This window comes from Sedimentimonas flavescens, from assembly GCF_025154035.1.
In the GTDB taxonomy this organism is placed as follows: Bacteria; Pseudomonadota; Alphaproteobacteria; order Rhodobacterales; family Rhodobacteraceae; genus Rhodobacter; species Rhodobacter flavescens.
The window spans coordinates 337,367-567,018 of record NZ_JAOALJ010000001.1; the positions used below are offsets into that span (position 1 = coordinate 337,367).

General features: G+C 64.1%; 202 protein-coding genes, 1 tRNA gene, 2 pseudogenes and 2 riboswitches (1 of these 207 cut by a window edge). Of the genes and pseudogenes, 91 read left to right on the plus strand and 114 right to left on the minus strand.

What is annotated here, in order from left to right:
• Positions 1 to 71 precede the first annotated feature (71 nt).
• The 6 genes from fabI (at position 72) to trpE (ending at position 6,834) form a co-directional block, all read left to right on the plus strand.
• Positions 72 to 893 carry an enoyl-ACP reductase FabI gene (fabI, locus tag N3C64_RS01660; protein WP_218629259.1) on the plus strand — a complete coding sequence of 274 codons (822 nt, stop codon included), beginning with the start codon at positions 72 to 74 and terminating at the stop codon, positions 891 to 893.
• Between the two features lie 3 nt (positions 894 to 896).
• Positions 897 to 1,514, plus strand: coding sequence for a LysE family translocator (locus tag N3C64_RS01665; RefSeq protein ID WP_218629260.1), 618 nt, complete (start codon positions 897 to 899; stop codon positions 1,512 to 1,514).
• A 9-nt stretch (positions 1,515 to 1,523) separates the two neighbouring features.
• Positions 1,524 to 2,030, plus strand: coding sequence for a xanthine phosphoribosyltransferase (gpt, locus tag N3C64_RS01670; protein WP_260011141.1), 507 nt, complete (start codon positions 1,524 to 1,526; stop codon positions 2,028 to 2,030).
• Between the two features lie 184 nt (positions 2,031 to 2,214).
• A complete protein-coding gene (locus N3C64_RS01675; protein WP_260011144.1) occupies positions 2,215 to 3,396 on the plus strand; it encodes an aminotransferase in 1,182 nt (393 codons plus the stop codon).
• A 68-nt stretch (positions 3,397 to 3,464) separates the two neighbouring features.
• Positions 3,465 to 5,315 carry a peptidylprolyl isomerase gene (locus N3C64_RS01680; RefSeq protein ID WP_260011148.1) on the plus strand — a complete coding sequence of 617 codons (1,851 nt, stop codon included), beginning with the start codon at positions 3,465 to 3,467 and terminating at the stop codon, positions 5,313 to 5,315.
• Between the two features lie 10 nt (positions 5,316 to 5,325).
• Positions 5,326 to 6,834 (plus strand): anthranilate synthase component I, encoded by a 1,509-nt coding sequence (trpE, locus tag N3C64_RS01685; protein ID WP_218629264.1) that lies wholly within the window; start codon positions 5,326 to 5,328, stop codon positions 6,832 to 6,834.
• Positions 6,835 to 6,880: 46 nt separating this feature from the next.
• Here trpE and N3C64_RS01690 read toward each other — a convergent pair whose 3' ends face one another.
• Positions 6,881 to 8,287, minus strand: coding sequence for a divergent polysaccharide deacetylase family protein (locus tag N3C64_RS01690; protein WP_260011151.1), 1,407 nt, complete (start codon positions 8,285 to 8,287; stop codon positions 6,881 to 6,883).
• Between the two features lie 150 nt (positions 8,288 to 8,437).
• Here N3C64_RS01690 and N3C64_RS01695 point away from each other — a divergent pair, with 150 nt between their 5' ends.
• The 6 genes from N3C64_RS01695 to lexA all read left to right on the plus strand — a co-directional run bounded on the left by N3C64_RS01695 (position 8,438) and on the right by lexA (position 13,272).
• Entirely contained in the window at positions 8,438 to 9,025 is a 588-nt protein-coding gene (locus N3C64_RS01695) for an anthranilate synthase component II (protein WP_260011154.1), read from the plus strand.
• Complete coding sequence (trpD, locus tag N3C64_RS01700) at positions 9,022 to 10,041, plus strand: anthranilate phosphoribosyltransferase (RefSeq protein WP_260011156.1); 1,020 nt, start codon at positions 9,022 to 9,024, stop codon at positions 10,039 to 10,041. Before N3C64_RS01695 ends, trpD begins: the two co-directional genes overlap by 4 nt.
• The gene (gene trpC / locus N3C64_RS01705) at positions 10,038 to 10,832 is read left to right on the plus strand and encodes an indole-3-glycerol phosphate synthase TrpC (protein WP_260011158.1); all 795 of its coding nucleotides are present in this window, start codon (positions 10,038 to 10,040) and stop codon (positions 10,830 to 10,832) included. Before trpD ends, trpC begins: the two co-directional genes overlap by 4 nt.
• A complete protein-coding gene (gene moaC, locus N3C64_RS01710; protein ID WP_260011160.1) occupies positions 10,829 to 11,302 on the plus strand; it encodes a cyclic pyranopterin monophosphate synthase MoaC in 474 nt (157 codons plus the stop codon). Before trpC ends, moaC begins: the two co-directional genes overlap by 4 nt.
• Entirely contained in the window at positions 11,302 to 12,483 is a 1,182-nt protein-coding gene (locus tag N3C64_RS01715; protein ID WP_260011162.1) for a molybdopterin molybdotransferase MoeA, read from the plus strand. Before moaC ends, N3C64_RS01715 begins: the two co-directional genes overlap by 1 nt.
• A 90-nt stretch (positions 12,484 to 12,573) precedes the next feature.
• Positions 12,574 to 13,272, plus strand: coding sequence for a transcriptional repressor LexA (gene lexA, locus N3C64_RS01720; protein WP_260011803.1), 699 nt, complete (start codon positions 12,574 to 12,576; stop codon positions 13,270 to 13,272).
• Here lexA and N3C64_RS01725 read toward each other — a convergent pair.
• Positions 13,266 to 15,299: a ComEC/Rec2 family competence protein gene (locus N3C64_RS01725; RefSeq protein ID WP_260011165.1), complete on the minus strand. Its 2,034-nt coding sequence runs from the start codon at positions 15,297 to 15,299 to the stop codon at positions 13,266 to 13,268. The genes lexA and N3C64_RS01725 overlap by 7 nt on opposite strands.
• Positions 15,300 to 15,481: 182 nt before the next feature.
• Here N3C64_RS01725 and gltX point away from each other — a divergent pair, with 182 nt between their 5' ends.
• From gltX to N3C64_RS01740, 3 genes are all read left to right on the plus strand, one after another.
• Complete coding sequence (gltX, locus tag N3C64_RS01730) at positions 15,482 to 16,882, plus strand: glutamate--tRNA ligase (RefSeq protein WP_260011168.1); 1,401 nt, start codon at positions 15,482 to 15,484, stop codon at positions 16,880 to 16,882.
• Positions 16,883 to 16,957: 75 nt separating this feature from the next.
• The gene (locus tag N3C64_RS01735) at positions 16,958 to 18,253 is read left to right on the plus strand and encodes a citrate synthase (protein WP_218629274.1); all 1,296 of its coding nucleotides are present in this window, start codon (positions 16,958 to 16,960) and stop codon (positions 18,251 to 18,253) included.
• A gap of 66 nt (positions 18,254 to 18,319) precedes the next feature.
• Positions 18,320 to 18,739 carry a DUF1284 domain-containing protein gene (locus N3C64_RS01740; RefSeq protein ID WP_260011182.1) on the plus strand — a complete coding sequence of 140 codons (420 nt, stop codon included), beginning with the start codon at positions 18,320 to 18,322 and terminating at the stop codon, positions 18,737 to 18,739.
• A 92-nt stretch (positions 18,740 to 18,831) separates the two neighbouring features.
• Here the strand turns inward: N3C64_RS01740 and N3C64_RS15265 are convergent.
• Positions 18,832 to 19,113, minus strand: a pseudogene (locus N3C64_RS15265) (biotin transporter BioY); the annotation flags it as partial.
• A gap of 205 nt (positions 19,114 to 19,318) precedes the next feature.
• On the opposite strand from N3C64_RS15265, the gene N3C64_RS01745 reads away from it, so the two are divergent.
• The 4 genes from N3C64_RS01745 (at position 19,319) to N3C64_RS01760 (ending at position 22,772) form a co-directional block, all read left to right on the plus strand.
• The gene (locus tag N3C64_RS01745; protein ID WP_260011184.1) at positions 19,319 to 19,990 is read left to right on the plus strand and encodes an SDR family NAD(P)-dependent oxidoreductase; all 672 of its coding nucleotides are present in this window, start codon (positions 19,319 to 19,321) and stop codon (positions 19,988 to 19,990) included.
• Positions 19,991 to 20,077: 87 nt separating this feature from the next.
• A complete protein-coding gene (gene surE / locus N3C64_RS01750) occupies positions 20,078 to 20,866 on the plus strand; it encodes a 5'/3'-nucleotidase SurE (protein WP_260011186.1) in 789 nt (262 codons plus the stop codon).
• Positions 20,863 to 21,534: a protein-L-isoaspartate(D-aspartate) O-methyltransferase gene (locus N3C64_RS01755; protein WP_218629279.1), complete on the plus strand. Its 672-nt coding sequence runs from the start codon at positions 20,863 to 20,865 to the stop codon at positions 21,532 to 21,534. The genes surE and N3C64_RS01755 overlap by 4 nt, the downstream gene beginning before the upstream one ends.
• Positions 21,535 to 21,638: 104 nt before the next feature.
• Entirely contained in the window at positions 21,639 to 22,772 is a 1,134-nt protein-coding gene (locus N3C64_RS01760; protein ID WP_260011805.1) for a peptidoglycan DD-metalloendopeptidase family protein, read from the plus strand.
• A 29-nt stretch (positions 22,773 to 22,801) separates the two neighbouring features.
• Here N3C64_RS01760 and N3C64_RS01765 read toward each other — a convergent pair whose 3' ends face one another.
• Genes N3C64_RS01765 through N3C64_RS01785 form a run of 5 tightly spaced genes read right to left on the minus strand, consistent with a single transcriptional unit; the run spans position 22,802 to position 26,720 of the window.
• Positions 22,802 to 24,247, minus strand: coding sequence for an SLC13 family permease (locus tag N3C64_RS01765; protein ID WP_260011189.1), 1,446 nt, complete (start codon positions 24,245 to 24,247; stop codon positions 22,802 to 22,804).
• A 37-nt stretch (positions 24,248 to 24,284) separates the two neighbouring features.
• A complete protein-coding gene (locus tag N3C64_RS01770; protein WP_218629281.1) occupies positions 24,285 to 25,121 on the minus strand; it encodes an ATP-binding protein in 837 nt (278 codons plus the stop codon).
• A complete protein-coding gene (gene tatC, locus N3C64_RS01775; protein WP_218629282.1) occupies positions 25,118 to 25,948 on the minus strand; it encodes a twin-arginine translocase subunit TatC in 831 nt (276 codons plus the stop codon). Before tatC ends, N3C64_RS01770 begins: the two co-directional genes overlap by 4 nt.
• The gene (gene tatB / locus N3C64_RS01780) at positions 25,945 to 26,457 is read right to left on the minus strand and encodes a Sec-independent protein translocase protein TatB (RefSeq protein WP_260011192.1); all 513 of its coding nucleotides are present in this window, start codon (positions 26,455 to 26,457) and stop codon (positions 25,945 to 25,947) included. Before tatB ends, tatC begins: the two co-directional genes overlap by 4 nt.
• A gap of 47 nt (positions 26,458 to 26,504) precedes the next feature.
• The gene (locus N3C64_RS01785; RefSeq protein ID WP_218629284.1) at positions 26,505 to 26,720 is read right to left on the minus strand and encodes a twin-arginine translocase TatA/TatE family subunit; all 216 of its coding nucleotides are present in this window, start codon (positions 26,718 to 26,720) and stop codon (positions 26,505 to 26,507) included.
• Between the two features lie 183 nt (positions 26,721 to 26,903).
• Here N3C64_RS01785 and N3C64_RS01790 point away from each other — a divergent pair, with 183 nt between their 5' ends.
• Genes N3C64_RS01790 through N3C64_RS01800 form a run of 3 tightly spaced genes read left to right on the plus strand, consistent with a single transcriptional unit; the run spans position 26,904 to position 28,550 of the window.
• The gene (locus N3C64_RS01790) at positions 26,904 to 27,296 is read left to right on the plus strand and encodes a helix-turn-helix transcriptional regulator (RefSeq protein ID WP_218629285.1); all 393 of its coding nucleotides are present in this window, start codon (positions 26,904 to 26,906) and stop codon (positions 27,294 to 27,296) included.
• Positions 27,297 to 27,305: 9 nt separating this feature from the next.
• Positions 27,306 to 27,923 (plus strand): MarC family protein, encoded by a 618-nt coding sequence (locus tag N3C64_RS01795; RefSeq protein WP_218629286.1) that lies wholly within the window; start codon positions 27,306 to 27,308, stop codon positions 27,921 to 27,923.
• Positions 27,924 to 27,971: 48 nt separating this feature from the next.
• Positions 27,972 to 28,550: a retropepsin-like aspartic protease family protein gene (locus N3C64_RS01800; RefSeq protein WP_260011198.1), complete on the plus strand. Its 579-nt coding sequence runs from the start codon at positions 27,972 to 27,974 to the stop codon at positions 28,548 to 28,550.
• Here the strand turns inward: N3C64_RS01800 and N3C64_RS01805 are convergent.
• The 10 genes from N3C64_RS01805 to N3C64_RS01850 form a co-directional block, all read right to left on the minus strand.
• Entirely contained in the window at positions 28,547 to 29,521 is a 975-nt protein-coding gene (locus tag N3C64_RS01805) for a magnesium transporter CorA family protein (protein ID WP_375546087.1), read from the minus strand. The genes N3C64_RS01800 and N3C64_RS01805 overlap by 4 nt on opposite strands.
• Positions 29,522 to 29,941: 420 nt before the next feature.
• Positions 29,942 to 31,009, minus strand: a complete 1,068-nt coding sequence (locus tag N3C64_RS01810; RefSeq protein ID WP_260011200.1) for a c-type cytochrome — start codon at positions 31,007 to 31,009, stop codon at positions 29,942 to 29,944.
• Positions 30,993 to 32,273: a sulfite dehydrogenase gene (gene soxC, locus N3C64_RS01815; protein ID WP_236021067.1), complete on the minus strand. Its 1,281-nt coding sequence runs from the start codon at positions 32,271 to 32,273 to the stop codon at positions 30,993 to 30,995. The genes N3C64_RS01810 and soxC overlap by 17 nt, the downstream gene beginning before the upstream one ends.
• Before the next feature lie 39 nt (positions 32,274 to 32,312).
• Positions 32,313 to 34,004, minus strand: a complete 1,692-nt coding sequence (gene soxB / locus N3C64_RS01820; RefSeq protein WP_260011202.1) for a thiosulfohydrolase SoxB — start codon at positions 34,002 to 34,004, stop codon at positions 32,313 to 32,315.
• 135 nt (positions 34,005 to 34,139) lie between these two features.
• Positions 34,140 to 34,994: a sulfur oxidation c-type cytochrome SoxA gene (gene soxA / locus N3C64_RS01825; RefSeq protein ID WP_236021086.1), complete on the minus strand. Its 855-nt coding sequence runs from the start codon at positions 34,992 to 34,994 to the stop codon at positions 34,140 to 34,142.
• A gap of 91 nt (positions 34,995 to 35,085) precedes the next feature.
• Positions 35,086 to 35,415, minus strand: a complete 330-nt coding sequence (soxZ, locus tag N3C64_RS01830; protein ID WP_218629292.1) for a thiosulfate oxidation carrier complex protein SoxZ — start codon at positions 35,413 to 35,415, stop codon at positions 35,086 to 35,088.
• A 20-nt stretch (positions 35,416 to 35,435) separates the two neighbouring features.
• Positions 35,436 to 35,855, minus strand: a complete 420-nt coding sequence (gene soxY, locus N3C64_RS01835; protein WP_218629293.1) for a thiosulfate oxidation carrier protein SoxY — start codon at positions 35,853 to 35,855, stop codon at positions 35,436 to 35,438.
• A gap of 25 nt (positions 35,856 to 35,880) precedes the next feature.
• A complete protein-coding gene (soxX, locus tag N3C64_RS01840) occupies positions 35,881 to 36,351 on the minus strand; it encodes a sulfur oxidation c-type cytochrome SoxX (RefSeq protein WP_218629294.1) in 471 nt (156 codons plus the stop codon).
• A 204-nt stretch (positions 36,352 to 36,555) separates the two neighbouring features.
• On the minus strand, positions 36,556 to 37,113 hold the full coding sequence (locus N3C64_RS01845; protein WP_260011228.1) for a thioredoxin family protein: 558 nt from the start codon (positions 37,111 to 37,113) through the stop codon (positions 36,556 to 36,558).
• A gap of 15 nt (positions 37,114 to 37,128) precedes the next feature.
• Positions 37,129 to 37,866 (minus strand): cytochrome c biogenesis CcdA family protein, encoded by a 738-nt coding sequence (locus N3C64_RS01850; RefSeq protein WP_260011810.1) that lies wholly within the window; start codon positions 37,864 to 37,866, stop codon positions 37,129 to 37,131.
• Positions 37,867 to 37,964: 98 nt separating this feature from the next.
• Here N3C64_RS01850 and N3C64_RS01855 point away from each other — a divergent pair, with 98 nt between their 5' ends.
• From N3C64_RS01855 to N3C64_RS01865, 3 genes are all read left to right on the plus strand, one after another.
• Positions 37,965 to 38,378, plus strand: a complete 414-nt coding sequence (locus N3C64_RS01855; protein WP_260011230.1) for a thioredoxin family protein — start codon at positions 37,965 to 37,967, stop codon at positions 38,376 to 38,378.
• Positions 38,379 to 38,589: 211 nt separating this feature from the next.
• A complete protein-coding gene (locus N3C64_RS01860; RefSeq protein WP_236021087.1) occupies positions 38,590 to 38,871 on the plus strand; it encodes an ArsR/SmtB family transcription factor in 282 nt (93 codons plus the stop codon).
• Between the two features lie 43 nt (positions 38,872 to 38,914).
• Complete coding sequence (locus N3C64_RS01865; RefSeq protein WP_260011231.1) at positions 38,915 to 39,961, plus strand: YeeE/YedE family protein; 1,047 nt, start codon at positions 38,915 to 38,917, stop codon at positions 39,959 to 39,961.
• 66 nt (positions 39,962 to 40,027) lie between these two features.
• Here N3C64_RS01865 and N3C64_RS01870 read toward each other — a convergent pair whose 3' ends face one another.
• Both N3C64_RS01870 and N3C64_RS01875 read right to left on the minus strand, forming a co-directional pair.
• Complete coding sequence (locus tag N3C64_RS01870; RefSeq protein ID WP_260011232.1) at positions 40,028 to 43,255, minus strand: efflux RND transporter permease subunit; 3,228 nt, start codon at positions 43,253 to 43,255, stop codon at positions 40,028 to 40,030.
• On the minus strand, positions 43,245 to 44,231 hold the full coding sequence (locus tag N3C64_RS01875) for an efflux RND transporter periplasmic adaptor subunit (RefSeq protein WP_260011234.1): 987 nt from the start codon (positions 44,229 to 44,231) through the stop codon (positions 43,245 to 43,247). The genes N3C64_RS01870 and N3C64_RS01875 overlap by 11 nt, the downstream gene beginning before the upstream one ends.
• A gap of 197 nt (positions 44,232 to 44,428) precedes the next feature.
• On the opposite strand from N3C64_RS01875, the gene serS reads away from it, so the two are divergent.
• Both serS and N3C64_RS01885 read left to right on the plus strand, forming a co-directional pair.
• A complete protein-coding gene (gene serS / locus N3C64_RS01880) occupies positions 44,429 to 45,718 on the plus strand; it encodes a serine--tRNA ligase (protein WP_260011239.1) in 1,290 nt (429 codons plus the stop codon).
• 145 nt (positions 45,719 to 45,863) lie between these two features.
• Complete coding sequence (locus N3C64_RS01885) at positions 45,864 to 46,070, plus strand: hypothetical protein (RefSeq protein ID WP_218629301.1); 207 nt, start codon at positions 45,864 to 45,866, stop codon at positions 46,068 to 46,070.
• A 15-nt stretch (positions 46,071 to 46,085) separates the two neighbouring features.
• On the opposite strand, the gene der is transcribed toward N3C64_RS01885, so the two are convergent.
• From der to N3C64_RS01910, 5 genes are all read right to left on the minus strand, one after another.
• Positions 46,086 to 47,579, minus strand: a complete 1,494-nt coding sequence (gene der, locus N3C64_RS01890) for a ribosome biogenesis GTPase Der (protein WP_260011240.1) — start codon at positions 47,577 to 47,579, stop codon at positions 46,086 to 46,088.
• A 48-nt stretch (positions 47,580 to 47,627) separates the two neighbouring features.
• Positions 47,628 to 48,947, minus strand: a complete 1,320-nt coding sequence (locus tag N3C64_RS01895) for a PQQ-like beta-propeller repeat protein (protein WP_218629303.1) — start codon at positions 48,945 to 48,947, stop codon at positions 47,628 to 47,630.
• Between the two features lie 55 nt (positions 48,948 to 49,002).
• Positions 49,003 to 49,647: a tetratricopeptide repeat protein gene (locus N3C64_RS01900; protein ID WP_260011243.1), complete on the minus strand. Its 645-nt coding sequence runs from the start codon at positions 49,645 to 49,647 to the stop codon at positions 49,003 to 49,005.
• An 84-nt stretch (positions 49,648 to 49,731) separates the two neighbouring features.
• The gene (locus tag N3C64_RS01905; protein WP_311201857.1) at positions 49,732 to 51,645 is read right to left on the minus strand and encodes an ABCB family ABC transporter ATP-binding protein/permease; all 1,914 of its coding nucleotides are present in this window, start codon (positions 51,643 to 51,645) and stop codon (positions 49,732 to 49,734) included.
• Positions 51,646 to 51,746: 101 nt separating this feature from the next.
• Entirely contained in the window at positions 51,747 to 52,946 is a 1,200-nt protein-coding gene (locus tag N3C64_RS01910) for a LysM peptidoglycan-binding domain-containing protein (RefSeq protein WP_260011246.1), read from the minus strand.
• Between the two features lie 122 nt (positions 52,947 to 53,068).
• Here N3C64_RS01910 and N3C64_RS01915 point away from each other — a divergent pair, with 122 nt between their 5' ends.
• The gene (locus tag N3C64_RS01915; RefSeq protein WP_260011248.1) at positions 53,069 to 53,623 is read left to right on the plus strand and encodes an LOG family protein; all 555 of its coding nucleotides are present in this window, start codon (positions 53,069 to 53,071) and stop codon (positions 53,621 to 53,623) included.
• 3 nt (positions 53,624 to 53,626) lie between these two features.
• Here the strand turns inward: N3C64_RS01915 and rarD are convergent, their stop codons facing one another.
• From rarD to N3C64_RS01950, 7 genes are all read right to left on the minus strand, one after another.
• Positions 53,627 to 54,508, minus strand: coding sequence for an EamA family transporter RarD (rarD, locus tag N3C64_RS01920; RefSeq protein ID WP_260011259.1), 882 nt, complete (start codon positions 54,506 to 54,508; stop codon positions 53,627 to 53,629).
• Between the two features lie 77 nt (positions 54,509 to 54,585).
• Positions 54,586 to 55,029 (minus strand): baeRF12 domain-containing protein, encoded by a 444-nt coding sequence (locus N3C64_RS01925; RefSeq protein ID WP_260011261.1) that lies wholly within the window; start codon positions 55,027 to 55,029, stop codon positions 54,586 to 54,588.
• Between the two features lie 139 nt (positions 55,030 to 55,168).
• Positions 55,169 to 55,768 (minus strand): superoxide dismutase, encoded by a 600-nt coding sequence (locus N3C64_RS01930; protein WP_260011262.1) that lies wholly within the window; start codon positions 55,766 to 55,768, stop codon positions 55,169 to 55,171.
• A 264-nt stretch (positions 55,769 to 56,032) separates the two neighbouring features.
• Positions 56,033 to 56,584: a sarcosine oxidase subunit gamma gene (locus N3C64_RS01935; protein ID WP_260011265.1), complete on the minus strand. Its 552-nt coding sequence runs from the start codon at positions 56,582 to 56,584 to the stop codon at positions 56,033 to 56,035.
• Positions 56,577 to 59,528, minus strand: a complete 2,952-nt coding sequence (locus tag N3C64_RS01940; RefSeq protein ID WP_260011268.1) for a sarcosine oxidase subunit alpha family protein — start codon at positions 59,526 to 59,528, stop codon at positions 56,577 to 56,579. The genes N3C64_RS01935 and N3C64_RS01940 overlap by 8 nt, the downstream gene beginning before the upstream one ends.
• On the minus strand, positions 59,525 to 59,848 hold the full coding sequence (locus N3C64_RS01945; RefSeq protein ID WP_260011271.1) for a sarcosine oxidase subunit delta: 324 nt from the start codon (positions 59,846 to 59,848) through the stop codon (positions 59,525 to 59,527). Before N3C64_RS01945 ends, N3C64_RS01940 begins: the two co-directional genes overlap by 4 nt.
• Positions 59,849 to 59,920: 72 nt before the next feature.
• On the minus strand, positions 59,921 to 61,168 hold the full coding sequence (locus tag N3C64_RS01950; protein ID WP_260011812.1) for a sarcosine oxidase subunit beta family protein: 1,248 nt from the start codon (positions 61,166 to 61,168) through the stop codon (positions 59,921 to 59,923).
• 221 nt (positions 61,169 to 61,389) lie between these two features.
• Between N3C64_RS01950 and ccmI the strand changes: the two genes are divergently transcribed.
• From ccmI to N3C64_RS01965, 3 genes are read left to right on the plus strand one after another with little or no spacing between them, the layout of a single operon-like run.
• On the plus strand, positions 61,390 to 62,919 hold the full coding sequence (gene ccmI, locus N3C64_RS01955; protein ID WP_260011274.1) for a c-type cytochrome biogenesis protein CcmI: 1,530 nt from the start codon (positions 61,390 to 61,392) through the stop codon (positions 62,917 to 62,919).
• On the plus strand, positions 62,916 to 63,395 hold the full coding sequence (gene ruvX / locus N3C64_RS01960) for a Holliday junction resolvase RuvX (RefSeq protein ID WP_218629315.1): 480 nt from the start codon (positions 62,916 to 62,918) through the stop codon (positions 63,393 to 63,395). Before ccmI ends, ruvX begins: the two co-directional genes overlap by 4 nt.
• A complete protein-coding gene (locus tag N3C64_RS01965) occupies positions 63,388 to 63,645 on the plus strand; it encodes a DUF1289 domain-containing protein (protein ID WP_260011278.1) in 258 nt (85 codons plus the stop codon). Before ruvX ends, N3C64_RS01965 begins: the two co-directional genes overlap by 8 nt.
• Before the next feature lie 53 nt (positions 63,646 to 63,698).
• Here the strand turns inward: N3C64_RS01965 and N3C64_RS01970 are convergent, their stop codons facing one another.
• Positions 63,699 to 65,522, minus strand: coding sequence for a TRAP transporter large permease (locus tag N3C64_RS01970; protein ID WP_236021070.1), 1,824 nt, complete (start codon positions 65,520 to 65,522; stop codon positions 63,699 to 63,701).
• Complete coding sequence (locus tag N3C64_RS01975; protein ID WP_218629318.1) at positions 65,522 to 66,091, minus strand: TRAP transporter small permease subunit; 570 nt, start codon at positions 66,089 to 66,091, stop codon at positions 65,522 to 65,524. Before N3C64_RS01975 ends, N3C64_RS01970 begins: the two co-directional genes overlap by 1 nt.
• Positions 66,092 to 66,799: 708 nt before the next feature.
• On the opposite strand from N3C64_RS01975, the gene N3C64_RS01980 reads away from it, so the two are divergent.
• Entirely contained in the window at positions 66,800 to 68,545 is a 1,746-nt protein-coding gene (locus tag N3C64_RS01980) for an acetolactate synthase 3 large subunit (RefSeq protein ID WP_260011281.1), read from the plus strand.
• 78 nt (positions 68,546 to 68,623) lie between these two features.
• A complete protein-coding gene (gene ilvN / locus N3C64_RS01985; RefSeq protein WP_218629320.1) occupies positions 68,624 to 69,184 on the plus strand; it encodes an acetolactate synthase small subunit in 561 nt (186 codons plus the stop codon).
• Positions 69,185 to 69,187: 3 nt separating this feature from the next.
• Here the strand turns inward: ilvN and N3C64_RS01990 are convergent, their stop codons facing one another.
• The gene (locus N3C64_RS01990; protein ID WP_260011285.1) at positions 69,188 to 69,430 is read right to left on the minus strand and encodes a hypothetical protein; all 243 of its coding nucleotides are present in this window, start codon (positions 69,428 to 69,430) and stop codon (positions 69,188 to 69,190) included.
• Positions 69,431 to 69,620: 190 nt separating this feature from the next.
• Complete coding sequence (locus N3C64_RS01995) at positions 69,621 to 70,367, minus strand: alpha/beta hydrolase (protein WP_260011287.1); 747 nt, start codon at positions 70,365 to 70,367, stop codon at positions 69,621 to 69,623.
• A 316-nt stretch (positions 70,368 to 70,683) separates the two neighbouring features.
• On the opposite strand from N3C64_RS01995, the gene thrS reads away from it, so the two are divergent.
• Together thrS and N3C64_RS02005 are read left to right on the plus strand one after the other, a co-directional pair.
• Positions 70,684 to 72,630, plus strand: coding sequence for a threonine--tRNA ligase (gene thrS, locus N3C64_RS02000; protein WP_260011290.1), 1,947 nt, complete (start codon positions 70,684 to 70,686; stop codon positions 72,628 to 72,630).
• Between the two features lie 254 nt (positions 72,631 to 72,884).
• Positions 72,885 to 73,091 carry a cold-shock protein gene (locus N3C64_RS02005; RefSeq protein WP_218629324.1) on the plus strand — a complete coding sequence of 69 codons (207 nt, stop codon included), beginning with the start codon at positions 72,885 to 72,887 and terminating at the stop codon, positions 73,089 to 73,091.
• A gap of 43 nt (positions 73,092 to 73,134) precedes the next feature.
• Here the strand turns inward: N3C64_RS02005 and N3C64_RS02010 are convergent, their stop codons facing one another.
• The 6 genes from N3C64_RS02010 to proS all read right to left on the minus strand — a co-directional run bounded on the left by N3C64_RS02010 (position 73,135) and on the right by proS (position 78,559).
• Positions 73,135 to 73,458: an arsenate reductase family protein gene (locus N3C64_RS02010; RefSeq protein ID WP_260011293.1), complete on the minus strand. Its 324-nt coding sequence runs from the start codon at positions 73,456 to 73,458 to the stop codon at positions 73,135 to 73,137.
• Positions 73,459 to 73,461: 3 nt separating this feature from the next.
• Positions 73,462 to 74,139, minus strand: a complete 678-nt coding sequence (locus tag N3C64_RS02015; protein ID WP_218629326.1) for an ABC transporter ATP-binding protein — start codon at positions 74,137 to 74,139, stop codon at positions 73,462 to 73,464.
• The gene (locus N3C64_RS02020; protein ID WP_260011294.1) at positions 74,132 to 75,424 is read right to left on the minus strand and encodes a lipoprotein-releasing ABC transporter permease subunit; all 1,293 of its coding nucleotides are present in this window, start codon (positions 75,422 to 75,424) and stop codon (positions 74,132 to 74,134) included. The genes N3C64_RS02015 and N3C64_RS02020 overlap by 8 nt, the downstream gene beginning before the upstream one ends.
• An 80-nt stretch (positions 75,425 to 75,504) precedes the next feature.
• Entirely contained in the window at positions 75,505 to 76,638 is a 1,134-nt protein-coding gene (locus tag N3C64_RS02025) for a cytochrome-c peroxidase (RefSeq protein WP_260011296.1), read from the minus strand.
• Positions 76,639 to 76,733: 95 nt separating this feature from the next.
• Entirely contained in the window at positions 76,734 to 77,222 is a 489-nt protein-coding gene (locus N3C64_RS02030; protein ID WP_260011307.1) for a DUF2937 family protein, read from the minus strand.
• On the minus strand, positions 77,222 to 78,559 hold the full coding sequence (gene proS / locus N3C64_RS02035) for a proline--tRNA ligase (RefSeq protein WP_260011309.1): 1,338 nt from the start codon (positions 78,557 to 78,559) through the stop codon (positions 77,222 to 77,224). The genes N3C64_RS02030 and proS overlap by 1 nt, the downstream gene beginning before the upstream one ends.
• Before the next feature lie 267 nt (positions 78,560 to 78,826).
• Here proS and N3C64_RS02040 point away from each other — a divergent pair, with 267 nt between their 5' ends.
• The 4 genes from N3C64_RS02040 to N3C64_RS02055 all read left to right on the plus strand — a co-directional run bounded on the left by N3C64_RS02040 (position 78,827) and on the right by N3C64_RS02055 (position 84,449).
• Positions 78,827 to 79,933 (plus strand): AI-2E family transporter, encoded by a 1,107-nt coding sequence (locus tag N3C64_RS02040; RefSeq protein ID WP_218629330.1) that lies wholly within the window; start codon positions 78,827 to 78,829, stop codon positions 79,931 to 79,933.
• A gap of 7 nt (positions 79,934 to 79,940) precedes the next feature.
• On the plus strand, positions 79,941 to 80,615 hold the full coding sequence (locus N3C64_RS02045; protein ID WP_260011311.1) for a P-loop NTPase family protein: 675 nt from the start codon (positions 79,941 to 79,943) through the stop codon (positions 80,613 to 80,615).
• A gap of 53 nt (positions 80,616 to 80,668) precedes the next feature.
• Positions 80,669 to 82,834, plus strand: coding sequence for an RNA degradosome polyphosphate kinase (locus N3C64_RS02050; protein ID WP_218629332.1), 2,166 nt, complete (start codon positions 80,669 to 80,671; stop codon positions 82,832 to 82,834).
• A 61-nt stretch (positions 82,835 to 82,895) separates the two neighbouring features.
• Positions 82,896 to 84,449 carry a Ppx/GppA family phosphatase gene (locus N3C64_RS02055; RefSeq protein ID WP_218629333.1) on the plus strand — a complete coding sequence of 518 codons (1,554 nt, stop codon included), beginning with the start codon at positions 82,896 to 82,898 and terminating at the stop codon, positions 84,447 to 84,449.
• Here the strand turns inward: N3C64_RS02055 and N3C64_RS02060 are convergent.
• From N3C64_RS02060 to scpA, 5 genes are all read right to left on the minus strand, one after another.
• Positions 84,446 to 84,832, minus strand: a complete 387-nt coding sequence (locus N3C64_RS02060) for an AAA+ family ATPase (protein WP_260011316.1) — start codon at positions 84,830 to 84,832, stop codon at positions 84,446 to 84,448. The genes N3C64_RS02055 and N3C64_RS02060 overlap by 4 nt on opposite strands.
• Before the next feature lie 17 nt (positions 84,833 to 84,849).
• Positions 84,850 to 85,863 carry an endonuclease/exonuclease/phosphatase family protein gene (locus N3C64_RS02065; protein WP_260011317.1) on the minus strand — a complete coding sequence of 338 codons (1,014 nt, stop codon included), beginning with the start codon at positions 85,861 to 85,863 and terminating at the stop codon, positions 84,850 to 84,852.
• Entirely contained in the window at positions 85,863 to 86,561 is a 699-nt protein-coding gene (locus N3C64_RS02070; RefSeq protein WP_260011318.1) for a tellurite resistance TerB family protein, read from the minus strand. Before N3C64_RS02070 ends, N3C64_RS02065 begins: the two co-directional genes overlap by 1 nt.
• 17 nt (positions 86,562 to 86,578) lie before the next feature.
• A complete protein-coding gene (locus N3C64_RS02075) occupies positions 86,579 to 87,067 on the minus strand; it encodes a GNAT family N-acetyltransferase (RefSeq protein ID WP_260011319.1) in 489 nt (162 codons plus the stop codon).
• Between the two features lie 133 nt (positions 87,068 to 87,200).
• Positions 87,201 to 89,330, minus strand: coding sequence for a methylmalonyl-CoA mutase (gene scpA, locus N3C64_RS02080; protein ID WP_218629338.1), 2,130 nt, complete (start codon positions 89,328 to 89,330; stop codon positions 87,201 to 87,203).
• 203 nt (positions 89,331 to 89,533) lie between these two features.
• Here scpA and N3C64_RS02085 point away from each other — a divergent pair, with 203 nt between their 5' ends.
• A complete protein-coding gene (locus N3C64_RS02085) occupies positions 89,534 to 90,001 on the plus strand; it encodes a DUF4174 domain-containing protein (protein WP_260011323.1) in 468 nt (155 codons plus the stop codon).
• Positions 90,002 to 90,008: 7 nt separating this feature from the next.
• Here the strand turns inward: N3C64_RS02085 and N3C64_RS02090 are convergent, their stop codons facing one another.
• The 9 genes from N3C64_RS02090 to N3C64_RS02130 form a co-directional block, all read right to left on the minus strand.
• Complete coding sequence (locus tag N3C64_RS02090; protein WP_260011325.1) at positions 90,009 to 91,571, minus strand: DUF8728 domain-containing protein; 1,563 nt, start codon at positions 91,569 to 91,571, stop codon at positions 90,009 to 90,011.
• Between the two features lies 1 nt (position 91,572).
• Complete coding sequence (locus N3C64_RS02095; protein ID WP_218629341.1) at positions 91,573 to 93,576, minus strand: acetyl-CoA carboxylase biotin carboxylase subunit; 2,004 nt, start codon at positions 93,574 to 93,576, stop codon at positions 91,573 to 91,575.
• Positions 93,577 to 93,746: 170 nt separating this feature from the next.
• Positions 93,747 to 93,947 carry a YMGG-like glycine zipper-containing protein gene (locus N3C64_RS02100; RefSeq protein WP_218629342.1) on the minus strand — a complete coding sequence of 67 codons (201 nt, stop codon included), beginning with the start codon at positions 93,945 to 93,947 and terminating at the stop codon, positions 93,747 to 93,749.
• 325 nt (positions 93,948 to 94,272) lie between these two features.
• Positions 94,273 to 94,662, minus strand: coding sequence for a hypothetical protein (locus N3C64_RS02105; RefSeq protein WP_218629343.1), 390 nt, complete (start codon positions 94,660 to 94,662; stop codon positions 94,273 to 94,275).
• Between the two features lie 75 nt (positions 94,663 to 94,737).
• A complete protein-coding gene (locus N3C64_RS02110) occupies positions 94,738 to 95,088 on the minus strand; it encodes a hypothetical protein (RefSeq protein WP_260011328.1) in 351 nt (116 codons plus the stop codon).
• A gap of 159 nt (positions 95,089 to 95,247) precedes the next feature.
• A complete protein-coding gene (locus N3C64_RS02115) occupies positions 95,248 to 95,373 on the minus strand; it encodes a hypothetical protein (RefSeq protein WP_260011333.1) in 126 nt (41 codons plus the stop codon).
• A gap of 226 nt (positions 95,374 to 95,599) precedes the next feature.
• The gene (locus tag N3C64_RS02120; RefSeq protein ID WP_375546088.1) at positions 95,600 to 96,040 is read right to left on the minus strand and encodes a DUF6497 family protein; all 441 of its coding nucleotides are present in this window, start codon (positions 96,038 to 96,040) and stop codon (positions 95,600 to 95,602) included.
• A gap of 10 nt (positions 96,041 to 96,050) precedes the next feature.
• The gene (locus tag N3C64_RS02125) at positions 96,051 to 97,583 is read right to left on the minus strand and encodes an acyl-CoA carboxylase subunit beta (protein WP_218629346.1); all 1,533 of its coding nucleotides are present in this window, start codon (positions 97,581 to 97,583) and stop codon (positions 96,051 to 96,053) included.
• Positions 97,584 to 98,070: 487 nt separating this feature from the next.
• The gene (locus tag N3C64_RS02130) at positions 98,071 to 103,014 is read right to left on the minus strand and encodes a beta strand repeat-containing protein (RefSeq protein ID WP_260011345.1); all 4,944 of its coding nucleotides are present in this window, start codon (positions 103,012 to 103,014) and stop codon (positions 98,071 to 98,073) included.
• 459 nt (positions 103,015 to 103,473) lie between these two features.
• On the opposite strand from N3C64_RS02130, the gene N3C64_RS02135 reads away from it, so the two are divergent.
• The gene (locus N3C64_RS02135; protein ID WP_260011348.1) at positions 103,474 to 104,670 is read left to right on the plus strand and encodes a multidrug effflux MFS transporter; all 1,197 of its coding nucleotides are present in this window, start codon (positions 103,474 to 103,476) and stop codon (positions 104,668 to 104,670) included.
• 48 nt (positions 104,671 to 104,718) lie between these two features.
• The gene (locus N3C64_RS02140) at positions 104,719 to 106,113 is read left to right on the plus strand and encodes a helix-turn-helix domain-containing protein (protein WP_218629349.1); all 1,395 of its coding nucleotides are present in this window, start codon (positions 104,719 to 104,721) and stop codon (positions 106,111 to 106,113) included.
• A gap of 46 nt (positions 106,114 to 106,159) precedes the next feature.
• On the opposite strand, the gene N3C64_RS02145 is transcribed toward N3C64_RS02140, so the two are convergent.
• From N3C64_RS02145 to betI, 4 genes are all read right to left on the minus strand, one after another.
• A complete protein-coding gene (locus N3C64_RS02145) occupies positions 106,160 to 106,399 on the minus strand; it encodes an HP1242/YdcH family protein (RefSeq protein WP_260011353.1) in 240 nt (79 codons plus the stop codon).
• Between the two features lie 82 nt (positions 106,400 to 106,481).
• Positions 106,482 to 108,137: a choline dehydrogenase gene (betA, locus tag N3C64_RS02150; RefSeq protein ID WP_260011355.1), complete on the minus strand. Its 1,656-nt coding sequence runs from the start codon at positions 108,135 to 108,137 to the stop codon at positions 106,482 to 106,484.
• Positions 108,138 to 108,234: 97 nt separating this feature from the next.
• The gene (gene betB / locus N3C64_RS02155) at positions 108,235 to 109,686 is read right to left on the minus strand and encodes a betaine-aldehyde dehydrogenase (RefSeq protein ID WP_260011357.1); all 1,452 of its coding nucleotides are present in this window, start codon (positions 109,684 to 109,686) and stop codon (positions 108,235 to 108,237) included.
• Positions 109,683 to 110,264: a transcriptional regulator BetI gene (gene betI / locus N3C64_RS02160; protein ID WP_233674922.1), complete on the minus strand. Its 582-nt coding sequence runs from the start codon at positions 110,262 to 110,264 to the stop codon at positions 109,683 to 109,685. The genes betB and betI overlap by 4 nt, the downstream gene beginning before the upstream one ends.
• A 118-nt stretch (positions 110,265 to 110,382) precedes the next feature.
• Between betI and choX the strand changes: the two genes are divergently transcribed.
• From choX to choV, 3 genes are all read left to right on the plus strand, one after another.
• Positions 110,383 to 111,312, plus strand: a complete 930-nt coding sequence (choX, locus tag N3C64_RS02165) for a choline ABC transporter substrate-binding protein (protein WP_218629354.1) — start codon at positions 110,383 to 110,385, stop codon at positions 111,310 to 111,312.
• A 66-nt stretch (positions 111,313 to 111,378) separates the two neighbouring features.
• Positions 111,379 to 112,215 (plus strand): choline ABC transporter permease subunit, encoded by an 837-nt coding sequence (gene choW / locus N3C64_RS02170; protein WP_218629355.1) that lies wholly within the window; start codon positions 111,379 to 111,381, stop codon positions 112,213 to 112,215.
• Positions 112,212 to 113,261, plus strand: coding sequence for a choline ABC transporter ATP-binding protein (gene choV / locus N3C64_RS02175; protein ID WP_260011360.1), 1,050 nt, complete (start codon positions 112,212 to 112,214; stop codon positions 113,259 to 113,261). Before choW ends, choV begins: the two co-directional genes overlap by 4 nt.
• Positions 113,262 to 113,264: 3 nt before the next feature.
• Here the strand turns inward: choV and N3C64_RS02180 are convergent, their stop codons facing one another.
• Positions 113,265 to 114,176: a DMT family transporter gene (locus N3C64_RS02180; protein WP_260011363.1), complete on the minus strand. Its 912-nt coding sequence runs from the start codon at positions 114,174 to 114,176 to the stop codon at positions 113,265 to 113,267.
• 52 nt (positions 114,177 to 114,228) lie between these two features.
• Complete coding sequence (locus tag N3C64_RS02185) at positions 114,229 to 114,831, minus strand: LysE/ArgO family amino acid transporter (RefSeq protein ID WP_260011365.1); 603 nt, start codon at positions 114,829 to 114,831, stop codon at positions 114,229 to 114,231.
• Positions 114,832 to 114,911: 80 nt separating this feature from the next.
• Between N3C64_RS02185 and N3C64_RS02190 the strand changes: the two genes are divergently transcribed.
• Positions 114,912 to 115,772, plus strand: a complete 861-nt coding sequence (locus N3C64_RS02190) for a LysR family transcriptional regulator ArgP (RefSeq protein ID WP_260011368.1) — start codon at positions 114,912 to 114,914, stop codon at positions 115,770 to 115,772.
• 3 nt (positions 115,773 to 115,775) lie between these two features.
• Here the strand turns inward: N3C64_RS02190 and N3C64_RS02195 are convergent, their stop codons facing one another.
• From N3C64_RS02195 to mgtE, 6 genes are all read right to left on the minus strand, one after another.
• Positions 115,776 to 115,940, minus strand: a complete 165-nt coding sequence (locus tag N3C64_RS02195) for a hypothetical protein (RefSeq protein ID WP_260011370.1) — start codon at positions 115,938 to 115,940, stop codon at positions 115,776 to 115,778.
• 83 nt (positions 115,941 to 116,023) lie between these two features.
• Complete coding sequence (locus N3C64_RS02200) at positions 116,024 to 116,764, minus strand: YebC/PmpR family DNA-binding transcriptional regulator (RefSeq protein WP_260011372.1); 741 nt, start codon at positions 116,762 to 116,764, stop codon at positions 116,024 to 116,026.
• A 78-nt stretch (positions 116,765 to 116,842) separates the two neighbouring features.
• Positions 116,843 to 118,621 (minus strand): SLC13 family permease, encoded by a 1,779-nt coding sequence (locus tag N3C64_RS02205; RefSeq protein ID WP_260011374.1) that lies wholly within the window; start codon positions 118,619 to 118,621, stop codon positions 116,843 to 116,845.
• Positions 118,622 to 118,703: 82 nt separating this feature from the next.
• Entirely contained in the window at positions 118,704 to 119,519 is an 816-nt protein-coding gene (locus N3C64_RS02210; RefSeq protein WP_218629363.1) for a TIGR00282 family metallophosphoesterase, read from the minus strand.
• Positions 119,520 to 119,630: 111 nt separating this feature from the next.
• Positions 119,631 to 120,185, minus strand: a complete 555-nt coding sequence (locus N3C64_RS02215) for a 5-formyltetrahydrofolate cyclo-ligase (RefSeq protein WP_260011377.1) — start codon at positions 120,183 to 120,185, stop codon at positions 119,631 to 119,633.
• Positions 120,182 to 121,567, minus strand: a complete 1,386-nt coding sequence (gene mgtE / locus N3C64_RS02220; protein WP_260011378.1) for a magnesium transporter — start codon at positions 121,565 to 121,567, stop codon at positions 120,182 to 120,184. The genes N3C64_RS02215 and mgtE overlap by 4 nt, the downstream gene beginning before the upstream one ends.
• A gap of 139 nt (positions 121,568 to 121,706) precedes the next feature.
• Here mgtE and guaD point away from each other — a divergent pair, with 139 nt between their 5' ends.
• The 4 genes from guaD to N3C64_RS02240 all read left to right on the plus strand — a co-directional run bounded on the left by guaD (position 121,707) and on the right by N3C64_RS02240 (position 125,438).
• Complete coding sequence (guaD, locus tag N3C64_RS02225; RefSeq protein WP_260011381.1) at positions 121,707 to 123,008, plus strand: guanine deaminase; 1,302 nt, start codon at positions 121,707 to 121,709, stop codon at positions 123,006 to 123,008.
• A gap of 136 nt (positions 123,009 to 123,144) precedes the next feature.
• Positions 123,145 to 123,257, plus strand: a riboswitch (SAM-I-IV-variant riboswitch).
• Between the two features lie 2 nt (positions 123,258 to 123,259).
• Positions 123,260 to 123,439, plus strand: a complete 180-nt coding sequence (locus N3C64_RS02230) for a hypothetical protein (protein WP_260011385.1) — start codon at positions 123,260 to 123,262, stop codon at positions 123,437 to 123,439.
• The gene (locus N3C64_RS02235; RefSeq protein WP_260011388.1) at positions 123,439 to 124,773 is read left to right on the plus strand and encodes a site-specific integrase; all 1,335 of its coding nucleotides are present in this window, start codon (positions 123,439 to 123,441) and stop codon (positions 124,771 to 124,773) included. The genes N3C64_RS02230 and N3C64_RS02235 overlap by 1 nt, the downstream gene beginning before the upstream one ends.
• A gap of 353 nt (positions 124,774 to 125,126) precedes the next feature.
• Positions 125,127 to 125,438 carry a hypothetical protein gene (locus N3C64_RS02240; RefSeq protein ID WP_260011391.1) on the plus strand — a complete coding sequence of 104 codons (312 nt, stop codon included), beginning with the start codon at positions 125,127 to 125,129 and terminating at the stop codon, positions 125,436 to 125,438.
• A 140-nt stretch (positions 125,439 to 125,578) separates the two neighbouring features.
• On the opposite strand, the gene N3C64_RS02245 is transcribed toward N3C64_RS02240, so the two are convergent.
• From N3C64_RS02245 to N3C64_RS02265, 5 genes are read right to left on the minus strand one after another with little or no spacing between them, the layout of a single operon-like run.
• On the minus strand, positions 125,579 to 126,331 hold the full coding sequence (locus N3C64_RS02245; RefSeq protein ID WP_260011394.1) for an HNH endonuclease: 753 nt from the start codon (positions 126,329 to 126,331) through the stop codon (positions 125,579 to 125,581).
• Positions 126,328 to 127,518, minus strand: a complete 1,191-nt coding sequence (locus tag N3C64_RS02250; protein WP_260011396.1) for an ImmA/IrrE family metallo-endopeptidase — start codon at positions 127,516 to 127,518, stop codon at positions 126,328 to 126,330. The genes N3C64_RS02245 and N3C64_RS02250 overlap by 4 nt, the downstream gene beginning before the upstream one ends.
• Before the next feature lie 4 nt (positions 127,519 to 127,522).
• The gene (locus N3C64_RS02255) at positions 127,523 to 131,437 is read right to left on the minus strand and encodes an Eco57I restriction-modification methylase domain-containing protein (protein ID WP_260011399.1); all 3,915 of its coding nucleotides are present in this window, start codon (positions 131,435 to 131,437) and stop codon (positions 127,523 to 127,525) included.
• Between the two features lie 2 nt (positions 131,438 to 131,439).
• On the minus strand, positions 131,440 to 134,205 hold the full coding sequence (locus N3C64_RS02260) for a DEAD/DEAH box helicase (RefSeq protein ID WP_260011401.1): 2,766 nt from the start codon (positions 134,203 to 134,205) through the stop codon (positions 131,440 to 131,442).
• 3 nt (positions 134,206 to 134,208) lie between these two features.
• A complete protein-coding gene (locus tag N3C64_RS02265; RefSeq protein ID WP_260011404.1) occupies positions 134,209 to 139,389 on the minus strand; it encodes a DEAD/DEAH box helicase family protein in 5,181 nt (1,726 codons plus the stop codon).
• A 297-nt stretch (positions 139,390 to 139,686) separates the two neighbouring features.
• On the opposite strand from N3C64_RS02265, the gene N3C64_RS02270 reads away from it, so the two are divergent.
• From N3C64_RS02270 to N3C64_RS02290, 5 genes are all read left to right on the plus strand, one after another.
• Positions 139,687 to 139,911, plus strand: a complete 225-nt coding sequence (locus N3C64_RS02270; RefSeq protein ID WP_260011406.1) for a hypothetical protein — start codon at positions 139,687 to 139,689, stop codon at positions 139,909 to 139,911.
• Positions 139,901 to 140,131: a phage terminase large subunit family protein gene (locus tag N3C64_RS02275; RefSeq protein ID WP_260011814.1), complete on the plus strand. Its 231-nt coding sequence runs from the start codon at positions 139,901 to 139,903 to the stop codon at positions 140,129 to 140,131. Before N3C64_RS02270 ends, N3C64_RS02275 begins: the two co-directional genes overlap by 11 nt.
• 28 nt (positions 140,132 to 140,159) lie before the next feature.
• Positions 140,160 to 140,372, plus strand: a complete 213-nt coding sequence (locus tag N3C64_RS02280) for a hypothetical protein (RefSeq protein WP_375546089.1) — start codon at positions 140,160 to 140,162, stop codon at positions 140,370 to 140,372.
• Positions 140,373 to 141,228: 856 nt separating this feature from the next.
• On the plus strand, positions 141,229 to 141,600 hold the full coding sequence (locus N3C64_RS02285; RefSeq protein WP_260011408.1) for a hypothetical protein: 372 nt from the start codon (positions 141,229 to 141,231) through the stop codon (positions 141,598 to 141,600).
• Entirely contained in the window at positions 141,597 to 141,863 is a 267-nt protein-coding gene (locus N3C64_RS02290; protein ID WP_260011414.1) for a DUF7220 family protein, read from the plus strand. Before N3C64_RS02285 ends, N3C64_RS02290 begins: the two co-directional genes overlap by 4 nt.
• Positions 141,864 to 142,195: 332 nt before the next feature.
• On the opposite strand, the pseudogene N3C64_RS02295 reads toward N3C64_RS02290, so the two are convergent.
• Positions 142,196 to 142,730 (minus strand): annotated as a pseudogene (locus N3C64_RS02295) (DUF3489 domain-containing protein).
• Positions 142,731 to 142,845: 115 nt separating this feature from the next.
• Here N3C64_RS02295 and N3C64_RS02300 point away from each other — a divergent pair.
• The gene (locus N3C64_RS02300) at positions 142,846 to 143,172 is read left to right on the plus strand and encodes a hypothetical protein (protein WP_260011417.1); all 327 of its coding nucleotides are present in this window, start codon (positions 142,846 to 142,848) and stop codon (positions 143,170 to 143,172) included.
• Positions 143,173 to 143,585: 413 nt separating this feature from the next.
• Positions 143,586 to 144,317 carry a hypothetical protein gene (locus N3C64_RS02305; RefSeq protein WP_260011419.1) on the plus strand — a complete coding sequence of 244 codons (732 nt, stop codon included), beginning with the start codon at positions 143,586 to 143,588 and terminating at the stop codon, positions 144,315 to 144,317.
• A gap of 120 nt (positions 144,318 to 144,437) precedes the next feature.
• On the opposite strand, the gene N3C64_RS02310 is transcribed toward N3C64_RS02305, so the two are convergent.
• The gene (locus N3C64_RS02310) at positions 144,438 to 144,749 is read right to left on the minus strand and encodes a hypothetical protein (protein WP_260011421.1); all 312 of its coding nucleotides are present in this window, start codon (positions 144,747 to 144,749) and stop codon (positions 144,438 to 144,440) included.
• Positions 144,750 to 144,831: 82 nt separating this feature from the next.
• A riboswitch (SAM-I-IV-variant riboswitch) is annotated at positions 144,832 to 144,937 on the minus strand.
• Positions 144,938 to 145,061: 124 nt separating this feature from the next.
• Between N3C64_RS02310 and N3C64_RS02315 the strand changes: the two genes are divergently transcribed.
• Complete coding sequence (locus tag N3C64_RS02315; protein ID WP_260011422.1) at positions 145,062 to 145,430, plus strand: hypothetical protein; 369 nt, start codon at positions 145,062 to 145,064, stop codon at positions 145,428 to 145,430.
• Positions 145,431 to 146,070: 640 nt separating this feature from the next.
• On the opposite strand, the gene N3C64_RS02320 is transcribed toward N3C64_RS02315, so the two are convergent.
• From N3C64_RS02320 to N3C64_RS02350, 7 genes are read right to left on the minus strand one after another with little or no spacing between them, the layout of a single operon-like run.
• Positions 146,071 to 149,307 (minus strand): helicase-related protein, encoded by a 3,237-nt coding sequence (locus N3C64_RS02320; protein ID WP_260011423.1) that lies wholly within the window; start codon positions 149,305 to 149,307, stop codon positions 146,071 to 146,073.
• Complete coding sequence (locus N3C64_RS02325) at positions 149,304 to 151,178, minus strand: phospholipase D family protein (protein ID WP_260011424.1); 1,875 nt, start codon at positions 151,176 to 151,178, stop codon at positions 149,304 to 149,306. Before N3C64_RS02325 ends, N3C64_RS02320 begins: the two co-directional genes overlap by 4 nt.
• A complete protein-coding gene (locus tag N3C64_RS02330; protein ID WP_260011425.1) occupies positions 151,171 to 152,313 on the minus strand; it encodes a DUF6361 family protein in 1,143 nt (380 codons plus the stop codon). The genes N3C64_RS02325 and N3C64_RS02330 overlap by 8 nt, the downstream gene beginning before the upstream one ends.
• Entirely contained in the window at positions 152,313 to 155,462 is a 3,150-nt protein-coding gene (locus tag N3C64_RS02335) for a UvrD-helicase domain-containing protein (RefSeq protein ID WP_260011426.1), read from the minus strand. The genes N3C64_RS02330 and N3C64_RS02335 overlap by 1 nt, the downstream gene beginning before the upstream one ends.
• The gene (locus N3C64_RS02340) at positions 155,455 to 158,124 is read right to left on the minus strand and encodes a PD-(D/E)XK nuclease family protein (RefSeq protein ID WP_260011432.1); all 2,670 of its coding nucleotides are present in this window, start codon (positions 158,122 to 158,124) and stop codon (positions 155,455 to 155,457) included. The genes N3C64_RS02335 and N3C64_RS02340 overlap by 8 nt, the downstream gene beginning before the upstream one ends.
• A 9-nt stretch (positions 158,125 to 158,133) precedes the next feature.
• Positions 158,134 to 158,808 carry a HEPN domain-containing protein gene (locus tag N3C64_RS02345; protein ID WP_260011433.1) on the minus strand — a complete coding sequence of 225 codons (675 nt, stop codon included), beginning with the start codon at positions 158,806 to 158,808 and terminating at the stop codon, positions 158,134 to 158,136.
• Between the two features lie 23 nt (positions 158,809 to 158,831).
• Positions 158,832 to 159,806 carry a helix-turn-helix transcriptional regulator gene (locus N3C64_RS02350; protein ID WP_260011434.1) on the minus strand — a complete coding sequence of 325 codons (975 nt, stop codon included), beginning with the start codon at positions 159,804 to 159,806 and terminating at the stop codon, positions 158,832 to 158,834.
• Positions 159,807 to 160,020: 214 nt separating this feature from the next.
• On the opposite strand from N3C64_RS02350, the gene N3C64_RS02355 reads away from it, so the two are divergent.
• On the plus strand, positions 160,021 to 161,409 hold the full coding sequence (locus N3C64_RS02355) for an HNH endonuclease (protein ID WP_260011435.1): 1,389 nt from the start codon (positions 160,021 to 160,023) through the stop codon (positions 161,407 to 161,409).
• A 320-nt stretch (positions 161,410 to 161,729) separates the two neighbouring features.
• Here the strand turns inward: N3C64_RS02355 and N3C64_RS02360 are convergent, their stop codons facing one another.
• The 5 genes from N3C64_RS02360 to N3C64_RS02380 form a co-directional block, all read right to left on the minus strand.
• Positions 161,730 to 164,546, minus strand: coding sequence for a hypothetical protein (locus N3C64_RS02360; RefSeq protein WP_260011436.1), 2,817 nt, complete (start codon positions 164,544 to 164,546; stop codon positions 161,730 to 161,732).
• Positions 164,546 to 164,875 (minus strand): hypothetical protein, encoded by a 330-nt coding sequence (locus N3C64_RS02365; protein ID WP_260011437.1) that lies wholly within the window; start codon positions 164,873 to 164,875, stop codon positions 164,546 to 164,548. The genes N3C64_RS02360 and N3C64_RS02365 overlap by 1 nt, the downstream gene beginning before the upstream one ends.
• 517 nt (positions 164,876 to 165,392) lie before the next feature.
• Entirely contained in the window at positions 165,393 to 166,730 is a 1,338-nt protein-coding gene (locus N3C64_RS02370; protein WP_260011439.1) for an 8-oxoguanine deaminase, read from the minus strand.
• A 74-nt stretch (positions 166,731 to 166,804) separates the two neighbouring features.
• Entirely contained in the window at positions 166,805 to 167,626 is an 822-nt protein-coding gene (gene hisN, locus N3C64_RS02375; protein WP_260011449.1) for a histidinol-phosphatase, read from the minus strand.
• 85 nt (positions 167,627 to 167,711) lie between these two features.
• Positions 167,712 to 168,074, minus strand: coding sequence for a helix-turn-helix domain-containing protein (locus N3C64_RS02380; RefSeq protein ID WP_218629369.1), 363 nt, complete (start codon positions 168,072 to 168,074; stop codon positions 167,712 to 167,714).
• 355 nt (positions 168,075 to 168,429) lie between these two features.
• Between N3C64_RS02380 and N3C64_RS02385 the strand changes: the two genes are divergently transcribed.
• Both N3C64_RS02385 and N3C64_RS02390 read left to right on the plus strand, forming a co-directional pair.
• Entirely contained in the window at positions 168,430 to 169,389 is a 960-nt protein-coding gene (locus tag N3C64_RS02385; protein WP_260011451.1) for an NADPH:quinone oxidoreductase family protein, read from the plus strand.
• Between the two features lie 105 nt (positions 169,390 to 169,494).
• Complete coding sequence (locus N3C64_RS02390; RefSeq protein WP_260011452.1) at positions 169,495 to 170,268, plus strand: Bax inhibitor-1/YccA family protein; 774 nt, start codon at positions 169,495 to 169,497, stop codon at positions 170,266 to 170,268.
• Positions 170,269 to 170,389: 121 nt separating this feature from the next.
• Here N3C64_RS02390 and N3C64_RS02395 read toward each other — a convergent pair whose 3' ends face one another.
• The 4 genes from N3C64_RS02395 to katG form a co-directional block, all read right to left on the minus strand.
• A complete protein-coding gene (locus tag N3C64_RS02395) occupies positions 170,390 to 171,391 on the minus strand; it encodes a type I glyceraldehyde-3-phosphate dehydrogenase (RefSeq protein ID WP_260011454.1) in 1,002 nt (333 codons plus the stop codon).
• A 128-nt stretch (positions 171,392 to 171,519) separates the two neighbouring features.
• Positions 171,520 to 171,596 (minus strand) — tRNA-Arg (locus tag N3C64_RS02400).
• A 52-nt stretch (positions 171,597 to 171,648) separates the two neighbouring features.
• Positions 171,649 to 172,107 carry a GNAT family N-acetyltransferase gene (locus tag N3C64_RS02405; RefSeq protein ID WP_260011456.1) on the minus strand — a complete coding sequence of 153 codons (459 nt, stop codon included), beginning with the start codon at positions 172,105 to 172,107 and terminating at the stop codon, positions 171,649 to 171,651.
• A gap of 157 nt (positions 172,108 to 172,264) precedes the next feature.
• Positions 172,265 to 174,490: a catalase/peroxidase HPI gene (gene katG, locus N3C64_RS02410; RefSeq protein WP_260011458.1), complete on the minus strand. Its 2,226-nt coding sequence runs from the start codon at positions 174,488 to 174,490 to the stop codon at positions 172,265 to 172,267.
• 450 nt (positions 174,491 to 174,940) lie between these two features.
• Between katG and N3C64_RS02415 the strand changes: the two genes are divergently transcribed.
• The 8 genes from N3C64_RS02415 to N3C64_RS02450 all read left to right on the plus strand — a co-directional run bounded on the left by N3C64_RS02415 (position 174,941) and on the right by N3C64_RS02450 (position 185,357).
• Positions 174,941 to 175,972, plus strand: coding sequence for an efflux RND transporter periplasmic adaptor subunit (locus N3C64_RS02415; RefSeq protein WP_260011460.1), 1,032 nt, complete (start codon positions 174,941 to 174,943; stop codon positions 175,970 to 175,972).
• Complete coding sequence (locus N3C64_RS02420) at positions 175,969 to 177,012, plus strand: efflux RND transporter periplasmic adaptor subunit (RefSeq protein WP_260011463.1); 1,044 nt, start codon at positions 175,969 to 175,971, stop codon at positions 177,010 to 177,012. The genes N3C64_RS02415 and N3C64_RS02420 overlap by 4 nt, the downstream gene beginning before the upstream one ends.
• Positions 177,012 to 180,053 carry an efflux RND transporter permease subunit gene (locus tag N3C64_RS02425; protein ID WP_311201858.1) on the plus strand — a complete coding sequence of 1,014 codons (3,042 nt, stop codon included), beginning with the start codon at positions 177,012 to 177,014 and terminating at the stop codon, positions 180,051 to 180,053. The genes N3C64_RS02420 and N3C64_RS02425 overlap by 1 nt, the downstream gene beginning before the upstream one ends.
• An 89-nt stretch (positions 180,054 to 180,142) precedes the next feature.
• On the plus strand, positions 180,143 to 180,931 hold the full coding sequence (locus N3C64_RS02430) for a WecB/TagA/CpsF family glycosyltransferase (RefSeq protein WP_260011469.1): 789 nt from the start codon (positions 180,143 to 180,145) through the stop codon (positions 180,929 to 180,931).
• The gene (locus tag N3C64_RS02435; protein ID WP_260011471.1) at positions 180,928 to 182,208 is read left to right on the plus strand and encodes a lipopolysaccharide biosynthesis protein; all 1,281 of its coding nucleotides are present in this window, start codon (positions 180,928 to 180,930) and stop codon (positions 182,206 to 182,208) included. Before N3C64_RS02430 ends, N3C64_RS02435 begins: the two co-directional genes overlap by 4 nt.
• A complete protein-coding gene (locus N3C64_RS02440) occupies positions 182,205 to 183,092 on the plus strand; it encodes a sulfotransferase (protein WP_260011474.1) in 888 nt (295 codons plus the stop codon). The genes N3C64_RS02435 and N3C64_RS02440 overlap by 4 nt, the downstream gene beginning before the upstream one ends.
• On the plus strand, positions 183,089 to 184,207 hold the full coding sequence (locus tag N3C64_RS02445) for a hypothetical protein (RefSeq protein WP_260011478.1): 1,119 nt from the start codon (positions 183,089 to 183,091) through the stop codon (positions 184,205 to 184,207). Before N3C64_RS02440 ends, N3C64_RS02445 begins: the two co-directional genes overlap by 4 nt.
• Positions 184,185 to 185,357 (plus strand): glycosyltransferase, encoded by a 1,173-nt coding sequence (locus N3C64_RS02450; RefSeq protein WP_260011481.1) that lies wholly within the window; start codon positions 184,185 to 184,187, stop codon positions 185,355 to 185,357. Before N3C64_RS02445 ends, N3C64_RS02450 begins: the two co-directional genes overlap by 23 nt.
• Here the strand turns inward: N3C64_RS02450 and N3C64_RS02455 are convergent.
• Together N3C64_RS02455 and N3C64_RS02460 are read right to left on the minus strand one after the other, a co-directional pair.
• Positions 185,339 to 186,562, minus strand: a complete 1,224-nt coding sequence (locus N3C64_RS02455; protein ID WP_260011484.1) for a phage head spike fiber domain-containing protein — start codon at positions 186,560 to 186,562, stop codon at positions 185,339 to 185,341. The two genes, N3C64_RS02450 and N3C64_RS02455, sit on opposite strands and share 19 nt — an antisense overlap.
• On the minus strand, positions 186,562 to 186,828 hold the full coding sequence (locus N3C64_RS02460; RefSeq protein WP_218629441.1) for a spike base protein, RCAP_Rcc01079 family: 267 nt from the start codon (positions 186,826 to 186,828) through the stop codon (positions 186,562 to 186,564). The genes N3C64_RS02455 and N3C64_RS02460 overlap by 1 nt, the downstream gene beginning before the upstream one ends.
• A 195-nt stretch (positions 186,829 to 187,023) precedes the next feature.
• Between N3C64_RS02460 and N3C64_RS02465 the strand changes: the two genes are divergently transcribed.
• Positions 187,024 to 188,277 (plus strand): MgtC/SapB family protein, encoded by a 1,254-nt coding sequence (locus N3C64_RS02465; RefSeq protein ID WP_260011487.1) that lies wholly within the window; start codon positions 187,024 to 187,026, stop codon positions 188,275 to 188,277.
• Here N3C64_RS02465 and N3C64_RS02470 read toward each other — a convergent pair.
• The 3 genes from N3C64_RS02470 to N3C64_RS02480 are packed head-to-tail and all read right to left on the minus strand — an operon-like array spanning position 188,256 to position 191,454.
• Entirely contained in the window at positions 188,256 to 189,380 is a 1,125-nt protein-coding gene (locus N3C64_RS02470; RefSeq protein ID WP_260011488.1) for an NnrS family protein, read from the minus strand. The genes N3C64_RS02465 and N3C64_RS02470 overlap by 22 nt on opposite strands.
• Positions 189,381 to 189,382: 2 nt before the next feature.
• Positions 189,383 to 189,949 carry a UbiX family flavin prenyltransferase gene (locus tag N3C64_RS02475; RefSeq protein WP_260011489.1) on the minus strand — a complete coding sequence of 189 codons (567 nt, stop codon included), beginning with the start codon at positions 189,947 to 189,949 and terminating at the stop codon, positions 189,383 to 189,385.
• Complete coding sequence (locus tag N3C64_RS02480) at positions 189,946 to 191,454, minus strand: UbiD family decarboxylase (RefSeq protein ID WP_260011490.1); 1,509 nt, start codon at positions 191,452 to 191,454, stop codon at positions 189,946 to 189,948. The genes N3C64_RS02475 and N3C64_RS02480 overlap by 4 nt, the downstream gene beginning before the upstream one ends.
• A 140-nt stretch (positions 191,455 to 191,594) precedes the next feature.
• Between N3C64_RS02480 and ubiT the strand changes: the two genes are divergently transcribed.
• From ubiT to N3C64_RS02535, 11 genes are all read left to right on the plus strand, one after another.
• Positions 191,595 to 192,137 (plus strand): ubiquinone anaerobic biosynthesis accessory factor UbiT, encoded by a 543-nt coding sequence (gene ubiT, locus N3C64_RS02485; RefSeq protein WP_236021075.1) that lies wholly within the window; start codon positions 191,595 to 191,597, stop codon positions 192,135 to 192,137.
• Positions 192,137 to 193,114, plus strand: a complete 978-nt coding sequence (gene ubiU, locus N3C64_RS02490) for a ubiquinone anaerobic biosynthesis protein UbiU (protein ID WP_260011816.1) — start codon at positions 192,137 to 192,139, stop codon at positions 193,112 to 193,114. The genes ubiT and ubiU overlap by 1 nt, the downstream gene beginning before the upstream one ends.
• 2 nt (positions 193,115 to 193,116) lie before the next feature.
• Positions 193,117 to 194,019, plus strand: a complete 903-nt coding sequence (ubiV, locus tag N3C64_RS02495) for a ubiquinone anaerobic biosynthesis protein UbiV (protein ID WP_260011491.1) — start codon at positions 193,117 to 193,119, stop codon at positions 194,017 to 194,019.
• Between the two features lie 319 nt (positions 194,020 to 194,338).
• Complete coding sequence (locus N3C64_RS02500) at positions 194,339 to 194,839, plus strand: ferredoxin-type protein NapF (protein ID WP_260011492.1); 501 nt, start codon at positions 194,339 to 194,341, stop codon at positions 194,837 to 194,839.
• Positions 194,833 to 195,093 carry a chaperone NapD gene (locus N3C64_RS02505; protein WP_218629390.1) on the plus strand — a complete coding sequence of 87 codons (261 nt, stop codon included), beginning with the start codon at positions 194,833 to 194,835 and terminating at the stop codon, positions 195,091 to 195,093. The genes N3C64_RS02500 and N3C64_RS02505 overlap by 7 nt, the downstream gene beginning before the upstream one ends.
• Positions 195,094 to 195,109: 16 nt before the next feature.
• Positions 195,110 to 197,593 (plus strand): nitrate reductase catalytic subunit NapA, encoded by a 2,484-nt coding sequence (napA, locus tag N3C64_RS02510; RefSeq protein ID WP_218629391.1) that lies wholly within the window; start codon positions 195,110 to 195,112, stop codon positions 197,591 to 197,593.
• Positions 197,594 to 197,620: 27 nt separating this feature from the next.
• Entirely contained in the window at positions 197,621 to 198,436 is an 816-nt protein-coding gene (gene napG / locus N3C64_RS02515) for a ferredoxin-type protein NapG (protein ID WP_218629392.1), read from the plus strand.
• A complete protein-coding gene (gene napH / locus N3C64_RS02520) occupies positions 198,433 to 199,353 on the plus strand; it encodes a quinol dehydrogenase ferredoxin subunit NapH (RefSeq protein WP_260011494.1) in 921 nt (306 codons plus the stop codon). The genes napG and napH overlap by 4 nt, the downstream gene beginning before the upstream one ends.
• A gap of 20 nt (positions 199,354 to 199,373) precedes the next feature.
• Positions 199,374 to 199,823: a nitrate reductase cytochrome c-type subunit gene (locus tag N3C64_RS02525; protein WP_218629394.1), complete on the plus strand. Its 450-nt coding sequence runs from the start codon at positions 199,374 to 199,376 to the stop codon at positions 199,821 to 199,823.
• 24 nt (positions 199,824 to 199,847) lie between these two features.
• Positions 199,848 to 200,552, plus strand: coding sequence for a NapC/NirT family cytochrome c (locus N3C64_RS02530; protein ID WP_218629395.1), 705 nt, complete (start codon positions 199,848 to 199,850; stop codon positions 200,550 to 200,552).
• 13 nt (positions 200,553 to 200,565) lie between these two features.
• The gene (locus tag N3C64_RS02535; protein ID WP_260011497.1) at positions 200,566 to 201,093 is read left to right on the plus strand and encodes a DUF2478 domain-containing protein; all 528 of its coding nucleotides are present in this window, start codon (positions 200,566 to 200,568) and stop codon (positions 201,091 to 201,093) included.
• 3 nt (positions 201,094 to 201,096) lie between these two features.
• Here the strand turns inward: N3C64_RS02535 and N3C64_RS02540 are convergent, their stop codons facing one another.
• Entirely contained in the window at positions 201,097 to 201,978 is an 882-nt protein-coding gene (locus N3C64_RS02540) for a LysR family transcriptional regulator (protein ID WP_260011499.1), read from the minus strand.
• A gap of 67 nt (positions 201,979 to 202,045) precedes the next feature.
• Here N3C64_RS02540 and N3C64_RS02545 point away from each other — a divergent pair, with 67 nt between their 5' ends.
• From N3C64_RS02545 to ygiD, 3 genes are read left to right on the plus strand one after another with little or no spacing between them, the layout of a single operon-like run.
• Entirely contained in the window at positions 202,046 to 202,738 is a 693-nt protein-coding gene (locus N3C64_RS02545) for an NADPH-dependent F420 reductase (protein WP_260011501.1), read from the plus strand.
• 21 nt (positions 202,739 to 202,759) lie between these two features.
• Positions 202,760 to 203,164 (plus strand): DoxX family protein, encoded by a 405-nt coding sequence (locus N3C64_RS02550; protein WP_218629399.1) that lies wholly within the window; start codon positions 202,760 to 202,762, stop codon positions 203,162 to 203,164.
• Positions 203,165 to 203,219: 55 nt separating this feature from the next.
• Positions 203,220 to 204,038: a 4,5-DOPA-extradiol-dioxygenase gene (gene ygiD / locus N3C64_RS02555; RefSeq protein ID WP_260011515.1), complete on the plus strand. Its 819-nt coding sequence runs from the start codon at positions 203,220 to 203,222 to the stop codon at positions 204,036 to 204,038.
• Positions 204,039 to 204,056: 18 nt separating this feature from the next.
• On the opposite strand, the gene N3C64_RS02560 is transcribed toward ygiD, so the two are convergent.
• The 10 genes from N3C64_RS02560 to rocF form a co-directional block, all read right to left on the minus strand.
• The gene (locus N3C64_RS02560) at positions 204,057 to 204,815 is read right to left on the minus strand and encodes a DUF6969 family protein (protein WP_260011517.1); all 759 of its coding nucleotides are present in this window, start codon (positions 204,813 to 204,815) and stop codon (positions 204,057 to 204,059) included.
• Positions 204,816 to 204,875: 60 nt separating this feature from the next.
• Complete coding sequence (locus N3C64_RS02565; protein WP_260011520.1) at positions 204,876 to 205,601, minus strand: protein tyrosine phosphatase family protein; 726 nt, start codon at positions 205,599 to 205,601, stop codon at positions 204,876 to 204,878.
• A gap of 24 nt (positions 205,602 to 205,625) precedes the next feature.
• Entirely contained in the window at positions 205,626 to 206,267 is a 642-nt protein-coding gene (locus N3C64_RS02570) for a DUF6691 family protein (protein ID WP_260011523.1), read from the minus strand.
• On the minus strand, positions 206,264 to 206,779 hold the full coding sequence (locus N3C64_RS02575) for a YeeE/YedE thiosulfate transporter family protein (protein WP_218629404.1): 516 nt from the start codon (positions 206,777 to 206,779) through the stop codon (positions 206,264 to 206,266). Before N3C64_RS02575 ends, N3C64_RS02570 begins: the two co-directional genes overlap by 4 nt.
• A gap of 146 nt (positions 206,780 to 206,925) precedes the next feature.
• Positions 206,926 to 207,660, minus strand: coding sequence for an ABC transporter permease subunit (locus N3C64_RS02580; protein WP_260011526.1), 735 nt, complete (start codon positions 207,658 to 207,660; stop codon positions 206,926 to 206,928).
• Positions 207,657 to 208,355, minus strand: a complete 699-nt coding sequence (locus N3C64_RS02585; RefSeq protein WP_260011533.1) for an ABC transporter permease — start codon at positions 208,353 to 208,355, stop codon at positions 207,657 to 207,659. The genes N3C64_RS02580 and N3C64_RS02585 overlap by 4 nt, the downstream gene beginning before the upstream one ends.
• Positions 208,356 to 208,409: 54 nt before the next feature.
• The gene (locus N3C64_RS02590) at positions 208,410 to 209,135 is read right to left on the minus strand and encodes a transporter substrate-binding domain-containing protein (RefSeq protein WP_260011534.1); all 726 of its coding nucleotides are present in this window, start codon (positions 209,133 to 209,135) and stop codon (positions 208,410 to 208,412) included.
• A 23-nt stretch (positions 209,136 to 209,158) separates the two neighbouring features.
• Positions 209,159 to 209,935, minus strand: a complete 777-nt coding sequence (locus N3C64_RS02595) for an ABC transporter ATP-binding protein (RefSeq protein WP_233677273.1) — start codon at positions 209,933 to 209,935, stop codon at positions 209,159 to 209,161.
• Between the two features lie 177 nt (positions 209,936 to 210,112).
• Positions 210,113 to 211,159 carry an ornithine cyclodeaminase gene (gene ocd, locus N3C64_RS02600; RefSeq protein ID WP_260011535.1) on the minus strand — a complete coding sequence of 349 codons (1,047 nt, stop codon included), beginning with the start codon at positions 211,157 to 211,159 and terminating at the stop codon, positions 210,113 to 210,115.
• A complete protein-coding gene (rocF, locus tag N3C64_RS02605; protein ID WP_218629409.1) occupies positions 211,159 to 212,085 on the minus strand; it encodes an arginase in 927 nt (308 codons plus the stop codon). Before rocF ends, ocd begins: the two co-directional genes overlap by 1 nt.
• 118 nt (positions 212,086 to 212,203) lie before the next feature.
• Between rocF and N3C64_RS02610 the strand changes: the two genes are divergently transcribed.
• A complete protein-coding gene (locus N3C64_RS02610) occupies positions 212,204 to 212,635 on the plus strand; it encodes an Lrp/AsnC family transcriptional regulator (RefSeq protein ID WP_218629410.1) in 432 nt (143 codons plus the stop codon).
• Positions 212,636 to 212,668: 33 nt separating this feature from the next.
• On the plus strand, positions 212,669 to 213,514 hold the full coding sequence (locus N3C64_RS02615) for an asparaginase (protein ID WP_260011537.1): 846 nt from the start codon (positions 212,669 to 212,671) through the stop codon (positions 213,512 to 213,514).
• A 25-nt stretch (positions 213,515 to 213,539) separates the two neighbouring features.
• Here N3C64_RS02615 and N3C64_RS02620 read toward each other — a convergent pair whose 3' ends face one another.
• The 6 genes from N3C64_RS02620 to N3C64_RS02645 form a co-directional block, all read right to left on the minus strand.
• A complete protein-coding gene (locus N3C64_RS02620; RefSeq protein ID WP_260011539.1) occupies positions 213,540 to 214,913 on the minus strand; it encodes an aspartate ammonia-lyase in 1,374 nt (457 codons plus the stop codon).
• A gap of 105 nt (positions 214,914 to 215,018) precedes the next feature.
• Positions 215,019 to 215,924: a LysR family transcriptional regulator gene (locus N3C64_RS02625; protein ID WP_260011542.1), complete on the minus strand. Its 906-nt coding sequence runs from the start codon at positions 215,922 to 215,924 to the stop codon at positions 215,019 to 215,021.
• 107 nt (positions 215,925 to 216,031) lie between these two features.
• On the minus strand, positions 216,032 to 218,323 hold the full coding sequence (locus tag N3C64_RS02630; protein ID WP_260011545.1) for an arginine/lysine/ornithine decarboxylase: 2,292 nt from the start codon (positions 218,321 to 218,323) through the stop codon (positions 216,032 to 216,034).
• Positions 218,324 to 218,558: 235 nt separating this feature from the next.
• Complete coding sequence (locus tag N3C64_RS02635; RefSeq protein WP_260011547.1) at positions 218,559 to 219,548, minus strand: Hint domain-containing protein; 990 nt, start codon at positions 219,546 to 219,548, stop codon at positions 218,559 to 218,561.
• A 142-nt stretch (positions 219,549 to 219,690) separates the two neighbouring features.
• Positions 219,691 to 220,527 (minus strand): polysaccharide pyruvyl transferase family protein, encoded by an 837-nt coding sequence (locus N3C64_RS02640; protein ID WP_260011548.1) that lies wholly within the window; start codon positions 220,525 to 220,527, stop codon positions 219,691 to 219,693.
• 134 nt (positions 220,528 to 220,661) lie between these two features.
• Positions 220,662 to 222,845, minus strand: coding sequence for a choice-of-anchor F family protein (locus tag N3C64_RS02645; protein ID WP_260011550.1), 2,184 nt, complete (start codon positions 222,843 to 222,845; stop codon positions 220,662 to 220,664).
• 466 nt (positions 222,846 to 223,311) lie between these two features.
• On the opposite strand from N3C64_RS02645, the gene cysD reads away from it, so the two are divergent.
• From cysD to N3C64_RS02670, 5 genes are all read left to right on the plus strand, one after another.
• Positions 223,312 to 224,229, plus strand: coding sequence for a sulfate adenylyltransferase subunit CysD (gene cysD, locus N3C64_RS02650; RefSeq protein WP_218630205.1), 918 nt, complete (start codon positions 223,312 to 223,314; stop codon positions 224,227 to 224,229).
• A 46-nt stretch (positions 224,230 to 224,275) separates the two neighbouring features.
• Positions 224,276 to 226,177 (plus strand): sulfate adenylyltransferase subunit CysN, encoded by a 1,902-nt coding sequence (cysN, locus tag N3C64_RS02655; protein ID WP_260011553.1) that lies wholly within the window; start codon positions 224,276 to 224,278, stop codon positions 226,175 to 226,177.
• Positions 226,178 to 226,279: 102 nt separating this feature from the next.
• A complete protein-coding gene (gmd, locus tag N3C64_RS02660; protein WP_260011555.1) occupies positions 226,280 to 227,401 on the plus strand; it encodes a GDP-mannose 4,6-dehydratase in 1,122 nt (373 codons plus the stop codon).
• A 7-nt stretch (positions 227,402 to 227,408) separates the two neighbouring features.
• Positions 227,409 to 228,365 (plus strand): GDP-L-fucose synthase, encoded by a 957-nt coding sequence (fcl, locus tag N3C64_RS02665; RefSeq protein WP_260011559.1) that lies wholly within the window; start codon positions 227,409 to 227,411, stop codon positions 228,363 to 228,365.
• A 74-nt stretch (positions 228,366 to 228,439) separates the two neighbouring features.
• Entirely contained in the window at positions 228,440 to 229,186 is a 747-nt protein-coding gene (locus N3C64_RS02670; RefSeq protein ID WP_260011562.1) for a hypothetical protein, read from the plus strand.
• A gap of 5 nt (positions 229,187 to 229,191) precedes the next feature.
• Here the strand turns inward: N3C64_RS02670 and N3C64_RS02675 are convergent, their stop codons facing one another.
• On the minus strand, positions 229,192 to 229,652 hold the 3' end of the coding sequence (locus N3C64_RS02675; RefSeq protein WP_218630210.1) for a PLP-dependent cysteine synthase family protein. Its footprint extends 619 nt past the window's final position; the window shows 461 of its 1,080 coding nt (coding positions 620-1,080); its start codon lies off the right edge, out of view; the stop codon is at positions 229,192 to 229,194.

Consider the following 229,652-nt stretch of genomic DNA (forward strand, 5'->3'; position numbering starts at 1 on the left):
CGGCCTTGATGCGTCTCAAGCTTTCGCCTAATGCTGGCGCACTTACCAGAGGGAAGCGAGGGAAACCCGAGATGTCGAACAACCTGATGGCGGGCAAGCGCGGCCTTATCATGGGCCTTGCCAACGATAAATCCATCGCCTGGGGCATCGCCAAGGCCTGCGCCGATGCGGGCGCCGAGCTGGCTTTCTCCTACCAGGGCGATGCGCTGAAAAAACGGGTGGAGCCGCTGGCCGCCTCGCTCGGAACGCCCCTGCTCTTTGAATGCGACGTGGCCGACGAGGCCAGCATGGACGCCCTGTTCGAGGGGCTGAAGGAAACCTGGGGCACGATCGACTTCGTCGTCCACGCGATCGGCTTCTCGGACAAGAACGAGCTGCGCGGCCGCTATGTCGACACCTCGCGCGCTAATTTCGGCATGACGATGGACATTTCGGTCTATTCGTTCACCGCTGTCTGCGCTCGCGCTTCGGCGCTGATGCCCAATGGCGGCTCGCTGCTGACGCTGACCTATTACGGCGCCGAACAGGTCATGCCGCATTATAACGTGATGGGCGTGGCCAAGGCGGCGCTGGAGGCCTCGGTCAAGTATATCGCAGAAGATCTCGGCAAGGTCGGCATCCGCTGCAACGCGATTTCGGCCGGTCCGATCAAGACGCTGGCCGCCTCGGGCATCGGCGATTTCCGCTACATCATGAAGTGGAACGAGCTGAACTCGCCCCTGCGCCGCAACGTGACGCAGGAAGAGGTTGGCAAGGCCGCGCTTTACCTGCTGTCGGATCTGGGCTCGGGCACCACGGGCGAGAACCTGCACGTGGACGCGGGCTACCATGTCGTCGGAATGAAGGCGGTGGACGCGCCCGATATCGACGTTGTCACGGGCCGTAAGGACTGAACCATGACGCTGGCCGCTTTTGTTGCGATCTATTTCGTGCATCTCGCGGCGGCGATCTCGCCCGGGCCGGCGGTTCTGCTGGCGGCCCGGACCGGCCTGCGCGAAGGCTTTGCGCGCGGCTCATGGCTGGCGGTGGGTATCGGCCTTGGCGCCTGCATCTGGGCCTTCGCAGCGCTGTTCGGCCTTGCGATCCTGTTCCGCGTGGCCCCGGCCCTGCTGACCGCGCTGAAGTTCGCAGGGGCGGCCTATCTGATCTATCTGGCCTACAAGATGTGGCGCCACGCCCCCGAGCCGCTGGACGATCGCATGTCCGAGGTGGTCTCGACCCGTTCGAACCTTGGCCTTGTGTGGCAGGGGATCGCGACGCAACTGGCCAACCCCAAGCCCGCCGTCTTTTTCGGCACGATCTTCCTGACCTTCGTGCCGCCGCATGCGCCGATCTGGGCCTATGCCCTGATCCTGCTGATCATCTTCGTGAATGACGCGGGCTGGAACGTGATCGTCGCGCGGATCTTCTCGCTTGAGCGGACGCGGCGCGGCTATCTGAACCTGAAAACCACGATCGACCGGATCTTCGGGGGCCTTCTGGCGGCCCTCGGGGTGAAGCTCGCGCTGACGTAGGAGCCTGCCATGAATGACCGTCTGCCGCATGAGAAGGGTTTTCACGTAAGCTGGGACCAGTTGCACCGCGACGCACGGGCGCTGGCGTGGCGGCTTGACGGCAAGGGGCCGGATGCGGGCGCGTGGAAAGCAGTCGTGGGCATCACCCGCGGCGGGCTGGTGCCGGCCGCCATCGTCGCGCGGGAGTTGGACATCCGCGTGGTCGATACGATCTCGGTCAAAAGCTACAGCCACCAGACGCAGCGCGAGCCGGCGGTGATTAAATCCCCGCAAGCGGATCTCATGGGCGATGGTGAGGGCATCCTGATCGTCGATGACCTCGTCGACTCGGGCCGGACGCTGGAACTGGTGCGCCGCCTCTACCCCAAGGCGCATTTCGCCACGGTCTACGCCAAGCCCAAGGGCCGCGAGCAGGTGGATACCTTCATCACCGAGGTCAGCCAGGACACCTGGATCTTCTTCCCCTGGGACATGGCGCTACAATACGTCCAGCCCTATCGCGGCACGGATTCCTGATATGCGCCCGTATCGGCGCCTTCCAGCACTGGCTGTTCAAGACAAACCAACGGACCAATGGGGCCTTCGGGCGTGGTTCTGCTAATGATCGCCCTGACCTCACACGAATGGCGTGTGCGCCGGGGGCTTTCCTTCGGCGGGCGCTGACCCTAGGCTCGGCCCCGAGTCCCCTCGGAGCCGCATCATGACCCTCTTCCCGCTCAACCCCGCGCTGGCCGCGACCTTCCCGCCTCCGGTGATGGAGGCACGGCGCTGGCTCGACGGGGTGGTTTTCCCGCCCGAGCGCCCGCTGATCAACGTGAGCCAGGCCGCACCGGTCGACCCGCCGCCCGAACCGCTGCGCCGCGCGATTGCCGAGGCCGCGCTGACGAACCCCGCCGCGCATCTTTACGGTCCTGTTCTTGGCCTCGACGATCTGCGGCTGGAATTGGCGCATCAGTGGTCGGAGGCTTACGGCGGCACGATCCACCGCCGTCAGGTGGCAATCACCCAGGGCTGCAACCAGGCCTTCTGTGCCGTGATGGCGACGCAGGCGGGTCCGGGGGATGAAGTTCTTCTGCCAACGCCTTGGTATTTCAACCATAAAATGTGGCTTGATATGAGCTCGGTGAAGGCCGTGCCGCTGGCGACCGGCCCCGATCTGCTGCCCGATCCCGAACATGCCGCGGCGCTGATCACGCCGCGCACGCGCGCGATTGTTCTGGTGACGCCAAACAATCCGGGCGGGGTCGAATATCCGGCCACCCTTGTGCGCGCCTTCTACGAGCTGGCGCAGGCGCGCGGCCTTGCGCTGATCCTTGATGAGACCTACCGCGATTTTGACGCCCGCAGCGGCGCACCGCATGACCTGTTTGCCGACCCGGACTGGGACGAGCGACTGATCCATCTCTACAGCTTCTCGAAGGCCTACCGGCTGACCGGCCACCGCGTTGGCGCCATCGTCGCCTCGGAAAGCCGTCTTGCCGAGGTTGAGAAATTCCTCGACACGGTCGCGATCTGCCCCAACCAGCTTGGCCAGATCGCGGCGCTCTGGGGGATGCGCAACCTGCGCCAGTGGGTCGCGGGCGAGCGCGCCGAGATCCTTGCCCGGCGTAAGGCGATGACCGAGGGATTGGCCACCCTGCCCGGCTGGCGCACGCTTGGCTGCGGGGCCTACTTCGCCTATGTCGAACATCCCTCGCCCCAGCCTTCGCCCGAATTCGCGCAGCGGCTGGTGAAAGAGGCGGGCGTGTTGCTGCTGCCCGGCACCATGTTCATGCCCTCTGACGACCCCGCCGGACAGCGCCAGTTGCGCATCGCTTTTGCCAATGTGGATGCCGCCGGGATCGCGCAATTGATGGAACGGCTGGCCCAAGCGACGCCCTGAGCCTTGCGGCCCTTACCGCAAAGCCCTAAACACCCCAAAACGACCGGAAATGAGCGGGAGGACGCCCCATGTCGAACAAGCTGCGTAGCCATGGCAAGAGCGTGGTTGTCTGGGTGCTGCTGGCGATGCTGATACTGGGCCTTGGCGGCTTCGGCATGACCAACTTCGGCGGGCGCACGACCGCGATCGGTTCGGTCGGCGAAACCGAGATCCCCGTCAACGATTACGCCCGCGCGCTGCGTGACGAAATGAACGCCGCCACCGCACAGATCGGCCGCCCCTTCACCATTACCGAGGCCAAGCAAATGGGCCTCGACCGTCAGGTGCAGGGCCGGATGTTTGGTCAGGCCGCCGTCAGTGAGGCCGCGCGCAAGATCGGCCTGTCGGTGGGCGACGCCGAGATTCACCGCCAGATCACCCAGGCGCGCGCCTTCCAGGGACTTGATGGAAAGTTCGACCGCGAGACCTACCGCCTCGCGCTGCGCCAAGAGGGGTATACCGAGGTGCAGTTTGAAGAGCGTCTGCGCGCCGATGCAGCGCGCTCGATCATGCAGACGGCAGTGGCTGCGGGCGTGAAGGCGCCGGCCGGTGTGGTCGATGCCTACGCGACCTACCTGACCGAAGAGCGCACAATCTCTTATGCCGAGATTACCGGAGCCGATCTGACCGAAACCGTCCCCGAGCCGACCGAAGAGACGCTCAGGGCCTGGCATCAAGACCATGCAGCCGATTTCACCCGCCCCGAGTTGCGGGAGATCAGCTACGTTTGGCTCTCGCCCGAGATGATGGCCGAGAAGGTGACGCTGGACGAGGCCGCCCTGCAAGCTGCCTATGAAGCGCGCAAGGACGACTATGTGCAGCCCGAAAAACGCATGGTCGAAAAGCTGGTTTACCCGACGACCGAAGAGGCCGCAGCCGCCAAGGCGCGCCTTGACGCGGGCGAGGTCAGCTTTGCCGATCTCGCCGCCGAGCGCGGCCTGACGCTTGACGATATCGACCTGGGCGAGCCCGCTCAGGAAGACCTTGGCCCGGCGGGCGAGGCCGTATTTGCGCTGGAAACCCCCGGCGTCGTCGGCCCGATCGACACCGACCTTGGCCCGGCGCTCTTCTCGATGAACGCGATCATCGCAGAGCAGAACACGACATTCGAGGAAGCGCGCGAGGAACTGTCGGCCGAGGCCCGCATGGACCGCGCCCGTCGCCTGATCGACGAAGCCAGTGCCGATCTTGAGGATCGTCTGGCCGGTGGCGCCACGCTTGAGCAGATGGCCGATGAGACCGATATGGAACTCGGCCATATCTCGCTGGCACCCGATACCGATGAGGGCCTCGCGGGCTACGAAGCCTTCCGCGATGCCGCCGCAACCGTGACCGCCGAGGATTTCCCGGAACTGGGTTCGCTTGACGATGGCGGCGTGTTCGCTCTGCGCCTTGACGGTATCACCCCGGCTGCGCTGTTCCCCTTCGAAGAGGTGCGCGATCGGGTCATCGACAGCTGGCGCGCGGCCGAGACGGCGAAACTCAAGCTCGCCCGTGCCGAGACCATCAAGGCTGCGGTCGAGGGCGGTGCCACGCTCGGCTCGCAAGGCGTGCTGGTCAATACCGTGGGCGCACTCCAGCGTTCGAGCTTCATCGAGAACGTCCCCGCGACGCTCGTGGACACCGCCTTCGACACCGCACCCGGCAAGGCTGCGATCGTCGAGGGTGACGGCAAGGTCGTCGTGGTGAAGGTTGACGGCGTACATGCTGCCGACAGCGCCGCCGAAGAGGTCGCGCAGATCCGCGAGCTACTTGAGGTGCGCCTTGCGCAGTCGGTGGCGAATGACCTGCTGGACTTCTACGCCCGCGCCGCTCAGGCCGAAGCAGGCATGACGATCGACAGCACCGCGATTAACGCGGTGCAAGCCCAGATGCAGTAAGGAGGCTCAGTTGGTCGCCCTCTCCCCCACGTTCGAAGCCTTCGAGGCGGGCTGGAAGGCTGGCAAGAACCAGTTGGTCTATGCGCGTCTCGCGGCCGATCTCGATACGCCCGTGTCGCTGATGCTCAAGCTGGCCGATGCGCAGCGCAACTCGTTCATGCTTGAATCGGTGACCGGCGGCGAGGTTCGCGGTCGCTACTCGATCATCGGCATGAAGCCCGACGTGATCTGGGAATGCCGTGGCGAGACGGCGCGGATCAATCGACAGGCGCGTTTTGAGGATCGCTACGAAGAGCTTCCGGGCCACCCGTTCGAAAGCCTTCGCGCCCTGATCGCCGAAAGCCGCATCGACATGCCCGAGGATCTACCCGCCGCAGCTGCGGGGCTCTTCGGTTATCTTGGCTATGACACGATCCGCCTGGTTGAGCATCTGCCCAACATCAACCCCGACCCGATCGGCGTGCCCGATGCGGTGCTGCTGCGCCCCTCGGTCGTGGCCGTGCTGGATGGCGTAAAAAGCGACGTGATGCTCTGCGCGCCCGCGTTCCAGGATTCGGGGCTGTCGGCGCGCGCGGCCTATGCCCAGGCCGCCGAGCGCGTGATGGATGCGCTGCGCGACCTCGACCGCAATCCTGCCCAGACCCGCGAGATGGGCGAGATCGCCAAAGTCGGCCCGCTGCGCTCGAACTTCACCCCCGAGGGCTACAAGGCCGCGGTCGAGAAGGCCAAGGATTACATCCGCGCGGGCGACATTTTCCAGGTCGTTCCGGCGCAGCGCTGGTCGGCGGATTTCCCGCTGCCGCCCTTCGCGCTTTACCGCAGCCTGCGGCGCACCAACCCCTCGCCCTTCATGTTCTACCTCAACTTCGGCGGCTTCCAGATCGTCGGCGCCAGCCCCGAGATCCTCGTGCGCCTGCGCGAGAATGAGGTGACGATCCGCCCGATCGCAGGCACCCGCCCACGCGGCGCGACACCCGCCGAGGACAAGGCGCTGGAAGAGGATCTTTTGGCCGACAAGAAGGAACTGGCCGAGCACCTGATGCTGCTGGATCTGGGCCGCAACGATGTGGGCCGCGTGGCGAAGATCGGCACGGTTCACCCGACCGAGAAGTTCATCATCGAGCGTTACAGCCACGTGATGCATATCGTCTCGAACGTCGTCGGCGAACTGGCCGAGGGCGAGGATGCGCTGTCTGCCCTGCTGGCTGGCCTGCCTGCGGGCACGGTCTCGGGGGCGCCCAAGGTGCGCGCGATGGAGATCATCGACGAGCTGGAACCCGAAAAGCGCGGCATCTATGGCGGCGGCGTGGGCTACTTCGCTGCCAATGGCGAGATGGATATGTGCATCGCGCTGCGCACGGCCGTTCTGAAGGATCAGACGCTCTATATCCAAGCCGGTGGCGGCGTCGTCTACGACAGCGACCCGGAAGCCGAATACCAGGAAACCGTCAACAAATCCAAAGCGTTGCGTAAGGCCGCCGAGGATGCGGGCCTGTTCGTCCAGCGCGGCAACATCTAAGCAGGCGCACCAGGAAACAAGAAAGGCGGGCCAAGGCCCGCCTTTTTCAGTTCTCGACCAGCGTCGTAACCGGGGCCAACGCGATCCCCTGCCCGAGGCGCGCGGCCCAGCCACTGAGCCCCGCGACCGATTCCGGCCAGGCGCTAAGCATGATCGTCACGCGCCCGTCGCGCTGCGCCTCGAAGGCCGCTCGGGTCAGCGCGCGCTCGATTGCGGCGGCCGGTTCGCGCTCGGCATCAAGAACGCGCCATACTTCTGCTTCGGGCAAGCTTGCGGCGCGGGCAAGCTGCGCGGCGGGGTTCAGCCCCTGCCGCTGCGTGATCAGCCCCAACCCGGCGCGGTTCAGAATGGTCACCATCTGCTCGGCCAGCTTGCGGTTGTTCTGGATCATCGGCTGCGCGGGTTCGACCACGGCGACCGCCTCGGGGATCGCAGCGCGCCATGCCTCAACGGCAACCTCTAGATCGGTGGCCGAGGCATTTTCCGGCAAGGCCTGTGCGAGAATGGCAACTTCAAGCCCCCGCGCACGATATTCGACCGCGGCTTCCCGCGCATCGGCGCGATCGGGGTCGATGGCAATAGTCACCGGGAAATCGAGCATCTTCAGCGTGTTGCGATCCAGCCCCCCGGCCTGTGTGCCGACATCCACCAGCACCACCGACACGAGCGGAACACCGGGCGGCGCGATGAAGGCCTGCGCATAACGCTCGAACGCGGGAAGATCGGGATCGGTCGCGACCGGAACGGGGTCAACGGGGGTCTCGGCACCCTCAGTCGCGATCCGGGGCAAACGGTCGGTCACAACGCCGGGTGCGGTCGAGAAAGCCGCGCCCCCTGCCCCGGCACCGCCATCGACCGAGAACACGCGCGGCAGCGACGGCGCGCCGTCTTCTGCCGGTGCAAGTTCGGGCGAGAAGACCTCGCCGGGCGGCGGAACGGGCATCGGGCTTTCCCCCTCGGGCGCGTTTTCCAGCGCCGCCGTGGGAACATCGCCCGCAGGCTGCGGCTCGGGACGGGTCTCGCGCGCCTCGGGTCGCGCGCCCGGATCGGTCGCGATCCAATGCGGCGAGGTGGTTTCCTCGGCCTCGATCTGGGCCATCCGGGTGCCGCCGTTCACGACGCTCGGGACACCTTCCGGCGGGGGAAGCCGGGGCGAGAGGTCGGCGGTCTTGCCGGGCGCCTCGGCGGCTTCGCCCATTGCGGGGGCAGCGGGCGCGCCATCAACCACCTGCGGCGCGGCCTCGGGCGGCGGTTGCGCGGCAGGAAGCTCTGCGGTGGGCATCGCGGGTTCAGCGGGCAGCGGGGTCGGCGCGGCATCGGGCGCCTGTGGCTCTGCGGCGGGCACGGGCGCGGGCGCCTGCTGTGGCAAGGGGGTGATCAACGACAAAGCCCCAATCCCCAGAACCGTGACCACACCTCCGGTCAACAGCCCACCGAGCACCCCACGCATCATTCTTGCGCTCCCTTATATATCTCAATCCTGCGCCCGGGTGCGGAAAGCCGCCTGCAACCCTTGACCCCGGCGCACTGCTCTGAACATCTATAGCCCGACGACACTCCCGGTTCACCCCCAGAATCCGGGCGGCACACGGGAAATGCGATCATGCTCCTGCTCATTGATAACTATGACAGCTTTACCTACAACCTCGTGCATTATTTCGGGGAACTGGGCGCCGATGTGAAGGTGGTGCGCAACGATGCGCTCGACGTTCAGCAGGCCATGGGCATGGGCGCCGAGGCGATCGTGCTGTCCCCCGGCCCCTGCGACCCGGCGCAGGCGGGCATTTGCCTGCCGCTGACGCTGGCGGCGGCCGAGGCGAACCTTCCCCTTCTTGGCGTTTGCCTCGGGCATCAGACCATCGGCGAGGCTTTCGGCGGCAAGGTCGTGCGCGCGGGCGAGATCGTGCATGGCAAGATGGGCACGATCCATCACGAGGGTAAAGGCGTCTTCCGCGACCTTCCCTCGCCCTTCCAGGCGACCCGCTACCATTCGCTCATCGTCGAGCGCGAGAGCCTTCCGGATTGCCTTGAGGTCACCGCATGGCTTGAGGGTGGCATGATCATGGGCCTGCGTCACAAGGAAAAACTGATCGAGGGCGTGCAATTCCATCCGGAATCGATTGCCTCGGAATACGGCCACCAGATGATCCGCAACTTCCTCGATGAGGCCAAGGTAAAGGTGAGCGCATGAGCGACACGATGAAACCGCTGATCTACGCGGCCTCCGAGGGGCCGCTGTCGCGCGCGCAAGCCGAAGCCGCGTTCGAGGAGCTGTTCGAAGGCACCGCAAGCCCCGCGCAGGTCGGCGGGCTTTTGATGGCGATGCGCGCGCGGGGGGAATCGGTGGCCGAGTATGCCGCCGCCGCCGCCGTGATGCGCGCCAAGTGCAACAAGGTCGTGGCCCCCGAAGGCGCGATGGATATCGTCGGCACCGGCGGCGACGGCATGGGCACGCTGAATATCTCGACCGCGACGGCCTTTGTCGTGGCGGGCGCGGGTGTGCCGGTCGCCAAGCATGGCAACCGCAACCTGTCGTCGAAATCGGGCTCGGCCGATGCGCTCGGCGCGCTTGGCATCAATGTCATGCGCGAGGCCCGCGTGGTCGAGCGCGCGCTGGCCGAGGCCGGGATCGGCTTCATGATGGCGCCGATGCACCACCCGGCGATGAAGCACGTCATGCCGGTGCGGATGGAGTTGGGCTGCAAGACCATCTTCAACATCCTCGGGCCGCTGACCAACCCGGCGGGCGTCAAGCGCCAGCTGACCGGGGCCTTCGCGCTCGATCTGATCTGGCCGATGGCCGAGACGCTGAAAGAACTTGGCTCCGATAAGGCTTGGCTTGTGCATGGCGCGGACGGGATGGATGAGATCTCGATCACCGGGGCGACCTCGGTCGCAGCGCTGGCGGATGGGAAGATCACGGGGCTTGAGATCCACCCCGAGGATGCCGGTCTGCCGGTTCATCCGCTGAAAGACATCCTGGGCGGCACGCCCGATGAAAACGCCGCCGCCCTGCGCGCGATCCTGATGGGGCAAACCGGCGCCTACCGCGATGCCGTGCTGCTGAACGCCGCCGCCGCACTGGTGGTTGCCGACAAGGCCACCGATCTGAAGCAGGGCGTCGCCATCGCCGCCGAGAGCATCGATTCCGGCAAGGCGCTGAAAACGGTGGAAACGCTTGCCCGGATCACGACGGAGGCGGAATGAACATCCTCGACAAGATCAAGGCCTACAAGCTTGAGGAAGTGGCCGCCGCCAAGGCCGCCCGTCCCCTGTCCGAGGTCGAGGCTGCCGCCCGCGCGCAATCGCCCACCCGTGGCTTTGCCAAGGCGCTCGCCGCCAAGGCCGCCGATGGCTACGGCCTGATCGCCGAGATCAAGAAGGCCAGCCCCTCGAAGGGCCTGATCCGCCCCGATTTCGACCCGCCCGCACTGGCCCGCGCCTATGAGGCGGGGGGTGCCGCGTGCCTGTCGGTGCTGACCGATACGCCCTCGTTTCAGGGAGCGCCCGAGTATCTGACGGCGGCCCGCGCGGCCTGTTCGCTGCCCGCGCTGCGCAAGGATTTCCTGTATGACACCTACCAGGTCGCCGAAGCGCGCGCCTGGGGTGGCGATTGCATCCTGATCATCATGGCTTCGGTCGAGGACAGCCTCGCCGTCGAGCTGGAGGATGCCGCCTTCGGTTGGGGCATGGATGTGCTGATCGAGGTGCATGATGCCGAGGAACTTGAGCGCGCTCTCAAGCATCTGAAGTCGTCCCTGATGGGCGTAAACAACAGAAATCTCAAGACCTTCGAGGTCACTCTTGATGTGACGCGGCAGCTTGCACCGACCATTCTGGCCGAGGGCCGCGACCTGGTTTGCGAAAGCGGCATCTTCACCCCCGCCGATCTGGCCTCGATGGCCGAGGTCGGCGCACGCCGCTTCCTGATCGGCGAAAGCCTGATGCGTCAGGCCGATGTCGCACTGGCCACCCGTACCCTGCTGGAGATAGCATGAGCCTTTCGCATTTCGACGCCCAGGGTCGGGCCCATATGGTTGATGTCTCGGACAAGGAGGTCACCGACCGCGTGGCTGTGGCCGAAGGCGCGGTCGTCATGCGGCCCGAGACGCTGGAATATGTGCTGGCCGGTACTGCCAAGAAGGGCGACGTGCTGGGGATTGCACGAGTCGCGGGGATCATGGGGGCCAAGAAGTGCTCGGACCTGATCCCGCTGTGCCACCCCTTGCCGATCACTAAGGTCGCGCTCGATCTGGTGCCTGACGCGGCCCTGCCGGGTGTGCGGATCACTGCGACCGTCAAGACCTCGGGGCAGACCGGGGTCGAGATGGAGGCGCTGACCGCGGTCTCGACCGCAGCGCTGACGGTCTATGACATGCTCAAGGCGGTCGAGAAATCGATGCGCATCGAAGGTATCCGCGTCGTGTTGAAAGATGGTGGAAAATCTGGGCGTTACGAGGCGAATTGATGATTTCTGTTGAAGAGGCGCTAGCCCGCGTACTTGAGCTTGTCCAGCCCCAGGGCACCGAAACCGTGCCGCTGCGCAAGGGCTTGGGGCGGGTCATGGTCGCGCCGGTCAAGGCCGCGCTGACGCAGCCGCCTTTTGCAGCCTCGGCCATGGATGGCTATTGGCTGGCCGCCGCCGATCACCGCCCCGGCGCCACGCTGCGCGTCGAGGGCGAGGCCGCCGCAGGACGCGGCTTTGACGGCACTCTCGCGCCCGGTCAGGCCGTGCGCATCTTTACCGGCGCCCCGGTCCCTGCCGAGGGCGGCGTGGTTGTCTTGCAAGAGGACGTTGCCCGCGACGGCGACACTATCACCCTGCCCGAACGCCTGTCCGACAATCACAACATCCGCCCGCGCGGCCAGGACTTTACTGAGGGCACCCCATATTTCCCTCGCCACCGCCTGACCGCGCGCGACATGGGCCTGATGGCCGCGATGAACGTGGCCGAACTGACGGTGCACCGCCGCCCCGTCGTCGCGATCATCGCGACCGGCGACGAGTTGGTCATGCCCGGCGAAACGCCCGGCCCCGACCAGATCATCTGCTCGAACAACTTCGTTCTGGCAGCCCTGGCCGAAGCGGCTGGCGCCGAGGTGCGGATGCTCCCGATCGCAGCCGATAACGAGGCCAGCCTGCGCATGGTCTTTGGCCTGGCCGAGGGCGCGGATCTGATCGTTACCTCGGGCGGCGCCTCAGTGGGTGAGCATGACCTTGTGGGCAAGGTCGCCGCCGATCTGGGTCTTGAGCGCGCTTTCTGGAAAATCGCCATGCGCCCCGGCAAGCCTTTGATGGCAGGCAGGATGGGGAATGCCGCCATGCTTGGGTTGCCGGGCAACCCGGTCTCGGCCACGGTCTGCGCGAAACTGTTTCTGGAGCCAATGCTGGCCGCCCTGCAGGGCCTGCCCGCCGCACATGACGTCCGTCAGGCTATTCTTGGCGCCGATACCGGCCCCGCCGGCCCGCGCACGCATTACATGCGCGCGCGCCTTGCGCCCGGCGCGGGCCTGCCGACCATTAGCCCATTTGGCAGTCAGGATTCCGCCCTTCTGGGCATCCTGGCCGAAGCCGACGCGCTGCTGATCCGCCCGCTTGGCGACGGTGCGCGCCGCGCGGGCGAGACCGTGGATTACATTCCGCTTTGATCCCGGCGCGTGTCCCACGTTGACACGCAAAGAGAACAGAGTTAGAACTTTTATCGAACATGGATTTTTCGCCCGTGCGGAGGAATGCGGATGCTGACGCGCAAGCAGTTGGAATTGCTGGACTTCATTCAGAAGCGTATGGCGCGGGACGGTGTTCCGCCCTCGTTTGACGAAATGAAGGATGCGCTCGACCTGCGCTCGAAATCCGGGATCCATCGCTTGATTACCGCGCTGGAAGAGCGTGGCTTCATCCGCCGTCTAGCTCACCGCGCCCGCGCCATCGAGATTGTCAAGCTACCCGAGGCGATGGAGAAGGCGCAACCGAAGGCGGGCTTCTCCCCCCGCGTGATCGAGGGTGACCGCACCGATCCGCCGCGCAACGCGATCCCGGTTGAGGCCGTTCATGCGCTGGAACTGCCGGTGATGGGGCGTATCGCGGCAGGCGTGCCGATCGAGGCGATTTCTGAGGTTTCGCACCATGTCGCGGTGCCGGGCTCGATGCTCTCGGGGCGCGGGCAGCATTATGCGCTTGAGGTGCGTGGCGACTCGATGATCGAGGCCGGGATCAACGATGGCGATGTGGTCGTCATCCGCGAGCAGGGCACCGCCGACAATGGCGATATCGTCGTCGCGCTGGTCGAGGGGCAAGAGGCTACGCTCAAGCGTTATTATCGGCGCAACGGGATGATCGCGCTCGAGGCTGCCAATCCGGCCTATGAAACGCGGATGCTGCGCGAGGAGCAGGTGAAGGTGCAAGGGCGCCTCGTCGGGCTGATCCGCACTTACTGAGGCAACTTTTCGCGCGGGCGTCCGACCCAAAGGCGCGGGCCGGTCGATTGGTATGACGTGACAAGTCTCCCATCTGGCATGATAGCCAATGCGCCGGTCTCGCGCAGGCGGTTCTGGTCCCACAGATCACACCCCGAGGACAGCCCCTGCGCCCGGGCTGCAAGGATCACCAATGCGCCGTCATGACAATGCTCTGCCAGCCGCGCCTCGGCGCCTTTTCCGGTCAGATGCACTAGGCGGCGCCCGTCAGGCAGTTCCGTTTCGCGCGCAGCTTTGGGGCCGATGAACGCCGCGCGGGCGGCAGCTTCCTCCGGCGTCAGGGTATCGCCATCGGCATCGAGCCAGTTCTGCGCAATAAAACTCGCACCGGATTTGGACAGCGCCCGGCCTTCGGGCGTCATCAGCCCGGCCAGCTCGCCTTCGGGGGCAATCAGCAGCGCCGGACGCTCGGACAGCGCCCATCCGACGAATGCGACCGCGATCAGGGACATGCCGACACCACGCCCCAACCCGCGCGCGAGGATGGCGATGCACGCCCCCAATCCCATCAAGGGCATCGCCCATCCGGGGGGCGTCGCTACCGCGACGACGGCCTGATCGAAGCCCGCAACCCACTCGGCCACCCAGATCATCCAGCGGGTTCCCCAGCCCATCACCCATAGCGCGGCACCTTCAAGGCCAAGGGGGGCGAGCAATGTGGCCACCACCCCTGCAGGCATGACGATGCTGCCCATTACCGGCACCGCGAGCAGGTTCGCGATCAACCCATAGGCCGACATCCTGTTGAAATGCGCAGCAGAGATCGGGGCGGTGGCGAATCCGGCAACGACCGAGGTCAACAATAGCATCGCGACCGGGCGCAGGATCGCCGGGATGCGCGGACCGACCCGTCCCCAGGGCTCGAACGTCACGATCAGCGCGACCGTGGCCGCGAAGGACATCTGAAAGCCGGGGGTCAGAAGGCTTTCGGGGCGCAGCACCAGAAGCACGCTTGCCGCCATGGCGACCGAGCGCAGGCTGAGCGCGCGCCGGTCGAACAGCACCGCCGCCAGCATAACGGCCGCCATCAGGTAGGCGCGCTCGGTCGCGATCTCGGGGCCGGCAAGCCAAAGATACCCCGTGGCCGCGAAAAGTGCCCCGGTGGCGGCGATCTTCTTGGTCGGCCAGAGCAGCGCCAGCGACCCCGCGCAGGCCAGACCAAGCCTGAGCGCGGCAAAGACGAAGCCCGCAACCATCCCCATATGCAGCCCCGAGATCGAGATGATGTGCGACAGGTTCGCGGCACGCATCGCCTCGTTCGTGGCCTGAGAAATGCCCGCACGATCCCCTGTGAGCAGGGCGGAGGCCACCGCCCCCGCCTGCCCCGGTATTTGCCCCTGGATCGAGGCCGAAAGGCGCATCCGTGCGCGGTGTCCGGCGAGTTGCCAATCCTCAGCCGCGGGCGGAGCGACCAGCATGACCGGAGTGCGCGTGTATCCGACGGCGCCGAGTTGCTCGAACCAGGCATGGCGGCGAAAATCGTAACCGCCCGGTTCAGCGGGCGGCGGCGGCGGAGAAAGATGCCCCGTCAGCATGACACGCAGGCCCGGCGCGGGGGTGAAACCCGGCTGGACGTGGTGCAGCGACACCCTTACGCGCGCCGGCGTCCGGTCCGGTGGCGTGTTCGACAGCACCACCTCATCAAGCGTGATCCTGAGCCGGTCCGTGCCCGAGCGGTCGATTTCGACGACACGCCCCTCGATCGGACCATAGTAGCGAAAGCTCAGGACAGGTGCCGCCAGCGCTTGCGCGCGCGACTGTGCCAGAAGGAATCCGAAGGCCAGACACAGCAAGACGCCAAGCCCTAACCGCGCGGCCTCGGCAGCACGCCACCAAAGCAGCACGCCAATCGCAATGAGCGCCCATGCGCTCAGGCGGGCCTCGGCCCCTGGCTCGCCCCACCACAGGAAATAGAGCCCGATTCCCACCCCCAGCCCGACAGGCGCCCAGAGTGGCAGATCGGCCCGGGCGCGCGCGAGCGCCGCCACCACCCCCTGCAAAGGCCATCTGCGCCCCCCAGAAACCCCGATCTGGCCCGCGCCATCCGATCCCACGCTTGTTTCTCAGCCTCAGCCTGCTTATGCATCTGCGCAAGGAAGCCTAAGGGCTTCGTGGTTAGCAAAAGGTTAACGCGCGGCGACCCGATGGCCCGCGCGCAGGAAAGGCCCCGATGTCGCAGAAGATCGTCACCCGCTTCGCCCCCTCGCCCACCGGATATCTGCATATCGGCGGCGCGCGCACGGCCCTGTTCAACTGGCTCTTCGCCCGGGGCCATGGTGGCACGTTCCTGCTGCGTATCGAAGACACCGACCGTGCGCGCTCGACCCCCGAGGCGACGGCGGCGATCCTGAAGGGCCTCGAATGGTTGGGCCTCGATTATGACGGCGAGCCGATCAGCCAGTTCGAGCGCGCGCCCCGTCACGCCGAGGTCGCGCATCAGATGCTGGCCAATGGCAAGGCCTACAAGTGCTTCTCGCCGCAAGAAGAGATCGAGGCCTTCCGCGAAGCGGCACGGGCCGAGGGGCGCTCGACCCTGTTCCAATCGCCCTGGCGCGATGCCGACCCGGCGACGCATCCCGACGCGCCCTATGTCATCCGCCTCAAGGCGCCGCATGAGGGCGCCACGGTCATCGCCGACAAGGTGCAGGGCGAGGTCACCTTCCGTAACGATCAGCTTGACGACATGGTCTGCCTGCGCTCGGACGGCACGCCCACCTATATGCTGGCCGTGGTGGTGGACGATCACGACATGGGCGTGACCCATGTCATCCGTGGTGACGACCACCTGACCAACTCGGCGCGCCAGGTGCAGGTCTATAATGCGATGGGCTGGGACGTTCCGGTCTTCGCGCATATCCCGCTGATCCATGGCCCCGATGGCAAGAAACTCTCGAAGCGTCACGGCGCTGTCGGGCTCGAGGAATACCAGGCGATGGGCTACCCCGCCGCCGGGATGCGCAACTACCTGGCACGCCTTGGCTGGAGCCATGGCGACGACGAGTTCTTCACCGACGCACAGGCCAAGGATTGGTTCGAGTTGGAGGGAATCGGCCGTTCGCCCGCGCGGCTGGACTTCAAAAAGCTCGAAAATATCTCCGGTCAGCACATCTCGATCGCCGAGGATGCTGCATTGCTGAGCGAAATCGAGGGGTATTTGGCCGCAGCGCAGCAACCCGCGCTGAGCGAAATGCAGCGCAAAGGTCTGGCAGCTTCGCTTCCCTTCCTGAAAGGCGGGGCCAAAACTTTCCCGCAACTCATTGAAAAAGCGCAGTTCGCACTGACTTCGCGACCGCTCGACATCGAAGAGAAGGCCGCGAAGGCCCTTGATACTGTATCCCGTGGTATACTGAAAGAATTGACGCCGCGACTGCAAGATGCTAGCTGGATGCGTGAGGAATTGGAGGCCATCGTAACCGACGTAGCGCAGGCGCATGGGCTGGGACTTGGCAAACTTGCTGCCCCACTCCGCGCCGCTCTGGCTGGGCGCAGTGTGACGCCGAGCGTGTTCGATATGATGCTCGTCTTGGGCCAAGATGAAACTCTGGCCCGACTGAATGATCAGGCGGCCTGAGGGCGGGCCGCCACTCCGGAAAATCCGGAACACAGCACCCGGCGGGCCCAGCCGGACGACAGGAAAGGGAAGCTCATGGCTGACACCAAACGAACTGCCACACTGACGCTTGACGGAAACACCTACGATCTGCCGGTGCTCTCGCCCACCGTGGGTCCCGACGTTCTGGACATCCGCAAGCTCTATGCGCAGGCGGACGTGTTCACCTATGACCCCGGCTTTACCTCGACTGCGGCCTGTGACTCGGCGATCACCTATATCGACGGCGACAAGGGCGAGCTTCTGTATCGCGGCTACCCGATCGAGCAACTGGCCGACAAGTCGCACTATCTTGAAGTCTGCTACCTCCTGCTGAACGGCGAGTTGCCGAACAAAGAGCAGATGGCTGACTTCGAAGGCCGCATCACCCGCCACACCATGCTGCACGAGCAGATCCACAACTTCTTCCGTGGGTTCCGCCGTGACAGCCACCCGATGGCGACCATGGTCGGCGTCGTTGGCGCCATGTCGGCCTTCTACCACGACAGCCTTGACATCAACGATCCGTGGCAGCGTGAAGTTGCCGCCATGCGCATGATCGCCAAGCTGCCGACGATCGCCGCGATGGCCTACAAGTATTCGATCGGTCAGCCCTTCGTGTACCCGCGCAACGATCTCGACTACGCGTCGAACTTCCTGCACATGTGCTTCTCGGTCCCGGCCGAGACCTATACCGTGCAGCCCGCGCTGGCCAAGGCGATGGACCGCATCATGATGCTCCACGCCGACCACGAGCAGAACGCCTCGACCTCGACCGTCCGTCTGGCCGGCTCGTCGGGCGCCAACCCCTTCGCCTGTATCGCTGCCGGCATCGCCTGCCTTTGGGGTCCCGCCCACGGCGGCGCCAACCAGGCCTGCCTCGAGATGCTGCGCGAAATCGGCACCGTTGACCGCATCCCCGAGTTCATCGCCCGCGCCAAGGACAAAAACGACCCCTTCAAGCTGATGGGCTTCGGTCACCGCGTCTACAAGAACTTCGACCCGCGTGCGAAGGTCATGAAAGAATCGGCCGACGAGGTTCTGGATCTGCTGGGCGTGCACAACAACCCGCTGCTGCAGGTCGCCAAGGAACTGGAGCAGATCGCGCTTCACGACGAATACTTCATCGCGAAGAAGCTCTACCCGAACGTTGACTTCTACTCGGGCATCATCCTTGAAGCGATGGGCTTCCCCACCTCGATGTTCACGCCGATCTTCGCGCTCTCGCGCACCGTCGGCTGGATTTCGCAGTGGAAAGAGATGATCTCGGACCCGGCGGGCAAGATCGGCCGTCCGCGCCAGCTCTACACCGGCTCCGAAGGTCGCGACTATCTCGATGTCGAGAACCGCTGATCTCGCGGGACAGACAGACGAAGGCCGGGGTTTTCCCCGGCCTTTGGCGTTTGAAGGGAGAGAGCCATGAACGACACTCCACTGCGCTACCGGCCGCACCATTTCCTGTGCTCGCTCGGCTTTGAGGGCAAGGGCTACTCGCCCGAGTTCACCACCAACATGACGGCTATCGTGATGGGGCGCCTGCGTGCCGCACGCGGGGATGAGGTCGTGATCGAGGTCGTCGAAGACACAGATGATATCTGCGCCCCCTGCCCGTCGCGCCGCGGCACCGCTTGCGGCAGCGGCTACCACATCAACCAGCTTGACGCGGCCCATGCCGCCGCCCTCGGGCTGAAACCGGGCGACAAGCTGACATGGGGGGAGGCGCTGGAACGGATGCGGGCGCTTCCGGACAATGCGCTCTCGGAGATCTGCGCGCCGTGCCAATGGCTTGCCTTCGGGATGTGCACCGCCGCCCTCGGGCGCCTCAAGTCAGGCACATAAAGCACTATAAAGAAACGAATAACGCCGCCCCTTGGGCGGCGTTTTCCTAACAACAACTGGGCCGATCTGGCACGGTGCCTGGCCAGAACGCTCCAGCCACCCGACACGATCAGAGCCGAAATGATCGCCTTGACGGTGTCGCCTGCCAAGAACGGCATCACCCAGCCCGAGAGCAGTTCGGGAACCGATTTGCCAAGCACAAGCGCAGGCCAGGCAAGGCCCGGAACATAAAGCACGGCTCCGGCGATCAGACCGGCGACAGAGAGGCCGACAAAGGACTTCACGCCACGGTCAGCCGCGATACCGGCAACGGCGACCATCGCGACACGGGTGACGATCGCGTTGGAGGGTACGAGGGCCTTCGAAAGCGTCATGGCAGGAGCTTTCCCATAAGTGAAACATTGCCCGGCAAACTGTTTTTGAAGGCCCGCCTATCAATCTCGTGACGGAACGAATGAGCATATCTGCAGACAGGTCTAGCTTCGAGCGTCGAAGAGTTGCAGATCTTCGAATGCGCCACGCCGCCGCAGCATAAGCGACCCCCTTGCGCGATTGCACAGCCTCTGGCATCAGCACCGCATGAGCAAAACCGACACCGCCCCGCTGGAACCCAAGAAACTGGCCCTCGTGACCGGCGCCTCGCGCGGTTTGGGGTGCGCCATGGCCGAGTCCCTTGCCGCCTCGGGCTGGCACGTGATGGCGGTGGCCCGCACGGTGGGCGGGCTTGAAGAGCTTGACGATCGTATTCAGGCCGCTGGCGGCACGGCGACGCTCGCCCCCCTTGATGTCACCGACGAGAACCAGATGAAGCATCTGGCGGATTCGATCGCTGCGCGTTGGGGCGGCTTGCAGCTTTGGGTGCATGCGGCAATCCATGCGGCGCCGCTGGCTCCGGCCGGACATATAGCCGGCAAGGACATGACCAAATCGGTCGCCACCAACCTGACCGCGACCGCGACCCTGATCCCGCTGATCGAGCCGCTGCTGCGCGCGGGCAATGGCGCGGCGATGTTCTTTGATGACATCCACGCAGGCGAGAAGTTTTTCGGCTCTTACGGCGCAACCAAGGCCGCGCAGATGGCGCTGGTGCGCAGTTGGCAGGCCGAGAACGTCAAGATCGGGCCGCAGGTGCTGATCGAGACCCCGGCGCCGATGCCCACGGCCACCCGCGCGCGCTTCTTCCCCAGCGAAGACCGCGCGCCGCTGGCCGATCCGCGAGCCGAGGCTGCGCGTATCGTGGCGCTGCTCTGACGCGACAATAGCGCCGCACCCACCTCAACCGCTTTACGACCCCGCCCCCAACGGATAAGCAGGGAAAAACAGCGGCACGGGGGCAGTATGCGCATTCTCATCACCAATGACGATGGCATCAACGCGCCGGGTCTTGAGGTTCTGCATCACATCGCGACCGAGCTTGCCGGCCCTGACGGCGATGTCTGGACCGTGGCGCCGGCGTTCGAGCAGTCTGGCGTGGGGCATTGCATCAGCTACACCCACCCGATGATGATCGAGCGGCTGGACGAGCGCCGCTACGCCGCCGAGGGCAGCCCTGCCGATTGCGTGCTCGCGGGTCTTTACGATGTGCTGAACGATGGCCGCCCCGACCTGATCCTGTCGGGCGTGAACCGGGGCAACAACTCGGCCGAGAACGCGCTTTACTCGGGCACGCTTGGCGGCGCGATGGAGGCCGCACTTCAGGGCATCCCCGCCATCGCGCTTTCGCAGTTCCTCGGCCCGAAATGCATGGGCCCCGGGATAGACCCGTTCGAGGCCGCACGCGTCCACGGCCCCGCGCTGGTGCGCAAGCTGTGGGAACGCGCGATCTGGGACGATGGCCCCTACCGCGTGTTCTACAATGTGAACTTCCCGCCGGTTCCGGCCGCCGAAGTGCAGGGTTTCAAGGTGGCGGCGCAGGGTTATCGCACCGACAGCTTCTTCTCGGTCGAGCCGCACCACTCGCCCACCGGGCGCCGCTTCCTGTGGATCAAGGGCGGGCCGCAGCACAATGCGACCGCGCCGGGCACGGACGCTGCGGTGAACCTCGAGGGCTGGATCTCGGTCACGCCGATGCGCGCCGACCTGACCGCGCATGACGTTCTGAAAGACCTTGAGGTGCGGCTGGCATGAGCGACGACCCTCACCCCGAGAGCAGCCCCGAAGAGCTGGCCGAGCGCAAGATGCGCTTCCTCTTCGCGCTGCGCTCCAAGGGGGTGACGGACGCGCGCGTGCTGAACGCGATGGAGAAGATCGACCGCGGGCTGTTCGTGCGCGGCATTTTCTCGGATCGCGCCTATGAGGACATGCCCCTGCCGATCGCCTGCGGACAGACCATCTCGCAGCCCTCGGTCGTGGGGTTGATGACGCAGGCGCTCCAGGTCGGGCCGCGCGACACCGTGCTCGAGATCGGCACCGGTTCGGGCTATCAGGCGGCGGTCCTGTCGCTGCTGGTGCGGCGCGTCTATACCGTGGATCGCCATCGCCGCCTTGTGCGCGAGGCCGAGGAGCTGTTCCGCGCGCTCAACATGACCAATATCGTGACCCTGGCTTCAGACGGATCGCGCGGCCTGCCCGAGCAGGCGCCCTTCGACCGCATCCTTGTGACCGCCGCCGCCGAGGACCCGCCGGGCCCGCTGTTGTCGCAGCTCAAGATCGGCGGTATCATGGTTCTTCCGGTGGGACAGTCTGACACGGTGCAAAGCCTGATCCGCGTGAAGCGTCTGGAAACCGGGTTCGATTACGAGGAATTGCGCCCCGTGCGCTTTGTTCCGCTTGTCGAAGGCATGGCAAGCGACTGACACGACCGCAAAGCCCCGGTCACAGGGGCGCGGCACGAATGACGAGGACCGAGCAGATGAAAACGCCCTTTCCCGCACGACCGACTCTGCGCCTGAGCCGCCTGATGCTGGCCGGTTGCGCCGTAGCCGCCATAGCGGGCTGCGACTCGACCGGCACATTCGACGCCGACCTGCGCAACTTCGGTCAGATCGGCTTTGATACCTCGGATGCCGCGCGTCAGGCCACTGCCGCGCGGCCGACCCCTGATGCGCGCGGGGTCATCTCCTACCCGAATTACCAGGTCGCCGTCGCACGTCGCGGCGATACGGTGGCCTCGGTTGCCGCGCGCGTTGGCGCCGATGCGGGGGAGCTTGCGCGCTACAACGCTGTTTCGCCCACCGCCCCGCTGCGTGAGGGAGAGGTTCTCTCCCTGCCCCGCCGCGTGGCCGAGAGCACTGCGCCCACCAACACCGGCGCTATCGGCTCCGAGGCAATCTCGATCACTTCGCTTGCCTCGAACGCCATCGACCGGGCCGAGGCCAGCGCCCCTGCTGCTGCTGCGAAACCCGCCACGCCCTCGGCCGAGCCCGTGCGCCACAAGGTTGCCCGTGGCGAGACCGCCTATTCGATCGCGCGCTATTACAACGTGTCGGTCCGTTCGCTGGCGGAATGGAACGGCCTGCCCGCTGATCTGAGCGTGCGGGAAGGCCAGTATCTGATGATCCCCGTGGCCAATGCCGCGCCGCCCAAGACCGCATCCGCGACAACGCAGCCGGGTCAGGGTTCGCCCACGCCGACGCCGCCCTCGGCCGCCAAGCCGCTGCCCTCCGAAACCCCGCCCAAGGCTTCGGCCCCGGTCGACAAGAGCGCGGCCCCCGACCTTGGCGCCTCGCGCACCGCTGCCGCAAAGTCGAAGCTGCAAATGCCGGTGCAGGGCGCAGTCATCCGGCCCTACGTGAAGAAGAAGAACGACGGCATCGACATCGCCGCGACGCCCGGCACCAATGTCGCCGCCGCCGAGGCCGGCAAGGTTCTGCTGCTGAGCCAGGACACCGAGAAGGTCTATTTCGTCGGCATCAAACACGCCAACGGCCTGGTGACGATCTACTACAACGTCACCGACATCCAGGTGAAGAAGGGCGATGACGTGAAGCGTGGCCAGACCATCGCCAAGGTCGCGCCGAGCCAGCCGGGCTATCTGCATTTCGAGGTGCGCCAGGGCCTCGACAGCCTCGACCCGATGCCCTACCTGCAATGACCCCGGGGGCGCTTCGGCGCCCCTTCGTTTTAGCGGGTCAGCCCGAAGATCAGGGGCGCGAGCAGTTCGACCACGGCGAATATCCCGCAGATCGAGAGCAGGTGCATCGCAAAACCCGCCCGCAGCATGTCGGACAGGCGCAGCCCCTCCCACGAGAAAACGATGGCATTGGGCGGCGTCGCGATTGGCATCATGAAGGCCATGGAGGAGGCCAGCGCCACGGGCAGCGTCAACCACGGCACATCCACCCCCAACCCAAGCGCCACGGCGGCCAGCACCGGCACGAAGGTTGCGGTGACAGCGGTGTTCGAGGTCACCTCGGTCAGTACGATCGCCGTAACGATGACGGTCAGGATCAGCGCCCATAGCGGCAATCCATGCAGCCCTGCCAGACCGCTGCCAATCCAGTCGCCAAGTCCTGTAACCTCGATCCCACGTGCCAGCGCAAGCCCGCCGCCAAGAAGGATGAGCACGCCCCAGGGCAGGTATTGCGTGGCCTCCCACCGCAGCACGGGGCCTCCGCGACCATCCGGCAGGACGAACAGGATCAGCGCCCCGGCAACGCCGATCCCCGCATCGCTGATCGGCAGGCCGAGCGCGCCGCGCGTCATCCAGCCAAGCGCCATCGCCGCAAAGACCACGGCCACCGAGATCTCGGCACGGCTCATCGGGCCAAGTGCAGCGCGTTCGGCCCGGATCAGGCCATGCGCACCCGTCAGTTGCAGCCCGTGCGACGGGAACATTCGCCGCAGCAGGAAATGCGCATAGGGCAACATGATCAACGTCAGCGGCAGGCCCAGAAGCATCCACTGACCAAAGCCGATCTCGATCCCGTAGCTTTCGCGCAGGACCGAGGCCAAGAGCGCGTTCCCCGGCGTGCCAATGAGTGTTGCCACCCCGCCGATCGAGGCGCCATAGGCGATCCCCAGCATCAGCCGCACTCCGAACCGGCGCGCGGCCTCGGGGTTGTCGTTTTGCGCGGCGACAAATTCGATCACCGAAAGCGCGACGGCATACATCATCATCGCGGTCGCGGTGTTCGATATCCACATCGACAGCAGCGCGGTTGCCAGCATGAAGCCCCCGGCGATGCGGCCAGCGGCCTCTCCGGCATAGCCGACGATGGCCAGCGCAATCCGCCGGTGCAAACCGTGCACCTGCATTGCCGAGGCCATCAGGAAGCCGCCGAGAAACAGGAAAATCAACGGATTCGCATATTGCGCGGTGACCTCGTCGATGGGCGCGATCCCCATCAGCGGGATCAGCACCACCGGCAACAGCGCCGTTCCGGCCATCGGCACGGCCTGCCCCAGCCACCAGATCACCATCCACACAACGATGCCGGAAAGGTGCCAGCCCTCAGGCGTCAGCCCCGGCAGCGGTGCGATCTGCAAGGTCACCGCCAAAGCCAGCGGCCCGCCCACGAGTGTCAGGCGTTTGAAGGCCGAGGGGGAGGTCTCAGAAGTATCGGGCATGGCCGCAGAGTGCCATGCTGCGCTGCAGAAGAAAAGATCAGAGCGCGATCCCGCGCCGCCCCGCCAGATCGGTGAAATACTGCCAGGCCACGCGCCCTGAGCGCCCGCCGCGGGTCGCCTGCCACTCGATGGCCTCGGCGCGCAGATCGGCGGCGGAAATCTCGACGCCGTAAGCCGCGCAGTAGCCCTCGATCATCGCAAGGAACTCATCTTGCCCACAGGGGTGGAAGCCCAGCCACAGCCCGAACCGATCCGAGAGCGAGACCTTCTCTTCGACCGCTTCCGAGGGATTGATCGCGGTCGAGCGTTCATTCTCGATCATGTCGCGCGGCATTAGGTGTCGCCGGTTCGAAGTGGCGTAGAAGATCACGTTTGCCGGGCGGCCTTCGATGCCGCCATCCAGAACGGCCTTCAGGCTCTTGTAATGCTGGTCGTCATGGCTGAACGACAAGTCGTCACAGAACAGCACGAAACGCTGACCCGAATTGCGCAGGTGGTTCAGGAGCCGCCCGACCGACGGCAGATCCTCGCGCGCGAGTTCGACCAGTTTCAGGCTCTGACCCTGACGGATCACCTCGGCATGGACCGCCTTGACGAGCGAGCTTTTACCCATCCCGCGCGCGCCCCAAAGCAGCGCATTGTTGGCGGCAAACCCACGAGCGAATTGCAAGGTATTGGCCAGCAGCGTATCGCGCGAGCGATCAATCCCGCGCAGCAGCGCAAGATCGACGCGCGAGACGGTCTTGACCGGCTCCAGCCGATCCGGGGCGGTGTGCCACACGAAGGCGTCGGCAGATCCGAAATCGGGCGCAGCGGCCGGTGCGGGGGCGAGGCGCTCAAGCGCCTCGGCGATCCGGATCAGCGGGTCGGTCATTCTTCGGCTTCCTCATCCATCCAGGTGCCCTCGGCGCGCATCTTTGCCTCGCGCACGCGCTCGATCCGGGCGACCAGTTGGATCGACACTTCATAGAGGCCATAGACCACCGCAAACAGCGTGACCTGGCTGATGACATCGGGCGGCGTCGCAACAGCGGCCACCATCAGGATCACGACCACAGCGTAGCGGCGCACACTGGCGAGCCCTTGCGAGGAGACAAGCCCCGCCTTGCCCATCAGCGTAAGCAGCACGGGCAGTTGGAAGCAGATGCCGAAGGCCAGAATGAACTTGATCGTCAGGCCAAGGTATTCCTGCACCGAGCCCTGAAAGCCGATCGAGGCCAGCTCATTCGTTGCACTATCGCCCAGACCGCCCTGCTGAAACCCAAGGAAGAAGGTGAAGGCCATCGGCAGGATGATGTAATAGGCAAACGCCGCGCCGGCGAAGAACATCGCAGGCGACGCCAGCAGGAAGGGCAGAAACGCCTGCTTTTCCGAGCGGTAAAGTCCCGGCGCCACAAAGCGCCACAGCTGGTAGCCGATGATCGGGAAACTCAGCGCGAAGCCGCCCACGAAAGAGATGTTGATCGCGACGAAGAAGCCTTCCTGAAGCTTGATCAGGTAAAGGCCGCATTGCTGGCCGCGCTCGTCCAGCGCGTGGCAGATCGGCTGGGTCAGGAAGTTGAAGATCGGATTCCAGACCGAATAGCAGATCACCATCGCCACGACGAAGGCGCCAAGCGCATACAGGATTCGCGTGCGCAGTTCGGCCAGATGCTCGATCAGCGGGGCGGCGGTATCCTCGATTTGTTCCTCGGCGCTCATGCGTCACCCTTCTTGGCGGGGGCTTTCTTGGCTTTTGGCTTCGCGGCCTTGGGCTTGGCTTCGGCGCTCGCCTCGGTCGCCTTGGCGACCTTGGGCTTGGCCGCGCGCTTGGGTTTGGCCGGGGCCGGTTCGGGCTCCAGCTCCTCGGGTGTCGGTTCGTCGAAATCTTCGGGATCGGTGGGGAATTTCGGCGGCTCGGGCGTCTTGATCGTGCCCGGCAGCTTCGGCTCCCACTTCTCGAATTTCTCGGTCGCGCGCTCCAGCGCGTCGATACCAAGCGACTTCTTCGAAGCGACATCCTTGATGTCTTTCAGACCGCTTGCCGCCTTATCGAGCCCGCTTTCGCGCGCCGCATCCTCCATCGCCCGCGAAAACTCGCGCGCCATGGAACGCGCCTTGGACGTCATCCGCCCAAGCGAGTGAAACATGCCAGGCAAGTCCTTGGGCCCTACGACGATCAGCGCCACAACGCCGATCAGCAGAAGCTCGCTCCAACCGATATCGAACATGAAACGTCAGGCCTCCGGCCCACCCTGCACCCTTGCGGGCCGGGACTTCAGACCTTGTCTTTGTCGTTTTCCGGCGTCACGTCGCGCGCGCTGTCTGCCGTGGCGTCCTCGATTTCCTTGGAGCCATCCGAAACGCCCTTCTTGAAGGCGGTGATGCCCTTGCCAACCTCGCCCATCAGCGAGGAAATCTTGCCGCGCCCGAAAAGCACCAGCACCACAACCGCGATCAGAAGAAGGCCGGGAAGGCCGATATTGTTGAGCATTGTCTTCTCCTCATGGCAAGGGCCGCACCCGATGCCAGTTATTCAGCTATTCAACATCTAGGCCCCTTGGCAGCGCGATCAAAGCCCGATTCTGGCCCCGCGCCGGCCTCGGCGCGCAGATTACTGACAGTTCATTGTCAGTTGCCCCCCTGCCGCGTTATGCTGCCAGAAACGGAGACCCAGATGACCCGGACCGAGCGGCTGCAACAGATTATCGCGATCCTGCGCGACGGGCGGATGCACCGCGCGCGCGATCTTGCAGCACGTCTGGGGGTGTCGGACCGCACGATCTGGCGCGACATGGCCGAGCTTGCGAATTACGGCCTGCCGGTCGAGGGCGAGCGCGGCGTGGGGTACATGCTGCGCCGCGCGATGGCCCTGCCGCCCCTCGTGCTGAACGCCGAGGAGCTTGCCGCGCTTGAGCATCTGCTCGTTCTGGCCGCGGCGCATCACGACACCAGAATCGGCGCGGGTGCGGCAAGCCTCGCCGCCAAGATCCGCGCGGCCCTTCCCGCCCCCGTCGAGACCGATGACGGCTCAGCGCCGGGGCTGGCGAAGGACGAACGCCTCAGCTAGGATCCGCCCATGCCGAGCGCCGAATACGTCACCGCTTTTGTCACCCTCTTCGTCGTCATGGACCCTATCGGCCTGGCGCCGCTGTTCATTGCGCTGACACAAGGCATGTCTGCCCGCGCGCGCTTTGGCGTGGGGCTGCGCGCGGTGACAATCGCCGCGATCCTGCTGACGCTGTTCGGTCTTTTCGGCGACAAGATCCTTGTGGGGATCGGCATTTCGATGCCCGCCTTCCGAATTGCCGGGGGTGTTCTGCTGTTCCTGACCGCGCTCGACATGCTGTTCGAGCGCCGCACCCAACGCCGTGAGGGCCAGCAGGCCGAGCCCGAGCACGACCCCTCGGTCTTTCCGCTCGCCACGCCGCTGATCGCGGGGCCCGGCGCAATGGCCACGATGATTCTGCTCGCAGGGGCGCCGGGTGCGGATACGACGCATATCGTGCTGGTGCATCTGGTGATGCTGGCCGTGCTGAGCTGCACCTTCACGCTCTTCGTCCTCGCCTCGCCGCTTGAGCGCCTTCTGGGGCGCACCGGCACGATGGTCGTCACGCGGTTGCTGGGGATGCTGCTGGCCGCGCTGGCGATCCAGTTCATCCTCGACGGGCTGAAAGGCGCGGGCGTGATGGGCTGAGGCGATCCGCCCTCTCGCATTTTTCCCGTGAGACCTTACATCGACGGAATGGATACCGAAAACTTCGCCCGACTGGTTTACCTTGGCCTGCTGCTTGTCGCTGTGGGCGGGTATTTCCTGATCGAGTTCCGCCGACGCCCGCAGCGCACGATCCAGCAGGCGATCCTGTGGGGGTTGATCTTTCTGGGCACGCTGGCCGCCGTGGGCCTCTGGACGGATATCCGCAGCACGGTGATGCCTTCGCAGACGGTCCTGTCGGACGGGCGGATCGAGGCCCCCCTTGCCCCTGACGGGCATTACTACCTTACCGCCGAGATCAACGGCGTGTCGGTGCGTTTCGTCGTGGATACCGGCGCCACCGACATCGTGCTGACCCGACGCGACGCAACGCGGGTTGGGATCGACACGGCCGGGCTTGCCTATATCGGGCAGGCGCGTACCGCCAATGGCATCGTGCGCACCGCGCCGGTCCGGCTTGAATCCATGGAGCTAGGCCCGATTCGTGACAGCAATGTCCGTGCCGTCGTGAACGACAGCGAGATGGACACATCGCTGATGGGAATGACCTACCTGACCCGCTTTGCCCGGGTCGAGTTGACCCGCGACCGCCTCGTACTCGAGCGTTAGAGCCAGTTCTTCCACTTGAACACCGCCCAGGTTCCCACCGCCGAGGCCACCATCAGCCCAAGCGCCATCGGGTAGCCCCAGAGCCAGTCCAACTCTGGCATGAACTGAAAGTTCATCCCGTAAACCGAGGCAATCATGGTGGGCGGCATGAACAGCGCCGCGACGACAGAGACGATCCGCACCGTCGCGTTCTGCGCAAGGCTGATCATGCCGAGCGTGGCGTCTACCGACAGCTGCACCCGGTTTGACAGGAAATCCCCATGTACCGCGAGTGAGCCGATGTCACGCATCTGGCTTTTCGCGATCGGCTTGAGTTCCTTACCCTGCGCACTGGCGGCCAGCGTCTGATCGAAGAACGACAGCGCGCGCTCCAGCGTCAACAGCGCAAGCTTCACCCGGCCCACCAGTTCACCCTGTCGTCCCACTTCCTCCAGCGCTTGCTGAAGCTGGTGCGAATCCAGCCCCTTGCCAGACAGAACCCGCGCCGAGACCTTGTCGAGCGCCCTGCCCGCCGCCTCCAGCAGGTCGGCCTGCCGGGCGATGATCTCCTCAAGCAGGCCAAGGAAGATGCGCTCGGACGATTTGCAGCCTGCCGCCGATCGGTCGGCGCGTTCGGGAAAGGTCTCGAAGCTGCGTGGCGCATGGTGGCGCACGGTGACAAGACGCTGCTCGGTCAGGATAAAGCTGACCGGTCCCGCGATCTGCGCCCCGTCGGGCGTGATCCCGGGCAGCACCACGGTCATGACATCCGCCCCCTCTTCGCGGTAAAGCCGGTTCGAGATCTCGATCTCTTCCATATCCGCCAGCGTGGGCACTTCGATCCCGAGAGCGCTCACCGCCGCGATCTGGCTGTCGAGCGGGCGGTAAAGATCAATCCAGAGCGCCTTGGCAAGCTCTGCGCCGGGCGAGATCGAGGTCTCTTGCTCAAGACGCATGAGACCACGCGGGCCGGGGATGAAAGCGTAAAGCATGGCACTACCCCAAAGGTGTCACCCCATCGGTAGCCGCTTGCGCGTCCGGGTCAAGCCAAATGGCAGCGGTCTGGGACCGCAGAAGGGAATTGCCTCGGTCCTGCCATCGTTACGCCGCAATCGCCTCGCAGGGTGAGCTAGGAAATACAGGAGGGACAGATGGATATCCTTGGCCTGCTCAGCTTCGACAACATCGCCGTCGCCGCTATCGTGATCGGCTTGTTGCGCGAGATTCAGCTACGGGTCACGAACCGCCGATCTCCCTCCGCTCCGTGATTGCCAGACATCTCCCGGGTCCCCCACCACCGGGCAGTCAGCAGCGCCCCGAGCCTCGCTCGGGGCGTTTCGTTTTTCAGTGCCAAGCAATGAAAAAGCGCGCCCGTCGCAGGACGGGCGCGCCTTGTCTTTCGGACAACGACCTTACTGGCCGGTCGCTTCGATATAGGCCAGAACAGCGGCGATATCGTCGTCTTTCTTCAGACCGGCGAAGGACATCTTGTTCTTCGGAACAAATCCCTTGGGGTCTTTCAGATAGGCGCCGATCGTCTCGTGATCCCAGACCATGCCCGCATCACCCGCAGCGATCATCGCGGGCGAGTACTTGAAGCCTTCGGCACCGCCAGCCTTGCGGCCGACCACGCCATTCAGGCTCGGGCCGGTGGCGTGCTTGGCGCCCTCGCCGACCTTGTGGCAGGCCTTGCACTTCTTGAACACGGTCTCACCCGCCGCGACCAGCGCCGGATCGACCTCTGCCGGGGCAGCAGCAACCTCGGTCGCCGCCTCAGCGACCGGAGCAGCAGCTTCCTCGGCGGGGGCCTCGGTCGGGGGGGCCTCAGCTGCGGGTGCATCATCGTTGGGATCGTTCGGCGTCACGTCCAGAACGGTCGCATGGGCCGTGATCTCAACGCTTTCCTTGCAGTTTTCCATGCAGGCGGGCTTCGAGAACTCGGGGTATTCCACGGTTTCGCGATCGTCGACGATGAAGCCATCCGCGTTCGGCATCTGAACTTCGAGGAAGTTCTCGTTCGACAGCACGAAGTCATCATCGACCAGGTCGTTCGAGTAGATGATGTAGGCCACGATCGCGTAGGTCTCGTCTACGCTCAGCGTCTGCGCATTACCGAAGGGCATCGAGCGGTGAGCGTAATCCCAGACCGTCGAGAGGTAAGGCCAGTAGGAGCCCACCGTCTTCAGCGGGTCCTTGCGGTTGAGCGTATCCATGCCGCCCGCCAGCTTCGGCCAGTTGTCCACGCCCTCGGCGAATTCGCCGTGGCAGACCGCGCATTTGTCCGAGAACAGCTCCTCGCCATCCGCGACCGAGCCCGAGCCCGGCGGAAGGCCGGTGCCATCGGGGCTGACGTCGAGGTTCCAGGCCGCGATCTCTTCGGGCAGCGCTGCACGCCCAAGGCCGAGCGGTTCCGCGAAGGCCGGAACCGCCAGCGGCGCCGTCAGCGCAGTGGCAATCACCAGATTACGAAACTTCGACATTCTCGGCCTCCCCGTTCGATTTGACCCACCAGGTCTGGATAGCGTTGTTGTGATAGACCGAGTTCTCGCCGCGAATGGCGCGCAGCTGGTCCTTGGTCGGCTGGACATAGCCCGTGTCATCGGTTGCGCGGGCCTGAAGCAGCATCTCTTCGCCCTGCCAGTTGATGTCGAGGTAGAAGCGGGTCAGTGCCATCGGCTGGCCAGGGTTGGCCAGACGCGCCTCTTTCCAGTTCTTGCCACCGTCGAGCGAGACATCGACCTTGGTGATCGCGCCGCGGCCCGACCACGCGAGACCGGTGATCACCAGCGGCCCGTTGCCATGCTTGATCGGCATCTGCGGCGAGGGCGAGGTGATGACCGACTTGGCATCCATCACCCAGGTCCACTTGCGCGAGGTGCCGTCTTCCAGCGTATCGGTGTATTTCGAGGTCTCCTCGCGGCTCTCGACCGGGCCTTCGGTGACCTCAATGCGGCGCAGCCACTTCACCCACATGTTGCCTTCCCAACCGGGAACGCAGAGGCGCACCGGGTAGCCATGCTCCTTGCGCAGGGCCTCGCCATTAGCCTTGAAAGCTATGAGGCAGTCATCAAGCGCCTTCTCGATCGGGATCGAACGGCCGTTCGACGAGGCATCGGCGCCCTCGACATAGATCCACTTGCCCGCCGTCTGCACGCCCGCCTCTTCCAGCAGGGTGCGCAGCGTGACGCCGGTGTATTCCATGTTGTGGATCATGCCTTGGGTGAACTGCACGCCGTTAAGCTGCGCGCCCGCCCATTCCATGCCCGAGTTTGCGGCGCATTCGAGGAAATAGGTCTGGTTGACACGCGGGAAACGCTCCAGATCCTCGTAGGTGAAGACCAGCGGACGGTCCACGAGGCCGTGGATCATCAGGCGGTAGTCTTCCTTGCGCATCTCGATCGCGCCCGAGTGGTGACGCTCGAACGCGCAGCCCTGCGGGGTGATGGTGCCTTCCAGCGCATGGATCGGGGTGAAGTTGATCGACGAGATCACATCCGCCGTCAGCCAGCCCACATTGCGACGCACCACGTCGGATTCATACTGGATCGGCAAGCCATAGGGCGTGGCATCCACACCATCGCCGAAGCCGGTCGCCCAGGGCTGCACCTCGGTGATCAGCGGATCGGGCCCCTCGGCGCGCGCCGCACCAGCCCCGGTGACCAGTGCGCCTGCGGCCGCTCCGGCGCGCAGGAAACCGCGGCGACCCATGGCCAGACCGCTGCTTTCGCGTTCCTTCTCGTCCATCGTCTTCTCCCTTTAGTTCAATCTGTTGGATCGCGTTGCTCAGGCGCCCGTCACGACGACCGACTCGTTCGGAGTCAGCTGGACGGTGCCGATCTTGCGAACATGGCTTTCGATGACATCCCAGATCTGCGGCCCTTCGGTGCCCTCGTTGACCGAGGCCCAACCGGCAACCACATAGCTGCGCGCCGGGTCGATGGCCTCGCCGGTCTTGAGCAACGTCATGTTCGAGACACGCTCGCCGATCGGCTTGGAAACGTCGATGTGGTAGCCCATGCCGCCGATACGCACCATGTCGCCGCCCTGCTGGTAGTAGGGATCGGTGTTGAAGATGTTGTCGGCCACGTCCTCAAGGATCGTGTTGATGGTCTCGCCGGTCATCTCGGTGCGGTAGCACGCGCCATAGGTCATCGAGGTGGCGTTGTGGATGTCCTCGCGGGTGATGTTGTCGCCCGGAAGCAGCGTGGTGCCCCAACGCACGCCGGGGGACATGGCGATCTCGGCATCGCGTTCCGAGAGGATCGCGTCGCAGATCAGGTCGTCCCAGGTGCCGTTGAAGTTGCCGCGACGGTAAAGCAGGCTCTCGGTCTGGCCGACAACCTCTTCCAGTTCGGCCTTGTAGGGCGCGCGCTCGTTGTCGATCAGGGCGGCCATGTCGGCGTCGGGGGTGATGACATCCGAGAAGATCGGGATCAGCTTGTGACGGAAGCCCATCATGCGCCCCTCGCGCACATCCAGATCGACGCGGCTGACGAACTTGCCGTTCGAACCCGAGGCGATCAGGATCGTCTCACCCACCAGAACCGGTTCGGGCACGGCGTCATGGGTGTGGCCAGTCAGGATGACGTCGATGCCCTTCACGCGGCCCGCCATCTTGTAGTCCACATCAAAGCCGTTGTGCGACAGGCAGACGACCAGATCGACGCCCTCGGCGCGAACCTCGTCCACGACCTCCTGCATGCGCTCCTCGCGGATCCCGAACGAATAGTCGGGGAACATCCACTTGGGGTTGGCGATCGGCATATAGGGGAAGGCCTGGCCAATGACGGCGATGCGCACGCCGCCGCGTTCGAAGATCTTGTAGGGTTCGAAGGCGGGCTCGTCCCATTCGACGTCGAAAATGTTCGCGCCGAGGAAGGGGAACGGCAGGGTCTCGACGATCTCCTTCACGCGGTCCTGGCCGAAGGTCCATTCCCAGTGCGAGGTCATCGCATCGGTGCCAAGCGCGTTCATGATGTTGACCATGTCCTGCCCGGCGGTCTTGAGCGAGGTCATCGAGCCATGCCAAGTGTCGCCGCCGTCCAGCAGCAGCGCCTCGGGGCGGTCGGCGCGGATCGCCTTGACCACGGTCGCCACGCGGTCCATGCCGCCCATCTTGCCGTAGGACTTCGCCAGATCGGTGAAGTTGTCATAGGTCAGCGCATAGGCCTCGGGCGAGTTCGGCTGGAGCTTGAACATGCTCAGGAAGTCCTTGCCCACCACATGCGGCGGGCGGCCCTTGGCGTCGCCCACGCCGAGGTTGATCTCGGGCTCGCGGAAGTAGATCGGCTTGGCCTGCGCGTGAATGTCGGTGATGTGGATCAGCGTCACATTGCCGAAGCTGTCGAACTCCAGCAACTGGTCCTGGGTCAGCGACTGCTGCGCCATCACGCGCGACCAGCGGCTCAGGCCGGATGCGCCAAGGATGGTCGAGGCCGCAAGGCTCGCCTGAATGAACTCCCGCCGCGAAATCATGAGGTAGCCTCCTTCTGCCCCGCCTCCGGGGTCGTCACACCGGATTTCCTTAAGGATATCCGATAGATAGAAATTCTTGAATGTGTCAGGAAAGAATAACGCGGGGCAAGGATGGCCCCTGCCCCGCGTTACGGGTTACGGACGGACGCCAGCGCCTTCGATATCAAGCCCGAGGCCGCGCGAGGCGACGTAGAGCTCAAGCTCGCGGAACTCCTGGCTACCGGCACCGAAGGTTTCGGCGCGGGTGTCGCGCACACAGCCCACAAAGCGCTGGTGGATCGAGACCGGGGCCGCGTCTTTCAGGCGATAGAGCGGGAAGCCGTTGATCTGGCCCTGGCTCAGGTGGTCGGCACGGATGTAGTTCCCGGCGTTCAACTCGTGGCAGCTCGCGCAGCTCATCTCAAGTTGACCGAAGCGGGTGTAGTACATTTCCTTGCCGCGCTCCCAGAACTCGGCGGCCGGGCCGTCGATCTGAACGGCGACCGGCATCCCGCGCGATTGCAGCGAGATGGCCGTGGTCATGTTCTTCATCTGATCCGAGTTCCACTTCCACGCCTCGGCACCCATGCGCTCGGTGCGGCACGAGTTGACGTAGTCTTCCATCGACCACAGCGCGCCAGCGGCATTGACCTTGGGCATAACGGCGCGCACGCCTTTCATGCTTTCCTCGATCGCGCCGTGGCAATCGGCACAGGACTTGCCCTCGGAACCCTCGGCGGTGTTCCAGGCATCCATGCCCTGCTCGGCATAGACGAACATCGGGTTGTCGAAGTCGTCCATCTGCATGGCGCGGGTCTCGTCCTCACGGAAGAGCCAGCCCGAGTAGACCTCGCTCAGTGCACCGTCCAGATGCGCTGCGGCGGGGGCCTTGGTGGTAATGGTCAGTTCTTCGTTGACCACCAGTTCGGCATCGGCCGGCTCAGCCATGGCGGGGCCAAAGCCGAGGGCCAGCGCGACGGCGGCGGCGGTAGTGGCGCGAGTGCGCAGCATCATTCCTTGATCCTCCCTGAGTTCTGCCCGCGCCCTTGCCGGGCGCAGGCTTTCCTTGGTGCGGCGCGCTCCCTCACGCGCCGGATCGGCCTCAGGCCACTTCGATCGACTTCTTGTCCTCGTAGACCGAGCCATCGTCATCATACCAGGTGAACTTGAACTCACCGGTGGCATCGACCTTGGCGTCGAACTCGATATAGGGGTTGGTCGAGATCGAAGGCTCGAGCGTGACATCGATCACCAGGGCGCCGTTGAACTCGCAGGTGAAGCGATTGATGATCGAGCGCGGGATCAGGTTGCCGTCCTTGTCCTTGCGCTGACCCGATTCCATCGGGTGCGAGATCAGGGTCTTGAGCGCGACCACTTCGCCGGCTTTCGCCTTCGAGGGCACTTTCACGCGGGGTTTGACGTTATCAGCCATGTCTGTGTCTCCTCGAAAAATCAGCCGCCGCAGCCGCCGATGGTGACCTTAACGGTCGAGCTGGCCTGCACGAAGCTGCCGTCGGGCATCTTCGCGATCGCGAGGACGTCTTGCGTCTTCGACAGGCGGATGCGGGTCGAGGCGGCTTGCGAGCCGGCGGCGGGGCCGAACTTGAAGGTCGCGACCGACGGGGTCGGGTTGCCGGTGGCCAGCACGATGATCTCGGTCGCGCCGGGGGCATCGACGGCGATCGGAACGGTGTTGCCGTTCTCGGCGATCTCGGGGGCGGTCAGGGTCAGACCACCCGTGCCGGTCGCGGCACCACCGGTGAAGGCGGCAATGGCGTCGGCGGCAGCGTCGGCCATGGCGCGGGCCGGCAGCATGGCGGCGGCAGCACCACCGAGGGCCAGGGCCAGCGCATCACGTCTGGAAAGTTTCATTGGTTTCTCCTCTTGATCTCGGTGATCACTCTTTGAGCGTCAGCAGGAAGGCGACCACGTCCTCGACCTGCTGCGCCGACAGGATCGGCGGCAGATCGGCCGGGGCGGCCTTGCCGGTGTAGGCATCTCCGGGACGGATGAACGGGCCGGTCTTGTACATGCCGGGCATCACGGTCCCCTCGAAGGTGTGTTTGGCGTCCACAACGATGCCGCGCAGCTGCTCCTCGGACCAGCGATCCGCGGCGCCATCCAGCGCCGGGCCGATGTTGCCCTGGAAATCCGCGCTGAGCGACGACACCTGGTGGCAGGCGACGCAATTGCCAAGCGAGCGCGTGGTCGCAACCTTCGCACCCTCTTCGGCATTGCCCGGCTGGCCGGTAAGCGATTGCGCGACCGCGCCCTCTTCGAACTGCACCTCGGTGGGTGCGGTTTCAGCGAAGGCGACCCCGGTGGCGAGTGTGACGGCAGCTGCCGCCAGCACGACGTGGCGATTCATCGAAGACCTCCCATTTCTTCTCCCACCGACAACATATCCATGCGCGTCAGATCGACGCAATAGTTAAATTCATAAATCTATATATCTGATGATAGCGCGTCTCGAAGCGCCTCATGCAAAAGATGAACTTTGCATAGTATAACTTTGATTAATCGTAATTTAATTGACGCAGTCAGGGCGAAAGCGCGCACGCGATACAGCGAACTATTGCCCGGTTACCCGCTCGGCAACGTATTTCTGGAAGTTCACACCGCTCTCGTATCCATGCTCCTGCACCCAGGTCAGAAGGGCTCCGGTGGTTCCTTTCCCGAAGGCGCCCGGCATGGCGGCGACTACGGCACGGTTGGCGGGAATCCCCTCCCCGACCTCTTCGGGAAAGAACATCATGGTGGGCGTGAACATGACCCCCCATTTCATCGCCATCTCTTTTTCTGGCAGGGTCTCGCCATCGAAATCGGTGACCGAGACATCGCCGAAGAGGTTCATCTGAACGACGAAATACCCCCCTTCGATCTGGGCGCGAACCTCGGGATCGGAATAGACCTCCTCGTGCATCTTGGCGCAGTAGAGGCAGCCACGCTGCTCCCAGATGATCAGGAGGCGCTTGCCCTCGGCATTGGCCTCGGCCAGATCCTCGCGCATGTCCTTGAAGGTGTCGCGGAACCACGGCTCCTTATGAAGGCCGTCATCCCCCAGTTCGGTAGAAAACGCAGGCAGCGCCAGCGCGATGACGGTGATGGCTGCGGTCAGAAAACGGCGCATGGTCTCCTCCTTGAATCAGCCCAACGACGTGAGCGAGGGCATGGTCTTGATCAGGAAATCGGCGATGACGCTGACCTTGTTGGTGGCGATCAGCACGGCAAACAGGATTAGCATGACCCCCATCGCCTTCTCGACATAGGCAAGCTTCGCGCGATGGCGGCTCATCAGTGCAAGGAACGGGCGGGCGAAAAAGGCCGCAAGGATGAAGGGCGCGGTCATGCCGACGCCGTAGAAGAACAGCAGCAGCGTGCCCCGCGTCAGATCCCCGATCCCCGAGGCCACCATCAGGATCGCCGCCAGCGCGGGCCCGACACAGGGCGTCCAACCAAAACCGAAGGCCAGCCCGGTGACATAGGCGCCAAACAGCGTCGAGGGGTCGGACTTCGCCTCGATCCGGGCCTCGCGATACAGGAACGGGATCCGAAGTACCCCAAGGAAATGCAGACCAAACAGGAACAGAACCGCCGCCGCGACGTAGCTGAGCGGCCCCATCCAACTGCGGAACGCCTGCCCAAGTGCCGTCGCCCCCAACCCCATCAGCATGAAGATCGTGGTGACGCCCAGGGCGAAGGCCATGGCCGAAAAGACCAGCCGCCGCTGTGCGCCGGGCGCGATCTTTCCGCCACCACGCAGTTCGGACATCGAGATGCCCGCCATATAGGACAGGTAAAACGGAACCATCGGCAGGATGCAGGGGGTCAGAAATGACAGAAGGCCCGCAATCAGCGCGCCCCCGTAACTCGGGTCCAGAATCATTTATCCTCCCTGGCAGGGTCTCCCCCGGATCGATTGCTTGATCCGCCCCCGCAAACATATTACGATATTCATATGTAATTTGAGGTGCGTCAATCATGCGCATTGCACTGGCGGCGATTTTCTTGCCTGCGCTGTCGTGGCTGGCTTCGGCCGCTCCGGTGGCCAGTATCGGTGCGAGTGCAGCCGATGCCGTCGACGCACCTTTCCGGCTGATCATGGTCGAACAGGCCGGTTGCGGCTACTGCGCCCAGTGGGACGCCGAAATCGGCCCGATCTATCCGAAGTCTCCCGAGGGAAAACTTGCCCCGCTAGAACACGTGGACCTGCGCAGCGATTGGGCCGAAGGGCTCCAGATCGGCGCGGCGCCAGTGTTCACGCCGACCTTCGTCTTGATGCAGGATGACGCGGAAGTCGGCAGGATCGAAGGCTATCCGGGAGAGGATTTTTTCTGGGGGTTGCTGGGAATGGCGCTGCGCAACGCGGGTGCCGACTTGCCGCCCCCCCAATAAAAGCCGCGCAAATAGCGGCTGCTTCGCTCTCGATTCTGCTGCGCATACATGCTATGCGCGGACCTATTGTGCATGTCAGTGCCATGCCAAGGCGATGAAAGGGAAGTTGGTGCAACCGATGGCGCCAGATGGTCAAAAATCCCCGCTGAAGGGAGAGCCGGCTGCGGCGCTGGACGATGACGGCTGCGCACGCCTCGACGCGGATGAGCTGATGGGCCGGGCACAGGATGCCTCGAACCTTCTCAAGGCGCTTGCCCATGAGGGGCGGCTGATGATCATGTGCCACCTCAGTTCCGGCGAAAAGTCGGTGACCGAGCTTGAGAACCTGCTGGAATCGCGCCAGGCCGCGGTTAGCCAGCAGCTCGCGCGGCTGCGTCTTGAAGGTCTGGTCAGTTGCCGCCGCGAGGGAAAGGCGATCTACTACTCCCTCAGCGACCCGCGCGCCGCGCGTATCATCGCCCTAGTATACGATATGTTCTGCAGCGAAGTCTGATCGTAGCCCTGGGGAGGCGCTGCGTTCGGGAGGGGGAGGACTTATGGACATTCTGCCGATCGGCGTGCTGTCCGCTCTGGTGGGGCTCATTGGTGGGCTCGTGCTGGGGATGGCAGCGCGTCTTGGAGATTTCTGCACTCTCGGCGCGCTGGAGGCCGCCGCCTATGGCGAGGATCAACGCCGCATACGCTTGTGGGGCATCGTTCTGGCCGTGGCGATCACCGGCGCCTTCGTTGCCGAGGCTGCCGGTTGGGCCGATCTGACCTCGACCTTCTATCTGACAATCAGCTGGAACCCGATCGGGTCGGTCGCGGGCGGGCTGGTGTTCGGCTACGGCATGGCGCTGGCGGGCAACTGCGGCTTCGGGGCGCTGGCGCGGTTCGGCGGTGGCGATCTGCGCTCGCTCGTGGTGGTGGTGGTGATGGGGATCTTCGCCTTCGCCACGCTGTCCGGGCCGCTCGCTCCGCTGCGCGCGGCACTGCTGCCGCAGGTGAATGCAACCGCTCCGCAGGGCATCGCGCATTGGCTGGCGGAACGCTCCGGCCTTGCCCCGATCACCTTCGCCCTGCCGGTCGCGGCACTGTTCCTGATCTGGGCGCTCAGCTACGCCCCCCTGCGCGGCGACCGCCGCAAGATCCTGTGGGGCATCGCAGCTGGCCTCGCCGTCGTCTGGTGCCTTGTCGGCACGACCTACCTGTCGCGCGAAAGCCTGGGCGAGGTTGGCGTCGAGGCACCCTCGTTCACCGCACCGCTCGGCCGCACAATCCTCTATTTCATGACCTCGACCGGCGGCGGCATCACCTTCTCGGTCGGCCTCGTTGCAGGGGTGCTCGCTGGCGCCTTCGCTGGCTCGGCCATTCGCGGCCTTTTCCGTTGGGAAGCCTGCGAAGACCCGCGCGAGTTGGGGCGTCAGGTCTCGGGCGCAGCGCTGATGGGGATTGGCGGAACGGTGGCGCTTGGCTGTTCGGTCGGTCAGGGGATCAGCGCGATGTCCACCCTCGCCTTCTCGGCCCCGGTCACGCTGGCGGCCATCATCGCGGGCGGGCTGCTGGGGCTGCGCCAGTTGATCCACGGCTTCCAGCCGGACTGATCCCATTCCCCGAAATGCAAAAGGCCCGCCAGATCACGGCGGGCCTTTTCGTTTCATGTCACCCGATCAGGTGCGGAAGATCCGGTAGATCGCCGGGATCACCAGCACCGTCAGCAGGGTCGAGCTGAGCAGACCGAACAGCAGCGAGATCGCCAGACCCTGGAAGATCGGGTCGGCCAGGATCACCACGGCCCCGATCATCGCCGCGATGGCGGTCAGCAGGATCGGTTTGAAGCGGATCGCGCCGGCCTCGATCAGGATGTCGATCTCGGTTTTCCCGGTCCGGTCGGCATGGCGGATGAAGTCCACCAGAAGGATCGAGTTGCGCACGATAATCCCCGCCAGTGCGATAAACCCGATCATCGAGGTCGCCGAGAAAGGCGCACCAAAGAGCAGATGCCCCGCCATGATGCCAAGAAAGGTCAGCGGGATCGGCGTCAGGATTACCAGCGGCAGCTTGAACGAGCCGAACTGCGCCACGACGAGGATATAGATCCCCAAAAGCGCCACGCCGAAGGCCGCGCCCATGTCGCGGAAGGTCACCCAGGTCACCTCCCACTCGCCATCCCACAGCAGCGTCACCTTGCTTTCGTCATTGGGCTGGCCATGCAGGGCAATCTCGGGCTTTTCGCCCTCGGCCCAGTCGATCTGTTCGAGCGCATCGCTGACCGCGATCATGCCGTAGAGCGGCGCCTCGTAGTCGCCCGCAAGCTCGGCGGTGACCATCTCGGCCTCGCGCCCGTTGTGGCGGAAGATCGGGAAGGATGCCTTTTCCTCGCGGACCGAGACCACATCGCCCAGTTCCACCACCCCACGCGCGCCGGGCAGTAGGTTCGCCGGGATCGGCGTGGACAGCGTCGCCTCGTCCATCACCTTGGCGCCTTTCGAGCGTTCCATCACGATGGGCAAGGGAGCGCGTTCGGCGCCGCGATGCGAATAGCCAACCGTGGTCGAGCCGTTGAGCAGCCCGAGCGTGTCGAAGACATCGCCCTCGGAGACCTCGAAGAACTCCAGATCGTCCGAATTGACCGTGGCCCGCAGACGGCGTGCTTGGGTGCCGAAGCTGTCATCGACATCGACAATATAGGGCACGCTCTCAAATGCCTGACGGATCTTGGTCGCGGCCGCGCGGCGCGTCTCGGCGTCGGGGCCATAGACCTCGGCCAGCAGGGTCGCGATGACCGGTGGGCCGGGCGGCGGCTCGACCGTCTTCAGGCTGGTGCCTGCGGGCACGTCAAGCGCCATGATCCGTTCGCGGATCTCAAGCGCGATCTCATGCGAGGCGCGGTCGCGCTCGGTCTTGTTGGTCAGGTTGATCTGCACATCGCCCTGCCAGGGATACTGGCGCAGGTAATAGTGCCGCACGAGACCGTTGAAGTTGAACGGCGCGGCCGCCCCGGCATGGGTCTGGACCGAGATCACCTCGGGCAGTTCCGTCACGACCGCCGCCACCTTTTGCGCCACTGCGTCGGTCGCCTCGACCGAGGCGCCCTCGGGCAGGTCGATGACCACGCTCAGTTCCGACTTGTTGTCGAAGGGCAGAAGCTTGACCGTGACATGTTTGGTGTAAAGCAGCCCAAGCGAACCGAAGCTGAGCACCACCGTCACCAGAAGAAAAATCCAGGACGACTTCTTCGATGCCAGAACCGGTTTCGCCACGCGGGTATAAAGCGCGCCAAGCTTGCCGCCGTGATGGGCGTCATCGGCGTGATGGAGCGGCGCCTTGCCAGCGATCTTGACCATCAGCCAAGGCGTGATGATCACCGCCACGAAGAAGGAGAAGATCATTGCCGCCGAAGCGTTCGAGGGGATGGGCGACATATAGGGCCCCATCAGCCCCGACACGAAGAGCATCGGCAGAAGCGCCGCGACAACCGTCAGCGTGGCGACGATGGTGGGGTTGCCGACCTCGGCCACGGCCACAATGGCCTTGTGGGTCCGGTTGCCGGGCGTCTTGAGGCCCCAGTGCCGGGCGATGTTCTCGATCACCACAATGGCGTCGTCGACCAAGATACCGATCGAGAAGATCAGCGCGAAAAGCGACACCCGGTTGAGCGTATAGCCCATGATATTGGCGGCAAAGAGCGTCAGCAGGATCGTCACCGGAATGACGATGGCCACCACGATCGACTCGCGCCAGCCAATCGCAAACAGCACCAGCGCAATGATCGACACCGTGGCAAGGCCAAGGTGGAACAGCAGCTCGTTGGCCTTCTCGTTCGCGGTCTCGCCATAGTCGCGGGTGATCTGCACCTCGATCGAGTCGGGGATCAGCTCGCCCTTCATCTCCTCGACGCGGTGCAGGATTTCTTCGGCCACAACGACCGCATTTGCCCCGGCGCGCTTGGCGATCGCCAGCGTCACGGCGGGGGTCCGGTTGAGCGTCTCGCCGTCGCGCGTGACATTCGCCACGATCTGGTCCGAGGTGTCGCCCACGTAAGAGACCTTGGCGACATCGGCGACATAGACGGGCCGACCATCACGCGCGGTCAGAAGAAGCCCGGCAATTTCAGCGGGTGCGGTCAGCGTTTCCCCGACCACAAGGTCGATCTGTTCGCCATTATCGCGAAGCTTTCCGGTCGAGAAAGAGCGGTTGGCCTGCTGCACCTTGTAGCCCAGAGTTTGCAGCGTGATGCCGTAAAGCGCCAGTTTCTCTGGATCGGGCTCGATACGGATCGCCTCGGTCGCTTCGCCGACGACATAGGTCAGACCCACATCTTCGATCTTGGTGACTTCGGCCTGCAGCTCACGGGTGATCCGGGTCAATTCATTCGCGCCGATCCCGGTGCCGGGCTTGCCTGACAGGGTAAGCGACACGATGGCCACGTCGTCGATCCCTCGCGCGACGATCATCGGCTCGGAGATGCCAACCGGGATGCGGTCCATGTTCGCGCGCACCTTCTCATGCACCCGCAGGATCGCCGCATCGGCCGAGGTGCCCACGACGAAACGCGCCATCACCAGCGCATAATCGTCCGAGGTCTGGGAATAGACGTGCTCAACCTCGTTGATGCCCTTGACGATGGTTTCCATCGGCTCGGTCACCAGTTTCATCGCGTCAGGCGCCTTCAGACCCGGCGCCTGGATGTGAATATCCACCATCGGCACAGAGATCTGCGGCTCTTCCTCGCGCGGCAGACTGACCAGCGCCACGAAACCCACGGCCAGCGCGGCGAGGATCATCAGCGGCGTCAGCGCCGACTCGATGAAGGCGCGCGTCAGGCGCCCGGCGATGCCAAGCTTGATACCCTCGAATTCGTCGCCCTCGGGGCGGGTGCTCGGATCAGTGCTCATCGGCGACCACCGTCTCACCGCCATTGAGGCCGGTCACGATCTCGACCATCTCGACGCCATCGACCATCGAGCGCGCACCCGGGACCACGGTGCGCACAACCTTTTCTCCGTCCTTCTCGACGGTCACGAAATCCAGACCCGAATGGGTGCGGATCAGGTCGGCCGGAATACGGATCGCCTCACGCTTGGCGAGTGGCAGACGCACCAGAACGCGCGCATCGACAAATGCCGCATCCAGGTCGGGAACCTCGACATCGGCCGTCACACGACCATTCTCGATCAGCGGATAGACCTTGGCCAGTCGGCCCTCTTTCGGGCCAGACGCTGTCTCGATGGCGATCGTATCGCCCTCGGTAATGGCGCCGGCATGACGCTCGGGGACCGAGACACGCAGGAAGAAGCCGCCGCCACCAACCGTGGCCACGTTCTCACCCGCCATCACCACGGCACCCTTGGCCACGGGAACGTTGAGAACCATGCCCGAGATCGGCGCCAGAATCTCGCCCTCCGAAGCCTGCTGCACGATCACCTTGCGGCTGGCCTTCTGCGCCTCGATCTGACCGGTGTAGACATCGACCTGAGTGCGTAACTGATCAAGCCGCTGTGTCGTCGTCACGCCGCGCGCCTGCAATTCTTCGCCACGCTTGAGTTCGGACTGGGCGTTGGCCAATTGCGACTCGAGCGCGGTGATCTGTGCATCGATCGCCGAAAGCTGGAAGTTGATCTTCTCATCGACGACCCGACCAAGCGGCTGGCCCGCCTGTACCTGGTCGCCTTCGCCCACCGTCAGTTCGACCAAGGTGCCGCCCAGACGTGCACGCGCGGGGATCGAATCCTTCGCCTCGACCCGGCCATAGACGGCCTTCCAGTCAATGGCCTCGGTGGTGGTCACGACAAAGGGCCCGCCGGATTCGGCCACGGCCACCTGCGGCAGAACCAGCGCGACAAGCGCCAGCGGCAAGATGATGGATTTCATATCGGGCCCCTTCCCTTCGGGTATGCGCAAATCAGCGGAAATTTACATTCCGCTTTTTGAATATGTGTCCCTTTACACCATTATTCAACATCCGCGCAAGGGTTCCTGCTTTGACCTGAGTCACTTAGCTAATCCGCAGGGCTTTTACGGCGCATGTTTCCGCGCTAAACCCTGTCGCGCAACCAACGAGGTATGACATGCACGACATCCGCGCGATCCGCGAGAACCCCGAGATCTTTGACGCAGCCCTTGCGCGCCGGGGACTTGCGCCGATGTCGTCGGATATCCTCTCGCTTGACGAGGAACGCCGCGCGGCGATCCACGCGGCCGAGACCGCACAGGCGGCGCAGAATGCGGCCTCCAAACAGGTCGGCGCAGCCAAGGCCAAGGGCGACGAGGCCGAATTCGAACGCCTGCGCGCATTGGTGGCCGAGAAGAAGGCCGAGGTTGCGGCGATGCAGGCGCGTGCGGGTGCGCTGGACACCGAGCTGCGCGACAAGCTGCTCTTGATCCCGAACAATCCGCTCGACGAGGTGCCGCAGGGCGCGGACGAGGCCGACAATGTCGAGGTGCGCCGTTGGGGCACCCCGCGCGAGCTTGGTTTCACCGCCAAGGAGCATTACCAGCTTCCCGCCGTCGGCGCCGCGATGGATTTCGAAACCGCCGCCAAGCTGTCGGGCGCGCGTTTCGTCGTGCTCAAGGGCGGGGTTGCGCGCGTTCACCGGGCGCTGGCACAGTTCATGCTGGACCTGCACACTGACGAGCACGGCCTGATCGAGAACATCACACCCGTCCTCGTGCGCTCGGAGACGATGCTTGGCACCGGGCAGCTCCCGAAATTCGCCGAGGACAGCTATGAAACCACCAACGGCTGGTGGCTGATCCCGACCGCCGAGGTCACGCTGACCAACTATGTCGCGGGCGAGACGGTCGATGAGGCCGCCCTGCCGATGCGCATGTGCGGCCACACGAACTGCTTCCGCTCCGAGGCGGGCTCGGCCGGCAAGGATACCGCCGGCATGTTGCGCCAGCACCAGTTCGAGAAGGTCGAGATGGTCACCATCTGCCGCCCCGAGGACGCGATCGCCGAGCATGAGCGCATGACCAAATGCGCCGAGACGGTGCTGGAACGCCTTAACCTGCCCTATCGCCGCATCGTGCTGTGCACCGGCGACATGGGTTTTGGCGCGCAGAAGACCTATGATCTCGAGGTCTGGCTGCCCGGTCAGAATACCTACCGCGAGATCAGCTCGGTCTCGACCTGCGGCACCTTCCAGGCGCGGCGCATGAATGGCCGCTACAAGCCTGCCGCCGGTGGCAAGCCCGAGTTCGTGGCGACGCTCAACGGCTCGGGCCTTGCCGTCGGGCGCTGCCTGATCGCGGTGCTGGAGAACGGCCAGGAAGAGGATGGCTCGGTCACCCTACCCGCTGCCCTGCATCCCTATCTGGGCGGCAAGACCCGGCTGGTGGACGGCAAGCTCGTTTGAATTCAAAGGAGAAGGCCCCTTTCGGGGCCTTTTACTTGATCTTAAGGCCGCGTGATTTCAGCGCAGCGCCGATTCCTCGGCTGACAGTCCCGGTTTTCTACCCTAAGATTCGCACAGGGAGGAACAATTCAGCTGGGGGGCTGGAATGCTGACCGACCATAACGCCATCGACTTCGCGGCGACTGAGATCCTCAGAATCCGCGACGCGGATGTTCCCGCACATATCGAGACCCTGCGCGCGCGAAAGAAGCTTTCGACGCTTGTGCATGGATTGAACTCGGCGGCTCTCAGCCGCGATGCAGCGGCGCGCGAGAAAGCTCGGGCCGCGCTCAGTCACCTAGGGTTCATCTGAGCACGGCCGGAACGGTCACTCAGGCCTGGATGCCGGCTTGCCCTTGCGCGCTTCGTGCTTGCGCGCATCCACGTGCTTTTTTAGGCGCGAGGGGATCGACTTCTTGCGATCCTTGTAGGGGTTCTTCGAACCCTGATCGCGGAAGTAGATGCGGATCGGCGTGCCCGGCATGTCGAAATCGTTGCGCAGCCCGTTGACGAGGTAGCGCCCGTAGCTTTCCGGGATCTTGTCGGTATGGGTCGCCATGATGACGAAGCCCGGCGGACGGGTCTTGGCCTGGGTCATGTAGCGCAGCTTGATGCGGCGCCCGCCCGGTGCCGGCGGCGGGTGCGCCTCGGTCATCGCCGAGAGCCATTGGTTCAGTTTCGCGGTCGAGATGCGGCGGTTCCAGACCTGATGGGCCTTCATGATCGCGTTGTGCAACCGGTCCAGACCCTTCCCGGTTTTGGCCGAGACGGTCACCAGCGGCGCGCCTTTCAGCTGTGGCAGCAGGCGCTCGAACGCCTCGCGCAGCTCTTTCAGCTTCTCGGGCTTGTCTTCCTCAAGATCCCACTTGTTCGCGGCGACGACGACGGCACGGCCCTCGGTCTCGGCGAAATCGGCGATGCGCAGATCCTGCGTCTCGAAGGGGATATTCACGTCGAGCAGCACCACGACCACCTCGGCGAAGCGCACGGCGCGCAGACCGTCGGCCACCGAAAGCTTTTCGAGCTTGTCGTTGATCTTGCCGCGCTTGCGCATCCCGGCGGTGTCCCAGATCCGCATGGGCGTGCCCATGAACTCGGTCGTGACCGAGATCGCATCGCGGGTAATCCCGGCCTCGGGGCCGGTTAGCAGACGATCCTCGCCGAGGATCTTGTTGATTAGCGTCGATTTCCCGGCGTTCGGGCGGCCAATGACGGCCAGTTGCAGCGGCTTGAGCTTGGTGGGCGCCTGATAGACGCCCTCCTCTTCCGAGCCTTCCTCGATCTCGACATCGACCTCGGGGGTGTTGGCAGCGTTCTTCTCGGCGAACTCATCGGCCAGAGGTTTCAGGACGGTATAAAGATCGTCGAGGCCCTCGCCATGCTCGGCCGAGATCCGCAGCGGCTCGCCCAGACCAAGCGACCAGGCCTCCAGCGCGCCGGCATCGCCCGCGCTGCCTTCGGCCTTGTTCGCGGCAAGGATCACATGCGCGTTCTTGCGGCGCAGGATGTCGGCAAAGATCTCGTCGGCCGGGGTCACGCCCATGCGCGCGTCGATCAGGAACAGGCAGACATCGGCCTCTTCCACTGCGCGCTCGGTCAGGCGACGCATGCGGCCCTGAAGGCTGTCATCCTCGGCCAGTTCCAGACCGGCCGAGTCGATCACGACGAACCGCAGATCGCCAAGGCGCGCATCGCCTTCGCGCAAATCGCGCGTCACGCCGGGCTGGTCATCGACCAGCGCCAGGCGTTTTCCGACAAGGCGGTTGAACAGCGTCGATTTGCCGACGTTCGGGCGGCCAACGACGGCCAGGGTAAAGCTCATTTCTGCCTCCTGAGGCGGATCAAGCGGCCCCTCTACACCCTTTTTCCGTCAACGGAAAGCGTGAAGCTGACCATTCATGCCGACAACATACAGCGTGCCGCCCGCGACAACGGGGTTGGTCGCCGCGCCGCCGGGGATCTCGGTCTGGCCAAGCAGCGCGCCGGTCGCCGGATCGAAGCTGCGCAGCAGCCCGTCGGTCGAGGCGACGAACAGCTTATTGCCCGCCAGCAGCGGACCGTAATGCACGAAGATCTTGGCCTGCTTCTTGATTTTTTCCTTGACGAAATAGGGCAGATCCTGCGCCCAGATCGTCGCGCCGGTGGCCGCGTCCAGACGCACCAGCCGCGCCTCGTCCGACACCAGGAAGATCGAGCCGCCCGCAACCTGCACCGGCGACACCGCGCCTTCGGTCGCGGTCCAGATCCGCTCGCCCGAGTTCACGTCGAACGCGCCGACCTTGCCCGCCGAGGAACCCGCGTAAAGCTTGTCGCCCACGATGACCGGATCGCCGGTCAGGTCGGTCACCGTCGCGAAGGCCCGGCCAAGCCGCGCACCCGCAACCTTGCCCTGCCACAGCGTCAGACCGCCCTGCTTGAGCGCGCCGACCATCTCGCCCGACGAGAACGGGAAGACGACCATCCGCTCGTTCACTGCGGGCGCGGAAACGCCCACCATGGCCGAGCCCGAGGGCGTGCCGGGCAATTGCCATTGCACCTTGCCGTCCGTGGCCCGGATCGCCCAGGCCGAGGCATCGCGCGCCACGACATAGACCAGACCGCCCGACACGGTCGGTGCGCCGCCAATGGCGGCATCGAATTTCTGGCGCCACTTCACCGCGCCCGAGGCTGCATCCAGCGCAACCAGCTCGCCAAACCCGGTGGTGACGTAAACCTGCCCGTCCGCATAGGCCAAACCGCCGCCCGAGGCATCGTCGGCATTGTCCGAGGGCGGCGTCAGATCGGCCTTCCACAGCGCCGCACCGTTCAGGCCCGTCGCCGCGACCTGCGCGCGCGCATCGAGCGTGTAGATCCGCCCCGCGCCCACGACCGGATCGGCCGTGATGCGATGCTTGCGCCCTGCGCCCTCGCCGATCGCGGCCGACCAGACCCGCGCCGTACCGCCGCCGATGGCCGGGTTCACCAGCGCATGGGACGGGTTGCCGGCCCGATGGGTCCATTCCGCATTCGATTGCTGCGCGGGCAGTGCGATTGCCGTGGATATCGCCAGCGGAGCATCGGCTGCGCTCTGGCTCAGCACATCGCGCGGGTCAATCCGGTCGCCCTCAAGGATCAGCTCCTTTTCGCAACCGGTTACCAACGCTGCCATGCCAAGCACGGCCATTCCCCGGATCAGCTTCACCGCTTTCATCCCCCTGCCCTCGCATCATTTGGACCCGGCCATACGGCCCGGTCCGAGGTTCCGGTCACTGCTCCGCCGGATCGCCCCCAAGCGCCACAATCAACTCTGTCGCGCGCTGTTGCAAGCCCGGCGTGACCCCTGCCTCGGCAAGGATCTGCTTGGCCAGCGAAATCGCCTGTTCGGGATCGCCCGCCGCAACGGCGGCCTCGGCCTGCGCCTCGAGCGCCAGCAGACGATAAGGCGCGCCCGGTTGCGCAAGCGCGCTCAACTCGGCCGCGCGTTCCTCGGCGCTGATCGTATCGCCCGCAACGCCAAGCGCCTTGAACCGCGCCAGTTCGCGCAGGCTCGCCGGAGCAGCGGCATTCGCCGCAACGGCGCGATAGGACGCCAGCGCACCCTCGGCATTGCCCGCCTCGGCCTGCTGACCCGCCAGCATCAGCTGCGCAAGTGCCGCACGGCCGCCATCGGCCTCGACCGCCGCAAGCGCGGCCGCCGGATCGTCAGATTCGACCGCGGCCAGAAGCGCATCACCGAAGCCCTCGGCCTGATCACGGGCCGTCGCCTTGGTCCATTCGGTATAGGCCGCCCCGCCGACAATCCCCAGGATCGCCACGACGCCGATCCAGCCATATTTGCGCATGGCGGCAAAGAGCTTGTCGCGGCGGACCTCTTCGGTGACTTCCTCGATAAAGCTGTCGGTCTCGTCCACAGGCGGCTCCCTTAACGGTTTGCGGTTTTCTTATACATTTCCAAGACCATTGCCAAGGCCAGCCCGGGCGGTGCCGCGGCCCGCTCAGGTCGTCCAGGTATGCGGGGTGCGGTGGCGCTCGTCGGTAGGTTCCGCCTCGCCATCCTCCTCGAGCTGACGCACCGAGTTGCGCAGCAGATACTCCTCGCCACCCTGGCGCGCCCACATCGCCGCATAGCGCCCGCCATGGGCCAGAAGTTCCTCGTGACGGCCTTCCTCGATGATTTCGCCCTGTTCAAGCACCACAATCCGGTCCGCATCGACAATCGTGCTGAGACGGTGCGCGATCGAGATCACCGTGCGCCCCTCGCCCATCGCCTTGAGGCTGACCTGGATGTCACGCTCGGTCTGCGTATCGAGCGCCGAGGTCGCCTCGTCCAGCAGCAGGATCGGCGGGTTCTTGAGCAGCGTGCGCGCAATGCCCACGCGCTGTTTTTCGCCGCCCGAAAGCTTCAGTCCGCGCTCGCCCACCGTCGTTTCATATCCCTCAGGAAGGCTCATGACGAAGTCATGGATCTTCGCGGCCTTGGCGGCGGCGATGATCTCGTCTTGCGTCGCATCCGCGCGGCCATAGGCGATGTTGTAGCCGATGGTGTCGTTGAACAGCACCGTGTCCTGCGGCACCACACCGATGGCGTCGTGCAGGCTGGTCTGGGTGATGTCGCGCAGATCCTGCCCGTCGATGCGGATCGCGCCGCCCGTCACGTCATAGAAACGGAACATGAGCCGCCCGATGGTCGACTTGCCCGAGCCCGAGGGGCCCACCAGCGCCACGGTCTGCCCCGCCTGCACCTTGAGCGAGATCCCCTTGAGGATCGGCCGCGTCGGGTCGTAGGCGAATTTCACATTTTCGAACTCGATCGCACCGCCCTGCACGCGCAGGTCCGGGGCGCCGGGCTTGTCGTTGATTTCGGCGGGTTGGTGCAGCAGGTCGAACATCTCGCCCATGTCCACCAGCGCCTGCCGGATTTCGCGATAGACGGTGCCGAGGAAGCCAAGCGGCATGGTGATCTGGATCATGTAAGCCTGCACCATGACGAAATCGCCCACGGTCAACTTGCCCGACTGCACCTCGATAGCCGCCATGACCATCACCGCGATCAGGCCCACCGAGATGATCAGGCTCTGGCCGAAGTTCAGGATCGCAAGGCTCTGACCGGTCTTGACCGCCATCTGCTCATAGCCCGCCATCGAGGCGTCGTAGCGTTTGGCCTCGCGCGCCTCGGCACCGAAATACTTGACGGTTTCGAAGTTCAGCAGGCTGTCGATGGCCTTCTGGTTGGCCTGCGTGTCGGCCTCGTTCATCTTGCGCCGGATCGCGACGCGCCATTCGGTGACCTTGAAGGTAAAGGTCACATAGGCTGCGATCGTGACGATCACCACCGCCGCGTAACGCCAGTCGAACAGCACCGCGAAAAGCACCGCCACCATCGTCAGTTCCAGGATCAGCGGCCCGACCGAGAACAGCATGAAGCGCAGCAGGAACTCGACGCCCTTCACGCCGCGCTCGATGATCCGGCTTAGCCCGCCCGTCTTGCGGTTGATGTGATAGCGCATCGACAGGCGGTGGATATGCTCGAAGGTTTCCAGCGCCAACTGACGCAGCGCGCGCTGTGCGACCCGCACGAACACCGCATCGCGCAACTCGCCAAAGCCGACCGAGGCCATCCGCGCGACGCCATAGGCCACCGTCAGCGCGACCGCGCCAAGCGGCAAGAGCCAGCCCTCGGCCCGCGCGGTTCCTGCAAGACCGTCCACCGCAGCCTTGTAAAGGAACGGCGTTGCGACTGCGATCACCTTTGCCATGACCAGCAGGCTCATCGCGATCAGGACGCGCTTCTTCACCCAGGGGTGCGCATCCGGCCACAGGTATGGCGCGACCGCGCGGATCGTACGCCAGCCTCGGGCGCGCTCATTCGCGCTGACTTTGCCCGCGACGGTGATCTGGGAAGGCGCCATGAGGGAAAACCTTTCGACTGGTCATGAAATGCGACGCCCGGTTCGGGGATAGTCCCCACCGGGCGGGCAAAACCTAAGCCGGAAACCGTCAGAGTCCAGCCCTATTCGGGAATGGCGAAGACCTGCCCGGGATAGATCAGGTCCGGATCACGGATCTGATCGCGGTTCGCTTCGAAGAGGCGCACATAAAGATAGGGGTCGCCATAATTCTCGCGCGCGATGGCCCAAAGGGTGTTGCCCGGCTCGATCGTGATCATACGGGTGCCACGCTTTGGTTCGGCGCCCGCAGGGGCTTCGGCGGCGGCAAGGGCTTCGGGTGCGATGCGGTCATAGCTGGTCTCGGCGCGCGTCAGAACCTTGCCATCCACATCGAGCGCGTCGATGCGCAGGACATGCTGGCCCGGCGCGCCTGCCGGAAGCACCATGCGCCAGTTGCCCTCGGTTCCTGCCTGGATCAGCCCCGCCTCGGCATTGTCGATATAGGCGCGCAGAAGCGCCCCCGCAGGCGCACCGCGTCCGCTCACCGCTATCTGATCACCCGTATCGAAAGACACGGTATCGATCGACAGATCGGCGCTGGCCTCGGCCAGAACGCGCGCGCCCTGCTCATCGGTCACCAGCGGGGTTTGCGCCAGCGTCTCAGCTGCATTGACCTGTTCGGCGACCGCTGCTTCCGAGGCGCCCTCGGCCTCGGCCGCCTGTGCCACGGCTTCGGCGCTTGGTGCGACAGTCACGCTTTCCTCGCCCTCGCGGGCCACGCCATCGGCACCGGTGACGCGCACGCTCATCTGCCGCGGCTCGGCCGAGGGATCGGCCAGCACGACCGAAGCAAAGCTGCCACCCGGCTCTGCGGTGACGGTATCGACAACGGCACCATCAAGCAGAACTTCCACCTTGGCACCCGGCTCGACCCGCCCCGCCAGCGTCAGCGCGCCATCAGGCGCGGCGCGGAACTGATCGAGGCTGGCCACAGGACCGGGCTCTGTGGAGGCGGGCTCGGGCGAAGCCGGTTCGGGCGCAGGCTCCGACTCTGGCGCGGCGGTCGCGTTCGCCAGCGCTTCGGGTTCGGCCGCCGCAGTCGTCGGCGCCTCAGCCGCGGGTTGGGCTGCAACAGGTTCAGGCTGCGCGGCCTCAGGCAGTTGTGCCACGGGCGCAGGCTGCTGCGGCGGATCGCGCAACACCCAGTAGCCCGCCAGAACGGCCAGCAGTGCAAGAGCGGATACGCCGCCCAGCATCGCCCCACCCAGACCCGAGCCCGCCTTCGCCGCGGCCGGCTCTTGCCCCGATTCGACGTTTTTCATCCCATTTCCCCTCGTTCCGATGCGATCTTGCGCCGCATGACTTGAGCAACCTTAGCCAAGCCGCTATCACCAAACAACAATTCGCTGCACCCGGCGTGCAGTTCAGCCCGAAAGGTGCTTTGATGTCCCACCAGCCTTCGATTTGTGTCTTTTGCGGCTCGCGCACCGGCAACCGGCCCGCCTATGCCGAGGCAGCCCGGGCCACCGGCACGATGCTCGCCACGCGCGGCTGGCGCCTTGTTTACGGCGCAGGCGATGTGGGCCTGATGGGCGAGGTCGCCCGCGCGGCCCAACAGGCAGGCGGCGCCACCTTTGGCGTGATCCCGATCCACCTGTTCCAGCGCGAGGTCGGCAAGCGCGACCTGTCCACCTTCATCGTCACCGAAAACATGCATGAGCGTAAGAAGGTGATGTTCATGAACTCGGATGCCATCGTCGTCCTGCCCGGCGGCGCAGGCTCTCTGGACGAGTTGTTCGAAGTGCTCACCTGGCGCCAGATCGGCCTGCATGAAAAGCCGATCCTCATTCTCAACACCGATGGCTACTGGAACCCGATCAAGACCGCCATCGAGCATATGATCGGCGAGGGCTTTGCCGACCGCTCGCTGGCCGAGATGCTGATCTGGGTCGAGGATGTCTCGGCGCTCGAATCCGCGCTGGCCACCGCGCTGAGCTGACACCTACCCGCGCCGCAGCAACGTCAGCGAATAAATCGCCAGCGCAAGCCAGATCATTGGCAGCGCCACCGCATGCCACTGCGTGATCGGTTCGTGGAAGGCGATCACGGCGACCGACAATTGCAAGGTCGGGTTAAGGTATTGCACCAACCCGAGCGTCGCCATCCGCACCCGCCGCGCGGCATAGGAAAACAGGATCAGCGGGCCGCCGGTCAGCACGCCCGAGAAGGCCAACAAGAGGCTCGTGCCCCAGTCCGAGCCAAACGCCCCCGACCTCGGCGCGGCCCCTACCCATCCGTAGTGCAGCCCCAGAAGCAACGCGAGCGCGAGCGGAGCGAGCAAGAACACCTCGGCGGTGACCGAGACCACCGGCCCCACATCCAGACGCTTCTTGATAAGCCCATAGGCGCCAAAGGTTCCCGCCAGCATCAGCGCCATCCACGGCGGCGCACCGATGCCCCAGGTCAGATACAGAACCGCGCCGGCCGCGATCATCACGGCCAGAGCCTGCGCGCGCGTCATCGCCTCGCGCATCACGACGACACCAAGGCCCACCGCAACAAGGGGGAAGATGTAGTAGCCGAGGCTCGCCTCAAGCGCGCGCCCGTTCTGCACCGACCAGATGAACCCGAACCAGTTCGTCGAGATCATGATCGCGGAAAGTAGCAAAATCAGTAGGTTGCGCCCACGCAGCGCAAGGCCCACGGCGCGAAGCCGGCCCTGCATCGCCAGGACGGCACCAAAGAATACCAGCGACCAGAGCGTCCGGTGCGCCAGCACCTCAAGCGGCGGAACGGCGGCCAACTGCTTGTAGTAGAGCCCCGAGAGCCCCCACACCACGCAGGCGAATAGCAGCGCCCAGAACCCCTTGACCTGATCTCGCATGAACCGCCCCTGTCCGTTCGGCGCCACGCTGACCGAAAGCGCCGGTAAAGAAAAGGGGCGGCTGCGTTTTCCCTAAGTCAAAGCGCGTCGATGTCGGACGCGACGATCTTGCCGATCTCGGCCAGCGGGTGCTTGGTCAGGGTCTTGTCGATCTCGGCCACGACATGCGCTGCCAGCCCCTCGCTCAGCGCATCGCGCAGCGCGCCCAGAACCTGAGGCGGTGCCACGAGGATCAGCTTGTCGAACGCACCGCGCCGCTGCGCGCGTGCCAGATCGTCGGCCAGATCCGCCATGAAGGTTTCGGCATTCAGTCGGGTGTAATCCGGCACCTCCATCGCCGAGCGCTGTCCCTGCCCGACATCGGCGCGACGCCCGGGCGCATCGGACGCGACGATGACCTCGGGCGCCTCTTCGCGGCGCACGAATGCCAGACGCGGCTCCCGCCCCGTCCCCTCATTGCGCAAAACCAAGGCCTTCTCGGAATCCGCAACGACAACCCAAATTCCTTTGGAAAGCAGCATGACGACCTCCTTTTGTCTCTCTTTGCTCAACATGGGGATGCACGTCGTTGATTTCGAGCCGACCAGACGTTCTGCCGCAGGAAAAGAAAAGGCCCGCCGGATCGCTCCGACAGGCCCCGAAATCGCGCAGAAGCGCAGATTACATGCGCGAGGCGACGTTTTCCCAGTTCACCAGCTTCTCGAGGAAGTTGGTGAGGTAGGCCGGGCGCTTGTTGCGGAAATCGATGTAGTAGGAATGCTCCCACACGTCGCAGCCCAGAAGCGCGGTCTGGCCGAAGCAGAGCGGGTTCACGCCGTTCTCGGTCTTGGTCACCTTCAGCGCGCCGTCGGTATCCTTGACCAGCCAGCACCAGCCCGAACCGAACTGACCTGCGCCAGCGGCCGCGAAATCTTCCTTGAACTTGGCAACCGAGCCAAACGACTCGACCAGCGCCTTTTCCAGCTCACCCGGCATCGCCTTGCCGCCCGGACCCATCATTTCCCAGAACTGGGCGTGGTTCCAATGCTGCGAGGCGTTGTTGAAAATACCGTTCTGCGCAACCGCGCCCGCCTGGTAGGTGCCCTTGACGATCTCTTCAAGCGACTTGCCTTCCCACTCGGTCCCGGCGATCAGCTTGTTGCCGTTATCGACATAGGCCTTGTGGTGCAGATCGTGGTGATACTCGAGCGTCTCCTTCGACATGCCAAGGTCGCCAAGCGCATCATGGGCATAGGGAAGATCGGGAAGTTCGAAAGCCATTTTCTTGTCCTCTCGCGTGCAGTTAGCGTTACCCCTATAGAAGCGCGCGGGACCCCGAGGTCAAGGGCACTTGAGCACATCCGTCAGCCCCTCTTGGCACAAATAAGAAGGGGGGCTGTCTGCCCCCCTCTTGCCCGTATCCGGCCAATTCACCCCCCGAGGATATTTTCCCCACATTGAAAGAGCGATCCTACCCATCAACGTGGCGCAAATATCCCGGGGGTGAGCGGCCCCGGCCGCGAGGGGGCAGCGCCCCCTGCCTCCTCAGAAAATCTCGCCGCCCTTGCGAGAGGAGACCTCGAGAAGCCCGAGCATATAGGCAGCAACCGATCGGAAGCAGATTACGCTCAGCTCCTGCGGGCCCGAGCGCCAGAGTGCGGCAGCCACTTGTGCTGCACGGGTGCGGCGCATCTCGCCTTCGGGGAAAGTCGCGAAATCGACGGGGCAAAGCTTCATCAGCACCTCGTCGCCCTTCTCACCCGAGATGGTGAACATCGCCCGCGCATCTGAGACGTTGGTGACCAGCGAATGCTCTTTCGCCAAGGCTTCGCTCAGCGACTGGCTCAGCGCTGGCGCCTCTTCGTAAGAGCAGATGAGCAATAGCTCATCCGGGCTCATCCAGGCGACGCTGCGCCCTTCGGCGGTGATAACCTTGCGCTGCCCTGGGGTGGAGAGACCCAGCCCCTTCAAAGCTTTGGCCAGCGCCTTCGACTTCAGATCGGCCCGGATCGAGATCATCCCCGTCAGGCCCGCCTCGGCAACCGTGGCAAAGCCCGTGTGGCTTGCGCCTTTGAGTGCGCTGATTGCCTCAGACATTGGCCTTCTCCCCTTCCTTGTCGTAGAAGACCGGGTCGACGATCTTCGCCTTGAACACGGCCCCCTTGTCAGCGGGGAAGTCGAGCACCTCGCCCATCCGGTCCGGACCGTTCAGCACCAGCCCCATCGCGATCCCGCGCTTGAGCATGGGCGAGTAGTATGTCGAGGTCACGCGCCCCTGCGTGTTGCGCTGGCCGTTGGCATTGTGCCCTTCGGCCACGGCATAGACCCCATCGGGCAACACCGAGCCATCGAGCGTCTCAAGACCCACAAGCTTCCAGCGCTTCGGATCGGTCATATGGCTGCGTTCTTGCGCGCGCTTGCCGAGATAGTCTTGCTTCTTCTTCGAGATCGCCCAGCCAAGGCCCAGATCCTGCGGGATCACGGTGCCGTCGGTCTCGTCACCGATCATGATGAAGCCCTTCTCGGCGCGCATCACGTGCAGCGCCTCGGTGCCGTAGGGCATCACGCCGAACTCTTCGCCTGCGGCATTCAGCGCCTCCCAAAAGGCCAGACCCATGTTCGCGGGCACGGCGATCTCGTAGCTCAGCTCGCCCGAGAAGGAGATGCGGAACACCCGCGCCGGGAAGCCGCCAAGCGTGCCCTCGGCATAGGTCATGAAGGGCAGCGCCTCTTTCGAGACATCCATCCCGCCAAGCTTCTCAAGCAGCATCCGCGCTTTCGGGCCGACAACCGCGACCTGGGCATATTGCTCGGTCAGGTTGGCAGTGTAGACCTTCCAGTCCCACCACTCGCATTGCAGCCAATCTTCCATCCAGCCGTGGATGCGGTCGGCACCGCCCGAGGTCGTGTGGCACAGCCAGGTATCCTCGGAGAGACGCACGACGACGCCGTCATCGCTCAGGAATCCGTTCTCGTTGCACATCAGACCATAGCGGCATTTGCCGACGGCGAGGTTCGACATCATGTTGGTGTAGAGCATATCGAGGAAACGCCCCGCATCCGGCCCCTTCACCACGATCTTGCCAAGCGTCGAGGCGTCGAGCAGACCCACATTGGTGCGGGTGTTGACGATCTCGCGGTTGACGGCGGTGCGGTGGCTTTCCCCGGATTTCGGGTAGCAATAAGGGCGACGCCACAGCCCCACGGGCTCCCAATGCGCGCCCTTGGCCTCGTGCCAGCCATGCATTGGCGTGCGGCGCAGCGGCTGGAACAGCTCGCCCCGCGCCTCGCCGGTGACGGCACCGAAGCTGATCGGCGTGTAGGGCGGGCGGAAGGTGGTCGTCCCGGTCACCGGGATCGGCCGACCAAGCGCATCCGAAAGGATCGCCAGACCGTTGATATTACTCAGCTTACCCTGATCCGAGGCCATCCCGAGCGTTGTGTAGCGCTTGGTGTGCTCAACGCTCTCATAGCCTTCGCGGGCGGCCAGCTGGACGTCCGAAACCTTCACGTCGTTCTGGTAATCGAGGAAGGCCTTGAACTTGAGCTTCTCCTTCGCGCCGGCGGGCATGACCCAGACCGGCATAAGGGGCGCCTCGGCCTCGGACACGGCGGGGATGCCCGCCTCGTCCATGATCGCGCCGAGTTGCAGCAGGCCGTTCGCGGCACCGACCACGCGGGCCAGCGGCTCACCTGCCGCGCCGGTCGGCGGGCGGGTGGCGTCGGGGCGGAACATCGCCGCGGCGTCATCCCACACAAGCTTGCCGCCACAATGGCTCCAGAGGTGGACGACCGGCGACCAGCCGCCCGACATGGCGACGCAGTCGCAGGCGACCGTCTCGATCACCCCGCCCTCGCCCGCCTGCGCGCAGATCTCGACACCGGTGACCGACTTGCGGCCGAGCACCTTGGCCACGCCGCGCCCGGTCATCACCTTGATACCGCGTGCGCGCGCCAACTCCGGCAACTCACCGGTCGCTGCTTCGCGCGCATCGATGATGGCGGGGACTGTGAGGCCCGCAGCCTGCACCGCAAGCGCGGTGCGGTAGGCGTCGTCGTTATTGGTCACCACGACGACCCGGTCGCCGGGGCTGACGGCCCAGTTCACCAGATAGTCGCGTACCGCCGAAGCGAGCATCACGCCCGGCACATCGTTGCCCGAGAAGGCGATCGGACGCTCGATCGCGCCGCTTGCGGTGATGGTCAGCCCCGCGCGCACACGCCACAGGCGATGACGCGGACGGCCATCGGCTGCGTGCTCGCCCACCGACTGATAGCCGATTGCATAGCCATGGTCGTGCAGACCCGCCGCCATGGTGCGCAGCATCATGCGCACATTGGCCATGCCCGACAGGGTTTCAACCGCTGCGGCAACCCAGGCCTCGGGCTCCTGCCCATCGATCTGGCCGCCATCGACCGGGGCACGCCCGCCCCAGTGCGCGGTCTGCTCCATCACGATCACTCGCTTGCCCGCGAGCGCCTCGGTCAGGGCTGCGGCAAGGCCAGCCACGCCCCCGCCGACGACAAGCACGTCGCAATAGTCATAGGCCTGCTCATAGCGATCCGGGTCTGCCTCTTTCGGCGCAGCACCCAGACCCGCCGACTGACGGATGATCGGCTCGAAGACATGTTTCCAGGCGAAGCGCGGCGCCATGAAGGTCTTGTAGTAGAAACCGGCCGGCAGGAACCGATAGAAGGTGTCGTTGATCGCGCCCACATCGAACTCCAGCGACGGCCAGTGGTTCTGGCTGGTCGCCTCGGCGCCCTCGAACAGTTCGGTGGTGGTGGTGCGCTGGTCGGGCTCGTGGCGGTTGTTGCGACCAAGGTTGACCAGCGCGTTCGGCTCTTCCGCGCCGCTGGCCACGAGGCCGCGCGGACGGTGATACTTGAACGAACGCCCGAGCATGACCTGACCGGCCCCGAGCAGCGCCGAGGCGAGCGTGTCGCCCGCATAGCCACGCATGGGCTTGCCGTTGAAGGTGAAGTTGAGCGGTTTGGCGCGGTCGATCAGCCGCCCGCCTTTCGCGAGACGCGTGCTCATTTCCAGCCCCCCCAGTTCGGTCGTTTCTCGTTGATTTTCGTGATCAGCTCTGCCGGAGGCTCGGTCGTTTGCGCCGGATAGGTGCCGAAGACCTCAAGCGTGGCGGTGCAGCGCGCCGCCAGAAACCACTTGCCGCAGCCATAGGCATGGCGCCAACGCTCGAAATGGACCCCCTTGGGGTTCTTGCGGGCGAAGAGATAGCCTTCGAAGTCCTCGTCGGACGCGCCCGGCCCGAAGCGCTTGAGATGCGCCTCGCCGCCGGGGGCGAGTTCGGTTTCCTCGACGGTCACGCCGCAATAGGGACAGGTGAGTGTCAGCATGTCAGAGGGCCTTTCGGGAAGCGGACGACACGGCGCCCGCAAGATCGTGGAGCAGTGCGAAGCGAAGACGGGTCAATGCGCCACCCCCGCCGCGACGGATTCGTCGATGAAGCGGCCTTCCCGGAAACGGTTCAGCCCGAAGTCGGCGGCCAGCGGACCCGGCTCGCCCTTGGCGACCAGTTCCGCCATCGCCCAGCCCGAACCCGGGATCGACTTGAAGCCGCCCGTGCCCCAACCGCAGTTGACGAAAACGTTCTCAACCGGCGTTTTCGACAGGATGGGCGAGCGGTCACCGGTCATGTCCACGATCCCGCCCCACTGGCGCAGCATCTTGAGGCGCGAGATGATCGGGAAGGTCTCGATCAGGGCGCGGGTAGTTTCCTCGACATGGTGCCACGAGCCGCGCTGCGTGTAGTTGTTGAACCCGTCGGTGCCGCCGCCGATGACCATCTCGCCCTTGTCAGACTGACTCATGTAGCCATGCACAAGGTTCGCCATGACAACGACATCCATGCAGGGCTTGATCGGCTCCGACACCCAGGCTTGCAGCGCCATCGACTCGATCGGCAGGCGGAAGCCCGCCATCTCGGCCAGCACGCTCGAATGGCCCGCCACCACGATGGCCAGCTTGCCGCAGTCGATCGAGCCCTTGGTGGTCTCGACGCCCTGCACCTTGCCGTTCTCGGTGCGCACGCCGGTCACTTCGCATTGCTGGATGATGTCCATGCCCATGGCCGAGCAGGCCCGCGCATAGCCCCAGGCCACCGCGTCGTGGCGTGCGGTGCCGCCGCGCTCTTGATAAAGCGCACCAAGAACCGGGTAGCGCGGCCCGTCGATATTCACGATCGGCACCAGATCCTTGACCTCGGAGGGCGTGATCCAGCGGGTCTCGACGCCTTGCAGGTTGTTGGCATAGACCGTGCGCTTGTAGCCGCGCATCTCATGCTCGGACTGGGCCAGCATCAGCAGGCCACGCGGCGAGAACATGACGTTGTAGTTCAGATCCTGACTCAGATCCTCATAAAGCGAGCGCGCCTTTTCGTAGATCGCCGCCGAGGGATCTTGCAGGTAGTTCGAGCGGATGATCGTGGTGTTGCGCCCGGTGTTGCCACCGCCCAGCCACCCCTTCTCGATCACTGCGACATTGGTGATGCCGTGAACCTTGCCAAGGTAATAGGCCGTCGCCAGACCATGACCGCCCGCGCCGACGATGACCACATCGTAGCGCTTTTTCGGCGCGGGGCTTTGCCAGGCGCGTTCCCATCCGGCGTGGAAGCGCAAGGCCTCCCGCGCAACGGCAAACATCGAGTAGCGTCTCAAAGCCATGTTCACTCCTTCGGCACGCATTCAAGACGGGCGCGAATCCGCAACGCCCCGTCATTCGTCCTATTGATGGACCGCCCCCCCGGCCAAAAGCCACCCCCAAGCGGCAATTGCGGGAAAAATACGACATGCACCTGCGACAAGGCGCGCCATCTTGCCGCTTGGCCCTTTCTTGCCCGGCCTATCCGGCCTAAATGGGTGCAGACACAGGAGACGCCATGCTGTTCTGGACCCTTACCGCCGCCCTCGTGGCGCTTGTTGCGCTGCTTTTCGTCCTCGCCCTCGTGCGCCGGCACGCGGCCGATGCGCCCGCCTCTGCCTATGATGTGCAGGTCTACCGCGACCAGTTGCGCGATCTCGACAAGGATATGTCCCGTGGCGTGATCTCCCGGGAGGAGGCCGAGCGCACCCGCGTCGAAATCTCGCGCCGGATGCTAGAGGCCGACCGCGTCTCGCAGGCCGAGCAAGACAGCCGCGAGGCACCCAAGGGCGCAACGATGGCAATCATCCTTGTGCTTGGCGCAATCATGGCGACCTCGTTCTACCTCTATCAGCGCCTCGGCGCGGCGGGTTACCCCGACCAGCCGATCAAGGAACGTTTTGCCATCGCCAACGAGCTTTACGACTCGCGCCCCTCGCAGGACGAGGCAGAAAAGCAGGCCGCTGCCGCACAGGCCGACCAGCCGCAACCCGATGCACAGTTCCTTGAACTGATGGAGCGCCTGCGCAAGGCCGTGGCCGAGCGCCCCGACGACCCCGAGGGCCTTGCCCTTCTCGCGCGTAACGAGATGAGCATGGGCAACTACCGCGCGGGTTGGGAAACGAAGAAACGCCTCGTCGAGGTTCTGGGCGACAAGGCGCGCGCACAGGATTATGCCGATCTGGGCGAATACATGGTCGTCGCTGCGGGCGGTCTCGTGACCAAGGAAGCCGAGGAGAACTTTGCCAAGGCGCTCGAGATGGACCCGGCCGAGGGCCTATCGCGCTACTACATCGGTCTGATGATGGCGCAGAACGGGCGCGGCGACCGCGCCTTCCGCATCTGGGACGCGCTGCTGCGCAATGGCCCGGCGCAAGCGCCCTGGGTGCCCGCGATCTTGGCCAATATCGAGAACCTCGCCTGGATCGCTGGCGAGACGCGGTATGAGCTGCCCGCCCTGGGTGGCCGCGGCCCTTCGGCTGCCGATATGCAGGCCGCGGCGGAAATGTCGCCCGAGGACCGTCAGCAGATGATCCGCGGCATGGTTGCGCAACTCAACGACCGTCTGGCAAACGAAGGCGGGCCGGCTGCGGATTGGGCCAAGCTGATCTCGTCGCTGCGGATGCTGGGCGAGGATGACCGCGCGCAGGCGATCTGGGGCGAGGCGCAAAGCCGCTTTGCCGATCTCCCGGAGGATCTTGAGATGATCCGGGCCGCAGCCGAGGGCGAAGTGCCCCCCATGGCGGAAGCTGCCGAGCCGATGCGCGGCCCGGCACTGACCGACGAGCAGATGCAGTCCGCCTCGGACATGACGCCCGAGGAGCGTCAGGAGATGATCGCGAACATGGTCAATGGACTGGTCGAGCGACTTGAGTCTGAGGGCGGCGACGCCAGCCAATGGGCGCGCGCGATCTCCTCGCTTGCCACGCTTGGCCAGACCGAGCGCGCCGCCGAGGTCTACTCCATGGCCCGCACCGCGCTTGCGGGTAACGAGGCCGCGCTGTCGGTGATCACGGGCGCCGCGCAGGCCGCCGGGGTGGCGAATTGATCTGCGCCACGATCGAAGAGTTCTTCGAAGCCCTGCCCCGCTTTGGCGCGGTGGCGGGGCTTGATCTTGGCACCAAGACGATCGGCGTCGCCGTCTCGGACACGTTGCGTTCGGTCGCCTCGCCGCTCTCGACCATCCGGCGCGAGAAATTCACGCTCGACGCCGAGAAACTGCTCAAGATCGTGACTGATCGCGAGATCGCGGGGATAGTCCTTGGCCTGCCCATGAACATGGACGGGACCGAGGGGCCGCGCTGCCAATCGACCCGCGCCTTTGCCCGCAACCTCGAGAAACTCACCCCCCTGCCCATCGGCTTCTGGGACGAGCGGCTTTCGACCGTGGCGGCCGAACGGGCGATGCTTGAGGCGGATATGTCGCGAAAGCGTCGCGCCGAGGTGATCGACCATGTGGCCGCCGGGTTTATCCTTCAGGGAGCGCTGGATCGTCTGGCGCATCTGAGGGCCTCGAATGTCTGAGAACATCCCCGAGAACACCGACCGCATCTGGAAACGGGCAGAGATCGCAAGCCCGTGCATCAAGCTGTGCTCGGTCCACCCGGTCGAGAAGATCTGCGTGGGCTGCTACCGCACGCTGAACGAGATCGGCAACTGGTCACGCATGACGCCCGAGGAGCGCGACCGTGTCATGGGGGAACTGCCTGCGCGTGCACCGCGACTGCATCAGCGCCGTGGCGGACATTCCGGGCGCACCGGCGAATCCGCCTGAAACGACCCTACCACCGAAATTGGAACGGCGGCCCGTGGGCCGCCGTTTTCGTTTCAGTTGCTGGCGGCGGGAAGCCCGCCAAGCCCCATCGGAGCCGGCACGAGGCTTGCCCCTCCGCCCTGCGGGGGCGTTGCGGGCGCACCGGTCGGCGCACCGGGCGCGCCAAGCGGCGGCAGGCCAAGGCCCATCCCGCCCGGCGCCGAGCCCGGTGCCGCCCCAGGCGCACCAAACCCGCCAAGACCGCCCAGACCACCGCCAAGACCTGGCATCTCGGGCAGCTTCAGCTCGATCGTCGAAGGATCGACCGCCTTGCCCTTGTAGTGCATGACCATGCCCGGGAACGCGATCACGATACCGATCATGATGATCTGGATAAACACGAACGGCACGGCGCCCCAGTAGATATGCGAGGTCTTCACCGGATCGGTCAGCTTGCCCGTCAACTTGTCGATATAGGGCGACTTCGGAGCAACCGAACGCAGGAAGAACAGCGCAAATCCGAACGGCGGGTGCATGAACGATGTCTGCATGTTCACGCCCAGGATCACCCCGAACCAGATCAGATCGATGCCCAGCTTCTCGGCCGCGGGGGCCAGCAGGGGAACGATGATGAAGGCAAGTTCGAAGAAATCGAGGAAGAACGCCAGGAAGAACACCAGCAGCGACACGACGATCAGGAAGCCCATCTCACCGCCGGGCAGCGAGACCAGCAGATGCTCGACCCACAGATGGCCGTTCACGCCGTAGAAGGTCAGCGAGAAGACCCGCGCGCCAAGCAGGATGAACATCACGAAGGCCGACAGGCGCGTCGTGGCGGCCAGAGCGTCGCGCACCACACCGTAGTTCAGCCGGCGCTTCATCGCCGACAGGATCAGCGCACCGACGGCACCCATGGCCCCGCCCTCGGTCGGCGTGGCAACGCCAAGGAAGATGGTCCCGAGCACCAGGAAGATCAGCGCCAGCGGCGGGATCAGCACGATGACGACCTGCTGGGCAAGACGGCTCATCGCATTGATCTTGAGCGCCTTGTCGAGTACCGCGACCGCGTAGATCACCAGAACGGCGAGTGCTGCGGCCAGGATGCCCGCGTCTTTCGGGTTGTGGTTGGTTTCGAGGTACTTTTCAGCGCCGTAGAAGAGCGCGAGACCGGCAGCCAGCGCCACAGCAAGCGAGGTCACACCCGAGCCAAGCGTGCGCGCCTCTTTCGGCAGCGCGGGCATCGAGGCCGGACGCAGCACCGACATCAGCGCGACATAGCCAAGGTAGATGCTCGTCAGCACGAGGCCGGGGATCATCGCGCCCTTGTACATGTCGCCCACCGAGCGGCCGAGCTGGTCGGCCAGAACGATCAGCACCAGCGAGGGCGGGATGATCTGCGCCAGTGTGCCCGACGCCGCGATCACACCCGAGGCGATCCTGCGGTCATAGCCATAACGCAGCATGATCGGCAGCGAGATCAGGCCCATCGCGATCACCGAGGCCGCGACAACGCCCGTGGTGGCGGCCAGCAGCGCGCCCACGATGATCACCGCATAGGCCAGACCGCCGCGCACCGGACCGAAGAGCTGGCCGATGGTGTCGAGCAGGTCTTCGGCCATGCCCGATTTCTCAAGCACGATCCCCATGAATGTGAAGAATGGAATGGCAAGCAATGTCTCGTTCGACAGCACCCCCCAGAACCGTTCAGGCATCGCGTTCAAGAGCGGCCAGCTGAGGTTGATCGTGCCATTCGACAGCGGGGCAAGCTCGACCCCGATGATGAAGAACACCAGACCGTTCGCGGCCAGTGCGAAGGCGACCGGATAGCCCAAAAGCAGGAAGCCGATGAGCGAGACGAACATGATCGGCGCCATGTTCTGCGCGATCAGTTCCATCATCACAGCGCCTCCTCTTCGACGATCATGTCATGGCCGTGATGGCCCGTCGCCGGATGCGGATCTTCGAGCAGGCCGCGCATGACGGCGATCTTCTTGATGATCTCGGAGATGCCCTGCGCGAACATCAGGATAAAGCCGATCAGCAGCAAGGCTTTCGCCGGCCAGATGATCAATCCACCCGCGTTGGTCGAGACCTCGCCCGATTTCACGGACAGCATCACATAGGGATACAGCAGATAAAGCATCAGACTGACCATGGGCATCAGGAAGAAGACATGCCCGAACAGGTCGATCCAGTGCTGCACGCGGCGCGAGAACGCGCCGTAAACGATGTCGATGCGGATATGCTCGTTTTGCTTGAGCGTATAGGCCGCGGCCAGCAGGAAGGCGGCACCGAATAGATACCACTGCAATTCCAGCCAGGCGTTCGACGATACGTTGAAGATCTTTCGAATAGTCGCGTTCGCAGCCGAGATGATTACGGCCATCAGGATCAGCCAGGATACGGCCTTTCCGATGGTCTCGTTTACTCGGTCAATCAGGCGCGACAGGGCTAGCAAAGCGCCCATCTCCGTCCTCCCCTTCCCGGTTTTGGCCCCCTACCTCCAGGGGCAGTCAGCATTCCTTGAACGGACTCCCCCCGGACGTCAAGAAATTTAGCCCATTTTGGTAGTTTTTTCTGACCAGTTTGCGCAAAACTGCATCATCCGCACATCTTGCGGTGATCCCGAACCGGTGTGTCCCCGGAAAGCTGACCGCAAGATAAAGAACGTCGCGCGAAAAGGAAGCGGGAAAAGCGGCAGCGCCCCTGCGTCATGGCGCCCCAAAGCGGATGCGCGGAGCCGCTGTGAAACATCTCCATATCGAGAAAACCGCGACGAACCGCACCCGCTCCAAGGCCACACGACTCGGGCCAGCGGCGCCAAATTCGTCGCGCGAAGCTCATGTTTGCACCCGCAGCAGGATGAAACTGGGGGCTATTTTCTGAAAATGTCCGCTGAAAGCTGTCGCTACGCAATATTTGGAACGTTTTTTCGACCCCTGCGACATAATATTCACAGATTTGCCGTTGACGCCCCCGACGCGCCTTTCTAATGTCCGCTGCAACGCAACGGAAAGGATCAGCGATGCTCTCGCTTCTTGTCGTCGTAGGAGGTTGGTGCATGGGCCGGTGACGGTTTGACCATGATGGTTCCCATGCGCCCTCGCCCGAAACGCGAGGGCTTTTTGTTGCGAAACGGTTCAGAGGCCCGAGGGCCGCGGGAATGGAGAGAGTGATGGCACGGCAGATGACCGGCGCGAAAATGGTGGTTCAGGCGCTCAAGGATCAGGGGGTCGATACGATCTTCGGTTATCCCGGTGGTGCCGTCCTTCCGATCTATGACGAGATCTTCCAGCAAAACGACGTCCGTCACATCCTCGTCCGCCACGAGCAGGCCGCCGTGCACATGGCCGAAGGCTACGCGCGCTCGACCGGTAAGCCGGGCTGTGTGCTGGTGACCTCGGGCCCCGGCGCCACCAATGCCGTGACCGGCCTGACCGACGCGCTGATGGACTCGATCCCGCTGGTGGTGTTCTCGGGCCAGGTGCCGACCTTCATGATCGGCACCGACGGTTTCCAGGAAGCCGACACCGTGGGCATCACCCGCCCCTGCACCAAGCATAACTGGCTGGTGAAAGAGACCGAGAAGCTGGCGGAAACTATCCACCAGGCCTTCCACGTCGCGACGTCGGGCCGCCCTGGCCCGGTGCTGATCGACATCCCGAAGGATGTGCAGTTCGCCACCGGCACCTATAGCGCCCCGAAGGCTGCGCGTGTCGATCACTACCAACCCAAGGTGAAGGGCGATCTGGATGCGATCACCAAGCTGGTCGAGTTGATCGAAACCGCCGAGCGGCCGATCTTCTACACCGGCGGCGGCGTGATCAACTCGGGCACTGCGGCCAGCCAGTTGATGTGCGAGCTGGTGGATGCCACCGGCTTCCCGATCACCTCGACACTGATGGGTCTGGGCGCCTACCCGGCCTCGGGCAAGAACTGGCTGGGGATGCTGGGGATGCACGGCCTTTACGAGGCCAACCTCGCGATGCATGGCTGCGATCTGATGATCAACCTCGGCGCGCGCTTCGACGACCGGATCACCGGCCGCGTGGCGGATTTCTCGCCGAAGTCGACGAAGGTGCATGTGGATATCGACGCCTCCTCGATCAACAAGATCGTTCCGGTGGACCTGCCGATCGTGGGCGACGTGGGCCATGTGCTCGAAGACGCGCTCAAGATCTGGAAATCGCGCGGGCGCAAGGTCAACAAGGAAGGCCTCGCCAAGTGGTGGGCCAAGATCGAGGGTTGGAAGAAGGTCAATTGCCTCGCCTACACCAACTCGGAAAAGACAATCAAACCGCAATACGCGCTGCAACGCCTCGAGGCGCTGACCAAGGACCGTGACCGTTACATCACGACCGAGGTGGGTCAGCACCAGATGTGGGCCGCGCAGTTCCTGGGCTTCGATGCGCCGAACCGCTGGATGACCTCGGGCGGGCTTGGCACCATGGGCTACGGCTTCCCGGCCTCGATCGGTGTGCAGATCGCGCATCCCGACGCGCTGGTGATCAACGTCGCGGGCGAGGCCTCGTGGCTGATGAACATGCAGGAAATGGGCACCGCGACCCAGTTCCGCACCCCGGTAAAGCAGTTCATCCTGAACAACGAGCGCCTCGGCATGGTGCGCCAGTGGCAGCAACTGCTGCATGGCGAGCGTTATTCGCACTCCTGGTCGGAAAGCCTGCCCGATTTCGTGAAGCTGGCCGAGAGCTTCGGCTGGAAGGGCATCCGCTGCGACGATCCGGCCAAGCTGGACGACGCGATCATGGAAATGCTCAACTATGACGGCCCGGTCCTGTTCGACTGCCTCGTCGAGAAGCACGAAAACTGCTTCCCGATGATCCCCTCGGGCAAGCCGCACAATGAGATGCTGCTGGCAGCCGATGCCGAGGCGTTCAAATCGGGCGCGACGTTGGTGTGATCGAGTGGCCCGGGGGTCTTCCCCGGGCGCGACAGGAATTCATGTAGTCCAAGGACTTACAAGATAAAGGAGAGGGCAATGGCCGCTCTGAACATCAAGAAAGGCTCGACCTCGCATTCGGCCTATGACCTGCGCGATTTCCACTCGGAAGTGGAGCGCTCGCATACGCTGGCGGTGCTGGTTGATAACGAAGCGGGCGTGCTGGCCCGCGTGATCGGCCTGTTTTCGGGCCGCGGTTACAACATAGACAGCCTGACCGTGGCCGAGGTGGACCACAAGGGCCACCGCTCGCGCATCACCATCGTGACGCGCGGCACGGTTGCGGTGATCGACCAGATAAAGGCGCAGCTAGGCCGCATCGTTCCGGTGCACCAGGTGATCGACCTGACCACTGAAAGCACCCCTGTCGAACGCGAGCTGGCACTTTTCAAGGTCGCAGGCACGGGCGACAAGCGTGTCGAGGCGCTGCGTCTGGCCGACATCTTCCGCGCCAATGTGGTCGATTCGACACTGGAGAGCTTTGTGTTCGAGATCACCGGCACCCCAGAAAAGATCGACGCTTTCGCCGAACTGATGCGCCCGCTTGGTCTGTCGGATGTGGCCCGCACCGGGGTTGCCGCCCTGCCGCGCGGGATCTGAGGCTCAGCTACCGGTTTCACAAGGTTCGGGGGCGGTGCTGCGCTGAGCGGCCCGCCCTTTATCGCAGGTGTCTTGCGGCAGATAGATCAGGCGCTGCAACAGCAACTCGGCTGCCAGAAGCCGGTCCACGGGCGGAAAGCAATCCGCAGGGCGTGCGCCGCGCAGCAACACCAGCGCACCATCGCGCACCGAATAGATCACGGCGGACCCATTCCTGCGATCCTGCCAGAAGACGATCGCTTTCATCCGACATCCCCTCTGCCTGACGCATCCGGCGATGCCTTACCTGCATCGCCCGGCAAGCGCCCGCCCCCGGTTACCCAACGTCAGCCTAACAGAAACAGCGCCCGCAGCCAATCGCGCAGCAACACCGCGCCTGCTCAGGACTTCACTGGCCGCCCGATGCGCCACGACGACACAGCGTTGAACGCCCCGCTCAACCGATCCTTCCCAGGACCTCGGCCACAGTCTGCTCGATCAGCGCAAGATCGTCAGGCTCCGAGAACCGATGATCAGCGCCCTTCACCAGTGTCAGCCGCATATCGGGGCTTTGCGCATGGGCCAAAAGGCGGGTCGCCCATTCGACCGGCACGGCATCATCGTCGGTGCCCTGCAGGCAGCGCACTGGGAAGTTCAGGCTCAGCGGATCGCGCAGAACCAACCGGTTGCGCCCCTCATTGATCAGACGCCGCGTGATCCGGTAAGGCTCGCCATAGTCCGAGGGCACATCGACATAGCCCACCTCTTCCAGCGCGCGCCGCTCGGCCTTGTCGAACGAGGACCAGTATCCGTCTTCGGTGAAATCCGGGGCAGCGGCGATGGTCACCAGCCCTGCAACAAGCTCAGGATGATGTCGCGCGAGCAGAAGCGCGATCCACCCGCCCATGGACGAGCCGACCAGCACCTGCGGCCCACCCGTCAGCGCGCGAATCGTGTCGCGCGCGTCTTCGAACCAGTCCCCGATGGCGCCATCGGAGAACTCCCCATCAGACTGGCCGTGACCGGAATAGTCGAACCGTAGAAACGCACGCCCCCGCGCCCGCGCCCAGTCCTCGAGCGCCAGCACCTTCGTCCCCTGCATGTCGGATTTGAAGCCATGCAGAAAGACAATCCCGGGGCCGCCCCCTTCGGTCTTGGCATAGGCGATCCGGCGGCCCTCGGGCGTGGTGATGAATTCGGTCATGCGTTCCCCCTTCGACTTGGACTTACCCTAACCGGCGGGTCCGCGCGCCTCAACCGCCGAAAAAGGGGCTCTGCCCCCTCGCCCGTGCCGGGCTCACCCCCGGGATATTTAAACAAAGCCGAAAGAGAACAGATCACTACGCCTATTTCGGCTTTGCAGAAATATCCCGGGGGAGGCGAAGCCGGGGGCAGAGCCCCCGCTTGCGCGATTGCCGCAGCGCGCCCCGTTGACTTGGACGCGCGGGCGTCGCATATCGGCGTCGACCATAACCCGCAACCGGGCGTTCCGTGGGCGCCAAACCGACGAGGAGGACGATATGTCCCAAATCACCCTCACCTTTCCCGATGGCAATCAGCGTTCCTATGACGCGGGCGTGACCCCCGCGGAAGTCGCTGCATCCATCGCGCCCTCGCTGGCCAAGGCCGCGCTTTCGGCGCGTGTGAATGGCGCGCATTGGGATCTTCAGTGGCCCATCGAGACCGACGCCAAAGTGTCGATCAACACGCTCAAGGATGACGAGTCCGCGCTTGAGCTGATCCGCCACGACCTCGCCCACATCATGGCGCGCGCCGTGCAAGAGATCTGGCCCGACGTGAAGGTTACCATCGGCCCGGTGCGCGATTACGGCTGGTTCTACGATTTCGATCGCGCCGAGCCCTTCACGCCCGAAGACCTTGGCGAGATCGAGGCGCGGATGAAGCAGATCATCAACGCGCGCGAACCGGTCCGTACCGAAGTCTGGGACCGCGTCCGCGCGGTCGAGCACTACATCACCACCAACGAGCCCTACAAGGTTGAGCTCGTGAACCGCATCCCCGAGGGGGAGCCCCTGCGGATGTACTGGCATGGCGACTGGCAGGATCTGTGCCGCGGCCCGCACCTGCAAAACACCGGGCAGGTTCCGGCGGATGCGTTCAAGCTGACCCATGTCGCGGGCGCCTACTGGCTTGGCGACAACACCCGCCCGATGCTCCAGCGCATCTATGGCGTCGCGTTCAAGAACAAGAACGACCTCAAGGCGCATATGACCATGCTTGAGGAGGCCGCCAAGCGTGACCACCGCAAGCTCGGCAAGGAGATGGACCTCTTCCACATGCAGGAAGAGGCGCCCGGCCAGATCTTCTGGCACCCGAACGGCTGGACCATCTACACCCAGTTGCAGGACTACATGCGCCGCCAGCAGACCAAGGGCGGCTATGTCGAGGTCAACACCCCGCAGGTGGTGAACCGCAAGCTCTGGGAAGCCTCGGGCCACTGGGAGAAATACCAGGAGAACATGTTCATCGTCGAGGTGGACGAGGAAGGCGCGCGCGAGAAGGTCGTGAACGCGCTCAAGCCAATGAACTGCCCCTGCCACGTGCAGATCTTCAACGTCGGCCTCAAGTCCTACCGCGACCTGCCGCTGCGCATGGCCGAGTTTGGTTCCTGTGCGCGCTATGAACCCTCGGGCGCGCTGCACGGCATCATGCGCGTGCGTGGCTTTACGCAGGACGACGCACATATCTTCTGCCGCGAAAGCCAGATCGAGAGCGAGACCAAGCTCTTCATCGAGTTCCTCTCGCGGATCTACCGCGACCTCGGCTTTACCGAGTTCAAGATCAAGTTCTCGGATCGCCCCGAGAAGCGCGCGGGCTCGGACGAGGTCTGGGACAAGGCCGAGGCGGCACTGGCCAACGCGACCAAGGCGGCGGGCTACGAGTTCACGCTCAACCCCGGCGAGGGCGCCTTCTACGGGCCCAAGCTTGAGTTCGTACTGACCGACGCGATCGGCCGTGACTGGCAGTGCGGTACGCTTCAGGTCGACTTCGTGCTGCCGGAGCGTCTCGACGCCAGCTACATCGGCGAGGATGGCAACCGCCACCGCCCGGTCATGCTGCACCGCGCGACCCTCGGGTCTTTCGAGCGCTTCATCGGCATCCTGATCGAAAGCCATGCGGGCAAGCTGCCGCTGTGGCTAGCGCCGCGTCAGATCGTGGTGGCCTCGATCGTTTCGGATGCGGACGAATACGTCCACGAGGTCGTGGCCGCGCTGCGCGCCGCTGGTCTGCGGGCCGAGGCCGACACCCGTAACGAGAAGATCAACTACAAGGTCCGCGAGCATTCGCTTGGCAAGGTGCCCTATATCTTCGCCATCGGCATGAAAGAGGTCGAGGAACGCACCGTTTCCGTCCGTCGCCTGGGCGAGAACCGCACCGAAACGGCGGCGCTCGACGCAATCATCGAAACGCTCAAGGGCGAGGCTCTACCCCCCGACCTGCGCTGATTGCACAGTTACCCTACCAAGCCCCCCGTCAGGCGCCCCCACAAGGGCGCCTGACGCCGTTTTGGGCAAGAAATCGGCCTTCGCACGGGTGTCACATTTATTTTCGTTGATTTTCTCTTGGCTTGTGGCAGGCTGGCCTCGCGTGACTGCAGACTTTCTACCGCTCCCTTCGCGGGGCAGCCGGAAGACTTGAAAGACCTGGCTGCACGGCCCGGAAGCAATTCTGCCCGGGAAAACCTGAAGGAGTGAACGGAATGGCCACTGGCACCGTGAAATGGTTCAACACCACCAAAGGCTACGGCTTCATCGCGCCCGACGAGGGTGGCAAGGACGTCTTCGTCCATATCTCGGCGGTTGAGCGCGCCGGCCTCAAGGGTCTGCAGGACAATCAGAAAGTCAGCTACGAGCTGCAGTCGGGCCGTGACGGCCGCGCCTCGGCGAGCGACCTGAAACTGCTCTGAGAATTCCGCGGCCCGACCCTGTCGGGCCGCTCTCATTTCGGGGCTAGAGCCCCTGTGCCGCCTGCGCGGCCTTATCCCAGCCAAGTGTCAGCTGCGCGCCCCGGATCACCGGGCGTTTCATCAGCGTCGGATGGGCTGCGAGAAGATCCGGCACGGACGCCGCGCGCTCGGCCTCGGACAGACCGCGCCAGGTCGTTGAGGCGCGATTGACGATTCTCTCACCGAACTGCGCCACAAACTCGGCGATCTCGTCGCCGCTCAGGGGTTCGGCGCGGACATCGCGCAGGGTGACCTGATGGCCTGCGGCTTCCAGCGCCTTTTTCGCCTTGCGGCAGGTGTCGCAGGTGGGAATGCCGTAAAGGATCATCGCTTACTCCGTCAGTTGCCCGCCATCGAGGCGCACGATCCGGTCCATCTTGGCGGCGAGGTCGAGGTTATGCGTCGCGATCAGCGCCGAAAGCCCGGTCTCGCGCACCAGCTCCATCAGCACATCGAACACCGTGTCCGAGGTCGCCGGGTCGAGGTTTCCGGTCGGCTCATCGGCCAGCAACAGCTTGGGCTGGTTGGCCAGCGCGCGGCAGAAGGCGACGCGCTGCTGCTCTCCGCCCGACAGGGCCGAGGGGCGGTGATCGACGCGCTCGGCAAGCCCCACGCGCCCCAAGAGCGCGCGCGCACGTTCCTCGGCGGCCTTGCCCCCTGCCCCGTTCGCCAGCTGCGGCAGGACGATGTTTTCCAGTGCCGTGAACTCGGGCAGCAGGTGGTGGAACTGATAGACAAAGCCCAGATCGGCGCGACGCGCCTCGGTCCGGCGGCGGTCGGAGGCGCCGCTCAGATCCTGCCCGCCGATTACCACGCGCCCGCTGTCGGGCGTGTCCAGCAGCCCCGCGATATGCAGCAGCGTCGATTTGCCCGCCCCCGAGGGCGCCACCAGAGCCACGACCTGCCCGCGCGGGATCGTCAGGTTCACGCCGCGCAGCACGGCGATCTCGCCCGGCTTGCCGCGATTGTAGCTTTTCTCAAGCCGCTCCAGCGTCAGCACATCACTCATAGCGCAGTGCCTCCACCGGGTTCAGGCGCGCGGCGCGGCGCGCGGGGAAGATCGTGACGACAAAGCTCAGCCCGAGCGACAGGCCGACCGCCTTGGCGATATCGACCGCGCGCAGCTTGGCGGGCAATTCGTAGATCCCACGCACCGAAGGGTCCCAGGCCCCGCCGCCGTTCAGCCAGTTGATGAAGTTCATCACATGCTCGATGTTGAGCGAGAAGACGACGCCGAGCACAAGGCCCAGAAGCGTCCCCATCACCCCGGTAAATGCCCCGCACAGGAAGAAGACGCGCAGAACCGAGCCTTCGGTCAGACCCATGGTGCGCAGGATGCCGATATCGCGGCCCTTGTTCTTGACCAGCATGATCAGCCCCGAGGTGATGTTCATCGTCGCGATCAGCACGAGGACCGAGAGGATGACGAACATCACGTTATCCTCCATGTCGAGCGCGCGCAGGAAGCTGCCCGAGGCGTCGCGCCAACTCCAGAGCATCGTACCCGCGCCGCTGGCTGCGATCAGCTGCGGCGTCCAGTCATCGACCCGCTCGGGTTCGGTTACGTCCACCTCGATCTCGTCGGCGCCGCCCTCGCGGTTGAAATAGCTCTGCGCCTCGGCGAAGGGCATGTAGATGCGCGTGCGGTCGATATCCCAACGGCCCGCGGTGAAGATATAGACGACCTCATAGGCGCTGACCCGCGGGCTGGTGCCAAAGGCGGTCTTGGCGCCATTGGGCGAGATCAGTTTGACCTTGTCGCCCACGCTCACGCCCAACTCGCGCGCAAGGCCCGAGCCCATGGCGATCCCCTCCTCGAAGCGGTCGATATCACCAAGCGCCTCTTCGGACTGCGCCACACGCGGGATCGTCATCAGATCCTCGGCGGCGATGCCATAAACCTCGGCCACGTTTGAGCGGTCGGCCAGCGTCACCATCACCTGCCCGCGAACAAGGGGCGCTGCCCGGGTCACGCCCGGCACCTCGCGGATACGCGCAGCGCGGTCTTCGTAATCGCGCATCAGGCGCGAATAGATGCCCGAGTTCTCGACAACCTCGGTCGGCGCGGAATAGACCGTCACATGGGCATTTGCGCCCAGAATGGTATCGACGAACTCGCCGCGAAAGCCCGCCCGCACGGCCAGCGTGATGATCAGCGCGGCCACGCCAAGCATGATCCCGATCAGGCTGATCCAGGTCATGACCGACACGCCCCCCTCGGCGCGACGTGCGCGCAGGTAGCGCCAGGCAATCATGAATTCGAACGGAGAAAAGGGCGCGGTGCTGCTGGCCATGTTCCTATCCCAAAAGCTCGCGCAAGCTGACCCGCGCGGGCCTAAAGGTCAAGCCCGCGCGGGTTCACGGATCTGTTGGGTTACCGATCCAGAAGCGGCTCGTAGCGTGCGTCGGTCAGCGTGCGCAAGAAGGCCACGATGGCGTCGATACGCTTGTCGTCCAGCGCCGGGCCGGTCTCCAGCTCGGTCAGCGAAAGGTTCTGGGAAACCTCTGGCGCGGCGAACGGGACGCCGGTCTCGGGGTTGATCTGCTGTTCGGGTAGATCCGAGTTGTACTTGTTGTAGAACAACACGACCGTGCGCAGATCGGTGAAGACGCCGTTATGCATATAGGGACCGGTGACGGCGACATTGCGCAGGCTCGGCACCTTGAACTTGCCAGCCTGAGCCGGATCGTCGATGGCGGGATTGTCGAGCAGCCCGCGATCCACATGATCGCCCGCCACCCCGTTCACCGCGCGCACCGCCACATTCGCGGGCACACCGATATTGTGATACTCGTAGTTCGAGAAGGTTTCCCTTTCCTCGAACGGCCCCGGACGCAGTTGGTGGCAGATATTGCAGTTGGTGAACTGCTTCGAGAAGAACAAGAGCCGCCCAAGCTCCTCCTCATCCGTCAGCCGCTCCTCGCCTCGCAGAAAACGGTCGTATCTGGAATCGAAGGGTTGGAAGGTTTTGCTTTGCTCAAAGGCGGCGATGGCCTCGGCCATGGCGTCAAAGGCCTTGAGCGGGTCCGCGGTGGTTTCCGGCCCTTTCAGCGCAGCCAGCGTCGCCAGATAGCGCGGATTGGCCCAGAGGCGCGCGGCCACGGCGGCCTCATCCTTCATGCCCATCTCGACTGGGTTCAGCGGCGGACCCTTGGCCTGATCGGCCAGCGTCGCGGCGCGCCCGTCATGGAATTGGCCGCCCTTCCATTTGCCCTCGGGGGTCTTGTGAAACGCTGGCGAGAAGGCGGCATAGGCCGCAGTCGGCGCATTGCGATCGCCAAGGCTATGCCCGTCATCGCCAAGGCTCACGGCCCCCTCGCGCGGATCGACGAAGCCCGTTTCGGGGGAATGGCAGGTAGCACAGGATTGGGTGCGATTGGCCGACAGGTCAGTGTCGAAGAACAGCGCCTCGCCCCATGCCTCCAGCGAAGCGTAGGGCTCGGTCGCGCCGACCGCGCCACCCATGACACAGATCGCGGCAACAGCGCCTGACAGCAGCTTTTTCATGGCCCACTCCAGATCGAGTCCCCGGGGGCGTTTATCCGACGCGCCCCGCAGACCGGCATTGACCAAGGTCAATTATCCGAGTGTTTCGCTCAAGCCTATGCCGTGCGGCGCCGGAAGGGCCGCATGATCAGCCCGGCAAACGCAAGAACCAGCCCCCAGCCAAGGGCAAAGCCGATGCCCGCTGCGGTCATGCCGGTGGGCGTCAGCTGCACTGCAGGCCGAAAATCGGCCCAGGTCGCTTGCAGCACCTCGGGGTCGCGGAACCGCTGCGGCAGCGTCAGCCGCTCAAGCGGCGTTGCCGCGCGCAGCAGGACGTAATCGGCCTGCGCTTGTTCGGCCCGCTCGATCAGCTCGCGCATATTGCCGCCGTGAGTGTCGAGAAACTCTGTCCCCTGCAACTGCGTCAGCGCCACTTCGCGGGTCAGGTTGGCCTGTTCGGCACTCGCGTCGAATTCGGCCACGACGGCGGCCAGCGCCTCGGCCTGACCGCCAAGGCGCTGAAGGTATTGCTGAGAAAACTCGGGGAACTGCGAGAGCGTCGCCGCCCCCGCAAGCCCGCCCAGTATCGCCAGCGTGCCGCGCATCAGTGCGCTTCGTAGATCTTGACGATGCGCTCGACGGCGGCGGTGGCCGACATCTCTTCGCTCTCGCCGGTGCGGCGGCAGGTCAGCTCGACGACGTTATTGGCCAGCCCGCGCGGGCCGACGGTGATGCGCCACGGCAGGCCGATCAGGTCCATGGTGGCGAATTTGGCGCCGGCACGGTCCTCGCGGTCGTCGTAAAGCGGATCAAGCCCACGGCCCTGAAGCGCCTTGTAGATCGCCTCGCAGGCGGCGTCGGTCGCGGTGTCGCCCTGCTTGAGGTTGACGATCCCAACGTGGAACGGCGTCACGCCCTCGGGCCAGATGATGCCCTTGTCGTCGTGGTTGGCCTCGATCAGCGCGCCGAGCAGGCGCGAGACGCCAATCCCGTGCGAGCCCATCTCGACCGGCACGCGGTTGCCATCGGGGGTGACGACGGTCGCGCCCATGGATTCGGAATATTTGGTGCCGAAGTAGAAGATCTGGCCGACCTCGATCCCGCGGCCGACCATGCGGCGCTCTTCGGGGATTTTGTTGAAGACGGCCTCGTCATGGGTTTCGTCGGTGCGTGCGTAAAGCGTGGTGAACTCTTCGCAGATCGCGGCAACCTCATCACGGTTGTCGTAATCGACGGCACGATCGCCCAGCTTCAGATCCGGCACCTTGGCGTCGTAGAACACTTCGGATTCGCCGGTTTGCGCCAGCACAAGGAATTCATGCGTGTTGTCGCCGCCGATCGGGCCCGAGGCGGCGCGCATCGGGATCGCCGTCAGGCCCATGCGCTCATAGGTGCGAAGGTAGCTGACCATGTGGCGGTTATAGGCGTGCAGCGCGTCTTCCTTGGTCAGGTCGAAGTTGTAGCCGTCCTTCATCAGGAACTCGCGGCCGCGCATCACGCCGAAGCGCGGGCGGACCTCGTCGCGGAACTTCCACTGGATGTGGTAGAGCGTCAGCGGTAGCTGCTTGTAGCTGGAGACATAGCTGCGGAAGATGTCGGTGATCATCTCCTCATTCGTGGGACCGTAGAGCATGTCGCGCTCGTGCCGGTCCTTGATGCGCAGCATTTCCTGGCCGTAATCGTCATAACGGCCCGACTCGCGCCACAGATCGGCGGGCTGGAGCGTCGGCATCAGCAGCGGAATATGGCCTGCGCGGACCTGCTCTTCATGCACGATCTGCTCGATGCGCTTGAGCACCTTGTAGCCAAGCGGCAGCCACGAATAGATCCCCGCCGCCTGTTGCTTGATCATGCCTGCGCGCAGCATCAGGCGGTGCGAGACGATCTGCGCCTCGGCAGGGTTTTCTTTCAGGACGGGGAGGAAGTAGCGGGAAAGGCGCATTTGCTTGTCCGGGTTGGGTTTCGCGTTGCGAACTGGCCTAGAGGAAATGGGCCGCTGGGGCAAGATCAGCCTCCACGGCACTAGGGAAAAGAGCACGAACGCCGCCCTCCCGGCCACCGCGGGCGCAGGGGGCTGCGAAGAAAAATGCGGGCCGAGGGGGTGTAATGCGCGTCTTCATGCCTATTTCGCGCCCGACCGGCCGCCGTCACCGCTTGCAACCGCGCGGCAGTTGGGCAAACTGACCCGAACGATTGGAAAGACTGACCCATGGCCCTGCCCGCACGACAACAAGTGACCTACTGGGGGGCGACCGCTGCGGTATTTTCGCTCGCGCTCTGGGGGTTAGGCGATGTGATCCTGCCCTTCATCGTTGGCGGCGCGATTGCCTATTTTATGGACCCGCTGGCCGACCGGTTGGAGCGGCTGGGACTAAGCCGAGCGGCTTCCACCTCGACCATTGCGCTGGTCGCCACGCTGATCTTCGTGATCCTGGCGCTGGCGGTGGTGCCCGCGATGATCCGTCAGTTGACCCAGCTTGTCGGCATCGCCCCCGAGGTTGCCCGGCGCCTGCAATCCTTCCTCACGACCACCTTCCCCTCACTGATGGAGGAAGGCTCGGTCATCAACGAGACGCTCGCCTCGCTTGGCCAGGCAGTGAAGGCACGCGGCGGAGAGCTGGCAACTGGTGTGCTCAGCTCGGCGATGGGTGTGGTGAACTTCGTCGTCTTCATCGTCGTCGTGCCGGTCGTAGCCTTCTACATGCTGCTCGACTGGGACAATATGGTGGCCAAGATCGACAGCTGGCTGCCGCTCGATCACGCGCCGACCGTGCGCAAGCTGGCGCATGAGATCGACAAGGTGCTGTCGGGCTTCGTGCGCGGGCAAATCTCGGTCTGCCTGATCCTTGGCGCGTTCTACTCGATCTCGCTGATGCTCGCGGGGCTGAACTTCGGCCTGATCGCCGGGGCTATCGCGGGCGGGCTGACCTTCATCCCCTATGTGGGCGCGCTGGTTGGCGGCGTGCTGGCCATCGGGCTTGCGCTCTTTCAGTTCTGGGGCGACTGGATGTCGATCGGGATCGTGGCCGCGATCTTCGCCGCCGGTCAGTTCCTTGAAGGCAACCTGATCACGCCCAAGCTGGTGGGCAGCTCGGTCGGGCTGCATCCGCTGTGGCTGATCTTCGCGCTGTCGGCTTTTGGCACGCTGTTTGGCTTCGTCGGCATGCTGGTCGCGGTTCCGGTTGCCGCGATGATCGGCGTGGTGACCCGCTTCGTGCTGGAGCGATACCTCGAGGGGCGGCTTTACAAAGGCCTCGCATCGGGCCAAGAAGCGGCCCCCGTGACCGCCTTGGCACATGAACCCGCAGAGGACTGACCCGGACGTGAGCCGTCAACTGATCCTGGACCTGCCCCTGCGCCAGTCGCAGGGCCGAGAGGATTTCTTCGTCGCCCCCGCGAATGCGCTGGCGCTGGCGACGCTTGATGCGCCCGAAAGCTGGCCGCAGGGGCGGATGCTGCTGATCGGCCCCGAGGGCGCGGGTAAGTCACACCTCGCGCAGATCTGGGCCGACACCCAAGGCGCGCCGGTGATTTCGGCCGAGGAACTGACTGACGAGGCCGCGCCCGATCTGGTGCGCGCGGGCGCCGTGGTCGTCGAGGATGCCGAGCGCGTGGCGGAAAGCGCCGCGACGCAGGCCGCGCTTTTCCACCTGCACAACCTGATGCTGGCCGAGCGCGGGCGCCTGCTGCTGACCGCCCGCAGCGCACCGCGCGACTGGGGGCTAAGCCTGCCCGACCTGCTCAGCCGGATGTCCGCCACCGCCAATGTCCGCATCGAACCACCCGATGACGCGCTCTTGTCTGCCGTGCTCGTCAAGCTCTTCGCCGACCGCCAGATCGCAGTGCCAGCCGCGCTGATCCCCTGGCTTGTGACGCGCATGGACCGCTCTCTGGCCACGGCGCGGCAACTGGTCGCGGCGCTAGATGCCCGCGCGCTGGCCGAGAACCGCGCGATCACGCGGTCTTTGGCGGCCGAGGTGCTGGACACTCTGGGCTGAGCAGCGCAAAATACTGTCATCGCGCCATTACAAAAGCATCTCATAAGCGCATCATGACCAAGGCAGATTTTCTCAAAACCCCGTTCCCGACTCCTGTCGAGATGCCCGCCGAAGTGATCGCGGGCCCGCGTCGTTTCTTCAACCGAGAGCTATCGTGGCTCGCGTTCAACTGGCGCGTCCTCGATGAGGCCACGAACCCGCGCGTCCCGCTTCTGGAGCGGCTGCGGTTCCTGTCGATCTCGGCGACCAACCTCGACGAGTTTTACACCGTCCGCGTTGCGGGCCTGCGCGAACTGGTGCGCGAGGGCAGCATTACCCCCTCGCATGACGGGCTGACCCCGGCCGAGCAGCTTGTGCTGATCAACGCAGACGCGCGCAAGCTGATGGACACGCAGCAGACCACCTGGAACAAGCTCAAGCGCGAGCTGGAAGGTGTGGGCATCCACCTTGTCACGCGCTCCAAGCTGACCAAGCGCGACCGTGACTTCCTGGCGGATCACTTCCTCAACAAGGTCTTCCCGGTGCTCTCGCCACTGGCGATTGACCCGGCGCACCCTTTCCCGTTTATCCCCAACACCGGTTTCTGCCTGGCGCTGGAACTGGAGCGGCAGACCGACAAGCGCCGCCTTCAGGCCCTTCTGCCGATCCCGCAGCAGATCGACCGCTTTGTGCGCCTGCCCGGCGAGGCGCGCTTCCTACCGCTGGAAGAACTGCTGCTCTTGCATCTCAACATGCTCTTCCCCGGTTATGCCGACACCGGGCATTGCGCCTTCCGGGTGCTGCGCGATAGCGACCTTGAGGTCGAGGACGAAGCCGAAGACCTCGTGCGCGAATTCGAGACCGCCCTGAAACGCCGCCGCCGCGGGCAGGTCATCCGCATGAAGATCACCGCCGGCGCGCCCGAAAGCCTGCGCGCGTTGATCATGGACGAGTTGCACGTCGATCCCTCCGAGGTGGTCGAGGTGCGCGGGATGCTTGGCATCGCCGACCTCAAGGAGTTGGTGCTGTCGTCGCGCTCCGATCTGCTCTGGCCCGCATTCACGCCGCGCGTGCCCGAGCGAGTGCAGGACCATGATGGCAATATGTTCTCAGCGATCCGCCAGAAGGACATGCTGCTGCATCACCCCTACGAGACCTTCGACATGGTGATCCGCTTCCTCAACCAGGCAGCGGCGGACCCGAACGTGCTGGCGATCAAGCAGACCCTCTATCGCACCTCGAAGGACAGCCCGATCGTGGACGCGCTCTGCGAGGCCGCCGAAAGCGGCAAGTCGGTGACGGCGCTGGTGGAACTCAAGGCGCGTTTCGACGAGGCCGCCAACATCCGCCAGTCGCGGCGGCTGGAACGCGCGGGCGCCCATGTCGTCTACGGGTTCATCAACTACAAGACGCATGCCAAGATCTCGACCGTGGTCCGGCGCGAGGGCGATCAACTGGTCACCTATACCCATTACGGCACCGGCAACTACCACCCGATTACCGCGCGGATCTACACGGACCTGAGCTTTTTCACCTGCGACGCAGCGCTTGGCCGCGACGCGACCAAGGTCTTCAACTACCTTTCGGGCTATGTGCAGCCCGAGGGGCTTGAGAACCTTGCGATTTCGCCGATCTCGCTCAAGCCGCGCCTTCTGGAACTGATCGCGCGCGAAAGCGAGCACGCCCGCAATGGCCGCCCGGCCGAGATCTGGGCCAAGATGAACAGCCTGATCGACGCGCAGGTGATCGACGCGCTTTATGCCGCGAGCCAAGCCGGGGTGAAGATCAGCCTGGTGATCCGCGGCATCTGCGGGCTGCGCCCCGGCATCAAGGGTCTGTCCGAGAATATCCGCGTGAAATCCATCGTCGGGCGTTTCCTCGAACATTCACGCATCGTGTGCTTTGGCAACGGCCACGGCCTGCCCTCGAAGAAGGCGCGGGTGTTCTTTTCCTCGGCCGACTGGATGGGGCGCAACCTCAACCGCCGGGTCGAAACGCTGGTCGAGGCGCTCAACGACACCGTCAAGGCGCAAATCGTCAGCCAGATCATGGCCGCGAACATGGCCGACGAGGCGCAAAGCTGGGTGCTGCAACCCGACGGGCGCTTCCTGCGCGACCTGCCTCCGGGGAAAGACGATCTGTTCTCCTGCCACCGCTTCTTCATGGAGAACCCCTCGCTTTCGGGCCGTGGTTCGGCCGGGGCAAAAGACGTTCCGAAACTTGCCCATAGCATGGACTAGAGGGTAGGTTGAGGCGGCGCCGGGACGACTCGGGGCCGCCCATTATCGACGGCAGGACAGTATGAACCCGAAGACCGAGGGGCACAGCCCGAAGCTTTCCGACGATTGGGATCCCTTTGGCAAACCCCTCTTCGATGATCCCTCTGCCCGGGCGCTCAGCCGCGTGGGCGTGGTGGATGTCGGCTCGAACTCGGTCCGGATGGTGGTTTTCGACGGCGCGGCGCGCAGCCCGGCCTATTTCTACAATGAAAAGGTCATGGCGGGTCTGGGCCAGGGGCTGGCCGAAACCGGTATGCTGAACCCCCAGGGCCGCGAGCGTGCCTTCGCCGCGCTGCAACGCTTTGCGCTGCTGGCCGACGGCATGGGCATCGGCCCCCTCACCTGCGTGGCCACCGCCGCCGTGCGCGAGGCGCAGGACGGCCCGGAATTCCAGCGCATGGTCGAGCGCGCCACCGGCCTCAAGCTGCATGTGATCGACGGCACCGAAGAGGCGCGCCTGTCCGCGCAGGGGGTGCTGCTTGGCTGGCCCGAGGCGCAGGGTCTGATCTGCGACATCGGCGGCAACTCGATGGAACTGGCAGAGATCCGCAACGGACGGGTCTGGCGCCGCGTCACATCGCCGCTTGGCCCGTTCCGGCTGCAGCAGGTTCCGGGCGGCAAGAAGGAACTCGCCGCCCATATCAAGGACGTAATCGCGGGTCTTGCGCGCGAAATGGGCACCGAACACGAACGCATCTACCTTGTCGGCGGCTCTTGGCGGGCGATCGCGCGGCTCGACATGGAGCGGCGCGGCTATCCGCTTCTGGTGCTGCATGAATACCGGATGGACCCGGAGGGCACGCTGAAAACCCTCGACTGGATCGAGAAGAACGACCTGAACGAGTTGCGCTCGCGCACCGGCACCTCATCCGCGCGCATGGAACTGGTGCCGCTGGCCGCGATGGTGCTGCGCGAGCTGATCGCCACCTTCGGCCCGAAAGAGATCGACATTTCCTCTTACGGGATCCGCGAGGGGCTGCTTTACGAACAGATGCCCGAGCGTCTGCGCCGCCGCGACCCGCTGATCGAGGCCTGCCGTCATGCTGAGCGCACGATGGCCCGCCTGCCCGGCTTCGGCAAACGCCTGCATGCCTTCATCCAGCCGATCTGGGGGCAGGTTCCGCCCGAGAAATACCGTCTTATGCGCGCGGCCTGCCTGCTGCATGACACCACCTGGCGCACCCACCCCGACTACCGCGCCGAGGCCTGTTTCGACAATGTCACCCGCGCGAATATGGCGGCTCTCAGCCACCCCGAGCGTGTCTTCGTCGGCCTTGCCCTGCTGCACCGCTACAAGAACTCGCGCACCGGATCGCGGTTTGAGCCGCTCTTCACCCTACTCACGCCCGAGCAGATCCAGGAGGCCGAAGTCCTTGGCAAGGCGATGCGGTTTGGCGCGATGTTCTCGATCCACGATCCGCAGGACGCGGGGGAACTGAACTACAAGCCCAAGAAAAACCTGCTGGAATTGCGCCTGACCAAGCGCGGGGCAGGGCTTTACGGTGAGGTGGCCGCGGCACGCCTGACCGCGCTCGCAGCCGCGCTCAAGGCGGAGCCAAGCGTCCGCCTGCCCTAAAGCTCGATCTCGTTGGGGGCCGGATCGGCCTCGGGCTCCATCATCGGCGGCGGCGGCGGCGCGCCGGGCTTGCGACGGATGATCACGTCACCATTCGGAAGCCGCTCGGGCGCTTCGTAATTCTTCACGTCATCAACCAGCGCCATAAGCTGCGACAGCGCCGGTCCAAGCTTCTTGCTAGCCTCGTCAAAGCCCTGCTGCATCTCGCCCAGCGAGGGGCCGACCTCTTCCATGATGCCGCGGAAAATCAGCCTCGCGCCCTCTTCGAGAAGGCTGAGCCCCTCATCAAGATCGCCCGCCTCGGCACTCTCACCCCCCTCCTGCGCGGCGGCGGGAGAAGCGAGCATGGCGACAACAAGAAGTGGGGCAAAAAGCTGTTTCATGGCCCCAATATAAGGGCTCAAAGCGAAATTTCCATACTGACCGGAAAGTGGTCCGACGCCTGTAGCAAGGCCTCGCGCAACTCGGGCGTGCGATAGCAGGTGGGGTCGTCGAACGGATGCCAGATACGCCATTTTGGCTGCGCCGCGCACAGGTCGGGCGAGACCATGATATAGTCCAGCATCGCCGAGAAATACTGTTTGTTTTCCGGATCGTAGAACCGCGCGGATGCGGGCGCTGCCATCGTCGCATGACCGCGGTGGAGCCGCGCATGCGGGTCGTGCATCTGCCGCCGCGGCGGCCCGCTGTGGCCCAGCACGATCTCCAGCCCCGAGCGCCCGAACAGCCGCTCATACTCGTCCAGACCCGGACCGTCGTTGAAATCGCCCAGCACGATCAGGCTGTCGCCGGCATCCAAGTGTTCATCCACGCGTTGGCGCAGCCAGATGCATTGAGCGAGTTGCTTGCGGCGGTTCTCGATCGCGACGCGGTTCTCGGCGTCGGGTGAGTTCGCCCCGCGCGGCGCCTTCGACTTGATATGCACGCCGATCAACCGCAGCAGGCGCCCCTCACGGGTCTCCAGCTCGACCTCCAGTGGTGGCTTCGAGAAGGTCACCGTGTCCAGCGTCGCGTCGATATCGAGATCAATGCGCAGGCTCTGGTCAAAGCGCGGGCTCTGCCCCTCGCCACCGCGCGGATCGTGCCGGGCGCGCAGCACGTCCGGGTCATATATCAGCGCGATTTCCTGTTGCGTATCATTGGCATAGCCGATCAACGCCCGACGCTGACGCAGCCCGAAATACTCGGCGAAGCTTTCCAGCATCGCTGCGGTCTTGCGGCGCGTGTTCTCATCGGGTGCCTCGACCACAAGGATCACATCGGGATCGACCGCCGTAAAGACGATGCCAAGTGCGCCAAGCTGCTGCGCCCGCGTCACCTGATAACGCGAAGACCACTCGTCATCGTCCAGTATCCGCCCCCGCCGGTCGAAAAGCTCGTTGAACCACTCGACATTATAGGTGGCAATCCGCATCAGCTTGCCTCCGCGCCCTGCCGCAATTCCTCCCAGGCGTGGTTGAGGGCGATGATCCGCGCCTCGGCCAGACGCACCGCCTCGGGGGGCAGGCCACGGGCGATGGCGCGATCGGGATGGGCCTCGCGCACCAGCTCGCGCCAGCGTGCGCGCACATCGGGCAAGGGCGTTCCTCTCGGCAGTTCAAGCACCGTCCAGGGGTCGGGCAAGGCATCGGGAACAAAGCTCGCCCGGATCGCCCGGAAACAGCAGTCCTCCAGGCCAAAGATCCGCGCGACCTCCTCCAGGAAAGCATCCTCGGCCTCGTGGTAATCGCCATCCGCCAGCGCGATCACGAAAAGCCCTTCGAGCAGGTCTTTCAGAACCTCGCTCCCCTGGCCGAACATCGCCGCGATCTTGCGCGCATAAGCGTCGAACCCGGCCACATCGGTGCGCGCGAGGTTAAAGACCCGCGCTGCGTTCTCCTCTTCGCCCGGCGGAATCTGGAACACCCGGCGGAAGGCCGCCACCTCGTCGCGTGTCACCTGGCCGTCCGCCTTGGCCATCTTGGCCCCAAGCGCAATCACGGCGATGGTGAAGGCAACCGAGCGTTCTGGCGGCGCGCGCAGATGATCGAAGACAGCCGTCAGCCCCTCGCCCCGCGCCAACGCGGCAAGTGCCTGCCCGATACGGGACCAAAGGGAAACCGGCTTATCCATAGCCTAACCTTAGCGCGTCACAGGATCTTTTGCATCAGAACAAGGTCCAGCCAGCGGTCAAACTTCCGCCCCGCCTCGCGCACCCGACCGATCTCGACATATCCGACCGCCGCATGAAAGGCGACACCGGCGGCGTTCTCGGCCGAGATCCCAGCCATCATGATATGCACGCCGCCGGCCCGCGCATGGGCCTCCACAGCGTTCATCAAGGCTCGCCCGGCACCGCGCCCACGCGCCTCGGGCGCCAGGACGATCGTGTGCTCCATCGCGTGCCGATAACCGTTCCCGCCGCGAAACTGACCATAGGTCGCAAAGCCCAGAACCAGCCCCGCCTCCTCGGCCAGCAGAAACTCCTGCCCGGCATCGCGGCGCAAAGCGATCATCGCGCCCAGACTGTCAGGCGTCTTCTCCTCGCTGGAAAAGGTCACTGCGGTGTCACGGATTACCGGGTTCCAGAACGCAAGGATCGCGTCGTAATCGGCGGGCATTGCAGGGCGAATGATCATCGGCGGCTCCTGATTTCCGCGCGACATTGCCCCTGCAAAATGAAAAGGGCAAGGTCTCCCCTGCCCTTCAATGTGGTCCAAATATCCCGGGGGGCCGAGGCTAAGCCTCGGCGGGGCAGAGCCCCCACCCCCCTCAGTTCTTGGTCGCGCGAACGATATCGAGGATCTCGCGCGCCGCAGCCGGAATGTTGGTGCCCGGCCCGAAGATCGCCTTGACGCCCGCTTTCTTGAGGTAGTCGTAATCCTGCTGCGGGATCACGCCGCCACAGATCACGATGATGTCGTCGGCGCCCTTGTCCTTCAGCGCCTCGATCAGCTTGGGCGCGAGGGTCTTGTGACCCGCCGCCTGGCTCGAGATGCCGACGATATGCACGTCATTGTCGATGGCGTCCTGCGCGGCCTCTTCCGGGGTCTGGAACAGCGGGCCCACATCGACGTCAAAGCCGATATCGGCAAAGGCGGTCGCGATCACCTTGGCGCCACGGTCATGCCCGTCCTGGCCCATCTTGACGACCAGCATCCGCGGACGACGGCCCTCGGCCTCGGCAAAGGCCTCGACGTCGCGCTGGATCTGGGCAAAGCCCTCGTCGCCCTCATAGGCCGCGCCGTAAACACCGGCCAGCGTTTTGACCTCGGCGCGGTGGCGCCCGAACACTTCTTCCATGGCCATCGAAATCTCCCCGACCGAGGCGCGCGCACGCGCCGCTTCGACGGCCCCCTCAAGCAGGTTGCCGCCCTCTTTCGCACGGCGTGTCAGCTCAGTCAGCGCCGCCTGGCACTTGGCCTCGTCCCGCTCGGCACGCATCTTGGTCAGACGCGCGATCTGGGCCTCGCGCACCTTCACGTTGTCGATGTCGAGAATGTCGATCGGGTCTTCCTTGGCCAGACGATACTTGTTCACGCCAACGATGACTTCCTCGCCGCGGTCGATCATCGCCTGACGACGCGCCGCCGACTCCTCGATGCGCAGCTTCGGCATCCCCGAGGCAACAGCCTTGGTCATGCCGCCCATTTCCTCGACTTCCTCAATCAGCTTCCAGGCCTCTTCGGCCAGCTTCGCGGTGAGGCTTTCGATGTAATAGGAGCCCGCGAGCGGATCGACGACATTGGTGATGCCGGTTTCTTCTTGCAAGATCAGCTGCGTGTTGCGCGCAATCCGGGCCGAGAAATCGGTCGGCAGCGCGATCGCCTCATCGAGCGCGTTGGTGTGCAGCGACTGCGTGCCACCAAGGGCAGCCGCCATCGCCTCATAGGCCGTGCGCACGACGTTGTTGTAAGGGTCCTGCTCTTGCAGCGACACGCCCGAGGTCTGGCAGTGCGTGCGCAGCATCAGGCTGCCCGACTTCTGCGGGTTGAATTCCTTCATGATCCGCGTCCACAGCAGGCGCGCGGCGCGCAGCTTGGCCACTTCCATGAAGAAGTTCATGCCGATGGCGAAGAAGAACGACAGACGGCCCGCGAACTTGTCGACGTCCATGCCGGCCGCGATGGCGGTACGCACATACTCGCGCCCGTCCGCCAAGGTGTAGGCCAGCTCCTGCACCAGGTTCGCCCCGGCTTCCTGCATGTGGTAGCCCGAGATCGAGATCGAGTTGAACTTCGGCATCTCGTTCGAGGTGTATTCAATGATATCCGCGATGATCCGCATCGAGGGCTCGGGCGGATAGATATAGGTGTTGCGGACCATGAACTCTTTCAGAATGTCGTTCTGAATGGTGCCCGAAAGCACCGAGCGGTCATGCCCCTGCTCTTCGCCGGTGACGATGAAGTTCGCCAGAACCGGGATCACCGCGCCGTTCATCGTCATCGAGACCGAGACCTTGTCGAGCGGGATACCGTCGAACAGGATCTTCATGTCCTCGACGCTGTCGATGGCCACGCCGGCCTTGCCGACATCGCCGACCACGCGCGGGTGATCCGAGTCATAGCCGCGGTGCGTCGCAAGGTCGAAGGCGACCGAGACACCCTGCTGACCGGCGGCCAGCGCCTTGCGGTAGAAGGCGTTCGATTCCTCAGCGGTCGAGAAACCGGCATACTGGCGGATCGTCCAGGGGCGACCAGCATACATCGTTGCGCGCGGGCCACGGGTGAAGGGCTCGATCCCCGGCAGGCTGCCCAGATGGTCGAGGCCCTCAAGGTCGTCCTCGGTATAGAGCGGCTTGACGGCGATGCCTTCCAGCGTATTCCAGGTCAGGCTGTCGAGCGGCGTGTCGCGCAGTTCCTTCTGGGCAAGTTTGGCCCAGTCCTCTTTCTTGTTCGTCATGGAACAATCCCTCTTCTGTGTCGCCGCCTCCGGGCTGCCCCGGCGCTGTTGCGTGCCTTTCATCCCCACCCGGCGGATCTAGCCCCCGCCGGGCAAACTCCCGTCGTCATTCGCCCGTCATGAGCGAAAATCCTGCCCCGGCGGTCCGCGGGCCATGGAACATGCCCCCGCCGCCGCCTATATTCCAACCAAGGAGGGCCGCGATGTCTGCACCCATAACCCTTGGATTCGCGTTGGTTTTCGCGCTCTCGGCCACGCTGGCCGCGCCGCTGAACGCGCAGGAGGCCCCCGCGACCGCTGCGGTCGAGGTCTTCGCCCCCGTCGACGGGGCGACGGCCGATCTGGCCGCATATGTCTGGCAAAAGCGCCCCGTGGTGGTGTTCGCCGACAGCCCCAACGATCCGGCCTTCGCCGAGCAGTTGCGGCTGATCGAGGCGCGCTGGCCGGAACTGGCCGCGCGCGACGTTGTGGTGATCACCGACACCACGCTCGATCCAGCCTCGGATATCCGCCGCAAGCTGCGCCCGCGCGGCTTCTCGCTGGTGCTGATGACCAAGGACGGGCAGGTCTCGATCCGCAAGCCCCTGCCCTGGGATGGGCGCGAGATCATGCGCGCCATCGACAAGATGCCGATCCGGCGCGAGGAAATCCGCAACGGGGCTACGCGGTAAGCGGCGATCATTGCCCCACCTCCGCCATGGTGAACTGCGCATCCGCAGGCAGCGTCTGCGCGAAGGCGCGCAGCTTTTCACGCAGCTCCGGCGCGTATTCGGGCGCGGTCGCGTAAAACCCGACGCGCCAATCCGCGACCGTTCCGCGCGGGTTGTCCATCGTCAGTTCCCCAAGGCGTTGCCACGTCGGCGCAACCGCATCCGCGAACCAGCTATCGTAGATCATCACAAGGCGGACGCCGTGCTGCGCCACCAGCGGCCCGCCCCAGCCGGGCTGCGGCCCGCCCGGGCGCATCCGCTCGGCCAGTGCCGAGGGCGATCCGAGCCCATATAAATCAAACACATACTGATCGTTTTGCCAGGTGACCCAGCCCAGATCGTTCACCCCGACGGGCGCCTGCGCATAGTCCTTGGCGAAACGGGCCATCTGGGCCTGCTGCAAATGGATCGCGCGCGGTCCCCAGACCGAACGATCCGCCAGCGAGCTCGCGTAGGTATCGCCCAGAACGCCGAGCGAAAGCACAAGAGCGGCAGCGGTGACGCCCCTCCACACCCGCCCCATATGCGATAGCGCCAGCACAAGGCCGCCAATCAGAACCAGCAAGATGTAATGCTCGTAGCGGTTCATCCAGCCAATGCGACCGCCGAGGAAATGCGCGATCCCCGCCAGACCGATGGCCCAGAACACCAGATACAGCCGCTCGCGGCGCAGGTTCTGAACGGCCAGCGCGATCAGCACCGAGAAGAAGCTCAGAGCCAGAAGGATCTGCCCCGGCTTCTTTTGGATGTTCTCAATGATAGCGCGCACGAAGCCCGGCAGTTCCGGCCCATTGCCGGTAGACAGTTGCGTCTTGGCGATGATGGAACCGGGCAGCGGCTCCAGCCCCAAAGACACAAGGAAGCCCATGAAGGCCAGCACGGGCAGGATGGCCGCCAGCCCCAGCCCAAACGCCGCAGCGATCCGACCGCGCAGCAACAGCACGCCGCAGGCCGCGCCGGACAGGGCAAGCCCCTCCAGCCGCATGAGCGGCGCGCCGATCACCCCGATCACGAGCAGCGCCGAGATCCGGTCTTCCTGTACGAAGATCCACAGGCCCAAAAGGCAGGCCAGCGCGAAGGCCGCATGCAGGCTGTGCTCCATCCCGGCGAAACCGACACCCGGAACGTTCAGCGCCAGCGGCCCGACGATCGCAAGCACAACGGTGACCACCCGCGACAGGTTTGCGCGCGCAACCACCAGCCCCCAGAGCACACCGACGGCGGCAACACCGACAATATTCCACAACAGCGGCATCCAGCGCTGCATCTCGGTTCCCGCAAAGGGTACCAGCAGCAGCGGATACAGGATGGACGAGGCCGCCGAAGAGGCCTCGCCCGGATTGACACCATAGGTGCCCGAGGCAATGCCCTCGGCCATGGCCATGTGGATGTAGACGTCATCCAGCGGATATTCGAAGACACCCGCCAGCACCGCGGCCCACAGCTGCAACCCCGCGAACGCTGCCAATGAAACAAAGGCAGAGAGCGCGGCGCAGCCGAGAGCGTTTTCGCGGGCCGGCGAAAGCGTCATCTCATTCGAACTCCATGATCACGTCGTCAACCTTGAGCGAGGCGCCCGCGGCTGCGTTGATCTTCTTGACGACCCCCCTGCGCTCGGCGCGCAGGATGTTTTCCATCTTCATTGCCTCGACGGTAGCCAGCGCCTGACCTTCCTGAACTTCCTGGCCCTCTTCGACCGAGATCTTCACGACAAGGCCGGGCATCGGGCAGAGCAGGAACTTCGAGGTATCCGGCGGCAGCTTCTCGGGCATCAGCACCGCAAGCTCGTGCTGACGCGGGGTGCGCACATGCACCTTGAGGTCGGCACCGCGCACGCGGATGCGGAAGCCCATCGGAAGCAGGCCTACCTTGAGCACCAGCGGCTCGCCCGCCACGTCCAGAACCGCCAGCGACTTGCCCGGCGTCCAGTCCGAGGACACGCGCTTCTTGCCGCCATCCTTGAAGGTCACGGTCGAACCATCGCGGTCGGCGTCGATATGCAGCGCGTATTCCTTGCCCTGCAGGCTCACGACCCATTCGTTGCCGACGTGACGCTCGTGGTTGCCAAGGGTGCCCGAGATGCGCGACTGGCGGATCTCCGAGACGCGGTTCATCGCAGCGGCGGCCGCGGCCACGTCACGCAGAACCTCTTCGTTCAGTTGCACGCCCTGGAAGCCATCGGGGTATTCCTCGGCGATGAAGGCCGTCGTGATGTCGCCCTTGATGAAGCGGTCATGGTCCATCACCGCGCCGACGAAGGGCAGGTTGTGACCGATGCCTTCAACCTCGAAGGTATCCAGCGCAAGGCGCATCTCTTCGATGGCCTCGGCGCGGGTCGGCGCCCAGGTGCAGAGCTTGGCGATCATCGGGTCGTAATACATCGAGATCTCGCCGCCTTCGAAGACGCCCGTATCGTTGCGCACGATCCCGCCGCGCGAGGTCGGACCTTCGACCGGCGGGCGATACTTGATCAGGCGCCCGATCGAGGGCAGGAAGTTGCGGTAGGGATCTTCGGCATAAAGGCGCGATTCAATCGCCCAACCGTTGATCTTGAGGTCTTCCTGCTTGAAGGGCAGCGGCTCGCCACCGGCGACACGGATCATCTGCTCGACCAGGTCAACCCCGGTGATCAATTCGGTGACCGGGTGTTCCACCTGCAGACGGGTGTTCATCTCGAGGAAGTAGAAGTTCTTGCTGCCGTCGACGATGAATTCCACCGTACCGGCCGAGGAGTAACCCACGGCCTTGGCCAGCGCGCAGGCCTGCTCACCCATGGCTTTGCGGGTGGCTTCATCGAGGAACGGCGACGGAGCCTCTTCGATGACCTTCTGGTTACGGCGCTGGATCGAGCATTCACGCTCGTGCAGATAGACGCAATTGCCGTGCTTGTCGGCCAGCACCTGGATCTCGATGTGGCGCGGCTGCGTCACGAACTTCTCGATGAAGATACGGTCGTCGCCGAACGAGTTCGCGGCCTCGTTCTTCGAGCTCTCGAAGCCTTCGCGGGCTTCCTGCTCGTTCCAGGCGATCCGCATGCCCTTGCCGCCGCCGCCAGCGGAGGCCTTGATCATGACCGGGTAGCCGATCTGGTTCGAGATCTTCACCGCCTCGTCGGCATCGGCGATCAGGCCCATGTAACCCGGAACGGTCGAAACGCCGGCTTCCTGCGCGATCTTCTTCGAGGTGATCTTGTCGCCCATCGCCTCAATCGCGGGCGACGGCGGGCCAACGAAGACAACGCCTTCTTTTTCAAGGGCTTCTGCGAACTTCATGTTTTCCGACAGGAAGCCGTAGCCCGGGTGCACCGCCTCGGCGCCGGTCTGGCGGATCGCATCCATGATCTTGTCGATCACGATGTAGGACTGGTTTGCCGGCGGCGGGCCGATGTGGACAGCCTCGTCGGCCATCTTGACGTGGAGCGCATTCGCATCGGCGTCAGAGTAGACGGCGACCGTTTTGATCCCCATCTTCTGAGCCGATTTGATTACCCGGCAGGCGATCTCGCCGCGGTTTGCGATCAGGATTTTCTTGAACATGTCAGTCCCTTCCCCTCGGGCACGGATGATGGCCGCCCCGCTCTTCGTGATTGCTGGTTCGATTGACGGAAACAAAAATGCCACCGGGGACGGAATCCCCGATGGCATTCAGATACGCATGGCGCCGGACAACCGGGCGCTGCCCGGTCGCGTCGCCGATGTTCAACGTGTTACTGGCACACGCCCATGTCGTCGCAATAGGTGCCAGCCAAGGCACCGATCGCCGCACCGGCGACGACGTTGGTGTCGGTCGCATCCGCGATGAGCGCACCGGCGGCCGCACCGCCAAGGGCGCGCTGCCCTTCGGTTGCATAGCAGCCCGAGAGGACGGACACGGCGAGAACCGCGACGAGAACCGAGTATTTACGCATGTTGAACTGCCTCCATTCACAGGTTTCTTTGCCCGCGATTCTAGCGCAGCCGTGCGCGAAGAAAAGCGAATACCGCATTCGGCGCGCCCGGCGCCGGCCAAATCGGCGGCACACCGCTGATCTTCGGGAGAAAGAAGCGGTCTGACCAGCGGGCCAGACCGCAGACAAAGGGAAGGGATAGGGAAGATGCGCCAGACCGGATGCAGGGTTACACCGGTGCGCACTACCCCATGCTGCGCCGCGCCAGCCACATTGGCAAAGCCAAATCGCGCGATCGCGGCGCGATCGGCGACAAGTTGCCCATAGGTAAGCGAGACGCGCGAGATCATTCCCAATCGTCCTCCTCGTCGTCCCACGTGAACGCCTCGGGGTCTTCAAACACTTCCGGGAAAGCGGCCTGGGCTTTTTTGACGTCGATGCGCAGCAGCGCCTCGTAAGAGCACGGATCGAAGGGGTCGGTGGCGGGCACGACCTCGCGGCCGAACAGCCAGCTCAGCCGACCGGCATCGAGATTGCCCCGTTCAAAGGTCTCCTCGCCGAATTGCGCCCATAGCGCGGCCATAAAGCCCGCGTCGGCACGGCGGTCAGCAGCCGCGCGGTCCCTATAACGCTCGCGGCGAATGATCTTGGTCGCGCCGTTCTTGTTCGCGCGGCGGATCAGGAATTGGAAGTCTGTCCCGGGCAGACGCCCCGGAAATCCACGGTGTTTCAGCATTGGGTGCCCTCCTGTACGAAGGACACCCGATAGCGCAGTTCGGCGCCCGCCCGCAACGTGCGGACGGCAGCAAGGTCAGTTGCGAGGAGCGGCCGTGCCGGGTTGACCGCCGGGTTCACGCCCCGGAGTGCCCGGGTCGCGGTCATCGTCGTTGTTCGGAACGCACGTGACCGGGCTGTATGCGGTGGACGCGACAGAGGTCTGGCCGGGCGCACAGGGCGGCGGCGGGCAATCGGGGACGGATGCCGGATAGGCCGAATTGACACGCTCACCGGTCGGGCGACACTCACCGCCGGTCGGGTTGCCGTATTTGTCGTAGAAGACAGGCTCGGGCTGAATCGGCTCGGGCGGCGGCGGCGCGCAGGCAGCCAATGCACCGGCTGCCGCGCACGCCAAAACGGTGACACGAATGAATGAGTATTGCATGTTGGAACCTCCCCGAGCCTATTGATTACAGCTCGATGGTAGCGCCAACGTGACGTCACGGCAATGAAGGATGCCGCCTGAGGCCGGAAACAGTCTGGCGACGATCCGGCCCGGACCGGGGAGAGAGGGGACAGGGCAACGCCCTGCCCCGAAACCGTCTTACTTGTACTTGCCAGTGAAAGCCGGCTCGACCGAAACGGGCTCGACCGGTGCCGGCTCGGTCTTCGGCGCGCAAGCGGCCGCGAAGGCGACCAGAGCGAGGGCGAGGATTGCTTTCTTCGACATTTGAAACTCCTGAGCGGGCTGGCGGAGGGTGCGATTCGCGTGTTTTCCCCAAGCCCTGTTGATGACGTGCAGAGCGGAAGCACCACTCCGGGAACCTCACGGCCCCGCGACAATTTATCACTTCTGCTGCAATTGCATAGCGAACCGCGTTGCACGGAATGCAGGGCAGCCACGCAGTGGCGGAAACCCGCCACCCGGCCCGACATTTCATGTCCACGCAGTTGCATCAGAACAGCTCCCACTCACAGCCCCCGTCCACAACGGAATAGGCCTCGAAAAATTGCACTGCCTCCTCGTCGGTCTCGCCGAAAGGCACGACCCGGTCGGAAAGGCTGATTACCACCTGCGCTGGCCTGGGCCCGATGGCCGAGAGCCTCGGCAACGCGAAGTCTTCACACAGCGCCTGCATGTCGGCTGCGGCTACGTCCGGGTCCATCGGATCGTCGCCCCCGATCTGCGGCGCAAGAAACCGGAAGCGCATCGTCAGCCCCTCGGGCCCCGGCGTGTCCGATATCGTGTCGATCCAGTGCACCTCCTGCCCGGAGGGAACCGGCACCGAAACCCCTGCCCCATCCTGGGCTGAGGCGGGCCGAGCAAACGCTGACAGCAGCAAGGCCGCCATAAGGCCACTTGCCAATCTCTGCGTTCGCCCGGCCGCGCGCCCCATTCCGCGCCCCTCAGAGCGGAATGTTGTCGTGCTTTTTCCAGGGGTTGGAGAGTTTCTTCGAGCGCAGCGAAGCGAATGCGCGCGCCACCCGGCGACGGGTCGAATGCGGCTGGATCACCTCGTCGATAAAGCCCTTCTCGGCCGCCACGAACGGGTTGGCGAAACGGTCTTCATAGTCCTTGGTGCGCGCCGCGATCTTCTCGGCATCGCCCAGTTCGCTGCGGTAAAGGATCTCGACTGCGCCCTTGGCGCCCATCACCGCGATCTCGGCGGTCGGCCAGGCGTAGTTGAAATCGCCGCGCAGGTGCTTGGAGGCCATAACGTCATAAGCGCCGCCATAGGCCTTACGGGTGATCACAGTGACCTTCGGAACGGTCGCTTCGCCATAGGCGAACAGCAGTTTCGCGCCGTGTTTGATGACCCCGCCGTATTCCTGGCCGGTGCCGGGCAGGAAGCCGGGCACGTCCACCAGCGTCAGGATCGGAATTTCAAACGCATCGCAGAAACGAACGAAGCGCGCGGCCTTGCGGCTCGAGTCGATGTCCAGACAGCCCGCCAGCACCATCGGCTGGTTCGCCACGACGCCAACGGTCTGGCCTTCCATGCGGATGAAGCCGGTGATGATGTTGCCCGCGTAGTCTTTCTGGATCTCGAAGAAGTCGCCCTCGTCGGCGATCTTCACGATGAGTTCCTTCATGTCGTAGGGCATGTTCGGGTTCGACGGGATCAGCGTGTCGAGCGAGTCCTCGACGCGGTTCACCTCGTCGAAGAACGGACGCACCGGCGCCTTCTCGCGATTCGACAGCGGCAGGAAGTCGATCAGACGACGGGTCTCGGCGATCGCCTCGACGTCGTTTTCATAGGCGCCATCGGCAACCGAGGATTTCTTGGTGTGAGTCGAGGCCCCGCCCAGTTCCTCGGCGGTGACGATCTCGTTGGTCACGGTCTTCACGACGTCGGGACCGGTCACGAACATGTAAGACGAGTCCTTCACCATGAAGATGAAGTCGGTCATCGCCGGCGAGTAAACCGCGCCGCCCGCGCAGGGGCCCATGATCAGCGAGATCTGCGGCACCACGCCCGAGGCCATGATGTTGCGCTGGAACACCTCGGCGTAACCGGCGAGCGAGGCGACACCTTCCTGGATACGGGCACCGCCCGAGTCGTTCATGCCGATGACCGGCGCGCCGTTCTGCATGGCCATATCCATGATCTTGCAGATCTTTTCGGCGTGCGTTTCGGACAACGAGCCGCCGAACACGGTGAAATCCTGCGAGAAGACATAGACCATGCGGCCATTCACCGTGCCCCAGCCGGTGACAACGCCGTCGCCTGCGGGCTTCTCGTCCTGCATACCGAAATCGGTGCAGCGGTGCGCCTTGAACATGTCGAATTCTTCGAAGGTGCCTTCGTCGAGCAGCAGCTCGATGCGCTCACGCGCGGTCAGTTTGCCCTTTGCGTGCTGGGCGTCGATGCGGCGCTGCCCGCCGCCAAGACGCGCTGCGGCACGACGCTCTTCAAGCTGGTTCAGGATGTCTTTCATGGGGTCCCCTCCGAAGATTTCAGGCACCCTATACGCACATAACTACATTACAAAGCAGATTTGCGAAAATTTGCAAATTCTTGGCAGGACGATGATTGCGAATTGCAAAGTCGCGAAACCTTCATCCGCTTGTTGCGCGCGCCGCGGCCCAAGACCTTCTGGCAAATGACCCGGGTAGCAATTCTAACCCCACATGGCGATTTCGGCGACCCAGTTCAGGGGACATTAGAGCCCTTGATATACGAAATATCGCAATATCAGTCACTTGCGATCTTCCAACCCGTCCGCCTGATCGGGCGCGCGACAGAGCACCGGGCCGACCAATGCGCAGGCCTCCGCCTTTGCCCAAGCGTTGAAGATCGGGTTCTCGGGCGGTTGCGCTTGGCGAAGGAGGCAGTCTTGGATTGGGGTCCGACGCGCATTGTGATCTGCGGCGAGGGGCTGGCAGGGGCGGCGCCGGCGTGCGGGCCGCCCCTGATCCGTTTCGTCAGAAGGCGATGCGACCGCTGATCGCCACGGAGAGCGCGTTGTTGCGGCCGGGATTGTCAAAGCCCGTCACATAGGTCAGTTCGCCATTGATCGTGCCGCGCCCGTTGTCGAAGCGGTGTTGCAGGCCCAGACCGATCTCGCCGCTCCAATCCTCGGCCGCGCTCACCACCGGCGTTCCCGCAACTATCGTGGTGATGTCGCCTGCGAGTTCGCGGAAGATGTCGGCCGATCCATAGAGCGTCGGGCCTTGATCCTGCCCGCCCGCGCGCGATGCGGTCTGCCGCTCGGCGACCAGACCCATGCCCAATTGCAGGCTTTCGGCCGTGTCCAGCGATGTCGCCAGCCCGCCCCCGCTGGTGAACGGATCATAGCTAACCGTGCTGTATTTCAGCCGCCCGCGCGGCGTCAGAGACCAGGGAGAATTGGCCATGCGGAACCGCTGGCCGATTTCAAGCTCGCTGGAGACACCTTCGCCCGAGATCGCGCTGGCGAAGCCCGCCGATGTCATGTCGCTGCTGAAATCGGTGTATTGCAGCTGCCCGTCGACATAGAAGCCGGAATTGCCGAACCATGTCGCCGTCAGCCCGAGCGAGCGCGCGTCGGTGTCGATCCTAGCTGTCGCGACGTCTGAGGAGATCGTCGAACGGGCGGACCCGTAGCCAAGATTGACCCCCAGAACCAGATGCCCGGTATCGGAGGTATGGGCGTCGAAGTTCAGGCCGCCGCGAATCCGGGCCTGATCCATCTCGGCCTGGAAGCCGGAACCGGAAAACGCCGGTGCAAACTCCGATGTGCCGCCATCGACCAGGAACCACGCAGACTGCAGCTCGGTAGGCACCCCCAGTTGATCCGTCCCGGAGCGTTCGCGCAGGCTCGGCAGCCTGCTTTGCTGCAGCATCGCATAGGGCAAGGCTTCAAGCCCGGTCACTTCGGCCACGAAGCCGCCGGTTCCGGCCAGAACGAAATCCGCACCGCTCTGGCTGATTTCATAGACCAATGCGCCGAAGGACAGCGGCGTGGACAGGGTAAAGGCGTCGGCTGCGGCGGTGCCGCTGACCGAGGCGATCACCACCGGGTTGCCACTGGCCCCGCCGGTCGAGACATCGGCCACCGCGACGCTCGTCTGGTCGCCCGTCACATCCCCGTTCACCAGCAGCCGGTCAGAGGTGTCTGCGGTGAAGTCCACATCAATGGCCAACACACCGCCACCGGAGTATTCGCCGTTCACCGTTACGGTTTCGCCCGCAGTGCCGTTCTGCATGTCGGTCGTACCGTTGTTGGCATAACGCCCGTCCACCGTCACCGCGCTGCCCGAGGCAAGCTGCAGAAGGTAGTTGTTGATGAAGGCCCCGGCGCCGCCCAGGGCGACCTCCAGCGTGCCCGCGCCCAGGGTGATGCTGCCCGCGTTGGTGATATCCTCGTCGCCCGTGGCGTCGGTATCGGCAGACAGATAGCCTCCGCCCGCGAAATCGAACACCCCGCCGGACAGGTTGTTGATCGCACCGATATCGCTCAGTGTGCCCCCCGCAGCGACCGCGATCAGCGCGTTGTTGTTGAGCGTGTTGCCGGTCCCCGACAGGGTTGAGCCCGCGCCAACCGCGATGCCCCCCGACCCGGCCGCAACGGTGATCGTCTGCGCCTCAAGTGTGTCGCCATCGGACACCGTAATCAGGCCGGTGCTGGTCTGATCCAGCGTGGTGATCCCGGCCAGATCGCCGCTGGTGGTGACGGTGCCCGCGCCGGTGTTGCTCAGCGATCCGGCCAGCGTGCCCGCAGCGTTCAGCGTCCCGCTGTTTTGGGTATTGCCGCTGATCGTGCCGGTGCTGACAAGGGTCGCGTCCGCAGCATTGGTTACGCTCGTGGCGCGCATCGTGCCTGCGTTGTTGATCGTACCGCTCCCGGTGTTTTCGATGGTGCTGGCATCCAGAATGCCGCTGGCCTCGACCTGCACGCCCGCAGTGGCCAGTGTCGTGCCGCTGCCCGCCGAACTGTTGGTGAAGCCTGCCACTTCGAGTTCGCCACCCGAGATGTTCAGCGTGGCACCGCCTTCGTTCAGCAAACTGCCGGTCGGGGTGGTGGAGGGGGTGCTGCCCGTGGGGGAGCTGCCACCATAGGTGTTACCAACGATATTGAGCACGGCCCCCGCACCGCTGTTGGTGATGCTGCCCACATCGACGCGGCCCTGCAGGTTCATCGTGCCGTTATTGGTCAGCGCGGTGGCAAACAGGGCGCTGGTTAAGGCGTTGGAATTCAGCGTCGCCCCGGCATGGTTCGTAACGGCTCCACCGCCGATCAGGTTCCAGTCGTTGGTGATGACCGAAGCTGCGGTGCCCTCGGCCACGCCGTTTTCGACGGCGCCGTTGACATAGAGCGTGCCGAAGTTGGCGATGCTGGTACCGGAGCCCGAGGTAGTGGTGTTGGTCAGGCTGGCCACCGAGGCGGTTCCGCTGACATCGAAGGTCGCGGTGCCGGTATTGGTGAAGGCGCCGACCCCGGTCAGGGAACCGGTGGCGTTGAAATCGCCGCTGCCCTGATTGACCACATCCGCATTCAGCGTGCCCCGCGCATTGACCACGCCGCCGGTGGTGTTGGTCAGCGTGTCCACCGTCAGGACCGATCCGGCCCCCAGCATGTCGATGCTGCCCGCGTTGGTGATCGTGTCACCGCCCGCATCCAGCGTCGCGGCAGCGGCGATATTGATGTCGCCCGTGACGGTGTTCTGGATGGCGCCGCCTGCGGAATTGACCGTGGTCGTGCCCGCGTTGAAACTCAGCGTGCCGCTGTTGGCGACCACACCGGTCTGCACATCGAAGGTCTTGGCGTCCGCGTCGTTGAAATTCACCACGCCAGAGCCGAGGTTGTCGAAATCGCCCGTCGTGGCCACCAGCGCCCCGCCGCCCGCAACATCCAGCGTGCTCGCATTGCTGAACGAGGTGCCGGTCAGGTTCGCCCCCGCAGCAACCGTAGTGGCGCCGTTCAGGGTGATAGCCCCGGCCGTCAGCGTGTCACCCGCACTGACAGTCAGCGCAGCGGTGCTGCCATGGGTCAGCGACCCGGTGGTGGTGAAATCGCCTGCGGTGGTAAAGACACCATCGGCGGCGGTGGCAAAATTCTCGGTGTATCCCGTGCCGGCCCAGCTCGGCCCGGCGGTGCGTTCCTCGGTGATCGTGTCCGATACATCAAAACTCACCGTGCCGATTTCATTGTGGCCGTCGCGATAGGTCATGTTTTGCGTGCTGACGGCGATCGAGCCGGGCACACTGCCGATCGCCCCGGCGCTGATGAAGTCGGTCAGCCCGGTCAGAAGCGCAGCCCCGCCGGTCGAATTGGTGATCGCGCCGGTGGTCGTGTTGGTAAAGGTACCGCCCACTGTCGAGGTGCCGGTCAGATCGAAGGTGGCGTTGTTTTCGACATCCCCGGCCCAGCTGCCCGACACGACGGTGGTGCCCGCATTGGCAACGAGGGCGCCGGTGGCGGTGCTGGCCCCGCTCAGGGTCAGGGCGCCGCTGCCCTGTTTAACCAGATCGCCCGAGCCTGAGACCACGCCCGAAACCTCGGCATCGGTCGCATCCCCGGTCGTCAGCGTGTTCGAGTTGAGCGCGATATTCCCGCTGCCAAAGATCGAGCCCACGGTCTCATCGCTGCCGGTCAGGGCGAATGTCCCGCTGTTGTCGATGGTTGCACTGTCGTTGATCGCATCGCCGCCCGCACCGTCTACACTGAGCGTCGCGCCGCTGGCGACCGTGATCCCCGAGGTGTTCTGGATGCTGCCCGTCGCATTGATCGCAAGCGTGCCGCCGTTGACGGTGGTCGCACCGGTATAGGTGTTGACGCCACCCAGCGTCGTGGTCCCGGTGCCGTTGCGCGCGACCGAAATCGCGTTTGTCGCGCCATCTTCGATCACGCCGGAGAATGTTGATGTTCCGATAAGCGTCAGCGTTTGATCTGCGGCGCCGCTGTTGGTGACCGTTCCGCTCCCGGACAGCGCTTTGACGGGGGTGTTGTAGCCCGTGATGTCCAGCGTGGCCCCGCTGTTGATGGTCGTACCGTTGATTAAGGACAGGACAAGGGGGAAATTAGTGCTCGTGCCCTGCAATGTGCCCGCGGCTACGACGAATTTCAGCCCCGACGTGAGACTACCACCATCCATTCTGAGTTTGACCGTCCCGGTGTCGGTTATTGAACCGAAAGTCAGCGTGTCGGCGCCGGACGCATAGAAGGAGCCGGTTTGCGTCAGCGTTGTACCCGCTGCGGCTGACAGGGTCGCGTCGCCATTCACCTGGAGCGCCCCGATACTGGTATCGGCGGTTCCCCGGAACGTTGCGCTGTTCGATATGGCAACCGTTCCGCTGACCGTGCCGCTGCTGCTGACGGTGCCGCCGGTGATGGTGACGCCCCCTGCCAGAGTTCCGCTGTTGGTGACGGTGCCCGAGGTGCTGACCAGCCCCGTCACGCTGCCCTCAACCGTCAGCGCGCCGCCCGCCCCGACAGTGACCGCGCTGTCGAGAACCGAGGCGTCCCTCACCGCGACCTCGCCGCCGTTAATGGTGGTGCCATTCGTCACGGTCAGCGTCGGCGAGGTGCCATCCGCCTGCAAGGTCAGCTGCCCCTGCTCCACGGTAACTGTATTCACGGTCAGGCTGCCGCTATCGGTCGTTCCGGTGATGACGGGCTGGTTTGCCGAGGCGCTGTCCAGCACGACGTCACTGGCGCCGACCGGCGCCGTGGCCTCGGCCCAGTTCGTGGTGCTGTCCCAGGCTGTATCTCCGGCGCCGCTCCAGTTCAGATCCTGCGCCCGCACATCCGGCGCCATCGCCAACGTCGCGACAACAGCAAAGCCGAGACAGGGTGCATAGCTGGCCACAACCCCCTTGACCTTGGTCAGACGCCCGCCACGGAAAATACGCGCAGCCCAACGGCGCCCGAGCAAATCGGTAATCATTCTGGTTCTCCCACCTGAAAAAAAGTTGCCGGAGCTTTCTCCCAAAGCCTCGGCAAAATATGCTGTCCCGGTTGTTTCCTGTGATCTGAGCCAGATCTGCACCGCAAAGCCCGTCGAACAGACCACACCAAGCCCCAGTTGGCCAGCGAATATCCCCGCAGCCGCTGTGCAGGGATGACGGTGGGATCAAACACGGGGGAGAACCTGCCCTGCAAACGCCAGAAACGCGCGCAACGACCGGCAGGATCAGCGGGCGTAGCCCCTGACGACTCAGGAGGTCATCTCACGGACCATCCTTGTCGCCTTCAACGCGCTCTGGCCGGGTGAGCCCGTGACGTTGTGCACCGTCACGGGCTTCGCGCAGATCGTCGTGGGGCGTGCCCGGCTGAGCGGCACAAACTTGTGCTCCACACATTTTACCTGATGGACAAGGAACCGCGCTGCGCCTAGCGGTTGGGTATGGCTTTCCTCGACCGGCGCACCCACCCCAGCATCGTCACGCTCGTGCTCGTCTCCGGGCTCGGGGCGCTCAGCCTGAACATCTTCCTGCCCTCGCTGCCGGGCATGGCACGGTTCTTTGGCGTGCCATACGGGCAGATGCAGCTCGCGGTCTCGGGCTATCTTGCCGTGTCGGCGGGGCTGCAGCTGGTGATCGGCCCGATCTCGGATCGCTACGGGCGGCGGCGTGTGCTGCTGACGGTGTTCTCGATCTTCCTGCTGGCAACGGTCGCGACCCTTCTTGCAACCAGTTTCGAGACCTTCATCGCGGCGCGCATGGTGCAGGCGGTAGTGGCCACCGCCTTCGTGCTGTCGCGCGCGACGGTGCGCGACATGGTGCCGGGCCCCGAGGCCGCTTCGGTCATCGGCTATGTCACCATGGGCATGTCGCTAGTGCCGATGATCGGCCCGGTGATCGGCGGCTTTCTGGACGAAGCCTTCGGCTGGCGCGCGAACTTCGCCCTGCTCCTGGCTTTCGGCGTGGCGATCACGGCGCTGGTCTGGGCGGATATGGGCGAAACCACCGCCAAGGGCGGCGTACCGTTCAAAGACCAGTTGCGCGCCTATCCGATCCTGCTGCGCTCGCAGCGGTTCTGGGGCTACTGCCTGGCCACCGCCTTCGCCTCGGGCCTGTTCTTCGCCTATCTGGGCGGCGCGCCCTTCGTGGGCGATCAGGTGTTTCACCTGACCTCGGCGCAGGTGGGCTATTTCTTCGCCCTGCCCGCAGTCGGCTACGCGATCGGCAATTACCTGTCGGGCCGTTTCGCCATGCGCACGGGGATGGATCACATGGTGCTTTACGGCACACTGCTGGCCACCGCCGCGCTGATCGTGGCGCTCGGTGCGGAAATGATGGGCTACTCTTCTCCGTTCATCTTCTTCTCGATGGTCGGCGTGACCGGCATGGGCAATGGCATCGCCCTGCCCTCGTCGAACGCGGGCATGATGTCGGTGCGCCCCGAGCTTGCCGGAACCGCCTCGGGCCTCGGCGCGACGCTCAGCATCGGCGGAGGGGCCGCGCTGGCCGCGCTGTCGGGCGCCATGCTCGGCCCCGGCTCGGGCGCCATTCCGCTGGTTCTGATCATGCTCGCCTCCTCGGCGGCCTCGGTCGGCGCGATTCTTTGGGTCTTTCATCGCCGCAAGCGACTGGGGATTTGACGCGCCCGCTTTGCAAAGCTACCAATTTCTTTGCAAAAGGAGGGTGCCATGGCGACTCAGAAACTCTATGCCGGTGTGAAACTGCGCGAGACCCGCGCCCGCCTTGGCCTGACACAAAAGGCCTTTGCCGACCGGCTTGGCGTTTCGCTGCCTTACCTCAACCAGATGGAGAACAACCATCGCCCGGTTTCGGCGGCAGTCGTCCTGGGATTGGCGGGGGAGTTCGGCCTCGACGTGACCGAACTTTCCGCAGGCGATGCCGAGCGACTGGTGTCGGACATGCGCGAGGCGCTGGCCGATCCGGTCTTTGCCGATGGCGCCCCGCCGCTGGCCGATCTGCGGCTGGCCGCGTCGAACGCGCCGGCGCTTGCACGGACGTTTCTTGAACTGCACCGCGCCTATCGGCAGGCGCATGAACGCCTCGCCTCGCTCGATGAGGCCCTCGGCCGCGAGGCCGGCCAGGCGATCGTCAGCCCGTGGGAAGAGGTGCGCGACTTCTTCCACTATTGCGACAACTACATCGACGTCGTCGATCGCGCGGCCGAGCGATTTTCCTGCCCTGATGGCAAGCGCTTGGAGCCGTTTATTCGCGCAACCGAGGCGCTGAACGCGCGCGGGATCGATGTGCAATTCGCGGACACTTCGGCGCTCCGGACCCGCGAGGGCAAGACCATCACCCTTTCCGCCCATGCTGGGCGCCCGACGCAGGCTTTCCAGCTTCTGCATCAGGTCGCGCTGATCACGCAAAATGAGCTGCTCGAAGCGACCCTCGATCTCGCGCGCTTCCAGTCAGAGACCTCGCGCGCCATCGCAAAGATCGGTCTTGCAAACTACTTCGCCGGGGCCGCGCTGATGCCCTACCGCGTCTTCCTTGAGGCGGCGCAGGAAACCCGGCACGACCTTGAACGCCTCGGAGATATGTTCGGCGCCTCGATCGAACAGGTGGCGCATCGCCTTTCGACCCTCCAGCGCCCCGGCGCCAAGGGCATCCCGTTCTTCTTCGTGCGCGTCGATCAGGCCGGCACGATCACCAAGCGCCACTCGGCCACGCGGCTGCAATTCGCCCGCTTCGGTGGCGCCTGCCCGCTGTGGAACGTCCATCAGGCGTTCGAGACGCCCACGCGCTTTCTGCGCCAACTGGCCGAAACCCCCGACGGGGTGCGTTACCTGTGCCTGGCGCACGACGTCTCGAAACCCGGCGGCTCCTTCACCGCCCCGGTGCGCCGCTACGCGATCTGCCTGGGCTGCGAGGTCAGCCATGCCCGCGGCCTCGTCTATGCCGATGACATGGAACTGTCGAACCCGCGCGCCTATCAGCCCATCGGCATCTCCTGCCGGATCTGCGAGCGCAAGGATTGCCACCAGCGCTCGGTCCCGCCGCTCGAACGCCGCCTGTCGGTCAACCCCGACCGGCGCGGCCTGCTACCCTACGACATCTCATGAAAAAAGCCCCGGTTTCCCGGGGCTTCTTCGTCATTCCTGTCACGGATTACACCGCAGCGAGCATCCGAGCGATCTCATCCTTGATCGCGGTGCGCTTCTTGCGAAGCTCCACCTCGGCCAGGCCATCCATCGGGGTCACATTCGTTTCCGCATTGTGCACCTGGTCGTTGATCTCGTCATACTCGTTCAACAGACGTGCGAAATGCGCATTCGAAACCTTGAGTTCGTGCAGTTTCTCCATGTCAAAGGGGAATTCTTCCTGCAGCGTATGCGGGGTGTTCGACATGGGTTATCTCCCTTTTCCTGTGTTTCGAATCGACCCTAGCGCCCCGCGCGCGCGCCGACTTTGACCCTTGTCAAACTCGGCCTCAGCGCTGCGCGACGCGCCAGTTCGGATTGATCCAGGGTTCGACATTTTCCGATGGCAGGCGGCGCCCAAGGATGTGGTCGGCCACCTTCTCGCCCGTCATGATCGAGGGCGCGTTGAGGTTGCCATTGGTGATGCGCGGGAAGATCGAGCTGTCGGCGACCCGCAGCCCTTCGACCCCGATCACCCGGCCTTCCGGGTCCACCACGGCCGTCGGATCGTCGGCCCGACCCATTCGTGCGGTACCACAGGGATGATAGGCGCTTTCCGCGTGCTCGCGGATGAAGGCGTCGATCTCATCGTCGCTCTGCACCGCCGCGCCGGGCTGGATCTCATGCTTCACATGGCCCGCCATCGCGGGCTGCGCAAAGATCTCGCGCGTTAACCGGATTACCTTGCGGAACTCCGCCCAGTCGTCCGGGTGGCTCATGTAGTTGAACGAGATCACCGGCGCCTCGCGCGGATCGGCGCTGCGCAGGGTCACCGCCCCGCGCGATTTCGAGCGCATCGGACCGGTATGCACCTGGAATCCATGCCCCTCGGCCGCCGTCTTGCCATCGTAGCGCACCGCGATCGGCAGGAAGTGATACTGAATATCGGGATACTCGATGCCCGCGTCCGAACGAATGAAGCCGCAGGCCTCGAACTGGTTCGACGCACCCAGGCCCTGCTTGGTGAACAACCACTGCGCCCCGATCAGTGCCTTGCCCCACAGGTTCCAATATTTATAAAGCGTGACAGGCTCTTGCGCGGCGAACTGCATGTAAACCTCAAGATGGTCCTGCAGGTTCGCGCCCACTCCGGGACGATCCGCGATCACCTCGACCCCCTGCGCCGCAAGATGCGCCGCAGGGCCGATCCCCGATAGCATCAGGATCTTCGGCGTGTTGATCGAGCTGGCCGCGAGGATCACCTCGGCCCGCGCCCGGATCACCTCGACCTTGCCGCCACGCTCAATCTCGACCCCGGTCGCGCGCCCGTTTTCGATCTGAACCTTGCGCGCCAAGCCTCGGATAATACTGACATTCCCGCGCTTCATCGCGGGCCGCAGATAGGCATTCGCGGTGGACCAACGCCGACCCTTCCAGATCGTCGCCTCCATCGGCCCAAAGCCCTCCTGCTGACCGCCGTTGTAATCCGGCGTCACCGGATAGCCCGCCTGCTGGCCCGCCGCGATAAAGGCCCCGAACAGCGGATTGCGACGCGGCCCGCGGGTGATATGCATCGGCCCCGAGGCACCACGCCATTCGGCATCCCCGCCGTCATGGCCGCCGTGCCAGGTCTCCATCCGCTTGAAATAGGGCAGTACATCGGCATAGCCCCAGCCCTGCGCGCCCTGCTCGGCCCAGTGGTCGAAATCGCAGGCATGTCCGCGCACATAGACCATCCCGTTGATCGAGGACGACCCGCCGATCACCTTGCCGCGCGGCGTCACCAGCCGCCGCCCGCCAAGCCCCGGTTCGGGCTCGGACATGAAGCCCCAGTCGTAGATCCCCATGTTCATCGGATAGGACAAAGCCGCGGGCATCTGGATGAACGGCCCGGCATCCGACCCGCCATGCTCGATGATCAGAACCTTGCGCCCGGCTTCGGCCAACCGATAGGCCAGCGCCGATCCGCCCGAGCCCGCTCCAATGACAACGTAATCCGCTTCCATCGTTCCTGCTTTCTTCTTGGCCGAAATACCTCGGGGTTGCCGCTGGTTTCGCCATTGGTTCGAGAAACCAATGGCAACGGGCAGCGCCCCGGTTCCGTCAATAGGGGCTCTCGACCGGCCCCATGCCCACGTAGACGGCCTTCACCTGCGTGTAATGCTCAACTGCCGCTTTCGAGTTCTCGCGTCCGAGGCCCGAGGCCTTGACCGCCCCGAAAGGCATCTCGACCGGCGTCAGGTTGTAGGCGTTGATCCAGCAGGTGCCGGCCTCGAGCTGTGCGATCACACGATGCCCGCGCGACAGATCGGCGGTAAAGACGCCCGCCGCCAGGCCAAACTCGGTTCCATTGGCGCGCGCGATCACCTCGTCCTCGGTCTCGAAATCCAGAACCGACATGACCGGCCCAAAAATTTCCTCGCGCGCAATGGTCATGTCGTCGGTCACATCGGCGAAGACGGTGGGCTGCACGAAAAGCGGCCCCTCGTTGCCCGAGGCACCACCACTGATCAGCCGCGCGCCCTCGGCCTTGGCGGTCTCGATATAGCCCATGACCTTCTCGTGCTGCGCGGCCGAAATCAGCGGGCCGAACTGAGTTTCTTCGTCCAGCGGATCGCCCGCGACGATGGCCGCCGTGCGCTCGGCCAGACGCTTCAAGAAGGCCTCCTTGATGCCCTTCTGCACAAAGACCCGCGTGCCGTTCGAACAGATCTGCCCCGAGGAGTAGAAATTCCCCAGCATCGCCGCCCCGATCGCGCTTTCGATATCTGCGTCGTCGAACACGATCAGCGGCGATTTGCCGCCCAGTTCCATCGTCACATGCTTCATGCCAGCGGCGGCCGAGGCATAGACCTTTGCGCCCGTCGGCACCGATCCAGTCAGCGAGACCTTGGCAATCCGCGAATCGGTGGAGAGCGCCGCACCGACCGCGCCGCGCCCCTGAATCACGTTGAACACGCCCGCAGGCATCCCCGCCTCAACGAAGATCTGCGCCAGTTGCAGCGCCCCAAGCGGCGTCATTTCCGAGGGTTTGAACACCATCGTATTGCCCGTGGACAGCGCGGGAGCTGCCTTCCAGCAGGCGATCTGGCTGGGGTAATTCCACGCGCCGATCCCCACGCAAACGCCCAGAGGCTCGCGGATCGTATAGGCGAAATCGCCGCCCAGGGGGATCGTTTCACCGGTCAGCGTGGGCGCCAGACCCGCGAAAAACTCCAAACTATCGGCCCCCGAAGGCCAGTCGGCGCAGCGCGTCTCCTGGATCGGTTTACCGGTATCGAGCGTCTCAAGCCGCGCCAGTTCCTCGCCCCGTTCGCGGATGATATCGGCCGCGCGGCGCAGGATGCGGGCGCGCTCGACCGGCTTCATCGCGGCCCATTTGCGCTGCGCCGTGGCCGCGCCCGAGATCGCCGCATCGACCACCGCAGGCGTCGCCGCGTGCAGCCGCGCGATCACCTCGAGCGTGCCGGGATAGATCACCTCGATCACCTCGCCAGCAGTATCTTCCAGCCATTCGCCATTGACGAAATGGCTCGCTTTCGGTTGTGCCTTCATGCTTTTCCCTCCAGCTCGCGCTCCAAATATTCCGTAACGATTTTAAGTGCATAGCGCCGATCCGGCGCGCCTTCCGCCAGTGCCGCTCGGATATAGACCCCGTCGATCAGCGCGCCGAGGCCGCGCGCAACCGCCTCGGCCCGCGATCCCACCAGCGGGCGCAGCTCATGGCGCAGGTTCGAGCGCAGGCGGCGCTGATAGACATGCAGCAGACGCCGCGCCTCGGGCTGGGTCTGCGACAGAACGTAGAAGTTCAGCCAGGCCGAGATCACCTCGCGCCGGAAGCTACCCACGCCGAACGAGCCCGCCACGATGGCCCGCAGCCGTGCCTCGGGGCCGGTCGCGGTGGCCAGCGCCCCGCGCACCTCGGCGCCATAAAGCGTCAGGATCGAGCGCATGGCCGCCAGAAAGATCTGCTCCTTCGAGCCGAAGTAGTGATGCGCGAGCGCCGAGCTCATGCCCGCCCGCCGCGCGATCTGCGCAACCGTGACCTCAAGCGAGCCCGCCTCGCCCACTGTCTCGATCGTGGCTTTCACCAAGGCGGCCCGTCGAATAGGCTCAGCGCCAAGCTTCGGCATGGGTTTTGTAACCTTTCTGCAAAAAGTGCTTGCCTTTTCCGAGCTACAGGTAAGTTTATTGACTCGTCAATCAACAAAAAACGCCTGAACCACAACTGGGCTAACTAGGGAGACTGAAATGACCCTTCGTTCCATCCTGCTGGCGGGCGCCGCCAGCATCGCACTGACCTCGGCCGCGGGCGCCGCTGGCTGCGACAAGGTGACCTTCTCGGATGTGGGCTGGACCGACATCACCGCCACCACCGCCGTCACCACCACCGTCCTTCAGGCGCTTGGCTATGAGACCGACATCAAGGTGCTCTCGGTACCGGTGACCTATACCGCGCTTTCGACCGGCGACGTTGACGTGTTCCTTGGCAACTGGATGCCGACGATGGAGGCCGACATCGCCCCCTATCGCGACAACGGCACGGTCGAGACGGTGCGCACCAACCTTGTCGGCGCGAAATACACGCTGGCCACCAACGCTGCGGGCGCGGCCCTGGGCATCAAGGACTTCGCCGATATTGCCGCGAACAAGGACTCGCTCGATGGCAAGATCTACGGCATCGAGCCGGGCAATGACGGCAACCGCCTGATCATGGACATGATCGGCGCCGACGCTTTCGGCCTGACCGGCTTCGAGGTGATCGAAAGCTCGGAACAGGGGATGCTGGCGCAGGTCGAGCGCGCCGACAAGGCGGGCAAGCCGGTGATCTTCCTCGGCTGGGAACCGCATCCGATGAACGCCAATTTCGACATGACCTACTTGGCTGGCGGCGACGATTTCTTCGGCCCGAACTTCGGCGGCGCCGAGGTGGCGACGAACGTGCGCGCGGGCTATGTTGCCGAATGCGCAAACACCGGCAAGCTTCTGGAAAACCTTGAATTCTCGCTCGCGATGGAGAACGAGATCATGGGCGCGATCCTCAACGATGGCGAAGACCCGGCCGCGGCTGCCAAGACCTGGCTTGCGGCCCATCCCGAGGTGCTTGGCCCCTGGCTTGAGGGCGTAACCACCAAGGACGGCGGCGACGCGATGGCCGCCGTGACTGCGGCGCTGAAGTAACCCCGAAACAGGTGTGCGGCGCATCCCGCCGCGCACCTCCCACGCGTTCAAGGGAGAAACCGCGTGATGGAGTGGCTTACAGCCCACAAGATACCCGTCGGCAAGACCGCGAAGCTCGTTTTCGACTGGCTCAAGGACAATGCCGGTGGCTTTTTCGATACGCTCTCGGCCCTGATGCAGGGGCTGATCGACGCGATCCTCTGGGTCTTGCAGACCCCGCACCCCTTGGTGATCATCGCCGTTTTCGTCGGTTTTACATATGCGATGCAGCGCAGCTGGAAGACCGCCCTGCTGGTCCTGCTCGGGTTCATGTTCATCCTCAATCAGGGTTACTGGAAGAACACGACCGAGAGCCTCACGCTCGTGCTGTCCGCCTGCGTGGTGTGCATGGCCATCGGCGTGCCGATCGGCATTGCCGCGGCGCACCGCCCGCGTCTCTACTCATTCATGCAGCCGATCCTTGACCTGATGCAGACGCTGCCGACCTTTGTTTACCTGATCCCGGCCATCGTCTTCTTCGGCATCGGCATGGTTCCGGGCCTGATCGCCACGGTGATTTTCGTCCTGCCCGCTCCGATCCGCCTGACGCATCTGGGCGTCTCCTCAACCCCCCAGGCCCTGCTTGAGGCCGCCCGTGCCTTCGGCGGAACGCCCCGGCAGGTGCTTTGGAAGGTCGAACTGCCCTACGCCACCCCGCAGATCATGGCGGGGCTGAACCAGACGATCATGCTGTCGCTCTCGATGGTGGTTATCGCGGCGCTGGTCGGCGCGAACGGGCTTGGCGTGCCGGTCGTCCGGGCGCTGAACTCGGTCAACACCGCGCTTGGCTTCGAGTCGGGCTTCATCATTGTCGTCGTCGCGATCATCCTCGACCGGATGCTGCGCGTGGGAGGCCGCAAATGACCCAAACGACCGATCCCGGGCAGACCGCTGGCATCGCCGTCAAATTCGACAATGTTTCCATTGTCTTCGGCGACCATCCTGACCGCGCCCTGCCACTGATGGATCAGGGCCTGACCCGGTCCGAGATCCAGAAGGCCACCAGTCAGGTTCTGGGCGTGCATGACTGCTCGCTCGACGTGGCCGAGGGCGAGATCCTCGTGCTCATGGGCCTGTCCGGCTCGGGCAAATCCACGCTTCTGCGGGCGGTGAACGGGCTCAACCCGGTCTGCCGTGGTGCGGTGCATGTATGCGACGGCAATGCGCTGGTGGATGTGACCCATGCCGACCCGGCGACCCTGCGCCGCATCCGGCTGCATCGCGTGGCCATGGTCTTCCAGCAGTTCGGCCTGCTGCCCTGGCGCACCGTGCGCGAGAATGTCGGCCTTGGCCTTGAACTCGACGGCATGTCCAAGGCCGAGCGACGCGAACGCGTGGACACACAGCTTGAACTCGTCGGCCTGTCCAACTGGGCCGAACGCAAGGTGGGCGAGCTGTCGGGCGGGATGCAGCAGCGCGTGGGTCTGGCCCGCGCCTTCGCGACCGAGGCCCCGATCCTGTTGATGGACGAGCCCTTCTCGGCCCTCGACCCGCTGATCCGGGCCAAGTTGCAGGACGAGTTGCTGGAGTTGCAATCGACGCTCCGGCGCACGATCATCTTCGTCAGCCATGACCTCGACGAAGCCTTCAAACTGGGCAACCGGATTGCGTTGATGGAGGGCGGGCGCATCGTCCAGCTTGGCACCGCGCGCGAGATCATCGCCAACCCGGTCAACGATTATGTTGCTGATTTCGTTGCGCATATGAACCCGCTTGGGGTTCTGACCGCCGTGGATCTGGCCGAGGTCGGCCCCGCTGACGGCCCGGCGCTCGCGCTCGACACCCCGGTGAGGGACGTGATGGAGATGCTGCGCTCGGTCCCGGCCGTGGCTCTGAGCGATGGCCGCCGGATCACTCGCGAGGGTGTCATCGGGCGGCTGATCGACCCACGCGGCGGCATGGGTTCCTGATCGTCAGACCTTGGTCTGCGGAATCGCCGGGGTCACGCCCCGGCGTTTCGTTTTGGCCTCGCGCCATGTCACATAGCTGACCGCCCCGATGATCATGCCGCCGCCAAGCAGCACGTAGGGGTCGATATGCTCGCCAAACAGCAGCAGGCCCGCGGTCGAGCCGAAGACGAGTTGCAGGAAGGCCACCGGCTGCGTCACCGTCACCGGCGCGCAGGCGAAGGCGCGGGTCATGCAGTAATGCCCCGCCGTCGCGAAAACCGCCGTCAAGCCCAGCCAGAGCGTCTCGTTCAGGTTTATGGGTTGCCAGGCGACGATGGCGAAGGGCGCAAGGCAGAGCGTGATGCTCAGCGTCATCAGCGCCACGATGATGCTGGCGGGCGCATGGGCGCTGAGGTGCTTGGCGACCAGATAGGCCAGCCCGAAGAAGATCGCGGCGCCAAGCTGCGCGATATGTCCCGGTGCGACCTCGCGCAGGCCGGGGCGCAGGATGATCAGCGCGCCGATCAGCGCGACCGCGATGGCCGCCCCCCGACGCCAGGCAAAGCCCTCGCCCAGCAAAAGCGCGCCGCCAAGCGTCACGACGATCGGGTTGAGGTAACCGATGGCGGTGACATCGGCGATCGGGATGCGCGCCATGGCGTAAAACCACAGCAGCACCGCCAGCGCCTGCATCGCCCCGCGCAGGCCAAATAGCCCCCAGATCCGCGCCGAAAAGCGCATCTTGCGCAACTGCCAGATCGCCGGGGCCACGAACAAGATCCCCCAGAGGAACCGCACGAACGATGTCTGCGCGGCGGGCAGATCGGCGCCAAGATGGTGGACGATGACATTGACGCCGGTAAAGCTGAGCGTGGTGGCCAGCATCCACATCACGCCCAGCACGGGCCGATCTTGCGAGGTGGCATGTGCGTTCATCGCGCCAGATGATCCGATCCCGTAGCCCCCCGCAAGGCCCCGATTGTATGGGTTACAGCCCGCCCCAGATCAGCTTGGCCGCGACCGACCACAGGATCAGCGCCACGCAGGCCTCAAGCACACGCCAGGCCACGGGTCGCGCGAACATCGGGACCAGCAGCCGCGCGCCATAGGCCAGCGCCAGGAAGAACGAGAACGAGGCCGCCGATGCCCCCGCCCAGAACACCAGCCCCTGCCCCGGAAACTGCGCCGAGACCGCGCCGATCAGCACGACCGTATCCAGCCAGACATGCGGATTGGCCCAAGTAATGGCGGCCAGCGTCAGCATCACCGTGCGCAGGCTTTGCTTGCCGCCGTTCGTGGCCTCCAGCGCCTCGCCGCCGCGCCAGGCGGCCAGCGCCGCCCGCGCGCCATACCACAGCAGGAAGGCCACCCCGCCCCACCGCAGCGCCTCGGCCAGCCATGGGGCCGAGCGGGTCGCCACTGCAAAGCCCGACACCCCAAGCGCGATCAGCGCCGCATCCGAGGCCGCGCAGAACAGCGCGACCGGCAGCACATGCTCGCGCCGCAGGCCCTGTCGCAGGACAAAGGCATTCTGCGCCCCAATCGCGACGATCAATCCCAGGGTCAGCTTGAAGCCAGAAACGAAAACCATGTGGCACCTCCGGGCTTTTCCCTAGCCGGGGCGGCGATTTCATGCGACTTATTTTGCGTTATCTAAAATAAGGAAAACTTATGCTGGACTATGCCGCGCTTGAGGCCCTTGCCGCCGTGATCTCGACGGGTTCCTTCGAGGGCGCGGCGGGGCGGCTGCATGTCACGCAGCCCGCCATCTCGCAGCGCATCAAACAGCTTGAAGAGCGGATGGGCGCCGTGCTGATCGTGCGCGGCACGCCCTGCACCGGGACCGAGCTGGGCCTGCGCCTTGCCCGCCATGCCGAGGCCGTCGCGCTGATGGAGGCCGATCTGGCCCCGAACGACGCCGCGCCCACCGTCCGCATCGCCGTCAATGCCGACAGCCTGGCGACCTGGGTTCTGCAAGCGCTCGCCGAGGTGGAGGGGCAACTGTTCGATCTGGTGATCGACGATCAGGACCACTCGGCCGACTGGCTGCGGCGCGGAGAGGTGGTCGGTGCCGTCACCGCTTCGGCCACGGCGGTTCCGGGGTGTGATGTCGTCTCGCTCGGCGCGCTGCGCTATTTCGCGACGGCCTCGCCCGCCTTCGTCAAACGCCACTTCCCGCAGGGCATCACCGCGCAGGCGCTGGCCGAGGCGCCCGCCATCGTCTTCAATGAAAAAGACCGGCTGCAAAACGACTGGGCGCGGCGCGAAACCGGGCAATGCCCCGCCCTGCCCCAGCACCGCATCGCCTCCAGCGCGGGCTTTGTCGAGGCCTCGCTTCTGGGCATGGGATGGGGGATGAACCCTGAACAGATGGTGGGCCGCGCGATTACGGCGGGGCGGCTTGTGGCGCTGTCGCCCGAGCCGCTGGAGGTGCCGCTTTACTGGCAAAGCCTGCGGCGGCTGCGCGCGCCGCTGGCCCCATTGACCCGCGCGATCCGAAAGGCGGCCGCGCAGGTTCTGTTGCAAGTCTAGGGCTTACTTGCCCTTGCGCGCCTCGGCGGCGGCCTTCATGCGGGCCAGCAGCTCGGCCTTGGTCTCGGTCTTGCCGAAGGGGTTCTTCTCGGAGCCCTTGGCGTTGTGCTCAGAGTGGCGCGGGGTGTTTTTGCCCTGCTTGGCACTGCCGGATTTGCTGTAATCCATCGTCTCTCTCTTTCCGTTCGGGGCGTGACCCCATCAAAGGCAAGGGGCGCCCGAAGGCGCCCCGTCATTGGCTTTGCGCGGCCTTAAAGCTGCGCCGCGACATCCTCGGGGACGTCGAAATTATGGGTGACGTTCTGCACGTCGTCATCTTCTTCCAGCGCGTCGATCAGCTTCATCAGCTTTTGCGCGGTCTCCAGATCGACCTCGGTGGTGACCTGCGGCTTCCAGATCAGCTTGGACTCATTCGATTCGCCAAGCGCCTGTTCGAGCGCCTCGGAAACCTCGCTGAGGTTCTCGACCTGGCAATAGATCCAGTGGCCCTCTTCATCCGACTCGACATCGTCTGCGCCCGCTTCCAGAGCGGCCATCATCACCGTGTCCACATCGCCCGCCGAGGCCGGATACGAAATCTCGCCCACGCGGTCGAAGCCATGGCTGACCGAGCCGGTCTGGCCGAGGTTGCCGCCCGACTTGGTGAAGTAGCTGCGCACGTTCGAGGCGGTGCGGTTGAGGTTGTCGGTCATGCACTCGACGATGATCGCGATGCCGTTGGGGCCGTAACCCTCGTAGCGGATCTCGGTATAGTCCGCCGCGTCGCCCATCTGCGATTTCTTGATGGCGCGGTCGATCACGTCCTTGGGCATCGACTGCGACTTCGCGGCCTTCACCGCCAGACGCAGGCGCGGGTTCTTGTCGGGATCGGGGTCACCCATCTTCGCGGCGACGGTGATTTCCTTCGCCAGCTTCGAGAACATTTTCGAGCGGATAGCATCCTGCTTGCCCTTGCGGTGCTGGATGTTCGCCCATTTGGAATGGCCTGCCATGACCTTCTCCGTCGAAATACCTGTGAATTCCCGGCCTCTATAGTCCAGCCCGGGGTGTGCCTGCAAGCAGAGCGGCGATTATAGCGGCCAGATCAGCGGGATCATCAGGCAGGCCACGACGCCCGTGACGATATCGAGCGGAATTCCGAGCCGCAGGAAGTCCGAGAAGCGGTAGCCGCCGGGGCCGTAGACCATCATATGCGTCTGGTAGCCAATGGGCGTGGCAAAGGCGACCGAGGCCGCGAACATCACCGCCACCGCAAAGGGCCGCGGATCAAGCCCAAGCGCCAGCGCCAGCTTGATCGCGATAGGTGCGTAGATCACCGCCACCGCGTTGTTCGAGAGGAACTCAGTCAGGATCAGGCCAATGAAATAGACCGCAAATAGCGCCGTCATCGGATGCAGTTCTGCCAGGAACGGCGCCACGGCATCGACCAGCATCTTGACCGAGCCCGAGGCGTCCAGCGCCTCACCCACGACCAGCATCGAGAAGATCATCGCCAGAAGCCGCCCGTCGATGAAGCTGAAAGCCTCGTCGGCGTCGATGCAGCCGGTTACAAGGATCACCGCCACCGCCACCATCGCAAGCGACATGATCGGAGCAACGTTGAAAGCAGACAGCGCCACCACCGCCGTCAGCGCGCCAATGGCGATCGGCATATGCGAGCGGCGGAAGGCGCGCACCGTGGGCTTCGAGACGTCCACAAGGTCCATATCGGCGGCAAGACGCCCGATATCCTCGGGCGCGCCTTCCAGCAGCAGCGTGTCGCCCACGACAACGACCAGATCGTCAAGCTGGCGCCCGATGTTCTGGTTACGGCGGTGCGCGGCCAGAACATAGACCCCGTAGCGGCGGCGCAGGCGCAACTCGCCCAAGCTCCGCCCGATCATCCGGCAGCCGGGCGAGATCAGCACCTCGACCGTCTCGGTCTGCACCGAACTGAGCTTGTCCACCAGCCGCAGGTCGGTGTTTTGCTGCATCGAGAGAAGCTCGCTCATCTCGGTGCGCAGCACGACGCGGTCGCCCGCCTGCAAGACCGCATTGGCCAGATCGCGCCGCAGCGAGGCATCGCCGCGCAGCACGTCCACCACGCGCACACCCTCTCGCTTGAACACATCGACCGTCAGCACCGGCGTGCCGATCAGGCCCGAGTTCTCGGGGATCGCGACCTCGGTGAAGTATTTCATCTTGGGGCGCTGGCCGAGCATGAAGGACATCGAGTGCCGCTCGGGCACCAGTTTCTTGGCGAAAAGCGCCATGAAGATCGATCCTGCCAACGCCACGACCAGACCAAGGGGCATGATCTCGAAGATCGAGAAGGGTGCCAGCCCGTCCTTGCGCGCGACACCATCGACAAGGATGTTGGTCGAGGTGCCGATCAGCGTCAGCATCCCGCCCATGACAGTGAAGTAGCTCAGCGGCATCAGAAAGCGCGAGGGCGAAGAACCCAGCTTGCGCGCCACCTGGATGAAGACCGGGATCATCACCGCCACGACGGGCGTGTTGTTCATCACGCCCGAGGCGAACATGGTGAGCGCGAACAGCATCACCACCGTCACCACCGGCCGGGCCGAGATATGCGCCTCGGCATAGCGGGTCATGGCATCCAGCGCGCCCGTGCGCACCAGCGCGCCCATGATCAGGAACATGAAGGCAATCGTCCAGGGCGCCGAATTCGACAGCATCCCCACCGCGTCGTCATAGGGCACCAGCCCCAGCACCAGCATCGTCGCGGCACCGCCCATCGCCACGACCTCGGGCGGAAACCTCTCTCGCAGGAACATAAGGAACATGCCCATAACGATGACCAGCGCGGCGATGGCGGTGCCAGTCTCGGAAAACGGGAGTTCGATCATGATACCTCGTCCAGCAGGTTGCTCGGGCCGATATTAGCTGCTCGCTGCGCCCGCACAAGCGCGCTGTCGTGGAAGGCGACGCTCAGACCGGCGCGCACGGGGGCAAGCGCCCGCCCACACGCACCGTCTGGCAGCGCGTAGCCCGGCCAGTGCGGTCGTCGGTCTCGACATAGAACCCGCTCAGGCTGGCCTCGCCATTCGCCGGCGTGAACCGCTCCTTCGCCATGCCGGTGATGAAGCGGCGCATGGGTTCTGCCTTCTCCATGCCGATAACGGAATGATAATCGCCGCACATGCCCGCATCGGTCAGATAGGCCGTGCCACCCGGCAACACCATCGCATCGGCGGTCGGCACATGCGTATGCGTACCCACCACGACCGAGGCCCGCCCGTCGCACCAATGCCCCATGGCCATCTTCTCGCTCGTGGCCTCGCAATGCACATCCAGCAAGATCGCCTGCGCCAGCCCACCCAGCGGGTGCGCCCGCAGCACCGCATCCACCGCCGAGAACGGATCGTCGAAGGGCCGCTTCATGAAGACCTGCCCCAGCACCTGCGCCACCAGCACCTTGCGCCCGCGCCGGTCCTCGAACAGCCGCGCCCCGCGCCCCGGCGCCTCTTTGGCGTAATTCAGCGGCCGGATGATCCGCGGCTCGCCCTCGATGGCGCGCATCATGTCCTTCTGATCGAAAGCATGATCGCCCAGCGTCAGCACATCGGCCCCCGCATCCAGCAGAATCTTCGCATGGTCCCCCGTCAGGCCCATACCGCCCGAGGCGTTCTCGCCGTTCACCACGACGAAATCGAGACCCCATTCCGCGCGCAGTTTCGGCAAGCGCTCGACCACCGCCGCACGCCCCGCACGCCCCATCACATCGCCAAGAAAGAGTATTTTCATGGCCCATTCCCTAGCCCCGGTGCCCCGAAAGCGCAAACCCTTTCCCTTTCGGCTTTGCGCAAATATCCCGCGGGGGTCCGGGGGCGCGAAGCCCCCGGCGAACGGCCAGCCTCAGGGCGCGGGCGCCAGAATACCGGCCTCGGTCACGATCAGATCGAGCGGCTGGTCAGTCGGCTCGATCGGCACCTCGGGTAGTTCCTGCGCCGCATAGGCATAGCCAATGGCGATCACCGGCCCCGAAGCGCGCAGCATCTCTAGCGTGCGGTCATAGAACCCACCGCCGTAGCCCAGACGATAGCCGCGCTGATCGAAGGCCAGCATCGGCACGATCAGGATGCGCGGCACGATCGGCTCGGCCGCCTCGGGGATCAGCGCGCCGAACTCGCCCGCGACCATGGCGCAGCCGGGCGTCCAGCGATGGAACACCAAGGGCCGCCCCGGCCCCTGAATGACCGGCACACCGACCGGGCCGGTATGGCGGGCCATGACGGGCAGCGGGTCGATCTCGGTGCGGATCGGCATATAGCCTGCAAGTGGCGCGGAACCGCAGCCCGCGAGAACCTCGGCCAGGATTTCGGGCGCATGGCCCGGACCTTCGGCATGGGCGGCCTTGCGCGCGGCGAAGGCGGCGCGGCGCGCCTCGGCTTTCTGCTCGGTCAGGCTCACAGCAGCATCACTCCTGCAAGACCGAGGAAGGCGAAAAAGCCCACCACATCGGTCACGGTGGTCACGAAAGTCCCCGAGGCCAGCGCCGGGTCGGCGCCCAGTTTCTCAAGCGTCAGAGGCACCAATATCCCCGCCACGGCGGCGACAAAGAGGTTGATCACCATGGCCGCGCCGATCACCAGCCCCAGACTGGCCGTATCGAACCACACCCAGGCGACAAGCCCCATCACCAGGGCGAATGCGAGACCATTGAGCAGACCCACAATGGCCTCGCGTCGCACGACACGCCAGACGTTGCTTTCGGTCAGGTTCTTCGTGGCCAGTGCGCGCACCGCCACGGTCAGCGTCTGCGTGCCCGCATTGCCGCCCATCGAGGCCACGATGGGCATCAGCACCGCCAGCGCAACCAGCCGCTCAATCGTGCCCTCGAACACCGCGATCACGCCCGAGGCAAGGATCGCCGTCAGCAGGTTCACGAACAGCCACGGCAGGCGCTGGCGCACCGTCTCGATCACGGTATCCGAGATCGCACTCTCATCGCCCACACCGGCCAGACGCAGGATGTCTTCCTCGTGCTCTTCGTCCAGAACGGCCATGGCGTCGTCGATGGTGATCACGCCCACAAGGCGGTCATCGTCATCCACGACCGGCGCCGAGATCAGGTGATACTGGTTGAAGGCATAGGCAACGTCGCCCTCTTCCTGCCAGGCCGAGATGGTGCGGAAGCTGTCCTCGGTGATGTCCTTCAGCGCGAGCGCACGCTTGGAGGCAAGCAACTTTCCCAGTGTGACATAGCCAATCGGATGATGGCCCGGATCGACAAGGATGACGTGATAGAACTGGTCGGGCAGGTCTTCCTCGCGGCGCAGGAAGTCGATGGTCTCGCCCACGGTCCAGAATTCGGGCGCGGTCACGACCTCACGCTGCATCAGACGGCCGGCCGAATATTCCGGGTAGGTCAGCGACTGCTCGACCGCGGCACGGTCGGTTTCATCCAGAACCTTGAGGATCTCTTCCTGCTGCGGCTCTTCGAGGTCCTCGATCAGGTCGACGACGTCATCCGAATCAAGCTCGCGGACCGCCTCGGCCAGAACGTCCTTGGGCAGCGCCTCGATGACCTCTTCGCGGATCGACTCGTCGATCTCGGTCAGGATCTCACCGTCCATCTCGCGCCCGTAAAGACGCACGATGGCGCGGCGCTCGGCCCCGCCGACCTGTTCGAGAAGGTCGGCGATGTCGGCGGCGTGCAGGGGCTCCATAAGCGCGGTGAGGCGGTCGGCATCGCCCGCCTCGGCAGCTTCGAGGATCAAGTCGACCAGATCGCCATCCAGACGATAGTCTTCCTCTTCGCGTTCGTGCTCTTCGGCCCGTTCTTCCGCCATGCCACCCCCTGCAATTTGCGCGCACCATAACGGAGGCGCAGCGCGGGCAACAGGGGGAGGCGCGGAAAAACCCGCCGCGCGCAGGCGATTGCCGCGCCCCGCGCGAACCCCTAGCATGGCCCTTAAAACGGAGGCGCGCATGACCGAACTGCTACTGGGACAGGTGATCCATTTCTCGGGTGATCCGCTGCTGGAGGGCCCCGAGGCCGCGCATCACATCGCGCAGGGCGGCGTCGTGGTCGCCGATGGCCGGATCGTGGCGTTGGGCGAGGCTGCCGCGATGCGCGCGGCCTATCCGCAGGCGCAGGTGCATGACTATGGCGCCGGGCTGATCTCGGCCGGGTTCATCGACGCCCATGTACATTACCCGCAGACCGCGATTATCGCGAGTTGGGGCAAGCGGCTGATCGACTGGCTCAACGCCTATACCTTCCCCGAAGAGATGCGCTTTGGCGATCCCGCCTATGCCGCGCAGGTGGCCGACACCTACCTTAACCTCGCGTTGGATCACGGCACGACCTCGATGTGCAGCTATTGCACCATCCATCCCGAAAGCGTGGACGCCTTTTTCACCGCCGCCGAAGCCCGCGGGATGCGTGCCTTCGCGGGCAAGACCTGCATGGACCGCAACGCCCCCGAAGGGCTGCAAGACACCCCCGCCCGCGCCTATGATCAGTCAAAGGCGCTGCTGGAGCACTGGCACAACCGCGCGCGCCTGTCCTACGTTATCACGCCGCGTTTCTCCCCCACGTCAACGCCCGCGCAGCTTGAAGCGCTCGGCGCGCTCTGGGCCGAGCATCCCGACTGCCTGATGCAGACCCATCTGAGCGAACAGGTGGACGAGATCGCCTGGCTCAAGGGCCTCTTCCCCGAGGCGCGCGATTACCTCGACACTTACGAGGCGTTCGGTCTGCTGGGTCCGAACGGGCTTTACGGCCACGCGATCCACCTGGAACCGCGCGAGATCGACCGGCTGACCGAGGTGGGGGCGGCGCTGGTGCATTGCCCGACCTCGAACACCTTCATCGGATCGGGGCTCTTTGACATGGCCCACCTTGCGCCGCGCCTGCGGGTGGGGTTGGCCACCGATACCGGGGGCGGGTCGAACTTCTCGATGCTGCGCACCATGGCCGCCGCCTATGAGATCGCGCAGCTGCGCCACAACCCGCTGCACCCCGCGCAGCTGTGGTGGCTGGCGACCGGGGCCTCGGCCAATGCGCTGCGGGTGGGCGACCGGATCGGCAATATCGCACCGGGGATGGAGGCCGACCTGATCGTGCTCGACCTCGCCTCAACCTCGGTGATCGCGCAACGCAGCGCCCGCGCCGATAGCTTCTGGGAGGCGCTTTTCCCCACGATCATGATGGGCGACGACCGTGCCATTACGGCCGTATATGTTGCCGGAAAGCTGAGGACTGGTCATAGACCATCAACCCATTGAAATCTTGTTATCTTTCCATTTTCTCGATTGATGTTGGACGTCAGATGACGACGGCTGACATGTCATCGCATCAGTCCAATGTGCTACCATCCGTGCTACCACGCATTGCAAATAGCCACGGCACATAATATATTCCGAGCTGCATCCAGAGTGGTACGCGAGCAAGCGCGTACCCACCAACCCGGCCTCGCAGGGTGGTTCGCCAAACGGCAGATGCGGCGGCGAGAAGCCGCAAGACGGAGGCTATCCCCATGACCAACGATGCCTATTCCAGGCAGCAAGCCCGGGCCGAGTTGCGCGCGATTTTCAAGGAACTGCGCTCACTTCGGAAAGAACATGCCTTGAAGACCCGAACCTCTGGCGGCGCGGCCTCTGTCAGCCTGCCCAAACGGCGTCGCTGCGTCACGTTCACCGGCAAGGGACGGATGTGATGAAGAGCACCGCAAAGATCACATTCAGCAGCAAGGGTGCAATGGAGAGGCTGAAGGCAAAAGCAACGCCCTACATCGCCTGGGACGCGGGCTACGGGCGTGGCTTCGGAAGCCTAGGCGTTCGGGTCGCCACTTCCGGCGATGCCACCATCTTGGTGTATTATCGGGTCGGTGAAGGCCGGAAAGCCAAGCAATCAAAGAAGGTCCTGCACAGAAGCCTTCGCGCGTGGCTCGCCAAAAGTGGCAATATAGACGAGTTACGCCAGGAAGCCCGAAATTTCGTTGCCGCCGCGCAGAAGTCCGGATTGACGACGACCGAACAGCAAGAAGCCAAGGAAGCAGCAGCCGAGGTCGAGCAGGCCGCGCGGGATGCCCGGGCAGAAGCGGAGAAGACCATCACTCAGTTGGGCAAGGAATACCTGGCCAGACGGACGAAGACGAAACCCTACAAGGGGCGAGAAGCCAGGCAAGCGGAACTTGCCGTCGAACGAGCGGCCAAGGTGTGGGGCGACAAGCCGCTCGCTGCCCTGACGACGAGCGATGCAGAAGACCTGATGGTCTACATTCGTGAAAACCATGGCCCTCAGGCTGCCAACAAGGCGCGTGGGTTACTTCAACCGATGTTGAAGCACGCCCGCCGGTCGATGAAGTCGGTGGACGCGACGATCTTCGCCGAGATGGAGATCAACAAGAAGGATTTCGCGGCTCAGCCAAGGACGACGGTGATGAATGCCGAGGAACGTGACCGGTTCTTCAGGGCGCTCAAATCCGTCGAGGCATCCAGGGGAGCGGCGACTGGGCGCCACCGTGAGGCTGTCAAAGACAAGATTGACGCGCTGCGCCTCATCTATCTTACCGCAGCACGAAAGGGGGAGTGGTTGAAGGCTCGCTGGGGACACCTCCGCCTCGACCCTACGGTCCGCGAGTGGGATCGCCCTGATGAGAACCGCAAGAACGGAGCACATACGATGAAACTGCCAACCGCCACTCTCCCGATCCTGGAGCGCATCCATGAAAGGCACAGAGCGGAAGGCCGCCCCGTTGGCAACGATGACCTCGTCTTCGGCACCTTCAGCGAGACGACGCTTCGAGATGCCTTCCTGCAAGTGAAGAAGGTTGCCAGGATCACGAGCGACCTCTGCATCCACGATCTTCGTGCGAGCCGGGTAACCGAATGGGCGACAGGCGAGCCTGCCTTACCGCCGAGCGAGATCGCCCACATGATCGGAAGCAGCGATGTGGCGACGCTCATTCGACACTACGCACGGGACGGCGCGACCGAGGAGCAGAAACTCGCCAGGGTCGATCGCCCGGGTGACGCAGAGATGCTCTAACTGCCCGGTCGCAGGATCATCCTCTCTACAGGCGCCACCGAACGAGCCGCCAGACGCTCGATCCCGCTGCATGCTGGTGTTCTCCTCCTAACGAACAGACGGGAACACCATCAAACAGGGCGCCTTTGCGGGCCGACCAGCACTCAGTTGAGGGGCACTGAGCAAATCGCTCAGCTCTATCAAGCTTCAACCCGCATCGAGATCCCGTTTGAACGTGTGGCGCTTTGCCTCCAGGCAATCGCGGGGCTCAACCATCGCCTGCATGGATTTAAGTGATTGATCAATATGCTTGTGCACCCCTGCGAGGCTCATAAGATCGGGATTGGAATACAAGCGCGCGATGGGAAAGCGAAATGCAAAGCTTTGAAATCTTCAGCAAGAAATGGGAGCTCGACGGCCAGAACGAAGGGACCCACGTCAGCCTGACATTTACGGATGCATGGGATATTCGCATTGATCAATGCGATACAGGCGCATCGGTCGAGCGTACCTACGGCGACTGGGACTATGAACAATGGCTTGTTGTGCCGCGGGCGCAGGCCGCGACACTGATGCGTGTACTCTTTCAGTATGCTTTCAATCAGCACGAACCCCTGGGCTTCCAACACCTGGCCACGCTCCTTGAGCGGGAGGGCGTGACCGTCGAACGGGGAAGCTGGGTCTAGCCCAAAACGGTAACACCTCCGAGTTGGATATTCTTGTGGAGATACAAGCCTTCATGCGGCGTAGAGCGCCCCCCAAGACATGGGGGCTCTGAGCAGAGGCGCATTACAATCTGCACAAATCGAAACCATAGATCAGCACTCTAGCGAATGAACAGGTTATCGCGATGCCAGGAAAGTCGCTCTCTGTGCCCCTCGCTCAAGGGGATCGGCTCTCTCCAAGCAAGAGCGCGACGAGCCATTTCTCCGAGCGTCGATGAAAACATCGGATGGCCATCGTCGCCGAAACTCACGAGCCCACGGTCAAAGGCGGCATCCCAGAGCGCGGACAGAAGTAATCCGTTGTGCACATCCAGCCGCTCCTCATCGCTGGTGCAGTCCGCCCATGGTCTAATGTGCGATGCTCTAAGGAGCGCACCGTCAGTGATACCGGTCAGTGGGCACTCGCCTTGCCAGTAATCAACGAGACGCTCGCGAAAGACCTCCTGCCCTACCCTTTGGATAACGAGACGTTCTGCCTCAGTCGTGTTCGGAAGGTTTATCGTACGGTGGAGATAATCCTGCAACGGCGCATCAGGCAGACTGTTTGCCAGCTGATAGAGGCGTGGCATTACGGCATAGAGCTGAGCTAGTGTAGCGAAGGAATAGCGCGCTAAGCCTGGCCCCTCGATAGCCACGCTGGGGATGCCGAGCTCTTTGATCACGCCCCCATGGTCGATGGCGAGAAGCCAAAGGTCGTCAGCATCGCGCGCGAGCCAGATCGAGCCTTGCGCCGTCGTTGAACTGTAGTGCTTCCAGCCATTACACTCGTCGTGACGCCGGCGGAAGCCATTTTGGAACGCGACCTTGTCGCATTCCTGGCGCGTGATGAAAGATTGGGGGTTCTCGAGCGTCATTGGAATATCCGCATCTCGCGAAACGGGAGGTCCAATTGCTTCTCGACCCTGCTGACGACCTTGAAAATCCGATGAAAGTCCAGGTGATCAAATCCCCCTTGGTAACGATCGAGATAGCTTTCGCTACGTGGGGACAGACCCGTTCTCTTGGCCACTAGATAAGCCACTGTCTCGGCTTCAACCTCCCGCAGCGCCAGGGCCTCGGGCCGATTGAACTTTACACCACGCTTCTCATCGCCGCCGCAGTGACCGAGGAAGATGTGCGCCAGTTCGTGCGCCAGCGTGACGAGTTGCGATGCCGGTGGGTGGTTTCGGTTCACACCGACCTCAAAGCGTTCCAGCCGTTGCTTCTCTCCGTGGTTGGTCAGGCGGCGTGCATGTCCCGCTGTATAGTCCCCACGATCAAGCCACACGATGTGGATATCTACTTCGCGAAGCCTCTGCTCTACCAAGGACAGCCAGCGCTCGGGCACATCACCCGATGTGGGGAATGAGAGTGCGGCGTCGGGTAGTGGCTCGCCCTCAGTGTCGAGAATATCGTAGAAGAACTCGACCGGTCCAAAGTTCCGCAGGACGACAAGTGGGCGCGCGTGGGCCTTAGGCCATCGAAGGAAGCGATCCAGCCAGTCCTTTGGTCGAGCCGCAAAACTCAAGCCTGGCTTCTGGATGTGCAACAGCATGGCGTTGAATGGTGCGATGTGCCGCATCCGGGCCGTGAACTCTAGGAGCTCCTTGACGCCCTTTGCCGTGTCGTAGAGCCGCGTGTCCGCGATCAACTGGTCGACGAGTGCTCGATTGCGTTCCTCTTCCGCTTCGTCTGCAGCCTCAAACAAGTCCCTCTTAACCGTGGCGAGTGGTTTGGAGAATGCGCGGCCAAGCGCCAAAATATCCTCATCCGGTATAATGTCCGCACGGTCCATCAATGGGCGGACGAGGCGAGTTCCGGGCGTAGAGGGCTCCGGTAGCTCGTGGGTGTACATTTGCTCTTTTAGATGGACTCGGAACCAACGCTTTGCTTCGACAATGTCGACATCACGTCCATGAACGCGCACCACGCTGCGAAGCCCTTGGCTGAACGAATGCAGGGCGCCCTCAAACGACATATTGTCAGGATCACAGAACCTGATCTCGGCGGCCCGCAGGCGTTCTCGGAGCGTCCAGTACCTTTCATCGTCTACATGGGGCACGGCGTTACATCCCCATCGCCGTGAATTCGCCGTTGGCTTCCATCCGGTCCCAGGCTTCCAGGACGAGGCGGCGGGTGCGGTATTCGCCGTGTTGGCGGATTTCCTTTTCCTTGAGGACGCGGAAGGTTTCCGAGGGGTAGTCGGGGCCCTTCACGTCGGCGGGGTCGAGGATGTAGCGCAGCTCGTCGCGGGTCAGGCCGTAAGCGCGGGCGTAGAAGGCGTCGAGATCGGCGCGGAGGTGCGCGCGGCGGTCCTCGTCCCAGGCGAAGGGCGGGCCGTCATGGCCCAGATCGCGGGCGAAGGGGGCCAGGCTGTACGAGGTGTAGGTGAGTTCCAGCACCTTCGGGGTGATGAAGGCGAGACGGGGTTCAGTGTAGAAGTCGGGGTGCAGGACAGGAAACTGCTTTACATAGTGGAAAGCCAAGTCCGTGCCGCCAAGTTTCAATCGAGCAACATAGTCGATTACGAGCGAATTGAGCGAACCGAGAAGCGCTGCATCTTTCACCGGCGGCTGATCGGTCAGCAATGCTGGGAGCTTGCCGCTCAAGCCAATTTGAGGCAGAGCGCACGAAATGATGGTTCTTTCATCACCGGTTCGAGCGATGCTCCTAAAAACAATCCAGTAAGCCTTGCCTTCTGCCTTAGAGCGCTTCTCAGCTACTGCTGATTCCGGAACCCAATACCAAGGAAGTATTTCAGAGCTATCGCAGTTGCTTCCAACTTTTTCAAAGCGAGGCCATGGCGAGTTTGAGGGACGCTCTTCAAGAGTCCTGGCATCACCAAAACGATGATCAAACTGATGAACCATTTTTGCCTCGTATAGAGGCACATAAAATTCATCTCTCCTGGTCCAATTCATCCCGACCAGAGAAAACCCTTCATCATCTAGCTGCGATTTGGTGCGAAACAGCTCGGAATCGTTCGACATATGGAACATCGCGACAAACGATGCACCCCAAGGGTTTCCGTCCTTCCCCATACTTTCTTCAATTAAGACTGCTGCGTTAGAATAAATTTTCGCAGTCATCTCAGCGTCAGCCCGAGACCGAAATACAGGTGCCGTTCTGGTATTGGGATTGATTGAGGCTATCTCATTTTGGGACAGAGAGAAATTTCGCCTGGCGTCAGATATTTCCGCTGTTGCATCCAACGAAAAAGAGAACCTTGGCTTCGCGTAGCTTTCACCCATCGTTAGCAAGCAGAATGACTTGCGATCATCTGTTGCAAGGAAATGGGCGCGAACCTCTTTGAAGCTGAACAAGGAAACAAGACGCTCGTTCTCGATCAGAGCCTGAAAGAAGACTTTGGTAGTGTCGTCAGTTGCGATCCCCGTTGGAACGATAACGCCCGCGCGACGGTTCGCCAACTTTAGGAAAAGTTCAGCGAAGAGCGCGTATGTGTTCACATCACCCCGCCCAGTTAGCGCAAAGCGTCCGCCATCAACGCTTGGCACGCGGACGAATTCACTTGAAGCTTCAGCCTCGCGTTTGGCGTTTGAAAAGGCGGCGAAAAGATCAGCTTCTTGGCTCCCGGCCGGGGCACTACCCAGAGCTTTGATCAACTTGTCTCGTGCAGACTTGTTTGATGCCTTTGCGATTTCGGGCGAGCGGGACGCAAAGAACTCCTGCTCCTGCAGCTTGATCCGCTCCCACGGCGGGTTGCCCAGCACCACGTCGAACCCGCCGCGCTGCATCACATCGGGAAACTCCAGCGGCCAATGCAGGGCGCGGGCGTTGCGGGCGGCCTTGGGCGCCTCGATCATCGCCTGGCGCATCTTGCCCTGATTGAGGGCCATCCACAATTCCTCGGTCGTCGGCACGGTGCGGGCCGATGCCCCCGCCGGTGCGCCGCCCACCTTGGGCAGCAGGAAAGCGGCCACATAAAGGTCCGCCGCCGCCTTGGCGCGGACAAAGGTCTGCCCCTTGCGCAGTTCCTTGAACCGCTTGGCCTTGGCGCCGATCTGCTCGACCGTATCCTCGGGCAGGTCGCGGAAGCCCGAGAAATCCAGCGCCAGCGGTTTCATCGCGGGCATCGACGCCTGACCGGTGCCGAAGTCGAACCCGCCTTGGCCCGCCGTCGCATCGCGATTGGCCTTGAGGTAGTATTTCGCGGTTTCCTTGTCGTCGCCGGTCAGCGGCTTGTAGGCGGCATCGGGAATGCCGTCCTGCAGCACCTGCAGGTCGAACACGCCGAGCAGCGCATCGCCGCAGCGGATCTGCGCGTCGAAGAAGCCGAGGGGAAGGCCGGGGTCCACCGTCTCGATCCAGAGCGCGACCTTGGTCAGCTCCACCGCCATCGGGTTGCGGTCCACCCCGTGGATGCAGCAGCGCGCGACATCGCGCAGGGCATGGCGGAAGTCGGCGAGAGAGGGCGTGCCCTCGGCCCGGATGCGCGCGAGCCGCGTGGCGATGCGGCGGGCGGCGGCCAGCAGGAAATGACCCGAGCCGCAGGCGGGGTCGATGACCGAGAGTTTCAGCAGCGCCTTGGCGGGATCGTCCGCCTCGGCCTCGGTCTTGTCGAGCACGGGGTCGAGCGCGGTGTCGAGCAGCGCCTGAACGAGGCTGTCGGGCGTGTAGTAGGAACCGGTGGTCTTGCGCTGGTTGCCCTTCTGCTCGGCCGCCTCTGACGCGAAGACGAGCGTCTTGCCGTCGTCGCCCAGCTGGGGCTGCAGTTCGAGGAGGGATTCGTAGACGGAGCCCAGTTCCTCGGTCTCCATCGCGCGCCAGTTGACGGGGACCATGCCGGTCTTGTCGGCAAGCCAGGAGAGGCGATAGAGCGCCTCCATGAAGGCGCGGTTGCGCAAGCGGGCGGTTTCGAGGTGGGGCAACCTGTCTTCGGCGAATAGACCGCCAAGCGCCGGCAGCGCAAGGGCGGGCTGGCCATGCGTGAGGGCGCGGAAGACGATCTTTACCCCCTCGTAGCGGTCATGGTGCTTGTCCCAGGTGGCGGCGCGGTAACATTGCTTGCGCAGCGACTGGAGCGAATAGCCCTGGGCGTAGAGGGCGCGGGCCTCGGGCTTGGCCTTCGTTGGATGCAGAAGGTTCCTGTCTTCGGCCACCATGAGGAAGATCAGGCGGTAGACGAGGCGCAGAAGTTCGTTGAACCACGTTGTGAGGTTTTCCTCCCCGGATTTCAACTTGGCGGCCAGATCGGGGTTGGCCTCCAGAAATCCTGAGCCCAGGACCGTGAGCGCGATCTGAACTTGCCCCGCCAGTCGATCGCGTGCCGCCTCCCCTTCTTTCGATCCGGCGTCCCGCCAGCGTTCCAGGGCACAATCCGTTGCCGAAGCGCCCGCGAGACCAAAGCGCGTTCGGTGCAGCAGGAGCCACAGAACGCCAAAGGAGGCGATGTCTTCGTTCACGAATATCTGGGCGAGATCAGCCTCGATATAGGCCGGCCGGGTCAGAGAGGCGTTGTCCCGCATGAGGCGAAGCTGGGCACCATTGGTGACGATACCCCAAAGCGCCTCATCCTTGTCATTGAGATAGTCCTGAAGCGCAAACGCCGGTGAACGAGACCGATCTATTGACAGGGTAGGACTACGTCGATCCAGCGCCTCGCTTGGCGGAACTACGACGACGGGAACGCGATCACTCGCGATCAAGGTGACAGGAGCATCTGCAGAGCCAAGATCGTCATAGCCAAAGGCTTCCTTGAGAAAGCCCGCGACAAACCTGCGCGTTGCATCTTGTGAAGGATGTTCAAGCTTTGCGAACGCGTCGAAGTGGGACTGCGCCACGCGAAATGCGGTCGCGATCTCCTCCCGGATCGTGAGACCCTTGCGGACGGCATAATCCTCTGGTGCCTGTTCGGGAGCGGTTCGCTGATCGATCTTTGCGATCATCGCGGGCGCGATCAGGTTCCCTTCGAGGCTGACCGACGGCCACGCGGACATATCCGTAATCGGTTTGCGGGCCATGATTAAACTTCTCCGGGCATCATTACGAACAATCCGATCACATCGGTCGGGAGCACCGGCTCCACGCTGACGCGCGAAGCGGAACCGGCCGCGGCGCGAAGACGCGCGTGATCGGCCACCAGCTCTTCGGCACGGCTTTTCGCAAAACTCGCGAGAGGTCCAGAAAGAAGAGCCGCCAGATCGGACCTCGCGGCCTCGATCATCCGGTCCCTTGCGACTGGAGCCAGATCGGCCGTCGCAGGGGTATTCAACAACTCTCGAGCGGCGTCCCCTGACGCGATGACGCTGCCCCCCTGCAGGGCCACCAGCGCGGCCTCCTCTGCCAGCAGCAGCCGTTCCTTGCGGGCATGGATGGTCAACTTGTAACGTATCCTCAAAAGTACCAGGCGGGTCAGTGCAGGGACCGCCGTCGACGGCCATGCGCCGACACGGCCAATGCCCAGGTCGGGAAGCGCCTCCGCATCAAGTGAGGCCTCAAGAAGGCTCTCGGCAAGCGATGCGGTCAGCGGATGGGTCCGCGTCAGAAGCGAGGCGCCCGAGGGCGCGGGCTCGGCAGTGGCGAGCCTTACTGATTTCTCGAGTCCACGTTGTTCCAGCTTTTCTCTCAAGCTGTCCTGAAGCGCATGCACATGTGCCAGGAACACCGAGCGCTTTTTCTCGAGAGGCACACCAAACCGGGACATGGCGCGCTCAACGAATAGCTGTGCGTCATCCGGCGAGCCCAGGAGAGCCTTGGCCTTGGTCCACTCAGGAGCAACTTCTGCAGGCTTCATCGCATTCTGTGCGAAGCGCGCACGAGACTTTTTCTCGTTTTCACTGGCATCCCGCCAACGTGCCTCCATCGCGTGCGAACCATCGTCGAGCCGCAAGTCCAATGTCAGCTGCTTGTGCCCCCCACGACGCAACATCATCGCCGCCATCAGGGCATCGGTCACGGGGCCGCGCTCGTCTGGCAAGGGCACCGTAACGCCGGTTGCCTTGCGAATTTCCGCGGCCTTTCTCAAGATGACATCGAGCACCGCACCATCGATGGCGCTTTCCGGAGAGTACATCATGATGGACCGGACCAATTCAGCCGGCTGGCCAAAGCGATCGACCCTTCCCTCTCGTTGCTGATGCCGGGTCGGGTTCCACGACAGGTCGTAATGCACGACCGTATCGAACAGCTGCTGAAGGTTGATCCCCTCCGAAAGGCAATCGGTCGCGACAAGAATACGCTGAACAGCTTGGCTGTCGTCTTCGATGGCCATTTCCGCAACGCGGTCCCGACGTTCATCCGGCGTCAGTTCTCCCGTCACGGATGCGATGTTCAACTTCGGAAACGCCTTGCGCAACCCGTCTTTGACGTGCTCAGCGGTCGCGAGATATCGGCAAAACACCACCGGGTTGGCCCCAGCCTTGATCAGTGGCTTCAGGGCGCTGATCAGTGCATCAAGTTTCGGGTCCGGCTTGTTGAGGAGGTCCGATGCTTGGTGCAGCAGGCCCTGGAGGGCGGGATCGTTCGTAAAGATCGTGTTCGGTTCAACGTCGACGGCGTCCTCGTCATCGCCGTCTTCGTCATAGATTTGCGGCTCCAGACGTTCCGCTTCATTGTTGGCGCGGTTCCTGAGGGCGCTGAGTGCTGCGGCGGGAGAAGACCCCACGCAGCGCATCAAGGCGAGCGTGCCCCAGAATGCCAGTCGCTGATCCTTCTTGTGATCTCCTGCTTTTGAGACGACTGACAGGCAGTAATCCAGGACCGCTTCCTGGAACCCCAGATGATCTACCGACAGGCGATATGGAAATTCCCGGGTCTCGTGCTTAGGGAATGAGCGGTTTTCGTCCCAGTCGCCCTCGATCAGGTCCACACGCCGACGCTGCACGAAATGTCGCGCGAGACGCTCACGGTACTTCGTGCTGTCAAAGTTCATCGAGGCAAACTCCGGATCGATCAACGACAACAGGCGCCCAAACGCTTCCTCGTCTCCAGAGTGCGGTGTCGCTGTCAGCATGATGATCCGCCGTTCCGCGTCCTTCGCGAGCCCCCGCAACAAGTCGAAGCGTTGTTGCTTGCCCTTGTGCGTCCCGACGCAAGCATGCGCCTCATCGACAATGACGAAATCGGGACAGGACCGCGCAAAGCCTTCTCGGCGCTTCTCGGCCTTTATGTAGTCGAGGCTGACAACCGTGAAGGGATAGGCATCGAAAAGGGTCTGCGCGAGTGGCAGATTGCGCTCGAGCCGCGCGGCGGTGCCTGAGGTCACGGGGACCGCGTCGATCCCGAACCGGTCCTTGAGCTCGATGATCCATTGATCCACCAGGTGCGGCGGGCACAGCACCGAGAAGGCATCGAGTTCACCGCGGTCCATGAATTCGCGCAGGATGAGCCCCGCCTCGATCGTCTTGCCGATCCCGACATCATCCGCGATCAACAGGCGCGGGACTTGCAGGCGGAGGGCCATCAGCAGCGGGACGAGCTGATAGGTCCGAGGCTCAAACGCAAGTTGCGCAGCAGATCGAAAAGGACCCGCGCCGCGCCGCAGTGTGAGGCGCAAGGCATCTGCAAGCAGTGCGGCCTTGGCCTGGACGGTCGATCTTGCATCGTCGGGCAGATCAAATCTTGCCGCCTCGACGCTTGAAATCTCGAGCGCCGGATCAAGCAGGACAACGTCGTTTTCATTGCCTGAAAGCGGGCGCAGGGCAAGCACCCCAGGCCGCGGCGATGGCAGCGCGACCCACTCACGCCCGCGGGCACGCACCAGATCGCCAGGAGCAAAGTTCAGCGTCATGGCTTACCCTTTCAGAAGCGTCACAAGTTCATCCGGAACACCGCCATCCGGTTCCGCGGGCAGGTTGACCAGCTCCCACCCTTTGCCAGAAGCGTCCATGACCATTTCAGGCGAAATGCTCTGGACGGTCGCGGCCACCCCATGGCTGCGCCAGGCGAATTCCACCTCAACTCCCGCAAATTTGGCGGGCAGCGTGTCGGGGGGTGGCAACCCAGCGTCGTCAAAGGCTCTGAGCCACGGAGAAGACGTTCCATCAACGGCTGAGCGTGCTTCCAATATGGTCGTACCCCGTGCCAGATCGATCAACAGCTGGGCGACTTCCGCGCTGCTTCGATCGATCTTCTCATGGTCCGGCTGGTTGAAATAAGACAACAGGCATCGATAACAGCCACGGATACAGGCTTCGCCCTCCTTTTCGGTGAGCAGGCTCGCATCGCCGGCGGAGATCGCCGCCTCGATGTTTTCGAAATGCATGAGTGCGAGTGCCGTTCGAGCGACTTCCCCGACAGCCTTGGGGTCGTCGATCAGGCGGGTCAGAACCCCAGCACCGCCTTCTGTGGCTTCGTAGGCAAGTATCGCGCGGCGGTTATCGCGCGCCGGCAGCGGCTCGCCTAGGATTTCTCCTTCCTCGAGCTGATAGACGACCTCGATGCCCCGCATGAGCGCGTGCTGGACGGTCGTGATCGTTTCAGGTTCGAACTTCTCCGGCGACTTGAAGCGGAACAGCAGAGCGTTCTTTCTGTCCCGGACGATCGGCACGATCCGAACCGGCTTGACGACATCAGGCGGGGTTTCAGTTTCCGCGTCTTCGTCTTCCGACTTCGCCCAATAGCCCGTCCTTGGGTCGATATTGAAGCCCAGAACGGTCTGATCCTTGCGTCGTTTCAAGCCCTTGTTGAGGCGGCTGATCTCCGCACTATTGGCATATTGAAGCGCCAACAGTGATGTTTCGCCACATTTGAACTCTGCATTCGTGACCTGTAGCTGACCATCCTTTCGCGGCCAGGCGAAGATGGTCTGGATGTCGAACCCCTGGCGCACCCTTTCCTCATCGTTGGCCGTGATGCGCTCGATCGGAGCAGCCTCCACGTTGTCGATCCGCAGCGTACGCTTCACCGGGACCTCGCCGGCCATATGTGTATCACAGCCATGGCAACGCTCGACCTCGCCCTCATGGCAAGCCCCGCAATTCGGGCAGATGTATATGTCCTTCGTCGCGAGCTCCGACCCGTCGCCTTGGCGGACTTCTGGGGGAAGCTTCGCCTTCATCACGCGATACGCGCGCCCCTCGTGATAGATGAGGCTTCTCGGGCCAAACTCGGATATCGCCAGAAAACGCGCCCGCGACAGGAAAGAGCCGCTTTTACCCTCTCCCGGCACGAAGGCATACAAGGGCAATCGTGGGAAGTTGTAGCCTGGCAGGAACCCTTCGGTCGCGAGGTACCGGTAGGAGTAGAAATCCGAACCGTTCGACGCCTTGCCTTGCTCCAGGATCGCAAGCTGATCGCTGGCCTGCATCTGCGCGGCTTTGATCTTACGACGATCGGCAGCGGAAAGCCCCGTGATTTCCGAACGTGCATTCGCCTCTGCCAACTGATTACGCGCAGAATTGTAGAGCTCACGCCAGCGATCAAACGCGCGGTCGAACGCCTTGGGTGCCGTCATGGCAACCTGCAGCAGGAACTCTTCCGGATCGCCCATCCAGGTCGGCGCTGCCGTGCTTTCCCCGGCCAGGATTTGCGCAAGTACGCGCTTCATCGGCACGCGTGCACGCGAAACGAGATCAGTCCGTGATATCACGGCAAGAATTTCCTCCTTCAGAGGATATCCAGCACCGGTAAGATCAAGAATTTCGGGAATGTCCGCGGCAAGGGCAAGCCGGGTCTCGGCAAGCCACACCGCATGCAGGTGTGAGCGAACGAGCTCCTCATTTGTGATGTCAAGCGCGGGCGGACGCACCACGCCCGCGACCATATCGTTGCGGCGCGCAAAGAAGTACTGATCATGGGGAGAACCGGATGCGCAATAGGTGAACACAACTGCGGCCTGGCCAGAGCGCCCAGCGCGCCCCGCACGTTGCGCATAATTTGCCGGTGTCGGCGGAACGTTGCGCAAGTAGACAGCATTCAAGGCTGAGATATCGACACCAAGCTCCATCGTCGGCGAACAAAAGAGCGCGGGAAGAAACTGGTCACTTTCACCCGTTGCGGCGATTTCCGAGCGGTACTCCGATGTGCCGAGATTCTGCTGATCGTCGTCTTCGAACCGGAAGCGCCACTCGCGCCATTCACGCTGTTTCTGGGACACCTGTGCCGTGTGCTCCCGACCTTCCAGACCCCAATACGCGCTTCGGCCCGAGCCTAGCTCATCGGCGATCGACGCATAGAGATCGTGGAAATACCGGTTTCCACGCTTGGTCTCGTCCTTCAGAGCAGCACCGGGGACCAGGCGAACAGATGAGGGCCGCAGACGCCAGCCCACCACGTCGGCATCCAGATGAACGGGAACGACCAATCCCTCGTCTGCCAGCAGGGCAAGCAGCCGGTCGATGAACTCAAGGTAATCCTGCTTGCCGAGCTTGGTCCCGATGACACTGCGCTTGTTGATCAGGCGAGCAATCCGGGAATTGTGACCTGCACGCAGGAAGGTTTGTTCTTCGCGCAAGCCGACGACACCCTTGCCCGGCGCACGTGGAAGGAGGCAAGACCAGCTTCTTGGATTTTCCTTGGCATCAATCGCCCAGGGCGAGCGCAACAGGGATCGGGACTTCTGCGCCACACCGTCGAGAACGGCGAGGTCAAGAGCTTCGGTATTGACCGCCAGCCCCTCCAGCATCGCTCCGAGCAGTTTTTTCAAGACGTCGCAGCGCTGGTCCTCGGAGAGATCTCCAAGCTCGGGAAGAACCGTCATCAGCCTTTCGCGATCCCCTGCAATTTCCTTCACACCGACGAAGTCGACGTCGAGCAGGTTTAGGACAAACAGGCTTGGATTGGTGTACCGCCAACCGCGCCGAAGGTCGGTCCAGACGCGATGCGCCAGAACTTTCGCCAGGGCTCTCTGGGCATCATCTCGAATGACTGCACCCGCGGACGGTTCGAGCATCCAGTGCGCACGGGCATCCGCATTCGACGATGTGAACCCCAGCGCCCTCACCACTCTCAAACCGAACTCGTCCTCGCTCAGGCCCTCCTCGCCGGCGCTGATGATCGCACGCAGGATCGCGCCGCGCAGAAGGCTGACGAACAGAAAGTCATTGAAATGCCCTGCCTGTAGCGCTGCGTCCTGGCGGTTGTCGGTGAACCCGAGCAGTTTTCGCTTGGTTTTCGGAACCCCGCTCTCCGGGTGGTTCATCCATTCAAGTGCGCTTGCGACGAGAAGTGTTGTTGCTGAACTTCTACCTTCACCTGAGAGACCCGCGAGCTTGCTGCGCTCGCGCATCCCCTGGTTTGGCTCATCCAGACAGCAAAGGCAGAACGCGAACTTCCCCGGGATGAACCAGAAATCTCGCCCGCCGGCACCATGCTTGCCATCTGGGGTGATGACATAGGAAACAGGTGCGCGTTTCTTGCGATAAGAACGCAGGCGCTCCACCCCGTTTCGCTCTTCCCGCCAGCTCTCCGGGTAGCCGTCCAGCTCTCCGTTGAAGGCAAACTCCAGATCGCCCTCTGGGATCGGGCAGAGGTATCCCGCGACGTCATCGTCCTCCTCAGCCTCGAGCGGGGTATCGTCGATGTTGCGTGGCAGGAAGCGAATGTGGCCGTCATCCTCGGTCTTCGTGACGACATGGTATTCATGCCCACAGCCGCGGCAGAAACGGGTTGGATACAAACGATTGCCGGGCGCGTCGGGGTCCTCGAGCTGCCCCTCAAAGAGAACGGTCCGAGGGCGCTCTGCCAGGGTCGTGAAGATTTCCCCCGCACCCGAAATGAACCTGTGCAGCTTGAAAGCGAGAAAGGCTCCGTCCCCAGAGCCACCACGATGCTTCTCGGGAAGGCTCACGCGGGTCAGAAAAGCTTCCAACCTCTCTCTGCAATGTTCGGCGGCAACGCCGCTATCGGCGGCGAGCAGGGCCACCGCATCCTCAAAGGGAATGGGTTTCTTGCGTTTTAGCTCCAACCCATCATCGAGCCCCAGAGCGAGTTCCGCCCACACGGCCAGCGGATGTCGTCTTAGGGTCCCGTCATCTAGCACATCCGGCAGTGGGCCATTCAGCGTCGACGCCAATCTCGCTTTTGCGCGCTCCAGGTCTATCGTGTCATCGGTTGCACGTTGCAAAGCCTCATCGATGACTGCGTCTGGACCGATTTCCGAGCCAAACAGGCGCGTCGCCACCTTTGCAACGGCAAGCGCCCTGCTCTCGTCAGAGCCCTCTGAAGCCATCGTCGCTGAGGTTCCGATGCAAATCGGGGCTTTCTCCGGCGCGCACCGGTCTCTCAGCCTTCGGACGAGAACGGCAACGTCAGCGCCCTGGCGCCCACGGTAGGTGTGAAGTTCGTCGAGAATGATGAACTCCAGACCGGCAGCATTGTTGATAACCTGCGTATCGAGAGCGTCCTGGCGCGTGAGCAAAAGCTCGGCCATCATGTAGTTGGTCAGAAGGATATCCGGCGGATTGGCGGCGATCCTCTGTCGTTCTTCCTGGCTTTCCTGGCCCGTGTAGCGTTTGACCACCGGCTTGAGGCGATCCGGCAGACCGGATTGGCTGATGAACTTGTCGATCTCCTTCATCTGGCTGTTTGCCAGGGCGTTCATGGGATAGATAATGATGGCCCGGGTCTTGCGCGGCTTTCCTGCGCGCAGAGCGCGGATAATCGCATCGACTACGGGAACGAAAAAGCACAGCGATTTACCTGAACCGGTTCCCGTCGTGACGACGTAGCTCTTGCTGGATTTCGCCTTCGCGATCGCTTCGGCCTGGTGGCGATGAAAGCGCAACGGCACCTCACCGAACCGGAACACCTGACCAGTACCCTCATCCAGGTCACCAGATGCAACGAGTTCATTTACGGATGGCCCCGCGAGAAACCTTGGGTTTAGCGAGAGAAGCGCATCCGGCCAAAAGCGACCGGCATCATATTCCGCGTCAATACGCTTGCTGAGATCATCGGAACGGATCGAGCTGAACGAGCGAGAAAAGCGCTCGTAGGAACCGACGAGATGATGGTCAAACTCAAATGCTTTCATCGAAATGCCTGCTAGATGCGTAGGAGCATGGTTTCTTCAGAGACGTACACCTTGAAACACGCATCCCTTGGCGGCCTTGCAGCCGAATGACCTTGAGGTGCCCTAGTGCCCGGCGCCGCGACAAGCGCCGTTTCTCTCGCGCGCATAATTTCCCCATCGGTTGTACAATCGACCAGAAAATCACTCACAGGATGCTGACCGTTTGATTGACTTTGGCGCAGTTATGCCGAGGGAGCAATGGGTTAATGTCCAGTCTCTCCCGTTTCCAAGCTCAGCAACGAACTGTGGCTGAGAGCCATGAGCGCAGTAGTTTTGCAAGAGCAAGCGAACCTGATCCGCACGACCATCCGCGAGGTGCTCGATGATCTCGCGCAGCCAGATGTCCAACTCGAAGCTAGCGCTGAAATTGATGGGCTCACCGATCCTGAAGCGGGCGGTGGAGACGGCGCCAAAGGTGCTGCGCCCACCACCGGAACTGATGATCGGCGTTTAGGCGGATCAGAGCCGACGGCTGAGCTCTGAGACCCGCGCCGAACCCGGGCAATGGCGCACGAGCCGGGCCGAATATCAGCGCGGGATCTTGGAAGCGATCTCGGACGCCTCGACCGAAACGGTGATCATCATGTCCTCCGCCCAGGTCGGCAAGATTGCGGTGTTGAACAACGCCTGCGGTTATCACATCGATCAGGATCCTGCGCTTATCATGGCGGTGATGCCGACCCAGCGCGATGCGGAAACCTAGTCGAAGGACTGCTTCTCACCGAAGGCCCGTGACACGCCCTGCCTCCAAGGTAAAATCGCCGATCTACGAGCCGTTCATGGGTTCGGGCGCTACGCTGATCGCGGCGGAAACCACGGGCCGCGTCGGCCACGGCATCGAGCTGAACCCGGCCGATGTCGATGCGGCCGTCCAGCGCAGGCAGAAATTCACCGGGAAACAGGCCGTCCTCGACGGGGATGGAACGCCCCACGACGACCTCTAGACCAAAGATCGCTGAGAGATGGATGACCTGGCTTTACCTTCCGCAGGCCTGCCTGACGGAACAGGCGACGAATGCCTCTTCGGCCTCTCGCTCTGCTCCTGCGCTGCTAGGATTGCTGTTGGCTAACATCGGAGAAGTTTCAGCTACCGCCAGTCGAAACTAGTTGCAGCGAAGCGTCCCGAAACTATCGGTTCGGCACGTGGTCCCGTTGCTACCGCGCGTTGTACCAAAGCTATCGGTCCGCCAGCTATTGCCTTTATTGTCCCGCGTAGTGCCAAAGCTGTCCGTCCTATAGGTCGAGCCATCACTCCCGCGCGTGGTGCCAAAGCTGTCGGTTCGCCAACTATTGCCATTGTTGTCACGAGTGGTTCCGAAGCTGTCTGTCCGGTAGGTCGTTCCATCGCTGCAACGCGTGGTCCCAAAGCTATCTGTTCTGCATGTAAGCGACTGAGCCGAAACTGAATTAGTGAGGCCCGACAAAATCTCGAGCGCAAAAACTACGCCGACAATACGGAAGAACATTCAATTCGCCTTTTTCCAATAATTTTATACCGTTAAGCTATCAGAGGCTCAGCCGCCGGGCAAGACATAGTATCCATGTGTCGACCCCGTGCGCTGGCTCGGGTGAGAGGTCGAGTGGCGGGAACCAGACGGAACTGCTGCGGCTCTGGCCGACGCCCAGGGCGACCGCCGACGAGAACCGGCAGACGAAACCGTCGCCGTCGCAGGAAGCGGGGCAGCGAAGGATGGACCTCGCGACGACGGCCGCGATGTGGCCGACGCCACAGAGCGACAGCCTTCGGAGCTAGGGCGGCTACCGGCACGACGAGAAAGGTCTCAACCGGATGGCGCGGGGTTGACCGACGCCAAAGGCAACGGACGGCAACAATCCGAGCGCGGGCAAACACCAGACCCGGACTTCACCCATGCCAGTCAGATTTGGATGACGCCGACGGCGCGGGATCACCAGGACGGGGCAACGACGCTGGCATATAGGCCGGTGAACGGCATGCTTGGCCGCCAGATCCTAGTGACGCGGATGGCTGGGCGCGATGCCTCCGATGCGCGCCGGACCTTGAACCCGCTGTTCGTCGAGGCGCTGATGGGCTGGCCCACCGGGTGGACCGGCTTGGCCTCTGTGGTAACGGCGTCGTTCCCTTGGTTGCGGCGCATGCGCTTAAAACTCTGGCAGCTCAACTGCTGGCCGATGGATGTTGCAGCGGCGTGAAGCAGTCCCGCCTCATGTCGCTGGTCGAAGCCGTCACCAACGTGATCGTAGGCTACGGCATTACGGTGGTCACGCGAATCCTGATCTTCCCGAACTTCGGTCTGCACACGACGCTGGCGCAGAACCTGAAGACGGGTGCGGTGTTCACCGTGGTGAGCATGGTGCGGTCCTTCGCCTTGCGGCGGATGTTCGAGGCGATCCGGATTGGGTCAAACAAAAAGCCTTGGCCTTTGAAGGCCGTGGCAAAGCATTATCGTGACTGATCGCACACTCGATACTTAGCGTCTTCCCATCTGACGACACGAAATATACCCAATGCGCTCTTCGCACTTCCAGATCCGTCGCGCATAACGAACCACAAAGTACCAGTTCTGACTGCTATCGTTGATCCACTGCGACGCCAGAATCTCTCCGTCCGCCAAAATTGTTTCCCCATTGATGGAAGGATCAAAGCCTAAGGCTAATCTTTCTTGAGCTGTCACTGGAGATGCGACAATCAGCATCGCGAGGACGAGAAGGTACTTTGTCATAGAGCGGTTCCTTTATTCTTTAGGACATTTCTTTCATTGGCCTAAACATTCTCAGAATCCTGAAGTCAATCTGAGATTGGCTGTATTGCTCGGTTGCGTAAGCTGCACACGCGCCCCCGGTTTTCGACTTTCTCCGAGGTCACCTCGAGCCCTAGCTTCTTCTTCAGCGCCCCTGCCATCGCGCCGCGCACCGTGTGCGACCGCCAGCCTGTCGCGGCCATGATTTCCTCAATGGTCACGCCGTCCGGCGCGCGCAGCATGGCGATCAGCGTGGCCTGCTTGGTGCCCTCGCGTGGCGTGCGCGTCTTGGGTGCGGGTTCGCGGGCGGCATTGGTGTCCGGTTCGATGCCGATGGCGGCAAGTCCCGCATCGGTGGCAACCCAGCGTGACGCCGTGGCCGTCGCCGGTCTCGCGCCAGACGGGCTCGCCCTTGCGCATGTCTGCTTGGACCTATTCGAGGAAGCCGTTCGCGAGCATCGCGCCAACGATCTTCGCGGCGGAGCCGCCCCGCAGGCTCTCGGGCAGCGGCAGGGCGATGTGCTCGGGCCGCTGTGCGGCGGCGCTGAGGATGATGGCTTGGGCATCGGAAAGCTGGGTCATGGCAGGCTCCGCGAGGTCCATCGCTCTTGTAGGATCAGCTTCGCTCTGCCGGAGCACATCATCCAGTATAATCTCTGCAATTACATGGCTTTAATCCGATCGCGCGGATCATCTCATGTCGTCAGCCTCGCAACCCATCGGCGTGATCGCGCGGCTCCTCGATCTGCCGGAACGCCGGGTCCAGCAGCTGAGCCGCGAGGGCGTGATCCCGAAGGCAAAGCGCGGCCAATACGACCTGATCGGTTCCGTGCGCGGCTATTTCCGCTATCTGCGCGATCAGGCGACGAAGGCGCAGGCCGGTGCGCCGGACTACGCGGACGAGCGGGCGCGCTTAATTCCGGCGCGGGCTGATCTTGCCGGGATGGAAGCCGAGGAAAAGCGCGGCGCGCTGATTGCCGCCGAGCAGATCAAGGCCGCCTGGACCCCATCCTGGCGCTTCTGAGACCCGCTTGCTCGCGCCGCCGGACCGGTTGGCGCCGCAGGCTTTTGAACAATCAACCATCGGAGACACCCGGAAGCCGTACACCTTACTTGAACGGCGGCGCGCAGGGTTGTGCAAATACGGGGCGTCCCACTTTGCAACGCATGAACGCCCCATGACAGGACGTGCAGTCGATGCATGGCAAGGCGCCATCATTTGAGTGGACAGCGAGCTGACCGGGCCGGCCGAGCGAAGGAACTCGCGGGAACGATTACTGAGACAGGCGGTAAAGGAAGCCTTGTCGATCACCTTCTTGGGGTGCCACACAAGCGACTAAATCAGTGGTTACGCCCTAGACATTGAAATGCAGCGTGCGGTTCACCACAGCGCATTGATCGCGCCGTGAACAGCGCCAGAAAAAGGTAAATTCGACAATGAAATTTGACACCACACGGAAACGCATTTGGATTGTTCTTGCTGGCCTGTGGATACTGCTGTCGCTTGTCCTGTCTGGCCCCTTCTCTCACGTTATGCTTGGCGACGAAGAGATAATTCACATGCTGTTCTCCTTCGTGTTTCTTGCCCTCTCGCCCTTCATCGCCGTCATTCACGACTGGGTTTTTCCGGGCGCAAGATACCGATGGTTTCACCTCGCCGTCATTACGCTCGCTTCGGGCTTCTTGTGTTTCGTCGCCAGTCACGCGCGGAGCGGTGAAGAGGTTGCGATGACCATCATCATCTTATGGTGGGGCGTGTTTTCGGTGGCCTACGGGCTCACAGGCGACCCGAACGGCGGAAAAATGCCACTTAGGTTCGGCCATCTCAATTTGATCTGGCTGTGGGGCATTGTGAGCGCGACCACCGCGATGTTCGGCGGCATCGTGGTAGGCTTCTCGGTCAACCAAGATTTTGGACCGTTGTTAGGTCAGCTTGCTGGCCTCACCATCTGGGCCGTGGCTTGGTACGGGATCAGGCGTGAAAAGCCCCAACTCTACAGATGGCGCAATTTCTTGTTCGTTCTCATAGCAGCCAACTGGAGTGGTATTTGGGCGTCTTTCGGCTCACCGAGTGGGTATCTTCTCGGGTTGATCGTGCTTCTGTTCGGCATAGCGATTTTCGTCATCCCGCGCCCGAAAGAGCTTCAACTCACGCGTGACGTGACTTGAAGCAAGCGATGCTCGGACCGAGAGAGGGCTGCCACCGGACCTGAAACAGTCCTCCGCCCGACGTCAATCCGTCGGGCGGAGTGACCCGAAGTCAGCGTCATCGCCCAGTCATCAACTCGACTAGCGCGCGACCCATAGTTTCAGTTCGATCTGCTCTGCGACCTCGACGAGCCCTTGCGGCCCTTTTCCGCGAAGTTCGAGGTCCATCGCGCGATGGCTGACTGGGTATTCGCGCGCAATGGAGCTCAGCAAGAAACCCTGAACGCCAAGAGTCTGCCCGCGTGCAACGCGCCCCAGAAGCACTTCCATCTGCTTCAAGGCGACAGCACGTTTCAAGGCCCGTTCGGTCATGGCGCGTGCAAGGGTCCGCTTCAAGAATTCGGTCTGGGCGGTTTCGTCAAACTTTGGCGGGATGTTTTGTTGCATCGTCATTCCCCCATCCGAGCCAAGCTGCAGAGGAGCGGAGAATTGATCCCCCGGACCGTGTTCCTGATACGTAAAATGGCGAACATGGCTTTAACCCTATAATTGCCTCATCTTTGGCCGCATCTTCCCGGAGGAGACCACCTTGCTGGGAAAGCAGGTTGGTGTGGGCATGAACCCAACTCTTGATGCAGGTCTCCTCGATACCGAACGCCGTCATTGAAATCAATAGGTAACGAGGCACGGATCAGCTTGTGCGCTGCCCATCGTCCCGGGTAAAATTGACATGAGCTTGAAAAAGAACGCAGGAAATTCAAGGTAATGACGAGCACAACGGGGCATGGAGGCAAGCGCGAGGGGGCCGGGCGACCGAAGGGCTCCCGGATGCGGCGCAGTGATGCCTTGGCTGAGAAGATCGTTGCGGCTGGACTGTGCCCGGTCGATGCCTTGATCCGCCTCGCGGAGCGCGCCGAGAATGAGGGCGATCTTGGCCAGGCGATCGGAGCCTGGAAGAGCATACTGCCTTACATCTATCCCAGACCGAAGAGCGTGGAGTTCGCGGCTGACGAGGTGGTAGAACTCGCCCGAGACCTCGCGATGGCCCGCGTTGAAGTCTTGCGCACCGACACGAACTTTGATCACGTCGCGCTTCTCGAGCGCTTCCTGAAAGACGACATCGCCGCGCCCTGAACGATGGGAGCCAAGTCTTCTCAAACATCGGGGGGAAGAGGCGCGACGCGACGCGCGCCAGACGACCTTCCACCAATTGGGGTTCTACCCAACACCCGCGGGGAGATCACATCCTGCGTTGGTGTAGGCAACTTTCAGCCATATGAAGCGCTGAAATTGCTCGTTCATCTCCGTCCATGATAGGCGCAAAGATAGATGAACCGCATAAAATTCGCTTTAATTCAATATGTTAAACAACATCCACATCATTTGAACCAGCACCATAGGACAATATGGTAGCGCAGATGGCAGCACACGCACTGCAGCTTGGACCAAACCCCAAGTCTTTACGCTCCAAAGGTGCTCGGGCAGCGTACCCAGTGGCTGCGGCTCGGACACGATAGTCACCACGCAGGAGGGGCTAAAGGTCGCAATTATAACGCAGGGCGGCAAACGGAGCAGTCCATCGTAGGATCGACGCGTGCTAGATCGTCAAGACCTCTGGGACTGCTGGCAGCCCTTGAGGAGGCCCAGCCGATGCGCATCGCCTTGATAGGGTACTAATTTCGGGGAAGAAGGGTAGTCGAGGGTAGTTTTCTTGGCAGATCCACCCCGATATTTTCTCAAGATGGACGCAGGTTCCTTCCGAAATCGCCGCAAACTACCCTAAACCACCCAAACTCCCATCAAAATTAGTACCCTGGGCGCCAGCGCCTTGGCTACTCTCTGAGTTCGGACGAAGCGAAATCTGCAGCGCATCCAGATCGCTCGGGGAGAGTTCCGCCGCCGCGCGGTCAAGAATTGCCAGCAGATCATCCTGCCGCGGTTGACCGAAGGCGAGCCGGTACAGCGCGACCGTGCGGTTGAGCCAGCCAAGGCGCGTGCTCTCGCGGCTGAAGGGCAACGACAGCACATGGCGTTCGACCTTGTGATCGCCCTCCAAGAGCCAGAACGGAACCATGTCGCCACTTGCTTCGGTCCCTGCGCGCGCGGCTTCGAACATGCGCACCCAGGGGTCCGAACGGGCATCACCACTAGTCAATGTGCCGCGCTGCGCTTGAGCCAGGTTTAGTCGTACAGCATGGTTCTTGTAGCGATTTACACGCCCTTCGCGCTGCTCAATGTCCACTGGATTTCCGGGCAGATTCCAATGCACGACCCGATGACAGTAGAGATGGAAATCGAGCCCTTCCTGACCGATCGAGGTTGAAGCGAGAACGAAGGGGCGAAAGGGCGAGTTGAAGGCCTGCCGGACTTGATCGACGCGCTGCGTCCCATCCTCACTGCTGCCGCCCTTCACGAGGCGTGTCGCAAATCGGCCGCGCATTCGAAAATTGGTGCGCCGGCGTTCTTGCCGGTCGATCACGATGCGGTTGCCGCGCAGCTCGTAACGCCGCAGATCGATCTGCGCGGGTCGGAGCGAAAGTGCTTCGACCACCTTTTCGGCCAGTTTAGGAATGGCTTGTGCCGACGGGTACTCGGCCAAGCCCTCAGCCTCTCGCAGCACATGGAGATATTCGTCAAGAACTGCTGACAGGTCATGGCGGGCACAGTGGTCGAGCACAGCGCGCCAATAGGTCTCATCTCCTTCCGAGCGCAGCAGCGCCTGCGCATCCGGCATGTTGAAAAGACGACGAAATCCCATCGCGACCTTCGTTGCCGCCGAAAGGAGCAATGGATCATCGAGCGCCAGGTCGGGCGCATGCCGCGCAAGCGCGCGCAGGGCGCAAGTCGCGGGGCTGCCCAGAGCCAGGTCGGTCAGGTGATCGAGCAGCACGGTGCGCTCCTGCTGACCTAGAATCGACCCACGGCCTGCCGTACGCAATGCGCTCAGGTGCTCGCGCCAACCCGCCTCGTCCCCCTCCCTCTCCGCCGCACCCCAAGGGGCAAGCCAAGCGGCAAAGTCGGGTTTCGATAGATCCTCTCCAGTGGTCCCGGCCCAGTCCCACGTAACTTCGCGGTCCGCAGGAACGGACCGCGCGATGATCCCCTCGGCAAGTGGTTCCAAGCAGGTGCGGGCCTGTGCGCGTAGAGCGGCATAGTCGGCGAGCGGGCCGTCTTGCGACAGCGCGAGCGGATCGACTGCGCGCGCAAGATGGGGTGAGGGGACCATGAGCGGCAGGACTCGCAACCCGGCAAGACGCTCGTCCGTCACGGCAAAGCGCAGCGGGCGCGCGGTCGGAGGATCCGAATATGAATGCGCCTGTGCCGCTCCGCGCGGCTGCCCCAGACCCATGCGGCGTTCGGCTTCATAGGAAAGAAGGGCCGCGATAGCATCGGGCACCATCTGCCAATCAGAAAAGATCAGCAGCTTACTGCCGCGCCGGGTTGCGCCGAAACTGGGCAAGCTCGGTGGCATCCAGAGCCGCTGCCCGAGGCCATCGGCAAACGCCAACTCCATCAGCGCCCGCATACGAGCGTTGCCTGGATCGATCGGTTCATAGGCCTCGACCGCCTCGCGCGAAAGCTGGCAGCGAAGAGCAGCACGCAAGGCCTTTCGCTGTGCCGGCGTGGGTGCGTCCTTCGCCGCGTCGATACGCTTTGCGAGGTCGTAATCTCGCAGAAAGCTCAGCAGATAGGGCGCCGATTTCCAGAATCCCGTTACGTCGGCGGCGCCAAATGCCCGGGCGAGGTCATTCATCGCGCGAGCGTCATACAGGTCTTCGGATGTCACCCGAAGCTCAGGAGTAACCGCGCATACCATGCCATCGCGCGTCGCCGTCTCGCTCACGCGCTCGGTTCGGGCGATCACCTGACGCAGGTTGGCCTCGATCTGGCGTGCCGCGCCCCGCGCTTCGGCCTGCGCCAGAGGAAGCTGCCCAAGCGCTGCACGGTAGCGCCGCATCTCTGACTCCAGTTCGGCACGCACGCCGGGCGCCCTCTCCGGACCGTAGAGAAACTCCAGCACCGTCAGAAACTCGCGGTAGTGGTCGCCAGGTTCCAACTCTTCCTCGCCGCGATCCGCATCACCTTCAAGATTGAGCATCCGGTAGGGGGTCGCGGAGAGCAGCAGGGTCTTTGCTCGATTACCATCGTTGTCTTCAAAACCGAAAAGCCTGCGCGCGAGGTCCGCCGCTTCATCCGTACCTGTCAAAATCCCCTGAAAGCGCTGGAATTCATCAAGCACGATCAAGTCCGGCTTCAGCGCATGGGCGCTTTCCTGCGCAAGGAGTGTGCGCAGCCGCCCGACAAGTGCCTCGCGTTCGGAATTGAACGTGCTGTCGGTCGGCCCCGTTGCCTTTGAGGCCAGAATTTCGAGACGATCAAGCAACTCTGGTTCTCGAAGCACCGCCTCACGAAATCCCGCTTCGATGGTTTTCTCAATGTCCCGAGCATCGATCCGTGATCGCGTCGTAGCCCATCCCTGCACCCCCGCCCATCCCTGAAAAAGGGCGTTCGCCGCTTCGGCATCACGCAGAAGGGGGGACAGCATGCGCAAGATCAGCGCCCGTTCTTCCTTCCGCCCTCCGCTCTCCTTGAGGTCGAGCGATGTGCCCGGCGTTAGTGAGTAAAAATTCACGCCGCTTGGACGGATACCCCCCACGCGCGCCAGTTCCAGCGCCAGCATCGTCAGCCGCGTCGGCAGCACGTGCGCGCGGCCATCACCGAGGACATCGAGTTTCTTCACGTTCTGCCGCGCGATTGCGGCATTCGAGCAGATGTAGACGATGTCGATACGCGGAACCTTGCCTTGCAGCGCCTCGATCGTGCGCGCAATCACTCCGCGCGCGACCATGGTCTTGCCTAGCCCCACCTCATCGGCCACGAGAAACTGTGTCACTCGATCGGTATCGGTCAGTAGCCGGGCCGCAACATGGTCTACCGTGGCGCGCTGAAAGGCCTTTAGGGGACGCAGCGCGCTTTCGGCGTCAAAACGCTCAGGCGAAGATCCGATCATTGTCTTGACCCTTTTCTGCTTCGGCGCGCCGAGGCCTGGCGCAGGGTACGAAAGCTTTCCCACAGCGTCAGGAACTCAGGCGGGATCAACGGATCTCCAGCGGCATCACAAGCATCACCCAACCGGGCGATCAACCGCTCCACATCATCGAGCGCTTTCCCCTCCCCCGATAGCGCCTTGACCATCGCCTCAAGCAGCGGCACCTCCCCGAAGGCTCCGAAGCCAGGGCGTTTCGCACCATCCTTTGTGGCATTCAGAAATGCCTGCGCAGCGCCGCCGGGATCAGCAAGCAGGAGTTGCATATAACGAAGGAAGGCACCGCGATCCGCGATTCTCGCGCGAAGAATTGCCTTGTCCCGTCCTTCCGGGAGGTCCTCGAGCCTTGCCCCAAGAGAAAATTCAAGCGCGAGTCCCGTTTCCAGATCGCGCAGCCGTACGCCCAGCCAGCGGGTCACATCGCGCAGCGTGAGTGCGCCCAGCGGCTGCGCCTCAGGCCCGACCCGAATGAGTTTTGTGCCCTGCGCCGCCCCGGCCATCAGCGGCCAGAACATCATTTCGATCCCTTCGGGCACGACCAGAGCATGGGCGCTCGACAGCCGAAGTGCGATCCGCTCGTCACCATCGCTTGTGCAAGCAAGCGTCAACCCCGCCCGCACGATCTCAGCCCGCACCATATCGAGCCGCTTCTCGGCCGCATTCTGACCGGTCCTGTCGGTCGGCGAGATGCCCTGATAGTCCGAAAGGAACTTGCCCAGAGCCGCCTTGGCGTCAAGCTGCTCTTCCCTGCCGCCAAGCGCACGCGAGGACCCGGTGAGGGTCGCGAAAATCTCGACATTCGCCCCACTGAGCAGCGCGGCGTTGGTAGCATTGCCCGAACCCATGGTGATTTCGGTGCTCGAATACCGTTCAGTCACGAAGGCCTTGGCATGCAGCCCCCGACGCGGGGGCTGATCCGAAAGGCTTGCATCCTCGGCCTCGCACTCCTCGCCATCCTCTGTCTCAGCCATCTCATCAAGAACCAGTACCTTGCCGAACCGCGCCAGAACCGGCCCGGGGATGCGCGCAAGCTCCTCGGCCCGGCTAACCAGTTGTGCCGCTTCGGGCGCCACACCCTGCGTGAGATGCTCGAGCGCGTCGGCGCTGACAAAAGGCGAGATCACTGTCAGACCACGCCCGGCAAGCGGACGCCACGGCGTCGCGCCAAGGCCATTCACGTGAAAGGCAATCCGGCTCACCCCCTCGGGGCGTGTCCAGCGCACCTGCTCTAACGTCTCGATCATGCTGGTGATCAGATCCCGGCTGCGCTTCGGGGTTGCGCCGCGCGGAGTAAGACCCGGCAAGGCCGAAAGCAGCAGCACCAGCGCGCGATTATCGTCTGGCTCCGAGGAGATACGGCCGTCGAGCACGAGCGAAAGATCCCAGGACTGATCGGTTGTGAGGTTGCGTGACAGGATCGCAAGGCGCAGAACAACTGCTCCGGGATCGTCGAGCGCGTTGAAACGCAAAAGCCAGAGCTTGGGATGGAAGGCACCTCCTTTCGGGGCCAGCACCTCGGTGATCGTGTCCTCGAGTAGCGCAGTCAGGCAGTTGGGATTTTTCGGCACCGCCTTGATGCGCCCGGCTTCGCAGAAGATAGCCATCCGTCCCGCCAGCCTCTCAAGGCCTTCGAGCAGCGCAAGCGGCGTGTCAAGCAGTTGCGCCCGCGCCTCGGCGGCCTGAAAGGCGAGCGTCGCGGGGACGGTCAGAGCAGTCTCGAAATCGAGCGAATAGGTCGTTGCGACAGCAGCATCGAACGCGTAACCAGGCGGGGCACGCAGGATATCCGAATAGAGCCTTCGGTTGGCCGGATCGAGGGCGGTGCGCTCAGGCATCGGCTAGGTCCTTCAGATGCATGCGGGCCTCGCGCCAGCGGAACGTAAGCGGCTGTGTCCCCGAGGCGCCACCCCAGCGCGCCAATGCCGCGTCGTTGGAAAGTCGCGCCTTGGCGCCCTTGAGCCTGCGTTCGCGCGTCGCGATCAACTGTCGAGCGTCGGAAGAGCCGCCGCCCTCGGTTGCGCCTTGCTGCACCAGATTGCGCCAGTCTTCTACAAACTGCCGTGTCAGAACCGAAACGCGGTGGATCGTGCACCCGCTGAGCTCCCAAAGCACGTCGAGATCCCAATCTGCCAGCAATTGCGGATCGAGCCCTGCGCGCCAGGCTTCAAGACGATGGCGATAGTCATCCACGCGCGCCCCGCCATCCCCTGCAGTGGCGCCATGCAACGCTTGGGCGCGTTCGGCCAACAGCAGGTTATAAAGCAGGGCCGCCCCATGCATCAGCGCCGAAAACCGCTCAGCTTGTTTCACTATCGCACGATTCTGCGCCGAGAACCCTTCACGTCCCGGATGGCTCCAGATGGTCTCAGTTTGAGCCACATCATGGGCCTGTGCGAGCTCATCAAAAAGCGTTCCGGGCACAGAAAGACGCAGACGATCGCGCAAGAAATCGGCTTCCTCTCCGCGCAGCCGGAATGAGGTCTGCGTCAGAAACCCCTCCTGCGGCGCAGGCAGGTTTGCCGCCCAGAGCGGCGTGGGGTCACGCGCCTCGAGATAGGCACTGCGGCCACCGGGAAGACGGCGGATGCCGAGGGTAAAAAGCCCCGCCCAGTAGACGTCACTTGGCAGACGCTTGAGCCCTTCGCGCGCAACGCTGCCGATTACCCCATTGCTCTCGCCCCCTGTCTCGAGCGCCCGGATCAGATTGATCTCGAGTGCCCGGGCGCGCTCTGCAGGGGCGCGGCCCGAACGCTCCTGCGCCGCGATCCGGTATACCCATGGCACGAAGAGCATGTAGCGCAACCGGGTCTGGATGGTCGAAGTGCCCGGAAACAGCAGATCGGAAAGCGCATCGCGGACCGCACCAAGGCCAAGCTCGTCGCGCGTGTCCTTCTCGTCGAAAAGGTCGATGATCCGACGCGTGCGGTCACGGTCAGCTTGATCAAAGTCGATCCACGCCAGCCCAGCCATCAGACGTTCTCCTCCTGCAGATCAAGCACGGAAACCAGCCCTTCATTCATCCAGTTGATGACAAGACCTCGCGCTGGCTTGCGGAACGCCCGCTGCGCCAGATCCGCATAGGCCTGCAATTGTGGGGCATAGCCGGTGAACCGTGCCTCCGGATCTGGGCAGGCCCCGGATTTGTGATCGACGACAAGAAGCCCATCCGGCCCTTCGGCAAGAAGGTCAATGATGGCGTTGACGGCGGAACCATCAGCCGCGATTTCCTGGAGCGGCAATTCGAAATGCAACGCATCAAAACCCTGCGCGGCGAGCCAGTCTCTGACCACCCGGGCCTGAACCGCGATCTCGGCGATCGTGTCCGGGGCCAACCCGCTGAAAGCACCAAGCGGTTCCAACTTATCAGGCCGTTCAGATGCCACTCGAAAGCCAAGATGCAAGGCTGAGCCGCGTTCCGTCGCCAGATCGAAGGCATCAGGGATACGACGGATGGCTGCCCCCAGAACAATATTGCGCAGTATCGGACGCGGTGCATCAGACGATGCCACCAGCCCGGAGGGCGTACTGCGCCAAGGACGTGTGGGGGCTTCAGGGGTTCGGCGCGCCAGACCGAAGCGGGGCACCGGGATGGACTCGACTTCGGGCGCAGCGTCATCGACGGGGGCGGCAGCCACCACGACGCGGGCGGGAAAGCTTTCGCCGCAAATGGTCAGGCCGCTGCCGTCGGCCGCCGTGCTCAACCCGCTACGGGCGCGCAGCAGATCGACCATCCGTTCAGGCCGGGCTTTGTCCTTGGACGGCGCTGGCGGCAGCGCAAGGATCAACCGGTCCCGCGCCCGCGTCAGCGCTACGTAAAGTTCACGCGCAGCATCGCGCTCGTCCGCATCAATCAGCGCCTCTGAAAACGGCGACTGCTTTTCGGGCGCCGCAAAGTCCGGCAACCAACCGAGCCCGGCGCGATCGAGCACCGTATCGAGGTCCGCGAAGCCGTCGAACTCGGCGCGCAGCGTGTTGGGGCGCTCTACAAAACTGTAATCGAGTCCGGCAACGACGGTGATTGGCCATTCCCGCCCTTTGGCGGCATGCCAGGTGCAGACCTCGATACCTGGAGCGGACCAGCCAGTGGGGTCGGGGTGTCGATCAACATCACGCCCGGTTTGTGCGGCAATCCAGCCAAGAAAGACCTGCGCCGAGGTGCCGTGAAATCCCGCGGCTGCCTTCAGGTCCGCCGCGAGATCATCAAAAGCGAGCGCCTCGGCCTCGAGCCTCGCCAGATCTGCGAGCGCCTGAGCCGGTTCCACCAGCGTGGCGGCCCAGTCGCGTAGACCGGCTGTCGCAATAACCCGCGCGAGCAGTGCCGAAACGGTGAGCGACGTCTCAGAAGGCACGAGGCGCGCCAAAGACACGAGGTCTTCGTGCGTGCCCAGCGCACCATCGATTGCCAGTTGCAGTGCATCGTTCAGCGGGAAATGCGCTGGACCGAGCGTCAGGAAGCGCAACGCGGCATGGATATCGTCCGGATCGGCGACGAATGCCAACGCTGCGCGGGCAATTCTGGTGATTGGCGCCGCATGCCAGCCGTCGGATTGAATTCGTACTCTCAACCCTTCGGATCGCAAGGCCTGTGCCACGGCGGATGCCTTGGCGGCGGTATAGCACAGCACCGAGACATCTGAGGGCTGAGCGCGTCGCAAACTGCCAGTCTTACGGTCAATCACCTCGGCACCCTCCCGTAGCAGCGCCGCAATATGCGCGGCGATGCAGGAGGCGCTGACGTCTTTCCGCCCCCCAGGAAGAACCAGGGCCTCAATTGCGGTGGTACCGGTTTCGCTCCGATCCGGTTCGAGCGGATCATAGCCCTCGGGAAACAGCACCCGACCGAGCGTATTTACGAAGCGCATGATCCGCGGGTCGGATCGGTAGTTGCGATCGAGCGGCTTGACGGCCTCCGGCTGAGCGGTGTGCAGCGCTTCGGAAAGCCGTGGGTCCGCACCCTGGAAACCCATGATGGCCTGTTTCGTATCACCCACGATCAGGGCGCGCGGTGCGCCCCTGGCCAACCGCCAAAGGAGGGAGAACTGCACCGGGTTAGTATCCTGAAACTCGTCGATAACGACGCAGTCGATTTCTCCCAGCGCAGAGGCGAGGATATCTGGCCGGCTCGCCAGAAGCGCCTCGGCCTCGGTGATCATGTCGGTGAAATCGATCAGTCCGCCCGCGCGTTTTGCCCCGTCGTAGCCCGTCATGAGCGCCTGCGCGCCATGGATCAGCGCCTGCAGATGCGCCTTTGCATCAGCAAGCGGGCCGGGATGAACGAGAAGCCCTTCGGCAGCCGTCATTACCGCCTGCGCGAGATCGTCGTAGCCGACAGGTGTCGGGGCACCCCTCATCGTAACGCGGAGCTTTCTCAGTTTCTGCCAGAGCGCCCAGTCCCTCGAGAGCGCGTCGGTTTCCGCGGCCTGACGAAGGCGCGCATGATCCTCGCGAAAAGCCTTGGCTGCCGTCGGGTTCGTGGCATGACCGGCGATACCCTCGGGAAACCGGTCAAGTAGTGCTAGCGCCGCACGGCGCAGTGTCTCGTTGAGAGGCTCGTGGTCATCCACGCGCGCGCCATAAACGGCATCGAGCTCCGCAAGCGCACCAAGAATAATCTCGCGTTGCTGCCCTCGCGTACCGAGACCGCGCAAGAGATCAATAGTCCGCAGCACATCGGCGCGGAACTGATCCTCGGCACTGGCTTCGCTCTGGGGGTTCCAGCGGTAGCCGAACCGCGCCAGATCGACCATGACCTCCTGCAATTCGGCACAAGTCCCCATTTGCAGCCGGATCAACAGGTCGCGTTCAGCTTCGGTTAGCAGGCGACTGAACGGTGCGCGCGCCGCACCAAAAGCGTGCTCGGTGAGCAGCCGTTGCCCAAGGCTGTGGATCGTGCCGATATAGGCGCGCTCCAGTTCGAGTGCCTCCTCGATGCGATCGCGTGCGATCAACTCGGCACGGATCCGCGCCTTGAGCTCGGCGGCGGCCGCCTCGGTAAAGGTGACTGCAAGGATACGTCCCGGATGGACGTCCCCATCGACTACCCAGCCCGCAACGGTGCGCTGAATGCGGGTGGTCTTGCCGGCCCCGGCGCCGGCGGGGACGAGTGTGAGATCAGTCATCCTGCACCTCATCGGTCTGCTCTTCGGGCATCAGAAGCGCCCCCACAAGTTCGTCACCCTCGAGCGCATAGGCGGTGATGCCGCGTTCCTTTCCGAAGCGCTTTGCATCTCCCGCACGGTTGAGGGTCACGCATCCATTGCGAACCTCTGACACCACTGCTTGAAGATGTTTTAATGCCTCCCGCGCTGGATCGTCGGCGGGGCACTCGACCCGCGCGAGCCCCCTGCCCGCCCCATCAGCCAGCACCGCGCCGTCGAGCGTCGTATGATAGGCCGTGACGATGGTCGCACCCGATGCGGTGGCTTCGGCGAGCGCGGTATGGGCGTTCGATCTCTCCAGCATGACGCGGTAAAGCGCCACCTGCAGATCCCAGCCCAGCTCCATCCGACTGCGCCGCTTGGCTGCCGATGAACGTTTGTGATCGATGACCATATATCGCCCGTCAGGAAGCTGTAGCAGGCTGTCGGCGCGCCCAGCGATCATCAGCCCAGCATGATCTCCCGAAAGTGAAAGCTCATTGCCCAGAGTTACCGCGCCATTGTCGGACAGGAATCGCGCCCACGCCCGAACCATGCGCAAGGCCTCGCGCACGAGACTGGCGCGCTCGGCGGCCCAGATCGGTTCCGCAAGCCAACCGGCCTTTCGCGCTATCACCTCGCCGAGTGCCGCCTCTGTCATGCGCGAAAGTTCCGCCGCCTCGGGCACTTTTGCATCGGGAGGAAAGACCCGCTCTATCACCCCATGCAACAATGTTCCGAGCACCCGAACATCAAGCAATTCGGGCTTCCATGTGCGGTCGTTTGCGTCGACCTCTCCCAAGAGCCACGCCAGCGGCGAGATGATCAGGGTTTCAAGCTGCGTGGGCGACTGCGCCGGTGGGTCACCTCCTGCCTCGGCTTTCAGAGCGAGAAGGTCGCGATCGAGCTTGACGACCCCGTTTTCCGGCAAGACTGGTTGGCCCGCGGCGTGGTCAGGGAGCCGAGCGGTCAGACCCACTGGATATTGCTCTGCGGGAAGTCGTCGAGGATCGATCGCCAGCTCTGTCGGATCCTTGCATCCCAGCAGTCGTCCAATCAGTGCAAAGCCTGTGGTGGGTGGCAACTCAGTGCCGGCCATGTCCCTGGCGGGGGCGAGCAGCACGGCAGCCTCGGTCGCGGCGCAAAGCTGGCGGCGAAAAAGCTCGAGCCGTCGCGCGTTCACCCGGGCGCGACTACTCAACTGCAGCCCGGTGGCCGCGTGGATCAGCTCGATCTCGGTTTCGGTGAAGAACGGGTTCGCCGGTTGCGGCCTCGGCCAACCACGCCCGTTCATCCCGAGCACGACCAGCCGCCGCACGCTTCGCCACGGCAAGTCGGGTTCCGCAAAAACGCTGACGCCTTCGATTGTCCGCGCGGGTGCCGCGCCCTGCAACGGGCGCGGCGCAACCAAGGCTTGCAGCTTCTGCCAGCCCGGCTCCTCACCTGACTGGGCGCGCAGGAGCGCAATCCGAGCACCCAAGCGGCCCGGGACAGCAAGCAGCCTGTCGATTTCGCCAAGTCGCGCGAAAAGCGCGGCGACGCTTGTCACCGGGCGCAGGGCCTCCGCCAGCGCAGCAGCCGGTCCGTCAAGGCTGCGCCAGAGTCGCGAGTAGCCGCGCGCAATCACCTCCCGCGCGATTGCGCGCCCGGTAGCGGCCGACCAGGGCATCAATGGTGATAGGGCGACCGTGGCCAGCGCGGTTCGGGGTGCAGGGCCTTGCAGGACCGGCAGCAGGGCCGCGATCAGCTCCGACACCGAGTCGCGCTCTGCGGCCACCGCCGGTGCGCCTGAGAGCAGCAGACCGACCCTGTCAAAGGCCTCCGTCAGAGCCAGGCCATAGGCTGGATCATCGGGCAAGAGCAGCCCCGCCTCGGCAGCGGTATCGATTTCGCCAGCATCAAGCCAACGCTGGACCAGCGCAGCGGCAAATTCGGCCTCTTCCATCGGATCACGCAGACCGAATACTTGCAGGCTGGCATCTGCGACAACAGGCGCGGCGCGACCAGTCAGATTGCTTTGGACATGACCTAGTGCACCTTGGGCGATGCCCGAGAGCGGCGGATGCAGCGCCTGCCAACTACGCGTGATCGCGTCGGGAGCCGTTCCGTGGTGATGTCGGAGCACGCGCGCCAGCGCATCCTCCGATGAATTGGCATAGGGGCAATCGATCGAGGCAAGCAGAGGCAGCGGTTCGAGCGCGTCTGCTGCATCTGATCCAATCACGTTTCGACAGACCTGCAAGTCTTCAGGCAAGGATCCGCCTAGATCGGACCAAAGGTCGCGTAACGCGCTCAAGTGGCGTCGCGCGCGGCCCTCGGGCAGGCGTTCGGGCTGCAACTCGGAAGGCAAGAGGGTCTGGGTCGCACGGGCGACAGCATCAAGGGCGCGGGTCACCGCAAACACGGTCTCATCCCGTGCCACGGCGAGACTTTGTGACCAAGGCGCATCCCGTTGCTCATCGATCGGCGCCAAATCAAACACCTCGACCGGCACAAGATAGGTGTCGCGCAAGAGCCCCGTCGTCACGGGGCGCACAGCACCCGTGACGGGTGCGGCAGTTTGCAAAGGAGTGAGTCTCATGAAATCCACAAATCCATTGGCTATGGCAAAATGATGGCGGCTTAAGATGTCAAAATGTGACACCCTCTGAAATCAAGCCTGACCGCCAATCACCGGATAAAACGGGCGACCCCAGTTTTCGTGCGGGTTATCCATCATCAGGTCGATGAATATGGGCAACAGGAAGCCAAGGATTGCCGCCCCGTCGCGCACCTGGGAGCGATTGACACCGCTGTTCCAGGTCGCTCCGCCGTGAACCAGCTGGTTGCGCAGCACATACAGCCGGTCAAACACGGCGCTCAGGACGCGCGCGCTGTCGCCGGTTTGGAACGCCTGAGCAAAGGACCGAGACGAGGCCCTGAAGCGCCCCTGCCAGTCGTCGAACCCTTCGATCCCGTTGTGATGCTGCCAGAATGGATTGAAGACGTAGCGGTTCTCGAGGAGAAGCCGAACCGGGCCAGAAAACCGCTGCCAAACAGCCTTGTAGATACGCCGATCCGTGTCGAGCGCGCTCAGTTTCCCAAAGAACTCCAGAAAAGTGGCCCGTTCGCCCTGCGGTATTGCCTGAAACTCGCGTTCGTCGGCATAGGCAGCATTGAAGGCGATCCAAAGAAAGATGAAGCGGGAGTCGTCGTCCTCTCGGAAGTCCTCGGCTCTGCCGATCCAGCTGATGGCGCGATGCACGCGCAACCCCATCGTCTCGGGAAAGCCCTCACGGAGGGCACGTTGTTTGGTCTTCAGCGCATCGAAATTCAAAGTATCGGTCATTCAAAATATCCCTTCGAAATCAGCTAGGGCATCGCCGAGAAATCCGCTCGTCGGTAACCCTTGACCATATCGCGCAGCGCTTGCGGAGCGATCACTTCAACTTTTCCCCCCCACTGGTACAGGTGCCAAGCCATCTCTAGCCAGCCTGCCGCGTGAAAGCGCACGATCAGACTGCCGTCCTTCTGCGGTTCCAGCTTCTGATGCGGATGAAAGCGAAATCCTGCAGCGCGTTCTGCTGCCTCGGGCGCAAACCTCCAGACAACCTCGCCGAACTGCGCGGGGTCCTGCCAGACGCCAAAGGCCTGCGCAGCGTAGTCTGCTATGGAAAAGCCTCTCTGGAAGGCGAAGCTTTCGTGCAAAACATCCGCCTCATGGATCAGATCGATACGGAAATTACGCACATCTTCCGACTTCGCCGGGTCGCGGGCGGCGAGATAGGTGCGATGCCCAAGCAGCACCCCGTGTGGCTCAAGAATTCTCGGAGAGGCGTCTTGATTGTAGCGCACTCGCAACCGAAATGGACCGCGAAGCGCCTCGATGATTGCGTCGAGGATGTCCGGTGACAGGCTGACCTTCGGCCCAGGCCGCGTGACTTGGCCCATCGCCATCAAGACAGCTTCGGCATCGGCTTCGACCCTGGCGCGTGCCGGAACCCGCGCCAGCATCCCGTCACGCAGATCATGGAGCGCACGGGCATGGCGCAGTCTTCCCTCGGCTTCGGCCGTGCGGGCGGCGATTTCGAGCGCCTCCACGCATGTCTCATGTCGTAACTGCAACCGCGAGAGACCAGAATCCACCAGTCGCCAGCGCCGCTTGCGGTCTTCGCCGTCCTCACTCTCGACATTACCGAAGGTCGCCTCCAGTGCTTCCGTCATGCGCTGTGCGGTACGGTGCGAGACGCTGAACTCGGCGCAGATCTCTTCAAGGCTGATGCCCCCACGCCGGGCCACCGCCAGTTGCGCGAGCCTGATCAGATCCTGTGCTTTGGAAAACGACATCCTCGCCTCACAAGCCTGTCAGAGTTTGACACCCAGGAAGGCTAGGAATATTCGTGCGTCCTGTCGAGGCGATTCCCAATAGATTTTCATGACGAACGTATAGGCCCGGCAGGCGCACCGAAATCCGGGAAAGAAGAGCGCTGTGCGGTCTCACCGCCAAGAGTAATCAGCCCGCCACCTGATCTGGTCGGGCTATGGAGAAGGACGCGGTCACATGAGCGAGATCGATGCCATCAAGAGCATCACCCGGAAGGTGATGACGCGAGATTTCGATCTCGTGCCGACCGCTTCTGGCCAAGGCAACCGGGTCCACCTCGAAGTCTGGAGCAACAAGCTGACGCAGTTGCCGGTCGGTCTTGAATTGGGCCACTCCACGCTCGTCAATTTCTGGCTTCTCCGCTCTGATCTTCCGCACAATCTTCCCTCGGGCGTGACGCGGGCCGACAAGGAGCCGACCAGAGATGGCTGGACCGACGCGGAGAACGATGGTGCCAATCATAATCTGAAGCACTACCGCCAGTTTGCGGGACGACCGATCACGCGCCTCGGGGTCAGAACGGTCGCAGATGCTCATCAAATCTTGAACGCAATCACCGGTAGCGATCCGGCTGGCTTCTCTGCCGACGAGCGGCGGGCCGGCGCGGTCGGCGCCGCGTACATTCTGAAGATCAACGGAGAAGACCATGCTCCGGGTGGACTCTGCCGGCCAAAATCCGCCGAAGACTGGGAAGGTCGAACCCTGCAGATGCCATGGAGGGGCGAACGCGCCTCTTCAAAAAGCAACAAAGATCCCGGCGACAGGGTCGCGGTCGGAGATCGGCTCTACATCTGGACGCACGAGGATAGGAACTACGGGCACGGCCTTGGTCTCACGGCTACGGCGCTCGCGGACGAGGTAGAAGCGAAGGAGGACGAACTTGCGATACGGCTGCGTGAGGTTATTCTCCTGCCCCGCCCATTCGGCTTCCAGATCCTCGGCCCAAGGGTGCAAGACACGGTCATTTTGCAATGCATGAAAGCCGACCGCGGCCTGCGGGCATGGCAGATGGACGCTACGGAGAAGAACTGCATCGACGGGCTTATTCAGGAGTTCGGTTCAGAAGCCGCTGCAAGGAAGGCGGCGGCGGAGGCAAAATATCTCTCGCCGCTCGAGCGGGCCTATAACGAGGAGCTCGAGGATATCCTGCAGGCAGAGAACGAGCGCAAGATGGCGGTGGTAAAAGCCCGCCCTGGGCAGCAGAAATTCCGCGAAGAGGCAATGAAACGTCATGGCGGGCGCTGCGTGTTCACTGGGGTCGGCGTCGCTGCGGCGCTCGAAGCCGCACATGTCATACCGCACACCGGCAATCCCGCCTTCGAGGTGGCAGAAAACTGTCTGTTGCTGCGTCGTGACATCCACGCCCTTTTCGATGCCAATTTGATCGCAATCGACCCTCGCACGAGCAAGCTCGTCGTCAGTTCTGCGCTGGACAGCTCGCGCTATGCGAAATCCCTGAAAGATCGCAAGGTTGACCACAAGCTCTCTCGGGAAGCCCTGCGTCATCAATTCCGCCGGTTCATGGTTGCCAACGACCAAGATGGAGACGGGCATGTGGGTGACTGATGTGCGTAGACCTCAGCCTTGAGACTGTTCAACAGATGTCGCATCGCGTGGATCCAGTGTTCACATCCGTAACCCATGAGCACCGGATCCAAGGGTTGCGACAAAGCCGCTGGTACTGGCTTTTGCCGCGAGAACGGACTGCTGACGGCTTGCCAAGAGCCGCTCCAGTTGATGCCGCCGCCCCCTCACCCAAGTTCCATGGCGGTGTCGGAACGTGCCTGACGGTATAGCGTTCAAGACGCGCAGGACATCCCAGGTGGCGCGTCCTACGCCCTGAGGCTTTTTTTGCATGGTGCGACGAAGAAGGGTTTCTCCCACGATCACACCTCCTCATCCCGGGCTCCGGGTCGTTTTCCATGGCTCGGGATCCTTATCACCCGTGCTTCCCTGCGCAAGTCGGCCCCGGTTTTCCCATCGCGCTCGAGTTCCCAGGTTTTCGCCCCTTTCCCAGCCTCCGAGGCAACTCGGAGCTTTAGCCTGCCGACAAGCCGATCCTTGCGGTACCCGAACGCCTGCCCCAGCTTCCGCGCGGTCCATATATCCTCGCAGCTCGTAAGGGCATCCAAGGCGTCCCTGAGTCCGCGCCCGGCCTCGGATTTGAACGCCCCCCGGGAAGGCAACTCCTTCATCACGTCTGCGGCAGTGAAGCGCCTGCTGCCGAAGATCGTCCAAAGGGCCTCCAGAACATCACGCCAGACCTCTGCTTCCGGGTCCTCGATCACCGCTTCGCGCAGACGCATCACGGGGTCACTGTAGTCCCCAGGCGCCAGCTTCTCGTTGACCCAGCGTACCGTCGATCGCACGATGCGGTCCCAGTCTTCGAATGAAGCGAGTGGCCGAGCCTTCTCCAGCATGTCTTCCTTCTCGATCGCGGCGCGGATCAACGACAGCGCAGCAGCGACCATCTCCTGGCGGTGTTCCTTTACCAAGTGCAGCGGGTTCAGTGCGAAGGACCGCTCCAGCGGTGCCTCCAAGCCCGTGTCGATCCGACAGGGGATCACGCGGCGCGCCATATCACCTTTCACCTGAAAGTTGTTGCCGGTGAAGATGTGCATCATGCGGTTAGGCAGGGTCACGCTCTCGCTAGCACCAAGAACGCGGTCGCTGAACACCGGTGATGTGAGCGATGCCGCCAAGGTCGCGCTGTTGAAAACGCCCGTGACGTTGTCCCAGATGAGCACCGGCACACCGCTCCTCAAGAAAGTCAGCAGGCGCTTACGGGTCTCTTCTTCAGCGTCCCGGCCTGACAGCGGAGGCGTGACTGTTGGCTCCTCCGCTCCCGCCAAAACGGCAATACACTGAGCCAAGAGAGTCTTTCCGCTACCCTGAACCGGGGCGTCAAAAGCAAACGCCGGGGCCGAAGGCAGGACGCGTCGTACTACAGCGGTTAGCAGTGCGGCGAGAAGTGCCCCCCAGTCCTGCGGAGATGCCAGCCGAAATTCTCGGAAGGGTTTCATCATAAGGCTTAGTGCATCACGCAACTCGGCCTTGGTGGGGTTTCGAAGAATCGGCGCGAGCCGTTCTTTCTCCGGTAAGTGTAGGTAGAGGCCCGTCGCCGCATCGTAGCCCGGCTGCTCAATGATCGAGCCGTCAAGCCTTACGGTCGGTGCAGTGATGATGCCCGCAAGTAATCTCAGCTTGCGGACACGCCCAAGAGACAAGATGCGGCTCGTTGCCTGGCTCGGAGGTTCAGTCGGTATAAGGGCACCCTTTCTACCCGGCTTCATGTAGCGGATCGAACCGGAGATCATCTGCTCATAAAAGAAGTTGTTCACGGCATACACGCGGCCACTATCGACATAAGCCAGGACGTCGCCGAAGTCGTAGAACTGCTCGTGTGTGCGAAGGACCTCCAGCGTCTCTTCAACTGCTTTGTCGAGTGAGCCATAGACATACGTGATGACGCTCTCCTGATCGGCCAGGCGAAACGTGCGGCCTCCACGGGCGAAGCTATGCAGTGTCTTCGGCCACTTGCTCAGGTATAGCCGGCCGACGACGCGCCCATAGTCGTAGTTCGGTTCGATGGGGTCGAGTGTATCACAGCCATCAAACCTATCCGGATCATTGATCACCTCCTCTACGGTCACCGTCACTGGACCGTCCGCGCCGATCACCTCGAGCACCCACGATTTCGGCAGGATCGCACTGTCCAGCGCCGTCTGGGCCGCCCGTCTCGCATCGTTGACGGCAGCGTCATCTGCATCGTCACCCGCGATCTCGCGTGCACGCGCCTCGATCCAGTCGGCCCGAATCTTCTGAGCGGCGCCCCTCCGATCGGCCTTAGCGCTTTGTTTGATCCGAGAGGCTTTGGCCTGCTCCTCCACATCCAGATCAGCAATCATGCTTCGGGTATCTGCAGTCTTCAGCGTCCCCCCAATCAGGCGCGGCTTGCCGCGCAGTTGCTCAAGCGGTGGCTCGCAGAGCGCTCCCGCGGCAAAGTCGAGCCTGCTCGGCTGCCAAACGGAGCCATCAACGATCGTCCGCTCCAGGAGACTTCCGCAAGAACTGACCTTTATGTAGCCCTGTCCCGCCAGCCAGAGACGATCCGACAGGACCTGACCAGCGCGAGGTATATCGGTGGCATCATCGACAATAACATAGATGCGCAGTCCGCCTGCCTCCATAAGCCAAAGGTCAGTGTCGCGGTTCTTGATCCAAGAGGACGCCGACGGCCAGGCAAGCATCTCCACATCACCGAGAGCGGGTGCAACGGCACGCAATGCCTCGATGACCTTGTCCACCGTTAACGGAGCCGTACCCGCCTCCGGGTCGTAGTCGATCATGAGGATGCCGCGCCCTTGCGGCCAGAAGAAGTGATCTTTCGTCCTCGGGATGGGGTCGCTCGGACGGTTCATTTTCTGCCAAGAGCGGTTGGTCGTAATGCCGACATCGTCCTGCCCCGTGATACCGTAGGTCAACGCCTGCGCAGGCTGCAGAGTTTCGAGCACACTGGCAAATTCTGTCAGGTCCCTCACTCGTCGAACCACAGCACGCCCCTGAAGGAGTGTGCCACCAGGTTCCTTTCTTAGCTTATCGCCGACGAGCCTGAAGCTCTTCGTCAGCACGCTTGGGTTCTCTGAGGAGATGACCGTAAACGCGGCGAAATGCTTGTCCTTGTGTTTCGCATCGATGAACATCACGCCGCCCCCCGCTTCGATGGCTCCAAGGCAGCCCGCGCGATCTGATCGTTCACCCAACGAAGTACGTGGAGCCGGGATTGATAGACGTACCCACCAGCGATCTTGGTAAAACCGGGTGGTCCCTCTCCCCTTTGGCGCATCATAGCGAGGGCGTTCGGCGTTTTGCCCAGAAGCGCCGCGCACTCCGCGTTGCTGATCGGCTGGGTGAAATAACCAGGGCGTCGTTCCGCAAACTTGCGGAGCACCTCCTCGAACTTCGCGCCGTCGAGTTTCAGTTCGGGTGGCAGTGCGGACACAATCGCCCGCAGGTCGTCATCATGCTGCATCGCAGTCTCCAGCGCCCCACGCATTGCGGTGGTCGCTGAAGGCTGCGTGGGGCTATGACGCAGGCCGCGACCAAGGTGTGTTTGTCATGTGATAAATCCAGTCAATCGCGCCTATAGCCTTGAGGCCTGCGCGCCCTCGGTCTCCACGCGTCTTTGCGGCAAAGCCACCCGCGCCTTTTCCCGTCTATCGGCTCGCAAGGAGCCACCGGGCCTGACGGGGACATACAGTCGACCCGCCTTCATAACATACCATAGGTGGTGGAGGCCTCGTCAACGAAGATCGACGAAATGTTTCGAGAGAGCCTTCCAAGCCCGTTCGACGCCTTTCAAGTGGCTGGAGATTTAGAGCCAGGAGTGCCTATTTTGAACGTGCTACCACGGTGCTACCACGTCCCTCAGGGGTTCGAACAGAACCCCTTATTTTCTTTATTTTAATGCCAAATTACCGCTGAAAGATGATCATGATGGGCGACGACCGCGCCATCTCCAGCGTCTGGGTGAACGGCAAGAAGCTGCGTTAACCCGCCAGACGGCGCGCCAAACGGTTCTGCGTCTCGATCACGCGCGGCAGGTCGAGGGTGGTGATCTGCCCGTCGCGCACCACCTGCCGCCCCTCGACAAACAGGTGTCGCACGCGCGGCGGCCCGGCCAGCAAAAGCGCCGCAACCGGATCCCAGGCCCCGGCAGCTTCCAGCCCAGACACATCCCAGATCGCGACATCGGCGCGCTTGCCGACCTCAAGACTGCCGCAATCGGGCCGCCCCAGCACCTGCGCCCCGCCAAGGGTCGCAATCTCCAGCGCCTCGCGCGCGCTCATCGCATCGGCGCCGTTCTGCACGCGCTGCAACAGCATCGCCTGCCGCGCCTCGGCAATCAGGTTCCCTGCGTCGTTCGAGGCCGCCCCGTCCACCCCAAGCGCCACCTTCACGCCCACATCCCGCATCGCGCGCACCGGCGCGATCCCCGACCCAAGTCGACAGTTCGAGCAGGGGCAATGCGCGACGCCCGTGCGGCTGCGCGCAAACAGGTCGATCTCGGCGCCATCCAGCTTGACGCAATGCGCGTGCCAGACATCGTCCCCGGTCCAGCCCAGATCCTCGGCATATTGCCCCGGCCGACAGCCGAACTGCGCCAGCGAATAGGCGATATCCTCGTCATTCTCGGCCAGATGGGTGTGCAACATCACGCCCTTGTCGCGCGCCAGATCGGCCGCATCCTTCATCAAGCCGCGCGATACGGAAAAGGGCGAGCATGGCGCCACCCCCACCCGACACATCGAGCCCTCTGAGGCATCATGGAAGCCGTCGATCACTCGGATGCAGTCGTTCAGAATATCGGCCTCGCGCTCGACCAGACTGTCGGGCGGCAATCCCCCCGCGCTCTCGCCAATGCTCATCGCGCCGCGCGTGGGGTGAAAGCGTAGCCCGATCTCGCCCGCCGCATGGATCGTATCCTCCAGCCGCGCGCCGTTCGGGTAAAGATAGAGGTGGTCCGAACTCAGCGAGCAGCCGCTCAGCGCCAGTTCCGCCAGACCGATCAGGGCCGAGACCCGGATCTCCTCGGGCCCCATCTTCGCCCAGATCGGGTAAAGCGTCTTGAGCCAGCCAAAGAGCAGCGCATCCTGCCCGCCCGGCACCGCCCGCGTCAGCGTCTGGTAAAGATGGTGATGGGTATTCACCAACCCCGGCGTCACGACGCAGCCACGCGCCAGCACCACCTCACCCGTGCTCACCAGCCCCACGCCCACTGCCGCGATCACGCCGTCGCGGATCAGCACATCCGCCCCGGCCAACTCCCGTCGCGCGCCATCCATGGTCACCACGACCTCGGCACCCCGGATCAGAACCTCGCGCATCACAGCCCTTCTCCTTGTCGAAATACCTCGGGGGTGAGGCCGCAAGGCCGAGGGGGCAGCGCCCCCTGCCCCGCTCAGCCGTTCAACACCGCCATGGCCGCAGCGTGCAACTCGGCATTCGCGGCCGCCAGCACCTGACCGCCCGCCCAAGCAGGCCCGCCCTGCCAATTGGTGACGATCCCACCGGCGGCCTCGATCACCGCGATCGGCGCCTGCACATCGTAGGGTTGCAAACCGGCTTCGACCACCAAATCGATCTGACCTGCGGCAATCAGCGCATAGGCATAACAATCGGTGCCATAGCGTGTCAGCCGAACCTGCCGCGAAAGCTGCGCAAAGGCCGCGCCCTCCTCGGGCGTGCCAACCTCGGGAAAGGTCGAGAACAGCGTCGCCTGCGAAAGCGCGCGCGTCGCCCGCGCCTTCAACGCGCGCTCGCCCATCGGGCCAATGCTTTGCGCCAGCCCCAGACCGCCGATGAACCGCTCGCCGATATAGGGCTGGTCAATCACCCCCAGCAGCGGAGCCTTGGGCGCACCCTCGCCCTCTTCGGCAAGCCCAATCAGCACCCCCCAGGTCGGCGTTCCCGACATATAGCCGCGCGTCCCGTCGATCGGATCGAGCACCCAGGTCAGCCCCGAACGCCCCCGCTCGATCCCGAATTCCTCGCCATAGATGCCGTCCTGCGGACGCCGCCGCACGAGGATCTCGCGCATCGCCGCCTCGGCGGCACGGTCGGCCACGGTCACCGGATCGAAGCGCGCGACCTCCTTGTTTTCGGCATCCAGACCGCCATCGGCGCGGAAGTGGCGCAGCGTCTCAATCCGCGCAACATCCGCCAATTCCTGCGCAATTTCGATCACTTCGGCCTTTTCAGCCGCGCTCAGGACCTGGCTCATCGCATCCTCCGGGTTCGGAAATGAATAAAGGGAGCGGTAACCGCCCCCTTCATACGGGTCAAGCACCCGTCGATACTCGTAATGTTCAGGCCGCGTCCGAAAGCACCTTGGCCAGCTCGAACAGCCGACGCCGCTGCGCCTCGGGGATCGCGTAATAGGACCGCACGAGCGCCAGCGCCTCCTTGTCGGCGAGAATGTCGCCCGAGACTTCGCGCGCCGGAGCGGAGTCGCCCGCCAGACCTTCGAAGAAGAAAGAAATCGGGACGTCGACCGCATCGGCGATATCCCAAAGACGCGAGGCCGAAACCCGGTTCATGCCGGTTTCATATTTCTGGATCTGCTGAAACTTGATGCCGACCTTGTCGGCCAATTGTTGCTGCGTCATGCCGATCATCCAGCGACGATGACGGATGCGCTTCCCCACGTGGACATCTACGGGATGTTTCATAAAAATCGTCCTCAAACCACCAACTGCGGTCAAGCTAACACGCGCATGACGGGAATTTTTGTTCGAAATGCACCAACCTATCCAAAAAGACAGGTCGCGCGGCGACCGACCCGCGCGCAAATCGGCAAAAAGCGGAAAAACTCCCCTCCGCGACCAGAGCGAGACTGTCCAAAAGGACACTCGCGCCCTGCGTGTGTCGCATTCTGCACCAAATTTCGCGAATCAGATACACCTTCCGGGCGAAAAATTAGCGTTATGGTTGATTTGAGCTTTCCGCTCTCCATCGGGCTGGTCCGTGGCCGGACGAGCCGCTAATGTCGCCGCCGAACGGACCACCGACCCTACAGGAGCCCCGATGCGCGCCTATCAGCTTACCACCATTGGGAGCACTCCCGCCCTCGTCGATCTGCCGCTGCCCGCGCCCGGACCCGGCGAGGTGCAGGTGCGCATTGCCGCCTGCGGGCTGAACTTCGCCGATCTGCTGATGACCGAGGGCAAGTATCAAGACACGCCCGAGGCGCCCTTTGTCATGGGCATGGAACTCGCGGGCACGGTCGTCGCTGCCGGGCCGGGCACCTCGACCCCGGTCGGCACGCGGGTTGCGGTCTTTTCGGGTCAGGGCGGGCTGGCCGAGGCGGGCAACTTCGCCGAGGCGCGCTGCACCCCCCTTCCCGACGCGATGGGCTTTGACGAGGCGGCGGCCTTCCAGATCGCCTATGGCACCTCGCATGTGGCGCTTGGACCGCGCGGCCGACTGGCTGCGGGTGAAACGCTGGTGGTTCTGGGTGCCGCTGGCGGCGTTGGGCTGACGGCGGTCGAGATCGGCAAGCGGATGGGTGCGCGCGTGATCGCCTGCGCGCGCGGCGCCGACAAGCTGGAGGTTGCGCGCAAGGCGGGCGCCGATGTGCTGATCGACAGCGAGACGCCCGACCTCAAGGCCGCGCTGAAGGCCGCAGGCGGGGCGGATGTGGTCTATGACGCGATTGGTGGCGAGGCCGGTGAGGCCGCGTTTGGCGCGCTCAAGCCCTGCGGGCGCTATCTGGTGATCGGCTTTGCCGGCGGCAGCCAACCGAAGCTGCGGCTCAACCATGCGTTGGTCAAGAACCTCGAAATCCACGGGCTTTACTGGGGCGGCTATCTCAAGACCGACCCCGCCGTGCTGACTGACTCGATGCGCACGCTTTTTGGCTGGTTTGCCGAGGGCGGATTGCGCCCCCATATCTCGGCCCGGATGCCGCTGGAGCGCACCGCCGAGGCGCTGGAGATGTTGCGCTCGCGGCGTTCGACCGGCAAGGTCGTGGTCACGATGGAGTGAGACCGATTTTCGGGGTGCAAGTTCTTGAAAGCCAAGCGCGGCGCCCCAATATTCGAACGGAAAGCGGCGCCAGGGCGCTGCAAAGGGACATGCACGGAGGTATGAATGGCTGAGTTCCAAACCATGCGCGCTGGCGCCGGAACGCGCGCTCAACTGATCGACGAGGGTCTGCGCGCCCATATGAACAAGGTCTATGGCCTGATGTCGGTGGGTATGCTGATCACCGGCGCGGTGGCCTGGATACTGGCCAGCATGGCGATGACGACCGATCCCTCGGCCGCCGCGATGCAGATTGGCGCGTCGAAATACCTGACCTCGTTCGGGGTCACGCTTTACACCACGCCGCTCAAATGGGTGCTGATGTTCGCGCCGCTGATCGTGGTCTTCGCCTTCTCGGCGACGCTGCACAAGATGCAGACCTCGACGGCGCAACTGGTGTTCTGGGGCTATGCCGCGCTGATGGGCGCGTCGCTGTCGTCGATCTTCGTCGTCTTCACCGGCATGTCGATTGCGCAGACCTTCCTCGTGACCGCCATCGCCTTCGCGAGCCTGTCGCTTTACGGCTACACGACCAAGCGTAACCTGTCGGCCTTCGGCTCGTTCCTGATGATGGGTCTGGTGGGCCTGATCGTTGCCTCGATCGTGAACATCTTCCTCGCCTCGTCGGCGCTGCAATTCGCGATCTCGGTGATTGGTGTGCTGCTGTTCTCGGGCCTCACCGCCTATGACACGCAGAACATCAAGAACACCTATCTCCAGATGGCGGAGTCGAACAGCGACTTCCTGGGCAAGGCCGCGATCTTGGGTGCGCTGCAGCTCTATCTCGACTTCATCAACCTGTTCATGTTCCTGCTCCAGTTCCTCGGCAATCGCGAGTAACCAGACAGAGCGACCTGACAAGGAAAAGCCCCGCGCATCGCGCGGGGCTTTTTCGTTGCGCCCCGCTTGCGGGGCGCCCGGGGGCGCGGGGGGCCGGGGCATCGCCCCGGCCCCCCGCGCCTCACTCCCCGGCCATAAGGCAGGCCACATCGAGCATCCGGTTCGAGAAGCCCCATTCATTGTCATACCAGCCGAAGACGCGCAGCATCCCGCCCTCGGTCACGCGGGTCTCGGGGCAGGCCATGATCACGCTTTCGCGGCGCGCGCGCAGATCGGTGGAGACCAGCGCCTGATCGGTGGCACCGATCACCCCATCGCCAGCAGCCTCGGCGCGGAAGATTACGTTGACCTGCTCCGCCGTCACCGGCACGCGGGTCATCACCGCCAGATCCACCGCCGAGACGCTCGCGGTCGGCACCCGCACCGCCTGGGCGATGATACGCCCAGCGAGTTGGGGAAGCACACCATCCAGCAACCGCCCCGCCGAGGTCGTCGTGGGTACCATCGACAGTGCCGCCGCGCGCGAGCGCGCGAAATCCGCGGCAGGCGCATCGACCGTCGGCTGCGAGCCGGTATAACAGTGGATCGTCGTCATCGACCCGGTCACCACCCCCCAGCGGTCATCGAGCAGCCGGATCAGCGGCGCCAGCGCATTCGTTGTGCAGCTTGCGTTCGACACGATGCGCTGCGCATCAAGCCCTTCATCGTTGGCGCCAAGCACTACGGTGAACTCAGCCGCCTGCGACGGCCCCGAGATCAGCACGCGTCCCGCCCCGGCAGCCAACCCCTGCCCGGCCACTCCCGCCCGATCCGCGCGCCCGGTGCATTCCAACACCAGATCCACGCCCGAGAGATCGAGCTGCCCCAGATCGTCAACCCGGTGCAGCGCGATGCGCTGCCCGTCGATCACCAGCGCACCCGGCGCTTGCGCGACCGAGCCGCGCCAAGGCCCGAATACACTGTCGTATTCGAACAGGTAGGCGCACATCTCGGGCGCGGCGATATCGTTGATGCCCACGACCTCCAGCCCCGGCCAGCGCACGCCGCCGCGCGCACGCTCCAGCATCAGCGCGCGCAGAACCGAGCGCCCGATCCGACCGAACCCGTTGATGAATATGCGCATGACCGACTCCCGCAGCGCCTCCCTGTCTCTTGTTTAGGACGCCGCGCGCGGGGCCGAAAGCCCACGATTGACATGGATACAATCGCGGTAGCCATGTCAGCCCCAATACTCAAGCTCGGGAAGTTGTCTGGCGGCCCCTGAAGGATTCGAACCCTCGGCCGTCCGCTTAGAAGGCGGATGCTCTATCCAGCTGAGCTAAGGGGCCGCTGGCATCCCTTTTGCGGCATTGGACGCGCGCGTGCAAGCCCCGCACGACCTCAGACGGCAAGTGTCATGAAGACCGAATTCGGGTCGGGGCCGTAACCCTCGAAGGGGCCGCATTCGACAAATCCGGCGGTCAGGTAGAGCGCCCGCGCGGCCTCGAACGAGGGCTGCGCACCGGTCTCGAGGCTGAGGCGCGAATAACCCGCAGCCTGCGCCTCGGTGATCAGATGCGCCAGCATCATGCGCGCCAGCCCGCGTCCGCGCAACTCCATCAGCACATGCATGGATTTGATCTCGGCATGGCTCGGATCGATGCGCTTGAAGGCCCCCATTCCCACGGCGCGCCCCTCTTCGCGCATCACGAAGAAGGTGATGCCGGGGGCAGCCAGCGCATCGGGGGGTAGCATGTGGATCGACTCGGGCGGGGTGTCGGCATGCATGGCCGCGTGGTGGCGCGCATGCAGCAGGGCCAGATCCTCCTGCACGGGATGTTCGAGAGTGATCGTGATCATGGTCTGCTCCTTGCGGCCGTGCCGGTCTGTCCGGCAGCAGTATTACCCGCGCCCAAGGCACTTGGACAGGGCCGCGCAAAGATGTGACCGGGCGGAGAAAATGGCAACGGCGCCCCGGCGAAAACCGGGGCGCCGCAGTCGTTTTTCAGAGCCGCGCTCAGGCGATATCGAAGCGATCGGCGTTCATCACCTTGGTCCAGGCGGCGACGAAATCCGCCACGAACTTGGCCTGACCGTCATTCTGGCCATAGACCTCGGACAGGGCGCGCAATTGCGAGTTCGAGCCGAACACCAGATCGACGCGCGTCGCGGTCCATTTGACCGAACCGGTGGCGCGGTCGCGGCCTTCGAAGAGATCCTCGGCCTCGGACACCGGCGTCCAGACCGTACCCATGTCGAGCACGTTGACGAAGAAGTCGTTCGTCAACTGGCCGGGGCGCGCGGTGAACACACCATGCGCGGAGCCGCCGTGATTGGCGCCAAGGGCGCGCATCCCGCCGACCAGAACGGTCATCTCGGGCGCGGTCAGGGTCAGCAGCTGCGCGCGATCCACCAGCATCTCTTCGGCGGAAACCGAGTAGGATTTCTTCTGGTAGTTGCGGAAGCCATCGGCCTGCGGCTCGAGCACGGCGAAGGACTCAGCATCGGTCTGCTCTTCGGTCGCGTCCGTGCGGCCCGGGGTGAAGGGCACCGCGACCGCGTGGCCGGCAGCCTTGGCCGCAGCCTCGATCGCGGCGCCGCCACCCAGCACGATCAGATCAGCCCGCGAGACCTGCTTGCCGCCCGAGGCGGTGGCGTCGAAGCCCGCCTTGATGTCCTCATAGACCGCTAGCACCTTGGCCAGTTGTTCGGGCTGGTTCGCTTCCCAGTCCTTTTGCGGGGCCAGACGGATGCGCGCACCGTTCGCGCCACCGCGCATGTCCGAACCGCGGAAGGTCGAGGCCGAGGCCCAGGCGGTCGAGACGAGTTCGGCAATGCTGAGCCCCGAGGCCAGGATCTGCCCCTTGAGCGCGGCGATGTCCTCGGCGTCGATCAGCGCGTGATCCACTGCCGGGATCGGATCTTGCCAGATCAGATCTTCGGTCGGGACCTCGGGGCCGAGATAGAGCGCCTTCGGCCCCATATCGCGGTGGGTCAGCTTGAACCATGCACGGGCGAAAGCGTCGGCGAACTCCTCGGGGTTTTCGAGGAAGCGGCGCGAGATCGGCCCATAGATCGGATCGAAACGCAGCGACAGGTCGGCCGTGGTCATGATCGGGCGATGCTTCTTCGAGGGGTCGTGGGCATCCACGATCATGTCCTCGTCTTCCACATCTTTCGCCAGCCACTGATGCGCGCCTGCCGGGCTCTTCACCAGTTCCCAGTCGTATTTGAACAGCACCTTGAGGTAGCCCATATCCCAGGTCGTCGGGTTAGGCTTCCAAGCGCCCTCGATGCCGCTCGAGATCGTGTCGATACCGACGCCCGAGCCGAGCGCGTTCTTCCACCCCAGGCCCATCTCGGCGATGCCCGCCGCTTCGGGATCGGGGCCGACAAGACCCGCGTCGCCCGCGCCGTGGCACTTGCCAAAGGTGTGGCCGCCAGCGACCAGCGCCACGGTTTCCTCATCGTTCATTGCCATGCGGCCGAAGGTCTCGCGCACGTCGCGGCCCGAGGCCACCGGGTCGGGGTTACCGTCCGGGCCTTCGGGGTTCACGTAGATCAGGCCCATTTGCACGGCGGCCAGCGGGTTTTCCAGATCGCGCTCACCCGAGTAACGGCTGTCGGGATTGTCCGACGGGGCGAGCCATTCGCTCTCGGCGCCCCAGTAGATGTCCTCCTCGGGCTCCCACACATCGGGGCGACCGCCGCCGAAACCGAAGGTCTTCATGCCCATCGATTCCAGCGCGGCATTGCCCGCCAGAATCAGCAGGTCCGACCACGACAGGCTGTTGCCGTATTTCTGCTTGATCGGCCACAGCAGGCGGCGCGCCTTGTCGAGGTTGACGTTATCGGGCCAGGAGTTGAGCGGCGCGAAACGCTGCGTGCCGGTGCGGCCGCCGCCACGCCCGTCGGCGGTGCGGTAGGTGCCGGCGCTGTGCCAAGCCATGCGGATGAAGAGCGGGCCATAGTGCCCCCAGTCGGCCGGCCACCATTCCTGGCTGTCGGTCATCAGCGCGTAGAGGTCTTGCTTGACCGCGTTCAGGTCGAGCTTGCCGAACGCCTCGGCATAATCGAAATCGGGGCCCATCGGGTTCGACAGGGCCGAGTTCTGGTGCAGCACCTTGAGGCTCAGCTGGTTCGGCCACCAGTCCCGGATCGAGCGTGCCTTGAAGGTCACGTTCGGGTTCACCCCGTGAAGAACCGGGCACTTGCCCGATTTCGCGACATCATTACCGTCCATTATCTTTCTCCCAGAGCAATTCTTGGTGGATGGATTGGGCGCTGCGCGCGGCCCGAAGGTCTTCCCTCGAGCCACGCGCATCACCGTTGAATTCAGATATGCCCGCACCCAAGGCTGTAATCGCCATCAAGCGGGCGCGGCCTGCACAGGGGGCTTGGCATGGGTTCGTTCTCCTCTCAGTTTCATATCGTTTAGCAACTCCGCGCCATAGGAAAAAATCGTAAATATTGATCACTTCAATAAGATAGCCTGATATTAACGATTTGCGCGAAAAGCTCATTTGCCGCAGTTACAACTCGGAGGTGAAATGCCACCCTTTCCCGGCTCAGCCTGGGGTAACGCCACGGAATCCGGGGATGCTGTTGTTTCCCGCCTCGATTTCGGAACATTGTGGCGCAGCCTGCTGGGCGACATGGTGCCGATATGCGTTTTGTTCGATCATTTTTCCTGATGGCCGTGCTCATCCCCGTCTCCCCGGCGGGGGCTGACGTGCCCCTCTCCGTCCAGACCGTGATCGCACAAGAGCGCATCACCGCGATGACGGTTGAACTGTCGGGCTCTGTCGAGGCGGCCGAGGCCGTGCCGATGGGCTTCCGCAGCGGTGGCCGGATCACCGAGATCGTCGCCGACATGGGCGATCAGGTGCTGCAAGGTCAGATCCTGGCGCGGCTGGATGACACGCAGGCCAAGGCCGCCGAGGCCGCAGCCGAGGCGCAGTTCGCCGCTGCCGAGGCGGTATTGCTTCAGGCCCGGCAGGCGCAGGAACGCATCGCCGCCCTGACCGAGCGCGGGGCCGCGACGCAGGCCGCGCTCGACTCCGCCACGCAAACGCTGCTGGCGGCGCAATCGGGCCGCGATCAGGCCGAGGCACAGTTGAACAAGGCACGTCAGGCAAGCCGCGACACCGTCATCCGCTCGCCTGCGGCGGGCATCGTGATCTCGCGCACCGCCGAACCCGCGCAGATCGTGGGCGCCACGCAGACCGTGCTGACGATCGCCAGCGACGGCGCCGGAGAGGCCGTGTTCCACGCCCCCGACTTTGCCGAGATCGACGATCTGCTGGGTCAACAGATCGAGCTACGCATCCTTGACGGCAGCGACCGCAGGCTTGCGGCGACGATCTCTGAGATCTCGCCGATGATCTTCGGGCAATCGGGGACCATCATGGTCAAGGCCCGGTTCGACACTCCCGCCGGTGGCGCCAGCCTCGGGGCCGCGGTGGCAAGCGAGGTCTCCTTCGCCATGCCCGCAACCATCGGCGTTCCAGCGGGCGCGCTGATGCGCGCCGAAGGCGGGCCGGCGGTCTGGGTCGTCGATCCGGCGACGCGGCAGGTCGCGCTTGTGCCGGTCAAGATCGACCATTTCACCGATCGCTCGGTCGAGCTGTCAGAGGGGTTGGCGGCGGGCGCCGAGGTCGTGACCTCGGGCGCGCAGCTGCTGTACCCGGGGCGCGTTGTGACCAGCGCCGGAGGCAAACCATGATCCGCCCCCTGCTGCCCCTGATGCTTGCCGCGCTGCTGTGCACCTCCGCACTGGCCGATCAGCCGCGCCCGGTCGTGTCCGAGATCCTGACGCGTGAAACCGTGGCCCTGCGCAGCTACCCCGGCCAGATCGCCGCCGAGGTTGAAGCCACGCTGGCCTTCCAGACTTCGGGCCGGATCGCCACCCGCCCGGTCCGGCTCGGCGATCGCGTCGTGACCGGCGATGTGCTCGCGACGCTCGACCAGATCACCCTGGACGAGGATGTCAGCACGGCGCGCGCGGCGCTGGCCTCGGCGCAGGCGCAACTGGATTTCGCGCAGCAATCGCTGACCCGCGCGCGTGAGCTGCAAGCACGCAACGTGGCCTCGCAGGCAGCGCTTGAGGCCGCGACCGCGCAGGCCGAAAGCGCCGAGGGCAGGCTGCGCGCGGCACGCGCCAACCTGACCCGCGCGCTTGATGCCGAACGCTTCGGCGCGCTGCGCGCACCCGCCAGCGGCGTGATCACCGCGATCCTTGCCGAACCCGGCGCCGAGGTTTCGGCCGGAACGCCAGTTCTGATGCTGGCCACCGATCAGGGTCGCGAGGCGGTGATCGACGTGCCCGAGGAGGTGATCAGCCTTCTGCCCCCCGCCGCACGCTTCGTAATCGAGCCGCGCACGCTTGGCGCGGCGCCGCTCGGTGGCTCCCTGCGGCTGATCGAACCGGTCGCCGACAAAAGCATTCGTAATCGGCGTCTGCACATCACCCTCTCGCCCGACGTCGAGCCGCCGCGTTTGGGCACGATGGTCGATGCCCGCCTCGACCAGCCCGACACTCCGATCCTGACCCTGCCGGTCGAGGCGCTGCTGGAAGCCGAGGGCGTGGTTTCGGTCTGGCGCATTGGCCCAGACCGTATCGCGAAACAGGTTACCATCCTGCCCGGCCCACGGGTCGGCGGCCGCATCGCCGTGCGCGAAGGGCTGAGCGAGGGCGACGAGATCCTGATCCGGGGCATCCACTCGGTCAGCGAAGGCGAGATTCTGGGAGAGCGCGAGCAATGATGGGCGGCTTCAACCTTTCGGACTGGGCGCTGCGCCACCGCTCGATGGTGTGGTTCATGATCATCGTCTCGCTTGTCGCGGGAACGTTGGCCTATATGAATCTGGGCCGCGAGGAAGACCCCTCGTTCACCATCAAGATCATGACCATCGCCGCCGCCCTGCCCGGCGCCACCGCCGAGGAAACGCGCGAGCAGGTCACCGACCGGATCGAGAAGAAGCTCCAGGAATTGCCGCGGCTGAAGTTCACGCGTTCCGAGACCTTCCCCGGACAGGCCATCGTCTATCTGGAACTGCAACCCCAGGTGCGCGGCGAGGAGGTCACCCAGACCTGGCTCAAGGTGCGCAACATGATGAACGACATCCGCGGAGAGTTTCCCGCGGAGTTCGCCGGGTTCTCGTTCAACGACGGCTTCGGCGATGTCTATGGCACGATCTTTGCGATCACCTCGGACGGGTTCACCCCGCGCGAACTGAAAGACCGGGTCGAGGATATCCGCTCGGCGGTGCTGACGCTGCGCGACACCGGCAAGGTCGAACTGATTGGCACCCGCGACCCGGTGGTGCATGTCGAGTTCTCGGCCCGCAGGCTGGCGGCGCTTGGTCTCGATAAAACCGTCGTGCTGAACACGCTGGCGGCGCAAAACGCGATCGTGCCCTCGGGGATCATCCGCACCGCAGATGAGATGATCGCCGTGCGCCTGTCGGGGCGTTTCGCCTCGGCAGCCGAGCTTTCGGCGACGCCGCTGCGGGTCAACGACGCCTTCTTTACGCTTGGCGATGTGGCCACCGTCAGCGATGGCTACGAAGACCCGCGCAGCTCGATCTTTCGCTACAACGGGCAAGATGCCATCGGCCTGATCATCGGCATGCGCCAAAGCGCGAATATTCTGGAATTCGGCGCCGATCTTGACGCGCTGATGGAGCGTATCCAGCAGGAACTGCCTGTCGGGATCACGCTGAACAAGGTCGCCGATCAGCCCAAGGTCGTCGAGGAATCGGTGAACCATTTCCTCAAGGCATTGGCCGAGGCGGTGGCCATCGTGCTTTTCGTCAGCTTCGTCTCGCTCGGGTGGCGTGCGGGGCTGGTGGTGTCGATGTCGATCCCGCTGGTGCTGGCGATGACCTTCGTCATTCTCGACATGATGGGCGTAACGCTGCAACGCATCTCGCTCGGGGCGCTGATCATCGCGCTTGGGTTGCTGGTGGACGATGCGATGATCGCGATCGAAACCATGATTTCCCGGCTGGAACTGGGCGAGAGCCTTGGCAAGGCCGCCTCCTATGCGTGGTCCTCCATCGCATTCCCGATGCTGTCGGGCACGCTGGTGACGGTGGCAGGGTTCATTCCGATCGGGCTGAACTCGAGCCAGGCGGGCGAATACACGCTGTCACTCTTCTACGTGCTGGCGATCTCGCTTTTGCTGTCGTGGATCGTGGCGGTCCTGTTCGCGCCGCTTCTGGGGGTGACCTTCCTGCCCGCGAAACTCTCGCATCACGCGCATCGCGCAGGCCGTCTGCGGCGCGGGTTTCGCGTGGCGCTGCGGGCCTCGATGCACCACAAATGGCTGACCATCGGCGTCACCGTCGCGCTTTTCGGCCTGTCGCTTTTCGGGATGCGCTTTGTCGAGCAGCAGTTCTTCCCCGCCTCCGACCGCCCCGAGCTTCTGGTCGATATCAACCTGCGCCAGAACAGCACCATCGAGCAGACCGACCGCGCCATGGCCGGGATCGAGGACTGGCTGGCGACCCGCGACGAGGCCGCCTATTGGACGACCTATGTCGGGCGCTCGGCGCCGCGCTTCCTGCTGTCGCTCGATGCGCCCACGCCCGCGCCCTTCATGGGGCAGATCGTCATCATGTCGAAGGGGTTGGACGAACGAAACGCCCTGCGCGACGCGCTGAACAAACACGCCACGCAGATCCCGGGGGTCGATCTTTTCGTCAAGACGCTGGAACTTGGCCCGCCCGTGGGCAAGCCTGTGCAATTCCGCATCTCTGGCCCGGATCGCGACCTGCTGCTGAGCGAGGCGCGCGGGATTGCCCGGCTGATGGCCACCGACCCGCGCCTGTCGAATATTGCACTCGATCAGGGGGAGCCTGCGCGCGTCGCCCGCGTAATCCTCGATCAGGAGCGACTGCGCCAGTTGGGCCTGACGCAAAAGGATGTGGCGCAGGCCCTGCAAACCCTGTTCAGCGGCATCGCCGTCACCGAGTTGCGCAGCGGCAATACGCTGATCGACGTCATCGCCCGCGGTGGCGCGGCGGATCGCAGTTCGATCAACTCGCTGCAATCCTTGCAGATCCCCAGCCCGACGGGCATTCCGATCCCGCTGTTCAGCTTCGCGCGCCTTGAGTGGGACATGGAGCCCCCGGTCATCCACCAGCGCGACCGCGTGCCCACGATCACCGTCAAGGCCGCCGTCAACGGCGATGATCAACCCGCGACCATCGTCAAACAGCTTGACCCGCAGATCGCCGAGATCGCCGCCCGCCTGCCCGCCGGCTACCACATCGAAAAGGGCGGTGTGATCGAGACGAGTTCGGAAAGCCAGGGCCCCATCACCGAGGTCGTGCCTCTGATGGTGCTGATCATGCTGACGCTGGTGATGATCCAGATGCAAAGCTTCCGGCTGATGTTCATCGTTCTGGCGGTCGCCCCTCTGGGGCTGGTGGGTGTTGTCGCGGCCCTTCTGCCCGCAGGCGCGCCGCTTGGCTTCGTTGCGATCCTCGGGGTGCTGGCGCTGGTCGGCATTCTGATCCGCAACTCGATCATCCTGATCAACGAGGTGACCGAGCTTCTGGCCAAGGGCAGATCCCATTGGGAGGCGGTGTTCGAGGCCTCGGACAGCCGCGCGCGGCCGATCCTGCTGACGGCGGCGGCGGCAAGCCTTGCGCTGATCCCGATCTCGCGCGAGGTGTTCTGGGCGCCGATGGCCTTTGCCATGATGGGCGGCATCATCGCCGGAACGCTGATCACGCTGCTCTTTGCGCCCGCGCTGTATTGCGCGGTGTTCAAGGTGAAGCCCGAGGCGGAGCACTGACGCCCTCCGCATTCAATTAACCATGGCGATTGCGGAGGCGCCATAATTCATCCTAAGGTTGCGCAAGATGAACTCCTGCGCGGCCCCGAATGATGGATTCTCGCCCTGCCCCGACCGCCCCTGCGCCCGCCGAACCGGCACCGAGCTACGACGTGCTAGGCATTCCGATCTCGGTCACGACGCTTGAGGCGACGGCGCAAAGCCTGCGCTTCTGGGCCAATGACCGCCAAGGGCGCTATATCGGCGTGCGCGAGGTGCCCTCGCTGATGGCGATGCGCGACGATCCGGCGCTGACCCGGATCGCGCGAGGTGCGGCGATGAACCTGCCCGACGGGATGCCTCTGGTGTGGATCGGGCGCAGCCGCGGCCTGCCCGTCACGCGCAGCTGCGGCCCTGACCTGATGGAAAAGATGCTGAGCGAGGCGCCGCAGGACGGGTTGCGGCACTTCCTCTACGGCGGCAAGCCCGGCGTGGCCGAGCGCGTGGCCGAGGTGTTTCGCGCCCGCGCCCCCGGTGCGCGCATCGTCGGCACCTATTGCCCGCCCTTCCGCCCCCTGACCGCTGAGGAAGACGCCGAGGTCATTCGCCTGATCCGCGAAAGCAGCGCCGATATCGTCTGGGTCGGCCTGTCCTCGCCCAAGCAGGACATCTGGATGGCCGAGCATGTCGCGGCCCTGCCCGCCACCCTGATCGGCGTCGGCGCGGCCTTCGATTTCCACGCAGGCACCGTGCGCCGCGCCCCGCGCTGGATGCAGCGCGCGGGGCTTGAATGGCTGCACCGGCTGATCTCAGAGCCGCGCCGGTTGTGGCGGCGCTACCTGATCCTTGCGCCCCGCTTTGTCTGGCTGATCCTGCGCAACGCGGGGGCCAAGGCATGATGGCCGCGCTGCACAGCCCCGCGCCATGGGCGGGTCTTTTGCGCCAAACGCGCGAGGCGCGCTGGACACTGATCGGGCAGGTCGTCGCCAGCGGCGGGAACTTCGCGGCCTCGGTCCTGCTGGTGCGCGCGATGGGGCTGGAGGGGTTCGGGCGCTATTCGCTGTGTTTCATCGCGCTGATGATCTTGCGCAACCTGCTGGGTGCGGTGCTTTTGACGCCGCTGGCGCTGATCGGGCCAAGATTGCGCAACACCTCGCTTACCGCCTTTCGCGGGTTGGCGCGGGCGCTGGCGCTTTGCCTTGGCGCCGTCGGGTCGTTGACACTGTTCGCAGGGTTCGCGCTGTTGGCGCAGGCCGATGGTTATGCCTGGGCGGCGCAGGTCGCGCTTCCGCTGGCGCTGGCCAACCTGCTCGGCACGCTCGCCGATTTCCTGCGCCGCCACCTGCTGGTGTTCGAGCGCGCCCGTGCGGCCAGCGCTCAGGATGTGCTGCGCCACGCCACGCAGATCGGAGCGATCGCGGTCCTGATCCTCTCCGCCAGTGAAATGACCGAGATCGAGGCGCTTTGGGCGCTGTGCCTAGGCAGTAGCGCGAGTGTGGCCTTTGGTCTTGCGCTGTTCGGCCGCGCCACGCTGCGCCCCCGGTTCGCGCGCAGCCTTGGCCCGAAGCTCTGGGATCTCGCGCGCTGGCAGCTGCCGACGACGCTGCTTGAGACCGTGCAGGGCAACGCCCCGCTGCTGATCGCCGGATTTATCCTGGGCGATGGCGCGCTTGGCCTTCTGCGGGCGCTGCAGCAGGTGACGAACCTGCTGGCGCTGCCCTTCAACGCGCTGTCCCAGATCGCGCCCTCAATCGCCGCGCGCAGCCATGCCAGGCTTGGCGTCCACGGCCTGCGGCGCGCGTTGCTGCGCCTGAGCCTTGGTACCGTCGGCCTGTTTGCCCTCGCCATGGCGGCGTTGCTGGCGCTCTGGCCGGTTTTGTCCGCGCGATGGATGCAGATCGATGTGCCGCGCGGCTCGGCCGAGTTGCTGCTTTATTGCCTGCTCAACCTGATCGTTCTGCTGCGCCTGCCGCTGACAAGCTGGACCCTCGCGCTCGGCCGCCCGCAGGTCATCACCCGCGCGACGGCCTTCGGAACGGTGTGCTCGATTGGCGTAACGCTTGTGCTGCTTTCTCCGCTCGGCGCCGTCGCGGCTGTTCTCGGGCAGATCGCCGGGGCGCTTGGCGCGATGATCGGAACCGCACTCGCCGCCCCAAGACCCGAGGCAGCATCATGAGGATCATCTGCATCGCGGGCACCGGACGCTCGGGCAGCACCATTCTGGAGCGGATGATCGCAACGCGGGGCGGCATTGCCGTTGGTGAGCTGAAATACCTCTGGTCGCGCGGGCTGATGCGCGGCGAGCTGTGCGGCTGCGGCCGCCCCACACCCGAATGCCCGTTCTGGGCCGAGGTCATCGCGCGCGCCTTCCCTGACGGGCTGGACCCCGAGCGGATCGAGGCCCTGCGTCGCCGGGTCGAGCGCCACCGCATCCTGATGCTCCGGCGGCTGATCGGGCTGCCCTCGGCGCGCTACACCGAAGACCGTGCCGAATACCTGGCCATCCTGCGCCGGGTCCATGAAGCGATCGCCGCCGTCTCGGGGCAGGATGTGATCATCGACAGTTCGAAAGACCCCGCCCATATTGACCTGATCCGCGAACTGGCCCCCGAGGCGACGATCCTGCACCTCGTGCGCGACAGCCGCGCCGTCGCCCATTCCTGGGGGCAGCCAAAGCGCCGCCCCGAGGTGCATTGGGCCGAGGAATACATGCCCCGGATCGGTGCGCTGCGGGCCGCCCTCGATTGGCTTTTCATCAATTTCGCAACCGCCCGGCTTTTCGCCGGGACGCCGGGCTACCAGCTGCTGCGCTACGAGGATTTGGCGGAGGGCCGCGCGTTTCTGGCCGATCTTGCGCGGCCCGAAGGCGCGGCGCTTGTCCATTCCGTCTCGGGTAATCCGCTTCGCTTCGATACGGCGCCACGACGCCTTGCGCCTGACCGCAGATGGTTGACCGAGTTTCGCGGTGTGCGGTGGCTGCTGGTCACGTTGCTCACCGCGCCGCTGCTTTGGCGCTATGGCTATCCGTTGATACGGCTGGACAGAGAGCGCGTATCATGACCGCCGCCTGCGCCATCCCCGCGCCCCCGCCGCTGCGCAGTCTCTATCTGTTCGCAGCCGGCCTTGCGGTCTATTTCTGCCTGCCCGAAAGCGCCGACGCGCGCGATCTGATCTATGCTTTCCCGCTGCTTTTCATCGCCGAAAGCCTGGCAAGCGGGCGCACCGAGCTACACCGGGGCACGGCGTTCATCGGCCTGTGCTTTCTGGCGCTCTGGCTGCCATTGTCCTTACCCAATGGCAGCGCGGGTGTGCATGAGGCCCTGTTCGTTGCCGCCTCGCTCTTGGTGCTGGCACTCCATTTCGAAACCCCGCAGCGGTTTCCGATTGCGCTGTTGATTGCCGGGGGATGCGTTGCGCTAATCTCGGCGCTGCGCAGCACGGCGGGCCTGTTTGCCGGGTTTGATCTGCTGCGCTCGGCGCAGACGGCGGGGGAAAGCTCGCTCGGGCTGGCCCTGCCGCTTGTCGCCATCCACGCCTATGCGACCGGGAGGCGGCCGGTCTTCCTGCTCAGCCTCCTGCTGAGTGTACTGATGTTCAAGCGCATCGCCCTGCTGGCGCTGGCAATCGTGATTGTGCTGGAAGTGCTGCAATCCGGGCGTTTCGTGCGCTTGGGCGCGGTGTTACGCGGGGCCCTGATAGCGGCGGTCTTTCTGTGTGGCCTGAACTCGGCACTGATCTATGAGCAACTCTCCGCCCTCGCGCTTTCACTGTTCGACCTGCGGCTTACGCCCGATGAGGTCTCCTCGGGGCGCTATTTCGCGAGTTTGCTGTTTCAGGATTGGCTTGGGGCGCAGTCAGGGCTGTTCAGCAGCCTCGTCGGTCACGGGCCGGGGTTTTCGACACGGTTTCTGGCCGAGAGCACCGACCTGTCGCAAAAGCATTTCCCGCTGCTGCATAACGACATCCTGCGGCTTTACAGCGATTTCGGGCTGTTGGGCCTTGCGGGTGCCTTCTGGGCGTTTCAGCGCATGGCCCGCGCGACGCCCGTGGCTCGCGGAATCGCCACCTATACCGCGCCGATTTTCCTGACCGACAATGTGCTGACATACTTCTACTACTGGGTGATCGCGATTGCCCTGCTGCGGGTGCCCGATGAAGATCCTCGTCCTGCATAACGCCTATCGTCAGCGCGGCGGCGAGGATGCGGTGGTCGAGGCTGAAAACGCATTGCTGCGCCGCGCCGGACACGAGGTCCATCTGCATCAGGTCTCGAACCAGCAGATCGAGGGGGTTGGCGCGCGCTTCGGGGCGCTGGCGCGCGTGGCCCATAACCGCCACACGGCAAGGCAGGTGGCGGATCTTGTGCGCGAAACGCAGGCGCAGATCGTACATGTCCACAATTTCTTCCCGCTCCTGTCGCCTGCGGTACATGGTGCCGCGCGGCAGGCCGGGGCTGCGGTGGTGCAGACGTTGCACAACTACCGCCTGCTGTGCGCCAACGCGATGTTTCTAAGGGATGGCAAGCTGTGCACGGATTGCCTGGAGAGTAGCCGCGCCGTCGCCCTGATGCGTCGCTGCTATCGCGGCTCGCTGCCGGGTGCCGCCGCAGTTCTGGCGATGCAATCAGCCACGCGGGGTGACTGGCGAGAACAGATCGACCGCTTCATCGTCCTCACCCGGTTCAGCCGGGAGGTTTTCGCCAAGGCCGGACTGCCGGCTGACCGTCTGTTCGTGAAGCCGAACTTCTTGGCGCGCGCGGACATTCCCGCGCCCGGCCACCGCGAGGGCGCGCTGTTCGTTGGGCGGCTCGCACCGGAAAAAGGCGTCGAGAGCCTGATCGCGGCGTGGAGATCCCTACCCGAGATCCCGCTGACCGTCGTCGGCAGCGGCCCGCTTGAGGTGGCCCTGCGCCGCGCAGCACCGGGCAATGTCACCTTTACCGGCGCCCTCCCGCGCGAAGCGGTCCTGCAACGCATGGCACGGGCGCGGCTGCTGGTGTTCCCCTCGATCTGGTATGAGGGCTTCCCCATGACCCTTGTCGAGGCGATGGCCGCAGGCTTGCCCGTCGTCGCTGCGCGGATCGGGGCTGCCGCCGAGATTGTCTCCCCGGAGTTCGGCGCCCTCTTCACGCCCGGAGATGCACAAGACCTCGCGGACAAGGTCCGCGAGGTCTATGGGGCCGATCCGGGCCGGTTATCGGCGGCCGCGCAACGGCGATATGCGCTTGCCTATTCAGACGAGACCAACCTTGCGCTGCTTGAGCGCTGCTATACCGAGGCGCTGGAACGGCGACACGGCACGTCCGATCAGGCGGTCAGGCCCTGAAGCTCAGCGTCGCTCAGGCGCTTGGGGTAGAACCGGACGGCCCGGATCAACGCGGGGCCAGCGCCAGCCCCCACGCCGGGCACCGCGAAATCAAGCCGGTTGAGCGCGGATGACACTGCCCCGCCTGCCGTCGCCACGACACCGCCCGACAGGCACAGCGACATGCCGCTGCCCGACCAGCCAAGCGCGACCGCAACGTCGCTGTGGCTTGGGACGCTGGCCGCGCTGTCGAGCAACAACCCCGGCGCGCCGCCGAACCGCGCGCGCAGCTTTCCACCCGCCGTTCGGTAGAGATCCAGCGCATCCCCCGCCCCGGACAGGCGCGCCAGAGGCACCTCGCCCGCGCAGCGCAGGCGCGCGCGGAGAAGCAGCGTCCCCTCCTCGGGGGCCGAAAGCCAGCCGCCCCCCGCGAGCCCCGCCGTATCGGCCGCACGGGCGACGACGCTGCCCGAGGTGCCGATGTATCCGCTTAGCGCGACGGCTTGCTCGACCTGCATCGCGTGAACGATGACGCTTTGGCCCGAAACCGTGCTGTCCGGCCCGACCCCGAAGGCAGTGGCGCTGACCGCGCTGGCCAGCACCATCACGAAACGCAGCAGGTGATACCCTCCGCCCAACGCAAGATTCTCGACATTCGAGATTGTTGCGCCCGAAGAGGTATTCAGCGTCACCGCCCCCGCCGTGCCGGCCAGTGCGACCGAGGTCACCGGATTGGTCGCCCCGCTGTAAAGAATGCACCGCATCCGCCCGGACGATCCGGCCCGATACCAGACTGACACGGCATAAGGCACGTTGGCCGCGAAATTGCCGCTCGGCGGTTGGGCCCGATGCCAGTTCTGGCCCTCCGAGACGACCTCAAGGCCCGGAAACAGGCCGTGGGCATTCTCCGACAACTGGGCGCGCTGCGTGCTGCCGATGATTGACCAGCCCGCAGCGGTCGCGACCGACTGCGTCACAAGGTTGCTGCGCGCCGGATCGACGATCACGCCCTGCCCCAGACCATCGACGGCGCGCGGGCCAAGCCGCGCCCCGGTGACGGGCTGCGCAACCTGCTGACCGCCCACCGCGTAAAGCCCCGCCGCATAATCGAGCACAAGGGACGGCACCGCCCCCGCGCCTGACAGGTAGGGCACCAGCCATGCCGGCACGGTGGCGCGGCACCGCGCCACCGCCCGGGCCGGAAGGGAAAGACCGGGAAACAGCATCAGACATGCACCATCGCGAAGATGCCGCTGGCCGTGGTGCCCGTGGCCCGCACCCGCCGGACCGCAACCGGCAGGATCGACTTGTCAGCGACTGAGACGGTGCGCACCGCGCCCGCCAGCGTCACGAAACTGACCGCGCCACCGGTCTCGACGTAAAGCGCCGAGGCGACATCGGTCAGATCGGCGCCATCGGCGGGGCTCACCGGCACCATGTCCAGCGCGGGGCCATGCAGCGCCGGGGCGCGATTCTCGAAGGGGTTACGCATTGTCGGTTCCTCGATATTTGATCCATTGGCCATAGGCCTTGCGCGACAAATCATTGGGAAAACCGCTGCATTTTCCCTGAACGGAGCGTTCGCTGCCACGCGCGGCACAAAAAACCCTGTCATTTGGCCACGTTGACTATCGCGCGCGCTGGCTGTCTAGCTAGGCACAGGCATTCGCTATCCCGAGGGCCCGAGATGACCGACACCATCCTGAGACTCGCCGTCGCCCTTGCGATCGGCCTGCTGGTCGGGCTCGAACGCGGCTGGCGCGAGCGCGATCAGCCCGAGGGCAGCCGCACCGCCGGGCTGCGCACCTTCGGCATCTTCGGTCTTTTGGGCGGGATTTTTGCCGCCATCAGCGCGGCGATGGATGCCCCGATCGTTCTGGCCGCCGCCTACCTGGGCTTTGCTCTGCTGTTCGGCGCGTTCCAGTATCACGAGGCCACCCATGAGGACACCTTCAGCGCAACCGGCCTGATGGCGGGCCTGGGTGTCTTCGGACTGGGGGCACTGGCGGTGGTGGGCGATTATCAGGTGGCCGCCGCCGCGGGCGCCGCCCTGACCGCCGTGCTAGCCAGCCGCGAATGGCTGCATGCAGTGCTGCGCAAGCTGTCCTGGGTTGAGCTTCGCTCGGCTGTCGTTCTGGCGGTGATGACCGTGATCGTGCTGCCGATGCTGCCCAACCGCACGATCGACCCCTGGGGCGGGCTCAATCCGTGGGAGATCTGGTTCTTCACGGTTCTGATCGCCACGATTTCCTTTGCCGGTTACATCGCGGTTCAGATGCTTGGGCCACGCCGCGGACTTCTGCTGAGCGGCCTTGCCGGGGCAGTCGTGTCCTCCACCGCCGTGACGGTCGCGCTGGCCCGAATGGCGCGCGCCAACCCCTACCCGCGCAGACTTGCCGGCACGGCCGCGCTGGCCGCAACGGTTTCGCTGCTGCGCGTCAGCATCATTGTGGGGTTCCTCGCACCGCAGATCGCGGTGCAGATCCTGCCCGGCACGCTTGCCGCAGCGCTGGTGATGGCGCTTCTGGGCGGGCTTGCGCTGTCGCAAGACGGCACCTCCTCGGTCGAGCAAGGCGATATCCGCAACCCGTTCGAGCTACGCGCGCTGTTGGCCTTCGCCGGCTTCTTTGCCCTTGTTTCGATGGCGAACGCTGCGGTTGTGGACTGGTTCGGCGAGATAAGCCTGCTGGCCACGTCGGCCCTCTCGGGCATGTTCGACGTCGATGTCGCGGTTCTGGGCGCGGTGCGGCTGAGCGGCGGCCCGATCGGCACCGACCTGATCGCGACTGCGATCCTGATCGCGCTAAGCTCGAACGCGTTCGGGCGGCTGTTTCTGGCGGCGATGGCCGGTCCGCGCAAGTTCTGGGTACCGCTGGCCGGGGCGACGCTGGTCGCGCTGATCGCAGGGGGGCTGGCCTATTACGTGATGCTGAGGGTCTGACCCGCGCGCCGCGCACTCAGGACCGGATGGGGGATATCGCGCCACAGGGCTGGCAGCGCCGCGCACAGAAAGCAGCCCCAACCCGCGCACCAGACCAGCGCGGACAGGCGCAACCCTTCGGGCAGCAACTCGGGCGCCAGCCGCAAGGGCACTGACAACCAGATCAGACCAAACCCGGCGCGCAGCCAGCGCCCCGGCACCAGCCGTCCCGGTGCGCGGCGCATATAGGCGCGCCCGGCAACGGCGAAAACCATTCCCCCCATCGCGCCCAGTGCCAGCATATGCAGGTAGCGGCCCAGTGAACCGCCCGCCTCGAACAACAGCTCACCTCCCGCCAGTGCCATTCCCGCAGGCAGCCAAAGCCACGCCAGCAGCAAGAGCATCAGATCGCCCTGCCCTGACGCCGCCCGCATCGGCCAGCGCAGCATGCGCAAGATCTGCGCGCAGGCCGCCAGTATCGTTGCCACGCCCAGGATTTGCGGGCCTACACCCACGGCAGCGAAGACCGGCAGAGCCAGCACCGTCGAGTCTGCGAAGGCATTCGCCCAAGACCATTCCCGTCCACCATCGCCCCCCGCGCGGGCACGCAAGAACGCGGGCACAATGCGCCCTCCGACCACAGCGATCAGCGCACCGAAACCAAAGATCAACGTCGTCGCATTGGGTTCGTGGCCGCTCAGCAGAGCCGCTTCGGCGGCACACAGCGCAAGCGGCATCGACGCAATGGGCAAGCGTCGCCAACGCCGCGCAACGCAGACCGCCTGAAGAAGAATTGCCGCAAGCAACGCCGGATAAAGTAGCCCAAGCCAGCCCCAGCCTGCCGAATAGCCGATGCGCCCCGCGCACCATGCCCCGACCACGGCCTGCGTCAGCCCCGGCGTGAACCGTCGCCCCGTCCAATGCGTGGCAGCAGTCAGCAGATAGCCGCCAATTGCCGCGCCCCCCATGCCGAACATCAACTCATGGCGGTGCCATGCGACAGGGTCGGCAGGCCAGCCTCCCGGATCGAGCACCCAGACCAGCGGCACCACGGCTGCCCAAAGACCGGCCAGAGCAAACAAGCTCAGGTGGGGCACCCGCCAGGGGGCCGACAAGACCGTCATCCTCACCCCGTCCAGGCGCTCGCCCTAGGCGCGCCAAGCCCGAGCAGATCGACCGCCCGCGCCGCAATCTGGCGCGAGATGTCATCGACGCTTTCGGGCATCAGATACCACGCGGGCACCGGGGGCATTACCACCGCCCCCATTTCGGTCACCGAGGTCATGTTGCGCAGATGCGCAAGCGTCAGCGGCGCCTCGCGCGCCAGCAGCACAATCCTGCGCCGCTCTTTCAGTTGCACCGAGGCCGCGCGGGTGAGCAGGTTGTCGTCCAGCCCCTGCGCGATGGCCGCGAGACTGCGCATCGAACAGGGCGCCACGATCATTCCGGCGACAGGCGCCGAGCCCGAGGCAATCGACGCCCCGATATCTCCGATCGGGTGATGGCGATCCACAAGGCTGCGCAATTCCTCCTGCGCGGCAGGTCCGCATTCGGTGGCCAAGGTGCGCGCGGCTGCGGAGCTCGTTACCAGATCGATTTCCGCACCGAGCGCGCGCAGATGGCGCGCGACCCAAAGGCCAAGCGCCGCGCCGGACGCGCCGGATACTCCCAAGACGACGCGCGGTGCGCTCATGGCATTCCCTCCGGCAGATGGCGCGCGAGAATGTCCAGCGCGGCGGCCTCATCTTCGGGGGTCATGCGCATCACCGTGCCCCAGTCGCGCGTGGTCTCGGGGCCGATCTTGTTCGTCGCATCGATCCCCATCTTTCCGGCAAGGCCCGGCTGGGGCGACGCGAAATCGAGGTAATCCATGGGCGTGTCATTGAGGATCATCACATCGCGCGACGGATCCATGCGCGTCGCAAGCGCCCAGGCGATGTCGTCCCAGTTCGAGGGGTCCAGATCATCATCCACGACGATGATCGCCTTGGTATAGCTGAACTGCGGCAACATCCCCCAAAGCGCCATCATCACGCGCCGCGCCTGCCCCGGATAGCGCTTGTCGATGCTCACAACCGCCATCCGGTACGAACAGGCGGCAGGCGGCAGCCACAGATCGCGTATCTCGGGGATCTGGGCGCGGATCGTCGGCAGCGCAAGCTTGTTGAAGACCTCGCCGATGATCGCAGGCTCATCCGGCGGGCGGCCGGTATAGGTGGACAGATAGAGCGCATCCGCGCGTCGCGTAACCGCGCTGACCTGCATCACCGGGAAGGGCTCGGCCGCGTTATAGTAGCCGGTGTGATCGCCGAACGGCCCCTCTGGCGCGGTTTCCGCGGGAGAGACCCAGCCCTCGATTACCATCTCGGCGTCGGCGGGAACCAGCAGCGGGACGGTGCGCGCAGGGGTCAGGCGTGGGCGCGCCCCCCCCAGAACACCGGAAAACCCAAGTTCCGAGACCGTCTCGGGCAGCGGCAGCGCGGCGGACAGAAGCAACCCCGGCGCGGCGCCAAGGACGATGGCAACGGGCATAGGCTCACCCGCGCGGGCCCAACCTCGATGATGTGCGGCCCCGCCCCGATGCGCCAGCCAGCGCATGATCAGCCGGTCGCGCCCGATCACCTGCACCCGGTAAACCCCTGCGTTATAGCGCGACACGCTATCTGCCTCGGTGCCATAGGGGCGTGTCAGCACCACAGGCCATGTGATCAGGGGGCCAGCATCGCCCGGCCAGTGCGTTTGAACGGGCAAGCCGCCAAGGTCGATCGCGCCGCCTTCCTCGACCACCTCCTGCACCGCCGGGTGCGAGACCATCTTGGGTCGCGTTGCCAGTGCCGCACGCAGCATCGGCCAGCGCGAAAGCGCATCGCGCATCCCCTCTGGCGGGGTCGGTGCGCGCAGCGCCGCCAGGAACTCGCCGAGATCGGGCAGGCTCTCGGCACTTACGCCAAGCCCCGCGGCGACCCGATCTGTCGTGCCAAAGAGATTGGTGACCACCGGAATGCCCGAGACCCGCCCATCCGCCAGCACCGGCGTATCGAAGCGCAGCACCGGGCCGCCGCGTTCCAGCGCGGCGCGATGAACGGCGGTCATGCGATGGCGCACCCAAACCGGCTCAGAGATCGCCGCAAGCTGGTTCTGGGCCGCGCACCAATCGAGAAAATCGCGCAGCGTGCGGAAGGCGGGAAGTTGGCGCATCTTGTATCCGTTCCTGTTCCAAGCGGCATAGCAGCGCGCCGATGCGGGCAACTTGAGAATGGTCAAGTCGCCCCGAGTCGCGGCGCGCTATTAACGCCCCAGACCGGCACAGACCGGTGCCAGACCATCAGGACCACCCCTTGTCGCAGCCCCTCGACGACATTCCGATCTTTCCGCGCCTTCCGGCGCGCTTCCTGCGTGTGGCCCCACTGGCCCCCGTCGCCCTCGCGCTGAACCGCTTTGCGCGGCGCGTGGCGCGCACTCACCCTTCCATGTTTCGCCGCATGGGCAACTATGCCCATGCGCGCTTCGAGATCGATCCGACAGACCTACCCTTCGTCATCGTGATCGAGCCACGTGGCGGCGCTCCCCTTGTCGCGCTGTCACGTCAGCCCAAGCCCTGCGATGCACGCATCGCAGGGCCTTTGGCGGCCCTGCTGGGAATGGTCCACGGCGCCTATGACGGGGATGCACTGTTCTTTTCGCGCGACCTGACCGTCGAGGGCGATACCTCGGCCGTTCTGGCGCTGCGCAATGCGATCGACGCGGCAGAGCTGGATCTGGGCGCGGAACTGGCCGAGGCGCTTGGCCCTGCATCGGGCCTCGTGCGCAGACTGACCGAATTCGGCGAGCGGCGCACCGGCGTTGCCCTGAGCCGACACGAGGAGATCGAGACTTGGTAATGGAAATCGTCTGCCCGGCAGGCACCCCGGCGGCGCTGCGCGCGGCAGTCAAGGCGGGGGCGCATACCGTTTATTGTGGCTTTGCCGACGAGACCAACGCCCGCAACTTCCCTGGGCTGAACTTCGACCGCGACGAAATGCGCGACAGCATCGCTTTCGCCCATGATCACGGCGCCAAGGTTCTGATCGCCATCAATACCTATCCGCGCGCCGGGGACGAGGCGCTGTGGCATCGCGCCGTTGCCGATGCCGCGAAATGCCGTGCCGATGCGGTCATTCTGGCCGATATCGGCCTGCTGGCCTTCGCGCACGAGAACTTCCCCGAGTTGCGTCGCCATCTTTCGGTGCAGGCCGCTGCCGCGAACGCCGACATCGTCAATTTCTACGGCCGCACCTTCGGGGTAAAGCGCGTGGTGCTGCCGCGCGTCCTGACCGTGCCCGAGATCGCAGCGATCAATGCCGAGACCGAGGTGGAGACCGAAGTCTTCGTCTTCGGCGGCCTGTGCGTCATGGCCGAGGGGCGCTGTTCGCTGTCATCCTACGCGACAGGCAAGTCGCCCAACATGAACGGCGTCTGCTCGCCCGCAAGCCATGTGGAATACCACGAACAGGACGGGCAACTGGATGCGCGCCTTGGCGGCTACACGATCCACCGCGTCGGCAAGGGCGAACCCGCCCCCTACCCGACCCTGTGCAAGGGCTGCTTCAGCGCGGGCAGCAAGACCGGCCACCTCTTCGAAGACCCGGTCAGCCTGAACGCCGAGGCGCTGATGCCGCAGCTTCAGAAAGCGGGCGTCACCGCGCTCAAGATCGAGGGGCGGCAACGCTCGGTGTCCTATGTCTCGCAGGTGGTGCGCAACTTCCGCGCCGCGGTGGACGCGCTCGACGCGGGGCGCGCCATGCCCGAGGGGATGCTGGTGCGCCTGTCCGAGGGGCAGGCCAATACCACCGGCGCCTATCGCAAGACCTGGAGATGACTATGGAACTGACCGTCGGTGCCGTGCAGTTTTTCTGGAAGCCGGAATTCTGGGCGCAGTTTCACGCCGATCTCGCCGATGCTCCGGTGGACCGGGTGGTTCTGGGCGAGCTTGTCTGCTCGAAACGCCTGCCCTTCTACCAGGATCTGATCCCCGAGGCCGTGGCGACGTTGCAGGCTGCGGGCAAAGAGGTTGTGCTGACCAGCCTTGCTCTGATCACCCTGCGGCGCGAGCGCAAGCTGATGGCGGAACTGGCCGAGATGGGCGTCGAGATTGAGATCAACGACCTGACCGCGCTGGCCTATCTGCCCGAAGGTACGGCTTTCTCGGTCGGGCCGCTCGTCAATGTCTATAACGAGGGCACGCTTGCCTGGCTTGCCGCACGCGGTGCCACGCGGATCAGCCTGCCGCCCGAATTGCCGCTTGGCTCGATCCGGGTGCTCGCACAAGCCGCCAAGGCGCTTGGTGTTCAGATCGAGGTCTGGGGCCACGGACGGCTGCCGCTGGCGATCTCGGGGCGCTGCTACCACTCGCGCCTCTACGGTCGGCCCAAGGACAATTGCCAATATGCCTGCGAGGAAGACCCCGATGGCCGCCCGGTCGAGACGCTCGACCAGCAGCCATTTCTGGCGATCAACGGGGTGCAGACGCTCTCGGACACGCATGCCTGCACACTGAACCAGATCGACGCATTGCGCGACGCAGGTGTCGCAGCCCTGCGGCTCTCGCCGCAGTCGCAGCGATTCGCCGATCTGTGCCGAATCTACCGGGCGATACTCGAGGGTTCTGTCGCGCCCGAGGCCGCAATCGCGCAACTTACCGCGCTGACACCCGAGGTTCGGCTCAGCGACGGGTTCATCGACGGCGCGCGGGGCGTTGCCTGGTCAGTAGAATCGACCGCATAGCAAGCTTCACAAATTTCACGGATTTCTCGATGCCGCAAAGCGGCATGCAAATGACTTTGGTCAAGGTGCGGCAAACTTCACCTTGGTATCCACCGCCTGAACGAAGCGAACGCCTTGGGCCCCGGGCCAACAAAGCAATAGCCATGTCAGCGGTTTTACCCTTCTTGCCCCGCCAGACTGAAAGCGTCACCACGTTCTTTTCTTCCTCGAAGTCAATTCTGCTAATTGACGCAGATCAACGGAATCATCCGGACGTGATGCTAGGGACTTTGCTATGGTTCAGATAGCGTCACCTATTCAACCCGGAGCCCACAAGCCGATGACGTCCTCGCCTTCCCGGCGCGCGATCTTGCGCGGCAAGGTCAACGCCCGCCCGCACCCGCGCCCGATCGGCGCGCTTGCGCCGATGGCGTTCGAGGATGCCTGCTCCCAATGCGGTGATTGCGCACGCGCCTGCCCCGAAGAAATCATCCTGCGCGATGCCGAGGGCTTTCCCGTGCTCGACGCGCGCACTGGCGCCTGCACCTTCTGCCGGGCCTGCACCGAGGCCTGCGAAACCGGAGCGCTGATCGCGGGGCAGCCTTTCCCCTGGCGCGCCGCCGCCGAGTCCAACTGCCTTTCACTCAACGGCGTGCAGTGCCGCGCCTGCGAGGACCAATGCGATGCAAGCGCGATCCGTTTCCGGCTGATGCCCGGCGGATCGGCGCAACCGCTGTTCGACGATGCCGCCTGCACCGGCTGCGGCGCCTGCGTGGCGCCCTGTCCTGCCGGGGCCATCGCCCTACACCCCTTCAACCCGACGGAGCCTGCCCAATGCTGAATATTTGCGGATGCCTCGTCCAGACGGCCCCCGACCGGACCGCAAGCGTCATCGAGGCGCTCAACGCGACCGAAGGCAGCGAGGTCCATGCCCATGACAAGGGCCGGATCGTCGTGACCGTCGAGGACACCCAAACACGCCTCGCCTCTGATCTGATCATGGATATGCACCAGATCCCGGGCGTGATCGGCGTGACCCTCACCTACCACCATTTCGAAGCGCTCGAAGACGAAGCGCCTGCAACCCTTTCCTGATCCGGGAGACTGACCCATGACGCTCGACACCACGCGCCGCACCTTCCTCAAGGCCACCGCCGCCGCAGCGACCGCTTCGGCAGCCGGCATTCAGATGGCGACCCCGGCGGCCGCCGCTGACAACAACATCCGCTGGGACAAGGCCGCCTGCCGCTTCTGCGGCACGGGCTGCTCGGTTCTGGTAGGCGTCAAGGATGGCCGCGTCGTCGCCACCCAGGGCGACCCCGAGGCCCCGGTGAACCGCGGCCTGAACTGCATCAAGGGCTACTTCCTGTCCAAGATCATGTATGGGCAGGACCGCCTGACCACGCCGATGCTGCGCAAGACCAACGGCGTCTATGACAAGAACGGCGAATTCACCCCGGTTTCCTGGGACGAGGCCTTCGACATCATGGCCGAGAAGTGGAAAGCCACGCTCAAGGCCAAGGGCCCCGAGGCAATCGGCATGTTCGGCTCGGGCCAGTGGACGGTCTGGGAAGGCTATGCCGCCGCCAAGCTGATGAAGGCCGGTTTCCGCTCGAACAACATCGACCCGAACGCGCGTCACTGCATGGCCTCGGCCGTGGCCGGTTTCATGCGCACCTTCGGCATCGACGAGCCGATGGGCTGCTATGACGACCTCGAGCACGCCGACACCTTCGTGCTCTGGGGCTCGAACATGGCCGAGATGCACCCGATCCTGTGGTCGCGCCTCACCGACACCCGCCTGACCAAGCCGGGCTGCCAGGTGCATGTGCTCTCGACCTTCGAGCACCGCTCGTTCGAACTGGCCGATAACGGCATCATCTTCGCGCCGCAGACGGACCTCGCGATCCTCAACTTCATCGCCAATTATATCATTGAAAACAACGCGGTGAACTGGGACTTCGTGAACAATCACGTCAACTTCGCCAAGACCCAGACGAATATCGGTTACGGCCTGCGCCCGACCCACAAGCTTGAAGAAGGCGTTGACCCGAAGACCACGGGCAAGATGGATGCGATCGACTTCGAGGCTTACAAGGCCATGGTCGCGGATTACACGCTTGACTACACCGCCGAGCTTTCGGGCGTGCCGAAGGAAAAGCTGCTCAAGCTGGCGCAGCAGTATGCCGACCCGAACCGCAAGGTGATGTCGCTCTGGACGATGGGCTTCAACCAGCACGCGCGCGGCTCGTGGGTCAACTCGCTGATGTACAACGTGCACCTGCTGGTCGGTAAGATCTCGGAGCCGGGCAACTCGCCCTTCTCGCTGACCGGTCAGCCCTCGGCCTGCGGTACCGCGCGCGAAGTGGGTACCTTCGCCCACCGCCTGCCGGCCGACATGGTGGTGACCAACGAAGGTCACCGCAAGCTCACCGAGGAAATCTGGGGCCTGCCCGAAGGCACGATCCCGGAGAAGGTCGGCGCCCACGCCGTTCTGCAGAACCGCCTGCTGAAAGACGGCAAGATCAACGCCTACTGGGTGCAGTGCACCAACAACATGCAGGCCGCGCCGAACATGAACGAGGAAGGTTGGCCGGGCTATCGCAACCCGGAGAACTTCATCGTCGTGTCGGACCCCTACCCGACCATCACCGCGATGGCCGCCGACCTGATCCTGCCCACCGCGATGTGGGTCGAGAAGGAAGGCGCCTACGGCAACGCCGAGCGCCGCACCCAGTTCTGGCGCCAGCAGGTTGCCGCTCCGGGCGAGTCCAAGTCGGACGTCTGGCAGCTGGTCGAATTCTCGAAGCGCTTCACCACCGATGAGGTGTGGCCGGCCGAGCTGCTCGACAAGAAGCCCGAGCTGAAGGGTAAGACGCTTTACGAGCTGCTCTTCACCAACGGCGTGGTGGACAAGTATCCGCTCACCGACACCTATGCGGGCTTTGACAACGACGAATCCAAGGACTTCGGCTTCTACCTGCAAAAGGGCCTGTTCGAGGAATACGCGATCTTCGGGCGCGGCCACGGCCACGACCTTGCGGATTTCGACACCTACCACCAGGCGCGCGGTCTTCGCTGGCCCGTCGTCGGCGGCAAGGAAACGCTCTACCGCTTCCGCGAGGGTTATGACCCCTATGTGAAGGCTGGCGAGGGCGTGAAGTTCTACGGTCAGAAGGACGGCAAGGCCAAGATCATCTTCGCCCCCTACGAGCCGGCGGCCGAAAGCCCGGACGAAGAGTACAACCTGTGGCTCTCGACCGGTCGTGTGCTTGAGCACTGGCACTCGGGGTCGATGACCCGCCGTGTGCCGGAACTGCACCGCGCCTTCCCGTCGGCGGTCCTCTTCATGCACCCCGATGACGCGACCGAGCGCGGCCTCAAGCGGGGTCAGGAAGTCCGTGTGAGCACCCGTCGCGGCTCAATCGTGACCCGCGTCGAAACCCGCGGCCGGAACAAACCGCCGAAAGGCCTCGTGTTCATGCCCTGGTTCGACGAAAGCCAGCTGGTTAACCAGCTCACGCTCGACGCGACCTGCCCGATCTCGAAAGAGACCGACTACAAGAAGTGCGCCGTGAAGGTGGAACGGGCGTAACGCCCGTCCCTCCCAAGGAGACAAGTGATGCCCGCCGCCGCCAAAGCCAAACCGATCGACCGCCGTCGCTTCCTTCTGGATGCTGCGCGCGTTGCGGCCGGCTGCGCGGTGGCGGGCACGCTTTTGGGCGCCTATGCCGGACAGGCCCGCGCCCTACCGGCCGAGGCCCTGCGCCCGCCGGGTGCGCTGCCCGAGGGCGATTTCCTCGCCGCCTGCATTCGCTGCGGGCTGTGCGTGCGCGACTGCCCTTATGACACACTAACACTGGCCGAACTGGGCGAAGGCCCGGCCACCGGCACCCCGTTCTTTACCGCCCGCGACATCCCCTGCGAGATGTGCGAGGACATCCCCTGCGTGAAAGCCTGCCCAACGGGTGCGCTCGACCCCGCGCTGGACGATATTGGCGACGCCAACATGGGCATTGCGGTTCTGGTGGACCGCGAAAACTGCCTCAACGCGCTCGGTCTGCGTTGCGACGTCTGCTACCGCGTGTGCCCCGTCATCGACGAGGCGATCACGCTCGAACTCACGCATAACGAGCGTTCGGGCCACCACGCGATGTTCATGCCGACCGTCCATGCCGAATACTGCACCGGCTGCGGCAAATGCGAGAAATCCTGTGTGCTCCCTGAGGCGGCCATCAAAGTGCTGCCCGAACGCCTGGCGCGCGGCAAACTGGGCGAGCATTACCGCCTTGGCTGGGAAGAAATGCAGGAGAAGGGCGGCCCGGTGGTTGAAGGCATCATCGACCTGCCCGACCGCCTGCCCGGCCCCGGCACAGACAACCTGGCCGCTCCGGGTGGCTTCGAGCCCGCCTTCAAGATCCCGGGGGCGAGCGAATGAGCGAGAAGACCAAACTACCGATTGGCGCCGAAGCCATTGCCACCAAGGGCTGGATCGGTGCGCATAAGTGGCTGCTGCTGCGCCGACTGTCGCAGGCGTTTTTCCTGGGTCTGTTCCTGATCGGCCCCTGGTTCGGGCTGTGGATCGTCAAGGGCAACCTGGCCGGTTCGCTGACGCTTGAGACGCTGCCGCTGACCGACCCGCTCGTTTTGCTGCAAAGCATCGTCGCCCGGCACTGGCCCGAGATGACGGCGATCTTTGGCGCGCTGATCGTGCTGGCCGTCTATGCGCTGATCGGCGGACGGGTCTATTGCTCGTGGGTCTGTCCGATCAACCCGGTCACCGATGGCGCGTACTGGCTGCACAACAAGCTTGGCGTGCCGAAAGGCTGGCAGCCGAAGAAATCGACGCGCTACTGGTTGCTTGCGATGCTGCTGATCGTCTCGGCGGCAACCGGCACCGTCGCGTGGGAGTTCGTCAACCCGATCACCATGCTTCAGCGCGGACTGGTCTTCGGGATGGGCTTTGGCTGGACACTCGTCCTCGGGATCTTCCTGTTCGACCTGTTCGTCTCGCGCCGCGGCTGGTGCAGCCACCTCTGCCCGGTTGGCGCCTTCTACGGCCTTGTCGGCAACAAGGCGCTGCTGCGTGTCTCGGCCACGAACCGCGCTGCCTGCGACGATTGCATGGATTGCTTCGCCGTCTGCCCCGAAATGCATGTCATCACCCCCGCCCTGCGCGGCAAGACAGAGGACACCCCTCTGATCCTGTCGCCCGACTGCACCAATTGCGGTCGTTGCATCGACGTCTGCTCGGTCGATGTCTTCCGCTTCACCAACCGCTTCGACAAGGCCCCCGCTCCGGGCCGCGACGAGGCAGCCCGCAAATCCCCGGCACAGCAAACGCGTGCCGCCTGAGATCCTACGGAGACCAAGCCATGAAAAACGCCACTCTCTTCAGCGCCATCGCCGCGGCCTCGCTCGGGTTCGCCGCCAGTTTCGCGCTTGCCCAGTCCGCGGGAACCTCCTCGGGCACGGTGACCTCGCTGCGCGGCGCCCAGCCTGATCAGGACATCGGGCTTGCCCCGGTCTATCATCAGTCAGAGGGCCGTCAGGACCGCAATTACCGCCTGCAGCCGCCGATCATCCCGCACACGATCGACAAGTATCAGATCGATGTGAAGGCCAACGAATGTCTGGCCTGCCACGACTGGAAGAATGCGGCTGATCGCGCTGCTCCCACCTTGTCGATGACGCACTACGTCAGCCGTGACGGCGCGCAGACCGATAACGTTGCGCCGCGCCGCTGGTTCTGCAACCAGTGCCACGTTCCGCAGGTCAACGCCCCCGAGTTGGTCCAGAACACCTTCCAGAGCTCCGACAAGTAAGGCCGAGGCGAGAGGAACAAGAACATGTCCAACACCAATCCTTCCGCCCGCCCGGGCCTCATCCGGCGCATGTGGCGCTTTTTCTGGAGCCCGGCCGGCGCCATCTCGCTTGGCGTACTGCTGATCGTCGGCTTCCTGACGGGTATTCTGTTCTGGGGCGGCTTCCACACCGCACTCGAAATGACCAACAACGAGAAGTTCTGCACCAGCTGCCACGAGATGCGTGACAACGCCTTCGCGGAGTATCAGGGCTCGGTTCACCAGAACAACAGCTCGGGCGTGCGCGCCACCTGCCCCGATTGCCACGTTCCGAAGGACTGGGGCCCGAAGATGATCCGCAAGATCAAGGCCACGAAGGAGCTGTACGGGCACTTCGTTACCAAGTCGATCTGGACGCGCGAGAAGTTCGAGGAGAACCGCCTTCATCTCGCCAGCAACGAGTGGGAACGCATGAAGCGATCCGACTCCAAGGAATGCCGCAACTGCCACAGCTTCGAGTTCATGGACTTCACGCTCCAGGAAAACCGCGCGGCGACGAACCACCAGAAGGCGCTGGATGAGGGCAAGACCTGCATCGACTGCCATCAGGGCATCGCGCATGAACTGCCGGCGGGTTACCTCGAAAGCTATCGCGAAGTCGTCAAGAAGCTGGAGGCCGAAGGGGCCATCCCGCCGCAGACGCCGAACAATGGCAAGGATGTCGCGACTAATATCCAACAGACGAACTGAAGGTTTGCAGGCAATGAGACTCGCATCCGTTCTGGCGACGGGCCGGGGTGAGACCAATCGCCTGCTCTCCGACCTCGCAGCCCGCGCCTCGCAGCGCGGGCTGCGCGTCGTCGGGACGGTCCAGGTGAATCACGACCCGACCGACGGCAAGCATTGCGACATGGACGTCCGCGTCCTGCCCGACGGCCCCGTGCTACGCATCTCGCAGTCGCTTGGCACACAGTCGCGGGGCTGTCGCCTCGACCCATCTGCGCTTGAGCAAGCCGTGCGCCTGACCGAAGGCGCGCTGGAAAGCGGCGCCGATCTGATGATCGTCAACAAGTTCGGCAAACACGAAGCCGAGGGCCGCGGGTTTCGCGAGCTGATCGGCAGCGCATTGATGCGCGGCATTCCCGTGATCGTCGGCCTGAACGGGTTGAACATCGACGCATTCGCAGATTTCGCGGGCGCATTCGCGGAGCGCCTCGACCCGACCGGCGACGCCATCGCCGCGTGGCTGGATGCCGACTGCCCCGAGCAGTCCGCACGCCGCGCGGTCTGAATCTCAACCCAACTCGCGCACGGCGAAGTCGATCAGTGCACGCACTTTGCGCGGCAGAACCGGCCCATCAAGATAGATCGCATTGAGCGGGCGGCGCGGGGATTCATAGCCCGGCAGCAAGGCCACGAGGCGTCCCTGCGCCAGATCGTCCGCCAGAACGAAATCGGGACAAAAGGCGATACCACAGCCCGCCAGCGCCAGATCGCGCGCCGCGCGCGCACTGTTCACCAGAAAGCGCCCCTTGACCTCGACCGGGACAACCTGGCCAGCATCGAGAAGCTCCCACCGGGAGGCGACCGCGCGGTTCGTGTCGAGAATACAGGCGTGATTGGTCAGATCGGCGGGGTGTTCGGGGGCACCGTTGCGCGCCAGGTAGTCGGGCGAGGCGACAATACGGCTGCACACCTCGCCCAGTTTACGCGCCCGCAGGGCCGAAACACGCGGCACACCAATCCGGAAGGCGAGATCAATCCCCTCGGTCGCCAGATCAACAAAGCGATCGCTCAGGCGCAGATCGATGGTCAGATCGGGATGGGGTTCGGCAAAGCGGCGCAGCATATCCTGCAGAAAGACCTCGCCGAAGGTCACCGGCGCCGAGACGCGCAAGATGCCGCTTAGCCCCCGCCCCTCTTCACCCAGTCCCGCGACCAGATCGTCAAGCTCATCGAGCAGAACGGGCGCGCGGGCCAGCAGATCCTCCCCCGCCGGGGTCAGCCCCACCTTGCGCGTCGTGCGCTGCAACAGCCGCACGCCAAGGCGCAGCTCAAGCTCGGCCACATATTTCGAGGTCAACCGGTTCGACACGCCCAACCGCTCGGCCGCCGCGGTGAACGACCCGGTCTGAGCGGTTGCGACAAAAGCCCTGATCCCTTCGAGTAGATCCATACGACACCAATTAAGAACAAAATGGCGATAGTCATTCGCTATCATCGCCATTTTGTTGTCGAACGCAATGACGCATCTTCCGCTCATGACGAATGACACCCCCGGCAAGCCGGGGCGACAAAAGGAAGAGCACATGAACATCGCAATCATTGGAACCGGAAACATCGGCGCGGGTCTCGCGCGGGTGTTTGGCAAAACGAAACATGGCGTCGTGGTCGCGGACCGCGAGGGCGGCCAGTCCGCTGCCGACAAGCTCAAGGCCGAGGGCGTGCGCGTTCAGGCCACCGACGTGGCAACCGCCATCAAATCGGCCGAAACGGTGATCCTGGCCACGCCCTACGGCGCCTCGGCCACGATCGTGGCGGAAGCGGACCTGAACGGCAAGATCGTCGTCGATCTGTCGAACCCGGTGACCGAGGATTTCTCGGCACTGCAACTGGGCCACACCACTTCGGCCGCCGAAGAGATCGCCCGCCTCGCGCCCGGCGCGAAAGTGGTCAAGGCCTTCAACACGGTCTTCGCGCAGCATTACGCAGGCGATCTGAAGATCGGTGGCGCACCGATCCAGACATTCGTCGCCAGCGACGACGCCGAGGCGAAAGCAACGGTCACCGCTCTCGCGACCGATGCGGGCTTTGAGGTCCGCGACGCGGGCGGGCTGTGCAACGCCCGCTACCTCGAGCCGCTCGGCTACATGAACATCCAGTTCGGCTACATGCTCGGTCAAGGCGCCGGCATTGCTCCGAAATGGGTCGGCTAATTCAGGACAGGAAACAGACCAATGATCGACCTCAAACTTGCCCCCTACGCCGTATTACTGCTGCGCGTCACGACCGGCGCCCTTTTCCTTTACCACGGGCTTGTGAAGCTTTTCGTTTTCACCCCTGCGGGCACCGCCGGCTACTTTGAATCCATCGGCCTTCCCGGCGCGCTAGGCTATCTGACCATGCTTGCCGAGATCGGCGGCGGCCTTGCGCTGATCCTTGGCCTCGCCGCCCGCTACGTCTCAGCCGCGCTGGTGCCGGTGCTGCTTGGTGCGGCCTTCGTTGCCCACTTCGGCAATGGCTTTGGATGGAGCAACCCGGGCGGCGGTTGGGAATATCCCGCGATGTGGGCGCTGGTTCAGGCCACGCTTGCCTTGCTGGGGGATGGCGCCCACGCTCTTTACCCGCTGCGCCGTCGCTGAGACAATACGCCCGCCGCATCCCCTGCGGCGGGCCAACCGCCAGGAGGAACAGAAGATGAGCGTTGCACAGAAACTTCAGGCCCTGAAAGACAGCCTCAAGGCCTCGGACCGGATGCCGGTCGTCTTTCTTGGCCACGGCAGCCCGATGAACGCGATCGAGGATAACGATTACGCCCGCAGTTGGGCCGCCCTTGGCCGTAGCCTGCCGCGCCCGCAGGCAATCCTTGTCGTCTCGGCGCATTGGATGACCCATGGCACGACCCTGGTCGATGTCTCGGCCATGCCGCGCACGATCCACGATTTCTACGGCTTCCCGCCCGAGCTTTATGCCCAGAGCTACCCGGCCGAGGGCAGCCCGGAGGTCGCGAAAGAGGTGATCTCGCTACTGGCCAGCCACCATGCCGAGGGCGATGACCGATGGGGCCTTGATCACGGCGCCTGGTCTGTCCTTGCGCGCCTCTACCCCGAGGCCGACGTGCCGGTGTTCCAGCTGTCGATCGACATGACCAAAGACATGGACTGGCACCTCTCGATCGGCAAGACCCTGTCAGAGTTGCGCAACCGGGGCGTTTTGATCCTTGGCTCGGGCAATGTGGTGCATAACCTGCGCACCATGCGGTGGGGCGGCTCGCCCTATGACTGGGCGCAGGAGTTCGACGCCCATTTCGCCAATCGTCTGGGTGAGCGTGACATGGCCGCACTGGCCGACCGTCAGGGTCTTGGCCCGCTGTTGCAGATGGCGCATCCCTCGCTGGATCACTACCTGCCCGCGCTGACGATTGCGGGGGCCTCGGACGAGCGCGACCAGCTAATCTTCATGAACGAAAGCATCGATATCGCCTCGGTCTCGATGCGCAGCTTCGTGTTTTACTGAGCAACCGGCAGGCGGCGCTTACAGCCCAAGTGCCGCCTCAACCGCCGCGATCTGCGCCGGGATATCCAGAGCGACCTCGCTGGTATTCTGCAAGCGGCGATCCTCCAGCGTCTCGGCAGCGTGGCGCGAGGACCAATCCATGATCACCGCATCGCGCAGGTGCAGCAGCGCGGCCAGTTGCGGCACGTGCAGGCGCACCATCGCTGTCAGCCATTTGCTGACAGCCCAGTTCGGGTGGGCAAGTTCGATGGCGAAGCGGTCCAGAAGCGGCACGATATCGGCGGCGCGATAGAGAGTTTCATCCGTGACCCACCGGTTCGTCGTGAACAGCCGAAGCGGGCGGCCATAGCCATCCACGCTGATCGCGCCGATATGGATGAAGCGCGCGGCCTCATCCTCGGGGATCACCGCGCCCGAAAAGGCCCAGGGCTTCAGCCCCGGCGCGAGCCCCGCGGGCCGAATGAACAGGTGGAAGTGACCATTCTCGCCATCGGCCATCTCTTCGGGCGTGTGCGAGTGGTAGAAGTAGTGGCTGTGGGTCTCGGAGTCGAAGATGTCGCCCTTGGGATACCGCTCCCATATGACGAAATCGCCCTGGCCGCGCAGCACCTCGGAAATCACGCTCATGCCAGATTTCTGCAACGCGTGCTCGCATTCCAGAACGGTCGCGGCGGCGTCATGCATGTCTTCAAGACGTTCGACCGGCAGCGCGGTCAGATCCAGCGGCGCCAGTCGCCGTGACAGCGGCTTGTCGGGGGTTGCTCGGTGATCCGCCATGTCTCCTCCCGTGTCGGGCCGCGCCGGCGGCGCGACCCCGCTGTGCATGGCGCTGACCGCTCAGAGCGGCGGCAGGCCAAGCTGTTCGCGCACCGCCGGCTCGCGGCTGGTCTTGAGGCCGATGGCACGGCCCTCTTCCACCGCAACCTCGGCCGGAACGCCTTTCGAGGCCCGATACAGCGCCCACATCGCGCCCACGCGGTTGGCAGATTCGCAATGCACGAGCATCGGGTAGTTCGCCGGATTTTCGACGATAGCGGCGAATTCGGCAACCTGTTCGGCGGTCGGGGCCTTGGTCGGCACCTGGATACCGATGAAGGTCATGCCCGCCTTCTCGATCATCGGCTGCTCGGTGTCGGCACCCTCTTCCGAGGTGTTCAGGCTGACGATGGTCTTGAAGCCCATCCCGGCCAGCATCCCGATCCCCGAGGGGTCGATCAGACCGCCCGTCCCCACATAGGGCGTGGCACGCATGTAGTTGGAAACGATATTGGGCATCTCGTTGCCATAGACCGCCTGCGGATACTTGGTCGTCGTATCATAGGGGCCCGAGGGCATCGCGGCGGCCTCGGCCGAGGTGGCCGGGGCCGGGGCCGGTGCGGCGGCGGGAGCGCAGGGGTTCGCCGGCTTCATCGCCGGAGCGCAGGGGTTGGCGGGTGCCATCGCGGGCGCACAGGGGTTGGTGCCCTGAGCGCGGCTCATGGCCGGAACGGCGGAACCAACGGCCAGCGCGGCCACCGGCACCAGCGCCGCACGAAGCAGGCTCTTGCGGGTCTTGGTCTTCATGGAACGATCTCCTCCCTAGGATCTTCAGATTTTCATCGCATGGCCCGAGGCCGACAGGGGCTCTTCTTCCGCAGGGGTGCAGACCTCCTCTGCGGTCAGCGGGCCACCACGCGCGCGTTCGAGCAGCGAGCCGACGGCGAACCCGGCAAGGGCAAACACCCCCAGGATCACCAGCACCGCCCATTCGGGAATGCCCAGCAGATCCGGCAGGCGCTGTGCGTCGGGGCCTTTGCCCGCAAAGTAGAAATCCTGCAGCGGCTCATAGACGAAGGCGAAGGCGGCCGTGCCGCCAATCATGCCGATGGTGAAGACCACCGCGTCGATCCGGCCCGACGAAATCCCGACCAGCGAGGTGCCGGGGCAATAGCCGCCAAGCGCGAAGCCGCCACCGATCAGCAGACCGCCCACCAGGATCGCCCAGAAGAAAAGCGTGGGCACAAAGACCGCGTTGTCGGCGATGATCCCGCCCATCCGCAGCAGGTACAGGCCCACCGCACAGACCAGAACGGCGGTGAACATCACCTTGAACACCGAGAAGTCCCGCAACGAGAACTGCGCCGTCAGTTTGCGCGGGCTGCCAAAGCCCGCCGCCTCAAGCGCGTAGCCGAACAGAACGCCCGAGATCAGGCCGCTTGCAATGCCGTAGTCATAAAGCGGAAAGCTCATTGCCAGGCCCTCCGGAAGACGGCGCTGACAAGGAAGCCTGCCGCGAAGAACCCGATCAGGAAGACGAAGCCCGCGACGGCAAGCGTCGCGCCGCCCGACAGGCCAAGGCCGCTGGTGCAGCCGCGCGCAAGCCGCGCGCCAAAGCCCACAAGCGCGCCACCGATCAGGGCATAGACCATACGTTCGCCACGCCCGATGCTCGGACCGCGCTCAACCTGAACACTGATACGGCCAGCATTGCGGCTACCCAAATAGGCGCCGATCAGAACGCCAATCGCTTCCCAGGTAATCCACGACACGAGCGGCTTGCCCGCCTGGATGAAGGGCCCGAAATAGGCGTTGGTCGCGGTCGCCTCGGGGGCGACCCATGCGCTGGTCTGCGCGGCAAAACGGGTGATGAAGCCCGAGGCCCCAAGCCCGTTCCCAGTAATGACGAATGTCAGCAGCAGGGCCAGGCCCAGTGCGACACCCGCAGCGACGGGCGACCAAAATGGCTGTGGTTTCTCGATCATGCGCCTCCCCCAGACATGAATTCATATTCGAATTCGATGATATTAGTGTTTCGGGAAAGATCAATGCCTTTGACGGAGGCGCGGGATGCGCAACGACAAAGGCCCGCGCAGATGCGCGGGCCTTACTGGTCATTTTCCGACGTGCCTCAGGCGACACGCAGACGCTTTTCCACCGCCCGCAAACCCGCCGTCAGCAAGAGCGCCAGCAACGCATAAAGGACCGCGCTATACATGTATGTCTCGAGCGAGTAGCCGCGCGCAAAGACCGAGCGGGTCTGCCCCATCAGGTCCATGACCGTGATCGTCGAGACCAGCGCCGAGCCTTTCATCAGCAAGATCAACTCATTCCCATAGGCAGGCCAAGCCACGCGGAAGGCCTGCGGCAACAGGATCCGGCGCATCGCCATGCCGCGCGACATGCCACAGCTGAGCGCGGCCTCAAGTTGCCCCGGAGGGAGCGTTCCGATCCCGCCGCGCAGAATCTCGGCGATATAGGCCGAGGTATTGATGGTCAGCACGGCAAGCCCCACCGCCCAACCGCTTTTGAAGAACGGCCACAGGATGCCCAGCTTCTCCGGCCCAAGGCTGCCAAGGCCGTAATAGACGATCCAGAGCTGCACGAGCAGCGGCGTGCCCCGAAAAACGTAAGACCACGCCCACGCCGCAGTGCGCAGTGCGCGCTGCCGCGACACGCGCGCCACGGCCACCAGCGTACCGATGCTCAAGCCGAGCGCCGAGGACAGCAGCAGCAATTCGAGCGTCACGAGGAAGCCGTCGATGTAGCGCGGGCAATAGGCGGCAAACCCCTCGGGCGTCATGCCCTGCGCGGCATAGCAGACCCCGTCCGAGATCGCGTATTTCAGATCCTGATACAGGCTCATCGCGCCATCCCCCGGTTCGCCCGCGCCTCGAAGGAGGCGCGCATCTTGTCCGAAATAGCCGTGAGCAGCAGATAGATCGCCCCCGCCGCCAGCAGGAACATCAGCGGCTGACGGGTGACCTCTCCCGCGACCTTGGCGACGCGCAAAAGCTCGTCGATCGCAAGCACGGCAGCCAGCGATGTATCCTTGAGCATCACGAGCCACAGGTTGCCCAGACCCGGCAGCGCGATGCGCCACAGTTGCGGAAGACGGATGCGGTAGAAGATCTGCCAGCGGCTGAGACCGACCGAGTGGCCCGCCTCGATCTGGCCATTGGGCACGGCAAGCCAGGCGCCGCGGATCACCTCGCAGCCATAGGCCGCGAAGATCGCCGACAGGCCGCCCACGGCGGCGGCGAACTTGGGCACCTCGATACCGCCCTCAAGCCCCAGCAGCGCTGCACCGGCGGCAACCGCCTTTTCCGTTCCGAAGAAGGCCAGAAGCAGGATCAGGAACTCGGGCACGCCGCGGATGAACAGCGTATAGCCCTGCGCAAGCCAGCGCAGCGGCGCGAAGCGCGACAGCTTGGCCAGCGCCAGAAACATCCCGAAGGTCAGGCCGATGGCCAGCGAGACCACGGCCAGTTGCACCGTCAGGGCGGCGCCGCGCAACAGATCGTCGCCCCATCCCTCGGCGCCGAAACCCAAGAGTTCCATAATCTTGCCTCCCCCGGAAAGCGGCGGGCCGCGCGGGCCCGCTCGCAGTCGGCCTTAGTGGATGTCGGTGCCGAAATAGCCGGTCGAGATCTGGCTATAGGTGCCGTCGGCCACGATGCCCTCCAGCGCCACGTTCAGCGCATCGCGCAGCTCGGCGTCATCCTTGCGCACGGCGATGCCGATCTGGTCACCGATGTCGATGCGATCGCCCACGACTTCGAAATCGGGGTGATCTTTGAGCCAGTCGAGCGCCGGGAAGTAATCCGACACGATGCTATCGATCCGGCCGGCCTCGAGGTCGGTGAAAGACGCGGTCAGCGTGTCGTAAAGGCGCAGATCGCCGCGCGCGCCGACCTGCTCTTCGGCCCAGGACGACGAGATCGAGGCGCGCTGCGCACCCACCGCCTGCTGCGCAATCCCGTCAACGGTCAGGCCCGAGCCCTTCTTGGCCAGCAGCACAAGGTAGTTGCTGTAGTAGGGATTGGTGAAATCGACGGTCTGCTTGCGCTCTTCGGTGATCGACATCGAGGCGACAATCGCGTCGTATTTGTCGTTCACGAGGCCCGGGATGATCCCGTCCCAGTCCATCGCGATGATCTCGCATTCGCGCTCCATCTTGGCGCAGAGCGCCTTGGCGATGTCGATGTCGAAGCCCACGACCTCGCCATTGGCGTTGATCTCCGAGAAGGGCGGAAAGGCGCCCTCGGTGGCGATGCGCAGCGGTTCGGCAGCGGCGGGCGACGCGGCCAGCAGGGCCAGCGCGATAAGGGTCTTTTTCATTGGATTCTCCCTGGGTATTGCGGTCAGAGGACCTTGTTCAGAAACTGTTTGCAGGCGGCGGTCTGCGGATCGCCAAAGATCTGCTCGGGCGCGCCGCGCTCGCCGACCTTGCCTTTTTCGAGGAAGACGACCTCAGTCGAGACCTCGCGGGCAAAGCCCATCTCATGCGTCACGACCATCATCGTGCGTCCTTCCGAGGCCAGATCGCGCATCACCGCCAGAACCTCGCCGACCATTTCGGGGTCGAGGGCCGAGGTCGGTTCGTCGAACAGGATGATCTCGGGGTCGAGCGCAAGGGTGCGCGCGATCGCCACGCGCTGCTGCTGGCCGCCCGAAAGCTGGCTGGGATAGTTGTCGACCTTGGCCGACAGTCCGACACGGTCAAGCAGGTCCTTGGCGCGCTCGATGGCCTCGGCGCGGGCCATGCCACGCACGCGGATCGGCGCCTCGATAACGTTTTGCAGCACGGTCATGTGGGACCACAGGTTGAACTGCTGGAACACCATGCCCAGATGGGTGCGGATCTCGCGCAGCTCGCGCTCCGAGGTCACGCGGCGCTCGCCCCGCGACGGGTCCGGGTCGGACAGCGGCATGCGCTTGCCATGCACGAAGACCTCGCCGCGCGTCGGGATCTCAAGCAGGTTGAGGCAGCGCAGGAAGGTCGATTTACCCGACCCCGACGCCCCGATCAGCGAGATCACGTCATGCGTGCGCGCCGTCAGGCTGATGCCCTTGAGCACCTCGAGATTGCCGTAGGATTTGTGCAGATCGCGCACGTCGATGATGGCATCGGCGCTCATCTAGTCTCCCTTTCCCGTTGGGCGCTTCTCCTCCCGAGAAGCGCGTCAAGGTCATCCCTTTGGGCAGCGCCCAAAAACACTTGCCAATTCGCGCATCGTGAAGATCCTTCTGCTCGAAGTGATCAATTCGATGCGCGAATGGCGTAGATTCCACCTGTGGTAGCGAGGGGGCGGCGATCAGGCCGCGCGCATCACCATGCCGAACAGATCACGCGGATCGTCCGGGTCCGCCAGCATGTCGAGCGGCGCGAAGTAATCGGTGCCCTTGATGCGGTCATGGACATAGCGCAGCGCCGAGAAATCCTCGATCGCGAAGCCCACCGAGTCGAAGAGCGTGATCTGCTTGGCGTCGCGGCGCGCAGGCAGCTCGCCCCGCATCACCTGCCAAAGCTCGATCACCGGGTGGTCTTCCGGCAATTGCTGGATCTCACCCTCGATGCGGGTCTGCGGCGGGTATTCCACGAAGATATCCGAACGCAGCAGGATGTCCTTGTGCAACTCGGTCTTGCCGGGGCAATCGCCGCCGATGGCGTTGATGTGGACACCCGCGCCGACCATGTTGTCGGTCAGGATCGTGGCATACTGCTTGTCGGCGGTGCAGGTGGTGATCACCTGCGCACCCTCGACCGCCTCGTTGCCCGAGGCGCATTTCACAACATCGAAGCCCTGCGAGATGAGGTTGCGCGCGGCCTTTTCGGTGGCCGCCGGGTCGATATCGTAAAGCCGCAGCCGGTTGATCCCGCAGATCGCGCGGAAGGCCAGCGCCTGGAATTCGCATTGCGCGCCGTTGCCGATCATCGCCATGACCTCGGCGCCCTTCGGCGCAAGGTATTTGCCGACCAGCGCCGAGGTGGCCGCCGTGCGCAGCGCGGTCAGCACCGTCATCTCGGTGAACAGGATCGGGTAGCCGTTGGCCACCGACGAGAGCACGCCGAAAGCGGTCACGGTCTGATAGCCTTCGCGCATGTTTTTCGGGTGGCCATTGACGTATTTGAAGCCGTAATTCTCGCTGTCGGCGGTCGGCATCAGCTCGATCACGCCATCTTGCGAATGCGAGGCCACGCGCGGCGTCTTGTCGAACTCGGGCCAGCGCTTGAAGTCTTCCTCGATATAGCCGGCAAGCTCGGCCATGAAGCGCTCGGGCCCGGTGGCATTCACAAGGCGCATCATGTTCTCGACGGAAACGAAGGGCACATAGGCCAGGTGCGAAGGGGTCGGTTTCATCAGTAGCTCCGGGTCATGCGGTCAAGAACGCGGCGGCCGAACAGGCTGGCCGTCAGGTCGCACATCAGTTTGGCGGTACGACCGCGTTCATCGAGGAAGGGGTTGAGTTCGACGAGGTCGAGCGAGGTCACGAGACCCGAGTCGCACAGCGTCTCCATGATCAGATGCGCCTCGCGGAAGGTGGCGCCGCCCGGCACGGTCGTGCCCACGGCGGGCGCGATGTCGGGGTCAAGAAAATCGACGTCAAAGCTGAGGTGCAGCATCCCGTTTGCGGCGCGCACACGCTCAAGGAAGGCGCGCAGCGGCGGCAGAACGCCGGTTTCGTCGATGGCGCGCATGTCATGCACCTCGATCCCGCTGCGCAGGATCAGCTCGTGCTCCGCCGGATCGACCGAGCGGATACCCATCATGCAGATGTTGCGCGGATCGACGGCGTGGCTCAGCGGCGGGTAGATCTCGAAGCCCGGCTCACCGGTGAAATAGGCCACGGGCGTGCCGTGCAGGTTGCCGCTTTCGGTGGTGGCCAGCGTGTGCAGATCGGGGTGTGCATCGAGCCACAGGATGAACAGCGGCCGCCCCTGCCCCGCCGCATGGCGCGCAAGGCCCGCGACCGTGCCCGCGGCCATCGAGTGATCCCCGCCCATAAAGATCGGGAAGTCATGATCGCGCGCGGCATCGAAGGCGGCGCTGGCCAGAACCTCGATCCAGGCGCGGGTCTCGGCCAGATCATGAATAGCGGCATTGGCGTGGCTCAGCGCCTGTTGCGGGGCAATCGACAGATCCCCCAGATCACGCACGCTCCAGCCCAGATCGGCCAGAGTTTTGCCCAAGCCTGCGGTGCGCAGGCTGGCCGGTCCCATCAGGCACCCCGGCTGCGACGCGCCCGTCTGGATCGGCGCGCCGAGAATCGAACAGCTACGGCTCATCTTGTTCTCCCTTATGGCGAACAAGAATTCGTGAATCCGATGTAGAAACTGATTGCTAAATTGACCCGATTGACGTCTATTCTGCGCAAATTGAACACCGTCCAGGACAAGACGCGTAATGAGCACGCCCCTCTCCCCCACCGACCGCGCGATCATTGCCGCGCTGCGCAACGATGCGCGCATGTCGATCACCGAACTGGCGCATCGCGTCAGCATCTCGCGCACCACCGCCAAGGCCCGGCTTGAGGCGCTCGTGCGCGAAGGCCGCATCCGCCGCTTCACCGTCGAGACCGACACCGACGTCGAGGGTGAGGTGCGCGCAATTACCATGGTCGAGTTGCAAGGCAAGATGTCGCGCAACGTGATCCGCACCCTGACCCGCATCCCCGAGGTCGCCACCGTCTACGCCACGAACGGCGCCTGGGATCTGGTGGTCGAGATCAAGACCGACAGCCTCGTCAATTTCGACCGCGTCCTGCGTGAGATTCGCGAGGTGCCGGGCGTGCTGAACAGCGAAAGCTGCCTGCTGCTTGCGCATGTCACGAACTGAGCCGGCCCAGTTGCGAACTTCTGGAGGCCGCGCATGAAGCTCTTGCTGATCCACACCGGAGGCACGATCGGTATGGTGCCGGGCGCGCAGGGCCTGACGCCCCGGCCGGGGCTTGTCGAGGCCGCTATCGCCGCGCGTCTGCCCGAAAACACTCACCTGACCAGCCATGTCTTCGATCCGCTGCTCGACAGCGCCAATGTCGGCCCCGCCGACTGGAACCGGATGCTCGACCAGATCGACGCGCATGCCGCGATGCCGGTGATCGTGACGCATGGCACGGATACGATGTCCTTCACCGGCGCGGCCCTGTCGCGGGCGCTGGCAGGATCGGGGCGGCGCGTGGTGCTCTGCGGCTCGATGGTGCCGCTGGCGCAGGGCGGCGATGCCGAGGGCAATCTTGACCTCGCGCTGCGCTCGGTTCTGCTGCCGGGCGAAGGGGTGCATCTGGCGTTTTCCGGCCGTGTGCATTCCGCAGCGGGGCTGATCAAGCACGACAGCCACGCCTCGGACAGCTTCCGCAGCCAGCCACAGGCGCCGCTACACCTGCCCGCGCGGCGGCGCTTTGGCGCGCAGCGTCTGGCGATCCTCAGCCTCTCGCCCGGGCTTCCGGCCGAGGCCCTGCGTGCGGCCTTGGGCACACTGGACGGGGCGGTGTTGCGTGTGTTCGGGGCGGGCACGGCGATGAGCGATCCTGCTTTGATAGGGGCGCTGGCGGAAGCCGTGCGGGCGGGCAAACGTATCCGCGCGGTCAGCCAGTGCGAGGCTGGCGGGCTTGCCCCCGGCGCCTATGCCGCAGGTGCAGCCCTTTGGGCGGCGGGGGTCGAAAATGGCGGCGCCGAAACGCCCGAGGCCGCCCTGATCGAACTGTGGCTGAATTGAAAAAGGGGGCCGAAGCCCCCCTTTCCTATCGGATCATCGCCTCGATTTCCTCGGCCGTGCCATAGCCCAGCTTGACGGCGGTCTCGATGACCTGCGCGCCCTCGGCCAGCGCGGTTTTGGCGACCTTGGCAGCCTTGCTGTAGCCGATATGCGGCACCAGCATCGTCGCCAGCACCAGCGAGTTTTCCAGCGCGCCCTCGCATTCGGCGACATTCGCCTCGATCCCCTTCACGCAACGCTCGGCCAGCGTGTCCATCGCATGCATCAGGATACGCATGCTTTGCAGCACGTTGAGCACGATCACCGGCTCGAAGGCGTTCAGCTGAAGCTGCCCGGCCTCGGCGGCCATGGTCACGGTCAGGTCGTTGCCGATCACTTGGAAGGCCACCTGGTTCACCACCTCGGGGATCACCGGATTGACCTTGCCCGGCATGATCGACGACCCCGCCTGCACCGCTGGCAGCCGGATCTCCATGAAGCCCGAGCGCGGCCCCGACGACAGCAGCCGCAAGTCGTTGCAGATCTTGGAAAGTTTCACCGAGATGCGCTTGAGCACGCCCGAGAAGGTGACATAGGCGCCGGTGTCCGATGAGGCCTCGATCAGGTCAGTGGCCAGTTTGGCGTCCAGCCCGGAGACGATGGCAAGCTCGCGTACGGCGGCCTCGGCATAGCCCTCGGGGGTGTTGACGCGGGTGCCGATGGCGGTGCCGCCGAGGTTGACCTCCAGCAGCAGGTGCGAAAGCCGCCCGATGATCTCGACATCCTCAAGGATCGTCGCGGCGAAGCCCGCGAACTCCTGGCCCAAGGTCATCGGCACGGCGTCCTGCAACTGGGTGCGGCCGATCTTGCGGATGTGGGCGAAGGCCTCCGCGCGCTCCTTGAAGGCCTCGACAAGGCGCAGTTGGGCTGCGCGGAAGTCGTCGCATTGCGACACAATCGCCAGACGCATGGCCGTGGGATAGACGTCGTTGGTGGATTGCGAGCGGTTCACATCGTCGTTCGGGTGCAGATAGTCATATTCACCCGGCGCATGGCCCATCCGCATCAGGCCGAGGTTCGCGATGACCTCATTGGCGTTCATATTGGTCGAGGTGCCCGCGCCCCCCTGGATCATGTCCACGCGGAAGGCGTCGTGATAGCGGCCCGCGACGATATCGGCGCAAACCTCTTCGATCACCCGCGCCTTTTCGCCCGAAAGCACTCCAAGCGAGCGGTTCGCCCGTGCCGCGGCGGTCTTGACCCAGGCCAGTGACCGGATGAACTCGGGGAAGAGGTTCAGCTTGATCCCCGAAATCGGGAAGTTATCGATCGCCCGCTGCGTGTGGATGCCCCACAGGCAGGTGCTGGGCAGGGTGATCTGGCCGAGGTTGTCCTCTTCGATGCGCATCGCGTGATGCATGTCTTTCTCCTGTATCGCGCTGCACGGTGCAGCTTGGCGACACAAAAGCGTCACGCGGGCGCGCAAGTCCAATGCCGATGCCGCATGGCCCATGCAGGCCTTGCATCACCCCTGCGGGACCGAGGCACGAAGGGCCTCCCACACGGCCTCGATCTTGGGGCCAAGCGGGTGGCACGGGCGGAAGGCGCAGATTTCTAGCTCCATCGCCCAGTCCTTGTCATCGACCGGCGCGATCTGCTCGGCACTCGCGGCATCTACCGTGCTTTGCGGCAGCCAGCCGACGCCGTAGCCCGCCACGATCACCTCTTTGAGCACATCCGACATGTCGCATTGCACGGTCACCTTGTAGCTGGGGCGGTGTGATGCGCGTTCCAGCACATGCTCAAAAAGCCGCGCAAAATAGGCGCGCTGCGAATAGGCGATCAGGGGAAAAGCGCGCTCGGGAGCGCCCGGAAAGCCGAAACGCTCGCGCGCCGCCGCGTCGCGCGTGGCATAGGGCAGAAACCGGTCGCGGCGCAGCGCAAGGCGTTCGTGACTGGCCAGCGCCTCATGCGTGGGCAGCGCGGGCGCGTCATGCGCGAATAGGATCTCGGCATCACCCGCGAGGTAGCGCGCAGTTACCTCGCTCGTGGTGCCGACGATAACCGAGAACGAGGTCTTGGTGCGCGGCCCGATGACCCCCAGAATGCGCTTGAACTCGGACCGGGCCAGCACGTTGGGCATGGCCAGGCGGATCTGGCTCATGGCGTCGAACTGACTGCCGCGGATCGAAGCGCGGGTTTCGAGCAGCCGCTCGACCGAGACCTGCGCGGTTTCGCGAAACTGCTCGCCCGCCTCGGTCAGGCGCACAGGCTGCGAGCCCTTCACGATCAGCCCCGTGCCCAGCCAGTGTTCGAGCGACTGGATACGGCGCGAAAACGCGGCCTGGCTTACATTTCGGAACTCGGCGGCGCGGGTGAAGTTGCGCAGCTCGGCAAGTGCGAGAAAATCTTCGAGCCAACCGATATCCATGGATGCCCCTTGGCGACTGTTCTGGCGACTATCTTAGCAAGTCGCGACAGCGGCGACAAAGAAAGACGCACCCCACCGCGAAGGCGGGATGCGGTCTGTCACTGCGATCACTCGGCGACGCAATCGGCGAAGTAATGCACCTGCCCGTCAGGGCCGACCTCTTGCACGAGGCCGTGGATATCCGTCTCGAAGCCCGGGCATTCGCGCGCGAATTCGCGGTTGAACTTGAGGTACTCGACGATCTTCTTGTTGAAGACCTCACCCGGAATGAGCAGCGGGATCCCCGGCGGATACGGGGTCACGAGGCTGGTGGTGATGCGCCCTTCCAACTCGTCGATCGGCACGCGCTGCGTGGTGCGCCGCGCGATATGCGAGAACGCATCGCTCGGCTTCATCGCGGGGGTGTGGTCGCTCAGGTAGATGTCGGTCGACAGGATCGCCACGTCATACTTCGCATAAAGCGTGTGCACGTGATCGCACAGATCGCGCAGGCCCATCTGCTCGTAGCGTTTCTGGCTTGCGCAGAACTCGGGCATGACGCGCCACATCGGCTGGTTCTTGGCGTAGTCGTCCTTGAACTGCTGCAACGCCGCCAGAAGCGTGTTCCAGCGGCCCTTGGTGATGCCGATGGTGAACATGATGAAGAAGCTGTAAAGCCCGGTCTTTTCGACCACGACGCCATGTTCGGCCAAGTATTTGGTGACGATCGAGGCCGGGATACCGGTCTGCTCGAAACGTCCGTCGAGGTTGAGACCGGGCGTGATGATCGTGGCCTTGATCGGGTCGAGCATGTTGAAGCCCGGCGCCATGTCGCCAAAGCCGTGCCAGCTATCCTCGCCATCGGCCAGTTGAACGCCGTCCTCGTCGGTGCGGCGCAGAACCCAGTCCTTGTTGCGCCCGATGCCTTCCTCCTCCAGCGCCTCGGGGCCCCAGACCTGGAACCACCAATCGTCCTCGCCGAATTCCTCATCGACCTTACGCATCGCGCGGCGGAAATCGAGCGCCTCAAGGATGCTTTCCTCGACCAGCGCGGTGCCACCCGGCGGCTCCATCATCGCAGCGGCCACGTCGCAGCTTGCGATGATCGAGTATTGCGGACTCGTCGAGGTGTGCATCAGGTAGGATTCGTTGAACAGATGCCGGTCGAGCTTGGTGTCCTGGCTGTCCTGCACCAGCACGTGGCTCGCCTGGCTGATCCCCGCCAGCAGCTTGTGGATCGACTGCGTCGCGTAGGTCACCGAATGCTTGGTGCGCCCACGCTTGCGGCCCATCGAGTGGTAGGTGCCGTAGAACGGGTGGAAGGCGGCGTGGGGCAGCCATGCCTCGTCGAAATGCAGGTTCTCGACATAGCCGTCGAGCATCCCCTTGATGACCTCGGTGTTGTAAAGCACCCCGTCATAGGTCGATTGCGTCAGCGTCATGATGCGCGGCTTGACCGTTTCGGCGTCGTAGCCTTCCAGCAGCGGGTTGGCGCGGATCTTGGCCTTGATCGACTCGATCTCGAACTCGGCGTGCGGGATCGGGCCGATGATGCCGTAATGGTTGCGCGTCGGGCGCAGGAAGACCGGGATCGCGCCAGTCATGATGATCGAATGCAGGATCGACTTGTGGCAGTTGCGGTCCACCACGACCACATCGCCGGGCGCGACGGTGTGGTGCCAGACCATCTTGTTCGAGGTCGAGGTGCCGTTCGTCACGAAGAAGCAATGATCAGCATTGAAGATCCGCGCGGCGTTGCGCTCGGACGCGCCGATGGCGCCGTTATGGTCCAGCAACTGGCCGAGCTCCTCGACCGCGTTGCACACATCGGCGCGCAGCATGTTTTCGCCGTAGAACTGGTGATACATCTGGCCGATCGGGCTTTTCAGGAAGGCCACGCCCCCCGAATGCCCCGGGCAGTGCCAAGAATACGAGCCATCCTCGGCATAATCCAGCAGCGCGCGGAAGAACGGCGGCTGGATGCCCTCCAGATAGCCCTTCGCCTCGCGGATGATGTGCTTGGCGACGAAGTCGGGCGTATCCTCGAACATGTGGATGAAGCCGTGCAACTCGCGCAGGATGTCGTTGGGCAGATGCCGCGCGGTCTTGGTTTCGCCATGCACGTAGATCGGCACCTCGGCGTTCTTCCAGCGCACTTCCTCGATGAAGTCGCGCAGGCGGATGATCGCGGGGTCAAGCTCGGGGCCCGGAGTGAACTCCTCGTCATCGACCGAAAGCACGAAGGCCGAGGCGCGCGACTGCTGCTGCGCGAATTGGGAAAGATCGCCGTAGCTGGTCACCCCCAGCACTTCGAACCCTTCGTTCTCAATGGCTTCCGCCAGAGCGCGAATACCCAGACCTGACGAGTTTTCCGACCGGAAGTCCTCGTCGATGATGACGATGGGAAAGCGAAATTTCATGGGAGTCTCCTATCCGGAAAACAGCGGTCGGGGAAATCAAAGTGCGGTGACACGTTCCAGCCCCCCCTCGTTTCCGGCCGCCGCGGCGCGGAAATCGGACCTGTTTCTTTCCTGTAGCGGGGGTGCCGTCAAGGCCCTTGAAACATAGGCGCCCGCATCCCGCGTGCAACTGCGGCAAATGTGAATTACCGGCCGGGTCCGAACGGGCCAAAGGATGGCGCGCAGCGCCCGCGCCTTAGCCACGCGGAACGGTCAGAGGCTTGCGATTGCGCAGATGCCGTTCGGTCAGCTTGCGCCCGTGGCGCGCGCCGATCACCGGGTGGGCGAGCGGCGGGATCTCATCTTCAAGATCGGGGAAGATCTCGCGGATCTCGCGCAGCGTGGCGCTTGCCGCGGATTTCACGAACTGCGGCCCAAGATAAAGCGACTCGGTCTCGGCCCCGTTCGAGATCAGGATCTCGTGCGTATCGAGCAGGATGTGGAAATACTCGACCATGTCGAGGTCTTCCACGATGCCGACACCGGGATACCCCAGCAAGTGCTTGGCCGGCACAAGAACCTCATCGGTCTCGAACATGCGCTGCGCGATGGGCGAGCGAACAAGCACCCGGTGTTGGGGTGAAACGATAAGATCCTCGGACGGGATGCCCGGCCCCAGGGCACCGGCCGAGATGCGGATCGGCCGCAGGTGCGGACGTTCGCGCAACTCGCGCGTCAGGCGGCGCGACCCGATCCAGCGGATCTCGGCCGCGCGCCCGGCGGCAGTCAGAACCTCATCGCCGATGCGCAAATCCTCAACCAGGCAACGCCCGCCCGGAACCTCGATCCAGGTGCCGCGCGCGAAGCAGGGCATGTTGGGGTCAAGCGTATTGGGATAGACGGGAAGGAAATCGCTGACCATATCGTCGAGCAAGCCGGTCTCGCCCGCGTCAATCGGATAGGTCGTATACAGATAGCCATCGGATTTGCCCAATGACGGATCTGGATTGTAAAGCCGGTCATTGACATTGTCGCCGCGCAGCTTGGTGCCGCTGCTACCGGTGGCGTCTTCCCATTCATCTGGAGAGATCTTGCCGTCACCATCACTGTCGATGATCACCAGATCGTAAAGCGACGGATTGCTCGGAGCGACGGTGTCGAACCACACGGTGACCAGTTCGGAATCCGCCTGCGCGGTTCCCGTCGACTCTCTGATCCAGGTTCGATACCACTCGTATTCCGCCAATAGCCCGTCCCCGCCCTTCTGACTGGCAATCCCGATCTGCCGCTCACAGTCCTAGCGACCGCAACGGCGCGCAATCAAGGGCTTTATCCCCTGATACCGGGCAAATGCCGCTATTTGCTATCACTGGGTAAGGTTTGGCGGATCAGGCGGCCTTCAACTCGGTCGGAAACGCGGCTTCCAGCGCATCGGCCAAGGAATCCAGGGTTGCGAAATAGGCGGTTTCCAGCGCGGCAATATCAATCGTCGCAAGTGACGCGACCTGATCCACCGCAATCGGGCCAGACCACGGGCGGCCTACACCGTCGAAATAGTCCCTGAACTTCCACGCGCCGCCGCGATGCAACCTTCCCGCATCAATCCAGATGTTCGGAATGCGCCAGGCATCGGCAAAGATCAGACCATGGAGGCTTGAGGATGCAATGGCCTCGCAGGAGGCGAGCGTGGCAAAGGTTGTGGCGATATCCGGGTCGCGCACGTCGATCAGAACCGCTTCGGGCGTTTCCGCGAGCAGTCGCTTGACCCATGGCTGCTCGATCTGAGACCAATGCGGAACCAGACCCCAGGAGAAACGCTTGCGATCAGGCTTCGTGCTCCAGACGCGGGGCGCCAGCAGGCCGGGATCTCCGAGCGTCAGTTCCGACGACGGCCCTGCCACCAAACCACGCGTCAGCGGCCCACGCACGGCAGACAGGCGCAGATGCTCGCTCCAGCCGATCGTGGATCGCGCCATGGTGCCCGAGCCCCAGACATGCAAAGGCGCGGTCCGACTTTCGAACACGTTCGACAGGCGGCCTTGGTCGAGAATACTCCCGATTGCGAAAAGATCGCTCCGCCACAGCCCTTTGCGGATCACCGCGCGGCCCGAGGCGTACTCGACGATCTTCTCGTTGACCTCATCGCCGAGGTTGATCCCCACCTCTGGCTTCCACCAGAACAGGCGGATCGCGGCGCGCTGCCGCCGTTTTGCGGGAATAGCCATAGGATCGCCCTTCTTCGGTCGCAGCGCAGAAAACATGAAAGCCCGCGCCGTCACAAGGGCTTGGGCGCAGGCAGGGGCGCCCAAGAGAACGGGCCGGAGAGTTCTCCGGCCCGTTCTCTGTGTTTCTTGTGGGATCAGAACGCCATTTTCAGCGCGACCTGCACGGCGTGGTTTTCGTAGTCGTCGCCGAACGAGCCGACATATCCGCCCTGAATGCGCGCGCCGCGTCCGTTCGCGCCCGGCATCGACGACGAGAAGCCAAGCGCCACATCGACCCAGTCCTGATCGAAACCATCGACCGGCGCCAACCCGCCCGGCAGGCCGACAAAGCCCATCCGGATCAGTTGATCGTCGCCCGAGGCGTTGTTGTAAGACAGGCTCGCGGTCAGGCGGCTGTCCGAGGCGTTCAGGCGATAGTCACCCTTCACCCCAAGCGACGCCACGGTCACGTCGCCCGACTGATCCCCGATCGAGAGGTTCCAGGCGTCGGCACCGGTTTCGGTGAAGCCGTCAACCTTCTGGTGGTAATACTCGATCCCGCCCATCGGGCCCCAACGCAGGGCGCCGCGCTCGAACATGTAATCGGCCTTGATCGCCGCGAAGATCTGCGAGCCGTCGGTCTCGCCCTTCGCCGTCAGGTCCATGACGTTGCGCGAGGTATCGAAGGACAGATCCTGATAGCCCAGGATCGCTTGCACGGTACCGCCCTCGCCAAAGGCCTTGCGACCGAAGAGCGCGAGCGAATAGCCCTTGGCGTCGATCTCGCCGCGGTCGTTATAGGCCTCGCTCGTGGCGTTGGCCGCGCCGAGCATGACGCCCACCGACAGGGTCGGGTCGATCATCCGCTCGACACCGCCGCTGACGCCGAAGCTGTCCACGTCGTAGCCGATGCTGTTGGCGGTGCTTTCATAGCTTGCGGCCGCGCCCTGGAGGCTGACGAAACCATAGGTGTCGGCACCCAGCATCCAGCCGTTCGGCAGGCCTTTCGAGGACAGAACCGCCCCGTCAGAGCCGCTTTCCGCGCCAATCCCGTCGAAGGCCAGAACCTGCGCGCGGCCCATCTCGAAGCCAAGCCCGCTGAAGGCCGAAAGGAAGCTGAAGCCCGTACGCTCCAGCGCCTCGGCCTGCTCGGGCGCATCCAGCGCGAGGATCGCGGCGATGGCGGATTGGTATTCCTCGGCATTGCCCAGATCGAAATAGGGCACGTTGGCCGCCGCATCGAGCTGCGCCGCAGTCACGAACTGATAGTCGCTTTGGGTTTCCTGCACGATATCGGCAAAGATCGGGGACAGGCGCAGCGTCACCTCATTGCCCGCAACATCGCCAAGGTCGATCATGAAGTTGAGGTTGAGGTTGCGCAGGTCCTCGATGATAGCGACCTCGAAGAGCGCGTTGCCCTCCATCAGCGCCACGATATGCTCGGGCAGTTCACCGCCCGGCGCATAGGCCAAATCGTCAACGGCCACGCCAAGGCTGTCGGCCAGCGCTGCAAGGCGCAGGTCCAGATCGCCTTCTTCCAGCCCAAGGTTGCCGTAAAGCCAGGCGCCCTCGCTCAGATTGTGCCAGGCGATCAACACCGGTTCGTCGGATTCGATCTCGGTGCCGGTGACGTCCCAGAAATAGGCGTCGGGCACCATGCTGTCATCAAGCAGCGCATCGCCGAAATAGGTCGCGTGCGTGGCGTTCGACAGCGCGCTGAGGTTCAGCGCCGGGTTGACCGTCTCGACCGTCATGTCAGCGCCCGAGCCGTCAAAGAAACCGATGCCGGTGCCTTCCTGGCCACCGTCGCCGAACAGACCGTCAGGCAGGTTCGCATAGGGGTTGAAGTCAGGATCAAAAAGCGCGGCCGTCGCCGGATCGCTCGGGTCCATGGGCACGAAATCCGCGCCCGTTCCGGTGCCGAATTCGATGGTGAAACCGGTGATCCGCGCGCCGGTCAGGTTCGAGGTCTTGCCATAAAGGAAATACTCGGTGATGCCCTCGCTCGGCTGCGTGCTCAGGCGAATATCCATCCCATCCTTGCCGGTCAGGCGCGTCTTGATGCGCTTGCCCGCTCCCTGCGAGGCCGTGCACAGGATGTCTGGGTTGTTCGCCATCAGGCAGTTGTCCACGCCCTTCGGATTGTCGGGGTTGTCGAAATCGCCATTCGGCGTCAGCGTGACCGCCTTCAGACCAGGCTCAAGCACCCCCTCGGCCGGATCAGCGAAAATATAGCCGTCGCCGGTTACCTCGATCACCGGAAGATCATCGAAGGTACCCGACCAAAGCGGTGCCGGAAGTATGGAAAAAAGCGCGATCGGTGCCACCGTCGCAAACATGGCTCTGCTAGCTCTGCTCACAGTCTGCTCCCTACAGAAATGTCGGATTGCCTTGTCGTTAGACACATCACCCGATCGGCCCCTGCAGGCAGCCGACGCCCCCCGATCCGGCGGGGCTGTACGCGCCAAGACACCTCTGGCCCTCTGACGCCAGCAGAGGGAGGAAGCGTTTCGCGCGGGTTCAATTACTACAAAGCACTGATACGAGGCGAACTTAGCTGAGGCGCTTGCTGCAGCGCAACCTTTCAATTCACGAAATCGCATGTGTCGATACAATTTTTCCGAGTGCACCCTTTACCGCCGAGTCAAACGCGCACAAAAATCGGGCAGGAACGACCTTCCGAAGTTTCGGATGCAAAGGCGGCCATTATCCCGACGTTAACGGTTAATCTTGAAAACTCTCCCCCCAAACAGAGGTGCGTTCCGCCGCGACCGCTGATAGAAAAGCGCCAGACGAACCCGAGGGATGCAAAGCGCCGCCATGACAAAGAACCTCACCCATCTGCAACGCCTCGAAGCCGAGAGCATCCACATCCTGCGCGAGGTGGTGGCCGAGGCCGAGAACCCCGTCATGCTCTATAGCGTGGGCAAGGACAGCGCGGTGATGCTGCATCTGGCGAAAAAGGCCTTCTACCCGGCCCCGCCGCCCTTCCCGCTCCTGCATGTCGATACGACGTGGAAGTTCCGCGACATGTATGCGCTGCGCGACCGCGCGGCGAAGGCGGCCGGGATGGAGCTTCTGGTCTATCAGAACCCCGAGGCGAAGGCGAAGGGCATCAACCCGTTCGACCACGGCTCGCTGCACACCGACATGTGGAAGACCGAAGGGTTGAAGCAGGCGCTCGATCACTACGGGTTTGACGTGGCCTTCGGTGGCGCCCGCCGCGACGAAGAGAAAAGCCGCGCGAAAGAGCGCGTGTTCTCGTTCCGCTCGGCCAATCACCGGTGGGATCCCAAGAACCAGCGCCCCGAGCTTTGGCGGCTTTACAATGCGCGCAAGGCCAAGGGCGAAAGCGTGCGCGTCTTCCCGATCTCGAACTGGACCGAGCTGGACATCTGGCAATACATCCACCTTGAGGGGATCGAGATCGTGCCGCTTTACTTCTCGGCCCCGCGTCCGACCGTGGTGCGCGACGGGCTGATCCTGATGGTCGATGATGCGCGTTTCCCGCTGCGCGAGGGCGAAGAGCCTGTGATGCGCTCGGTCCGCTTCCGCACCCTTGGCTGCTACCCGCTGACCGGCGCCGTCGAAAGCGAAGCGCAGACCCTGCCCGAGGTCATTCAGGAGATGCTCCTGACCACCACATCCGAGCGCCAGGGACGCGCGATCGACCACGATCAGGCCGCGTCGATGGAGAAGAAGAAACAGGAAGGCTATTTCTGAGCCCCTCCCCCCATCCGGCCCAGGCCGCTTGCGAGAAGACACGACCATGACCGACCCCGTTTACAAGACCGACGCGCTGATCGCCCAGGACATCGACGCCTATCTTGAGGCGCATCAGCACAAGACCATGCTGCGCTTCATCACCTGCGGCTCGGTCGATGACGGCAAATCGACGCTGATCGGGCGGCTGCTTTACGACAGCAAGATGATCTTCGAGGACCAGCTGGCGGCGCTTGAGGCCGACAGCAAGCGCGTGGGCACGCAGGGGCAAGAGATCGACTTTGCGCTGCTGGTGGATGGCCTCGCGGCCGAGCGCGAACAGGGCATCACCATCGACGTGGCCTACCGCTTCTTCGCGACCGAAAAGCGCAAGTTCATCGTTGCCGACACCCCCGGCCACGAGCAATACACCCGCAACATGGTCACCGGCGCCTCGACCGCCGATCTGGCCGTGATCCTGATCGACGCGCGCAAGGGCGTGCTGACGCAGACGCGCCGCCACAGCTACCTGGTGCATCAGCTCGGCATCCGCAACATCGTGCTGGCGGTCAACAAGATGGACCTCGTGGGCTACGATCAGGCGACCTTTGACGCCATCGTCGCCGATTATCGCGCCTTTGCCACCAGCATCGGGATCGAAGATTTCGTGGCCATGCCGATCTCGGGCTTCAAGGGCGACAACATCACCGCGCTCAGCGAGAACACGCCGTGGTACGCCGGCCCCGCGCTGCTGCCGCATCTTGAGACGGTCGAGTTGGACGCGACCTCGGATCAGGCGCGCCCGTTCCGGATGCCGGTGCAATGGGTCAACCGCCCCAATCTCGACTTCCGCGGCTTTGCGGGGCTGATCGCCAGCGGCTCGGTCCGCCCGGGCGACGAGGTGCGCGTGCTGCCCTCGGGCAAGACCTCGACGGTCGCGCGGATCGTCAGCCTCGGCGGCGACCGTGACGAGGCCGTTGCGGGCGAATCCGTCACCATCACGCTCGCGGATGAGATCGACTGCTCGCGCGGGCAGGTGATCGTCGCCGCCAAGGAGCCGCTTGAGGTCGCCGACCAGTTCGAGGCCACAGTGGTCTGGATGGATGAGACCGAGATGGTTCCGGGCCGCGCCTATTGGCTCAAGATCGGCACGCAGACCGTCTCGGCGACGGTGCAGCACCCGAAATTCCAGATCAACGTCAACACGATGGAGCATCTGGCCGCGAAAACGCTGGATTTGAACGCGATCGGCGTGGCGAATATCACCACCGACCGCGCCATCCCCTTCGCGCCCTATGCCGAGAACCGCGATCTGGGCGGCTTCATCCTGATCGACAAGATGACCAACCACACGGTCGCCGCCGGGATGATCCACTTCGCGCTGCGCCGCGCGCAGAACATCCACTGGCAGGCAACCGATCTTAGCCGTGATCACCATGCCGGGATGAAGAACCAAAAGCCCGCCGTGCTGTGGATGACCGGCCTTTCGGGCTCGGGCAAGTCCACGATCGCGAACATCGTCGAGAAGAAACTGGCGCGGATGAACCGCCACACCTTCCTGCTGGATGGCGATAACGTGCGCCACGGGCTGAACAAGGATCTGGGCTTCACCGATGCCGACCGGGTAGAGAACATCCGCCGCGTGGGTGAGGTGGCCAAGCTCATGACCGACGCGGGCCTGATCGTGATCACCGCCTTCATCTCGCCCTTCCGGGCCGAGCGCGAAATGGTGCGCGCGATGATGCAGCCGGGCGAATTCGTCGAGGTCTTCATCGACACCCCGCTTTCCGTCGCCGAAGGGCGCGACGTGAAGGGGCTTTACGCCAAGGCCCGCTCGGGCGCGCTGAAGAACTTCACCGGAATCGACTCGCCCTACGAGGCGCCGGACAGCCCCGAGATCCGCATCGACACCACGCAGATGACGCCCGAAGAGGCGGCCGATCTGATCATCGCCAAGCTGATCCCCTAAGGGACGAAGCGGCGGGGCCCCGGCCCCGCCGTTTTCACTCCAAGGGCCTTGCCCAAATTCGTCAAACACGTAAAGGTTGCATTAACGCAACCGAGGGATGTGATGGCGAAGAAAGCCCTGATCACCGGCATCACCGGACAGGACGGCTCCTATCTGGCCGAATTCCTGCTGGCCAAGGGCTACGAGGTGCACGGCCTCAAGCGCCGCGCCTCGTCATTCAACACGCAGCGCATCGACCATATCTACCAGGACCCGCATGAGGACGCGCCGCGCCTGCACCTGCATTACGGCGATCTTACCGACAGTTCCAACCTGACCCGCATCCTGGCGGCGGTGGAGCCCGACGAGGTCTATAACCTCGGCGCGCAAAGCCATGTGGCGGTCAGCTTCGAGGCGCCCGAATATACGGCAGATGTCGATGCCATGGGCACTCTGCGCCTGCTTGAGGCGATCCGATTTCTGGGGCTGGAGCGCAAGACGCGCTTTTATCAGGCCTCGACCTCCGAGCTTTACGGGCAGGTCCAGCACAGCCCGCAGAGTGAGGCGACGCCCTTCCACCCCCGCTCGCCCTATGCCGTGGCCAAGCTTTACGCCTATTGGATCACGGTGAACTACCGCGAGGCCTATGGCCTCTTTGCCTGCAACGGCATCCTCTTCAATCACGAATCCCCGCGCCGGGGTGAGACTTTCGTGACCCGCAAGATCACGCGTGGACTGACGAATATCGCGCAAGGGATCGAGGATTGCCTCTTCATGGGCAATATCGACGCCCGGCGTGATTGGGGCCACGCACGCGACTATGTGCGGGCACAGTGGCTGATGCTGCAACAGGATGCGCCCGAGGATTTCGTGATCGCGACCGGGCAGCAGCACTCCGTGCGCGACTTCATCCGCTGGTCGGCCGCCGAACTGGGCGTGGCGCTGCACTTTGAGGGCGATGGCGTAGACGAGGTCGCGGTTGTCGAGCGCGTGACAAGCAACATGGCCCCGGCTCTGCATCCCGGCGATGTGGTGATGCGAATCGATCCGCGCTATTTCCGCCCCGCCGAGGTCGAGACCCTGCTCGGCGATGCCTCGAAAGCCCGCGAAAAACTTGGCTGGATGCCCGAGGTCTCGGCCCGGCAGATCTGCGCCGAAATGGTGGCCGAGGATCTGCGCGCGGCACGGCGCCAGCGCCTGCTTATGGAAAACGGCCTTGGGCTGCCGGTCTCGATTGCAAGCTGAGGCCGGAATGCGGATTTTCCTTGCGGGTCATCGGGGCATGGTGGGCAGCGCGATATTGCGGCGACTGTCGGCCGACGGGGCCGAAGTCATCACCTGCGAGCGCTCCGCGCTCGACCTGACCGATCAGGCCGCTGTGCGCCGCTTCATGCAGTCCGAACGCCCCGATCAGGTCATCTTGGCCGCCGCGCGGGTCGGCGGCATTCATGCCAACGCCACGCGCCCGGCCGAGTTCCTCTATGAAAACCTGATGATCGAGGCGAATGTCATCCATCAGGCCCATGCGGCGGGGGTGAGGCGGCTTTTGTTCCTCGGATCATCCTGCATCTATCCGCGCGCGGCTGCGCAGCCCATGCCCGAGGAGGCACTGCTGAGCGGCGCGCTCGAACCCACGAACGAGCCCTACGCGATCGCGAAAATCGCCGGGATCAAGCTCTGCGAAAGCTACAACCGTCAGCACGGCACCGACTTTCGCGCGCTGATGCCCACCAATCTTTACGGCCCGGGCGACAACTTCCACCCCGAGAACAGCCATGTCCTGCCCGCCCTGCTGCGCCGCTTCCATGAGGCCGCGCTGCGCGGCGAGGATGATGTCACCATCTGGGGCAGCGGCACCCCCCTGCGTGAGTTCCTGCATGTAGACGATCTGGCCGAGGCCGCGGCGTTCGCGATGGCGCTGCCGGCCGAGGTCTGGCGCGCACAGACACAACCCACGTGCAGCCATATCAATGTCGGCACGGGGTCCGAGATCAGCATCGCGGATCTGGCGCGGATGATCGCGGGGGTCACCGGCTTCGCGGCGCGGATCGTGTTCGATCCCACGCGCCCCGATGGCGCGCCGCGCAAGCTGCTGGATGTCAGCCGCCTCGCCGGGATGGGCTGGCGCGCCCGCATCGCCCTGCCCGATGGCCTAGCGCAAACCTACCGCTGGTATTGCGACAATCAGCACGGCCTGCGGCAGTCCTGAGGCAGCCCGTCCGGCTTGCACCCTCGCGGGCGCTCGGGTCATATTGCCCGACCGCGTACATGACAGGACCGCCCATGACCGAGATGACCACCTTCGCCGAAGAGCTTCTGGCCGCCTATCGCGCGGGAACCCGGATCGCACCGCAGGGGGCGCTGCCGACTTCGGCGGCGCAGGCCTATGCGGTGCAGTCGCATCTGCTGGCAGCACTTGGCCCTGCGGGTGGCTTCAAGGTGGGCCTGAAACCTGACGCGCCGCCGATCATGGCGCCGATCATGGCCGCGCGCTGTCAGCCCTCGGGCAGCCGCTACCCCGTCTCGGACCGTATCGGGGTCGAACTTGAGGTCGGCTGGAAGATCATCGCCCCCCTGCCCGATCCCGCGCAGCCCAACTACCTGCGCGCGGTGACATCCTGCATCGTGCCCCTGCCGGTGATCGAGCTGGTCGATACGCGCATCAGCGGCCCGGCGGCGGCCGACCCACTGGTGAAACTCGCGGATTTCCAGATCAATTCCGGGCTGATCCTTGGCGCCCCGCTGACCGATTGGGACGGCGGCGATTTCACCCACCTGACGGGCCGGATGCAGGCAGGCGCGCAGGTTCTGCTGGAAGGCGCGACCGAGGTGCCCGGCGGCTCGGCCCTTGGCACCCTGCACGCGCTGCACCGCGCGATCGGCGATCACTGCGGCGGGCTGCAACCCGGCCAGATCGTCATCACCGGCACGATCCACCCGCTCACCTATGTCCCCGGCGATATCGAGGTCAGGGGCGAGATTTCGGGTCTCGGGACTGTTTCGGTCAGCCTCGAGACCCTCTCCGCCTAAGCGGTTCAGCCCATCTGGAAGCCAGGCGTCGAGAGCGAGATCGACTGCTCTTCCGCGTCCATGTCATCGACGATCCCGTCAAACAGGGGCGTGGTCATGTAACGCTCGCCGGTGTCGGGCAGCATCGCCAGGATGACCGAGCCGGGCGCCGCGCGCTCGGCCACCTGCATCGCGACGGCAAAGCTCGACCCGCCGGAAATCCCGGTCAGGATGCCTTCCTGCGCCGCCAGCTTGCGGGCCCAGGCCACGCCCTCGGCGCCGGCAACCGGGATCAGCTCGTCATAGCCGCCGTTGTCGAGCGCCTCTTGCAACACGAGCGGGATGAAATCCGGGGTCCAGCCCTGAATCGGGTGCGGCTCGAACGCGGGATGGCTGACCGCGGGCGAGCCATCCGAACCGCGCTCCTGCGCGATATCGCTGGCCACCAGTGCCGCGTTGGCAGGCTCGGACAGCACGATCTTGGTTT

Coding starts and splice junctions, on each gene's coding strand:
- fabI (WP_218629259.1), top strand. CDS start 72: ATGTCGAACAACCTGATGGCGGGCAAGCGCGGCCTTATCATGGGCCTT.
- N3C64_RS01665 (WP_218629260.1), top strand. CDS start 897: ATGACGCTGGCCGCTTTTGTTGCGATCTATTTCGTGCATCTCGCGGCG.
- gpt (WP_260011141.1), top strand. CDS start 1,524: ATGAATGACCGTCTGCCGCATGAGAAGGGTTTTCACGTAAGCTGGGAC.
- N3C64_RS01675 (WP_260011144.1), top strand. CDS start 2,215: ATGACCCTCTTCCCGCTCAACCCCGCGCTGGCCGCGACCTTCCCGCCT.
- N3C64_RS01680 (WP_260011148.1), top strand. CDS start 3,465: ATGTCGAACAAGCTGCGTAGCCATGGCAAGAGCGTGGTTGTCTGGGTG.
- N3C64_RS01690 (WP_260011151.1), bottom strand. CDS start 8,287: ATGATGCGTGGGGTGCTCGGTGGGCTGTTGACCGGAGGTGTGGTCACG.
- N3C64_RS01695 (WP_260011154.1), top strand. CDS start 8,438: ATGCTCCTGCTCATTGATAACTATGACAGCTTTACCTACAACCTCGTG.
- trpD (WP_260011156.1), top strand. CDS start 9,022: ATGAGCGACACGATGAAACCGCTGATCTACGCGGCCTCCGAGGGGCCG.
- trpC (WP_260011158.1), top strand. CDS start 10,038: ATGAACATCCTCGACAAGATCAAGGCCTACAAGCTTGAGGAAGTGGCC.
- moaC (WP_260011160.1), top strand. CDS start 10,829: ATGAGCCTTTCGCATTTCGACGCCCAGGGTCGGGCCCATATGGTTGAT.
- N3C64_RS01715 (WP_260011162.1), top strand. CDS start 11,302: ATGATTTCTGTTGAAGAGGCGCTAGCCCGCGTACTTGAGCTTGTCCAG.
- lexA (WP_260011803.1), top strand. CDS start 12,574: ATGCTGACGCGCAAGCAGTTGGAATTGCTGGACTTCATTCAGAAGCGT.
- gltX (WP_260011168.1), top strand. CDS start 15,482: ATGTCGCAGAAGATCGTCACCCGCTTCGCCCCCTCGCCCACCGGATAT.
- N3C64_RS01735 (WP_218629274.1), top strand. CDS start 16,958: ATGGCTGACACCAAACGAACTGCCACACTGACGCTTGACGGAAACACC.
- N3C64_RS01740 (WP_260011182.1), top strand. CDS start 18,320: ATGAACGACACTCCACTGCGCTACCGGCCGCACCATTTCCTGTGCTCG.
- N3C64_RS01745 (WP_260011184.1), top strand. CDS start 19,319: ATGAGCAAAACCGACACCGCCCCGCTGGAACCCAAGAAACTGGCCCTC.
- surE (WP_260011186.1), top strand. CDS start 20,078: ATGCGCATTCTCATCACCAATGACGATGGCATCAACGCGCCGGGTCTT.
- N3C64_RS01755 (WP_218629279.1), top strand. CDS start 20,863: ATGAGCGACGACCCTCACCCCGAGAGCAGCCCCGAAGAGCTGGCCGAG.
- N3C64_RS01760 (WP_260011805.1), top strand. CDS start 21,639: ATGCTGGCCGGTTGCGCCGTAGCCGCCATAGCGGGCTGCGACTCGACC.
- N3C64_RS01765 (WP_260011189.1), bottom strand. CDS start 24,247: ATGCCCGATACTTCTGAGACCTCCCCCTCGGCCTTCAAACGCCTGACA.
- N3C64_RS01770 (WP_218629281.1), bottom strand. CDS start 25,121: ATGACCGACCCGCTGATCCGGATCGCCGAGGCGCTTGAGCGCCTCGCC.
- tatC (WP_218629282.1), bottom strand. CDS start 25,948: ATGAGCGCCGAGGAACAAATCGAGGATACCGCCGCCCCGCTGATCGAG.
- tatB (WP_260011192.1), bottom strand. CDS start 26,457: ATGTTCGATATCGGTTGGAGCGAGCTTCTGCTGATCGGCGTTGTGGCG.
- N3C64_RS01785 (WP_218629284.1), bottom strand. CDS start 26,720: ATGCTCAACAATATCGGCCTTCCCGGCCTTCTTCTGATCGCGGTTGTG.
- N3C64_RS01790 (WP_218629285.1), top strand. CDS start 26,904: ATGACCCGGACCGAGCGGCTGCAACAGATTATCGCGATCCTGCGCGAC.
- N3C64_RS01795 (WP_218629286.1), top strand. CDS start 27,306: ATGCCGAGCGCCGAATACGTCACCGCTTTTGTCACCCTCTTCGTCGTC.
- N3C64_RS01800 (WP_260011198.1), top strand. CDS start 27,972: ATGGATACCGAAAACTTCGCCCGACTGGTTTACCTTGGCCTGCTGCTT.
- N3C64_RS01805 (WP_375546087.1), bottom strand. CDS start 29,521: ATGCTTTACGCTTTCATCCCCGGCCCGCGTGGTCTCATGCGTCTTGAG.
- N3C64_RS01810 (WP_260011200.1), bottom strand. CDS start 31,009: ATGTCGAAGTTTCGTAATCTGGTGATTGCCACTGCGCTGACGGCGCCG.
- soxC (WP_236021067.1), bottom strand. CDS start 32,273: ATGGACGAGAAGGAACGCGAAAGCAGCGGTCTGGCCATGGGTCGCCGC.
- soxB (WP_260011202.1), bottom strand. CDS start 34,004: ATGATTTCGCGGCGGGAGTTCATTCAGGCGAGCCTTGCGGCCTCGACC.
- soxA (WP_236021086.1), bottom strand. CDS start 34,994: ATGCTGCGCACTCGCGCCACTACCGCCGCCGCCGTCGCGCTGGCCCTC.
- soxZ (WP_218629292.1), bottom strand. CDS start 35,415: ATGGCTGATAACGTCAAACCCCGCGTGAAAGTGCCCTCGAAGGCGAAA.
- soxY (WP_218629293.1), bottom strand. CDS start 35,855: ATGAAACTTTCCAGACGTGATGCGCTGGCCCTGGCCCTCGGTGGTGCT.
- soxX (WP_218629294.1), bottom strand. CDS start 36,351: ATGAATCGCCACGTCGTGCTGGCGGCAGCTGCCGTCACACTCGCCACC.
- N3C64_RS01845 (WP_260011228.1), bottom strand. CDS start 37,113: ATGCGCCGTTTTCTGACCGCAGCCATCACCGTCATCGCGCTGGCGCTG.
- N3C64_RS01855 (WP_260011230.1), top strand. CDS start 37,965: ATGCGCATTGCACTGGCGGCGATTTTCTTGCCTGCGCTGTCGTGGCTG.
- N3C64_RS01860 (WP_236021087.1), top strand. CDS start 38,590: ATGGGCCGGGCACAGGATGCCTCGAACCTTCTCAAGGCGCTTGCCCAT.
- N3C64_RS01865 (WP_260011231.1), top strand. CDS start 38,915: ATGGACATTCTGCCGATCGGCGTGCTGTCCGCTCTGGTGGGGCTCATT.
- N3C64_RS01870 (WP_260011232.1), bottom strand. CDS start 43,255: ATGAGCACTGATCCGAGCACCCGCCCCGAGGGCGACGAATTCGAGGGT.
- N3C64_RS01875 (WP_260011234.1), bottom strand. CDS start 44,231: ATGAAATCCATCATCTTGCCGCTGGCGCTTGTCGCGCTGGTTCTGCCG.
- serS (WP_260011239.1), top strand. CDS start 44,429: ATGCACGACATCCGCGCGATCCGCGAGAACCCCGAGATCTTTGACGCA.
- N3C64_RS01885 (WP_218629301.1), top strand. CDS start 45,864: ATGCTGACCGACCATAACGCCATCGACTTCGCGGCGACTGAGATCCTC.
- der (WP_260011240.1), bottom strand. CDS start 47,579: ATGAGCTTTACCCTGGCCGTCGTTGGCCGCCCGAACGTCGGCAAATCG.
- N3C64_RS01895 (WP_218629303.1), bottom strand. CDS start 48,947: ATGAAAGCGGTGAAGCTGATCCGGGGAATGGCCGTGCTTGGCATGGCA.
- N3C64_RS01905 (WP_311201857.1), bottom strand. CDS start 51,645: ATGGCGCCTTCCCAGATCACCGTCGCGGGCAAAGTCAGCGCGAATGAG.
- N3C64_RS01910 (WP_260011246.1), bottom strand. CDS start 52,946: ATGAAAAACGTCGAATCGGGGCAAGAGCCGGCCGCGGCGAAGGCGGGC.
- N3C64_RS01915 (WP_260011248.1), top strand. CDS start 53,069: ATGTCCCACCAGCCTTCGATTTGTGTCTTTTGCGGCTCGCGCACCGGC.
- rarD (WP_260011259.1), bottom strand. CDS start 54,508: ATGCGAGATCAGGTCAAGGGGTTCTGGGCGCTGCTATTCGCCTGCGTG.
- N3C64_RS01925 (WP_260011261.1), bottom strand. CDS start 55,029: ATGCTGCTTTCCAAAGGAATTTGGGTTGTCGTTGCGGATTCCGAGAAG.
- N3C64_RS01930 (WP_260011262.1), bottom strand. CDS start 55,768: ATGGCTTTCGAACTTCCCGATCTTCCCTATGCCCATGATGCGCTTGGC.
- N3C64_RS01935 (WP_260011265.1), bottom strand. CDS start 56,584: ATGTCTGAGGCAATCAGCGCACTCAAAGGCGCAAGCCACACGGGCTTT.
- N3C64_RS01940 (WP_260011268.1), bottom strand. CDS start 59,528: ATGAGCACGCGTCTCGCGAAAGGCGGGCGGCTGATCGACCGCGCCAAA.
- N3C64_RS01945 (WP_260011271.1), bottom strand. CDS start 59,848: ATGCTGACACTCACCTGTCCCTATTGCGGCGTGACCGTCGAGGAAACC.
- ccmI (WP_260011274.1), top strand. CDS start 61,390: ATGCTGTTCTGGACCCTTACCGCCGCCCTCGTGGCGCTTGTTGCGCTG.
- N3C64_RS01965 (WP_260011278.1), top strand. CDS start 63,388: ATGTCTGAGAACATCCCCGAGAACACCGACCGCATCTGGAAACGGGCA.
- N3C64_RS01970 (WP_236021070.1), bottom strand. CDS start 65,522: ATGATGGAACTGATCGCGCAGAACATGGCGCCGATCATGTTCGTCTCG.
- N3C64_RS01975 (WP_218629318.1), bottom strand. CDS start 66,091: ATGGGCGCTTTGCTAGCCCTGTCGCGCCTGATTGACCGAGTAAACGAG.
- N3C64_RS01980 (WP_260011281.1), top strand. CDS start 66,800: ATGGCACGGCAGATGACCGGCGCGAAAATGGTGGTTCAGGCGCTCAAG.
- ilvN (WP_218629320.1), top strand. CDS start 68,624: ATGGCCGCTCTGAACATCAAGAAAGGCTCGACCTCGCATTCGGCCTAT.
- N3C64_RS01990 (WP_260011285.1), bottom strand. CDS start 69,430: ATGAAAGCGATCGTCTTCTGGCAGGATCGCAGGAATGGGTCCGCCGTG.
- N3C64_RS01995 (WP_260011287.1), bottom strand. CDS start 70,367: ATGACCGAATTCATCACCACGCCCGAGGGCCGCCGGATCGCCTATGCC.
- thrS (WP_260011290.1), top strand. CDS start 70,684: ATGTCCCAAATCACCCTCACCTTTCCCGATGGCAATCAGCGTTCCTAT.
- N3C64_RS02005 (WP_218629324.1), top strand. CDS start 72,885: ATGGCCACTGGCACCGTGAAATGGTTCAACACCACCAAAGGCTACGGC.
- N3C64_RS02010 (WP_260011293.1), bottom strand. CDS start 73,458: ATGATCCTTTACGGCATTCCCACCTGCGACACCTGCCGCAAGGCGAAA.
- N3C64_RS02015 (WP_218629326.1), bottom strand. CDS start 74,139: ATGAGTGATGTGCTGACGCTGGAGCGGCTTGAGAAAAGCTACAATCGC.
- N3C64_RS02020 (WP_260011294.1), bottom strand. CDS start 75,424: ATGGCCAGCAGCACCGCGCCCTTTTCTCCGTTCGAATTCATGATTGCC.
- N3C64_RS02025 (WP_260011296.1), bottom strand. CDS start 76,638: ATGAAAAAGCTGCTGTCAGGCGCTGTTGCCGCGATCTGTGTCATGGGT.
- N3C64_RS02030 (WP_260011307.1), bottom strand. CDS start 77,222: ATGCGCGGCACGCTGGCGATACTGGGCGGGCTTGCGGGGGCGGCGACG.
- proS (WP_260011309.1), bottom strand. CDS start 78,559: ATGCGCCTTTCCCGCTACTTCCTCCCCGTCCTGAAAGAAAACCCTGCC.
- N3C64_RS02040 (WP_218629330.1), top strand. CDS start 78,827: ATGGCCCTGCCCGCACGACAACAAGTGACCTACTGGGGGGCGACCGCT.
- N3C64_RS02050 (WP_218629332.1), top strand. CDS start 80,669: ATGACCAAGGCAGATTTTCTCAAAACCCCGTTCCCGACTCCTGTCGAG.
- N3C64_RS02055 (WP_218629333.1), top strand. CDS start 82,896: ATGAACCCGAAGACCGAGGGGCACAGCCCGAAGCTTTCCGACGATTGG.
- N3C64_RS02060 (WP_260011316.1), bottom strand. CDS start 84,832: ATGAAACAGCTTTTTGCCCCACTTCTTGTTGTCGCCATGCTCGCTTCT.
- N3C64_RS02065 (WP_260011317.1), bottom strand. CDS start 85,863: ATGCGGATTGCCACCTATAATGTCGAGTGGTTCAACGAGCTTTTCGAC.
- N3C64_RS02070 (WP_260011318.1), bottom strand. CDS start 86,561: ATGGATAAGCCGGTTTCCCTTTGGTCCCGTATCGGGCAGGCACTTGCC.
- N3C64_RS02075 (WP_260011319.1), bottom strand. CDS start 87,067: ATGATCATTCGCCCTGCAATGCCCGCCGATTACGACGCGATCCTTGCG.
- scpA (WP_218629338.1), bottom strand. CDS start 89,330: ATGACGAACAAGAAAGAGGACTGGGCCAAACTTGCCCAGAAGGAACTG.
- N3C64_RS02085 (WP_260011323.1), top strand. CDS start 89,534: ATGTCTGCACCCATAACCCTTGGATTCGCGTTGGTTTTCGCGCTCTCG.
- N3C64_RS02090 (WP_260011325.1), bottom strand. CDS start 91,571: ATGACGCTTTCGCCGGCCCGCGAAAACGCTCTCGGCTGCGCCGCGCTC.
- N3C64_RS02095 (WP_218629341.1), bottom strand. CDS start 93,576: ATGTTCAAGAAAATCCTGATCGCAAACCGCGGCGAGATCGCCTGCCGG.
- N3C64_RS02100 (WP_218629342.1), bottom strand. CDS start 93,947: ATGCGTAAATACTCGGTTCTCGTCGCGGTTCTCGCCGTGTCCGTCCTC.
- N3C64_RS02105 (WP_218629343.1), bottom strand. CDS start 94,662: ATGCTGAAACACCGTGGATTTCCGGGGCGTCTGCCCGGGACAGACTTC.
- N3C64_RS02110 (WP_260011328.1), bottom strand. CDS start 95,088: ATGCAATACTCATTCATTCGTGTCACCGTTTTGGCGTGCGCGGCAGCC.
- N3C64_RS02115 (WP_260011333.1), bottom strand. CDS start 95,373: ATGTCGAAGAAAGCAATCCTCGCCCTCGCTCTGGTCGCCTTCGCGGCC.
- N3C64_RS02120 (WP_375546088.1), bottom strand. CDS start 96,040: ATGGGGCGCGCGGCCGGGCGAACGCAGAGATTGGCAAGTGGCCTTATG.
- N3C64_RS02125 (WP_218629346.1), bottom strand. CDS start 97,583: ATGAAAGACATCCTGAACCAGCTTGAAGAGCGTCGTGCCGCAGCGCGT.
- N3C64_RS02130 (WP_260011345.1), bottom strand. CDS start 103,014: ATGATTACCGATTTGCTCGGGCGCCGTTGGGCTGCGCGTATTTTCCGT.
- N3C64_RS02135 (WP_260011348.1), top strand. CDS start 103,474: ATGGCTTTCCTCGACCGGCGCACCCACCCCAGCATCGTCACGCTCGTG.
- N3C64_RS02140 (WP_218629349.1), top strand. CDS start 104,719: ATGGCGACTCAGAAACTCTATGCCGGTGTGAAACTGCGCGAGACCCGC.
- N3C64_RS02145 (WP_260011353.1), bottom strand. CDS start 106,399: ATGTCGAACACCCCGCATACGCTGCAGGAAGAATTCCCCTTTGACATG.
- betA (WP_260011355.1), bottom strand. CDS start 108,137: ATGGAAGCGGATTACGTTGTCATTGGAGCGGGCTCGGGCGGATCGGCG.
- betB (WP_260011357.1), bottom strand. CDS start 109,686: ATGAAGGCACAACCGAAAGCGAGCCATTTCGTCAATGGCGAATGGCTG.
- betI (WP_233674922.1), bottom strand. CDS start 110,264: ATGCCGAAGCTTGGCGCTGAGCCTATTCGACGGGCCGCCTTGGTGAAA.
- choX (WP_218629354.1), top strand. CDS start 110,383: ATGACCCTTCGTTCCATCCTGCTGGCGGGCGCCGCCAGCATCGCACTG.
- choW (WP_218629355.1), top strand. CDS start 111,379: ATGGAGTGGCTTACAGCCCACAAGATACCCGTCGGCAAGACCGCGAAG.
- choV (WP_260011360.1), top strand. CDS start 112,212: ATGACCCAAACGACCGATCCCGGGCAGACCGCTGGCATCGCCGTCAAA.
- N3C64_RS02180 (WP_260011363.1), bottom strand. CDS start 114,176: ATGAACGCACATGCCACCTCGCAAGATCGGCCCGTGCTGGGCGTGATG.
- N3C64_RS02185 (WP_260011365.1), bottom strand. CDS start 114,831: ATGGTTTTCGTTTCTGGCTTCAAGCTGACCCTGGGATTGATCGTCGCG.
- N3C64_RS02190 (WP_260011368.1), top strand. CDS start 114,912: ATGCTGGACTATGCCGCGCTTGAGGCCCTTGCCGCCGTGATCTCGACG.
- N3C64_RS02195 (WP_260011370.1), bottom strand. CDS start 115,940: ATGGATTACAGCAAATCCGGCAGTGCCAAGCAGGGCAAAAACACCCCG.
- N3C64_RS02200 (WP_260011372.1), bottom strand. CDS start 116,764: ATGGCAGGCCATTCCAAATGGGCGAACATCCAGCACCGCAAGGGCAAG.
- N3C64_RS02205 (WP_260011374.1), bottom strand. CDS start 118,621: ATGATCGAACTCCCGTTTTCCGAGACTGGCACCGCCATCGCCGCGCTG.
- N3C64_RS02210 (WP_218629363.1), bottom strand. CDS start 119,519: ATGAAAATACTCTTTCTTGGCGATGTGATGGGGCGTGCGGGGCGTGCG.
- mgtE (WP_260011378.1), bottom strand. CDS start 121,567: ATGGCGGAAGAACGGGCCGAAGAGCACGAACGCGAAGAGGAAGACTAT.
- guaD (WP_260011381.1), top strand. CDS start 121,707: ATGACCGAACTGCTACTGGGACAGGTGATCCATTTCTCGGGTGATCCG.
- N3C64_RS02230 (WP_260011385.1), top strand. CDS start 123,260: ATGACCAACGATGCCTATTCCAGGCAGCAAGCCCGGGCCGAGTTGCGC.
- N3C64_RS02235 (WP_260011388.1), top strand. CDS start 123,439: ATGAAGAGCACCGCAAAGATCACATTCAGCAGCAAGGGTGCAATGGAG.
- N3C64_RS02240 (WP_260011391.1), top strand. CDS start 125,127: ATGCAAAGCTTTGAAATCTTCAGCAAGAAATGGGAGCTCGACGGCCAG.
- N3C64_RS02245 (WP_260011394.1), bottom strand. CDS start 126,331: ATGACGCTCGAGAACCCCCAATCTTTCATCACGCGCCAGGAATGCGAC.
- N3C64_RS02255 (WP_260011399.1), bottom strand. CDS start 131,437: ATGGCCCGCAAACCGATTACGGATATGTCCGCGTGGCCGTCGGTCAGC.
- N3C64_RS02260 (WP_260011401.1), bottom strand. CDS start 134,205: ATGACGCTGAACTTTGCTCCTGGCGATCTGGTGCGTGCCCGCGGGCGT.
- N3C64_RS02265 (WP_260011404.1), bottom strand. CDS start 139,389: ATGAAAGCATTTGAGTTTGACCATCATCTCGTCGGTTCCTACGAGCGC.
- N3C64_RS02270 (WP_260011406.1), top strand. CDS start 139,687: ATGAGCGCAGTAGTTTTGCAAGAGCAAGCGAACCTGATCCGCACGACC.
- N3C64_RS02300 (WP_260011417.1), top strand. CDS start 142,846: ATGTCGTCAGCCTCGCAACCCATCGGCGTGATCGCGCGGCTCCTCGAT.
- N3C64_RS02305 (WP_260011419.1), top strand. CDS start 143,586: ATGAAATTTGACACCACACGGAAACGCATTTGGATTGTTCTTGCTGGC.
- N3C64_RS02310 (WP_260011421.1), bottom strand. CDS start 144,749: ATGACGATGCAACAAAACATCCCGCCAAAGTTTGACGAAACCGCCCAG.
- N3C64_RS02315 (WP_260011422.1), top strand. CDS start 145,062: ATGACGAGCACAACGGGGCATGGAGGCAAGCGCGAGGGGGCCGGGCGA.
- N3C64_RS02320 (WP_260011423.1), bottom strand. CDS start 149,307: ATGATCGGATCTTCGCCTGAGCGTTTTGACGCCGAAAGCGCGCTGCGT.
- N3C64_RS02325 (WP_260011424.1), bottom strand. CDS start 151,178: ATGCCTGAGCGCACCGCCCTCGATCCGGCCAACCGAAGGCTCTATTCG.
- N3C64_RS02330 (WP_260011425.1), bottom strand. CDS start 152,313: ATGGCTGGGCTGGCGTGGATCGACTTTGATCAAGCTGACCGTGACCGC.
- N3C64_RS02335 (WP_260011426.1), bottom strand. CDS start 155,462: ATGACTGATCTCACACTCGTCCCCGCCGGCGCCGGGGCCGGCAAGACC.
- N3C64_RS02345 (WP_260011433.1), bottom strand. CDS start 158,808: ATGACCGATACTTTGAATTTCGATGCGCTGAAGACCAAACAACGTGCC.
- N3C64_RS02350 (WP_260011434.1), bottom strand. CDS start 159,806: ATGTCGTTTTCCAAAGCACAGGATCTGATCAGGCTCGCGCAACTGGCG.
- N3C64_RS02355 (WP_260011435.1), top strand. CDS start 160,021: ATGAGCGAGATCGATGCCATCAAGAGCATCACCCGGAAGGTGATGACG.
- N3C64_RS02360 (WP_260011436.1), bottom strand. CDS start 164,546: ATGTTCATCGATGCGAAACACAAGGACAAGCATTTCGCCGCGTTTACG.
- N3C64_RS02365 (WP_260011437.1), bottom strand. CDS start 164,875: ATGCAGCATGATGACGACCTGCGGGCGATTGTGTCCGCACTGCCACCC.
- N3C64_RS02370 (WP_260011439.1), bottom strand. CDS start 166,730: ATGCGCGAGGTTCTGATCCGGGGTGCCGAGGTCGTGGTGACCATGGAT.
- hisN (WP_260011449.1), bottom strand. CDS start 167,626: ATGAGCCAGGTCCTGAGCGCGGCTGAAAAGGCCGAAGTGATCGAAATT.
- N3C64_RS02380 (WP_218629369.1), bottom strand. CDS start 168,074: ATGAAACATCCCGTAGATGTCCACGTGGGGAAGCGCATCCGTCATCGT.
- N3C64_RS02385 (WP_260011451.1), top strand. CDS start 168,430: ATGCGCGCCTATCAGCTTACCACCATTGGGAGCACTCCCGCCCTCGTC.
- N3C64_RS02390 (WP_260011452.1), top strand. CDS start 169,495: ATGGCTGAGTTCCAAACCATGCGCGCTGGCGCCGGAACGCGCGCTCAA.
- N3C64_RS02395 (WP_260011454.1), bottom strand. CDS start 171,391: ATGCGCATATTCATCAACGGGTTCGGTCGGATCGGGCGCTCGGTTCTG.
- N3C64_RS02405 (WP_260011456.1), bottom strand. CDS start 172,107: ATGATCACGATCACTCTCGAACATCCCGTGCAGGAGGATCTGGCCCTG.
- katG (WP_260011458.1), bottom strand. CDS start 174,490: ATGGACGGTAATGATGTCGCGAAATCGGGCAAGTGCCCGGTTCTTCAC.
- N3C64_RS02415 (WP_260011460.1), top strand. CDS start 174,941: ATGGCCGTGCTCATCCCCGTCTCCCCGGCGGGGGCTGACGTGCCCCTC.
- N3C64_RS02420 (WP_260011463.1), top strand. CDS start 175,969: ATGATCCGCCCCCTGCTGCCCCTGATGCTTGCCGCGCTGCTGTGCACC.
- N3C64_RS02425 (WP_311201858.1), top strand. CDS start 177,012: ATGGGCGGCTTCAACCTTTCGGACTGGGCGCTGCGCCACCGCTCGATG.
- N3C64_RS02430 (WP_260011469.1), top strand. CDS start 180,143: ATGATGGATTCTCGCCCTGCCCCGACCGCCCCTGCGCCCGCCGAACCG.
- N3C64_RS02435 (WP_260011471.1), top strand. CDS start 180,928: ATGATGGCCGCGCTGCACAGCCCCGCGCCATGGGCGGGTCTTTTGCGC.
- N3C64_RS02440 (WP_260011474.1), top strand. CDS start 182,205: ATGAGGATCATCTGCATCGCGGGCACCGGACGCTCGGGCAGCACCATT.
- N3C64_RS02445 (WP_260011478.1), top strand. CDS start 183,089: ATGACCGCCGCCTGCGCCATCCCCGCGCCCCCGCCGCTGCGCAGTCTC.
- N3C64_RS02450 (WP_260011481.1), top strand. CDS start 184,185: ATGAAGATCCTCGTCCTGCATAACGCCTATCGTCAGCGCGGCGGCGAG.
- N3C64_RS02455 (WP_260011484.1), bottom strand. CDS start 186,562: ATGCTGTTTCCCGGTCTTTCCCTTCCGGCCCGGGCGGTGGCGCGGTGC.
- N3C64_RS02460 (WP_218629441.1), bottom strand. CDS start 186,828: ATGCGTAACCCCTTCGAGAATCGCGCCCCGGCGCTGCATGGCCCCGCG.
- N3C64_RS02465 (WP_260011487.1), top strand. CDS start 187,024: ATGACCGACACCATCCTGAGACTCGCCGTCGCCCTTGCGATCGGCCTG.
- N3C64_RS02470 (WP_260011488.1), bottom strand. CDS start 189,380: ATGACGGTCTTGTCGGCCCCCTGGCGGGTGCCCCACCTGAGCTTGTTT.
- N3C64_RS02475 (WP_260011489.1), bottom strand. CDS start 189,949: ATGAGCGCACCGCGCGTCGTCTTGGGAGTATCCGGCGCGTCCGGCGCG.
- N3C64_RS02480 (WP_260011490.1), bottom strand. CDS start 191,454: ATGCGCCAACTTCCCGCCTTCCGCACGCTGCGCGATTTTCTCGATTGG.
- ubiU (WP_260011816.1), top strand. CDS start 192,137: ATGGAAATCGTCTGCCCGGCAGGCACCCCGGCGGCGCTGCGCGCGGCA.
- ubiV (WP_260011491.1), top strand. CDS start 193,117: ATGGAACTGACCGTCGGTGCCGTGCAGTTTTTCTGGAAGCCGGAATTC.
- N3C64_RS02500 (WP_260011492.1), top strand. CDS start 194,339: ATGACGTCCTCGCCTTCCCGGCGCGCGATCTTGCGCGGCAAGGTCAAC.
- N3C64_RS02505 (WP_218629390.1), top strand. CDS start 194,833: ATGCTGAATATTTGCGGATGCCTCGTCCAGACGGCCCCCGACCGGACC.
- napA (WP_218629391.1), top strand. CDS start 195,110: ATGACGCTCGACACCACGCGCCGCACCTTCCTCAAGGCCACCGCCGCC.
- napG (WP_218629392.1), top strand. CDS start 197,621: ATGCCCGCCGCCGCCAAAGCCAAACCGATCGACCGCCGTCGCTTCCTT.
- napH (WP_260011494.1), top strand. CDS start 198,433: ATGAGCGAGAAGACCAAACTACCGATTGGCGCCGAAGCCATTGCCACC.
- N3C64_RS02525 (WP_218629394.1), top strand. CDS start 199,374: ATGAAAAACGCCACTCTCTTCAGCGCCATCGCCGCGGCCTCGCTCGGG.
- N3C64_RS02530 (WP_218629395.1), top strand. CDS start 199,848: ATGTCCAACACCAATCCTTCCGCCCGCCCGGGCCTCATCCGGCGCATG.
- N3C64_RS02535 (WP_260011497.1), top strand. CDS start 200,566: ATGAGACTCGCATCCGTTCTGGCGACGGGCCGGGGTGAGACCAATCGC.
- N3C64_RS02540 (WP_260011499.1), bottom strand. CDS start 201,978: ATGGATCTACTCGAAGGGATCAGGGCTTTTGTCGCAACCGCTCAGACC.
- N3C64_RS02545 (WP_260011501.1), top strand. CDS start 202,046: ATGACGCATCTTCCGCTCATGACGAATGACACCCCCGGCAAGCCGGGG.
- N3C64_RS02550 (WP_218629399.1), top strand. CDS start 202,760: ATGATCGACCTCAAACTTGCCCCCTACGCCGTATTACTGCTGCGCGTC.
- ygiD (WP_260011515.1), top strand. CDS start 203,220: ATGAGCGTTGCACAGAAACTTCAGGCCCTGAAAGACAGCCTCAAGGCC.
- N3C64_RS02560 (WP_260011517.1), bottom strand. CDS start 204,815: ATGGCGGATCACCGAGCAACCCCCGACAAGCCGCTGTCACGGCGACTG.
- N3C64_RS02565 (WP_260011520.1), bottom strand. CDS start 205,601: ATGAAGACCAAGACCCGCAAGAGCCTGCTTCGTGCGGCGCTGGTGCCG.
- N3C64_RS02570 (WP_260011523.1), bottom strand. CDS start 206,267: ATGAGCTTTCCGCTTTATGACTACGGCATTGCAAGCGGCCTGATCTCG.
- N3C64_RS02575 (WP_218629404.1), bottom strand. CDS start 206,779: ATGATCGAGAAACCACAGCCATTTTGGTCGCCCGTCGCTGCGGGTGTC.
- N3C64_RS02580 (WP_260011526.1), bottom strand. CDS start 207,660: ATGAGCCTGTATCAGGATCTGAAATACGCGATCTCGGACGGGGTCTGC.
- N3C64_RS02585 (WP_260011533.1), bottom strand. CDS start 208,355: ATGGAACTCTTGGGTTTCGGCGCCGAGGGATGGGGCGACGATCTGTTG.
- N3C64_RS02590 (WP_260011534.1), bottom strand. CDS start 209,135: ATGAAAAAGACCCTTATCGCGCTGGCCCTGCTGGCCGCGTCGCCCGCC.
- N3C64_RS02595 (WP_233677273.1), bottom strand. CDS start 209,935: ATGAGCGCCGATGCCATCATCGACGTGCGCGATCTGCACAAATCCTAC.
- ocd (WP_260011535.1), bottom strand. CDS start 211,159: ATGAAACCGACCCCTTCGCACCTGGCCTATGTGCCCTTCGTTTCCGTC.
- rocF (WP_218629409.1), bottom strand. CDS start 212,085: ATGAGCCGTAGCTGTTCGATTCTCGGCGCGCCGATCCAGACGGGCGCG.
- N3C64_RS02610 (WP_218629410.1), top strand. CDS start 212,204: ATGAGCACGCCCCTCTCCCCCACCGACCGCGCGATCATTGCCGCGCTG.
- N3C64_RS02615 (WP_260011537.1), top strand. CDS start 212,669: ATGAAGCTCTTGCTGATCCACACCGGAGGCACGATCGGTATGGTGCCG.
- N3C64_RS02620 (WP_260011539.1), bottom strand. CDS start 214,913: ATGCATCACGCGATGCGCATCGAAGAGGACAACCTCGGCCAGATCACC.
- N3C64_RS02625 (WP_260011542.1), bottom strand. CDS start 215,924: ATGGATATCGGTTGGCTCGAAGATTTTCTCGCACTTGCCGAGCTGCGC.
- N3C64_RS02630 (WP_260011545.1), bottom strand. CDS start 218,323: ATGAAATTTCGCTTTCCCATCGTCATCATCGACGAGGACTTCCGGTCG.
- N3C64_RS02640 (WP_260011548.1), bottom strand. CDS start 220,527: ATGGCTATTCCCGCAAAACGGCGGCAGCGCGCCGCGATCCGCCTGTTC.
- N3C64_RS02645 (WP_260011550.1), bottom strand. CDS start 222,845: ATGTTTGCGACGGTGGCACCGATCGCGCTTTTTTCCATACTTCCGGCA.
- cysD (WP_218630205.1), top strand. CDS start 223,312: ATGCAAAGCGCCGCCATGACAAAGAACCTCACCCATCTGCAACGCCTC.
- cysN (WP_260011553.1), top strand. CDS start 224,276: ATGACCGACCCCGTTTACAAGACCGACGCGCTGATCGCCCAGGACATC.
- gmd (WP_260011555.1), top strand. CDS start 226,280: ATGGCGAAGAAAGCCCTGATCACCGGCATCACCGGACAGGACGGCTCC.
- fcl (WP_260011559.1), top strand. CDS start 227,409: ATGCGGATTTTCCTTGCGGGTCATCGGGGCATGGTGGGCAGCGCGATA.
- N3C64_RS02670 (WP_260011562.1), top strand. CDS start 228,440: ATGACCGAGATGACCACCTTCGCCGAAGAGCTTCTGGCCGCCTATCGC.